Genomic DNA, 226671 nt, shown 5'->3' with positions numbered 1-226671 from the left:
CGCGCTTCGTCGCTTCGACGATTTCATTCGCCGATTCGGCCATCGCTTCACGGAGTTCTTCCGACGTAATCGTTACCGTACGCGGAAGCCCACGCACCATGTCACGACCGCGGATATCCATCGTCTCGTTACGACCGCCTGGGAAGACCGTCGCAATCTCTTTCTTGATTTGCTCGGCCGTCCGCTCACCGATGACGAGCTTATGCTTGTCTTTGATGGCGCGGAGGATGTCCGTATCGAAACGGTCCCCGGCGATTTTAATCGTTTCACCGCAGACGATATCGCCCATCGAGAGGATGGCAACGTCTGTCGTCCCGCCACCGATGTCGACGATCATATGGCCGACCGGCTTCCAGATGTCCATGCCCGAACCGACCGCTGCTGCCTTCGGTTCTACGGCGAGGAAGACCTCTTTCGCGCCGGCCTTCTCGGCCGCCTCACGGATCGCTTTCGCTTCAACCGGTGTCACGTTTGCCGGTGTACAGATGAGCATGCGGATGCCGCCAAAGAAACCGCGGACTTGGATCTTCTCGACGAAATGGCGAAGCATTTCTTCGGTTGTCGCGAAGTCAGCGATGACCCCATCACGGAGTGGACGGATGGCGACGATGTCACCTGGCGTACGTCCGACCATCTGATACGCTTCCGTTCCGACAGCGAGTACTTTCCCTGTCGAACGCTTGATGGCAACGACGGATGGCTCGTCGAGGACGATGCCTCGACCTTTGACGTGGATGACGACGTTTGCTGTTCCTAAATCAATCCCGATATCTTTTGAAAACATGGTGTGTAGGTTCCTCCGTTCGTTACTTCATTGAAAAGAGCGAGAAGAGTCTCTCCTCGCTCCTATGAGTCTATTAATTAGTTCTTGACCATCTCTTCGGCAACTTCGACGTTCCCTTGGATCCGCTCGATGTCAGCACCAAGCGCTTGCAATTTCTTGTGGAAGTCGACGTAGCCACGGTCGATGTGGTAGAGATCGCCAACGCGTGTCTCTTCGTCCGCGATGAGTCCCGCGAGGACGAGGGCAGCACCGGCACGAAGGTCAGTCGAGACGACTTCAGCACCTTGGAGGCGAACGCCGCCTTTGATGATCGCCGAGCGTCCTTCGATTTTAATGTCTGCGTTCATACGGCGGAATTCTTCGACGTGCATGAAGCGGTTCTCGAACACTGTTTCGGTGATGACCGATGTGCCGCCAGCTTTCAAGACGAGCGCCATCATTTGTGCTTGGATGTCAGTCGGGAAACCAGGGTGTGGCATCGTCTTCACGTCGACCGGCTTCAACACATCCGGTGCGATGACACGCATGCCTTCTGACGTATCCTCGAACTTGACGCCCATTTCTTCCATCTTCGAGATGAGCGGGCGAAGGTGCTCGCGCTCTGCGCCGATGACTTCGATGTCGCCACCTGTGATCGCTCCAGCAACGAGGAACGTACCGGCTTCGATGCGGTCAGGGATGATTGAATGCTCGGCACCATGGAGTTTCTCCACGCCTTCGATTCGAATCGTTTCTGTACCGGCACCACGGACGTGTGCGCCCATACCGTTCAAGAAGTTGGCAAGGTCGACGATTTCAGGTTCTTTGGCGACGTTTTCGATGACCGTTGTTCCTTCAGCAAGGACTGCCGCCATCATGATGTTCTCTGTCGCGCCGACAGATGGGAAGTCCAAGTAGATCTTCGCACCTTTCAAGCGACCGTCGACCGAAGCTTCGACGAAACCGTTGCCGATGACCGTCTTCGCGCCCATTGCCTCGAAGCCTTTTAAGTGGAGGTCAATCGGACGTGACCCGATCGAGCAACCGCCTGGCATTGCGACACGCGCATGCCCAAGACGAGCAAGGAGAGGACCCATAACAAGGATCGAGGCACGCATCTTGCGGACGTACTCAAGCGGCGCCTCGTCTTTGATTGTGCCCGACGCATCGACAGTGACTTCGTTATTCGCTTCGTCAAACGCAACCTCTGCACCGAGGTGGCGAAGTACTTTGTTAATCGTGTACACATCAGCGAGGCGTGGCACGTTTTGAAGTACCGACTTTCCTTCGCTTGCTAAAAGAGTGGCAACCAATGTTTTGAGTACGGCGTTTTTAGCTCCTTCAACACGCACAGTACCTGACAATTTACGTCCTCCACGGACTACAATCAAATCCTTCATATCTCTCTTTGTCCTCCAACTTCGTTGTTTTTTTGTTTTATACGTCGATATCCGCTACCGGATGTGGTTATGTCGATTACTACGATGGTTTGTAACACGTGACGCTTCATCAGAGAGAAAAATAATAATAAAAGCACTCATGAAATTCTGATGAAAAATTCGTCATGTCAGACGAATTTATCCTACACGATAAACATATAAGAAACGTTACAGCAGGATTACAGTTTAGTAATCGTTTCCCTGCCTACTGTAATGGTGCGAGCGCCTGGGCCAATCGGATATACTCCAAAAAGAACTGGGCGATCAGTGAACCGAAGACGACGGCCACGAGGACACGCAAGACTGCTGCTTGCGGACTCCTCACTTGATTGAGCAAGCGGTCCCATTTGACCGGCATGAGTGCCCACCAAGCGACGTAGATCGCTACGACGTAAATGACGAGCGATAACACGGTGTTCAACATCGACGATTCCCCTCTTTTCAAAAATTCGTACCATTTTTAATCATAGCATGTCACGTCAGAGAAAAAAAGACTTAGCGTTTAAGTGAGTGGTGGAATGGGTTCATCCGATCAACTCGCTTTCTCTCCATAAACCGCATACAAAAAGGAACGTCAATCGGCGCATGGCCTTAGTACAGTAATTGACGTCCCTTCAACATTTCAAACATTATTCACTTCGCCATCATACGTTTGGCTCCATCGAATCGCCTCGACATAGTAACGTGACAAGTCAGGCGCTGTCTCCTCGACAGGCACGGTCAACTGCTCGTAGGCGAGGACCATGTCGAGTAAACCGCGCAACTCGTTGTCTTCTCCGAGGAGCGCTGCCTTGACGATTGGTTCGACCGGCAGCTCCGAGACGAGCGTCTGCATCTCCTCATCCAAAATCACATCGAGCGACGAGAAGATCCCGGTGATGAACGCATCGAACGCCGTCACTTGCGGCAACGTCTCGGCGGCGATCAGCTCCATCATCTTGCCCCGGATCACACTCTGTTTAATCAATTCTTTCGATTCGGACGTCTGCAGCTCCCGAAGCAACATCAAGTACGACCAGCGCCGCATCTCATCGAGACCGATTCGTGCGACGGCCTGCTCAATCGATTGAATCGTATGACGACCTTTCTGATAGACCGTGTTGACCGAACGCAACATCTTATACGACAAATCCACACTGCGTTCGATTTGGCTCGCGATGCGGCGGAAGTTCGGCTCTGGCGTATCGAGCTCTTTCAACACTTCGACGAGCGTATGCCGGAGCGGATGAACCTCGGCACCGTGGACGACCGTCGGCCGGCTGAAGAAATAACCTTGGAACATGTGATAGCCGAGTTTTTTGGCGATCTCATATTCAAACGGCGTCTCAATCTTTTCCGCTAAAAATTCGACGCGATGCCCGAGCGCATCGATCAGCCGCTTCTGTTGGTCGATCGGCGTTGCTTGATAATCGATTTTAATGATATCGGCGAGCCCGATGAGCGGTCGATACTTCTCTTCGAACACGAAGTCGTCGAGGGCGATCGTATAACCTTTCCGGCGCAAGGAGCGCAAGGCGGCCAATACTTTCTCTGTCGGCTCGACGTGTTCGAGCACTTCGACGACGAGTGTCTGCCGTGGCAACAAAGCCGGCACTTCGCTCTCAATCAAATTTTGTGGAAAGTTGATGAACGCCCGCGTCCCTTCCGTCAACTCCCGAAAGTTGAAGACGAGATAGGCATTATGTATCACGTCGGCGGTCGCGAGTGCGTCATCGACGTGTTCAAATATATTTTTCTCGCTGCGGCGATATAACAGTTCATAGCCACAGACGCGTAATTTCTGATCAAAGATCGGTTGGCGCGCAACATAAACTTTCATTCCCTTTAGCTCCTTTACCGTAGTTCCCACCTATATTATCGGATAAGGCGCCCCTCCCTTCCACTATTTGGGCGTGAAACTTCTGATGCTTTTGACCTATATATATAGAAGGAACGTAATCTATTCGGTCTAGACGCAAAAAAATCTCCCCTGCGGCTGCAGGAGAGATGTTGGTTATTCTTTGATATCGCGAATGCTCAAGCGGTTGATCGCTTTTTTGAGCGCGAGCTCCGCGCGACGGAATTCGAGGTCCGAGAGCTTCGTGTCTTGGAGACGACGCTCGGCACGAACTTTCGCCGCAGAAGCGCGGTCGTAGTCGATTTTATCCGCCATTTCGGCTGTTTCAGCTAAGATCGTCACCGTGTCGGGACGAACTTCCATGAAACCGCCGCTGAGTGCGATCAGCGTGCGTCCACCATCTTCGTGGCGCAGTTTGAGAACTGAGATGTCGAGCGGTGTCACCATCGGGATGTGTTTCGGTAAGATACCGAGTTCACCAGTCACCGATTTTGCGACGACCATCCGTGCCTCGCCCTCATAGGCTGCACCATCCGGGGTGACGACGTTGACGTGAAGAGTATTCATCGTCTAGTTTCCCCCTTCCGTGTAGGTCTTAGACCAACGTCTTCGCTTTTTCGATGACGTCTTCGATTGGACCAACGAGACGGAATGCATCTTCTGGAAGATCATCGTGTTTACCATCGAGGATCTCTTTGAAGCCGCGGACTGTCTCTTTAACTGGTACGTACGAACCTTTTTGGCCTGTGAACTGCTCAGCCACGTGGAAGTTTTGTGACAAGAAGAACTGAATGCGACGTGCACGGTGAACCGTGAGCTTATCGTCTTCAGACAACTCGTCCATACCGAGGATTGCGATGATATCTTGAAGCTCTTTGTAACGTTGAAGCGTCTGCTGGACGTTACGGGCTACTTCGTAGTGCTCTGGTCCGACGATGTCAGGCGAGAGGGCACGTGAAGTCGATGCGAGCGGGTCAACGGCTGGGTAAATCCCCATCTCCGAAAGACGACGCTCCAAGTTAGTCGTTGCATCAAGGTGAGCGAACGTTGTCGCTGGAGCCGGGTCAGTATAGTCATCGGCTGGTACATATACGGCTTGAATCGATGTAACCGATCCTTTAGCTGTTGACGTGATCCGCTCTTGAAGCATACCCATTTCCGTCGCGAGTGTCGGCTGGTAACCTACGGCAGATGGCATCCGACCGAGAAGGGCCGAAACTTCCGAACCTGCCTGTGTGAAACGGAAGATGTTATCGACGAAGAGAAGAACGTCTTGTCCTTGCTCATCGCGGAAGTATTCTGCCATTGTAAGACCCGTCAAGGCTACGCGAAGACGCGCGCCCGGCGGCTCGTTCATCTGACCGAAGACCATCGCCGTTTGCTTGATAACGCCTGAGTCCGTCATCTCGTGGAACAAGTCATTTCCTTCACGCGTACGCTCGCCGACTCCTGCGAATACAGAAATCCCGCTGTGCTCTTGCGCGATGTTGTTGATGAGTTCCTGGATGAGAACGGTTTTACCTACACCGGCACCACCGAAGAGGCCGATTTTACCACCTTTGATGTAAGGCGCGAGAAGGTCGACGACTTTGATCCCTGTTTCCAAGATCTCAACTTTTGTCGACAATTCATCGAACGTCGGTGCGAGACGGTGGATTGGTGACCGACGGACAGTCGGTGATACTTCTTTATCGTCAATCGGGTTACCGAGTACGTTGAAGACACGACCGAGCGTCTCTTCTCCGACCGGTACTGAAATCGGTGAACCTAAGTCAAGTACTTCCATGCCGCGGCGAACGCCGTCCGTTGAGTCCATCGCAATCGTACGGACCGTGTCATCCCCAAGGTGAATCGCCACCTCGAGCGTCAAGTCGACACTGACATCTTGCGCCGATTCAGCCACATGCGTGACTTTAAGGGCGTTGTAGATGTTCGGTAAGTGGTTGTCGAACTTAACGTCGATAACTGGGCCCATGACTGCGACTACGCGGCCTTTCATGCCGTATTCGTTCATCGTGTTAGCCTCCTACAATCTAGAGGGCGTGCGCTTATTCAAGCGCAGCCGCACCTCCGACAATCTCTGTGATTTCTTGTGTGATCGCCGCTTGACGCGCGCGGTTGAACTTGAGCTTGAGTCCACGGATGAGTTCATCCGCGTTGTCCGTCGCGTTCGACATCGCCGTCATCCGAGCCGCGTGCTCCGATACTTTCGCATCGAGGAGCGCGCCATAGATGAGTCCTTCCGCGTAACGCGGGAGGAGCGCTGCTAAGATCGTTTCTTCTTCTGGTTCGTATTCATACATCACATTAGATGCGGTCTGTTCGATATTCCCAAGCGGAAGCAATCGATCGATCTTCACTTCTTGGCTGATGACAGAGATGAATGAGTTGTAGCAAAGCTTCAATTCATCGATCTCGCCTTCACTGAACGCGCCGACCGTCTGTTTGACGATCTCTGCGACTTCAACGAATGATGGCTGGTCGTTGAGTCCTGTCATGGCACTGTACACCGGAATGTTACGGGCCTTGAAGAACTGAACGCCGACCTTCCCGATCACGTACAGACGGTATTCGTCTGTTGAACCGTGTTTGGCTTTCAACTCGCGATACACGTCACGAAGGACGCTGGCGTTGTATCCACCAGCAAGTCCGCGGTCTGACGTGATGACGATATAGCCGGTCCGTTTAACGGGACGGACTTGAAGCATCGGGTGTGTTGCGCCTGAAGTACCGCCGGCAATCGACGAGATGACTTCCTGCAACTTGGTCATGTACGGCTTGAAGTTGGCGTTGCTCCCTTGAGCGCGGTTCAATTTCGAGGCCGACACCATGTTCATCGCTTTCGTGATTTGCTTCGTGCTTTGGGTCGAGGTGATCCGCATCTGGATCTCACGTAATGATGCCATTTCGATTCACCACCTTAATAGACGCTCGTCACCGGATTAAACCGATGGCGAGAACGTCTTTTTGAATTCCGTAAGTGCATCGACCATCGCCTCGTCAGCAGGAAGGTTTCCTGTTTGACGGATTTCACGGCAGAGGTCCGCACGGTTTTGGTCGAGCCATGCGTTCATTTCTTTTTCGAAACGACGGATGTCTTCGACTGGGACGTCATCGAGATGACCTTTCGTGAGAGCGTAGATGATGATTACTTGCTTGTCGACCGAAAGCGGTGCGTTCAAGTCTTGTTTCAAGACTTCAACAGTCCGTTGTCCACGGTTGAGCTTCGCTTGTGTCGCTTTGTCGAGGTCCGACCCGAACTGGGCGAACGCTTCGAGCTCACGGTATGACGCGAGGTCAAGACGGAGCGTACCGGCAACTTTCTTCATCGCTTTCACTTGAGCCGAACCACCAACACGCGATACCGAGAGACCGGCGTTGATCGCTGGACGTACCCCTGAGAAGAAGAGGTCCGACTGAAGGAAGATTTGACCGTCTGTGATCGAGATTACGTTCGTCGGGATGTAAGCCGAGATATCCGACGCTTGTGTCTCGATGAACGGAAGTGCTGTCAATGAACCGCCGCCGAGTTCGTCGTTCAACTTCGCCGCACGCTCAAGAAGGCGTGAGTGGAGGTAGAAGACATCCCCTGGGTAGGCTTCGCGGCCTGGAGGACGACGGAGAAGAAGCGAGAGCTCACGATAAGCTGCCGCTTGTTTCGAGAGGTCATCATACACGACGAGGACGTGTTGTCCGCGGTCCATGAAGTACTCACCCATCGATACCCCAGCGAATGGTGCGAGGTAAAGAAGTGGGGCTGGCTGTGAAGCCGATGCCGAAACAACGATCGTGTAATCGAGGGCGCCGTTTTGACGGAGCGTCTCAACTACGCCACGGACAGTCGATTCTTTCTGACCGATTGCGACGTAGATACAGACCATGTTTTCTTCTTTTTGGTTGATGATCGCGTCGATTGCGATCGAAGTCTTACCAGTTTGACGGTCACCGATGATGAGCTCACGCTGACCGCGACCGATTGGTACGAGGGCGTCAATCGCCTTAATCCCAGTTTGGAGCGGTTCGTGAACTGACTTACGGGCCATAACGCCGTAAGCTTTACGCTCGATCGGGTTGTATGTGTCCGTCACGATCGGTCCGAGACCGTCGATTGGTTGTCCGAGCGGGTTGACGACGCGTCCGAGGAGCGCTTCACCGACTGGAACTTCCATGATGCGGCCCGTACGTTTTACCGAGTCGCCTTCTTTGATGCCTTTGTAGTCGCCAAGGATGATAATCCCGACGTTACCTTCTTCTAAGTTTTGCGCCAAGCCCATTACGCCGTTAGAGAACTCTACGAGTTCCCCCGCCATAACGTTATCGAGTCCGTATGCACGAGCGATACCGTCACCTACTTGAATGACTGTACCTGTCTCACTGACTTCGATTTCAGAACCGTACGAAGCGATCCGCTCTTTTAGCAGGGCGCTGATTTCTTCAGCTTTGATCGTCATTGAATTCACCCCTATTTCTTACGCATTCAACAATTCACGCTCGAGGCGTGTTAGTTTGTTTTCGATTGTGTCATCATACGTCGTGTAGCCGATCTGGACACGGAGTCCACCGATGACGTCTTCATCGACGACGTTCTTCAATTGAAGCGTCTTGTTCATCTTCTGACCGAAGACGAGTTCGACTTCTTTCAACTCTGTTGCCGACAACGGGTAAGCACTCGTGACGAACCCTTCGGCGATGCCACGGTAGTCGTTGATATAATCAAGGACGTAGCGCGACAAGCCGCGAACTTCGCTCGCACGGTCGTTTTCGACCATGACGAGAAGTGTGTTGAGCACGATATCTGTCATGTCACCAAAGCTATGTGTTAAAAGCTGTGCAAGCTCGCTGTCACTGATCGCCGGATTCGTTAAGAGATCCGTGAGTTCAGGAGTCGCGTGGAGCACTTCATCGAGCAGACGCACTTCCGCTTCGACTTGGTCGAGCGTGCCTTGTTCCCGCGCTAAGTCGAAGAGCGCTTTGGCATAGCGTTTTGCTAACGATGTGTTCATCAGTTAGCACCTTTCGCTTTAGACAGGAAGTCTGTAACGAGGGCACGTTGTTTCACTTCGTCGCCTTTAAGGTCTGACTGAAGGACGTGGCGTGCGGCCGAGAGCGCCTGTGTGACGACTTCGGTCTGGAGCGATTGCTTCGCGAGCTCACGCTCACGTTCGATCGCTTTACCCGCCTCGATCTTGATTTGTTCGGCTTCCAAACGCGCCTGCTCCACCAAGCGTGCTTGTTCCGCTTCTGCTTGACGACGGCTTGAATCAAGCATTTCTTTCGATTCTGTACGTGCTGCGCTTAACGCGTCACGTTGTTCGACTACATATGTTTCCGCATCTTTGCGGCTCTTTTCAGCGAGCTCAATTTCGTTCGCTACATACTCTTCACGCTGTCTCATCATTCCAAGGAGTGGTCCCCAAGCAAATTTCTTCAACAGGGCCAAGAGTACGAGGAATGTGAAAAGTGTAAAGATCATATCCAGGATGCGGAGGCCTTCGCCGCCAGCACCAGCTGCAATCATCATCGTATCCATGCATACCCTCCTCTTGACTAAATAAGTGAGGGAGACACGCTCCCTCTTACGTTGTTCTCGTTAACTCGTAATCAAGAGTTGAGGAGAAGGAAACCGACAGCCACACCGATGATCGGGAGGGCTTCAACCAAACCGATACCGATGAACATTGTTTGACGAAGTTCGTTTTTGAGTTCTGGCTGACGTGCTTGTCCTTGTACTGTTCCGTATACGATGAGACCGTTACCGATACCAGCCGCGAGTGCTCCAAGACCGATAACGAGTGCTGTTGCGAGAAGATTCATTTGTTCCATTGTGTATATTCCTCCTAAAAGTTAAGTAAATAGTTTTTTTGTTCAACGCTTTGGCGAGACCTGCCCGAATTAATGCTCGGCAGAAGCTTTATGCCCGATATACACCATTGCAAGCGTCAGGAAAATGTAGGATTGGATAACCCCGATAAAGATTGAGAAACCTTGCCATAAAATCATTGGGAGAATTGCGAACACAGCACCGAGCGGGTTAAGTGCCCCTTCTGCGGTAATTGCGAGTCCCAAGATGATGGTAATCATGATTTCACCGGCAAAGATGTTACCGTAAAGACGCAGACCGAGCGTCAAGGTGTTCGCGAACTCCTCGATGAGCTTGATCGGCAATAAGAACCAGACCGGCTTCACGAATTCCGCCGAGTAGTGCTTCAAACCGTGTAGCTTCACGCCGTAATAGTGCGACATTGCAACGACGAGTGTCGACAATGCCAACGTGACGTAAGGATCGGCCGTCGGTGAGTTGAACCATAGATAGTGACCAGAAATGACGTTAAACGGTAGACCCATTAAGTTTGAGAAGAGAATGAACAAAATCAACGTCATTCCAAACCCGATAAAACGGCCACCTGTCTTCCAGTCCATCGCACTCGAGATAATCCCGCGTGTGAATTCTGCGAAGAATTCCATTAAGTTCTGCTTACCAGTCGGCTTCATAGCCAAGCGTCGCGTTCCCCAAACGGCAAACGTAAATACGAGTAGTGATGCGATCAGCACCGTAATGACGTTCGTCCAGCTCCCATATAACGTATAATCTCCGAGTTGTAGAGAATATGTGGGAAACTCATGACCCATTAGTATTCACCTCTTTTCCTGCTGAGCTGGGCAAGTGTGAACTCGCCAAATTGTATGATGTGGCCGGCGATTAGACCAGTTACCACCGCAATCAGCGATACTCGATCCTCATAAAAGAGACCGACTATCACGGCTAGTGCACCGACTGCCATCCTTGAAACAGTCCCGTGCGACTTCGGGCGTCGTCCATGTTCGATTACGTCAAACATCCGAATGACGCTTCGATTCTGCATATGTAGAATGATGAGACTGGCGACCCCGCCTAAGAACAAGCCGAGAAATACCGGTTTGTACATAGGGACGATGAGCGCTCCGATGAGGAGAATGGCGAACCATCCGATAAACCACTTCGTATAGCGTTTCATCAACTGCTGTTGTGCTTTTCTGTCTGCTTGCACTTGTTGTAAGTTCATTCGTCCTCTCCTGTCAGTAAACTTCGAAGGGTGAGAACTAGCGCCGTGATCCCGAAAGCCATTCCGAGAAGCACTGACACATTCCAACCAAACGTGCCCCAAATTTCACGTCTCGCCCCGTATTGGCCAACGAGATAACCGATGACGATCGGTCCAGCGAGCGCGGTCGAGATTTGAGAGGCGAGCGAGGCATAAGATAGGTAACGATTGTCTTTTTTCGTCATCCCCATCCCCCTTTCGAGCTGCCGAGCCATGCATCTTCTCCATCGGATTCACACTCGCGTGACCATCAAAAGTCACACAAGTTCAGAGTACTGGAAATGGCATAAGAAGTCAATTGATTTCACAATTATAAAAGCGCTTTAAATCAAGTCGTATCAAGGCTTTTACGCAGTTCACAAACTAAATTAAAATCATCAAATTTTAAGAAAGTATGAAGAAACGGTGAAATAAAAATGTTGACTTTATAACATTTCACATTACGAACCAGATGAAGAATAGTTCAGTTATACCTTCACGTTTTGGAAATTACAATGCAAAACGGCTTACGTTCACAAAAGGTTTTGAAACAAACGTTGACCCGATTTTGAAATCGTTTACATCGTCCTGTATCAGTATACCGATTATCTTTTTGTCATGTCGAGGGGTTCTGACGAATTTGTAGTGATGAATATCACACCGCCTTTTCCGAGCGGTCAATCGCCTGGAAATCCCTTCCCATCAAGCCGAAATGGGTGGACAATACCAGTTCGAATGGCTACGATTACGATGTAAGCGCTATCTAAAAATGTGTCGATTTTGTGACTTTCGAAACCGACGCCCGCATCGAATGCATGTTGATGCGTGTGAGGAGGAACTAGAATGGATTGGATGACCCAGCTACGCGAGGAGATCGGCGCCGATGTCGTCTTCACGGACTCGACGACCCGACTCGCCTATTCATTTGACGCGACGCCGAACTATCAAGCGATGCCAGACGCGATCGTGGCCCCCCGCTCGACCGAGGACGTGCAGGCCGTGTTGCGGCTGTGCCACGAACACCGGATCCCCGTCGTCCCACGCGGATCGGCGACAAATCTTGCCGGCGGCGCGACGCCGCTTTCAGGTGGTGTCGTCATGGACTTCCGTCATATGGACAAGATTGTCGAGATCGACGAGAAGAATTTGACGGTGACGGTCGAACCGGGCTGCATCACCGCCCATTTGGCACAAGCCGTCGAGGCGAGAGGCCTGTTTTATCCGCCGGACCCGAGCTCGATGAAAATCTCGACGATTGGCGGCAACATCAGTGAGAACTCCGGCGGCTTGCGCGGGCTGAAATACGGGGTCACGGCCGATTATGTGCTCGCGCTCGAAGCGGTGCTCCCGAACGGCGAAGTGCTCCGTACGGGCGGGAAGCTCGCGAAAGACGTCGCCGGTTATGATTTGACCCGTGTCCTCGTCGGCTCGGAAGGGACGCTCGCCGTCATCACGCAAGCGACGCTCAAGCTCATCCCGCTCCCCGAGACGAAACAGACGATGCTCGCCTATTTCGAGGACTTGGACAGCGCGGCCCGGACGGTGAGCCGCATCATCGAGAACCGCATCATCCCGGCGACGCTCGAGTTCATGGACAAGAAGACGATCGAGGTCGTCGAGGCGTATGCGAACATCGGATTGCCGACCGACGTCGGCGCTCTCCTTCTATTAGAACAGGACGGACCGCGTGACGTCGTCCGTCAAGATGTCGAAGCGATGCACGCTGTTTGTCTCGAGGAAGGGGCCTTGTCGGTCGAAGTGGCCCGGGACGAAGCGCACGCCGAGACACTCCGCTACGCCCGGCGCATCGCTTTGTCCGCCCTCGCCCGGCTCAGCCCGACGACGATTTTAGAGGATGCGACCGTACCACGGAGCGAGATCGCCGAGATGGTCCGGCGCATCGAAGCGATCGGGCGGGCGTACGACATTCAAATCGCCACGTTCGGCCACGCCGGTGACGGCAACCTGCATCCGACGGTCGCGACCGACGCCCGGAACCACGAAGAGATGGAGCGCGTCGAGGCGGCGTTCGCCGATATTTTCGCCGCCGCGCTCGATCTCGGCGGGACGATCACTGGCGAGCATGGGGTCGGGGCGATGAAAGCCCCGTATCTCGAATGGAAGCTCGGACCGGCCGGGATTGACGTCATGAAAGGCATCAAGCTCGCCTTCGACCCGCACGGCATCATGAACCCGCAGAAGATGTTCGCCAAAGCGGCGAAGAAACGCATCGTCCAAGGAGGCCAATCATGAAGCAAAGAACCGAACTTTCCACCCGCATGACCGAACAACTCGACTATGAAGAGATGCTTGGCTGCATGCGCTGCGGCTTTTGCCTGCCGACGTGCCCGACGTATATCCGCTCGAAAGACGAGTCGGCATCCCCGCGCGGGCGTATCGCCATCATGAAAGGTGTCGTCGACGGGTTGATCGAACCGGATGAGGGCGTCGAGAAGACGCTCAATGAATGCCTCGGTTGTCTCGCCTGTGAGCCGGCATGCCCGGCCGGGGTGCGCTATAGCGTTCTGCTCGAGGACGCCCGCGCCGCCATCACCGAGCATAAACGTGCGACCGGGCAGATGCCGGTCCGCGAACGTCTCGTCCGGAAAGTCGTCTTTGACGGGCTGTTCTTGAACAAAGCGAAGATGGAGACGGCAACGGGCTTCCTTCGCTTTTATCAACAGTCCGGCGTCCAGACGCTCACCCATAAACTCCGCATCCTCGACTGGTTCCCAGACCAACTCCAAAAGATGGAGACGATCTTACCGACGGTCCCGGCGAAGACGGAGCGCCGTCGTCGTCCCGAGCGGATTCGAGCGACGTGTGCGACGACGGCCCGGGTCGCCTTCTTCAGCGGCTGTCTGATGGACACGATGTTTTATGAGACGAACGCGAACACGATCAAACTGCTCCAAGCGGCAGGTTGCGATATCGTCATCCCGAACGCGCAGCAGTGCTGCGGGGCACTACACGGACATGCCGGTGAACAGGCGGGCGCCGTCACGCTCGCCAAACAGAACATCGCGGCGTTCGAGGCCGAGGACGTCGACTACATCATCACGAACGCCGGTGGTTGCGGGGCGTTCCTCGTCGGTTATGATCATCTGTTGAAGCACGACCCGGAATGGGCCGAACGCGCCGAACGATTCACGGCCAAGATCAAAGACTTCGCCTCGATCTTACTCGAGGTCGGCTTCCTCGACCGCGTACCGCTCACGCTGCCGGCGCAACTCATCACGTACCAAGACTCGTGTCACCTTCGCAACGTCCAAAAAGGGGCACTCGCCCCGCGGGTATTGCTCCAGGCGATTGAAGGGTCGGTCTACGTCGAGCAGAAGCACGCCGACCACTGCTGCGGCTCGGCCGGTGTGTACAACATTCTGCAGCCCCATATCGCCAACGACATCCTCGAGATGAAGATGGGGCACGTGAACGCCACGGCAGCACAAACGATCGTGACGTCAAATCCGGGTTGCCACATGCAGATGCAACTCGGGATTCAAGAGCATGGGACTGAATCGATGCGCGCCGTCCACTTGGCGGACCTGCTCGTCGAGGCGATGTCATCCTGACCAATCAAGAGGAACGGCCCGCTGATCCGGGTGCTGTTCCTCTTTTTTCTCCTTTTATAAAAAAAATAGAAGTAATAATCCCCGCTTTATTCGACCTTTAAACGCTTTTTTCAAAAATAATGTTTACAATCCTTCGACAACGGGCATATAAGGTTATGTGAAAATAATTATTGAAAAGGGTGAATGCATGATTGAATTTAAACAAGTGCAAAAAACATTCAAGAACACGACCGTCTTGAAAGAGATGAACCTCACCATCAACAAAGGTGAACTCGTCGTCTTTATCGGCCCGTCCGGCTGCGGGAAGACGACATCGCTCAAAATGATCAACCGTTTGATCGAGCCGACGGAAGGGACGATCATCGTCAACGGACAGGATACCCGGAAGATGGACCCGATTGAACTGCGTCGCCAGATGGGCTACGTCATTCAACAGACCGGCCTCTTTCCGCATATGACGATTCGCGAAAACATTCAATTGATCGCCGGTCTCGAAGGACACGCCGAACAAGACATGGATGCGCGCACCGAACACCTCCTCCGCATGGTCGGCCTCGACCCGGACCAATTCATCGATCGCTATCCGAGCGAATTGAGCGGCGGTCAGCAGCAGCGTATCGGTTTCGCCCGTGCCCTCATGAACGACCCGGAAGTCATTTTGATGGATGAACCGTTCAGCGCCCTTGACCCTGTCACTCGAAACGATCTCCAAGAAGAACTGTTCAATCTTCAAGAAGAAGTGAAAAAGACGATTGTGTTCGTCACCCATGATATGGATGAGGCGATCAAGCTGGCCGATCGCATTTGTATCATGCGCGACGGGGAAATCGTCCAATTCGATACTCCGGAACAAATTCTCCGGAACCCGAAAGACGAATACGTCGAGTCGTTCATCGGGAAGAATCGGATTTGGAACAGCCCTGAATTCATTAAAGCGAAAGACATCATGATCACCGACCCGGTATCGATCAGCGGGAAGCGGACGGTGCTTCAAGCGATTGAAATCATGCGCTCCCGCAAGGTCGACAGTTTGTTGATCACAGACCGTGATCGTGTCCTTCAAGGACTCATCAAATTGAAAGATGTCCACGGCATCCAAGACAAGACGAAGCGGCTCGAGGAAGTCATGAACACGAACTATGCTTTCGTCTCAATCGAGGACTCGCTCCTCGACATTTTAGACGTCATGAACACGAGCGACCAAGGGTATCTCCCGGTCGTCGACGGTTCGATGCTTCACGGTTTGATCACACGCAGCAGTTTGCTTTCCGTCCTCAGTGAGCAATTCATGCAAGAGGAGGAAACTATATGAATGCCATTCAATCGTTTTTCAATTACTTCACGAGCAACACCGACCAAATCGGGACGCTCTTGCTCGAACACTTACAGCTGACGGTCTTCGCCGTCTCACTCGCGGTCTTACTCGGGGTACCACTCGGGATTCTCATCTTACGGATTCCACGTCTCGCCAAGCCGATTCTCGGTCTGACGAGCGTCGTCCAAGCCGTACCGAGTTTAGCACTCCTCGGATTTTTGATCCCATTCATCGGAATCGGATCGACCCCGGCCATCATCATGGTCGTCTTGTACTCGCTCCTCCCGATCGTGAAAAACACGTATACGGGACTATCGAGCATCCCGGGCGATACGCTTGAGTCGGCCAAAGGGATCGGGCTCACCGACCGCCAAATTTTGAGTAAAATCCAGCTTCCGCTCGCACTGCCGATCATCATGGCCGGGATTCGGATCTCGGCGGTCACGGCCGTCGGTCTCATGACGATCTCGGCGTTCGTCGGAGCAGGTGGTCTCGGTTACCTCGTCTTCGCCGGAATCCAGACCGTCGACAACAATCAAATCCTCGCCGGTGCCATCCCGGCCGGACTGCTCGCCTTGTTGATTGACTTCATCGTCAGTCGCATCGAGTATAAAGTAGCCCCGAACGGCATCGTCCTCGCGGATGGACGGATGAAGAAGAAAACACGTCGTTCTGCGAAGAAAGTGACGAAGCCGCTCATCGTCATCGCGACGGCGTTCACGCTTCTCCTCGCCGGTTCGATTTACGCCTTCACCCGTGAAGACGATACGATTGTCGTCGGTTCGAAAAACTTCACCGAGCAATTGATTCTCGGGAACATGGTCGCCGACTTGATTGAGGACAAGACCGACCTCGATGTGAAACGTCAACTGAACCTCGGTGGCACACAGGTCGCTTTCAGCGCCTTGCGCACCGGAGAGATTGACACGTATGTCGAATATACGGGCACATTGTTCGTCGACGTCTTGAAGCAAGAAGTCGAGAACGACCCCGACGTCGTTTACGACAAAGTCGTGAAGCAAGTGAACGAGCGGTTTAATATCCGGACGCTCGACCCGATTGGCTTCAATAACACGTATGCTATCGCCGTCAAACAAGAAGACGTCGACACGTACGACTTAAAGACCGTCTCTGACCTCGCCGCAGTAAGTGACGAGCTCGTCTTCGGTCCGACGATCGAGTTCTCGAACCGGGAAGACGGCTACCTCGGATTGAAAGAGGCGTACCCGTTCAACTTCGAAGACGTGAAACCGGTCGACGGCGGACTCCGCTACACGGCACTCATGAACAATGAGAGTAACGCCATCGACAGCTTCTCGACCGATGGATTGCTCAAGCGTTTCGACTTGACCGTCCTCGAAGACGACAAACAGTTCTTCCCACCGTACTATGCGGTCCCGATCGTCAGCGAAGAGACGCTCGCCGAGCATCCTGAGCTCGCGGACGTATTGAACTTGCTGAGCGGGAAAATCACGGATGAGACGATGCAAGAACTCAACTACCTTGCTGATGTCGAAAAACAACGTCCGGAGAAAGTCGCCCGCGACTTCCTCATCGAAGAAGGATTGATCGCAGAATAATCATGCAAAAGACGACCATCCCGTATCCATCGGAATGGTCGTCTTTTGGCGTTCCTTGATTCAAACGGCTTTCCCGACCGAGACGCGATTGCGCCCGCTCCGCTTCGCCTGATACAGTGCCCGGTCGGCCGCCTCAATCAAGTCACCTTTCTCGCTACCCGGCGCAGGCGCTTGTTCGGCGACACCGATACTGACACTTACTTTCCGAAGCGGATGATAACCTTCATGTGGGATGTTCAGTTTGAGCACCGCTTGTCGAATGCGTTCAGCAATCTCTTTCGGTTGTCGGGCGTGACGTGGCTTGAGCAGCACCGCGAACTCTTCTCCGCCATAGCGAGCGGTCATCCCGTCTCCCCCGACCGCCTTGTCGATCGCGTTCGTCACCCGTTCGAGACAAGCGTCTCCGGCCAAATGGCCGTACGTATCGTTGTACACCTTGAACGCATCGATGTCGAGCAAGAGGAGTGCGAGCACGTCTCCGGTCTCCGCAGCCTCATCCCACATCCGCTCGAATCGTTCATCGAAGGCGCGTCGATTCCAAATACCGGTCAACGCATCATGCAACGAGCGATGGATGAGCGCTTGTTTGCTGCGCTCGAGCCGGAACGTATGCATGAACGTCAGCAACAGTAACAACGCGATCCCGACGACGATCACGATCACCCACTTCGCCGAGCTCGAGGCGATATCACTCCGGATTGACGCCTGTTGAATAATGTTGTCGATATCCTCACGAATCGCCGCATCGACGTCCCTAAATCGATTGATGTAGCCGATGCCACTATAGCGTCGCGCGTTCGCCATTTCAATATCTCCAGCCTCGACGAGCTCAATTTGCGATTCGTGGAACGCTTCCATCTGTCGGATGAGCGGCAACGCCTCTTCTTGAATCAACTCCTGCATGATCGGGTGACGATGATCGAGTTCTCGGATGACGTGAATCATCTCCGACAACGAGCGCTTCGTCGCTTCATACTGTTCGAGTGACAGGGTGTCTTGATTATATGTATAGCCTCGGACCGACAGCTCTTGATCGAGCAACAACCGGAGCAGCTCTGAGGCGGCGTTCGCAATCGGGATCGCCTCTTCGACGATACGACGGTTCTCTCGTTCGATATCTTGAAACGCGCTATAGCTCCAGATGCTCGTCAAAAACAGCGCCATCAAAGAAATGAGCAAATATCTTTGTAGTAGTGAGAATTTAGTCTTCACGGCGTCTCTTCCCTTTTTCATGATCGGACCGCCATACGGTCCCTTCCTTTTCTACTATCGGTCGTGACTCGCTTCACCTCAACTATTTTGAATCGATCGCGGCACATTCCACAAAAAAGAGGATCACTCGGATCCTCTCTGTACGGGTTCGTGCTTATTTTGTTCCGAACAAACGGTCACCCGCGTCACCGAGTCCTGGGACGATGTAACCATGGTCGTTCAACTTCTCGTCAAGTGCGGCGAGATAGATTTCGACGTCTGGGTGTTCAGCTTGAACACGTTCCACACCTTCAGGGGCTGCGCAGAGGCAAGCGAGCTTGATCGACTTGGCACCGTGCTTTTTAAGCGCGGCAATCGCATCAGCGGCCGAACCACCAGTTGCGAGCATCGGGTCGACGACGATGAAGTCACGCTCTGTGACGTCCGTCGGCAACTTGAGATAGTATTCGTGCGGCTCGAGCGTCTCCGGGTCACGGTATAGACCGATGTGACCGACTTTGACGTTCGGCATCATTTTGAGGAAGCCATCCACCATGCCGAGGCCTGCCCGTAAAATTGGGACGATTCCCAATTTCTTGCCGGCGATCATCTTCTGTGTCGATACAGAGACCGGTGTCTCGATTTCTACATCAGTAAGCGGAAGGTCGCGTGTAATTTCGTATGCCATGAGTGACGAGACCTCGTCTACGAGTTCACGGAACTGCTTTGTCCCCGTCTCTACTTTGCGCATAATCGTCATCTTGTGCTGAATCAATGGGTGGTCATAAACGTGTACTTTGCCCATCATGCTTCACTCCTCTCTCAATCTCTCTTGAGCATTGTACCCTAACTTTTCTGAGAAAGGTAGGGTCAACTTCTGTTTTCTAAGAGGTCAGACGAAACCCGAAGGAACGGAATCGATCCCTCGGGCTTCAGGTGACACGTCGATCAGAATTTGAAGAAATTCAGAAAACCGGCCGTCTTGTGTTTCACTTTTCCACACATCTTGCCTTTGGCGGCCTGATGGTGTTTTGACGTTTCATGCTTGGCGGCATGTTTTTTAGCATGCTTCTTTGCAAGTTTTTTTGCCTTCTTCTTGTCTTTCTTCTCTTGCTTCAACTCGGCTTTTGTCTTTTGTGTCGACTTCTCTTTTGACGCAGTCTGGTCATTCGTCGACGGAGCCGGTTTCGTCGTTGTCGTCGGCTTAGCGACTGGCGTTGTTGACGTTCCTGTCGCAGGTTTGGTCGCGGCTGGCTTCGTTGTTGTAGCCGGCTTTGTCGTAGTTGTTTCAGCTGGCTTCGTTGTTGTCGTTGTAGCCGGCTTTGTCGTAGTCGTTTCAGCTGGCTTCGTTGTTGTCGTTGTAGCCGGTTTCGTCGTAGTCGTTTCAGCTGGCTTCGTCGTTGTCGTTGTAGCCGGTTTCGTCGTAGTCGTTTCAGCTGGCTTCGTCGTTGTCGTTGTAGCCGGCTTTGTCGTAGTCGTTTCAGCTGGCTTCGTCGTTGTCGTTGTAGCCGGCTTTGTCGTAGTCGTTTCAGCTGGCTTTGTCGCCGGTGCTACCGCGACTGGCGCTGGTGTCGGCGCCGTGTCTTTCGTACGTGTCACAAGTCCCGCGTTCCAGTTCACGTAAGCATCCGCTTCATGGAAGTGGATGAAGCCAGAATCTTTGGCGAGCTTGTGGCTGTCCGCGCTAAGACGTGTCGAAATCGTGAGCGTCTTGACCGAGTGCTTTGCGTCGACCGCTTGTAGTTTCTTGATCATGTTTTGTGACCAAGCGTCACTCTTGATCGTATCGGCGTTGAAGCTCTCCCACATGATGCCGTCGACATATGGCGCCGTCGATGTTTCAAGTGTGTCGAAACCCCAGTTTTGAACCATGGCGATATCCCCATAGCGAGCCCGTGCTTGTTTCAAGAAGTTGACGAGGCCGTCTCGTTGTTGTTTGAGCACCGTCGGGTTGTTCAAATGTTCATTATCGATATCGCCGACCGTGTCCATGAATACGCCATCGATGCCTTTGGCGATGACTTGGTTCTGGATTTCCGTAAGGAGTAACCCTTGGAAGTGCGGCGAGGCGATGTTCGTCAAGTACGAATCCCATTCCGAGTAATGGACACGTTGTCCGTTACGCGTAAAGAAGTCACCTGATTGAAGTTTTGACATGAGACCGGTGTTCCATGTCGCGACTTCCATGACGCTAATATAACCGAGCACTTTCGTCCCGCGCGCTTTGATTTGCTCCACTTGTGCTTTCGTGTAGTGGAGCGGCTCAATGATGACGAGATCGTAGTTCTGCATATCTTTTAGAATCGCTGCCGTTGGATGGCCATAATACACTTGATAGTTCTTCACACCGTCGAGTGGGTTCATGGTTTGTGCCCCCGTTTTAGACATGTTCAGACTAACAATTAACAACACTACCGTTAGAGACATAATTAACTTTTTCAATTTCACTACCTATTCCTCTCCTGATGACTGACAAAACGTGGTGACGGACGATGATGGTTGAATGGAGTTGTGTCTCGTTGTTCCCCCTTTTCTTTCTATTCAAATGACGAGAAGGTTAGTGCTGTGTGTTTTATGGATGTATCGGATTCGTGTATGTAATGTTGAACCTTCGCAAAAAAAATTATAGGATAGTTTTTCACGAAAACATAGTGTCAATTTGACAACAAAAAACCGCTTCACGACATGAAAGTGTCATGAAACGGGTAAAACAATAAGTTATTTGGTCATATGTAAGTATTCAGCGTTGACTCTAATTCGAGACGATCAATCAAATAGACTCGTTCCGTCTCGACGTCCATCAATTGAAGGGTGTCTTGCCCTTCCTCCATCCAGACGTCAAACCGTTGTTCGGTCAACTGTTCATAGAGCGCGAGCGTCCCGCATCGTTCCCCGGTCGGCTGTCCACTACTCGGCTTCACGTGGGATAACAATTCAAATAGGTCGCTCGTACTCGGCCCACCGAGATGGGCGATTTTCGTCTCCGTCTCATACGTCGCCAGACGCATCGTCTCTTTTGGCTCCGATACAATCGTCAATTCCCCGGCGCCAGGCCGTTTCACCGTGCCCCACACCTCGATTACGGTCCCGTAACGTTCCGACAACTCGACCGATGCCCGTTCAGTGAAATCATGGATGGGCACATCTGCTAGGACAACCCGCTTCAGCAGCCTGCGCTCATTCGCAATTGATGCAAAAACGGCTTCCGTTGAGTCGACGGCGACATATTCGCCCGTGAAGACGGCCGGTAGCACGGTACGTTCCCATGCTTCTTCCCTCCCCATCTGTAACGTGATTCGCTTGTCGGCCAATTGAGTCAAGAAGGCGACCCCATCGTTCTTCCCGCTCTCAAAGACGAACAATCCGGGCTCGATCATTTGCCCTTTCGCCGCCCCGTCCTGAAAGACTTGGTACGTGACGTGGAGCGCCCCTCGGTCCGGTGTCTCATACCGGAAGACGGATCCTGGGATGATCGTCTCGTGTGCCTTATTGACCGAGAAGGACTGTATCACATTTTCGACGTTCGGTTCAGGAATGAACGACAGCGTATCTCCGACTTCGATTTCAACAGAATTCGCCGTAACGGCAGCCTCGAACGCTGCGATCTTGTCCGTGCGGAAGACCCGTGCGTTTTGCTCGTCACTGTTCAAGCACGAGACGTAGTGCGACTCCCCGCTCCGCCAATATTTGACGGTCTTGCTGCCTAATTCGTCGTAGAAAGGATGACGGAATGTAATGGAGGCCACTTCAGCCCGACGCATCGGCAACACGTCCGTCGGTTTTTGCTCACAGTAATTCAATAATCGCGACTTCAGCGCAGACGTCAACGGGATGTCTCGGTCTTGGTGAATCGCATACGTCGACAATGACCGCAAGTTGAGCGCGTTCGTCTCGTTTGCGCCACATCCGCTTAAAAAGATGATGCCAACGATCATCATCCATAAGACGTGTTTCATTCCGCCCCCTCCTTTCACATTTATTTGGGTACTATCACCTAAAATTTTCTTTTTCACTTTATCATACAATAATAATTACTTATATAGTTAGAAGAACAAACAAAAAATGCCACTTGCGTGGCACTTTTTTAGTCGTCGTCTTGATCATCGTCCCGATCGTCATCTTGGTCGTCATCATTTTGATCGTCGTTTTGATCATCTTGATCGTCTTGGTCATCCCGGTCATCGTCACGTTCAATCTCTTTCACTTGCTGTTGAAGGTTCAACTCAAGTTTGACGCGGTCACCGGCTTTTGGCGCCTCGTCGTCAAGCTCGTAGCGGCTCGCGAGTTTGAACGTCTCTGACTTGCCGTCACGCTCGATGGTCACGTCACGGTCCGACAAGCTGACGAACGTACCGTAGATGTCAAAGTCGTCACTCTCGCGGTCGACTTCCTTCACTTCCTCGTTTTGATTGAACTCGAGTTTGACGCGGTCACCGGCTTTCGGTGTGTCGTCGTCAATCTCATGACGGGCCGCGAGCGGATACGTCGATTCTTTACCGCTGAAGCTGATCGTCACGTCCCGGTCTGATAGGTTGACGAGGGTACCATACAATTCATAATCATCGTCATCGACCGAGCGGACCGGCGTATCACTCGAGGCTGTTCCTTCTGTCGACGCGGCCGCTTCTTGGTTCGCCTCGTCTTGTGCGTCATCTGCAGCATCATCCGTTCCACTGTTCACACTGTCGACCGACCGCGGGACGATGACCGTGTCCGTGTTGTCATTCGCAACATACAACCCGATCCCTGCGACGGCGAGGACTGCCAAGCCGACGCCTAAAATCCATCCGATTAGTTTCATGATGTTTCCTCCTCGTTTCATGTGGTGAACTTGTTCTACATCTTCATCATAGAACGGTGACCTTAGAGCACCACGAGGATTCCATTAGAAAATGATGAGAATCTGCGAAAGTTTTGTCATTTTGCGACGAAGAAGACGCTGCCGTCCGGCGCGTTCGCGTAACTGCCGACCGACCAACCGTTCATGTCGGCCACTTCCTTGGCGATGGCGAGCCCGAGTCCGCTGCCGCTCCGGTCCCGCGCCTCATCGAGTCGATAAAAACGGTCGAACAGACGCGCCCTGCCGTCATCGCTCAGCGTCGTCCCATGGTCACGCACTTCAATCCGACTCGGTGTCATCGTCACGTGCGTGTCAGTCGCGTACTTCAAGCTGTTGTCGATGAAGATGACGACGAGCCTTTGCAGCGAATCACGGTGCCCGTACCACGTTCCTGTCGCCTCGATTGGAACCCGGACGCCATGCGAACGCTCGAACCGCTCGGTCAATTGTTCGGCGAGCTCGGTTAATTCAATCGCTTCAGCCTCGATTTCTTCAAGTGAGGAGAAGCGGCTCAGTTCAAGCATCGGTTCAATCAAGTCTTCGCGCATTTGCCGGGACTCGGTCAAAATATGGTCGATCGCCTCGTCACGGACGGCCGGGTCGCTTTGTCCCCAGCGCCGGAGCAGTTTGGCGTACCCTTCGATGACCGTGAGCGGCGTCTTCAGTTCATGTGAAACATCGGCGACGAAACGACGCTGTTGCTCCATCGACCCTTCGACCCGGCCAATCATTTGATTGAAGCCGGTCGCAAGTGTCGACACTTCGTCTTGGCTCGTCCCGACATCGATGGTCTCAAGGGTGCCCGATTCCGTGATTCGTTCCATCGTCGTCTCGAGCCGGCGGAGCGGGTCGAGCCCTTGCCTGACGATCCAAAGGCTGCCGATGAACGTCATCGCCACGGCGATCAAAAAGATGATGAGAAAGATCGTGGCGAGCGTCTGGAGTGTCTCACTCACGGCCGCGTCTTGAAACGCGTAGCCGAGCCCGTTCGACGTCGCGATGACGAACCAGTCGTCGACGAGGGCCGGCTCGCCGAAATTGACGGGAAACCGCAATCCTTCCTCGGCCTCTCCGCCGATGATGCCCCAGGCGCCGTTCGCTTGTCGCTCGAGCACGACACTGTCCTCGTGTAACGACAAGACGGCCTGGCGATTCCGCTCGTCCTCCTCGAGCAAGCTGAGTGCCTGGCGCAAGACGTCATAGCGGGCGTCGACAATCTGTTGACGCGAGACGAGCCAGGCGACACCGAACGAGGTGATCAGGAGGAACAACATGAACCCCGCCATCGCCAAAGCGATTTTCGTCCGTAGCTTCACCTTATTCACCACGCTTCAGCATATAGCCGACGCCTCGGACCGTCTGAATCCAAGAGCCTCCGAGTTTCTTGCGGACATAGCGGACGTACACATCGACGACGTTCGTGTCCCCGTAATAGTCAAAGCCCCAGACGTGTTCGACGAGTTGGTCGCGCGTGAGCACGCGTTCCGAATGTTCGAGCAGATAGACGAGCAAATCGAACTCTCTCCGGGTCAGGTCGACTTTTTGCCCCTCGCAGATTACTTCGTGACGATTGACGTCGACGGTCAGCCCTTCATAAGATAAGACCCGTTCACTCGTATCGACTTGGACGTGTTGCCGCATCCGTAAGAACGCCCGGATCCGTGCGAGCAACTCTTCCATCTCGAACGGTTTCGTGATGTAATCATCGGCCCCGAGGTCGAGCCCGCTCACTTTGTCGTAACGGTCCCCACGTGCCGTCACCATCAATACCGGGAGAAGCGGCTGCTCTTCTTTGACGCGGCGAACGACTTCAAGTCCGCTCATCTGTGGCAACATGACATCGAGCAACATGAGGTCAATCCCACCAGTGAGTGCCCGGTCGAGCCCGGTCCGCCCGTCATGAGCGACCTCGACTTGATAACCGGCATGCATAAGTTCAAGTTCGAGTAATCTGGCAATTTTAGCATCGTCTTCAACGACGAGAATCGTAGGCATTCCATTCATCCTTTCTTAAAAAAACGCCGAGCAGTCCGCCCGACGCATCATTCTAAGTGTTCCCGGATTCCTCAGTCAAAAAACGGACGAACTGCTTCTGGAATCGCTTGTTCGATGCGCAATTCGAGTGAATCGCCCATCCGGTCAAACGTCGTTTCAATTCCTTCCGCCTGAAATGCCAAATCAGTCCCGACTTGAGCGATTTGGTCGAGCCAAGCGTTACCGGTCAAGGTGAATAATAGGAACCCGGCGACCCCTGCCGCCATGAGTGTCAATGCGAGCGCACCGACGGCCACTCTTCGAATCATTCTTCCAATCTTTCCTCTGCTAGTTGCGCGCATAAATCCCTCTCCCTTGTCTATTTTCTTTCTTTACTGTACGGGAGCGAGCTGAGAAAGAGCGGTGAAACAGATTAGAATTTGATGAGAAAAAAAGGCCACAGCACGCTGCGACCTCAATTTTCTTCAAGCACCGACTTGGCGATCGGCGCCCAATACGTTCCATCCATGGCAGCGACTTCTGCGAGCGTCGTCCGGTACGTGTCGTCCCCGGCCTTCTTCTCGGCGATGCCTTTCATCCATAAGACGTCCGCTTTATACCCTGATTCGGGATACGTCTCGACATAGGCGGCATAGTCTTCGATCTCCGCTTCACCGAGCTTGTTGTCGACGAGCAAGCGATAAAATCCGACCGCTTGTTCTTGACCGGCTTTCGCCTTGCCGACGAGGAGCGCATCGGCTTCCTCGTATCGTTTGTCCGAGACGAGTGTCTCGACTTTAGCGAGCGGGATGACGGCCTGTGCCTCAGGCGACTCGGTCGTCTCGTCCTCGGTTTGGAGCGCCTCGTTCGCTTCTTCAAGCCGGGCGACTTCTTTCTCGAGTTCTTCTAACCGTTTCGCGAGTGCCTCCTCTTCCGTCACCGTCACGACCCGCTCGTCGGAAGCGGACGGCGTCACTGGGGGTGGCGCCGGGTCCGGCCAAAAGGCGAGCGCGACCAGCCCGAGCCCGACGACAAGCGGCAGGCCGAGCCATGTCTTGTCCCACTTGAACGCATTCTTCCAATCTGACAAGTCCGCATGACCGATGACGGCCGGCGAGAACGAACGAAAGCGGCGCTTGGCCGCCTTCTTTCCGTTCGCCTTCACTTCGAGCGCGAGCCCAAGCCGATGAAACGCCGCCGGCACTTTCATCCCGAGAAGCGGTACGATCCGTTCACTTGCCTCGATATAATAGCCATGATCGAGCAGCGTCGTCACGACCTCGAACTCGTTCGCGACGAGGCGAAACGTCGGGTCGTGCTCGCCTTTTCGGACGAGCCATTCGGTCATATCGATGAGCGGCAGTTCCGCGAGTTCCCGATCTGCGAGTGTCCGTACGTCCATTCGTCAGCCTCGTTCAGGATAGAGCGGGAACTTCGACGTCAACGCGCGCACGGCTTCGTGCGCTTCGGTGAGCACCGCCTCATCTTCATGGTTCGTCAAGACGCGTCCAATCAAGCGAGCGACTTCACGCATATCGTCTTCTTTCAATCCGCGCGTCGTCATCGCGGCCGTCCCGAGACGAATCCCGCTCGTCACGAACGGTGATGCCGGATCGAATGGGATCGTGTTCTTGTTGACCGTGATGCCGGCTGCGTCGAGCGCATGCTCGGCCGCTTTCCCGGTGATATCGATGCCACGGAGGTCGACGAGGAGAAGGTGGTTATCCGTGCCGCCCGATACGATGCGGAGTCCCTCTTCTTCTAATCCTTGCGCGAGCACTTGTGCGTTCTTGATGACTTGTGCCTGATAATCTTTGAACTCAGGTTGAAGCGCTTCTCCGAACGCCACTGCCTTCGCAGCGATGACGTGCATGAGCGGACCACCTTGAATCCCTGGGAAGATCGACTTGTCAATCGCCTTGGCGAACTCCTCTTTACAGAGGATCATGCCGCCGCGTGGACCGCGGAGCGTCTTGTGCGTCGTCGTCGTCACGAAGTGCGCGTGCTCGACCGGGTTCGGATGAAGCCCGGCCGCGACGAGACCGGCGATGTGCGCCATGTCGACCATGAGGTAAGCATCGACGCTATCGGCGATCTCACGGAACTTGGCGAAGTCGATTGTCCGCGGGTACGCCGAGGCACCAGCGACGATGAGTTTTGGTTTATGTTCTTTCGCGAGGGCTGCGACAACGTCATAATCGATGTGTTCTGTCTCTTTGTCCACACCGTATTCGACGAAATTGTATTGAACGCCCGAGAAGTTGACCGGACTTCCGTGCGTCAAATGGCCACCGTGCGACAAGTTCATGCCGAGCACCGTGTCACCGGCTTCAAGTACTGTAAAGTAGACGGCCATGTTCGCTTGGGCACCCGAATGCGGCTGCACGTTGGCATGTTCTGCACCGAACAGCTCTTTCGCACGGTCGCGGGCCAAGTTCTCGGCTACGTCGACGAACTCACAACCACCGTAGTAGCGACGGCCTGGATAACCTTCCGCGTACTTGTTCGTGAGCACGCCACCTTGCGCTTCCATGACTGCTTCTGAGACAAAATTCTCCGAGGCAATGAGTTCGATGTTCTCGCGTTGGCGACCGAGCTCGTGTTGCATCGCTTCAAACAATTCCGCATCCTGTACTTTCAACTTCGTCGTGTTTACCATGTTGAAACCCCCTCTGAATGTCTAAAAATCAACACCCCCATCGTAACATATGCTTCTTTTTTTGGGTATCGTCTAATCCACGGGCAAGTCGGGTATCATAATGAAGAAGACGATCAGAGGAGGATGTTTATGATTGAGACAAAACAAATCACGATTACCCCGTTTGAACGCGAGCGGACGGTTCGGATTTATACACCTGCGGATTACGACACGACGGACAAACGTTATCCCGTGCTCTATATGCATGACGGCCAGAACGTGTTCGCCGACGAGGACGCGAGCTATAAGATGAGTTGGCGCGCCGGCGAGTATGTGGACGCCTCGAAACGCGACTTGATTATCGTCGGCATCGACAGTGCCCCCGGCGAGATGCGACTCGACGAATACGGACCGTGGGAAAACCCATACATCGGTGAGAGCCTGCTCGGTCAAGATGTGACGCTCGGCGGCCAAGGGTCGGCCTACATCGAATACATCGCCCAAGAGTTAAAACCGATGATTGATGCGAACTATCGGACGAATCCGGACGAGACGGCGATGATGGGCAGTTCGATGGGCGGCTTGATCTCGATTTACGCCGCATGTGTCTATCCCGACATCTTCAAACGCGTCGCCTCGCTATCATCGGCGTTCTGGTTCAACCAGACCGAGCTTGAACAGTTAATCGAGTCGAGCGATTTGAGCGGTGTCGAACGTCTATATATGGACGTCGGTCGGAAAGAAGTCGAACAACCGTCAGCGGACGGTCCGACGAACGAAATGTATCTCGAGTCGAGCGAACGCGTCTATGCGCTCCTCCACGACAAAGTCGACCATATCCGTTTCGAGGTCATCGAGGAAGGCGTGCATAACGAGCTCGCTTGGCGTGAACGGTTCCCGATGGTCCTTTCTTACTTGTTCAGTGAAGAGTTATAACATACAAAAAAAGCCGGTCCTCGCGACCGGCTTTCGTTTATTTCGCTGGATAGTGGGCCCGGGGGCCGCCAATCAGTTTCGGCCGCGTGACGGCGAACGTGACATACGCCTCACCGAGCTGCTTCGCTGATAAACGGACCGGGATCGCGACCGGTTTCAAATGCATACCGATCAGCGTCGACCCGATATCGATCCCTGCATCCGCTTGAATCGATTCGACGACGCAAGGCGTATCGAAGCTTTCGTACGCTTTCTCCGCCATCGCCCCGCCCGCTGCACGCACAGGGACGACCGTCACTTCTGTCAAACCGAACTGTTTCTGCGTCCGTCGTTCGACCGTGAGCGCCCGATTAATATGTTCACAGCCTTGAAAGGCGAGATGGACGCCGGTCTTGTCGCGAAACGTCAGAAACGCTTCGATGAAGTCCGACGCCACATCAATCGAGCCCGCTTTCCCAATCGTCTTACCGACGACCTCGCTCGTCGAACAACCGATGACGAGAATCTTGTCCTCATCTAACGGAAACCGTTCGTGCAACTCCGTCAATAAGTTCAAAAGCTCCGCCTTCATCGTCGTCACTTCGTTTCGTAAGCGCTCATCTTATCGACACGGTTCGAGTGGCGTCCGCCCTCGAAATCTGTATCGAGCCATGTCGCCACTAAATCGAGTGCAAGACCCGGTCCGATGACGCGTTCGCCCATCGTCATGATGTTCGAGTCGTTGTGTTGACGTGTCGCTTTCGCGCTGAACGAGTCATGGACGAGTGCCGCCCGGATGCCTTTCACTTTGTTGGCGGCAATTCCGATGCCGATCCCTGTCCCGCAAATCAAGATGCCACGGTCGAACTCACCAGCCGCGACGGCTTCAGCGACCGGAATCGCCACGTCTGGATAATCGATTGACTCGGCCGAGTGTGTCCCGAAGTCCTTATACTCGTGACCAAGCTCTTCCAATAGTCCGATGATGTCTTTTTTCAAGTTAAATCCGCCATGATCGGCGCCAATTGCGATTTTCATTCGTTCATTCCCCCGTCTTCTTTGGTAGGCGTCTCGGTGGTTTTGTCACCTTTGACCCGTCATTCGTCAATTTTAGCACAAGTCGATTCACGAGTGGTTCGAGTTCGTTTCGGACTTGGCGGTAGACGTTCATCGACCCTCCGAACGGGTCATTGATGTCGCGCTCGAGTCCGGTGACGAACTCGTATAACGTGAACGTGCGGTCGGCCAAATCCGGGTACGTGTCCCGAATCTGTTCACGATGCGCCCGTGTCATCGTCAAGATGACGTCCGCCCAACGTCCGAGGACGTCGTCGAATGTCTGGGTCACGTGATCGAGCTCAATTCCTCGTTCACGCAACACTTGGAGTGCATTTTCTGAGGCGTCGAACCCTTGCATCGTCCGCAGCCCGGCCGAACGAATATCGAACTCGTCCCCCGTCACTTTCGAGCGGAGCAGGGCCATCGCCATCGGGCTTCGGCATGTGTTCCCACTACATATGAATAATACGCGTTTCATTGACATCGCGTGATCCTCCTCTATGTCCTTAAGCCTCTTCCTGTGGACGGATGACTTTACCGCCTGCCGCCTTGTAGAGGCGGTTATATACGGCAAGAGCGACTCCCGTCGGTTCAATCCGATTCACGTAAATCTCTTCTACATCCGTCTCATCAAACTTTCGCAACGCCTCATACAAACGCTGGGCCGCTGTCTCCATCGAAATACCGAGGGAGAGCGTGACGTCCGCCGGGGTCGTCGCTTCATCGAATACGAGTGCGCCAACTCGCTTGCCCGTCGCCTGTCGTGTCGTGATGACACGGACGAGGTCATCGCGTCCTCCTTCGACTAAATAAAGAGGGGCGCTCGGGGCGTAATGGGTGTACTTCATTCCTGGTGATCGTGGCGCAGCTGCTTCATCGCTCAAGTTGGCATCGAGAATGACCGGGCCGATGACCGCCTCAATCGCTTCTTTCGTCACGCCGCCCGGACGTAAAATCGTCGCCGGCTTCGTCGTGCAGTCGATCACGGTCGATTCGACACCGATGCCTGTCGGTCCCCCATCCATAATACCCGCGATCCGGCCAGTCAAATCATCTGCCACGTGCCGGGCTGACGTCGGTGATGGACGTCCAGAACGGTTCGCGCTCGGTGCCGCCAGTCCAAGACCGGACGTACGAATCAATTCCAGCGCGGCCGGATGATTCGGCATTCTGAGTCCGATCGAATCAAGACCAGCCGTCACGAACGAAGACGCTCGGCCGTTCGACGGTAAGATGATGGTCAAGGCACCAGGCCAAAACGCTTCCATCAAGCGTCTGGCGACTGGCGGGATGGTTTGCGCGAAATGCTCGGCCTGTTCGACCGAGGCCACGTGGACGATGAGCGGGTTGTCCGACGGTCTTCCTTTCGCCTCGAAAATCTTTTTGATGGCGACGTCGTTCGTCGCGTCTCCGGCGAGTCCGTAGACGGTCTCCGTCGGCATGGCGATTACCTCGCCAGCCTGCAAGAGACGTACCCCTTCCTCAACTTCTGTCGGCTTGATCCATTTCGTTTCCATGCGCAATCCCTTCCCTCACGGCGTAGACGATTCGGTCTTTGCCGTTTATATCTTTTAAAATACCCGTTTCTGCTTCAGGATAACGTTCGGACAGGTACGATTTCACAACTTGTCCTTGATTATACCCGATTTCAAATGCAATCAATTGCCAATCGGCACACAAGACGCGCATCGAGTCGGCGATGATCGTTCGATAAAAGTCGAGCCCATCCGCTCCTCCGAACAAGGCGAGGTGCGGCTCATAGCCTGCGACCGTCTCATCGAGCAGTTCGTCGGCCTCGATATAGGGCGGATTCGAGACGAGCACACGAATCGAGTCGTCGGCAATCGGGGCGAGGCAATCTCCTTCATGGAAGGACACGTCCGCCCCGAGCGCTATTGCGTTCCGCTTGGCGACAGCAATCGCTTCCCGGGAAATATCGACCGTCTGGACGCGGACACCGAGTTCGAGACTGAGCGTGACGGCGATTGCCCCGCTGCCGGTCCCGATATCGACGATGTCATCATCGGCCACGTCGGTCACGTGCTCAACGACCCATTCAATCAACTCTTCCGTTTCCGGACGCGGAATCAAGACGTCCCGATTGACCTCGAACATCCGCCCGTAAAACGGGGCGTGACCAATCAAATGCTGGACCGGCTCGCCTGCGAGCAGGCGCTCGAATCCTGTTCGGAATTCAGATTCCTCATCATCTGTCAATTCGTCGGATAAACGGATGAGCAGTCCCGTCCGGTCGACGTCAAGGACGTGCATGAGCCACCACTCCGCGGTCGAGGCATCGCGCCCCGCGTCAAGAAGTTCCCGCTCCGCTTGCTTCAATCTCGCAGCGATTCGCATCAATCCACGTCCTCCATGAGACGGGCCTGCTCGTCCATGACGAGGGCGTCGATGATATCCTCGAGTTCCCCAGCGAGGACGCGGTCGAGCTTTTGAAGCGTGAGTCCGATGCGGTGATCGGTCACGCGGCTCTGTGGGAAGTTATACGTCCGAATCCGCTCCGAGCGGTCCCCTGTCCCGACGGCAGACTTGCGCTGCGCTGACAGTTCTTCGAGATGTTCGCTCTGCATCTTGTCATAGAGCCGAGCCCGGAGCACTTTGAGTGCCTTGTCTTTATTCTTATGTTGCGATTTTTCATCCTGACATGAGACGACGAGTCCCGAGGGAATGTGCGTCAACCGCACGGCCGATTGGGTCGTGTTGACCGACTGGCCCCCTGGTCCTGACGATGTGAACGTGTCGACACGGACGTCTTTCATATCGATATGCACTTCGACGTCCTCGGCTTCCGGCAATACCGCGACGGTCGCCGTCGATGTATGGATGCGTCCACCCGACTCGGTCGATGGGACGCGTTGAACCCGATGCGCCCCATTCTCGAACTTCAATTTCGAGTAGGCGCCGGTCCCGTTGATTAGGAACGTCACTTCTTTGAAGCCGCCGAGTTCTGTATAGTTGGCGTCGATCAATTCGGTCTTCCAGTTCTGCCGCTCGGCGAAACGCGTGTACATCTTGTACAGGTCGACTGCGAACAGTGCCGCTTCGTCCCCACCGGCCGCTCCGCGAATCTCGACGATGACGTTCTTGTCGTCGTTCGGGTCTTTCGGCAACAGCAAGACGCGAAGTTTCGCTTCGAGCGCCTTCACTTCCGGCTCGAGGAGTGCCATCTCTTCTTTGGCGAGCTCTCGCATGTCGGCATCGAGTGTGCGGTCTTCAAGCATGAGTTTCGCTTCTTTATACGCCGTGCTCGTTTCTTTATAGTGGCGATATGCCTGTACCGTCTCCTCGAGTTGAGACTGTTCTTTTGAATATTGTCGTAATTTATTCGCATCGCTGAGCACTTCAGGGTCAGCGAGCATCTCATTTAATTGCATATAGCGTTCTTCTAATACGCTCAAACGGTCAAACATGATGATCCGTCCTTTCTCCGTCAAATCGAACTGTCTTCATTATAGCAAAAAACGAACCGCCGAGGGCGGTCCGTGGACGTCAGTCGGCCACTGTATGGCGGACTGGGCGTGGTTTATTCGGGACGTCATGACAATGGCGGCAACGCGGCTCATACGACTCCGAGGCACCGACCAAGATGACCGGATCCTCGAAACGGGCCGGTTCCCCGTCAATCAATCGTTGCGTCCGGGAAGCCGGCGCCCCGCATGACAGACAAATCGCCTGCAGTTTCGTGACGAATTCGGCACGTGACAACAGTTCCGGCATCATTGTGAACGGCTCGCCTCGGAAGTCCATGTCGAGTCCAGCGCAGATGACACGTTTGTCTTCTGACGCCAATTGCTCAATCACATCGACGATCCCTTCGTCGAAGAACTGAACCTCGTCGATGGCGATGACTTGCGTCTCTTCGCGCACCGCATCGTACAAATCTTGACTCGATTGAATCGGTACGGCCACGACCGAATTGCCGCTGTGGGAAACGACGTTTTCCTCATGGTAACGGTCGTCAATCGCCGGTTTGAACACTTGGACAGGGATTTTCCCGTAATGCGCCCGACGGACACGGCGGATCAGTTCCTCCGATTTCCCAGAAAACATACTCCCACAAATCACTTCTATCCAACCGTAACGGTTCGTCACATGCATCATTCTACTTCGCCCTCTCCTTCGTTAATCGCTTTCCGATTATAACCATCTTTCGGTCACAGGAAAAGGGTTGACTTCTGACAAAAATCGGAACGGCATGCTCCCGTCCCGATTTCGCTTCATTCGTCTGCCGCTTCTTCTTTTTTATTATCGATTAAATGCAATTTTCGGGCGAGCGGTCGAATCGTCAGCCCGTGTAGTGTCACAGAAATAAAGACCAGTCCGATCGTGAGCGGTAGCATTTGCGACGCGTCGTCAATCCCGAGATGCGCCACTTCTTCTGCGAAGAAACCGGCGACTGTCATGGCGACGATTCCACGAGGTGCAATCCATCCGATGAAACCACGTTCGCTGAGCGGAAGCCCGACGCCGATCGTCGATCCATAAATCGCGAGCGGACGAACGAGAAACAAAATGCCGGCAATCGTCAAAAGAAGCGGCCATTGGAAGATGTTGAGCAGTTCATCGCGTGATAACGACGCCGTCAACAGGATGAACACCGACGAGATGAGCAAGATCGAGATGTCCTCTTTAAATGATTGCAACTCCTCGATGATCTCCTCATCCCGATGTTTCGTGTTCGCCATCGTCATTCCCATCGCCGTCACGGCGAGCAGACCGACTTCGTGCATCATGAATTCACTCAATGAGAACAAGATCAAGACGGCCGTCAACGTGACCGAGGCCCGGAGATAGCGAGGGATTTTCTCACCGACAAACCAGCCCATCAACACGTGCCCGAACAAGTAACCGAGACCGATCCCGACGAGACAAGCGCCCGCGAACAATAGTTGCATCCACAAGTCCATTCCTTCATAGACGATATAACCGATGCGGATGACGAACAGACCGAGGAGGGCGCCGACCGGGTCAACGATGATCCCTTCCCATTTCAAAATGGCACCGACCCGATCCTTTAAATGCGCTTGGCGCAATAACGGGATGACGACCGTCGGACCGGTGACGACGAAAAGTGCGCCCATCGTCCAAGCGACGACCCAATGGAGACCTCCGACGTATTGAATCAACAGTGAGGCCCCGACGAACGATAGCGTCACCCCGATCGTCACGATGCGGACGATGGAACGGCGAAATTGATTGATTTCACTGAAATGGAGGCCGAGGCTCCCTTCAAACAAGATGATAGCGACGGCAAAAGAAATGATCGGGCTATACAGTTCACCGAGCAGTTCTCGCGGGTCGAACAATCCGAGCATCGGCCCGGCCAGTACACCGGCGACCGTCATGACGATGATGGCCGGGATTTGATAGCGCCAGGCCAACCATTGTGACAGAATACCGACGCCAATCAATAAACTGATACTAATCAGTATGAATTCCATAAAAGCCCCCTCACGTCAGTCTTTCGTCTCTTTACCCATCAGAAGACAACAAAAAACCGCCAAGGGCAATCCCTAGGCGGTGTGCATACAAGTTGACGATTAACGTTGGTACTTCTTGTTGAAGCGCTCGATACGACCGTCTGCAGATGCGAATTTCTGGCGACCTGTGTAGAACGGGTGCGAGTCAGAAGATACATCGACACGGATGAGTGGGTATTCGTTACCATCTTCCATCGTGATTGTCTCGTTAGAGTAACGAGTCGAACCAGAGATGAATTTGAACTCAGTCGTCGAGTCCATGAATACGACTTTACGGTATTCTGGGTGGATTCCTTGTTTCATTGCTTTTCAACTCCTTCGGCCCTAAGTATTCTTTCAACCTAGAGAAAGTTCACTAGAATATAATAGCACCCGGCTCACGGATTTACAAGTCTGTTTTCGTTTTTTTCACCGGGCGTCGACTCTTTTTCTTATCGGCCTCGAGCGCCGCAAAAAAGTCGAGGTTCGTTTTCGTTTCGCGGACCCGCCGCAAGAACTGATCGACGAAATCTGGTGACTCGTTCATCGTCCGTCGAATCGTCCAAAGCGAGTCGAGCTCGCCTTTGCCGAGCAGTAATTCTTCCTTGCGCGTTCCCGAACGACGGATGTCGATGGCCGGGAAGATTCGGCGTTCCGCGAGCTTCCGGTCGAGATGGAGCTCCATGTTGCCCGTCCCTTTGAACTCTTCATAGATGACGTCGTCCATGCGTGACCCTGTGTCAACGAGCGCCGTACCGAGGATAGTCAAACTGCCGCCGTCCTCGATGTTACGGGCCGCCCCGAAGAACTTCTTCGGTTTATGGAACGCGGCCGGGTCGATTCCGCCGGAGAGCGTCCGTCCGCTCGGTGGGACAGACAAGTTATACGCTCGTGTCAGACGCGTGATCGAGTCGAGCAGAATGACGACATCCTTCTTGTGTTCCACGAGACGCATCGCCCGCTCTAAGACGAGCTCTGAAATCCGGGCGTGGTTCTCCGGTGTCTCATCAAACGTCGAGTAGGCGACATCTGCGCCCGGCACCGAACGCTGGATGTCCGTCACTTCTTCTGGCCGCTCGTCAATCAAGAGAATGATCAACTCGACGTTCGGATGGTTCGTCGTGATCGAGTTGGCAATCTCTTTTAAAAGCGATGTCTTCCCGGCTTTCGGCGGGGCGACAATCAACCCACGCTGTCCAAATCCGACAGGCGCGATCATGTCCATGACGCGGACCGACAAGTGATTCGGCTCTGTCTCGAGCACCATCTGCTGTTCCGGGTAAATCGGCGTGAGCGCCGGGAAGTAATCCCGATTCCGAGTCGAGTCGGTCGTCTCACCGTTGACCGCTTCGACACTGAGCAGCCCTTGGAACCGTTCGTTCTCTTTCGGTTTCCGGACTTTCCCCGTCACGAGGTCCCCGTTGCGAAGATTAAAGCGCCGGATTTGCGAGGCGGCGATGTAGATGTCTTCAGACGATTGAGAGTAGTTGATCGGTCGGAGGAAACCGAAGCCTCCGTCGTTTTGGGACTGCGGGTTTGGCGGGATGATCTCAAGGATGCCTTCGAGGAAATAAAGATCTTTCGATTCAGCCTGTGATTTTAAAATCCGAAACATGAGCTCGCGCTTGCGTGCCTCTCGATATTGGGGCACGTTCACTTCTTTCGCGATTTCATATAATTCTTTCAACGTCTTCGTCTCGAGTTCCCGAAGCGTGTAATTTTTAGCCGGTTCTGTCGCTTGACTCATTCAAGTCACCTGTCTTTCATGATTCTATATTTCAAAAATAAACGTTCAATCCTCATTCATCTAATCACAATTTTGTCGAGCCGTCACTGTTTGAAAAACGGCTTCATGACAGTCTATTCCCCTGTTGTTGAAAACATAACAGTCTTTTTCCTTTCTATGTAACAAACAAGTCTCTATTCTCGCATATTGTTTCAAATATGTTACAAGAAAACCGTTTTTGTCTCGCGATTGAAAAATGCCATCGGTCTTGCGCATGATATAGTTTATTTGCACAGGAAACCGGGTAACATACGCAACTTGTGCTCTAATCTTGTTTATACACATCGATCATATACAGCCACTTAGGGTTTTATTTTAAAAAACGGAGGGAAATATATTATGTTAAAGCGTTTCGCATCTATCATTGTCGCTGCCACTCTCGCTTTCTCGGGTCTTGCTTTCACAACAGGTGAACAAGCAGAAGCCGCTACCGGAACATTCGCTTACTCGAAAGTTAACGGCTTGAACATCCGCACAGCACCGTCGCTCAAATCGAAAGTCACGACAACGATGAACAAAGGCCAACGCTATACATACCTCGGTAAAGTTGGTTCGTTCTACAAAATCAACTATAAAGGGTCTCACCGTTATATCTCAGCTTCATCGACATATACGTACTTGAAGCCAAACACGAAAACAGCGACTGCGAAGAAAGTCACAACGTCTTCTACATCAAGCGCTCGTACGAAACTTGTCGCTGAGTCGAAGAAGTACCTTGGTACACCTTACCGTTACGGCGGAACGACAACTTCAGGATTTGACTGCTCAGGTTACACAGGTCACGTTTACAAGAAAGCCATCAACAAATCGATTCCACGTGATTCACGTTCGCAATACGCAAACTCGAAAAAAGTTTCGAAGTCAGCGATTCAAGCCGGCGACCTCGTGTTCTTCTCACACAACGGCCGCACGATCCAACACGTTGGAATGGCACTCAGCAAAACACAAATGATTAACTCTGAGACAGGCGGCGTTAAATACGCGAGCTTCACATCAGGTTACTGGGCACCACGTTATGTCGGTGCAGGCACGTACCTCTAATTTAAACGATCAAACGACTCGGTTCATCGGAACCGAGTCGTTTTTTTCGTCTGGACGTTTCGTAACACCGTATCCGTGCTCGTCAACACCGAGAATGTCCCATCCGTCTCCAAGACGACAGCCTCGACTTGATCAAAATCCGTCCCGCTCGATCGAATCGCCTGCAACACTTCAATCTCGAGCACCCGTTCCCGGCGCATCGTTTCCTCTAAATATGTCCCGTCATAGTAAAGCAGTGCCGGCGTCGACTTGATCAGTTGATTCACACGTTTCGAGCGGGTCGCCAATTTGGCCATGACGTATTGCATGAACACGAGCGTCGCAAACGCGGTCAGTCCGTTCAGCAGCGGTGTCTGGCGACTCGTGAGTGTCGTCGCCAAAATTGATCCGAGCGCCACGGTGACGATAAAATCGAAGGCGTTCATTTTGGCGAGTGTCCGCTTGCCGGAGACGCGCAAGATGAGGATGATCGCCAAATAGGCTCCCACCCCGGTCAGTATGATTTGCAGCATCGTTCGCAGTTGGTCCATCGTCTCCCTCCTTCTCTACTGCTGTTCCACGAAGCACATCGATTCAATCCCTGTTCATCTTCCGTTCATCTTGATTCGCTACGATGGAGCCATCACCTTGAAGGAGTTGTTCTACGCCATGGAAAAGATTTGGAGTCTTCGTTTGATTCGCCTCGCCGCTCTGTTCGGCGTCATCGGGACGGCGCTCGGGTCTCATATGTCCGGATCCGGCAGTTACGCCTTCCGCCCGATTCACGCCCATCTCTTGCTCGCCGGTTGGTTATCGGTCTTCGCTTGGGGCGTGTTCTATCGTGTCTATTCGGTCCGAAACCAACTGCTCGTGACGATTCACGGATGGACGGCCGTGCTCGGATCGATTGGATTGACGAGCGGGATGTGGCTCTATACGATGAACCCGTTCCAATGGAATGAGACCGTCACCCTCGTCTATTTCATTATCGGGGGCACGGTCTCATTGATCAGTTTCATTCTCTTTTTGATTGTCACGTTTATGATCGACCAGGACGAGCGGGGTTAAATCCTGCTCGTCATTTTTGTTTTAAGGCGCCGCGCGCGTTCGTCGCCGCGAACACGACCATGATGATGCTCATCGCTCCGGCGACGGCGAGTCCAGCCGATAACGCGCTCCAATCGATTGTCGGTTGCGTCAAGACGGCACGCATCCCTTCAAAAATATACGTCGTCGGATTGAACGTCGCCGCTACTTTCAGCCACTCGGCCTCAATCAACTCTTTCGGGACGAACGTCGTCGATAAGAAGATGAGCGGGAAGAATAAGAGCGTACCGGCCTGGGCGGCCTGAGCGTTCCGTGTTTTCAGCGCGACACCGACCGAATACCCAGCGAAACCGAGGCCGAACCCGATGGCGAGCAACACCGTGAACAAGAAGCCAGGCAGACCGACCGGAATCGACAAACCAAGCAAGAACGCGACGCCGAAAATGAGGAGTGTCTGAACGAGCAGTTGCAACATGCCGGCGATCATCGGGCCGAGCACGATCGCCGTCCGCGTCGCTGGCGTGAGGAGCAACCGGGCGAAGTACCCGCTCTCGATATCACGGACGAGCGCTTGTCCCGTCCCACCGGCCCCACCGACCGCCCCTGAGACGATGGAGACGGGCAAGATGAAGTTCAAATAGGCGCTCCCATCAAACTGAGGAAGCGAAGCGACGCTCGACAATCCGCTCGTGTAAACCAGTAAGAAGAAGACAGAGATGATCAAGTTCGGGATGAATGAGAACGGATTTCGAATCGTCGTGACGAGACTCCGTTTCGTGAAGAGCCATGTCTCAGTCCACATCGGGCACACCTCCTTCGTATGACTCGCCGGTCACTTTCAAAAAGACGTCGTCGAGCGACGGTTGCTTCACGGTCAAACTTTCCGGTTGAAGCGAACGCTCATCGAGCTGACGCACGACTTCCATCAGCGTATGATCGACAAGCTCGAACGCCACGTGTTGCCCGGTCGCCGCATGACCGAACAGCGCAGCGGCTGCGGCCGCCTCTTGATCGCTGTGAAACGTCATCGCAATCGTCTCGCCGCCGACGAGTCGTTTCAACGCTTCAGCCGTCCCTTCACTGACGATTTTCCCATGATGGATGATGGCAATCCGGTCGGCCAGTTCATCCGCTTCTTCTAAGTACTGGGTCGTCAAAAAAATCGTTGTGCCGAACTCCTCGTTGAGCCGTCGCACCTCGTTCCAAATCTCGATGCGGCTCGCCGGATCGAGACCCGTCGTCGGTTCATCTAAAAACAAGACAGTCGGGCGATGGACGAGCGTGAGCGCCAAATCGAGACGGCGCCGCATCCCGCCTGAATACGTGCCGCTTCGGCGGTCGGCCGCCTCGGTGAGCGAGACGACACGGAGCAGTTCCTCGGCGCGCGTCTCCGCCTCTTGTTTCGTCATCTTGAACAACCGGCCTTGCAAGACGAGCAGTTCCCGCCCGGTCAATACTTTGTCGATCCCGGTCTCTTGTAGGGCGACCCCAATCGATAGGCGAACGTCTTTCTCTTGTTTGACGACATCGAATCCGTTCACCCGCGCCTTACCCTCGGTCGGACGGACGAGTGTCGTCAACATTTGCACGGTCGTCGACTTCCCGGCCCCGTTCGGTCCTAAAAATGCGAAGATTTCCCCTTCCTGGACCGAGAACGAGATGCCATCGACGGCAGGGACATCTCCGTACGTCTTGACGAGTGACTCCACTTCAATCATCCTCACACACCTCCTGCCCTTCCTTTCCCGTTCTGCGTGCATTATAAATATGTAGGAACACATCAAAAAAGCCGCGGACATCACGTCCGCGACTCGAGAGAATTAAGGTTTCATGACCATTTTCGGTTTTTTCTTCAAGGAGTGGATGCCTTCGACGAAGCGGACCGTCCCTGACTTGGCACGCATGACGACCGAGTGCGTCTGACCGCCCTGTCCGGTGAACTGTACGCCGCGGAGCAACTCCCCGTCCGTCACGCCCGTCGCCGCGAAGATGCAGTCTTCACCTTTGACGAGGTCGTCTAGAAGCAAAATCCGGCCCGTGTCGGCGATGCCCATGTCTTGGCAACGCTTCTCTTGGGCTTCGTCTTCAGGAAGCAGACGGCCTTGGAAATCACCGCCGAGGCACTTCATCGCGACGGCCGCGATGACGCCTTCCGGCGCTCCGCCCGAACCGAGCAACAAATCGACCCCCGTTTTCGGGAACGCCGTGTTGATGGCCGCGGCCACGTCACCGTCTGGAATCAACTTGATGCGAGCACCCGTCGCCCGGACGCGTTGAATCATCTCTTCGTGACGGTCACGATGTAAGATCGTCACGACGACGTCTTCGACGTTCTTGTTCTTCGCCTTGGCGACGATGGCGATATTCTCTTCAATCGAATTATCGAGACTAATCAATCCAGCCGCTTCCGGACCTACGGCAATCTTGTCCATGTACATGTCCGGCGCGTGGAGCAAATCACCGGCATCGGCGACAGCGAGGACGGCGAGCGCTCCCCACGTTCCGGTCGCGACGATGCTCGTCCCTTCGAGCGGGTCGACGGCGACGTCGAGACGTGAGCCGTATCCATTCCCGACTTTCTCACCGATATAGAGCATCGGCGCCTCATCCATCTCACCTTCACCGATGACGACGACCCCTTTCATCGGGATCGTATCGAACACTTCACGCATCGCGGTCGTCGCCGCGTCGTCCGCTTCTTCTTTCAAGCCTTTACCCATCCAGCGAGCCGAAGATAGCGCTGCCGCTTCTGTGACTCGGACCAATTCCATTGATAAACTACGTTCCACCCGAATTCTCCCCTTTGTTACTCGGACACCTCATCGACCCAGGCGAGGGCGCCGAGTTGTTTTAGTTTGCCGACGAAATCGACATAAGAATCGTTCAATTTTTCCGCATGGATCACCGTGGATTCGCCACTCGCCTGAAGTCCTGCCAAGACGAGTGCCGCCCCGCTCCTCGCGTCCGCACATTCCATCTCCGCATTGGCGAGCGTCGACCCACCACGGATGACGGCCGAAGCGTCCTCGAGCGTGATCTGTGCGTTCATCCGTCGCATTTCCGCGATATGGCGGAAGCGTTGGGCGTACAGTTTATCCGTGACGACACTCGTTCCGTTCGCCTTTAGGAGCGCGGCCGACATGATCGGTTGCAGGTCGGTCGGATATCCCGAATAGTGGAAGACGCGAATATCGATCGGACGGAAGGCGTTCGCCCGTACTGTAATCGATTCTTCGTCCACTTCGACTTCAGCCCCGTAATCCATCAACTTTTGGATGACGCCTTCTAAGTGGGTCGGGATGACGTTTCGAACCGTCACTTCCCCTGCCACAGCACCAAAAATCATAAATGTCCCGGCCTCTAAGCGGTCAGGAATGAGCGTATGCGTGCAGCCGTGTAATTTGTCGACCCCTTTAATGCGAATCTCGTCAGTCCCTGCCCCGATGACATGTGCCCCCATCGAAGTGAGCATCGTCGCGACGTCGACAATTTCCGGGTCGATGGCCGCGTTTTCGATGACGGTCGTCCCGTCTGCGAGCACGGCCGCGAGCATGGCGCTCACCGTCGCCCCGAACGAGCGAAGGTCGAGATAAATCCGATTCCCTTCCAACTTTTCGGCGTTCACATGATAGAGTCCCGATTCGTTCTCGACTTTAATCCCGAGACGTTCGAGTGCTTTCAAATGTAAATCGATCGGTCGTGGACCAATCGCATATCCACCGGGAAGCCCGACGGCCCCTTTCCCAAAACGAGCCGCAAACACCCCGAGCAAATAGACAGCGGCTCGGACTTTACGCGTTTCTGAGCCGAGTAGCGGCATGGCGACAGCGTCTTTCGCATGAAGCGTCATCCGCTCCCCGTCCCGTTCAATCGCGACCCCGAGTTCTTGTAATAGACTGAGCATCACTTCGACGTCCTCGATCACGGGGACGTTTTCAATCGTCACCGGTTCTTCCGTCAACAGTGCTGCGACGAGACAAGGCAAGGCGCTCTGTTTGGCACCGCTAATGTCAACTGTTCCTTCAAGCTTTTGCTGTCCTACGATATGGAGAATTTCCACGATGATCAAACCTTTCTGCGACAAACTTATTTGGATTGAGCGTTGTTCCAATCCGCTAAGAATTGCTCGATCCCTTTGTCAGTGAGCGGATGTTTCATCATCTGTTCGATGACTTTATATGGTACCGTGGCGATGTCAGCGCCAAGAAGGGCTGCTTTCGTCGCGTGAACCGGATGGCGAACGGAAGCCGCGATGATTTCCGTCTCGATCCCATGAATAGCAAAGATATTGGCAATCGTCTCGACAAGGTCGAGGCCATCTTGACCGATATCGTCGAGGCGACCGATGAATGGCGATACGTATGACGCGCCGGCCCGAGCCGCAAGTAAGGCTTGGTTGGCGTTAAAGATGAGTGTCACGTTCGTCTTGATACCGAGCTGTGAAAACGTATTGACCGCTTCCATGCCTGCTGGCGTCATCGGTACCTTGACAGTAATATTCGGCGCGATGGCCGCAAGTTCCTTTCCTTCTTCCACCATACCCGCTGCGTCGAGCGCAATAACTTCCGCACTGACTGAGAGATCCCCGACGATCTCACAGATTTCGCGTAGCCGTGTATGGAAATCGACGCCTTCTTTGGCGACGAGCGATGGATTCGTCGTCACGCCCCCGATGACGCCCATCTGATGAGCTTTCTTGATGTCTTCCACGTTTGCCGTATCAATGAAAAAACGCATGTACAATTCCTCCTCGAATGGTGTTGTGATCGCTTACACTTCTTATTATGAGGAAATTGTCATGGAATTGCTACACCCTTTACGTCAATGCGGCGATGGCGAACATCGATCCGATGAGTAAACCAACGCCGACAAGCGTCCCCACTGCCGTCCATCGTTTCACGTTTTTTTGTTTTGTCTCAAACTCTTGATACGGCCCTTTCTTCAAGCGCTCCGATCCATGCGTCTCGATCCAAAGTCCGACCGCGGTCTCTTCGTCGGTCACGAGGTTGCCTGTATACGTGAACGGGATGATTTCTTCGGGTCGACGGAGCATGTCGAACCGCTCCCGCCGTGTCGCGATGTTCGCCCCGATCCAGTAGAGCCGTTTCGGTGTATAGAAAACTGGCACGCTATCTCCGATAAAATACTGAATCCACTGTTCGAACGCGGCGAGATCGCGTTGGTCGAACAAGATTTCCATTGAATCCTCCTCGGTCATGATGGCGAGCATCGGGCACAACTCAATCGTCCGTCGTCTATAGGGATGCGGCATGGCCGCTTCTGTCTTTCGGACGATGGCCGGGAAGAAGACGACTTGCTTGATCGCATCGAGCGGGAACGATTGCTCGACTGACTCACCTAGCTCGTGCCGATACGTCGTCCCCTCAATATGTGTCGCGGTCACTTGATAGTGCGATTGGTGCCGCTCTTTCCAGAACAGCTGGCGAAACAGTTGCAAGAACCGATACACGCCGTAACCGCCGAGTGCAGTGAGTGACAACAGCGGAATCAACCACGGTTTCGGATTCATGAGGATGAGAATGACCGGCAGCGCGGCAAAGGCCAACGTTATACCAATTATAATGATGGGACCGACGATATAAAAAATGCGCCAAAATGATTCTGTCGAACGTTCTTGATACTTCATGCAAACTCCCCCTTTTCATCTATATACGGTACCCTAACCGCTTACGTTTCAATAAAAAAAGCCGGTTCTCACAGGGAGAACCGACTGATGTGACAGGATTATGCTTGGTTGCTTGAACCGAACTCACGCATTTTTCCAGTAACGACGTTGTAGATCGCTTCGACACCAGGGCCGATGACTTTACGTGGGTCATATACTTTCGAGTCCGTGTTGAGCTTCTCACGTACGGCACGAGTCCATTCTTGTTGGCACTCTGTGTTAACGTTGATTTTGCTGTGACCGAGCTCGATTGCTTTTTTGATTTGGTGCTCAGGAATACCTGAACCGCCGTGAAGAACGAGTGGAGTTTTAGTCGCTTCTGCGATTTCTTCCATCTCTTTGAAGCCGAGTTTTGGCTCGCCTTGGTATTCTCCGTGTACAGAACCGAGTGCTGCCGCAAGAGCGTCAACTTTCGCTTCTTTAACGACACGTACACACTCGTCGAGGTCAGCGTATTGTACGCCGCCGACAACGCCGTCTTCTTCGCCGCCGACTGTGCCGACTTCCGCTTCAACTGAAGCGCCTTTAGCGTGTGCATATTCAACGACTTGTTTCGTCATTTCGATGTTCTCTTCGATCGGGTGGTGTGAACCGTCGATCATAACAGACGTGAAACCAGCGTCGATCGCTGCTTTACACTTGTCGAAAGATGAACCGTGGTCGAGGTGGATTGCAACTGGAACAGTGATGTTGTAGTCGTGCATGAGACCTTCAGTCATTTTAACAACTGTTGTGAAGCCACCCATGTACTTCGCTGCACCTTCTGATACACCGAGGATAACTGGTGATTTCTCGTCTTCCGCAGCGCGAAGAATCGCTTGCGTCCACTCGAGGTTGTTGATGTTGAATTGGCCGACTGCATACTTGCCTTCGAATGCTTTGTTAAGCATTTCTGTCATTGATACTAATGGCATAATGACATCCTCCTGTCTGTTCGCTATTGTGCACTATGGGAAAAGTGCTCCCGTGCAATTCGTTCCCATTATAACACACGTCGAAACGTGTGCCTATGCTATTCGGGCATAGAAATGGCTCTGCGCAAGCGTTTACATATGTCATCTTCGTGACGAATCACTAGATTTTTAGGACTTCTTTCACTTTTTCAATCATGCCATAAATATCGAACGGCTTTTCGAATTGCGCGGTGATGCCCAGGCGTTGCACTTCTTCGAGTGTCGATTTCTCGCCGAACGCGGTCATGATCATGACCGGGGTATCAATGTCTCGTTGACGCATGTTTCGAAGCACCTCGTGGCCGAACATGCGCGGCATGTTCATATCGAGCAATACTAAATCATATCCGTTCTGTTCAAGCATTTCCCAAGCACTCAGTCCGTCATTCGCCGTGTCGACCTCAATGCCGAGGTTTTGGAACACCTGCGCCAACATCAACCGAATCCCGTCTTGGTCGTCTGCGATCAACATCCGTGACATCCATCTACCTTCTCTCCATATTTTGCAATACTCTAACCATACCAAATCCAATTTCATTTGGCGACGCGACTATTTTGAAATCAAGGCAACGGTATCGCTACCGGTTCATCGGTCTGTTCGTCCTTCAGCTGGGCCGGCACTTCCGACTCGGCTACCGGTTCGTACGCGGTCACCCGTCCCTCATCTTTGACATATACTTTCAAAAAATCACCTTCAGCCAAGCGCGTCGGGTCCTGGAACGTAATCGGGCGTTTCTTTCCATCTTCGTCATAGCCGATCATCTCATACGTGTATGTTGTTCCTCGGTCAATCACTTCCGCGCTCGGTACTTTCGCGTAGTAGACGTCGGCAAAGAGCCGATTCGTGTCGACGAATTGCCAGCCGAGAAACAAGATGAGGACGATGCCACTAATCGTAAGTCCTCGTTTCATCGCATATCCCCCACTCTCCTCGTTTCCATCTTGTTCAATACCATCGTGTCCCCATTTCTAAACGTCGGAACGATTGCTATACTGAACTGACTACATGAATGGGAAACGAACTATGAGACATCATCTATGGTACATTCTTTTTTTATTCCTCTTAGGAGGACGCAAGACCACGCTGACGGTCGAGACAGAAGTGTACCGTGAGGACGGTACGTATCTTTATCTCTATTTGTTCGGTGAACCAGACGTCGTCGAGGCGCTCGACGAACGCATCATGGCGTATTATGAAGAACTGGGCATATGAAAAGGAACCTCGCCGCGGCGAGGTTCCTTTTGGTTCATTTCATTATTCAACCGTCACAGGGACAACGGCGAGATCAATCTCTTTCTCGACTTCGGCCCGCTCTTCAGCGAGACGAGCATCCGACCATTTGAAGACGTCAGCCATGCAACGGAGCACGCCGTCTTTATAGTCGCGGACGAAATCGATGTCGAAGAACATCGCCCCGGTCCGGCGTACGAGGAAGTCGATGGCCCGAACGACCGACTCTTCTTCAATGCCGTACATGAGTTGTGCATAGACGTACTCTGGAAGGTCGTACGCGTTCGAGTCCATCCGCTCGATGACACGATCGATGTTCGATCCGTATAGACGAACGAGCTGCTCGGCTTTGACGTCATCGAGACCAAGGTTTTTCAGTTCAGCCTTCTTCTTCGTCAAGAAGTCATCGAACCCTTTCGAACCGCCGACATGGCCGCCCGACATCGGCATATGCTTCGTACGCGAGGCGAGGAAGACGATACCTTCTTCTTGTTTGAGCAGTTTCGCCACTAAATCGACGACTGTCTCTGACATCTTGCGGTAACCCGTCAACTTCCCGCCGGCAATCGTAATCAAACCGCTCTCTGACTGCCAGACCTCATCTTTACGTGAAATCTCAGACGGGTCTTTGCCTTCTTCATAGATGAGCGGACGAATCCCGGCCCAGCTCGACTCGACGTCGTCTGCCGTCACATTGACATCTGGGAACATATAGTGGATCGCCTCTAAAATATAGTCGCGATCCTCGGTCGTCATACGTGGGTGAGCCTTATCCTTATCGAAGAACGTGTCCGTCGTCCCGACGTACGCCTTGCCGTCACGTGGAATCGCGAATACCATCCGTCCGTCCGGTGTATCGAAGTAAATCGCTTGCTTGAGCGGGAATTTCGATTGGTCGATGACGAGGTGAATCCCTTTCGTCAAGCGGAGCATCTTCCCTTTGTTCGAGCCGTCCTGCTCGCGGAGCACGTCGACCCAAGGTCCGGTCGCATTGATGACTTTCTTCGCATAGACCTCATACGTCTTACCGTCGATTTGGTCCTCGACGTGCACGCCGACGACTTTGCCTTGCTCATAGATGAGACCGGTCACTTTCGAGTAGTTCATTAAGAGGGCACCGTGATTGGCCGCCTCTTTCGCAACTTCAATCGTCATCCGAGCGTCATCCGTCCGATATTCGACGTAATATCCGCCACCGACAAGACCGTCTTTTTTGACGAGCGGTGCTTTTTGAATGACTTCATCCGGTTTCAACATCAAGCGGCGCTCTGCGCGTTTGACGCCGGCCAAGAAGTCGTACACCATCAAGCCGACCGCGGTCGAAAGTGGTCCGAACGTGCCGCCCTTATGCATCGGCAACAGCATGCGCTCCGGTGTCGTGACGTGTGGCCCGTTCTCATAGACGATTGCCCGCTCTTTACCGACTTCGGCGACGAGTGCGACTTCGAACTGTTTCAAATAACGTAAACCTCCGTGGACGAGTTTCGTCGAGCGGCTCGACGTTCCGGCCGCGAAGTCTTGCATCTCGAGTACGGCCGTCTTCATCCCACGGGATGCGGCATCGAGCGCAATCCCGGCACCAGTGATGCCTCCGCCGACGACGAGAATATCATGGCGTTCCCCCGTCAATTGTTCGTATCGTTTGGCACGTTCTTTTGCTGAGAAATTTCTGATTTCCATCTTGTCCCCTCCTATAATGAATCCGGTCAGATGTATATGAAAAGAGACCACAACAAAACAAGGCTTCGCCCCCCATGTCGTGGTCTCTCTGTAGTCTCCAACCGGTTATCAACTTTTCTCCTGTATTATACCCTATTCTCACGTCTTCAACCATCGACCCGCTCACCGAGTGTGCAACCTGCCCCTCAGAAAGCGTCCTGCTCGCAATTTCGAAAAGAGACGACTAGACTTCAAGGTATCACCAACAAGGAGGAGTTTTTATGAAACGCATGTTACAACCTTTCCAATTTAAAAACGGCGTCGAGCTCCACAACCGGCTCGTACTCGCGCCGATGACGCACTATTCGTCTGAACCGACGGGTGAAGTGTCAGAGCACGAACTCGCCTACTACCGGAAGCGGGCCAAGAACGTCGGACTCGCCATCACGGCATGTGCTTACGTGACCGAGGACGGCAAAGGGTTCCCGAACGCTTTCGGTGTGAACGACGACAAGTTCATTCCAGGGCTGCGCCAGCTCGCCGAAAGTCTAAAAGCGGAAGGCGCGAAAGCGATTCTCCAAATCTTCCATGCGGGACGCATGTCTCCTCCGGAACTCGTACCGAACGAACAACCGGTAAGCGCAAGTGCCGTCGCACCGGTCCGTGAAGGGGCCGCCACTCCACGTGCCCTCGAGACCGAGGAAGTCGAAGCCATCATCGAGGCGTTCGGCGATGCGACACGTCGTGCCATCGAGGCCGGCTTTGACGGCGTCGAGATTCATGGGGCGAACACATACTTGATTCAGCAGTTCTTCTCACCCCACTCGAACCGACGCGACGACCGCTTCGGCGGCGACGTGAACGCACGTCTCACATTCCCGCGTGAAGTCATCCGCTCGGTGAAACGTGCGGCCGAAGGCACAGACGACTTCTTGATCGGTTACCGCTTCTCACCGGAAGAAGTCGAAAAGCCGGGTATCACGCTCGACGATACGGACGTATTGATCGATATGTTGCTCGAAGAAAACCTCGATTACCTCCACGCCTCGCTCTGGAACTTCAACATCGGTTCAATGCGGAACGAGAACGTGACGGAGCGGTCGATTGATCGCATCGCCAAACGCATCAACGGTGCCATCCCGCTCATCGGAGTCGGACAGCTCCAGCGCCCAGGTCAAGTCGAAGACGCACTGAACGTCATCGACCTCGCCGCGCTAGGCCGCGAACTCATCATCGACCCGGATTGGCTCGAGAAAGTGAAAGACGACCGAGAAGACGAGATCGAGACCGAACTCGACTTGAACAAGCAAGCCGAACTCGCCGTACCGGCTCCGCTCTGGAACGCCATCACGACACGCGCCGGCTGGTTCCCAATCAAAGACCAAGCCGTCAAATAAACCACGATCCGCAGACTTCACGTCTGCGGATTTTTTTGTTTCCACCCAATCTATCGAGCGGTGTGAGAAATAAGATGTGCCACGGACACAATTCCGTCACATTTTTCATCTTTTTCACCACTCCTTTCGTGTTGACCTAACTTTGCAAGCCTTCTCCCCCTTCGTAAGCTAAGGACAGGAACCGTTTCCTCCATGAGACTGCTGGACAAGCCACGCTTGCGCCACGACTGTCTGTTTGACCGTCTTTTGAAAGGGGCATATGATGTATGACAAAAAAGCCAATCGATCTCGATGCGTACAACAAACAGCTCAATCAACACCAACAGCGGACGAAACAAATCGCTGAAACGTATCGACAAAAAAGCAAGGAACTCGAACACCACCTCGAATCATCCACTCGTTCCCGTGAAGAAACGCTCGCACGAGAAATCGCCGAGTTGAAACAAGCGACCAAGCGGAACGTTCCACGCGATAAATAAACAGTTCCGAACTGTACGACGAAAGAAGTGAATCATCCGGTGGAAAACAAAATCAAGCGCCAATTTCTGAATCACCTGCATCGTGACAAAAATTTGTTCGATGATTTTCAGCATGTGGATAACTTTTATACGCTCGACCAACAGATCGTGAGTGCGCTCCGCAGCGCCCACCCGATTCGGGCCGAGCAACTGCTCGAGACGCTAACGCTCGACCTGCTGAAACTCCCGGTCGCGGATGAATATATGAGTGTCCGTTTCTATTACCGCGGTCTCGTCTATCACGTCATCCGCTTGATCCCGGTAGATAATCCGAACGTCCAAACCGCACTCAATTACACGAGCGCACTTCTCACCTTAATCGATGAACTGACGACGACGCTCGATTTTCTCTACGCCATTCCCGTCATTGTCGACCATTTGACGAAAATGATGGCGTTTCTCTCCCCTTCCGTCTCGACCAATCCGAACGTCACGACGGCCATCCATTTGATTGAAGACCACTTGAAAGAACCGACGTTGTCACTCCCGTGGATCGCCCAGCAAACCGGGTTGTCGAACAATTACTTGTCGGCTCTGTTCAAACAGGAAGTCGGCGAGAGTGTACCGGAACGAATCCGGCGCCGCCGCATCGATACGTCCATCGCCGATTTGCTCGGGACGAACTTACCGATCTGTGCCATCGGCGAGAAATATTGTTTCGCCTCGTGCACGGCCTATATCAATACGTTCAAGACATATAAACAAATGACCCCGCTCCAATACCGCCAACTGTTCCACATATGAAAAGCGCTAAGCCTCTACCGAGACTTAGCGCTTTCTGTCATCCATTCTTCTCGCAACATGCCCATGCGAATCGAGTCGTAACGCACGTCGTCGACGACGCGCACCTGACGAATCCGACCTTCGAGTTGCATGCCGACCTTCGTGGCCACTTTCATCATCCGCTCATTGCCGGACCACGTCGTCAATCCGACCCGGACCGTCGGCAACGTATGAAACAGATGGCCGACCCACAGCTTGAGCGCCCGCGTCCCAATGCCCCGATTCCAACGATCGGCTTGATGGAGGATGATCCCGACCTCGAGCCAGTTCTGACCCGCATCTTCATAATAGAAGGAAACCGTCCCGTAGACAGTCCCATCGACCTCGATGACCCACATGTCGTCACGCCCGACGTGCTCGTCGGCGCTCTCGCGATACACCTCATACGTCTGCGCCCGATGTTCAAAATACGGCGCGTCCCACTTCTTGAATTCTGGTGCCTCATCCTTATACATCAATTCCCATAACCGATCCAAGTCGCGTACCTCGATCGGTCGAATCACTAACGCTTCATCACGAATCATACCCTCGTCCTCTCTATCAGTGCTGCTATACTCTTTCAAGGAATCAGTTCGAATTCCCTTTTTTCCGCTTTCGCCAGACGAGCGCCAAGATGACGAGCAAGAGACTCGCCGTCACCGAGACGATGGCGAACGGACTCGCACCGGTGATGAACAATTCGCCGAGCGAGACCGAATAGGCGAGACCGAACGACGTGACGAGCTTCGCCCCAATCGCAATCAACGCGAATCGAGGGAACGGTACTCGGCTGAACCCGGCCGCGAGACAAATGATCTCGTCAGGCAAGATTGGAATGATGAACAAGACAAGTAAGACACCGAGACCATATTTGTCCACATACCGGTCATACGTCGCGAGCTTGTCAGCATCGATGAGACGCATGATTCGTTCTCGTCCGAACCGGGCAAGTCCGTACATGACGAGAATACCGAGCGTCGTCGCGACGCTTCCGATCAAGGCCGCTCGGAGCGGCCCAAGGGCGACACTGCCGATCGGGACACTGACCGCCTCCGGGACCGGGAGCGCGATCGGTTGCAGGAAGCTGAAGGCGGCGAACAACCACATCGCCTGGTCCTCGTACTGTTCGAGCAGCCGCTCGAGCCCGTAAGAATCGTATAAAACAAGACCGAACGAGACGTAATACACGAAGACGAACAATAGGAACAACGTGAACGTGACTTTGAGCATCTGTTTCAAGTACGTATTCGACCCTTCACGAATCGATCGCAATAGACCGATCGACAGTGCGAGCAACACGATCCCGGTCCATCCAAGTTGATAAGGGAGCAATAGCGTCGGCAAGACGACGAACGGCAACAGGCTGAGCGCGACGAGCGCGCCTCCGTATCCGATATACACCATCATTCGTTTCTGCATGTCGCATCGCCCTCTCCCCGTTCTACTCTTAGTGTACCCGGATTCCTGCCTCGATGTATCCATCTGGGGCTACGGAATGTATCAGCCTTTTGCCCGAGAAAAAAGGCCACAGTCTGATGAGACTGTGACCTGACACTCACTCGCCGAGTGAAGCTTGGATGAAATCGTGGAACAAGCGTTGTGGACGCTCCGGACGCGAAATGAGTTCTGGATGGAACTGCGACGCGACGAACCACTTGTGCTCTGGAATCTCGATGATTTCGACGAGACGGCCGTCCGGGCTCGTTCCTGAGAACTTGAACCCTTCCGCCTCGAACGCCTCACGGTACTCGTTGTTGAACTCGTAACGGTGACGATGGCGCTCGTAGACGAGCTCTTGATTGTACGCCGCATGTGCTTTCGTACCTGGCTCGAGCTTACATGGATAAAGGCCGAGACGGAGCGTGCCGCCGAGGTCCTCGATATCTTTTTGCTCTGGGAGAAGGTCGATGATCGGGTAGTCCGTCGTCGGATCGATCTCCGCCGAATGGGCGCCATCGAGCTTCAAGACGTTGCGGGCGAACTCGACCGTCGCAAGCTGCATGCCGAGACAAATCCCGAAGAATGGGACGTTGTTCTCACGGGCATAACGTGTCGCTTCGATTTTCCCTTCGATTCCGCGTTCTCCGAATCCGCCTGGGACGAGAATCCCATCAGCATCCCCGAGAATCGTCTCGACGTTTTCCGCCGTCACGTCTTCTGCGTTGACCCAATCGATATCGATGTCCGCGTTGAAGGCGTAACCGGCGTGTTTGAGCGATTCCGCGACCGAGATGTACGCGTCACGAAGTTCAACGTATTTCCCGACGAGGGCGATTTTCACTTTCTTCTCGAGGTGCGTGACCGTATGGACGAGTTCTTTCCAAGCCGTCATATCCGCAGCTGGCGTGTTGAAGCCGAAGTAGTCGTTGACGAGTTGGTCCATCCCTTGTTTTTGAAGGTTGAGCGGTACTTCATAAAGGGTTGATGCGTCTTGTGCCTCGATGACCGCTTCTTTGCGCGTGTCACAGAACAAGGCGATCTTTTCACGCATATCTTCCGGGATGTCGTGCTCGGTACGGAGGACGATGATATCCGGTTGAATCCCGTAACTGCGAAGCTCTTTGACGCTGTGTTGCGTCGGTTTCGTCTTCATCTCACCGGCAGCACGAAGGTAAGGGACGAGCGTACAGTGGACGTACATGACGTTCTCTTTGCCGATGTCGTTCTTCACTTGACGAATGGCCTCAATGAACGGAAGCGACTCGATGTCCCCGACTGTTCCACCAATCTCTGTGATGACGACATCTGCATTCGTCTCGCGACCGGCGCGGAAGACGCGGTCTTTAATCTCGTTCGTGATGTGCGGGATGACTTGGACCGTACCCCCGTTATAATCGCCACGGCGTTCTTTTTTCAAGACCGTCGAGTAGATGCGACCTGACGTCACGTTGGCGTTTTGCGACAAGTTGATGTCGATGAAGCGCTCGTAGTGACCGAGGTCAAGGTCCGTCTCGGCGCCGTCATCTGTAACGAACACCTCGCCGTGCTGGTACGGGCTCATCGTCCCTGGGTCGATATTGATATATGGGTCAAACTTTTGAATCGTCACGTTCAAACCTCGGTTTTTGAGTAGACGTGCGAGCGAAGCGGCTGTGATCCCTTTACCGAGTGAAGATACTACCCCACCTGTTACGAAAATATACTTTGTCATCATCATTCTCCTCTCTTGAATGCCACAACGGGAAACGAAAAAACAAAAAAAGCAAAAGTGCCCCCACTGAAATGGAGGACACTTTTGCTGCATCGTTACGTGCTAAACTAGCCCATGACTAATTTACGTCAGAGACGATGCAGTCGTCAAGTCATTATTTTTTCTTTTTTTCAACTATCAAAAAAGAAAAAGAGACACGCCTAGCCGGGACAAATGCCCGGCTTTTTGCGGTCTCTTATAAATCATCCTCGTCTTCAAGGTCGAGGTCGTCGTCCAAGTCTTCGTCCTCGAACTCGTCAAGGCCTTCCACTTTTTCGGCTTCATCCTCGGCATCGAACTCAGATGCGTCAAAATCTTCACCTTTTGCAAAGACGTCAAGGTCGTCTTCAATGTCGACGATGCCTTCATCTGTCTCATCGATCTCTTCTTCGAACTCATCGAGCTCACCGCGTTGGCGTGCTTCGATGACGAGATCTTCGTCTGACTTATCGAACGGATACCAAACACGAAGCGCCCAACGGTTAGCTCCCAAGTTGACGAATAGTCCGTCGATGTTCATGTCCGTGTAGAGTTGCGCGATTTTCTCGAGCTCTTCCTCTTCACTTGCGAACGTATAGTTTTGTCTGATCAGCTCACGGATCTCATCAAATGACACTGGTTGCTCGCCAGTCTTTTGAAGAATTTCGTAAACGAAATCGATCAACGATTTATTCATTAAAGGACACTCCTTTTCCGTCACTAGTTAAACATCACTCCTCATTATAAACAAAACCGATATGAAAAAGCTAGAGGAAATTATTTTGAAGTTTCAACGGTTTTTTGGATGCTTAACCAATAGAGCGTAATCAATCCAACGTTGAAGATCCACGTCAAACCGAGCACCCCGAGCATCCAATCGCGTGGGACTTTGAAGGACAACTCTGCATTGACGGACTGGCCAGTATATAGGCCGTAGCCGAGCAATCCAACCATAAGCGCGGAATACGCGACGACCATCCCGAATCGTTTCCATAGCTGCAGCAGCAACGAGGCAAACTCTTTATTGTCCCCATACGATGCATATAGATAGACGTGACCCGCACTCGCATACATCGTCTGGACGTACCCACTCACAAACAGGACCGGGATGAACACGAGCGGCTCCAAGAAACCGAGGAAGAATACCAATGACGTGACGAGCAGGACGTAGTACGGATGACGCGCCACATCGAACACACGGTTCAATAATATCCAGCCGATGACGCCCGCCAAGAACGGCATGAACACATAGAACAAGAGCACTTGAAACGAATATAGGGCCAGACTGACGAATACGGCGCCAATCAACGTCCACCCGCCGAACAATCCGACGACGAACGCGAGCAACTGGACTTGCCGTGTTTTGGTCGCACTGACGTACGTTCTCGTCCGCTCCTGGAACAATACCCATCCGACGTACCCGAGCAGAATAATCATCAATAAAAAGATTTCCACGTACCCGCTCGCCCCTTCCAACAGGCTGAGGAGACGGCTCACCAACGTGAACACGGTGACGGTGATGAAGGCAAGCACGAACTTCCCGGTCGCCCACGTCCACGTCGCCGTTTTCTCGAGCGGCAATTTTCTCACGAACAGCCACGACAGGATCAGACTGATGAGGAAGAGGATGACAGCCTCGTCATATGATCGACTCAACACATAAGAGAAAACGATGATCCAGGCAACGAGAGCGAGTACGAGCGGGAGCGAACTCCCTTTCTCATCTGACAGTTGTTTTGGTGCCGACAATTCGCTTAGCTGTGACAGAATCGTCGTCATAATCGACCCGACACCGATCGATCCGACACCGACAAGAAAGGCGCTCAATTCGATGGCCCAGCCAAACGGCAACAAAAAGCAGATGAGTCCGGTCACCAAGACGGATAATGCCAACAAGAATGTCCGTTTCGAGCCAAGCCGACCGATGACATACACCGATGACATACACCCATAGCAATAGCCCCGACATACTCGCTACATAAAAAATCATGAACGGGATTAATCGTCCTGAGCCTTCTTCCACTGCCATGAGCGATAAAAATAGGATTTGGGGCAAAATTTGACTGCTGAGAGCGCTGACAATCGTCAATAACACGACCGTGTTCTTCAAACGGAACACCTCATTTCTCAAAAGTGGCCGAACCCATCTCTCTTTCTTCTCTTTCCCGCTTCTAACACGAAAACAACCAGCTTCATCGCACATCGATTTCTCAGTTTTTTCACATGTTTGCCGATATAAAGGAGAACGCTATTTTAGCTGTATGAGAAAAAGGAGAATGAATCATGGCACTGTTCCGTAAAGCAAAACCTGCCGCCTACGCCGCGTCGATCGGCTTTCCCGATGTGGCGACGATCGCGCAACCAAATGACCCGAATTTGAACGGACGCACCCATTATATGGGTTATACGGCGTCGCAAGTGAAACAACTTCAAAACATGGCCCCGCTCGTCGAGTCCGTGTTAGACGATGTCCTTGAAAACGTGCTCGACCACTTGATGTTGCAACCCGAGATGGTCCAACTCGCCAACGCCTCATCGACGCGTGAACGTCTGAAAAAAGTGTTCGCCGACTACTTCCGTAGCCTGTTGACCGGAAAGATCGATGACAAGTTCCTCGCCATGCGCAAGCGGATGGGACAAACGCATCATCACTTCTCGGTACCGGTCGTCTGGTTCCTCGCGACGTATTCCGCCTTCAACACGTTGCTCATCCCCAAAATCGTCGAGGCGTATCAACACGACCCGGCCACGATGACTGAGTCGCTCCTCGCTTTGTCTCACGCGATGAACTTGGACGCTCAAATCGTCACCGAACAATATGTCGACGCCCGCCTCGATGAAATCGAATCGGCGAACGTCGCTCGGGCAACGCTACTTCATGACGTGAGCCGCGTCAGCACAGAAGTCGCGACGACGATGGAACAGACCGGCCATGCCATGTCCGAGACGAGCAAGCGGGCCCATCAAGTCTTGTCCGAGACCGAACAGACGGAGAAGATGAGCCGCCACTTGATGAACTTGACGCATACGAATGGCGAACAAATCGAACAGATGGAGACCGAGTTCAAGCAATCGGCGACGTACGTCGATGCCTCGCTCGAACGGATCACCGCCCTCAAGGACGGTTCACAAGACATCGTCAGCATGACCCGGAGCATCGAACAGATCGCCAATCAGACGAACTTGCTCGCCTTGAACGCATCGATTGAAGCGGCCCGGGCCGGTGAGCACGGTAAAGGCTTCGCCGTCGTCGCCACCGAGGTGCGCACGCTCGCCGAGAACGCCAAGCAGCTGAGCAGTCAAATCAACGTCCTCATCCATGAGAACGAGACGAACATCGCCGCCCTGCTCGACCAAATGGGACAGATGCATCGGACGAACGACGAGGCGATGCGTCAACTCGGTGCCGTCAAAGCAGGCTTCTCGACCGTCAAAGACGAGATGGGCAATTACGTCCTGTCGTTCGAACGAAACAAGCAAGACCTCGGCCAAATGGTCGAGACGATCTCAGCCATCAACGAGACGACGCAAGGCTTATCGCACTTGACGTCTTCTTTACTAGCTACGTCCGAAATGCACTGACGACAAAACAAGGCACGGTCCGCGGACCGTGCCTTGTTTTTTTATTGAACGAGTGGTTCTGCTACTTCGATCGGAGCGAGGGAGCGATCAAGCAATTCGACGACGTCGAACGTGCCGACCGTCTCATCGACTTCTTTCGCTTTCGTCCCGTCCGAGAGCATCGTCAAGCAGTACGGACAAGCCGAGCCGATGACGGTCGGCTTCGTCTCGAGCAGCTGCTCGGTCCGGGCCACGTTGACGCGCGTCCCGACTTTCTCTTCTTGCCACATGAGACCGCCGCCGGCGCCGCAGCACATGCCGTTCTCACGGTTCCGCTCCGCCTCGACGAGTTCGACACCCGGGATGCGTTCCAAGACGAAACGTGGGGCGTCGTAAATGCCGTTATAGCGCCCGAGGTAGCACGAGTCGTGATAGACGACCCGCTCGTTCACGGAGAAGTCCGGTTTGACCCGGCCCGTATCGAGCAGCTCGGCGAGGAGCTCGGTATGGTGATACACTTTCACACCCGTGAGCCCGAAGTCCGGATACTCGTTTTTGAACGTGTTGTACGCGTGCGGGTCGACCGTGACGATTTTCGTGACCCCATACTTCTCGAACAGCTTGATGTTCGCTTCGGCAAGCTCTTGGAACAACAGCTCGTTCCCGATGCGGCGCGGCGTGTCCCCTGAGTTCTTCTCTTCGTTCCCGAGGATGGCGAACGAGACGCCGGCCTTGTTCAAGACGCTCGCAAAGCTTTGCGCGACTTTTTGGCTGCGGCTATCGTATGAGCCCATCGCCCCGACCCAGAAGAGGAATTCGAACTCTTCACCGGCCTTCTTCTTCTCTTTCGCTGTCGGGATGACAAGTTCTTCCCGGTCTTTGCGCCAGTTCTCGCGCTCTTTCCGGTTCATCCCCCACGGATTGCCTTGACGTTCGATGTTCGCGACCGTACGCTGCGCCTCAGGATCCATCTTGCCTTCCATCATGACGAGGTAACGGCGAAGGTCGATGATCTTGTCGACGTGCTCGTTCATGACCGGGCATTGGTCCTCGCAGTTGCGACATGTCGTACATGCCCAAATCTCTTCTTCGGTGATGACGTTGCCAATCAACTCGTCGGCGACGAGCATATGCCCGTCTTGAGCCGCGGCCGCAATCTCGGCCCCTTGCGTGTTTTGGAACATGAGCGCCGGTGCCCACGGCGATTTACGCGTGATGGCGGCTCCTTTCATGTTCATGTGGTCGCGCAGTTTGACGATGAGGTCCATCGGCGACAACATTTTACCAGTCCCGGTCGCCGGGCAGACGTTCGTACAGCGTCCGCATTCGACACAGGCATACAAGTCAACGAGTTGTTTTTGGTTGAAGTCTTCGATTTTATTGACGCCGAAGACGATTTCTTCATCCGACTCCTCCGCCTCTTCCATCGCTGAGAAGTCGACCGGTGCGAGACGACCGACTTGGTGCGTCCGTCCGAGCCAGACGTTGAGCGTCCCGGCAATCAAATGGGCGTGCTTGCCTTGCGGGATATAGATCATGAAGCTGAGCAAGAACAAGAGGTGAAGCCACCAGAAGACGACGAACAAGGCGAAGGCGACCCCTCCCGGTACCCAAGCGAACGCCGAACCGATGAGTGTCGCGACCGGTTCGCCCCACATCGGGAGTTCTTCTTTATAGACGAGGTAGAACCCGTTCCCGAACAAGACCGATACCATCAACCCACCGATGAAGATGAGGGCGAGACCGGCCAGAAAGTTTCGTTTTAAGCGCACGAGTTTCTCGACGTAACGACGGTAGAATCCCCAAACGACCGCGACGAGAATCATGAGCATGACGATTTCTTGCATGAACGTGAAAATCGGATAGAGCGGACCGAGCGGGATGTGCGGGAAACGCGTCCCGACGGCAAGTCCTTTCCAGATGAAGTCGATGGCCCCGAACTGGACGAGGATGAACCCATAGAACATCATGACGTGAATGATGCCGCTCTTCTTGTCTTTCAACAATTTCTTTTGCCCGAACACGTTGATCATGACCTGCTCAAGCCGTTCCTTATTCGTTTGGCTCCACTCTGCCTTTTTCCCGAGCTTGATGAACGTATAGCGCTGGTACACCAACGATGCGAACAAATATAGTCCATAGCCGAGGACGAGCAAGAATAGAATCCAGTTGACGATTAAAAATGTAGACATCCCCAAAACTCCCCCTTATGAAAACGGATTCAATCTTGAGTTCAGTATATCAAACAATGAATGAACAGTCATTCATTTTATTGGAAGGGTCAAAAATTGAGCACATGTTTTAAGAATAAGAGGATACCGCCATACCCGACGACGGCGAGGACGAACGTCCGGAAGTGAAGGTTGCGGTCGGCCGGGAGCTCGAACTTGACGATGTTCAGAATCATCGCCCCGGCGACGAACGCGAACAAGATGGCCTCGACGTGCGAGGCGAGGTCGATAAAGCGGGAGAAGAAACCGCCGGCAAGAATCCCGCCGCTCAACAAATAACGCCCTTGCCGGATGTACCGTTCCCCGTAATGGCGATACAAGTCGTGGCCGACGGCGAGGAAGTGGACGCCGAGCGCCGTCGCGTAGAAGCTGCGTGCGACGAACGTGACGGATGATGCCGTGACGACGTAAGCCGAGAACGACATATATGCCGTCAACAGCGTCACTTGGAGCCAGTACGACACGTTCTGGTCAATCGTCTCGTCTTTGAAATGGGGCGTCCGGACGACACGCATCGTCCCGTAAAAGACGGTGAAACCGAGCAGGCTGATGACATAAATCTCCGACGGCAAGGCCAGGTCGAGCCAATCCACTTGAAGCGTGTCTTGCCGCTTGTTCAAGGACGGCAAGAGATACATGAAAAAGTATGTGATGGCGATCCCGCTCGAAAACGAGAACCATTTTTGAGACGGCACCCGGTCTCGCGGAAACAGATAAATCCCGAAAAAATTGATGAGCGCTAAATAGACCACGATCCAGTTCGCCATCTCATGTCACCCCTTCAGTTCAATCCAAAACCGCTCGACAATTTTTCCGCCTTCCGCTGTGAACGGCGTGTCCGGCACGCCGCCATTGTTCAAAATGACTCGGCGTGACGCTTCGTTCGTCCGGTCGCACGTAATCAACGCCCGCTCGATCCCGAGTTCTTTCGCTTTCTCGAGTGCGAGCTCGAGCTGTTTCGTAGCGAGACCACGTCCGCGGGCACTCGGCTTGATGCCGTACCCGATATGTCCCCCTAAGTTGAGGAGGTTGTCATTCAATTCGTGACGGATATTCGTCGCCCCGAGCAACTCGTCCCCATCCGTCAGCCAATACGTCGTGCTCGGTACCCAACTGACGTTGTTCACCCGTACTTCTTTATCACGAATCTGTTTAACGTACGACGCAAAGTCGGACGCGTCACGGTCGACGGCGTTCGGGACGATCGTTTCGGAGCGTTCCCGCCATTCCTTTAAAAAATCGAGCACGTTCGCTTCCTGCTCCATAGATGTCTTCACTAGTCGCAACATAACGCTTCCCCCTATTTTTATGTATAGAAAAGACCGCAAAGCGGCCTTAATCTTCGAGTCCTAATCGTTTTGGCATCTGCGGGGCGAGCTCACGTGCCTCGTCAAGACGGCCCGCTTCGACGAGCGTATGGAACCGTAAAAATTCTTCATGCGTCGCGTCACCGATGGCCGCCAAGTAGTCGATGTAGCGGTCGTATACCGATCTATCTTCCGGTCGCGCTTCAATCAAGGCAATATAGAGCCGGACCGTGTCTTCCCCATAAAGAAGCGGGAACTCATCGTTCAATTGGAGCAATTTATCGACCGAGTCCATATCGACGCCGGTCTCGTTATCGTAGTGCCCGACGACCTGTTCGGCGTGGTCCTCGAGGCGGCCGCGCCACTCTTCATATTCGTCCTCATTCGTCTCAAGCATCTCGAACCAATCCTCGTTCAACATCTCTTCAATCTTTCTCACGCGTTCTGCAAAATTCATGCGAACTCTCCTCCTTCAAACGTCCACGTGACGTCGACTACATAGTTACCTGCCAAGTCATCGTTCATCGACAACTCGTAGGCGAAGCGACAACGTCCGTCCGCGACATCGAGCCGCTCCGTCGTCGTCGCCATCGTCATCGACATGTATGGGTTTTTATATAGGCTTTGGGTCAAGCGCCCTTCAATAAAGGAATGATTCATCTCAATCGGTCCTTTACAGATGAGCGCGAGCCGGCCCGTCGTATATTTGATCGTTGTCGGCACGACGCCGTCTTCTCGTTCTTGATCGAACGTCAAGACGAAGCCGGTCTTCAATTCATAATAGAGCCCGTCGGCTTGCAGCTCAATCGGCTCCTCGATTTCACTGATCATTGTCTTTTGGCGCACACGTACGCGTTTCGGTTCAATTGCCATGGTGATTCCCCTTTCCGCTGTCCCATCGTACCATATCTCGCGAACGGTCCGGAATCGGTAACTTTTTCTTTCCCGGTTCGCGGACCGTTCACACTACAAAAAAGACAGGGTTCCCCCTGTCTTTGAATCAACTTAGCTTATAGACGCGACCTTCGAACGGCTTCAAATGAAGCAGTGTCGTCTCGTCATGCGGCTCGAGCGGCATGTTTTTCAAGACGACGTCTTCTGAGCGAAGCGTGATCTCCGTCGCAAAGATGGCTTCTTTCCCTGTCAAATTCGTCATGACGAGGTATTGCGAGTCACCGAGCGTGCGTGTGTACGCGTAAATCTCTGGGTGCTCCGGCAAGACGATGTCATACGTCCCATAGACGAATGTCTCATCTTGCTTGCGAAGACGAATCATCTCTTTATAGAAGTTGAGAATCGAGTCGTCGTCTTCGAGCTGGGCGCCGACGTTGATGTCCGTGTAGTTCGGGTTGATGCCGAACCACGGCGTCTCCGCGAACGTGAAGCCCGCGTTCGGGGCGTCGCTCCACTGCATTGGTGTGCGCGTGTTATCACGTGACGAGTTCCACGTGATGTCCATCATCTCGTCATGGCTCTTGCCGTTCTCGAGACCGATGTAATACCGGTTGCGCGTCGCGATATCATCGTACTGGTCAATCGAGTCGAACTTCACGTTCGTCATGCCGATCTCTTGGCCTTGATAGATGAACGGCGTCCCTTGCATGAGGAAATACATCATCGCAATCGACTTGGCGCTTTCTTTCCAATAGCGCTCGTCATCACCCCATGATGACACGGTCCGCGTTTGGTCATGGTTCTCGACGTAAAGGGCGTTCCAGCCGTCCGCTTCGAGGCCTTTTTGCCATTTCGTGAGGACGTTCTTCAAGTGGACGACGTCGAGCTTCGACTCGGCGTCTTCACGCCAGAGACCCATGTGTTCGAATTGGAACACCATGTTCATCTTGCCTTCCTTCTCGCCGACCCAAAGGTGGGCATCGTCAGGCGAGACGCCGTTCGCTTCGCCGACCGTCATGATGTCGTGCTTGTTGAACGTCTCGTCGCGAAGTTCTTCTAAATAACCGTGAATCCCGTCGACGTTCATATGCATCTCGAACGATGGCACGAAGTCGAGGCCTTCCGGGTTCGGCAAGTCGCCGAACGACGGGTGTTTGCGGATGTGGCTGATTGCATCGACACGGAAACCGTCAATCCCCTTGTCGAGCCACCAGTTGATCATGTTGTACACCGTCTGGCGCATCTCCGCGTTCTCCCAGTTCAGGTCCGGCTGTTTCTTCGAGAAGACGTGCAAGAAGTATTGTTCCGTCGTCTCGTCAAACTCCCAAGCCGACCCGCCAAAAATTGACTCCCAGTTGTTCGGTTTCGAGCCGTCGGGTTTGCCGTCACGCCAAATGTACCAGTCACGCTTCGGATTGTCTTTCGAGCTCTTCGATTCGATGAACCATGGGTGCTCATCCGACGTATGGTTGACGACGAGGTCTAACAGCAATTTCATGCCGCGCGCATGGACTTCCGTCAACAGACGGTCGAAATCTTCCATCGTCCCGAACTCGTCCATGATGGCTTGATAGTCGCTAATGTCATAGCCGTTGTCATCATTCGGCGATTTGTACATCGGACAAATCCAGATGACGTCGACGCCGAGGTCTTTCAAGTAATCGAGTTTGTCGATGATGCCTTGAATATCGCCAATCCCGTCCCCGTTCGCATCATAAAAACTGCGCGGGTAGATTTGATAAGCGACAGCTTCTTTCCACCAGTTTCGTTTCAGTGTTTTCGTTTGTGTGTGTTGGTCACGTTGTAAAAGTTGCATGTGTCAATGATACTCCCTTGTCCCTAAACTCACTGCGCATCCTATATACTAATATCAGTGCTGTTGTCTCTTTATCTCGTTAGCGCAATCGTTTGCACGATTACAGTAAGTTTATCTTACCAAAAATCATTCCACGACACAAAGATGTTTTCAACAGCTTACTCATCGTGTACCCTACACGAATTTGAAATGAAATGAAAGTGAGGCGACTTACATGATCCGTTTGGCCACACAGGCCGATCTCTCGGCAATCGATCAACTGATTTTAACGAAAGCGCAATCGTTTCGGGCCGCTGGAAAAACGCAATGGCAAAAATATTTAGAGCCGAGTCGGACCGATTTTGTGACCCATGACGTCACGAACGGAACCGTCTATGTATACGAAGTGAACGGAGACATCGCCGGGTCGGTCAGCTTGATCCCACCGACGTCTTGGGACGAAAACTTGTGGGACGATCCTGACGCGGCCGTCTATTTACATCGCCTCGTCGTCGATGACCGGATGAAAGGCCGACAAGTCGGTGAACAGTTGATGCGTTATGCGCTTGCAGCGACGTCGGATCGAGTTCGCCTCGACTGCGTCGCCACGAATCACTTCTTGAACGCCTATTATCCCCGCTTCGGCTTCAATTATGTCGGCGAACGAGATGGATTCTCTTTGTTCGAAAAAGAGGCTTGACCTTGACGCGACGTCAACGTGTACGCTGACTTCAAGGAGGTGAGGACATGTACACGATTCAACAACTCGCGACACTCTCTGGCACGACCACAAGGACGTTGCGTCATTATGACGCCGTCGGTCTGCTCGTCCCGGAACGTGACGTCAACGGCTATCGGCGCTACTCGTCGCATGATGCCGAGCGGTTGCAGACGATTCTGCTGTATCGTTCGCTCGACTTCCCGCTCGAGACGATTCAAGGCTTACTCGAAGCCGAACCGTTCGATCGGACCCGTGCCCTCGAAGAGCAAGTGACCGCCCTGCGCGCGAAAGCCGCCTATTTTGCGACACTCGCCGAGACGGCGGAATCGACGCTCACCTCACTGAGAGGAGGAATTCCAATGGAAGACAAATCGTTGTTCAAGGGATTATCGTTTGACGAACTGAAAGCCCATGAAGCGAAGCACGAGGCGGAGACAGAAGAACGTTGGGGCGAGAGCGAGGCGTACAAGACGTCACGTGCGCGCGCCGACAAGCGATCGAAAGAGGACTGGGAAGCGCTCAGTCAACAACAAGTCGATCTCGTCAAGCCGCTCGTCGACTTGTTCATGGCCGGCGTCCCGGTCGAAGACCCGCGTGTCCAAGCGGCCGTCCGGGCGAACCACCTGTTCATCAATGACCAGTTTTATGACTGCTCGCTCGACATGTTCAGCGGACTCGGGCAGATGTACGTCATGGACGAACGTTTCACCGCGTTCTATGACAAGTACGCGCCTGGACTGGCCGTCTATTATAATGACGCCATCCAACACTATTGCATCACCCAAAGCTAAACGGCCAAAGCATCGCGCTTTGGCCGTTATTTTGCCGTTCGACGGTCATACACATCTTCCTTTAGCAATAACTCGATTTGACGTCTCAAGAGCGGGAGCGCCGTCGTGAGCTGCAAGTACGGATACGTGGCAAAATTATCCGTCCCGCCGATGTAGAGCACGGCCCGGTCGACCACGGACCAGCCCCGCTCGGTCCACTGTTCGATTCGTGCCTCACAGACGTCCGGTTTGGCCCGGAACGCCCAGTACGCTTGGAGTTGTCCTTCTGCCATCGTCGGTGCGACCGTCAATACCGGACAGTCGAATCGGGCGAGGACGCTCGGGTCAATCGACCCCGTCTCATGGGTGACGATGAGCTGCGGGTCGAGACGATCGAGCCACATCGTCGTCTTCGTATCGTTCAATGAGGTGACACGTAGAATGTGGTGGAACGGAATTGGCTCATCGTTCAATGGATAGCGACCTTTCAGTTCTCGGATCCGCGCCCGGCTCGAAAGGCGCATGACAGGCGACGTCAGCCGGACGTATATATGCGTCAGCCAATGCTTGATGGATTCCGGACGATGCTCGCTCGGTCCATCTTCCTGAATGACATGGGTCACCCCTAAGTTGCGGATCGCATGATAGACGTAGGCAGATGTCCGGTGTTCTCCAATGAGTAGTACGATCGGTCGGCCCATTTTGTCCCTCCCCTTTCCCTTCCTCCGAACGCCTCTCATCCGTGTCGCTCCTGCGTCGAGACGACGGCCGGGCGGCAACGGTCCGCCACTTCTTCCATCGATAAACTTTCAAATTGATACGTTTGATGCAACGTTTCATAATGGGCGATGATTTCACCCAACAAGGCCATGTTTTCGGATACATGTTTGCCGAAGTTGTGCGGGTGCCACCAAAGATGGAATACTTCCCCCCGTTTGGCCGCATGCGTCATGCTCCGTTTGATGCGCCGCACTTTGAGTCGGTCGAGGAGTCGGAGCGCCGGCACGTAAGGTCGAAGGAATCGGCTCGATGGGACGTTATAAGGAGATGATTGCCGAATGGCTGCCCACGAGACCGTGTGGTGCCCCGTCAAATTGACGTAGGCATCAAGCAGACGAAGGGCCCGTCGGCCTAATCCCTCATCCCCTCTCGCATCGGCCCGATAAATGTAATGGGTCTCATTGCCGCGATAGACATCGATTCCGACTTCTTGCGCCGCTTGGAAATGCGCCGGGCTCGATTGATTGCGCGGATAGACGATGCTCTGAATGGGTAAGTCTCGACGTGCGGCCACCCGCTTCGCCGCCTCGAGATCGGCCTTGAACGCCTCGATGGTCACTCCTTCTTCTAAACAAGATAGATGACAATACGTATGCGTCCCGATGGTTTGACCAGGCGTCGCCGCGATTTGATCGACGAGTGATTTCCCGAAGTGATACGGGTCGACCGCCTCGTCCGCCCCGACGTGCTGCATCCAATTGTATGAAGAATATTCGGGATGCCGATACGCCGGTTGAATCGTCGGCAAGTCTTTCAATAGCTCTGCTTTCGTCTCATAGAACAGGAATCCGACCGTCGCCCAAGTCGCATGAATCTGATGCGCGGCAAACAAGTCGAGCAAGCTCGGCACGACTTGCCGGACCCCGAGTAGATTCTCGCCATACGCCTCAATCGTCGTACCGTCAAACGTGCCCCAGTTCAATTCAAAATCTAGTGAGATGACAAACGCTCCGTTCATCGAGACCCCTCCTCTGTCTTCACTTCTTTCCTTCACACGACTCACGAAGCTCTAGTTCGGCGAGCGCCCGTTTCCAGGAGCCGTATCGACGGGATACTTTGGCGACACTTGGTCGTCTATGTTGTTTCGCCCATTTTTGATAGGTGATCGCGTTGAATGGCACGACGACCCGACTTGCTTCTAGCAACGATTGGACGATTTCTGCTTTTTCACGTTCTGGCTGGACGGTAAAATGGAGCTCCTCTAGACGCTCTACCGTTTTCACGGCCAGACTCCAAGACCCGAAATGGGAAATAATATCACCTAGGGAAGGACCGGGATGATCTTTGACCCATTGTTGGTAATGGGTGCTCGTCAACTTCCCTTCCTGTTCAAGTGCGAGCCGAAGCGCTGCAACGAGTTCTTGTTGGGTATAGTGCTTTCGGGCTTCTAAGAGGCCGGCTGCTTTCAAGGCGCCGGTCCATGACCCGTAAAAATTGAGAACGTCGAGAAATGTCGGGACGTCCCGGTCTCGGCTCCAGAGCTGATATTGTTTAACCGTGAGGGTCGGAGTCAGAGATGCAGCGGCTCGAAGCGCTTGAATGATCTCTGCTTCCCGGTTCATCGTTCGTCCTCCTCAGACACTTTGTTCCGTGACGATCGAGCGCGTATCGAGCACGGTCTGGATGACTTGCTGTTGTTCCCCGAGGGTCAAGTCGGATCCCGATGGAAGGCAGATCCCATTCTCGAACAGACGCCGACTGACATCTTCTCCATCGACCGTCACATATTCGGCATCGCGATACACCGGTTGCAGATGCATCGGTTTCCAGACAGGACGGGATTCGATGCCGGCACTGGCGAGTCGCTCCATCACCGTGTCTCGGTGCAAGTCTGTCTGATCCAACTGCATGGCGGTCAGCCAACGATTGGCCCGTGAGTGTGGGACTTCTTGCTGATACGTCGTCCCGAGCTGACGGAACATATGCTCATAGCGAGCGAACACGCGACGTCGTGCTTGAACGCGCTGCTCAATCACTTCGAGCTGTCCCCGACCGATCCCGGCCGAGACGTTGCTCAATCGATAGTTATAGCCGACTTGTTCGTGCTCATAATGCGGTGCGTCTTCCCGAGCTTGCGTGGCCAACTTGAGCGCCAACTGTCTCGTTTCCTCATTCGGCACCATGAGCATGCCGCCGCCTGATGTCGTGATGATTTTATTGCCGTTGAACGAATAAAACCCGATGTCCCCAATGGTTCCCGTCATTTGCCCGTGCCACGTCGAGCCGAGTGATTCGGCCGCGTCCTCGATCAATGGGACACCGAACTCACGACAGATGTGGCGAATCTCACCGATTTTCGCGACGACGCCGTATAGGTGGACGACGATGACCGCTTTCGGAAGTTTCCCTTTCGTCGCGGCTTGGACGAGCGCTTTCCGAAGCGCGTCTGGCGACATATTCCACGTCGTCGTTTCCGAGTCGATAAAGACCGGAATGGCGCCGACGTAACGGATTGGATTGACCGATGCGACGAACGTGAGTGACTGACAGAAGACCGTGTCCCCTGTCCCGACGCCGAGCGTAAGTAGCGCCAAATGGAGGGCAGCCGTCCCTGAGCTTGTCGCCAAGGCGTACGGATGGTCTGCGTAAGCGGCGACTTCCGCCTCAAACGCGTTGACGTTTGGCCCAAGCGGGGCGATCCAATTGCTCGCGAACGCCTCTTCGATGTAGGCCATCTCACGGCCCGACATATGGGGCTTCGATAATAGGATGTTCATTTGATGCCCTCCTTCATCATGGTTTTATACGAGATATACCAATCGACGACTTGCTCGAGTCCTTCAAACAGCGATGTGCTCGGGCTGAAGCCGATCAGCGTGTCGAGCGTCGGGACGGCCGACTGCCGAAGTACCGACTCGCGCATCGGCAACGACGTCTTCGCCGATTTGTTGAGGATATGTCCGATGTCGGACAGTAACGTTTGGACGTTCACGTAGTCGGAGGCCGGGATTTGGAAATATCCGACTGGCGACATCCCGGTTTGAATCAAGCGAAGCAAGCGGACGACCGATTCGACGACATCATCGATATAAGAGACGTTGATGATATCCGTCGCGTAATACCCTGAGAGTCGGACACCGCGGTCGACGGCGACAATGGCCTTTGACACTAGCGTCGAGGCATCGTCCCAAGGGCCGAAGACGTCTTCTGTGAACAGATGGATCACCGGACGTTCCCCGTCTTCCTGTTTTATAGGCAAGTCGAACGTGATGAACGATTCAACCGGGACCCGTTTCGTTTGGATGGCGATGTAGCGTTTCATCAACTCGTAACGTTCCAGCGGCTCTTCACTTCCGTTATGGCGACGGGTCGAACATAAGATGATGTGGCGCGGTTCATGTCGCTTCAAAATGCTGCGTATGACCGTCTTGTTGACGAGTGTCGTACGAATCAACTGAAACTGCGGGTGCGTCAAGACATAGAGACGTTGTTTGGCGATTCGCGTCTTGTGCCGCCCTTCATCGTCAATCCCGACGACATCAAACCCTTCCTGCAATAGCCGACGTGCGATATGAAACCCTTGGAAACTGGCTACCCCGACAATAAGAACCGTTTGATCGACCATCATTCTCCCCCTCTTCACTCGTTATGACCTTCAATTTCCGTCAGCGAGGCGTGTCCCGGCAATGTGAGGACGCATTCGCTTCACGCCATGTGTAAAGAGACGATCGATGTCTCGGTCGAGGTCGTCACTATTGGCGATAAAGAGCAGCAGGTAGGTCAGGGCCTCTTGGTCGTCTCGTAACGTCTCAATCAGGTGCAGCACGGAAGCGACGGTCGTGAAGGGACGGGTCCGGCCGACAAAGATTTTGGGGAAGACGTTCGCTTCTGGACCGAGTTCGCTCGCGGCGAGCAATTCTTCATATAACTTCTCACCCGGACGAATGCCGGTGACTTCAATGTCGATCTGTTCGGTCGTAAAACCGCTCAACTCGATCATTTTCTTCGCCAAGTCGATGATTTTGACCGGCTCGCCCATGTCGAGCACGAAAATCTCTCCCCCTCTGGACAAGACGCTCGCTTGGATGACAAGCCGACTCGCTTCCGGGATGGTCATGAAGTAGCGGGTCATCTCAGGATCGGTAACGGTGACCGGTCCGCCCCGGAGAATCTGTTCTTTAAAGAGCGGTACGACCGAGCCGCGACTGCCTAAGACATTTCCGAAGCGTACGACTGCGAAGATCGTCTCGCTCGTTCGGGCTTTCTCTTGGACGACCATCTCGGCGATTCGTTTTGTCGAGCCCATCACGTTCGTCGGATTGACCGCCTTGTCGGTCGAGACCATGATGAAGCGGCTCACGTTATGCCGGGCCGCGACATCGACCATATGTTTTGTCCCGTAAATATTGTTTTTGACGGCTTCGAGCGGATTGTCTTCCATGAGCGGCACATGTTTATGAGCGGCGGCATGATAGACGATGTCCGGCTGGTACGTACGGAACACATCTTCGAGCCGAGCTTCGTCTTGCACATCCCCGATGACCGGGTGCAGAATCGTCTCCGTGCCGAGCCCACGCAACTCTCGCTCGATCAAGTAAATGCTGTTCTCCCCATGACCGAGGAGAATGATTTCTGCCGGGGCGAATTTGATCAATTGGCGACACAACTCCGAGCCGATTGAGCCACCGGCGCCAGTGACGAGCACAGTCGCGCCTTCGACATGGCGAGATATTCCAGATATGTCCAACTGGACCGGCTCACGTCCTAGCAAATCCTCGATTTTCACTTCGCGAATCTCGTTGATGGAGACTTTTCCGGTCGCCAGTTCCGAAATCATCGGCAAGGCGTGGGATTCGGCTCCTGTCTTCTCGATTCGTTTCAGCAAGGCGAGACGCCGTGTATAAGGCAAGCTTGGAATGGCCAAAATAACCACTTCGATACCATGTTCTTGAATGATGCGTTCCAAATCGTCCGTCATCCCGAGGACCGGGACACCGTGGACGTAGAGTGCCTGCAGTTGCGGGTTGTCGTCGAGCAGACCGACGACGCAGAGGACGGTCGTCCGATGCTCCTTCAACTCGCGGACAATCAACTGTCCGGAATCCCCGGCTCCGATGATGAGTGCTTTTCGTCCCGGATGGTTCGAATGGGGTTTGAACACGTCAAACACATGGTTGCGGGCTAAGAAGCGGGTGAACAAGATGAGGTTGAATGCGAGCAACCCTTGTACGGCGATGATCATCCCAAGGCCAGCCCCGAAGTGGAACTGGTTGTAGGCGTACAACACCAAGTCACTGCTCAGTAAGGCGATGGCGACTTGTTTCATCTCATGGACCGAAGCGTAACGCCAGTCGATGCGATGAATCTTCAAGACGCTCCCGACGAGACTGAAGCTGACGATTTTAATGGCGACCATCATCAACATCTCGCTCGATTCGAGTGCCGCGTACGACGTGATCGTGGAGAACATCAGTTCAAACGTCGCGTACAATACAAACGAGACGATCAAGATGTCGAGACATAAAAAGAGCAAATTGCGTTGATTCTTCCGATAGACGTTCACAAGTGTTGCCATGGTAGTTCGCACCTCCAAGAGTCTGAGTTGTTCGTTCGTGGTGTAGGTTGGAATGCGCAAAAGATGCGTCGATGCTAGTAAACTACCCGACTATCCTCAACAAGTTTAAAGATAAAACGAGCTTTTTCTCATTAACGACATAGATGCGAAAAAGGAGTTCACGAAATTATTATCATGATTTCATTCACATAATGAATAATTGTCGGACAAACGGGAAATGGAAATACATATAACCCGAATTGGGTATCGTTTACATTATTTTGAACTTAGCTAAAACGCCACATAAGGAGGTAGAAATCGATCGTAAGCATCCTTTTTGACTAGCTCGTTGACTCTTCAACCAATACATGCTGTTCATTCACACCAAGAGACCTTCCGAGACGCTCGCTGCGTCTCCCTCCAAAGGAGAGACACCAAGATGAAAAAATGGACACGCCCTCAAATCGTACAAGCGTTGCAGTTAGCTGCTCAAGAACATGCCGAGCTCGATTCGAAACGGTATAGTGTATGGTCGCAAACCAAAAATGTCCCGTCCCTTTCCACCGTCATCCATCAGTTCGGGTCTTGGCGCGAGGCGCTCGCCGCTGCCCAAATCCAAATGTCGTTCCATTACTACTCGGATGAAGACATCCTCCGCGCGTTGAATCAAGCCGCCGAGGAGTTACCGCTCTTCACGAGCCAAACGTATCGGGAATGGTCGAAAGTGACACGCTCCCCGTCGCTCACGTTGATCAGCAGTCGTTTCGGCTCCTGGTCGAACGCGCTCCGGGAAGCGAAACTTCAGACGACCGCCGCGAAAAACAATGAAGAGCGCATCATCCAAGCCTTGATTGAAGCGTCCGAAGAACTCGAACGTCTTACGTCCCAGCACTACGCCATCTGGGCCCAAGAACGCGGTTATCCGACAGTCGCGACGATCGCCCGGAAATATGGATCTTGGAGCTACGCCTTGTTCGTCCTCGACATCGCCCCGCCGAAACGGAAATGGGACGAAGAAGATGTCATCGAAGCCCTCCGCGTCGCGAAACATGAATTGTCACACTTCAGTATTCTGCATTACCGGAAATGGGCCGAGGGACGTAACGTGCCGAGCACGTCGACCATCAACGCCCTCTTCGGCAGTTGGACGGCCGCATTAAAATGCATGGAAGAACAGACGATCACCCAATAACAAAAGCCCTGTCTCATCGTGAGACAGGGCTTTTGTTCAAGTGACGATCGAAATGAATAGCGGGATGCCGATGAGCAAGTTGAACGGGAACGTGACGGCGAGGGCGAGCGTCAAATAAAACGACGGCTCCGCCTCCGGGACCGATGCTTGGAGCATGGCCGGTGCGGCGATGTACGACCCGCTCGCCGCGAGCGTCATAAGCAGAATCGTTCCCCCATCAGACAGTCCAGCCATTCCGGCAGCGAGAAAACCGATGGCCGCGCCGACGAGCGGAAACGTCATCCCGACGACTAAAAACTTCATCCCGTACGACGGTAGCGTCTTCAGCTGATGACCGACCTTTACGCCGAGGCTGAGCAAGAACAACAGCAACACGCCTGGGAACAAATCGACAAAAAACGGGGTTAATGCCGACGTATCCGGGGTGACCAGCCCGACAATGAGACCAGCCAAAAGCAGCAAGATGCTTTTCGAGAGCAGACTGTCACGGATGACGGTGAGCGATTGGGTCGGTGCGGCCGTGATGCCGAGGACGCGGCTTTGATTGTATAACAACAGCGCGACGACGAGACCCGGAATTTCGAGGACGACGACGAGCGTTGTCATGAACGGCTCATAACTGATGCCGAGACGTTCGAGCTGCGCCGTCGCGGCGACATACGTCACGAGCGAGACCGAGCCGAACGTCGCGGCCATGGCGATGCGTTCCGGAAACGTGAACTTCAAGAACGCTCCAAGGCCGAACGCGACGAGCGGAAGTACGAGACCAAGCACGAGCGTGACGGCGAGCGGGAACGCCGACTCGTCCATCGATACCGAGGCGAGCCCCATCCCTCCTTTCAATCCGATGGCAAGCAGTAAGTATAGGTTGAGCGTGATGCTGAGTGACTCAGGAATCTTCAAATTCGATTTGCCGAGAGCGGCAATCACACCTGTCACGAATAGGAGCACCGGGGCGCTCGTCAATAAAAACATCAATTGTTCCATCTTTTCCTCCTGGACGACAAAAGCGCACACCAAAGAAAGGTGTGCGCTGCATGCCGACGGCTCGAACACGTTCGCTCCGTCTAGCCGACAACTGTCGGGTATTTAGTTCGTCAGCTCCGGGACAGGACGACGGGAATGTCGCACGGACACTTCCCAATCCTGAACCGTCTCTGCTTCTAGTGTAAAAATGTCGTCACGGCTTGTCAATCCCGCCATCCCATGGTGCATCAAGTCGAAAGACGATGAGGCGTTCCCCTGTCTTCGTGCTGATATCCGTGTGAAGCGAGACGAGACGCCGACCGAGCACGTCATGTAAAATCGCCTCGAGTTGGGCTCGCCCTGATTCGACGAGGTTATTGCGATATTTCTTCAATTGCTCACGACCGGCCGACTTGGCGGCCAGTTCGTACTCGGCCGGGGTCAAGACGCCCTGAAGCGTCACGATGGCCAAGTCGCGGAGCAGGTCTGCTTTACACGTCAAAGAGCCGCGCCCGAGATACTCTTTCTCCCATTGGGTGATGCGAGCACTCAGTTCCATTTCGAGCTGACCTTTTTTCGGCATCGTTACTTCACGAATCCGATCATCATCTCGCGAAGGATTTTCGCGGCGGCGATGGCCGTCATGTCCGATTGGTCATATGCTGGTGATACTTCGACGAGATCGGCACCGATGATGTCGATGTCGGCGTTCGCGATGGCGTGCACTGCTTCGAGCAATTCTTTCGTCGTGATGCCACCGATTTCTTGCGTACCCGTTCCCGGTGCAGCCGATGGGTCGAGGACGTCGATGTCGATCGTGACGTACACTTTCTTCCCGGCAAGCGTCGGCAACACGCGTTTGAGCGGTTCGATCACTTCATATTTATACATGTTATAGCCGACTTCTTTGACCCAGTCGAACTCTTCTTTCATCCCAGAACGAATTCCGAACGAGTAGCAGTTAGACGGTCCGATCAGTTCGGCCGCTTTTTTGAGCGGTGTCGAGTGCGACAATGGCTCACCTTCATAGTCGTCACGGAGGTCCGTGTGCGCATCGAGGTGCAAGATGACGAAATCATCCCCGTACGCATCATGCATCGCCTTGATGACCGGCCATGTGACGAGATGTTCTCCCCCCATACCGAGTGGGAACTTGCCTTCTTTGATGATGTCTTTGACGAACGATTCGATCATGTCGAGTGATTTCTGGGCGTTTCCGAACGGGAGCGGGATATCGCCGGCGTCATAGACGGCGGCTTCCGTCAAATCACCATCAAGATAAGGGCTATATTCTTCGAGTCCGATCGAGACTTCACGGATTCGGTTCGGACCGAATCGTGAGCCTGGACGGAAACTGACCGTCCAGTCCATCGGCATACCGTAAAGGACCGTCTTCGCGTCCGTCACTTCCGGCAAGCTCGCGATAAACACTTTGCCTGAGTAGGCTTCATCGAAACGTTTAATCATTTCGTCAAGTCCTCCACAAATTTAGGAAGGACGAAGGCCGCATTGTGAAGCTTCGGCGTGTAGTACTTCGTCTCGATGTCATGGAAACGCTCGGCCGGCACTTGTTCTGGGTCGTACTGTTTCGAGCCGATCGTGAACGTCCACATGCCGCTCGGATACGTCGGTACGTTGGCAGTGTAGAGCTTCGTGATTGGGAAAATCTCTTTCACGTCACGTTGAACCGTTTGGATGAGCTCTGGCGTGAACCATGGGTTGTCCGTCTGCGCGACGAAAATGCCGTCGTCTTTGAGCGCTCTCGAGATGCCGGCGTAGAATCCTTTTGTGAACAAGTTGGCCGCTGGGCCGACCGGTTCTGTCGAGTCGACCATGATGACGTCATACTCGTTCTCTGATTCGGCGATATGCATGAAGCCGTCACCGACGATGACTTCAACACGCGGGTTGTCGAGTTCACCTGCGATATTTGGTAAGTATTTCTTCGAATATTCAATGACTTTCCCGTCGATGTCGACGAGAACTGCTTTTTCGACTGATGGGTGTTTCATAATCTCACGGATGACGCCACCGTCTCCGCCACCGACAACGAGCACATGCTTCGGATTCGGGTGTGTGAAGAGTGGGACGTGAGCCACCATCTCGTGATAGACGAATTCGTCCTTATCCGTCGTCATGACCATTCCGTCAAGCAACAACATTGTTCCGAACTCGTCCGTTTCGACCATTTCTAGTCGTTGAAACTCCGTTTGTTCGCTCTCATAAACGTGGTTTACACGGAACGTGATTCCGTAATCTTCTGTTTGGTGCTCCGTAAACCATAATTTTAATTTTTGGTCCATCGATAGAACCCCTTTCTGTTCAAAAAGTTGTTCGTATGCGAGTGGCGTTTTGAGGCGCTTCTTATTCATACGATAGGAAGTATACAAAAACTGTACCCATTTTGCACGATTTTTTTATTTATTTACCTCGATGTGTGAGTTTTAGGTGAGTTTTGTCCGATAAACTGATTAGAGAGTATTTCGATTATTTGAAAGGAGGGATCCTATGTGGTCTCCTTGTACCGCCTGCTCCACGACCATCCCATTTTTTGAACGGGGCCTCGTCGTCGTCAATGACAAGCCCCACCCGTACGACTCATTTGACGAATTGACGCAACGCCTCGCCGCTGTCGAGGAAGACGTGTACTGTGTCGACCCGGCCACCAAACGCCAGACCGCCGTCGTCTCGGCGAGCGACCTGCTTGAACAAATCGCCAACCGCGACACAATCGAATTGATTCAACACGGTGACTTCGAGAGCCACTTGCAACCGATCATCCATCTCGACACCGGAGAACGGTTCGGCTACGAGGCTCTTCTCAGAAGCCAGAACAACGTCTCACCGGGCGAACTGTTCCGGGCCGCGAACCGATTCGGGCTTCACTCGAAGCTAGATCAACGTGCTCGCGCCGAAGCGATCAAAGCGACGTATCACGCCGTCGAGCCTCACGAGAAGACGTTCATCAACTTCTTGCCCTCGACGATTTATAACCCAGACTATTGTCTCCAACACACGTTCGAGATTATCGACCGGTACGGACTCAGTCCCGATCGTTTCATCTTCGAGGTCGTTGAGACGGAGAAAGTCCAAGATGTCGCCCATTTGCAACATGTGTTCTCTACATATAAGAAGCGTGGTATGAAAGTCGCCCTCGATGATGTCGGCGCTGGCTTCTCGACGCTCGATATGTTGAAGCGACTTGAGCCCGACTATGTCAAAATCGACCGGTCGTACATCTCCTTCTGCGACCAAGACGCCGAGAAACGAGCGTTCTTGAAAAACGTACGTCAATTGACGCGCTCAATGGGCATCACCATCCTCGCCGAGGGCATCGAACGCCCCGAAGAAGTCGACGTCTGTCGCGAACTCGGGTTCGACCTCGCCCAAGGCTATTATTTCGGTAAACCGTCTCCTTATGCGCTTTGACGCAATGAAGGCCTAGAGCACCCGCTCTAGGCCGTTTTTTTAATCCTCGTCTTCCTCTTCGTCCATGTCTTCTTGCATCTCTGTATCTTCATTGTTCATCGGTTCTTCCTCTGCTCCCCCGCAAGCCCCGAGGATGATGCCCGTCGCCAACAGCGACGCGGCCAATGCACCTTTCTTTTTCATCATGAACACCCCTTTTTACGTTGTGTCGTACAGTACGGTTAATTCCCTCGCGCTTCATGCTGAAACGTTTTTTAGGTTAAGAACGTGTAAACGGTGGAATGAATCTAGTGATGACAACTGAACAGAAAGAAGGTGTACTTGTTGAAACGACGCGTCTGGCAACTCCTCATCATGATTGTACTCGGCATCTTCCTTCTTGGTTTGCTTTACTCGATCGACGGGCTCATCCCGTTCCTAATTGGGGCCGCCATTCTCATTCCGCTCATCGTCGGCTGGCATATCTTATTTGACCATGTCCAACCGCAGGCCAAGCTCGCCTGGCTGCTCGCCGTCTTGTTCATTCCGTTCCTCGGTGCCCTCGCCTGGGTACTGTTCGGCCGAACACCTCGACGACACCGACGCATCAAACGGACCTCGACCGAGATTCGGATGTTCCGGCAAGCAATCGAGGCCGAACGGATCGAGACAGCAAACGACGTGTCGGATCGCTTTCCTCTCACGCGCACACTCGAGAAGCTCGGCGCGACCGGTGCGGATGGTCACACGTCGACGAAACTGCTCGTCAACGGCGAGGAAAAATTCGATGCGGTGATTAAAGATATCGAGCAAGCGACCCATCATATCCACGTCCAGTATTATCTATTCCGGACCGATGAAATCTCGCTCAAAATTCGTGACGCTCTCATTAAACGATCCAACGAGAATGTCACCGTCCGCTTTTTGTATGACGGCCTCGGCAGCCAAGAGATTAGCGAAGCGTTTCTCGAACCGCTCCGCGAGTCCCGCGTCCACGTCGAAGCGTTCGACCCGGTCGTCCACCCGCTCCTCGTCTTTAACGCCAACTTCCGCAACCATCAAAAGTTGATCGTCATCGATGGGCGAATCGCTTACACCGGCGGACTGAACGTCGGGGATGAATATCTCGGGAAACATAAAAAGCTTGGATTTTGGCGTGATACCCATCTGCGCCTCGAAGGACCGCTCGTCCGGGAACTTCAGCGTTTGTTCGTCGAGAATTGGCTGTATGCCGGTCATGAAGACGATACAGAACGCTGGGACTTGTTCGCCGACAGCAAACATTTACCGGAGTATTTTATCGATGACCCGCAACCGGACAACGGGGCGACACAGCTACTCGTCACGTCTCCCGGGAAAGATGTCACGATCCGAGACGGGCTCATTACGCTTTTGATGGAGGCGAAGGAGTCGATTTGGATTACGACACCATATTTGATTCCGCCTCCCGAATTGCTCGCGCTGTTAGAAGTCGCCGGCCGGCGTGGCATCGATGTGCGAATCGTCGTCCCCGGAAAAGGAGACGAATGGTTCAGCTTCCATGCGACCGAATATTATTTCGAACAACTGCTCAAACGGAACATTCGGATTTATAAATACAATCGCCATTTCATCCATGCAAAAACCGTCCTCATCGATGGCAAGATTGCGCTCGTCGGGACGGCTAACTTTGATTTTAGGAGCATGTACTTGAACCACGAGATGACAATCGCCCAGTATGAGACGTCGTCCATCCAACAGCTGCAAGAAGCGTTCTTGAAAGACTTTGATGAGTCGATTCTCATCGACTGGTCAATGCTTCGCAAGAAATCGAGCGGCAAACGTTTCATCGAAGCGTTCTGTCATATCTTCTCGCCACTCCTTTGAGACAAGCGCCAAACCGCATACAGGATAAGGAGAACCGCAATGAGACCGAGTTGCCAGCCCGCGGCCACGTGTAAGACCGCCGCGACCGCGAGCGCCTCGATCAACAATGCCGGCACTTTCCCAATCGTGCTCGCTACGGCGAAGGACGGGAGCGACATCCGGCTGAACGCGGCCGACAGCGTGACGAGTCCGGACGGTACGAACGGCATCAGCCTCAGCCCGAGGACAAGAAACCATGCCTCAATACCATCTGCTTCGCGGAGCCGTTTCAAACGCTCCCCATCCGGTGAGGTGAACCGGTGGAGCGCTTTGTGATAGAGAATAAAACTGAGCACAGCACCCACGGCCTCGCCGACGATAGAGACGGCGACGCCCGGTCCAAATCCTAGCAGTTGCACGTTCAACGCCGTCAAAAATGCGCTCGGTAATATACCGGCGACGGCGATGAGCATATTCAACAAGATACTGATCACAACAAACAACGGGATCGGCAAAGCTGCCCATTCCATATAAAAACCTCACTTCATTTGAAAAGGCTGGCCCGTCAACGACGGGTCAGCCTTCTGTTTATTTTGCTTCGACTTCATCCCACGCGTCTTCGTCGACAGGTGGAAGGTGTTTCTCTTCAAGTTTCGAGACAACGACCGCGCATGTCGCGTCGCCGGTAATGTTGACCGACGTCCGGAGCATGTCGAGGATACGGTCGACACCGATGATCAGGGCGATCCCTTCGACCGGTAAGTTGACCGACTGCAAGACGAGCGCGAGCATGATGAGCCCGACACCAGGTACACCCGCCGTCCCGATCGAGGCGAGTACCGCTGTGATGACGACCGTCACGAGTTCGGTCATCGTCAAATCAGCCGCGAATACTTGGGCGATGAAAATCGTCGCGACCCCTTGCATGATCGCCGTCCCGTCCATGTTCACCGTCGCGCCGAGCGGCTGAACGAATGAGGAGATGGAACGCGGCACGCCGAGCTTCGTCTGGGCGAGTTCCATCGATACAGGGAGCGTCGCGTTCGAAGACGACGTCGAAAACGCGAGCGTGATCGCTTCGTAGAAGTTTTTAAAGAAGAAGACCGGACTCATCTTCCCGAGCAGGACGAGCGCCCCGCCGTAGACGAGTACCGAGTGTAAAAATAGCGTCAAGACGACCGCGAACATATACCACGCCATCGCTTTGACAGCATCGAAACCGATACCTCCGATGGCCGAGGCGATCAAAGCGAACGCGCCGTATGGGGCGAGCTTCATGACCAAGTGAATCAAGTGCATCATGATGCGGTCGCCTTGTTTGACGAAACGGCGCCACGTTTTGGCCCGTTCGCCGAGAGCGATCATCGCAAATCCGATGAGAGCCGCAAACACGATGATTTGAAGCATGTTGCCTTCAGCGAGCGCTTGAATCGGGTTCGTCGGAATCATGTTGACGAATGTCTGCACGATGTTTGACGACTCTTCAGCCGCACCCGATTCGAATTCAAGGTTTGCTGTTTGGAAATCGCCACGCTCTCCCGGTTTGATGACCGAAGCGACACCCATCGCCAAGATGATGGCGAGCGCCGTCGTCGTCAAGAAGAAGAGAAGCGCCTTCGATCCGACCCGACCGAGCTCTTTCGGGTCCCCGAGACCCATGACGCCGAGAATGATCGAGAAGAAGACGATCGGAACGACCAGCATTTTAATCAAGTTCAAAAATACGGTACCGACTGGGGAAAGGATATACGTATTGACGATGTCATATACGTTACCGGACAGACCGGCGAGCCCTAGCCCGACAAGGACCCCTAAGGCGAGGCCAATTAAAATTTTCTTCGTTTCACTCATCGTGTCACCCTTTCTTTTTTGCACAGTGCGTTTAGTATAGCATAATGCTGAATATTCATACAATTACGGTAAAATCACAACATCATAACAAGTTCATGTTCCCATCTTCACTTGAACGAAAACAAAAAAGATTGGAGACCAAAACGGTCCAATCTTTTCACTCGGCATCGAGACGCGCAAGTTCGGTTTGAAGTTCGGTCGATTGCTCCCAAATCTCAGGACGATGTTCTTTCAAAAACGCGGCTAGCACGCTGCGTGACGGTGCGTCCATCATATCGATGAGAATACGGCCTTTGAGCGATTTGTCCATCTGGTTGACGTGGTACGGCAACAGCTTGTATCCGCGCCGTGCCTCGAGGTCGACCGACATGTCACAGGCCGCGACACCGCCATAATAGAACCCTTCCGGCTTTCGACCGACCGTGACCCAGACAATCCAGTACGGTTTGCCGTTCGGCACCGCTTCCGGGTCCGTCAAAAACTTGATGCGTTTCTCAATCGCCGATTTGGCATGCATGGCCCCCATATCGATGACCGCAGTCCCCGCCTCGACATCGATGATGACGGGAGACATATTGTTCAAACTGAGCGAACCGACCCCAAAACCGCCGTGGCCATCGGTCGAATCGTCAGCGACGATATTAAAATTAATCTCTTTCATAGACTTCCCTCCCTCTCTACTGTACACAATGACGAGGGAATGTGGCAATCCGGAACGTCAGCACCACTCAATCCGAAACGTCGTACCCGGTCCGATGGCACGGATGAGCGGACGGTCTGCCTCGATGACCCGGCCGAGAACGTTGACTCGTGCATCAGGCGGAAGATCCCGTTTCGTCACTTGCATCTCGCCGGCATAGCGCCCGTAATCCGCATTATCGACCGTGATCGTCCCAAGCGGACGCGGTCTCGCATCCATCGGTTCAAGCAAGCGGTCCCCAGGTCGGCCGTAAGCCCGAGACTCGACCGAACGGACGACGTCACGCGCCGGGTCCATCCGGTTCGTCTGGACGCGATAGAAAGCAGCCTCAATCGTCGTCTCCGCTTCGGCCCGGAGGACGAGCATCCCGTCGGCGTTTGAAGCGAACTGTTCAATCGTCTCGTCAGCAAGTCCCGGATCACCGATTAAAATGCGATCGACTGAATCCATGAGGTCCATGTAGCAGGCGAACGTCGATAACGTTCGATGGTCTTCGAGCGTCGGCAACCGTTCCAACAGCGGTCCGCGGAGTGTCCCATCTCCCGGGATGAACGCTTGAACGCTCAATCCTTGGCGTTTCAACCAATCGTTCTTGTCATCGAACCAGTTTCGATCAAGCCCCGTCTCCGGGCGCGGATAGAAGTTGTGCCATGCCTCGACGTTGTCCGTCACGAGACCGTGCCGCCTCATCTCCGCGAACTCACTTTCTGTGAGCGTGCTCGCGTTCAAGGCGACCGTCATCCGCGTCGACAAGTCGGCGACTTGTTTCGGGGTCACGCCGTAATCGACGCGCAGTCCGGTCACACCCCACTCGACGAGCGTGTGGGCATCATCCCACGTTTTGCCGAGCGCGGCAAGCGACGTTGGCGCGATATCGGCGAACAGCTCCATGTCGAGTTCACGTGCGAGCATGCCGAGCTGTCGCAATCGTTCCGTATATACGGATGGATCGTCCTCTGGAATATGTAGGGATGTGAACATCGACGTAAAGCCAATCTCACGCATGCGTCCGACCCATGCCTTGAAGTTTGACGTGAGCGGTTCGCTCAAATATACCGATAATCCTTTCATCAGAAAACCTCCTCTTAAATGAAAAGGCGACTCCAAAGAGCCGCCTCGGTTGTTAAATTCCGTCCGCCATCTCTTCTTTGAATCCGAAGAAATATGTGAAGACGAAGCCTGCCGTGTACGAAATGACAAGACCTGCGATGTACGTCAAGTACATGCCGTTGTCGATGAGCGGTGTGAGCGAGAGACCCGAGACCCCAATCCCGAGTGCTGCCGTCTTCATCGTCGCTTGGAATGCGCCGCCGACCGCTGCGCCCATACAAGCCGTCAAGAACGGACGACCGAGCGGAAGCGTGACCCCGTAGAGGAGCGGCTCACCGATGCCAAGGAATCCGACCGGGATCGCCCCTTTGATGATGTTACGGAGGCGTTGGTTGCGCGTCTTCACAAAGATGGCAAGTGCTGCCCCGACTTGTCCGGCCCCGGCCATCGCCAAGATCGGCAAGAGTGCCGTGTTACCGACCGTGTTCAACAGCTCCAAGTGAATCGGTGTGAGTCCGTGGTGCAATCCGACCATGACGAGCGGCAAGAAGAATCCAGCAAGAACAGCCCCTGCGACCGGTCCACCGACTTCGAGCACAGCGTTAAGACCTTGCATGATACCGTCCGACAACACGCCTGCGACCGGCATGATCGCATAGAGCGCCGTGAAACCGACGACGAGTACCGTGAGAAGTGGTGTGAAGATGATATCAACCGCTGTCGGCATGAAGCGACGGACATGTTTCTCGATGTACGTCATGAGCCAAGCGGCAAAGATGACCCCGAACAGTCCACCCCGCCCGACGACGAGCGGTTCCCCATAAATGGTGATGTCCGCGAGCACCGGGTTGAAGAGGATCCCCCCGGCGATGGCACCGAGTACCGGCGTCCCGCCGAACTCTTTTGCCGTGTTCCAACCGACGAGAATGGCGAGGTAGGCGAATACCGTGCTACCGAGCAATAAGAGGATTTGCATCCACGTTTCCGTCGGGTCGACCCCGGCGTTCTTCGCGAAGTTGGCTCCTCCGTTAATGATACCTGAAGCGACAAGTCCTGGAATGAGCGGAATGAAAATATTCCCTAAGCGACGTAAGAAGCGCTTGAACGGCGACTTCTGTTTGTCTTTCACTTTTTGTCGTTCGATGGCGGCCCGTTCGTCCGGCGTCAAGTTCGCGTCGACCGATTCTTCTCCGATGGCGAGCCCCGTCTCGCGGCTGAGATGGTCCGCCACGCGGTTGACCGTCCCCGGGCCAACGACGATTTGCAACGTCTCATCATCGATGACACCCATGACACCATCGATTTGTTTCAAGGCGGCAAGATCCGCTTTCGTCGGATCCTTGAGCGCCAAACGCACACGTGTCATACAGTGCGCGAGTTGACGAATGTTGTCTTTCCCCCCGACATGCTCGAGTATCGCATGCGCAAGAACCTCTTCTTTCTTCATCTCGAATCCCCCTTATAGTGCGTCACGGACGAATCCGTTCGCACGCTCTAATCGCTCGACTGCCTCCGCATGCGGGACATCGGCTAAAATCATGACGATCGCCGTCTTGACGTGCCCACCGGATGAATCAAAATAACGCGCGGCCGTCTGTTCGTCGACCCCTGTCGCTTCCGCAATCATCCGTTTGGCCCGCACTTCCAACTTCTCGTTCGTCGGCTGCACGTCGACCATCAGGTTTTGATACACTTTCCCTACTCCAATCATCGACGCCGTCGAAATCATGTTGAGGACGAGTTTTTGCGCCGTCCCTGCTTTCAAACGGGTCGACCCGGTCAACACTTCCGGTCCCGTCTCGACCTCGATTTTATACTCGGCGTGGTCGCTGATTTTTGATCCTTTGTTACATGATAACGCAGCTGTCGTCGCCCCGACTTCACGGGCGTAATCGAGCCCGCCGATGACGTACGGTGTCCGGCCGCTCGCGGCGATTCCGACGACCGTGTCCTTCTCGCTCAAGTGAAGCGCTTTCAAATCATTGACTGCCAAATCCTTGCTGTCTTCTGCTCCCTCGACGGCTTTGATGAGCGCACGCTCGCCTCCGGCGATGAGTCCGACGACCATGTCCGGTGATACGCCGAACGTCGGCACACATTCTGCCGCATCCAAGATACCGAGCCGTCCGCTCGTCCCTGCGCCGATATAAATCAAACGCCCGCCTTGTTTGAAGGATGCGATGGCACGCTTCGTCACTTCGGCAATGACCGATAGCTCTTCTTTAATGACGTGGGGGACCGATTGATCTTCCTCGTTCATCACCGCGAGGAACTCCTCGACTGCCATCTCGTCCAAGTGCATCGTTCGTTCATTCCGTCTTTCAGTAGCCAGTTTGTCTAACATCGCCACCATCCTTTCTTCTCTCTGATTTCATTGTACTAACTTGAAATTAAAAGTCAAACTTATTTAAAAAAATAAGGAAGTAAAATTTCATAAAAGAAATGAGGATGCCGCCCAGTCCATAGAAAAAGCCCAGCCCATATCGGACCGAGCCCTTCATTCGACCAGTTTCTTCATCACGTGGACGTGGTCGCCCCGTGCTGTGACGGAATCTTTTTCGTACACATAACCTTGTCGTTCCCAAAAGTGATGTGCCCGTTCATTGTGCGGCAAGACACCGAGCCGAAACACCGTCTGGAAAGGGCGCATATACTCCTGTTCAAGTTGCTCATACAGCCGTTGTGCGACGCCGGTACCATGAAATCGTTCGTCGACGACGAACAGGCCGAGCCAGAGCGATCCGTCGACTGGATGTTCTTTCAACAAATCAGCGACCGCGATGACGTTTCCTTCTTCAAACACGAGGCTGACGGTCCCTTCGGCTTCAAAGTCGGTCAAATTCTCGTCTCGAAACGCTTCAGGCGTCTGTCCGTTCAAGCTTGCGAACGCCGACTGCCGCAACAAGAACGCCGCGACCTTGTCGCGCCACGTCGCATCATAAACGTGAATCATCGGCGCAACTTCACCATCTCGTCACGCGCCTCGGCGTAACGGTCAATCAAACTTTCGCCTTTTCGGTGCAACAGACCCATATAGAGCGTATCGATGATCGTCAACTGGGTCATCCGTGACGCGATGCTCGCGATCCGGAAGTCACGTTCGACGCTCGGCGTGCAAAGACGGACGTCCGCCTCCCGATAGAGCGGAGATTTATCGAGGTCCGTGATGGCGACGACCGGCACCCCTTTCTTCTTGGCGAAGCGGACGAGTTCGAGCACGTCTTTCGTCCGACCCGATGTGCTGATGGCGACGAAGACGTCGTTCGGTCCGAGATGCGGGATGAGTGACAACATGTAATGGAAATCTTGCGACGTCTGGGCCGCATAGCCGAGCTTTGTGAATTTATATTGCGCGTCATAGGCAGCCGTTGACGAACCGCCGACCCCATAAAACACGACCCGGTTCGCTCGGGCAAACGTATCGATCGCATGCTCGAGCTCACGCTTGTCCATCGCCTCGGCGCACGCCTCGATCGCCATCTTGTTCACATGGATGACTTTTTGAAACGAATCGTACGGTGTGTCTTTCTGCTGTAACACGTTGAAGTCGGTGAGTGTCGTCTCGGTGATGGCCAAGTCTTTGACGAGGGCGAGCTTGAACGCCTTGAAGCTGTCGATGCCGACGACGCGGGCGAACCGGACGATACTCGCCTCTGACACATCCGTCTTTTGAGCAAGTTCTTTCGTCGTCATGTTCGGAACGAGCGTCGAGTGGGTCAAAATATAGTCTGCGATTTTCTTCTCGACAGACGTCATCTCACTTTTAGCGAGTTCGATTTTTTTGAGTAAGGATTCCATCGGGTCATCCCCTTCCTACTTCTAGTTTCTGTTTCCATGATAGCGGATTCTTTCTGCACAAGCCAACTTGGATATGAAAAAGGCCAAGCCGAAGCTTGACCTGATCGTTATAAGTTTTTGGCATTGAACGTATCGCCGCCTTGAATCGTCCCGTTTTGGAACCCTTTGTCGAACCAGCGTTTCCGCTGTTCGGACGTCCCATGGGTGAACGAGTCTGGCGTCACATAGCCGCGTGCCTGTTTTTGAAGCGTGTCATCCCCGATTTGGTGCGCCGCGTTCATCGCCTCTTCGACGTCGCCAGCCTCGAGGTAGCCCATGCCTTGGGCGTGGTGGGCCCAGACGCCCGCATAATAATCGGCCTGAAGCTCGAAGCGGACCAAATATTTATTGAACTCGGTCTCACTCATCTCGTTACGGAGCGGCATGATTTCATCGGTCGTGCCGAGCAACGTCTGGACGTGGTGGCCGACTTCGTGGGCGACGACATACGCCATCGCGAAGTCACCCGGTGCGTTGAAACGTTGACTGAGTTCATCATAGAAACTTAAATCGATGTATAGTTTTTGGTCACCGGGACAGTAGAACGGTCCGACAGCTGATCCTGCGATACCGCAGGCAGATTCAACTTGGTCTTTATACAAGACGAGCGTCGGTTCCCGATACGTCAATCCGTTCTCCGCGAATATATCGGTCCATACTTCCTCGGTATCTCTTAGCACGACCGACACGAAGTCCGCCATCTCTTCTTCCCGTGCCGACCCTTGATACGTCTCGGACGACTGTGGTTCGCCGATCCCGATGTTGTTGACAATGTCTGCCGGATTGCCCCCGTTCAGCAACGTGAAGACGATGACCAAGATGAGACCGAAGCCTCCGCCAATCCCGGCAATCCCTTTCCCTCCGACACGTTGTCCCCGTCGATCTTCGACGTTACGACTTGCTTGTCTACCCTTCCATTTCATCCGCCTGTTCCTCCTACGTCTAGTCTGTCTTGTTCCTTACCCCGTTTTCACATATTTCGCACCTGCATTTTTTCTTTATACCGTCCGCTCAATCGATTTTCTGCTTTCCACCCGCCTCACCTTTCACTAGAATGAAAGGGAACGAACTAAAAGGAGGAAATGTTATGCCATACGTAACTGTCAAAATGCTCCCAGGCCGCACAGTCGAACAAAAACGTGCCTTGATTGAAAAAGTGACGGACGCCGTCTCAGAGACGACGAACGCACCGAAAGAAAACATCACCGTCTTCATCGAAGAAATGGACGCGACGCACTACGGTCAAGCCGGCGTTATGCACGCGGACAAGAAGTAATGAGGTAAAAAGAATGCCATGTCCCTGTTGTGGACATGGCATTCTTTTTACCTCAAAACGGCATTTTATTAGAAATAGTTTTCATAATCAAATCTTCTACGATTGCTTCGACTTTAGTGATTTCTAAAAAGCCGCTCTCATCAATCCGTGGAACCGCATTAGTCTCAAGGAATCTCCAATCATATTGAATCGTTTCTAAATCATTCGCATTGGCAATTTCTTTAGACGTTGCTCTCATTAAAATACGGAATTTATATGGCCAGAGCCCAGTTTTGTGTTTTTGCATGACAAAGTGCTCATTTTGTTGAACATTACTCCAAAAATTCAATCCGCCCATTGTTGAAACAGGTTTTCTAAATGGCATAAAAAATCCTCCCATAATGTCTAATGTACAATCATTATACAAATATAGATGTTAACAGTGTTTGGATTTTTATTTTTTTGGTATATATTTTCAATTACATAATAAATGTTGGATGTATTTTTACAAATGTGGTCAGTCTTCCAGATTCACTTCAAACCGCTCGCTCGGGACGGTCGGTTTAATGAGATGACGCGTCGCCCGCCAAATGTGATAGCCAATCCGATCGAGCCAGAGGAGAGCTTGCACCTTTTGAATCGTCTGGTCCATCTCAAGCTGATTGGCCGCCGTCTCCTCGAGCAGTTCGGCCCGGTGCGCTTTTCGATATTCGGCGAGCTGTTTCGAGGCCGTTTTCCACTGCCGAGACTCTTCCGGGGGCGTGTGATGGTTGAGCGTCTCCAACATGTCGAGTTCATGCAAGACGAGCTGGCGCGCGACTAGGAAGTCTGTATCCCGAAGGGCGTCGACCGGGTCGACTTCACGCATGACGAACAGCCACCGCTCCAAGTGATCAATCGTATGAAGCAGCGACAAGTGTTGCCCATAGTCATTGCGGCCCCGCCCTTCTTCCAATTGAATCGTGCTCAAAAAGACACGCACGTCCCCGAGCGTCTTCTCCACGAGTTGGAGCTCGTCGTCGCGCTTTCGTCCTTCCGCTAGCAACAGTTTCGTCTCTTTGGCGAGATAGCGCTCGATTTCAATCAACGAGCGTCGGGCCGCTTCGAGCGCGACCGTCGGGATGCGGGCCATGTTCGGGTTCAAGAACCGGGTCAGCTTCTCCGCCCGGCTCGGGACCCACTTCAGCAACCGACGGCTGAACGCCTCGTGGAACGGCAAAAACGTGAACACACCAAGCAGATGGAACGACGTGTGGAACAAGGCGAGCCGCAACAGTTCGTTCCAATTGAGACGGTCGGCCACACCATTGACGACGCCGAACAAGAGCGGGAACGTCAGCCAGCCAATGAGTAAAATCGAGCCGTGGACGAGCACGTGCGCCAAGACGATGCGGCGGGCCGACTTCCAGCCTCCGATCGACCCGAGCGCGACGACGAGACTTGTACCGGCACTTTGCCCTAAGACGAGCAGACACGCTTGGGCAAGGGTGACCGTATCAGTCGCGAGCGCCGTCATCGTCAAGACGAGACCGATGCTTGAAGACTGCAATAAAACAGTCATCAACAGGCCCGTACCGAGAAGCGCAAGTTGGTGGAGCGGTGTGTCCGCTTCCCAACTGGCGAACGAGAACGTGACAACTTCCCGCATCGCCTCTTGGAGCGTTCCGATGCCGACAAAAATGAGGCCAAGTCCGACCATGAGCATGCCGATGCGTTTGACGCGCCGCCCAATCAAGCGCAGCGCCATGCCGACCCCGATGAGCGGGAGCAACAGCTCGCGGATATCGACGTTATAACCTAAGAGCGCTACGATCCATCCGGTCGTCGCGCTACCCGCGTTCGCTCCGATGACGAGTGTGAGCGCTTGGGTGAACGTCAGCAGGCCGGCACTGACAAAACTGATTGTCATGAGCGTCGTCACGGTCGAGGACTGAAACAACGTCGTCATCGTCGCTCCGAGAAAGGCACCCGAAACAGGTCCTTCAGCCAAGCGATTCAATCGTTGCCGGAGGCGTTCCCCGGCCATGCTTTTCAACGTATCCGTCAACAGCATCATCCCGAGTAGGAAGATGCCGACTCCCCCGACCAATGTGCCGATTCCCATGGTGTCACTTCCTTTTCAACGATTCAATCGCCTCGTAACGTTGACAACATCCATGTTTTTTCTGATGCGTGATCTTTCAAGTTGAGCAGTACGTCCTCCGGATAATAGATTTTCTCGTCGGACTGTCGTGAGTTTAAAATCGATTGGACGAGCATCGACACTTCCGAAATTTCCCGGCGGTCGCCATCATTCATCTTGAGATAGATGCCTTCGTATGTCCCGTGCCCTTTATACAAATCGTATGGCAATTGGCTGAGCTGATCCTCGAGCAAGTAGTAGCGGGTCGGTAAACCGATTGCCTCCATCGTTGAACGCAAGCGGTCCATATAGCGGACACGGTTCGCTTCCGGGAAGTTCTTATATTTCAACAAACGACGGTTGACGAAGCGGCTCGCAAGGTCGGCCAAAATCGGGTCCGCCTCATCCATCCATTCCTGGAAATAGAAATAGACGATCGTCTCATCGAGCTTCAAATAATGCTCGAGCGTCATGTCTTCATGGTTAAAAATCGGCAAGAAATGCTTTGGAGTCATCTCGAAAGAATAACCCGATTCGTATAGTTCTTGCGCCCGTTCGAGCACGGCTTTGAGCAATAAATCGCTCGATCGCGTCGCCGGATGCAAGTAGACTTGCCAATACATTTGATAGCGGCGCATGATATAGTCCTCAATCGTATGCATCCCCGACTGTTTGACGACGACTTGGTCCTCGTCAGGACGCAACACCCGAAGCATGCGCTCAAGATCGAACTTCCCATAACTGACACCGGCGAAATGGGCGTCGCGAAGCAGATAGTCCATCCGGTCGACATCGAGCTGCGAGCTCAGTATATTGACGAGCAAGCGGTTCGGGTGCGTCTTATTGATGATGGCCGCTACTTCTTCCGGGAAACCAACGCCCATCTCCGACAGCACTTTGTTCACTTCCGTGTCGCCGAGGATGATTCGTTCGGTCCATACCTCGTGACGAACGGCGAAGACGTGCTCGAACGCGTGTGAGAACGGACCGTGGCCGACATCGTGCAGCAGTGCCGCTGCGAGCAACAGCTCCCGGTTGCGGTCGTCCCACTCTGGATACTCGTGGAATTGGTCGATCAGCTGCCGAGCGATCTCATAGACGCCGAGCGAATGATGGAACCGGGTATGTTCGGCGCCATGGAACGTCAAAAACGACGTCCCGAGCTGTTTGATGCGCCGCAAGCGCTGAAACTCTTTCGTGTTGATCAATTCCCAGACGAGATGATCATAGACATATATATAGCGGTGAACCGGATCTTTGAACACTTTCGACCCGGATAATTGACCTCGTGACGTGTACATGACGTTGCCCCCTACATTTCATTAATGATTGGATTCGACTTCTAGCGCGTGGTTCCTCCCATGCTATAATGGGGAGGAAATTATTTATTGAAAAGGAATTATGTATATGACCCATCCATTATTACAACAACCGACCTACCGTGTCATCGATCAGTCCTCGCTCGGTCCTGCGTTTCAAGCCGAGCAATCGTTCGCGACGGACGACACGCTCTGTGCGTCGACCGCAACGTCTGGTGCCGTCCTCAGGGCCTGGGTTCATCTAAACACGGTCGTGCTCGGCATTCAAGACGCCCGCCTGCCTCACTTGTCAGACGGCATCCGTTTTCTACATGAACATGGATTCCGTCCCGTCGTGCGAAATTCAGGAGGGCTTGCCGTCGTCTTGGATGAAGACGTATTGAACTTATCCCTGATTTTACCTGAAAAAGACGGGATTCAAATCGATAGCGGCTACGAGGCGATGACGTCGCTCATCCAACTCATGTTTCAAGACGTGACGACAGACATTGTCGCTGGCGAAATCGTTGGGTCTTACTGCCCCGGCAGTTTCGACTTATCCATCGGCGGCAAGAAGTTCGCGGGCATCTCACAGCGCCGTGTCCGTGGCGGTGTCGCCGTCCAAATTTATTTGAGCGTTCGCAAGAGCGGGAGCGAACGCGCCGCCCTCATCCGTGATTTTTATGAGCGCGCCATCCAAGGCGAAGCGACAAAGTTCACCTACCCGGCCATCGTCCCTGAGACGATGGCGTCACTCGAGGACTTGCTCGGTATCCCGCTCACCGTCGATGACGTGTTGCGCCGCGCCTACACCGTCCTTAGTGACGTGAGCCGGCTCATACCTGGCACTCTCGATGCAGACGAGCAGGCGACGCTCGTGACCCAGCTCGACCGGATGTGGAAGCGCAATGAACCGATCCGTGAGATTGAACAACAATTGATAGAGGAGTGACCGCATGTTTAAAATCATAACCGATACCGGCGCCGATTTGACCCAAGACCAGATCGTCGAGTACGGTCTCGAAATGCTACCGCTCGGTGTCGTCATCGACAACGACGAATTTTTAGACGGTGAGACGATTCAACCAAAAGACGTGTACGACGCGATGCGTGCCGGGAAGACGCCGAAGACGTTCCAAATCGAGACGGCCCGCCTCGAACAATGTTTCCGTCAACATCTCGAATCGGAAATCCCGTTCCTGTACCTCGCCTTCTCCGGTGAGCTTTCAGGCACCTATCAGACGGCCGTCATGGTCGGCAACCTACTTAAAGAAGAATACCCGAACAGCACGTTCCATATTCTTGATACGCGTGCCGCGTCCGTCGGCCAAGGACTGTTCGTCAAGGCGGTCGCCGAGTATGGTCAAGACCATACGTATGAAGAGACGGTCGCCTACGCTACGTCGCTCGTCGGCAAAATCCGTCATTTGTTCACGGTCGAATCGCTTGAATATTTGATGCGCGGCGGTCGTGTCTCAAAAGCGAGCGCGTTCATCGGTGACTTGTTGACGATTTTACCGCTCCTCACGGTCGAAGACGGCAAGCTCGTCCCAATCGAGAAGGTGCGCGGTCACAAGAAAGTGTTACGCCGCATCGTCGAATGGATGACCGAGTCGAAACCGCTCGTCGAGGGTGGGCACGTCTTCATCGGCCACGGCGATGATCCAGTCAAAGCCGACCAATTCGAGGCGTTGTTACGGGAACATGTGAACCCAGCGAGCGTCACGAAGACGATCGTCGGTTCGGCCATTGGGGCGCACACAGGCCCAGGCTTGCTCGTCGTCGGCTATTTTGAAGCATGACGAAACGACGCGTTTGGCTCACGATCGGATTACTCCTGATTATTGGAGCATATGCGTTGTTTCACATCGATGAAGCCAATAAACGACGGTTTCTTCAGAATTATTTGCAGGAACATCATGCACTTTCTAATTCGTCTTATTCATCGCATGCCAGTATCACTCAATTCGGTACCATGTTCCATGTCACGTTAGTTGATGAACCGGACATCATGTACGACTTTTTTGTCAAACGACGCGATGGTGTCATGCATGTCGTTTACAGTTTTAATTTGGAACAAGGACACGGTCTCCGTGACCGCGAGTTCGAAACCGTCAACTACGCCATCCTTGATACGTTATTCAAATGAAAAACCGCGAGCACCCTCATGGGGCGCCCGCGGTTTTTGTTTACTTGTTCCAGTTGCGGAATCCGTCACCAAACTCGAGGTGCAAGTCGTCACCGAACGCGCCGTTCTCGAACGTCGGTACGTCGACTGGGAGTTTGCCCGTCGGTTTCACTTCACCGAAGATGGCGCGAATGCCGGCCGGGAGGTTCGGTCCTGCCGATTTGGCATTGCCTGCCTCTGAATCCGGTCCGTTCGGGTCACCTTTGAAGCCGTAGATGATGAGCTGGGCCGGTGCATCCGGTTGAACCGCCACATCGTACGGGTTACGCAGGCTGAGCAAGACTGACTTCTTGCCCGTCTCGTTCGCATAACGGAACACTTCGGCCGGCACGTAGTTGTCCGCCGACGTCGATTTCAGCTTGGCGCTGTTGTTCACGTTCGAGCCGACGATGATATAGTCGGCCGCGTCGAGTTTTTCTTTCAATACCGGGTTTTGATCCAAGTGCTTCGTCGATGCCGTATAGTTCGCTGCGATGACGTTCACGTCTTTCATGTTGCCGGCGTTCTTCTCAAGCGACTTGATCGTCTTGATCATGCTGTCCGTCTGGTCTTTCGCCGGCGACAAGACGAGGACCGTCTCACCTTTTTTCGGTTTGAACGGAAGCGTCTTGTCGTCGTTTTTCACGAGCGTGACCGCCGCCTCGGCGATTTCACGTTCTTTCGCTTTATGCTCGGCACTGCCGACGACCGCGTTCGCCTCGGCGAGCTTCGCCTCGAGCGTCGTCGTGTCGACCGACTCGTCCCAAATACCACGTTTCGCTTTGAGCGTCAAAATGCGCTCGACCGCTGCATCAATCTTCTCTTCTGACAGGCGTCCGTCTTCGACGGCCGCGATGACGTCGTCAAAGATCGTCTCGAGCTTCACGACGTCCGCGTTCGACCGCAAGATCGTCGGCATGAGGGCGATATCCACGCCCGCCTCGAACGTCTTGATGACCGCTTCGGCTTCCGTGAAGTTATCGGCGATCGCCTGCATGTTCAAGGCGTCCGTGACGACGATGCCTTCATAGCCCATCTCTTCACGCAAGACGCCGGTGATGACATCGTCCGACAACGTCGCTGGGAGCGGGAACGTGCCGCGTGGCGAGTTCACGACCTCATCCTCGATTTGTGGCATGCCGATGTGCGCCGTCATAATCATGTCGATGCCTTCCGTGATGGCCCGTTTGAACGGTAACAGTTCGAGCCCACGCAAGTCTTCGAGCGACTTATCGACGATCGGAAGCCCGTAATGGGAATCGACCGCCGTGTCACCATGACCCGGGAAATGCTTCGCCGTCGCAGCGACACCCTGGTCTTGAATTCCTTGTGTCATCGCCGAGCCGAGCTCGCCGACGAGTTCCGGGTCGCTCGAGAACGAGCGGACGCCGATGACCGGGTTGGCCGGATTGTTGTTGACGTCTAGCACCGGACCGAAGTTGACGTTCACCCCGAGTGCATTCAACTCTGAACCGATGATATTCCCCGCGTCGTATGCGTATTGGCTGCTCCGTGTCGCCCCGAGCGCCATGTTGCCCGGCAAGTTCGTGCCCGTTCCGAGACGTGTCACAATCCCACCCTCTTGGTCGATCGTGATGAAGAGCGGCACGTCGTTGCTTTCGTCTTGTTTGACGACTTCTTGGAGGTCGTGGACGAGTTTCGTCGTCTGTTCGGTCTCAGTCACGTTTTCCGCGAACAAGATGACACCCCCGAGATCAAACCGATCGACGACACGCGCCACGTCTGTTGCGAGTGCCGTATGGTTTGCCCCGTTCCATAATCGGAAGTCTGGCATGATCATTTGGCCGAGCTTTTGTTCAAGCGTCATCGAATCGAGCTTGGCGTCGACACGCTGCTCAATCGACGGGGCCGGCGTCTCCTCTGCCACGACCGCGTTCGCCATCGGGACCGATGAGACGAGTAGTGCTGTCGTTAGCCCCAGTGTCGCCGTCCAGTTCAGTGCTTTGTTCATGTTTTCCCCACTCCTTTTTGAAAGTTTCCCCGACCCCCAAACAAAAAGGCATGGAGGAAGAAGCGTTGCCTCACCAACGCTCGTTCACCCCATGCCTGATCGTATCAGTTACATATGGTCCTTATTCAGGTGGTCAACGTCAGTATAGCAATTCAAAAAATGGGAAACAACACTTCACATGAAAGCGTAACCATTTTGAAATATATGTTCTGTTTTGACACACATCCAAGCTGTATTGGCAAAGCCAATAATTTCGCTGGTTCGAATTCGTCCTCATCTTTGGTAAACTCTTTTTGTTAGGGGTTAACTTTCAAAAAGGGGGAAATCATCTTGGCACGAGGGGAACTGAAACGAAAGCCGGAATGGTTAAAGATTAAACTGAACACGAACGAGACATACACCGGTCTCAAAAACATGATGCGCGAGAAAAATCTACATACCGTCTGTGAAGAGGCGAAATGTCCGAACATCCACGAATGTTGGGCCGTCCGCCGCACCGCGACGTTCATGATTCTCGGAAGTATCTGTACGCGGGCTTGCCGCTTCTGCGCCGTCACGACAGGCAAGCCGAACGAGCTCGACTGGGAAGAACCGAAACGCGTCGCCGAATCGGTCCGTCTCATGAACCTGAAGCACGTCGTCATCACGGCCGTCGCCCGCGACGACTTGAACGACTACGGAGCGACGGTATTCGCCGAGACAGTCCGCGCCGTCCGCGGGATGAACCCGGAGACGTCAATCGAAGTGCTCCCGTCCGATATGATGGGTGACTTCTCGGCGCTCCAGACGCTCATCGATGCCGGACCGGACATCATGAACCATAATTTGGAGACGGTCCGCCGCTTGACGCCGAGAGTCCGCGCCAAAGCGACGTACGACCGGACGCTCGAATTTTTAAAACGATCGAAAGAGCTGAACCCGGACATCCCGACGAAGTCGTCGATCATGGTCGGACTCGGCGAGACGCGCGAAGAGTTGATTGAGGCGATGGATGACCTGCGGGCCCACCACGTCGATATCCTCACGCTTGGCCAATACTTGCAGCCGACGAAGAAGCACCTCGACGTCGAGCGCTATTACCATCCAGATGAGTTCGCCGAGTTAAAAGAGATTGCGTTGGCGAAAGGCTTCTCCCATTGTGAGGCCGGACCGCTCGTCCGTTCCTCGTATCACGCGGACGAACAAGTCCACAAGGCACGTCGTCACACGATGTTGCCAATCGACTGATAGAAAGAAGAGACGTTTATGACTGGAACGACATGGCATTTGCTTCACACCGTCCCGCTGTCCCCGGCCGAGAACATGGCCATCGATGAGGCCATCGCCGGCTGGGTCGCGCGCGGTGACTTGAAACCGACACTCCGTTTTTACGCCTGGGCCCCGCACGCCATCAGCGTCGGACGCTTCCAACGGGCGACGCGCGACCTCGATCGGGACGCACTCACGTTGAACGGCATCCCGGTCGTCCGTCGTTTGACCGGCGGGCGGGCCGTCTTGCACGCGGACGAGCTGACGTATAGCGTGATTCTCCCTGAGACGATGCCGTCTTTGCCGACGAACGTCATCGAGAGCTATCGCCTCTTGACCGAAGGGGTGCGCCGTGGCTACCACGCGCTCGGCGTCCCTGCCGAGTTCTCGGTGCCGCTGACCGAGGCAGACCGTGAGGCACTCCGAAAACCAAAGTCGGCCGTCTGTTTTGACGCCGCTTCGTACTATGAGCTCGCCGTCGACGGGAAAAAGATTGCCGGGAGCGCCCAAGTGCGCCACCAAGGCGCCGTCTTGCAACACGGGTCAATCCCATTGTCGATTGACGATGACGTCCTGTTCGACTGCTTCAATCTCGAGGCCGATGCGAAGGCGGAGGCGAAAGCCCGATTTGGTGACAAGGCCGTCTCCTTGAACGAGACACTCGGCCGACCGGTCGCCTTCGACGAGGTCGCGGCGGCGTTCACGGACGGATTTCGCGACGCGTTCGATTTGACGTTCGAGCCGCTGACGTTCACCGAGGCGCAGCAACAAGAGATTCAGGAGCTCGTCGCCAAATATGAGAGTGACGAGTGGGTCTGGAAACGCTAAATTCAAACAACACCCGATCGAAGAGAGGATCACCTCACTTCGATCGGGTGTTTTCGTTATTGTTGCGTATAAATCGAGACCGAGCCTCCGTTGACGAAGAACTGGCCCCAGCCGTCAGCATTGATCGTGACGAGACGGGCGTTGTTGTTCGTCATGTCTTTCCATACCTCGCCGGCGTTCTGTTTGCCGACGTACATCCACTTCGAGCCGCCCGAACCGTCCGATAGAATCGTCGCGAGACCCGATTTGGCACGGTCGGTCACACCTTCACGTGTCCAGCCGATGACGTCCTGATGATCGAGGTAGTCATGCTGCGTCCCGTAGGCGAAGTCTTTTCGTGCCTTCAAAATCGGTTGGAGCGTGCCCGACATGTTCGGGATTTCGCGGTTCGTCGTCCCTTTCGTGCCGTAATAGTCTCCATAGAAGAGGGCCGGATAACCCTGACCGCGCGTCATGATCGTCGCGTAGGCGAGCGGTTTGAACCAGTTGGCGACCGTCGACTCGAGCGACTGGCCCGGCTGTGAGTCGTGGTTATCGACAATCGTCACGGACAGCGACGGATGCTGTTCGGTGACGGTGCCTTTCAAGATGTTGCGCATATCGTAATACCCGCCGCCGTTACCGGCCGCTTGGAAGTTGTAATGGAGCGGCACATCGAAGACGGAGTGCGTGTAGCCCGTCTTATACAGATAGTCGTTGATGGCACCGAGATCGTTCTTCCAATACTCGGCGACCGTGAACATCTCTTTCCCGGTCGTCTGGCGCACGCTCGTCACCCACTCCTTCAAGTACGAGTGGCTGATATGTTTGACCGCATCCAACCGGAAACCGTCGAGCCCGAGCGAGTCGGCGTACCATTTGCCCCAGTTCTTCATCTCTTGGCGGACCTCGGGATGCTCGAAATCGACGTCGGCATACATAAGATAATCATAGTTGCCGTTCTCGTTCGACACGTCCGTGTCCCACGCCTTGCCCGTGCTCTTAAATTTATAGATGCGGCTCAAGCTGCGTGACTGATCCCAATCGGTGCCGTCAAAATGGTACCAGCGCCATTTGAACGGCGAGTATGTATTGTTGCGCCCCGCGAAGTTGAACCCGGTCCAGGCCGAGATGCCGTACTCGCCGGACGTCTCTTGGTTCCGGTTCGACGGATTGACCTCGATCGCCTGAACGGATTCGGTATAGTCGGCCCCGCCCTTATGATTCATGACGACGTCGCCGTACACGCCAATCCCTTTACCGCGCAAGTTCGAGATGGCGGTCTGGAGCTGCGCTTTCGTCCCGTACTTCGTCCGGGTCGTCCCTTTTTGGTTGAACTCGCCGAGATCGTACAAATCGTACGCCCCATACCCGACATCGTTCTGTGACGTACCTTTGTACGCCGGCGGAATCCATACCGTCGTCACCCCGATGTCCTTCAAGTGCTGCGAGTCATTCGATAGTCGGTTCCAATGCAGTCCGTCGTTCGGGACATACCATTCAAAGTACTGCATCATCGTACCGTTTTGCGGCGTCGCCGCCTGTGCGACCGGTTGCCCGGCGAGCAGTGCAATCGCGGTGACACCAGCCGTCATCGCTAACCCTTTCCGTCTTTTACCCATGCCCGTTCCTCCTCTCCAAAATGAATGCAAGCGCTTTCATTAATTATCATGCCTGATTCTACTTTCATTGAATAGAGGATTTCGAAAAAACGGTTCTCTGCGCCTAACTATTTTTTCCTTGAATAGTTCAGTCGACCAAAACAAAAACGGATGGCTTGTGCCATCCGCCTAGTTACAAGTCACGCTCCAATCGTTTTCGCTTCACGAGAAAACCAAGATACGGGAGGCCGGTGAAGACGAGTCCGATCACCACGAGGGTTTGGACAATCCAGATGATCGCCTCGGCCGTACCCGACCAATTTAATTGGAGCAATAGCATCAGCCCGATTGAAATGACCAGAAACACGAGCGCGGCTTTCCCCATTTGCCGCTCGACTTGCGCATATTTGTCATGCGTTGTCGTTTGATCGGTGTAAAGCGGTATGGCATCCGGACGACCTTTGAACACATGAATCTCATCACCGGTCGATGTCACGTGTTCCCAACCGCTCGCGGCGAACAGCTCGAAGTAATCTTCGTCCGGCCGTTGGCGGTAATCGAGACTGTAGCGTACGTCCATCGGCTCTCCTTCGACGAGCGTATAGCCGAGCGGTGCGAACTTCTCTAAATGCCAGCCTTCGGCGGCCATTTGCTGCAGCTTTTTCATCTCCCGCTCTTCGGCGAACGCCAGCCCCCAACTCGACATATATTTCCGTTTCATCGGTGTCCCTCCCCTTCCAAAATGAAGCGTGCATCGTCAACGATTGCTTGTCGTCGTTTCAAGTCCTCAGCCACGAGTGCGCGGCCTTGCGTCGTGATCACATAACTCTTCTTCTTCCCGTCTCCGTCGAGTGGCTCGATGAGTTGTGCGTTCACGAGCTTTTTGATAATCGTATACATCGACGCCGGGCCAATCTTAATTCGCCCGTTCGTCAACTCCTCGACGAACTGCATAATCAAGTAGCCGTGACGCGCCTCGGTCAAGGCGAGGAGAATGTAGAACATGCTGTCGGTCAATTCTCCGAGTTCGATCGTGTCATTACGTGGCATCCCGCCACCTCCTATATCATTCATTGATATATCTTACCCCCACTATATATCGTTGAATGATATATGTCAATGAATGATATAAAAAAAGCCGCAGACGGTTCGTCTGCGACCTCGTTAACTGGTGACGTAATCTAAATCGTGCAAGATGTACGCCAAGAAAAACAACATGCTCGGGTTCTCGTAACGCATCTGCACTTTACGGAGCTGCTCCCGATACGTGACCTCGTACTCGGCCCCGTTCATCTTCCGCTCCATGTTCATCTTGATGAGCGCGTCGAGCTTGTCCATCATATCGACGAGCATCCCTTCGTACGTGTCATCTTTCGAATCGGCCATATAGCGACGGAACGCCGGCTGCATGTAGTCAGGCAGGAGCGACAACAACGCCTCGCTCTCGGCTCGTTCGTATGCTTCGAACGCCGCACCGGTCTCCGCGGTCGAATGTTTCACCGGTCCGAGCACGTCCCCGGTCACCCCTTCGACGAGGTCGTGGCAGAGGAGACGCGCCGTCAGTTCGGCGACATCGACGTCGACGTCATACTTCTCGCGCTCCAACAAGCCGCTGAACAGCCCGAGCGCGGCCGCCCGGAATCCATGGATGGCGTCGTTATCGTCGATCGTATTGAAACGGCCTTTCCAACGCCTTACGCTGTCCATCCGCATGACGTTCTCGATGAACGTCGCCACGTCGGTCTCCGCCTCGACTTGTTCGTAGAGCCAGCGGACCGATTCGAGCGGATGATTGCGCAGGGCTGCTTTCATCTCTTCAAGCTTCGCGACGAAATGGGGCGAGCCGTGTCCGACTTCGCGCCGCACGAACAGCATCGCGTCGAACGAGTCGATGCCGTCGACGAGCCGTCCTTCGAATGAGTCGTCCTCCGCCTCGACGAGGAAACGATAGAAATGCGGCCGCAGCGACTGCGACAGTAACTCGACGAGGCCGAGACTCGCCGTCCGCTCCATCCGTTCGATATGTTCTTTGAGCGTCGGTTCTTTTTTCGTCCGGTGCATGATCGGTCCGGTCTGCACTTCGTTCATATCATGGAACAGTGCCTTCCCAAGCACGTCGAGCAAGTTGACGTCCTGTCCTTTGTTCTCTTCGTAGTATGCGGCAATCAAGCTGAAGACAGCGACGCGGAAACTGTGGCTTGCCGCGTTGTCATGATAATGCGGTGCATACTCGTCCCATCGTTGCACGTTCTGCATGCGTGTCATCTTGCGGATAAACGTTCCGTTATACATCAAATTCCTCCTTGGTTCAGTCGCTCCCACGAGTCATCGTGACAGACGATGTAAAGCATATCGCTCGCCTGAAGCGGTGTATCGAGCACCGTCGCGTAATCGAGACGGTCGTTGACAGCGATTAACGTGACGCCTTGATGCAACAAGCTTTCCGCAGCCTCCCGGATGGTCGTCCATTCCGGTTTCGGCGCGAGCGCCTGGATGTTGCCGCCTGACTGTTTACTAAGCAGCTGACGGAAAATCGATGTCGTCCCCGGTTGCAGCGTCGCTTTCGCCATGAGGAGTGACACCGAGTCGTTCGCGAGAATAAAGTCGTCAATCCGAACGTGTTTGAATTTCGAGATGTTCCGTTCCTCGCACACCTCAACGACTGTATGCAAATCGACGCCGCGTTCAGACGATAGCGCTTCGACCGCGGACGCGATGAGCAATGATTTTCCGTCGGCGAGGAGTGTCTCCGTGATGCGGGCATCCGCGAAGATGGCGATGCGGCGCGCCTTTAAAATATTGGCCTGCAAGAGTACGGCCTCATCCGACGCGTCACCGTGGACGAAGTGAACGTTATCGTGGTCGTACGGTTCTTCCTTCAACTGATCAATCAAGACGATCTCAGCCTTTGGCTCATAGATGAGCACTTCATCGATTGCTTTCTTTGTCTTCGGCGACCAGCCGATGTAGACGTAATGCCCTTCTCCTCGATACACTAACTTCCCCTCCCGTTTTAACCGTTGAAACGTCGCACCGACTTCAACGAGTTTTCCAATCAACGCCCCGATAATCCCAATCCCGAACAGGAACAAGAAAATCCCGAGCCAACGTCCCGCGACCGATGTCGGGAAAAAGTCACCATATCCGACGGTCGTGAGCGTCGTCATCGTCCACCAGAATGAGTCGAACATCGACGGGAACGTCTCCGGTTCAAGCACAAATCCGAGGACGGTACCGGTCAAGATGATGACGAGTGATGCCAAGACGACGTTTAAAAACGATAATTTCGATAATCCGCGCCAGACACGAAAAAAGATATGCACAGAAAACCCCCTCCTTTTCCTATATACTAGAGACAACTTACTTGATTTACGAAACCACTTTGCGTTCGGTTCCGTATAGAAAGAAAAAAGAAAGGACGACGTCATGAACTCAATCGTTTTAGAATATCGACTCTATAAAAATGAACTTTCATTCGAGCCACTCTACCATTATACATCGCTCGGCCTCGATGAAGTACTCGCCCGCCGCGAATGCGAATTTTTCGTCAAGGACGGCATGACCTACAAACAGCGCTCATCGGCGCTCGAAGGCGAGCAATATTTCTTGATTTACGTCGACCGCTACACGGAAGGGCCCGTCGACAAGCACGAGACGACCGACATTAAAGTGGAAATTCGGACGCTCGACGACCGATTCGACAACCCGATGCTCGAGGCGTATTACGTCGATCGGCATCTCGACGCACTCGCCATGCTCGGCAGTCAATACTTGTACGTCGCCGGCAAAGAGTATGAACGCGACTCGGCCGAGACGGACGAAGATCGTGGCGTCTATGTCATTTACGTTACCCCTACAGGTTATACATTGGAGGAATCAACATGAAGACAAGCAAAAAAATCTTGAGCGGTCTGTCGGCTGCTGTCTTGACCGCATCGTTAGCGGCTTGTGGTACCGACGAAACAGAACAAGCGACGTTACCTGAAGAACCGACCGGCTACGAGTGTGACGATTGGGATTGGGATGACGAAACGGAGTCATATTACTGTGACGATGATCGCTCGCCTCACTTCGGTAGCTTTTTCTTGCTCGGCAGCCTCTTTAACTCAAAGAGTGCCTTGAAGAACTCATCAGCGTATAAGAATTACCGCTCAAACGGCGGCGCCAGCAGCATCACCCCGAACAAATCAAACTCAGGCTCCAACTCGGGACTCGGCAGCGGCTCAAAAGGCGGCTTTGGGGGATGAAGCGAGACGCACTGTTTGGCCAAATCCCTTTCTTTTGGCCTGACTTGAATGACGAAGAGTACGCCCTTTACGACTGTCTCGCCATGTCGGATGACGTGGTGAGGCAGATTCGTGAGGCGACGCGTGACGTCGATGCGATTTTCCGCAAGACGAACCGTCTGCTTCGGACGCTCCCGGACGATACGCTCCGCCTGATCGGTTATCCTGAGGCGAGCCTGCCGTTCCTGCGCGACAAGGCGATCCCGCAAGAGACCATTATCGGTCGCTATGACTGGATCGTTAAAGACGACACGCTTAAACTGATGGAATTCAACGCCGACACACCGACGTTCATCAAAGAACTGTTCGATGTGAACGGCTATGTGACGACAGAATTCGGACTCGACGATCCGAACGCGGCGTCGACCGAAGAGCTCAAGGCCGAACTTCGAAAAGCCGTCATCGCAGCATGGCAACGACTCGACCGGGACGGGGCACCGAAAATCGTCTTCACGGCCCACGATGACAACATCGAGGACAAATGGACGACGCGTTTCCTTCAAGAGACGCTCGACTTGCCGTCAGAGTTCGTCCCGCTCGACCGGTTACTCGTCGAGGCGGATGGCGTGTTCACACCGACTGGGGAACGGATCGACGTCTTGTATCGTCAGACGTACCCGATTGAACACTTGGTCGACGACCGGGCACCCGATGGAGATTTGATCGGCATCCGCCTGCTCGAACTGAACGCGGCCAAACACGTCTCGCTGCTCAATCCGCTCTCGGCCTTCCTTATGCAGTCCAAAGGCGTCCAAGCGCTCATTTGGGAACTGTATGAGGCCGATACATATTTTGACGAAGCGGAGCGTTCCATCATCACAACGTATTTTTTACCGACGTATCTCGAAGCCGAGCCGTTTATCGGCCAGAGCGCGTACGTGCAAAAGCCCGCTTTCGGACGGGAAGGCGACTCGGTCATCCTCTATGACCAAGCCGGTGTCCCGTTCCATAAAGAGGCGCTCCAGACGTACGCCGACGAAACGGCGGTGTATCAACAGTTCATCGAGTTGCCGACCCGTCTGACGAACACGGTCAACGGCCCGCTCGAGACACACTACATGGTCGGCTGTTTTTGCTTGAACGGCCATCCGTCCGCCCTCGGCGTCCGCGCCGGCAGCATGATCACGAACAACCAGTCTTACTACTTAGCCATCGGCACAACAAAGGAGAATAACTTATGACGTTCATCACGCTCGATTCCATCTTGAGCTTCCTCGCTCACCTCGGTACAGGGTTTGGCCTGATTTTAGGCGGACTCGTCGTCTTCGCCCTCACGACGAAATACTCGGAACGTAAACTGATTAAAGAAGGCAACGTCGCCGTCGCGCTGAAACTTTGGGGGAAAGCGATCGGACTCGCCATCGTCATCTACACGGTGTGGGCGAACAGTGTCAACCTGCTCGACGCCTTCATCTGGGGACTCGTCGGGATTCTCGCCCAAGTGCTCGCCTTCTGGACGTTTGAATACATTCTGACGCCAGGCGTGAACTTAGAGAAAGAAGTCGAGAACGGCAACCTCGCCGTCGGGATCAGTCTGTTCTCCGCCTCACTCGTCGTCGGTATTATCGTCGCCGCGAGCTTGACGTACTGAATAACCTCTAACTGTTTCAATCGACAAAGAACGGCCATGATTTCCACTTTCGAGAAATCATGGCCGTTCTTTGTTCACACGTTATTTAAGACAACCTTCTAGAATCTCCATTGACTTGATAGATGGTTTGTCCGTTCGCAAATGTCCACAGAGTGTTTCCATTTGGTTTTGAAGGACCGTTTCTTCCAAGTACCATCGCAGCCGTAGCACTGGCACTCCCTTGAATTGGCTTCATAACCGTATATCCGTGACTATTTTTTTGGAGATGGCCACTTTGCTCGAGCGCATAGATATTTTCAAGCATCCATCCCTCGTTACCGTGGTTACTCGTAACCTGTGTTCCGGCTACTAACACGGAACGGGCGTTTCGTTTTTTAGTCCCATCATAATGAGCGCGCCCTAAATCACCAATAAAAACATTTGGCGTCACCATATCGATATCTGATGGCCGAACTGTCAGTTTTTTCATACATATTTCCTCCCTTGAAGTTGTTTTCCCGCTGGATTCCTGCCCCTCATTATAATTTTGCTTCAATCCGCTGCAGAACATTTAAAATTTCAGTCAATAACTGTTCAGTAGATTGATGCGCCTGTTCGTTCATCGTTATGTTCGACACGACCTGAATCTCTTCTTGTAAAATTGAGTTTAATCCTTGTTCAAACGCAACGGCCCATGTGGTGTGGTTCGCCAATTTAAATTCTTTGACATTTTTGAACATTCGAACATGCTCGTCTGAGAATTGTTGACGATTTCCAATCAATCCACGCTTTCTCAAATGCTGTTTGAAGAAACGAACGTTCCCAATCTTATCATGTACGATTTCTACAAATTCTAAATCACTGTAATGCCTCATCCGTTCTCGGCCCCTCCCTACAAAAAAACATTCGTTGACTTTTATTAAATTCATTATAAATCAACAAAATTTTTTTGTCGAGTTGTTTTTAGATTAACGATATGACAAATAAAAAAACTCCCACATTTAATGTCATGAGTCAAAAACTAAACCGTTTGACCATGTTTAAAAAGGGGAGTCTCATTTGAATCGTTGATCATTCAATTCTAGAAAGTTAGAAAGAATTAAGCTTTTGCAAGTACGGCCGATGGACCGAAGAACTCGTAACGGGCTTGTGGAATCGTTTGGACGACCGTCTCCATCATCGCGGTCGGACCGCACGTGTAGACGTCGTGTCCCTCGACATCAAGTGCTTCGAGTTGTTTTGCACTCATACAGCCTGATACGTCATCGACGTGCGTGATGAGCTGAAGACCAGCGTTCACGAGTTCATCGAGCTCTTCACCGAGCGGACGGAGGTTCGTGCTACGGACCGCGTGCAACAACGTGACTGAACGCCCTTGGCCGAGTGCCGTTTTCGCCATGTTGAAGAGCGGTGTGATACCGATCCCGCCAGCGACGAGTGTGAGCGGGCGGTCCGTGTCTTCAAGCACGAATTCACCAGCCGGCGCGCTCACTGGAATTTCCGTGCCGACCGTCTGCTCGTGGAGCCAGTTTGAGACGAGCCCTTCCGCTTTCGGAGCGATCCAGTAGCCGTCTTCTGTCGTCTCGACGACGCTATATTGACGATGGTGCAAGATGTCTTCCCCAGCGATACGAGCTTGGACCGAGATGTATTGACCTGGGATGGCCGTCCCGACGACGCCATCGTTCGCTTTGATTCGGAATCGTTTCACTTCCGGCGTGTCTTCGATCACTTCAGCGACCGTGAACGGTTTGAAACCAATCCATGGCGCATCGGCATACATCTGTTTCTCGAGTGAGATGAAGACGTCGGCGATGACACCATATGCTTTCGCCCACGCGTCAATGATGTCCGGCGTGGCTGCTTCACCGAGCACGTCTTGAATCGCGCCGAGTAAGTTCTCGCCGACAATCGGATAATGTTCCGGACGGATGTTCAAGCTCTTATGTTTATGAAGCGCCGGTTGGATGGCCGGAAGAATCGCTTCGAGACGATCGATATGGACGGCTGCCGCGTAGACAGCGTTGGCGAGCGCCTCTGGCTGACGACCGCGTTTTTGGTTCGTATGGTTGAAGAAGTGGCGGACTTCTGGGTTGTTTTCGAACATGCGCTTATAGAAGTGACTCGTGATGGCAACACCGTGGTCTTTCAAGACCGGTGCTGTTGCTTTGACGATATCCATGGTTTGTTGATCTAACATATTGTTTCCCCCTTTTTGAAAGTACACGTCCATTATGTGAGGTAAGTCACTTCAAAAGCAATATATAAAATACTTGTTTAGACACAAGTTCAAATTTCCGCCTTGAATCCGCCACGCTTTTTTCACATCTTCCATCGTCGCGCTTTCGTCAGATGTCTTGTACAATGAACGGATGAAGAGGTGAAACATCATGCGGCTCACGCAAACGTGCGATTACGCACTCCGAACACTCATGTATAGCGCCACGTTCTCCCATCGTCTCGTGACGATTCAAGAAGTGGCGGATCAATATCAGATTTCAAAGAATCACGTCATGAAAGTCGTCTATGAGCTCGGCAAGCACGGTTATCTCGAATCGGTGCGCGGCCGTGGCGGCGGTTTCCGACTCGCCCGACCGATGGAGGACATCAACGTCGGCGACGTCGTCCGGACGATGGAACCGTTCGAGCTCGTCGAATGTTTCGGCGAGGGACGATGTGTCATCGCGCCCGCATGCGATTTGCGGAGCGTCTTGAACGAGGCGATGCTCGCCTTCCTGCACGTGCTCGACCGCTACACGATTGCCGACCTCGTCGCTAACCGGACGAACGAACTGGCCATGTTGCTAGGCATACAAAACCCGACGGACTGAAATAGTCTGTCGGGTTTTCCTGTTATAGCGGCTTCAATTTGGCTTCGATCTCGGCTCGTCGTGGCTCGAGAAACGGCGGCAGCGCCAAGCGTTCTCCGAGCGTCTCGAGGGATTCGTCGGTCGTAAAACCAGGTCCGTCCGTCGCGAGTTCCACCAAAATCCCGCTCGGTTCGCGGAAATAAATCGATTTGAAATAATAACGGTCGATCAGACCTGAATGACTGATGCCGAATGAATCGAGCCGCTCGACCCAACGCGCCATCTCCAAATCATCCTCGACGCGGATTGCGACGTGGTGGACACTACCCCGGCCCGGGCGCTCCGATGGCAAATCGGGACGGTCGACGAGATGAATCTCTGTCGCCACACCGCCATCCCCCGTCTCGAACACACGAACCGATTGACCGTTTCGCTCGAACTCAGACACGAAGCGATATCCGAGCACGTCCGTCAGCACCCGTTCCGTCTTCTCAATTCGCCGCACCGTCCACTCGCTAAATCCGAGGCCGAAGACGGCGACGTCCGCCGGCACCGGTCCGTTTTTCCACGGCGTCCCTGACCCGCCCTCGACGAGACAGAGCCGTTGTCCTTCCTCATCTTCGAAGTAGAGCGTTGGCCGCCCTAGTACATCCTCTACCGGATCATGAAGTACACCGAATTCGGAAAATCGCTCAAGCCAGTACGACATTGCCCCTTCCGGCACCCGGAGCGCCGTCCGTGAGATGCTGCTCGATCCTTTATACGTCTGTCCGAGAAACGGTAGCTCGAAGAACGTTAAATCCGTCCCCGGTGTCCCCGATTCATCTGCGTAAAACAAGTGGTACATCGACGGATCGTCTTGGTTGACCGTCTTTTTGACAAGCCGCATCCCGAGGACTTCCGTATAGAATCGCAAGTTCTTCAACGCGTCCCCCGTCATCGCCGACACGTGATGTTGTCCTATAATCGCCTTCATCCAACTTCTCCCCTTTCGACTTTGATTATATTGTACCATCCACAAATAAGTAAAGTTAGCTTTACATTAAGTAAAGTTTATTTTACACTGAGGATAGAAATAAGAAATGAGGTGGCGGCATGCCATTAATCAATCGCGTCAAAGAGTTGCGGGCCCGGCATCAATTGACCCAAGGCGACTTGGCAGCCAAGGTCGGTGTGACGAGACAGACGATCATCTCGCTCGAAAAAGGGAGCTACACCCCGTCGCTTCTGCTGGCGATGCAAATCGCCCGCGTGTTCGAGGAACCGGTCGAATCTATTTTCACAATCGAGGAGGAAACAAATTGAAACACGTCGTCATCCAATCCATCTCCAGCATCATCTTGTACGTCCTGATGGCATTTCTGTTCAGTTCGTTCTTGTCTGACGTGTCGACCGTCATCGAGACCGACCGATTCGAAATTGAGTTTAACTTATTGCCGCTCTTGCTGTTAGTCGGCTTCTTCATCGTTTGGACGGTCTATTCGTTCAAGACGCGCCCGAACCAAAATTTAAGCTTCGGCCAATGGTCGGTCCGGATGACGGAATTTAGCGAAGTCGACGAGCGGGAACAAATCATCACGGCGAAAGCGACGAAAGCGGCCTACGTCTCGTTCGGGATCACCGTACCGCTCCTCATGGCGTCGTTCATGTTTTATCCGCTGTTCGAGAATGCGCTCCCAGCCTATCCGATTTACGCGCTCGCCTCGACACTGATCATCTCGACACTCGTCTACATGACGACTTGGATCCGCGCCTATACCCATTAAGGAATTCACATCGAATTCCTTTTTTTGTGTCGATTTTTCGTCGAGTCGTTCCCTACGATTGCGAATTCGGTCACGTCGTGCTTATATATAACTAAATGGTTATATACTAAATGTGTTGAAGGAGTCTTTCATCGTGAAAACCATCGATTTGACGACCGGTCAGGTTCAACGCGTCATCGTGGCGCTCGCCCTTCCGCTCGTCGGCAGTTCGCTTTTACAGTTCACCTATAGTCTCGTCGATATGTTCTGGGTCGGCGCGCTCGGCAGCGATGCCGTCGCCAGCATCGGCGCGGCCAGTTTTTATATCATGCTCGGTCAGGCGATTCAATCGCTCATCGTCGTCGGTGCCGGCATCAAAGTGTCGCAAGCCGTCGGACGGCGGGATCAAGAGTTGATTCAGCGCTACGTCCGGGCTGGGAGGCGAATGAACCTCGGGATCGGACTGTTGTTCGTCGTCCTCCTCGCCGTACTCGGCCAGACGCTCATCGGCTTTTTGAACATGAACGCACCGGCTGTCGAACGATTGGCTTACAGCTATTTGCTCGTCAGTGCACCGATGCTCGTGTTCTCGTTCTTCAACTTGCTGTTCGCCCGTCTGTTCAGTGCCTATGGCAATACGACGACGGCAATGCGTATCAACGCGACCGGGGTCACCCTCAATATGATCCTGTCACCGCTCTTCATCTATCCGCTCGGACTCGGCGTCGTCGGGGCCGGTCTCGCGACGCTCGTCGCGAACGTCGTCATGTTCGGTTTCTTCTGGCACCGAGCCCGCGCTTTATTCGATTGGGAGGAGACGGTCGAACCAAATCGCACGGACTATAAAGAAATTCTTCGCCTCGGTTTCCCGATGGCGACCCAGCGCGTCTTGTTCACGGTCATCAGCATTATCCTCGCCCGCATGATCGGTTCATACGGGACCGAAGCGATCGCGGCCCAGCGCATCGGGCTTCAAATCGAGTCGATCGCCTATATGATGATCGGTGGGCTGAACGGCGCCATCGCGAGTTATACGGGACAAAATCTCGGCGCCCGCAAAGTCGACCGGGTCCATGAAGGCTACCGGGTGACAACGCGGCTCGGTGTCTTGTATACCGGGCTGATCACCCTCGTGTTTTTATTCGTACCGGACGTCCTGATCGGGCTGTTCGTCGATGATCCGAGAACGATTGACATTGGCGCGAATTATTTACGGATCATCGGGATCTCGCTCATCTTCGCCTCCTTCGAGATGATCGGGAACGGTTATTTCTCGGGGCTCGGTCTGCCGAAGATCCCAGCGACAATCTCAATCGTCTTCACCGTCGCCCGCATCCCGCTCGCGCTTGCCCTCGAGCCCTATCTCGGTCTCGATGCTATTTGGTGGAGCATCGCCATCTCAAGCATCGTCAAAGGGCTCGTCTCCGTACTCTATGTCCGACTAATGAAAAAGGAAGTGACTTCCCTTGCAGAAGCGATTTAATCAACTAAGCAAACAACTGTTGCACGGGCGTTTCGCCATCGAGCGTGAGATGCTCCGCGTGACACCTGAAGGGACGCTCGCCGTAACGAAGCATCCGGCAGGACTCGGTGACAAGGCGACGCACCCGTATATCACGACCGACTTCTCGGAAAGTCAGATTGAACTAATCACCCCGACGTTTCCGACCGTCGAAGCGGCGCACAATTTCTTAGAAACACTGTACGACGTCACGGCACTGAACATCGGCGATGAACGGCTTTGGCCACAGTCGATGCCGTGCGCGCTTCCGGACGGCGGGGTCATCCCGCTCGCGGATTTCGGCAATTCAGGACTCGAGGCCGGCCGCTATCGGGAACACCTGCTCCAAAAATACGGGGCGAAAAAACAGCTCATCTCGGGCATCCATTTCAACTTCTCGTTCGCAGACGAGTTGATTGCCGCCCTCTATGAAGGATCGCCGGAACGCTACGACCGTTTCAAGAACGACCTTTATTTAAAACTCGTCCGCAACTATTTACGGACGCGTTGGCTCGTCGTCTATCTGTTAGGCGGGACACCGGCTGTCCATACGAGCTATGAAGAACGTTGCGTCAGTCAAATGCAGGCACTCAGCGAGGACGTGTATTCGAATACGACGGCGTTGTCGTACCGGAATAGTGACTGCGGCTACACGAATGTCGAGCCGCTCTATCCGGACTATTCAACGCTCTCGGACTACACCGCGAGCGTGCGCCGCTTCATCGCCCAAGGTGACATCGCCAACCCGAACGAGCTCTACTCTCCGATTCGGCTGAAGACGTCACGGGGCGGCAATGACTTGGAACGACTGGAGACGAACGGCATCGATTACATCGAGATTCGTAACATCGACCTCAACCCGTTCGAGAAGACCGGCATCGCCCTGTCCGACTTGAAGTTCCTGCACGTCTTCTTGCTCTACTTGACGTTGAAAGACGAGACACGATTTACGGACTGGCAAGCCGAGGCGTTCCACAACCAGCAACGCGTGGCGAAAGAAGGCCTATCCCCAACGCTCTTGCTGTACCGCGATGGCGAGGCGGTGCCGCTTCAGACGTACGCACGCGATTTGCTCGACGAGATTGAAGCGTTCAATGACCGATACGCACTCGGGTTCGATGATGTCTTCGCCTCTGTCCGGGATCGGATTGACCATGTCGAGGCGACTTACGCGTCGCGGCTTACTTCCGCCATGACGACAGACGGCTACACGTCCTGGTCGCTCCGGCAAGCCGAAATGTTCTATCAAGATGCGTACGCTAACCGGTTCCGGATGCACGGCTACACGGATATGGAGCTGTCGACGCAGATTTTGATGAAGGCGGCCTTGAAACGCGGCTATGCCGTCGACGTGATTGACCGGGATGATCAGTTCATCCGAATCCGGAACGGTAACCAGACCGAATACGTCAAACAAGCGACGAAGACGTCGAAAGATAACTACGTCTCTGTCCTCATGATGGAAAATAAGACGGTAACGAAACACATACTCGCCGAACAGGGCATCCGGGTGCCGAGCGGGATCGAACTCCGGAGTGAAGTCGATTTACAAGACGCCTGGTCTACGTTCGCGAACCAGCCGATCGTCTTGAAACCGAAATCGACGAACTTTGGCATCGGCATCCACATCTTCAAGGACGGCACGACGTTCGACGAGACGCTCGAGGCGTTCCGTCACGCCCGTACGTTTGACGACGTCGTCCTGCTCGAGACGTTCCTGCCCGGGAAAGAGTATCGTTTCCTCGTCATCGGAGACGAAGTCGCAGGCATTTTACACCGCGTCCCGGCGAACGTGACCGGGGACGGTGTGTCGACGATCCGTGAGCTCGTCGCCAAAAAAAATGAGGATCCTCTCCGGGGCAAAGGTTATAAGACACCGCTCGAAAAAATCGACATCGATGACATCGTCGTGGCTTTCCTCCGTTCTCAAGGCAAGACACCGGACAGTGTCCTCGCCGATGGTGAGCTCGTCTTCTTGCGTGAGAACTCAAACATCAGCACAGGCGGTGACAGCATCGACTATACGGATCGAATCGCCGACTTCTATAAACAGATTGCGGTCGATTCAGCAAAAGCGATCGGTGCGACGATTTGCGGCGTCGATATGATGATTCCCTCACTTGATGGAGATATCGACTATGGCATCATCGAGCTGAACTTCAATCCGGCCATCCATATCCACGCCTTCCCTTACGAAGGCAAGGAACGGCCAATCGGCGAGACCGTGCTCGATTTGTTATTTGACGGAAAAGGTTGAAGAGGTCCATGAATCGGGAATAGAGACTACATTGATTAGACAGATGTATCTTCTTTCTCGAGAAAGGGGTCTTTCCAATGGAAAAAGTGAAATCTCAAGTCGAAGGCAACACGTTAGTTGTCGAACGAAGTTTCAACGCACCGCGTGAGCTCGTGTTCGAGGCGTTCTCGACACCGGCCCATCTCGAATCCTGGTGGGGGCCGGCTGGATGGAAGACGGAGATTCGAACGTTCGAGTTCGAACCTGGAGGCACGTGGCATTACAAAATGACGTGTGTCGACAAGGATCAAGGCGACTATTATGGTATGGAATCATGGGGGAAATCGACGTTTCTCGAGATTGATTCGCATCGAAAAATCGTCTACACGGATGCGTTCTCGGACGCAGACGGGCACGTCAATCCAGAACTTCCCGTCATGACAATTACCAATGAGTTCATCGATATCCCAAACGGCACGCTGTTCATCAGCCGCTCCGAATTCACGGACGCCGAGTCGCTCCAGCAAGTCGTCGAGATGGGGGCCGTCGAAGGCTTTTCTTCGCAGCTCGAACGGCTCGACGCCATCGTCTCCAGATAACGACAAGCACCGCTCCTCATCCGAGGCGCGGTGCTTGTTTGTCGTCAAAATAAAAAGTAACTGACAATCAAAATCAACGTGAAAATGAACACCATCCCGATGGCGAGCGCGACGAGGCTCATCTTCGCTGACTTGAACTGCTGAGAGTTGATCGTATGCACCTTTTTCAAATACGACCGGGTCCCGACGAGAATCGTCGCAATGCCGAAAATAATCGACAAGATGCCGATCGCCGTAATCAATTGGTGCTCGGCCCCGCTCAAATTTTCACTTCGATAGTAGTGGAAGTTCGTCACGAGAAAACCGATTCCGATGACCGTGATGGCCGTCCGAATCCAGGCGAGGAACGTCCGCTCGTTGGCGAGATGTTGCTGGATGTACTGCGAATCGACCGTCTTCTCTAAATCAAGTTTCATAACTCTCCCTCTTTCTAGCTGTCATCGTCGATCAACCGTTTTTTAAGCATAACGCGATCGGCTTCAGACTAATGCCAAGTGTCTCTCCAATCTCGATATTGCCGCAACCGAGCATCGTCAAACGTATCACTTCCGGTTCTCTTTCTTCTTCCATCATATCCCCGCGGGTAAATGATGCCAACTATTGTGAATACACAAACCGGACGTGATGCATCCACGTCCGGCCGAATTCATTATTTTTTTGTCTGTTCAGACAATACTTCGACCGTCGCTTGCATATATTTGAGCCCGTGTTGAACCGATGGCTCTTTCAGCCAACGAATGAGCGAGAACAACGTGATGTTGCGGTCGTCGCTTTCGGCCCGTGTTCGGATTTCTGTGAGCATCGCGCGCGTGACGTCGGCTTTCTCTTTTACCGGTGCGACATATTCATCGACCCGTTGACCAATCAATTCTCGTGTCTGCTCGTCCGCGTAGACGTCTTGTGCGAAAGCGAGCACCTGTTCAAGCTGATTCGTCACCTGAAGCAACATCGGCAACTTCTCAGCGAGCTTGACCGCAGCCTCGAGCGTCTCGACCTGTAAATTCGACGAGTCAAGGAGCGTGTCGAGTTTGTCTTTCACGTGTTGATCGTTCATCGTCGCCATCCCGAAATCGACGGCGTCTTCGAGGCGGCGCAGCGACTTTTCAATTTCGGGCAACCGTTCGACGAGGGAGACGAGCGCTTGCTCGACGTCCGGCCGCGTCAATACAGATTCTAATGTCTGATCTTTCGTTGTGGTATGTTCCATCGTCTTCTCCCCCTTTTTCACATCGTCCCTTTCAACATCCCGTTCCAATACATGACCGGAAGAAAGTCTTTTTTCAAGATGTACATGCTGTGGCGTTCTTTCGCCTGATTGAACGGCATCGATTCTTGTGGTACTTTTTCATAATCGAATTCGGCCAAGATGAGCTTGTTGTATCCTGTGACGATTGGACAAGACGAGTAACCATCATACGACGCGACCGGGACTTGACCATACATGAGATCGCTCACATTTTTAGCGACGACGGGTGCTTGTTTCCGAATCGCAGCCCCTGTCTTCGACGTTGGTAAATTCGTGCAGTCGCCGAGTCCGAAGACGTTTTTATATTGTTTATGTTGAAGCGTGTACATATCGACATCGACCCATCCACCCGCGTCTGCAAGCTTGCTCTCTCGAATGAATGCCGGTGCTTGCATCGGTGGCGTGACATGAATCATGTCATAGCGCACTTCGAACATTTCACCACTATCCAAATTCTCGAAGACGGCAAGTTTGTTATCTGCTTGAATCTCGATCAGATTGACGCGGAAATGTGTATCAATCCGTTTTCGTTCGAGTACTTTTTCGAGCGCCTCCCGATACTTTGCAACGTCAAAGATGGCCGGGTTGGCCGACCCGAAGACGATTTTACTGTGATCACGGACACCTGTTTTCACAAAATAGTCTTCTGCCAAGTACATGATTTTTTGTGGGGCTCCGCCACACTTCACGGGTGATGCCGGGTGCGTGAACAACGCGGTACCGCCCTCAAAACCCCTAAGGGTATCCCACGTGTAGTCGACGTGTTTATACGAGTAGTTGCTGCATACTTGTTTCGTGCCGAGCGCTGCTTCTAACCCTTTGATTCGACCCCAATCGATCTCAATCCCCGACGCGACGACCAAGTAGTCGTAGTGAATCGTCCCATTGACGGCGGTTTCGACCTGATTGGTTTCTGGGTCGAAGCTGACCACCTTGTCCTGAAGCCATTTCGCACCTTTTGGGATAAGTGTCGCCATGTCTCGCTCCGACTCTTCTTTTTCTACTGCGCCTGCTCCGACGAGCGTCCAAAGCGGCTGATAGTAGTGTTTCGTTTCAGGATCAATCAACAAAACTTCATCGACTAAATGATGTTTTTCGCGAAGCAGGCGAGCGGCGACGCTGATCCCTCCGGTACCGGCCCCGACGATGACGACTCGATAATGTGTACGCATCATGCAATTCCCCTTTCATTTCTATAAATGATAACCAGTGAATTCCCCCACATCTTCACCCGAATTGAAAGCGCATACATTTAATAAGATAAATCTTTTCCCGGACGATATGGATTAACCCCATTATACCACAGGGGGTATAATGGGGTTAATGATTCTCACTCTTCCTCTCTATTTTTGTCCGCACTCGAAACATCGTTCCTCGATGGGAGGTTGTTATTGTTGATGGAAAGTACCTCGAACAATCTGTCGAGCCGCGCCGTGTCAACCTCTAAAAAGCCGTCACCGATACTAATCTCGGTCGAACAATAGCCGTTATGCGGCACGACATAACCGGTGATGCCGATTCCTGTCTCCGTCTGGACACGTTCGATCCAACTTGAAACAGCTTCCGTACTGCCGTTCATATGAAGATGGAACATGTTCGTCACTGGCACGTCCGGTGTCGTCCACACCCCGTCAAGCGCATTGAAGCGGTGTGCGAGAGCTTTGGCTTGTTCGACATACGTCCCCATCTTGTCTTTCCGTAGCTCATAGTAATAGTCGGCCGGGATGATGTATGGATATAGTCCAATCAAATCACCGCCGTACCGACGTTTCCATATTCTCGCCTCGTCACAGAACGGTTTCGGTCCGGCCAAGATAGCCCCGGCAATACCGCCGATTCCTTTATAGAAAGAGACGTAGACGCTATCGAACAGCGCGCATACGTCCTCCGCCGTCTTCCCATAATACGGGAGCGTCTCGAGGAGGCGTGCTCCGTCGAGATGCAGACGAATCCCCCGCTCCCGGCAATACTGACTGATTGTCTCAAGCTCTTTAAACGGGGGCAAATAGCCCCCGAGTTCCCGTTGCGGCAACTCGATCAACAGGCAAGCGACGTCCGGTAACGCCCTCACTTCGTCGAGCGTCATCAACCGGTCGTCGTCCCCAATTAAAATCGGTTCGAGGTGATGCAACTCCTTCAACCCGTCCTGTTCGTGAATCTCCAAGTGACAGAGCGGATGATAGGCGACGTTTCGATTTTCGGTCTCGTCCGCCCAAATCCGTAAGGCGATTTGTTGTGCCATCGTGCCGCTCGGGAAGAAAATCGCATCCTCCATGCCCAGTTCTTGCGCCATTTTTTGCTCGAAGCGCGCGATGACCTCGCCCGTCCCGTAGTGGTCGCTCGCCTGATTCGGGTCGACCTCGGCGAACGCCTGCTGCAACACGCCGACGGTCCGTTTCCCGTGACCGCTCAGTTGATACGACGTCTGTTGATATGATGTCCGTAAATCCATGTCATTCCCTCCACAAGAAGCCCCCTGCCTACAGACAGGAGGCTCCCAAGTTAGTCGCGCATGCGGACGATTAATTTGCCGCGCACTTTGCGTGTTTGTAGCTGTTCCAAACCATCTTTTAACCGTTCGAACGGCAAGACGTCCGTGACGAGGTCGTTCAATTCACCCGCCTCGAGCAGCTTCATCATCTCTTCGGCCATATACGACAAGTTACGGATGGCCCGCTCGTTCTCACTCGCATGGGCCGCACCAAGGGCGACTTCATGAATCGACGGTGACAGCGTGAACCCTTTCATGTTCGACATGTCAGGTGGACCGGCGATATAAGCGAGCTGTCCACTGAATGCGAGCCGGTCGAGATCGGCCGTCGCCACATCGCGTCCGACCGTGTTCAAAATCAGGTCGACACCGCGACCGTCTGTCAGTTCCATGATTTTCTCCGTCACGTCCTCGACGTTGTAGTCGATGGCGACATCGGCACCGAGTGATGTGACCCAGTCAAAGTTTTCCGGCGATGCGGTCGTGAACACTTTAAGCCCAAGTTTTTTGGCGAGTTGAATCGCGTAACCACCGACTCCTCCCGCTCCGGCGTGGACGAGAATCGTCTCTTTGTCGCGCGTGTTCAACTTCTGCATGATAGCCTCATACGCTGTCATGCCGGCACAGAGGATGGCCGCAGCGGCCTCGTCGCTCACTTCCGGCGGAACGACGGCGCAAGCACGCGCATCGACGACCGCATACTCGGCGAAGCCGCCGTTGTTTCCAAGACTCGTATGGACGGCGACACGTGAACCGGTAATGATATTGGCGATGCTCGAACCGACTTCGACGACTTCCCCGACGAGGTCGACGCCGAGAATGTGTGGGTACGACCAGTTCGGGTTGCCGTTCGTGCCGACTTTATAGTCGACCGGGTTCAACGCGACCGCTTCGACTTTGATGAGCAGTTCGCCCGCATCTGGTGTCGGCCGCTCCACCTCACCGATGTGTAGATATTCTAATCCAGGTTGATCAAGTAGCCAAGCCTTCATGCTCAATACGCTCCTTCCGAATACGTCAGTTCATAGGAATGCGAGTAGATTTCGACGAGGTTGCCGAACGGGTCTTCACAATACACCATCCGGTACGGTTTATCGTCCGGGTAATATTCCCGGATTGGCATCCGTTGTTTTCCGCCATGGGCGACGATTTTCTCAACGAGCCCTTCGATGTCCGGGTCTTGAACACAATAGTGGAAAATACCCGTCTTCCAAAACTCGAAATTATTCTCCGGCTTCTCATTGTTTGGGAACTCGAACAGCTCGATGCCAATCTTATCACCCGTCGACATGTGGGCGATTCTGAAGCTGCCCCAGCCCGGTCCGAATACGTCCGTGCACATGACACCGATCGGCGAGTCGTCCTCGACGACGTCCGATGGTTGCATGATGGTGTACCAGCCCATCACGTCCTCATAAAATTTAACTGCTTCGGTCACACTCGGGACCGATAGCCCGATATGTGAGAATGTACGTGGATATGTCACTGTCATCCGCTCCTTTTTGTTTGCTCAATTTGATGGATAACGATACGATACCTTCATCGAAGCAATAAAAAAAGTACGCACATTCAAGTAACTACCCGAAAGCGAGGCGAATTGAACATGACGACCCCGTTCCCCGTCAATAAGGCGCTCGACATCATCGGCGGTAAATGGCGGCCTCAAGTGTACTGTACGCTCGAGAACGGCCCGCGCCGCTTCTCGGAGATTCAGCGCGCCATCCCTGACGTCAGCCGTAAAGTGTTGACCGACCAACTCCGTGAACTCGAACAACTTGGCATGGTCCGCCGCATCGACTATTCGACCGAGAAACAGCTTCACGTCGAATACTCGCTCACCGAGGACGCACTCAGCCTGCAACCAGCCATGAAGGCGCTCTGCTCTTGGGGCGAGACACACGACGAATAAACCCGCGCCGAATCCGGCGCGGGTTTTGTCATGCCGCGAATAGGCTGATCAGGTTTCCGTCCGGGTCGATGACGATGGCGTAACGTTGTCCCCAAAACGCATCCCACGGTTCGCGGTGCGAGGCATGGCCTTGCCCGACGATCGCTTCATAGCGCGCATCCAGTTCATCCCGACTGTCGCACAAGAAGGCGAGTTCGACCCGGTGCCCCGTCGCCGGTTTCCATTCCCCATACACCGACTCCGCCACTTCGACCGTATCGAAGGCGAGCCGGACACCGCCATCATCGATTTCGACGTGCGCTTCCCCATCCATCGCTTCCGGGATCGACAGGCCGAGCAAACGGTAAAAATCGAGCGCCCGTTTCATGTCTTCGACGACGATGCCAATCATATCTAGCTTGATTCCCATGTGATCACCTCATTTTCCAAGTTGGTGGTGCTATGATGAGTGTAGCACTACATCCTGCTCGTGAAACGAGGAAATTCAAATGACCCATCAATTCGCTGTCCTGACCCAGCCACAGGCGGAAACGATCGCCTACACGTGGCATTACGAAGGCGATTATGCGTTTTACAATATGGAGGCCGATCAGGACGATTTGGCCGAATTTTTAGACGCCGAACAGCGCGGACAGTCGGTGTTCGCCATCACCTCAGACGAGGAATTGGTCGGCTTCGTGAGCGTCGCGCAAGCGGATGCCGAGACGGTCGATATCGGGCTCGGCATGAAGCCCGATTTGACCGGGAACGGGAGCGGACGAGCGTTCGTCACATCGATTCTCGACTTCGTCAAAGCGACGTACTCACCTCATCGCATCACCTTGTCCGTCGCCGCCTTCAACGTGCGGGCAATCCGTGTCTATGAGTCGTGCGGGTTCACGCAGACCGGTTCGTTTCCACAACCGACGAACGGGAGCACGTTCACTTTCATCCAAATGGAACGTCAAGAAAGTCCTCAGAACCAACCGTTCTGAGGACTTTTCCTATGTGAGCTGTTTCTTTTGGATGTATGACAAGCCGAGCGCCGCAATCAAAATCACCCCTTTGACGATGTCTTGGGCGTAATACGGCACGTCCCACATCGTCAGCCCGTTCAGCAAAATCCCAATCAAGATGGCACCAATCAACGTACCGACGACGTTCGGTCGCCCGGTCCCGAAGACGGCGTAGCCGATATAGGCGGCCGCGACGGCGTCCATGAGGAGCGGTGCTCCGGCCGATACTTGTCCGGTACCGATGCGCGACGCCAAAATGATGCCGCCGATGGCCGCGAACAGACCGCTCAACACGTACGCGTACAGTTTGATCCGTGTGACGGCGATGCCGGAGCGGCGGGCCGCCTCGACGTTCGAGCCGACGTAATAAAATTCGCGTCCCGTCTTCGAATACGTCAAAAATAGATGGGCTCCGGCGAAGAAGAGAATCATCAAGATGGCGACGAATGGAACGGGACCAATCGAGCCTTGGCCGATGAAGAGGAACGACGGGATGAATCGTCCCGGTGCCGTCCCTCCTTCAATCGGCATGTTGTCGTAGATTGAAAAACCTTTCGTATACGTCAATTGGACCCCGTTGATGACGTACATGATGGCGAGCGTCGCGAGCAAATCCGGTAACCGGAACTTGATCGTCACGAGCGCGTTCAACAGCCCGACGAGCACGCCGAGGGCAATCGGGACGAGCAAAGCGACGAGCAGTTCTTGACTATGTAACACGAGACTCGACGCCGCCCCGATTGTCGCGAGGCTCGCCGTCGAGCCGACCGATAAGTCGAATCCGCCGACGATGAGCGAGAACGTCACCCCGAGGGCGAGAAGCGAGACGATTGACACGGACTTGATGATGTCGCTGAAGTTCGCGTACGTCAGAAACTGGTCGTTCGTCACTCCGAAGACAGCGATAAGTGCGAGAATCGCGAATAGCGTCCCATATTGACCAATTCCGCTGAAGCGTTTCGTACGTTGTTTTAAGACGAGTTGGGCCATGTTAGGCGCCTCCTTTCTGTTGCCAACGGCCGCGGTCGAGCCAGAGCGTCCGGTTGGCGACCAATTCTAGTTCGTGCGGTTCACTCGAGGTGAAAATGACGGTTTTCCCGTCTTTGGCGAGACGCGTGACTAGTTCATAAATATCCCGTTTCGCCGTCACGTCGACGCCTTTCGTCGGTTCGTCTAGCAAATAGACGTCCCGGTCCTCGAGGAGCCATTTGCTGAGGACGACTTTTTGTTGATTCCCCCCGCTCAGCTCTCGGACCGGTTGCCCGACCTGGTCGTATCTCACTCGCAGCGAGGCCAAGACGCGTGTGACCGCGTTCGCCTTCCCTTCAATCGCGAGGACGTTCCGTTCAATCGAATCGTCGAGGAAAAGCCCCTGTTTCCGGCGTTCTTCCGGTACGAGGGCGAACCCGGACCGGACCGCCTGACGTGGTTCACGAATCTTGATTGGTTTCCCCTCCAACGTCACTTGTTGTTCGACACCGGAGAGACCGAATAGCGCCTCGATCAACTCCGTCTTCCCGCTCCCAGTGACGCCGCCGATGCCGACGACTTCACCTTTATACGCCGTGAACGAAAGCTTCGTCCCGAACGTCGGTAACGTGAGCTCTGCCTGAATCCGCATCTCGGTTTCCGGAACGGCTTTCGCTACCGCTTCTGCCATGTCGGATCCGCTCAAATACGTATGGATCTCCTGTTCTGACAATGCCTGAAATGGCCCTTCGTAAGCGATGCGCCCGTCCCGGAGGAACGTCGTCGTCGTGGTGACGCGCGACAGTTCGTCCGACCGGTGCGTGATGAGAAGAATGCCGACACCGTCCTCTGCGAGCGACTGCAGTAATTTGAGCAGTGACGTCGCATCATCTGTCGACAGTGCGGCCGTCGGTTCGTCGAGCAAGAGGTAAGCCGCATCACTCGCGAGCGCCCGGGCAATCAAGACACGTTGCTTGACGCTGAGCGGGAATCGTCCGACCGGTTCGGTCACATCAAGATCCAGTCCGACGCGCTCCAAGTAGGTGGCCGCTCGCTGTTTTAGCTCACGAGGACGAATCCGTTCGACCGCCTGCCACGGCACGACGTTTTCATAAATCGGTAAATCGAGATAGAGGGCGTCATCGACTTCTTGCGACACCGTGATGATCCCACGGCGTATCGCCTCGGCCGGTGTGAATGTGACCGGTGTCTCATCGAGCTCGATCGTCCCGGATGTGGGGGTGATGGCGCCACTCAACAGCTTCACGAGCGTGCTCTTTCCGGCCCCGTTCAATCCAAGCAAGCCATGAATCTCGCCACGTCGGAGCGTGAAGTTGACATCGTCGAGCACGGTGACGTCGCCATAACGTTTCGTGACGCGTTCCAGCCGTAACATCAGTCCGTCCCTTTCATCCAGTCCGACCAGGCCGCGTCTGACGCGCCCCAGTTCGGGACGTATTGGCCGAGGTCGTCCATCGTCACTTTTTCGTCCGGCAAGACGTCACGGTCGACGAGATACGGATCGACCGAATGAATCGACGGCGTCTCTTCACCCGCCAGTTTTTGATACGCGTAACGGACTTGGATCCGTCCGATTTCAGCCGGATCCGTCGCCGCCGTCACTTTCCACGGGCTGCCGTCCTCTTGCATGAGTTGAAGGTCTTCGTCACTCAAATCGATGCCATAGACGGCGATTTCATCGCGTCCGGCCTGTTTGATGGCACGGCTCGCCCCTTTGGCGAACTCGTCCCACATCGCGAATACGGCATCAATCTCGCCTTCCGGATACTTCTTCAAGATCGCTTCCATCTGGCTCTGTGTGTCGAGCGCCGTATTGTTCGTCGCCGAACCGAACTTGGCGACTTCCGTGATGCCTGGGTAGCGTTTCAAGAACGCATCATAAATCGTGTGGCGTCGTTCCATCGGTGTGAAGCCACCGACCCAAATCGTGACGATTTTGCCTTCGCCGTCCAAATCTTCGGCCAGTGCCTTGAGCGAACGCCAAGCGAGCGAATAGTCGTCCTGGTCGATGACCGTCACCCCGTCGTTCGTCAAATCATTGTCGAACGCGACGACTTTGATGCCTTTGTCGAGTGCGCGTTGGACCGGTTCTTTCAATGCATCGGCGCGGCCATGGTCAATCAAGATGACATCGACGCCTTGCGTCGTCGCCGTGTCGACGTAACTCGCCATCTTCGACAGATCGTTGTCGGCGTTGTACACTTTCACGTTGCCGCCGAACGATTCGACTTGTTCCGTCACCCCATTGATATACTGCGACGAGAACGTCCCGATCGACATCTGCATGATGAGGGCGACATCGATATCTTTTGGCAACGTCCCGTTCGAGACCGAGACGGGTTTCGTCTCTGCCGTCTTCTCGGCCGGCTTCGATGGGGCCGCTTGCTCGTTCGTGCAACCGACGAGCGCCAAGACGAATGTGAATAACAAAATCAAGAGTTTTTTAGACATGAATCGTTCCCCCTACATGATGTGTGATGGCGGCCTCTGTCGGTTCGAACACACCCGCCTCGGTGATGAGTCCGGTGATGAGATCGGGCGTCGTGACGTCGAACGCCGGATTGAAGACGGTGATGCCGACGGGCGCCGTCGGTTGACCACCGATATGTGTGACTTCTGACGGGTTCCGCTCCTCGATTTCAATCGTGTCATCCGCCGTCAAATCGAACGTCGAATGCGGCGCAGCGACGTAGAACGGAATGCCGTAATGCTTGGCGAGGACGGCGAGCTGCAACGTCCCGATTTTATTGGCGACGTGCCCCGTCCGTGTGATGCGGTCGGCTCCGACGATGATGGCATCGACTCGTTTCGACTGAATCGTCCAAGCCGCCATATTGTCGGTGATGAGCGTCACGTCGATATCGGCCCGGTCGAGCTCCCAGACGGTGAGGCGTGCCCCTTGCAGGAGCGGCCGCGTCTCACAGGCGAAGACGTTGAAGGATACACCGCGTTCTTTTCCGACGTAAAACGGGGCGAGCGCCGTCCCGTAACGCGATGTCGCGATGGCACCGGCGTTGCAGGTCGTCAACACGTTCCCCCCGGCCGGCAACACCGTCAGTGCATGCTCGCCGATGGCCCGGTACGTATCGACGTCCCGGTCGTACAAAGCGATGGCGCGGCGTTTGATTTCCTCGGCAATCGCCTCGAAGTCGTCCCCGACATTTAAATCAAGGAGCGATTCGATCACGTTTTGCAGATTGACCGCTGTCGGCCGGGTCGCGATCAAGCGGCGTCCGACGAGGTCGAGCCGACGCGTAAAGTCCGGATCGTCGACTAACCGGCCCGCCTCTTTGGCGAGGACGAACGCCCCGAAGTATGCGATGGCCGGGGCGCCGCGGACTTGGAGCGTCTCGATGGCATGTTCGGCCTGTTCGAGCGTCTCAATCGTCACGTACCGCTCTTCATGCGGCAACAACGTCTGATCCAATACGATGAGTTCGTCTGTCTGTGAATGGAAACGGATGTTTTGAACCGTCATACGCGCACCCCCGACAGGAGTGTCACCAAGTCGTCAATCGATTCGACGCTGTGGCGTTCTTTAATGAGCGCCGTCCCGAGGGCGAGCGCGTCACGTTTTCGTTCGAGCCGCGTCGCTTCCGGCAACGTCTCGAGATCGGCGACACCGGCCAGTCCGACGGCACGGCGAATGAGTTCGCAACCGGCGTAGCCGATCGTGTCGCTGAAAATCGTCCGCAACAACTCGTCGACGAAACCAATCGTGTTGAACGGCTCGACGGCGCGTTCAAAATTGGCCCGAAACGTCTTCTCGAACGTCTCCCACACCGTCAAGACGTCCGTGAAACGCTCGAAGCGTTTGAGCGGGTCATGGAACGTCGACAGCGTCAAATGGGCGATGATTTGGCCGAGGTCGAAGCCGAACGGTCCGTAAAACGCGAACTCTGGATCGATGATTTTCGTCTCTTGTTGAGTCGCGAAGATGCTGCCCGTATGTAGGTCTCCGTGCAGGAGTGCCTCATGTTTCGTGACAAAGCCGACTTTCAGTTTCGTCACCTCGACTTTGAGCGCTTGGTCTTGCCAAAGGCGTTCGACATCTTCTCGCAGCGCCGTCTCGATGTTGTTCGACTCCGCGTCTTTGAACGGGTCGGTAAAGATGAGTTTCTCGGTGATGTCACACAGTTCCGGGTTGTAATAGTCACGTTCAATCCGCTTCTTCGCGATCGGCCCGGCCGCGTAATCCGACGTCGCGAACAGCGTCTCGCCTAAAAATTCACCGACATGGCGGGCAAGTTCAGGATACGTTTTCCCTTCCAAATAGCCAGTCCGAACGATCTCAAAATCTGACAGGTCCTCTAAAATCGTGTAGGCGAGCGGGCGGTCACTGCCAAGCACGACTGGCACGAAACGAGGGACGACGTTGGCGAATTCGCGCAACGCCAACTGCTCGATCCACGCCCGTTCAAGTGTGAGCGGCCAACTTTCGCCGACGACTTTCGCATATGGGAGCGCTTGTTTGACGATGAGACTCGTTTCGCCTTGTCGGATGCGGAAAACGAGGTTCAAATTGCCGTCCCCGATCTCCTCGCAATGCGTGATGCCTCCGTCTTCGATTAACCCCAACGTTTTCACATGCTCGACGACGGTCTGTTCTGTAAATGGTTGATATGACATAATGTTTTCCCCTTCCTGTACGTTGCCCATAAAAAAAGCCCCTTTCTCCGCGAGAAAGAGGCACAGCCAAACTGGTTGTTCCTCTCATCTGTCAGACATTCGTCTGGTGGATGTAGCACCGTGCCTAGTGGTCGGTTGCTGCGGCGTCATCGGGCCAATTCCCTCTGCCAACTCGCGATAAGAGTGGTTTATTCGATTCGGTGAACTTATGTGCTGAATATTACGGACTCGACGTCACGATTGTCAACGGCAATTTCCCGATGCAACTTCGTCTTTTTTTGTGCATATATGGAAACAACTTTCCAAAATATTTTTTTTGGAAAAAAAGGAATTGACGATGTGACGATTCTGTGCAAAAATTCAATTAAATTTCACAACTTCAAATCACATTCTTATCAAGAGCAGACGGAGGGACAAGCCCGATGATGTCGCAGCAACCGACCAGAGATGGCACGGTGCTAATTCTTGCAGCGTAAGCTGAGAGATAAGAGTTCATTTTTTTTATGATGACCTCTTGCCTCGGCATGGGGTCATTTTTGTTTGCCTGGAAGGAGGAACCATATGAGTATCACTGCCACATATGAAATCAAACGGACGGACGCGGTCGCGACCGTCGCCAACAAGATCGCCCTCGAGCTGACCGTCGGCACATGGACGGACTTGCCTCACTTAGAGCAAGAGCAGTTACAGGCGTTCCGAGGTGAGGTCGTATCAACCACACATACGGACACGACGAGCCGCTTCACGATCCGCTATCCGTTACATAATGTCAGCCCTGACTTTTCATCCATCTTGACGACGACGTTCGGGAAACTGTCCCTCGATGATTCGGTCCGATTAATCGATTTGACGTTGCCGGAGACGCTCGCCTCTGATTTCAAAGGCGCCAAGTTCGGTGTCGACGGGATTCGTGAGTTGCTCGGCGTTCAGGATCGCCCGCTCGTCATGAGCATCTTCAAAGGCGTCATCGGCCGTGACCTCGCGTTTCTCGAGCAGCAACTCCGCGATCAGTTCGCCGGTGGCATCGATATCGTCAAAGACGACGAGATTTTATACGACAACCCGCTCACCCCGTCGCTTGAACGGGCCCGGATCGGAGCGGACGTCATTCAAGCCCACTTCGAGGCGACCGGGAAACGCGTCCTGTACGCCATCACGCTGAGCGGCCCCGTGTTCGGTCTGCGTGACCAGGCGCTCCGTCTCATCGAGGCCGGTGCGACGGCGCTCCTGTTCAACGTCTATACGTACGGTCTCGACGCACTGCGCGAACTCGCGAACGATCCGGATATCCACGTCCCGATCTTGGCACATCCGGCCTTTGCCGGCGCCTTGACCGGATCAATCAGTCATTCGCTTTTGCTCGGTAAACTCCCTCGCCTCGCCGGGGGCGATTTGACGCTCTTCCCGTCACCGTACGGCTCACTTGCGACACCGCGCGACGAGGCGTTCGTGATTCGTGACCAGAGTGCCGAACCACATTGGTCGAAGCCGATTTTGCCGGTCCCGTCCGCGGGGATTCATCCGGGACTCGTCGCCGATATCATTCGGGACTTCGGGACGGATGTCGTCATCAACGCCGGCGGTGGCATTCACGGTCATCCGGACGGTGCAGCCGCCGGGGCTCGTGCGTTCCGACAAGCCATCGCTCACGTACTCGGTCAAACCGAAGGGCAGACGGACGAGCTCGATACCGCGTTGAAGGCGTGGGCGTCACGATGACGGCCCATATCCTCTGCGACTTTGACGGGACGATTACGGCGGAAGACAATATCATCGCGTTGATGAAGGCGTTCGCCCCGCCGGCTTGGGTCGAGTTGAAAGACGCGGTCCTCGAGCAACGGATTTCCATCCGATCCGGGGTCGGTCAAATGTTTCGACTGTTGCCGAGCGAGGCCGCCCCGGCTTACCGTGATTATTTGTTGGAGCGCATCACGCTCCGCCAAGGGTTCCCGGCATTTTTAGAAGAAGTTCGGGTCCATGGCTGGAAGTTTGACGTCGTCAGCGGCGGGATGGACTTCTTCGTGCAACCGGTCTTGGACGGGCATGTCGCCCCCGAGCATATCTACTGCAACGTCGCCGACTTCTCCGCTGAGACGGTCACCGTCGCTTGGCCGCACGCTTGCGATGAACAATGTACGAACGATTGCGGCTGTTGCAAGCCGACGCTCGCTCGCCGCCTTGTCAATCCCGCCGATCGCTTGATCGTCATCGGCGACTCGGTGACCGACTTCGAGGTCGCGAAGCGTGCCGACTTTGTCTACGCCCGAGGTCAACTCATCACGCTCTGCGAAGACGCAGGCATCCGTTACGCCCCGTTCGAGACGTTTGACGACATCACCCATCACTTGAAGGAGGTTGCCGTATGATCCTTGCCGCACGTTGGCTCGAACTGGCCGACATTAAAGACGAACTCGCCGCCCGCGACTGGTTCCCCGGAACGAGTGGGAATTTGGCGATTCGCGTTTCCGACGATCCGCTCGAATTTCTCGTCACGGCGAGCGGACGCGATAAACGAAAACGAACACCGGAAGACTTTGTTCACGTCGATGCGGCCGGACGCTTGATTGGCGAACAAAACGGTCGTCCATCCGCCGAGACGCTACTTCACGTCGAAGTGTTCAATCGGACGGACGCGACGTGTTCGCTCCACGTCCATACAGTCGACAATAATGTCATCTCCGAGCTCCATGCCGCCACCGGCGAAGTCGTCTTCACCGGCCAAGAGATCATCAAGGCGCTCGGCTTCTGGGACGAGGATGCGGTCGTCCGCGTACCGATTATCGAGAACCATGCGGACATCCCGACGCTCGCAGCCGCCTTCGCCCCTCATATCCGGGCAAACGCCGGCGCCGTCCTCATCCGCAATCACGGCATCACCGTCTGGGGCGAGACCCCGGCCGCGGCCAAACGTTATTTAGAGGCTTACGAGTTCTTGTTCAGCTATACGTTAAAACTACGCGCCCTAGGCGTCCATTCATAAGGAGGAACCAACCATGGCAACTGTCTATTTCCAACAAACCGAAGAACGTTACGTCGATCAAACTGAAGTGAGTGCCTTTTTAGAGTCACGCGGGATTTTATATGAGCAGTGGGATATCACAAAGCTCCCGGAAAACCTGCAAGAGAACTATCAGTTGACGGACGAGGACAAACAAGCGATCTTGTCGACGTTCCGTGACGAGATTCGTGACGTGTCGGAGCGCCGTGGCTATGAGACGGCAGACGTCATCTCGTTGTCGGATGCGACGCCGAACTTGGACGAACTGCTCGTCAACTTCCAAAAGGAACATCATCACACAGATGACGAGGTCCGCTTCATCGTCAGTGGCCATGGCATCTTCGCCATCGATGACGCCGAGCGCGGCTACTTCAACATCGAGCTTAACCCGGGTGACCTCATCTCGGTGCCGGTGAACACACGCCACTACTTCACGCTCCAAGACGACCGCAAAGTCGTCGCCGTCCGCATCTTTGTGACGACCGAGGGATGGGTGCCGATTTACGAGAAACAAGACGTGACAGCATGAAAAATGGTCTCTCGCCCAAAGGCGAGAGACCATTTTTTAATGTTTGGCAGCGGCTGTCGGTTTTGAAGAGAACCAACCCCATGCCGCGATCCCGACCATGACCGACCAGAAGAACACGGTCCACGCCGTCGAGTGGACGAATCCGTCCGGAAGACCCATGAATTCGAACGGTGTGCCGGCAATCAATTTCTTGAAGCCAGGGTGTTCGAGGACGAGCACCGTCAACTTCACGCCGACCCAGCCGACGATGATGAAAGCAGCTGTTTCGAGTGATGGGCGTTGATGCAACAACTTGACGAAAATACGTGCGGCGAAACGCATCAAGATGACCCCGATGAGTCCACCTGTCAAGACGACGAAGAACTGACCAGAGTCGATGCCGCCGATCTCACCGAGCCCGAGTGGCGGCAAGCTGACCGCGAGCGCGACTGCTGCGAGAATCGAATCGACCGCGAAGGCGATATCGGCGAACTCGACTTTAGCAACCGTCCACCAGAACTCTTTCTTCGTGACCGGCTTCTCCGTGATGGCCGTCTCTTCTTTCGCCTCAGCGGCGAGGTCTTGTTTCGGATCCATCTTACGGGCCTTATAGGTCATATACAGATGCCGCGCACTCATCCCGATCAAATAAAGCGCACCGAGCGCCTGGACTTGCCAGACGTTGATCAAGAACGAGATCAAGAACAAAGCGATGAAGCGGAAAACGAACGCTCCGAGTAATCCGTAAAATAGTGCCTTCTTCTGCTCTGTCCGTGGCAAGTGCTTGACCATGACCGCCAAGACGAGCGCGTTGTCTGCAGAAAGCAGCCCTTCAAGACCGACGAGTACGACGATGATCCAGGCGTACTGCAGGATTAACTGCCAATCCATTAAAACATCCCCTTTTTCTGTTGTGTTCCTTCATATTTAACAGTGATCTATATTTTAAGTTCACAGGAACATTTTATTCCCCATTTAGATTGAAATCAATCTTCTTTTCTTCAATTGCTGAAGTTTTTTCATTTGTGAGCACGTTCAAAGCATGTTCAAAGAGCAAAATGGTACCCGGTCGATGTACATTTCGTGATAAAATCCTAACAAGAACGAGTGGCAGTCATTTGCCCTCTCAAAAAAGGAGAATCCGATTATGTCTACAAGCCATGTCGCTTTACCTACTAAAGCAGAACGACATAAATTATTCGGTTCGGTCCCGCCGATCAAAGGCACGAAGCCAACTGAAAAAGATAAAATGGTCGATCTACAAAACACACCAAAAAACTTCTTGTTCGCGCTCGACAGCGTCGGCATCTCAAACGTCAAACACCCGGTCAACATCGAGACGCCAGACGGCATCCAAGCGACGGTCGCCACATTCGAGTTGACGACATCGCTCGTCCAAGACCGTAAAGGCATCAACATGTCGCGTCTCACAGAACAGCTCGACGCGTACCATACGCAAGGCTGGACGTTATCGAACCGCTCGCTCATCGAGTTCGCGCAAGAACTCGCCGAGCGCATGGAACAGACGGAAGGTCAATTGACGGTCCGTTACCCATGGTTCTTTAGCCGCAAAGCCCCGGCGACAGGTCTCAGCGGTCTTATGAACGCGGACGTCATGCACAACGTGACGTATAACTTAGAGACTGGTATGGCGAGCGTAACGGTCGGTCTTGTCATCAACGTGACAACACTTTGCCCATGCTCGAAAGAAATCAGTGAATACAGTGCCCACAACCAACGCGGCTACATCACGATTGAAGCTGGTCTCGATGAAGCATCGCTCGACGGTTTCGACTGGCGTCTCGCGCTTCTTGAGGCAGCTGAGTCGAACGCATCGGCCCCGCTTCACCCTGTCCTCAAACGTCCGGATGAGAAGCGTGCGACGGAAATCGCGTACGAGAACCCGCGTTTCGTTGAAGATATGGTCCGTTTGATCGCGGCTGACTTGTACGAAATGAAACAAGTCGTCAACTTCTTCGTCGAATGCCGCAACGAAGAGTCGATTCACCAACACGATGCGATCGCTTCGATCACATTCGATAAACGCGATAACTAAAAAACGAGTGAAGCCGCTGCGGGCTTCACTCGTTTTTCTATAGACTTTGGACGAGCCGAATCGTCAACATCATGACGATGACGATGATCCAGACCGCCCAGACGAGCCGCCACTTGTCCCCATCGACTCGCTTGACGAACGTATAGACGGTCAAATAAAGCGCGATCAACAGCGGGATGACGACCCATGGATTATCGAGCATCACGCTTCGACGTCACCGTCCCAAGCGAGCATGCCGCCCTCGACGTTGATGACCTTGTAGCCTGCTGACTCCAAATAATCACATGCCGTCACACTGCGGCCGCCTGAGCGACAGATAACGTGATAGACGTTGTCTTTCGCGAGCTTGTCCGTCACATCAGGAAATTCAGACAGCGGATAGAGCGGTACGTTCGGGATATGACCCGCATCGTACTCATCTTGTTCGCGGACGTCGATGATGTGGAGCGATTCGCCGTTCTCGAGTTTTTCACGTAATTCGGTTGCGTGGATGTTTTGCATGGTGGTTCCCCCTTCAAAGTGTTGTCCCTTACTAGTTTACCTCAGTTTCCGATGAAACAAACTCCAATTGATTGTCGTGTCGTCATCACAATAGAACCCTTCGATTTCGCACCGCTCGACCACCTGCTCGGCCCATGCTCGGCTGCCGCAAATCAACGTGAAATGGCTATCCCAAGGCGGTACGATGAGCCAATCATGTTGATGTCCAAAGAACGTCCGATGCCGCATCCCCCACGTATCGGAGGTTAGCGTCTCCCGAATGTTGATAAGATGCCGTTCCGTGCAGAACTCGTCCCCGCTCCACATCCACTCTTCTCCCATCTCAAGAAGTGCTCGTAACATCTGATTCTCTAAAAGATCAGACAGTTCCCCTTCGCCCGGTGGAAGTACGTTCTCGCGATCGCAAAATTCAATGATTCGATTCGCACCTTCTTGGTCTTCGGCGTGCGGTTTCAGCGCCCCAATCATCGTCCGAAGCGCATGATCGATGCGTTTGATGTCATCGAAACCAAGTCGGCGACGCATATCTGCCCATGTGATGGCCCGAAATTGCTGTTCGACCTCATTTTTATCCATCTCGACATAACGGTCAACCGCGGTCGGGTCGTCTTTTGGAACTAGAAACGGATGAAACACGACGAATACTGTTTCGAACACCCCTTCGTAATACGTTTTGATTGGATAATCATCTCCGCCACCGAACATGGCGTACCGATGCCCTTCCGGCAATGTGATGATACCTTCCACTTCATCCATTTCCTCGTCCCCCTTTTCCAATAGTTTACAATGGGACCACAAAAAAAGCATCCCCCGCTCAGGAAGGATGCTTTTGACTTACGCTTCGTTGCGCTCGTCGATCGCTTGTGCCGCTGTGATGAGCGTCAATTTATAGACGTCCTCTTCGTTACAGCCACGCGACAAGTCGTTGACTGGCTTGTTGAGACCTTGAAGGATCGGTCCGATCGCTTCGAATCCGCCGAAACGTTGAACCATCTTGTAGCCGATGTTTCCGGCTTCGAGGCTTGGGAAGACGAAGACGTTCGCATTTCCGGCTACTTCAGAGCCTGGTGCTTTCTTCGCCGCCACGCTCGGGACGAACGCCGCATCGAATTGAAGTTCGCCGTCGATTGGAAGGTTCGGTGCCTTCTCTTTGGCGAGACGTGTCGCTTCGATGACTTTCTCCGTCTCTGGCGACTTCGCTGAACCTTTTGTCGAGAAGCTGAGGAGCGCGACTTGCGGCTCGATGCCGAACGTCTTCGCTGTCAACGCTGACAAGTAGGCGTTTTCGGCGAGGTCAGCCGCGTCCGGTGCGATGTTGATCGCGCAGTCCGAGAAGACGTACTGCTCGTCGTCACGTACCATGATGAAGACGCCTGACGTCTTTTTGATGCCTGTTTGCATCTTGATGATTTGAAGGGCCGGACGAACCGTGTCGGCTGTCGCATGCATCGCGCCTGAGACGAGACCTTCTGCTTTTCCTGTGTGGACGAGCATCGTACCGAAGTAGTTCACGTCTGACGACAACAATTCACGTGCTTGTTCCGGTGTCGCTTTACCTTTACGGCGTTCGACGAACGACTCGACGAGTGTGTCGATGTCTTCGTACGTCGCTGGGTCGTATTGCGTCAAACCTGAGATGTCAAAGCCATGCTTCGCAGCGACCGCTTCAAGCTCAGCTTTTGGTCCGATGACGATTGGTTCGACCATGCCGTCATTCTTCAAACGAACAGCGGCGCCGAGGACGCGCTCGTCAACGCCTTCTGGGAAGACGATGGTCGGGCGAATCGGGCTGACTTTTTGTTTCAACGTGTCAAATAGTTTCATAGTGAATGAACTCCTTTTCGATTAGAAGAAATCGGATTTTTTCTCTCTCGGACGCTCTCGTCCATATGCGAGTTTTATTATACACAGTACGTTTTTTAAAATAAACTATTCTGCCCATTTCGTCATAAATCGCTTGAAATCAATCATTATATGGATAGAACAGTTTGTCGTTTTCGACTGATACAGCCCGTTGTGAAGCCGTTTTCATAAAAACTGCTCTTTACCTCTTTACCCAGCTCGAAGTGTGACTACCCTCACAACGGCGTCAAATTTGCCAGGCGGTGATTCGTGTATGGTAAAATAGTCAGCGAAGCCTAGTCTCGAAAGGAGTTTTTTTAATGTCAGAACGTCCAGCACCAACACCGACAACCGATACGCAACACGCAGCCGCCACGTTAGACGGTTGGTATACGCTCCATGATTTCCGATCCATCGATTGGACTCGTTTAAAAGCAGTCGATCCAACCGCCCGCCAAGAGATGATTGACGAGTTCGTCGCCTTCCTCGGCTCACTCGAAGATGTCGAGACACGCGGTGAAGGAAGCCACGCCTTCTATTCAATCCTTGGCCAAAAGGCGGACGTCGTCTTGATGGTCCTTCGTCCGACGTTCAAAGAGCTCGAGCAAGTCGAACTCGCCCTCCGCAAGACGAAATTGTACGATTATATGATTCCAAGCTATTCATACGTTTCCGTGATCGAACTCGGCATGTACCGTGGTTCAGGAGACGGTGACCCGTACGAGAACCCTCACATCCGGGCCCGCCTCTATCCGACACTCCCGAAAGCGGCCCACATCTGCTTCTACCCGATGAGCAAGGCTCGTCGCGATGGGGACAACTGGTACACGTTGTCGATGGATGAGCGCAAAGACCTCATGTATCGACACAGCATGATCGGCCGCAGCTATGCCGGTAAGATTCAACAGTTCATCGGCGGCTCGACTGGTTTCGACGGTTGGGAATGGGGCGTCACGTTGTTCGCGGAAGACTCGCTCCAATTCAAGAAGATCGTCTATGAGATGCGCTTTGACGAAGTCAGTGCCAAATATGGCGAGTTCGGTGACTTCTATGTCGGGAACATCCTTCCTAAAGAAGAACTGGGCACATTCCTCGGCTGAACGAGGTTTACGCCATCACGCCCTCGGGAATCATTGTTGTAGAAGCAACATTACAATGATCAATGAGGTGAACAACGATGCGCGTGTTCAAGGAATCAGATCGAGACACGGCGAAACGTTTAGATTCGTTCATTGAACGAATGGCACCGACGGCAGAACTAGTCCAACTTCGATTTGAACAGCAATTACAACATACACAGCGAAAGGGTCAGGCAAAAGCCTGACCCTTTCGCTATCTTTATTTAGTCGTGACCGTCAAGGCGTCCCCGAGGAATGTCGCGAGTTCGAGCATACCGTACTGCCCTGCTTTCGCTTCGGCGTCCGAGTTGTAGTTCGTGTTCGTGTTGACGTCATACGCGTACACGTTTCCATCCTCGTCTTCGATGATTTCAATTCCAGCAACGGCAATGTGATTGTTCTTCAGAAACGCCTCTAGCTGCTTGATAATCGGGTCGTCGAAACCAGAGACGATCTCGAACTTCGCCGGTGGCGTCTCGCCGACCGGGCAAAACTGGTCTTCAATCGAGCAGGCGTCGGCCGGGCAGAGTTCGAAGCCGTCTGACGTATCGACTCGTACCGCGTAAACGAACTTGCCCCCGATGAACTCACAGCGTGTGATGAACGGTTTCGGTGCCTCGATATATTGTTGGATGAGCGTAATCCCGTCAATCGATTCCTCGAACGTCGGTCCGTTCACGTATGCCTTCAACGCATCGATCGAATGGAACAGTTGGACACCGAGCCCTTTACCGGCCCGGTTGTGTTTCGTGATGAACGGCGTCATCCCGAGCTTCTCGGCCGCCTCGATGATTTGGGCTTTCCCGACGGCCGCAATCGTCTTCGGCACCCGAATTCCCTCTTGGCGGAGCGCCGTATATTGATTGACCTTGCTCACTTCGAGCCGAATCGCGCGTGTGCCGTTGAAGACGGTCCGTCCGTTCGCCTCGAGCCAAGCGAGCACACCTTCCGTCAACTCCGGCGCGTACCGGTGCCCCCGTGTGTGCGACGAAGCACTCATCCGGTTATAGAAGACGCCCTCTGGCGGCTCGGCCGCGATGTCGATGATGCCTTGATCGAGATGCCACAGCTCATATGGAAGTGATAATTCCTCGAGTCGTCGGACGAGATGGTCCGTCCATTCGTTGTTTTCGTGGAGTACGTGAATTTTGGCCATGTGAATCCCCCTTTTGATTGTCCTTACTTTACCATATCCATATCCGATTATTCCAATCTGCATAATCGACAGTGCGTTGATTCTTACTTCATAACCATTTCATGGTATAATGAACTTAATAATACAATGCGACTATTAACGTGAAGAAGGAAGTGATGTGTTTGACCGCACCGATTTTGAGTACCGATTTTTTGATTCTTTTATTTGGTCTGCTCCTTGTCGCCGGCGTGTTAGCCACACGCGTATCGACTCGTTTCGGCTTGCCTGCCTTAATCCTGTTTATGGGTATTGGCATGCTGATGGGTAGCGATATCACCGGGCTGATTTTCTTCGATGACACCAATCTCGCTCAAATGATCGGTGTCGCCGCACTCGTCGTCATTTTGTTCGAGGGTGGACTGCAGACGAAATGGTCATCGATTCGAAGTGTGCTTGCTCCGTCCGCTTCGCTCGCCACAATCGGCGTCTTGTTGACGACCGGACTTATCGCCGTGGCCGTTCGTTTCGTATTTGGTTTCGACTGGATTGAATCTTTCCTGTTCGGCGCCATCATCGGTTCAACCGATGCGGCTGCCGTCTTCGCCGCCTTTAAAGGAAAGAATATCTCGCCGAAAGTCGGCGCGACACTCGAAGCCGAGTCCGGCACGAATGACCCGATGGCGATGTTCTTGACGATTCTCGCCCTCGACTTCATGTTAAAACCCGACACGACGATTTGGGACGGTATTTGGATGTTCATCCTGCAAATCATTGTCGGCGCGTTCGTCGGTTACATGCTCGGAAACTTGTCCCGACTCATGCTTAACCATTTGCGTCTCGAGTCGAGTGGTCTGCATGCTGTCCTCATGATTTCGATGGCCTTTATGACGTATGGGGTCGCTGCTTACTTTGCCGGTAGCGGACTACTTGCCGTCTATCTCGCCGCGATGATTGTTGGGAATGCGCACACGGCCCATGAAGTGACAATCGTTCAATTCTCTGAGGCTTTGGCCTGGATCATGCAAATCATCATGTTCGTCATCCTCGGTCTGCTTGTCTTCCCGAGACAGTTGCTTGACCCCGAGCTCATCTGGAAAGGGTTATTGATTTCATTCATCCTGATGTTCATCGCCCGGCCGATTGCCGTCTATTTATCGACAATCAAGATGCAGTTTACCCACAAAGAAAAACTGTTTATCTCGTGGGCCGGACTGAAAGGCGCCGTGCCGATTGTCCTCGCTACGTTCCCGCTCATCGCAGGCATCGACAACGCCCAATTGATTTTCAACGCCGTCTTCTTCGTCGTCGTGACGAGTGCCTTGATTCAAGGAACGACATTAACACCGCTCGCGGCGAAACTCGATTTGCTCGGGCCGGATAAAATTCGCTCGCCGTATACGATCGCTCTCGTATCGAGCAAACAGTCGCAGCATCAGCTCGTCCCTTACGTGGCGACCGAGGAATCGTCGATGATCGGCAAGACGCTCGCTGATATCACCTTGCCACCGAACACGGTCGTGAATGCGATCGTCCGTCAAGACTATCTCATCCCGCCGACGGGCCAGACGAAAATCGAGCCGGGTGACTTGTTGTACGTCCTCGCCTCGACGTATCGTCATGACCAGCTCGACCGCAAGTTCGGGGAGGATGGGTTAGAACGCGTCGAATTGTGACTCTCGTTTCTTCAATAAACTGTCACGTCGATTACGTTTATCCCTAGCTAAAAACGGACAGAGTAAAAGTGACAACACTTCTACTCTGTCCGTTTTTTTGAAGGGGGAATTTGTATGTTCGATTTGACGCCATTCCGGAAGAATGAACTCGATCGATTGCGCAAAGACTTGTTTGGGGATGTCTTTGATCGGATGAATCAACTGTTCGACCCGAAAGACGGGGCGACATCGTTCCTCGACTCGTTCAAGCTCGACGTCCGGGACCAGGACGGTCAATACGTCATCGAGGCCGAGATGCCCGGCATTAAAAAAGACAACATCCACATCCGCTACGACAAAGATTATCTCATCCTCTCGGTCGACCAACGTGAAGAGAAGGAAGAAGACAAGGACTACGTCTATCGGGAACGCCGCGTCACGTCGATGCAACGTTCACTCTATCTGCCGAACGTGAAAGAAGACGCCATCAAAGCGAAACTGTCAGACGGCGTGCTCCACTTGACCGTACCGAAAGCCGATGACGGCTCGAGCACCCGCACCATCGAAATCGAGGAATGAATAAGGATCGTGCCGAGGCACGATCCTTATTTTTTTACGCTGACCGTCCGCGCCGATGCAATCAACGCGGCCACGTCTTGTTCACGTCCCGCATGGAGCGCCTCGACGATAAAACTGCCGACGACGACCCCGTCACAGGCTGCCCCGAGCGTCCGAACCTGATCGGCGCGATGGACACCGAATCCGGCGAGCACCGGTACCGGTGACCGCTCCGTCAACGAACGCAAGTGGTCGAGTAACTCCTCCGGGAACACGTCCGTTTTCCCGGTCGTCCCTTTGAGCGTCACCGCATAGACGAATCCTTCCGCCTGGCTTAAAATCGTGTCGATGCGAGCCTGACTGCTCGTCAACGTGACGAGCGGTACGACCGCGACCTCGTGACGATCGATGCCGGCGAACAAATCGAGGCTCTCTTCAAACGGCAAATCGGGAATGATGACGCCGCTGACCCCAGACGCTGCCGCTCGCTCGAAGAAGCGCTCGACCCCGAACCGGAACACCGGATTCAAGTACGTCATCAGGACGATCGGGACCGAAAAACGACCCGTTCCTTCTATTAAACGGTCCAACACGTCCGTCAACGTCACCCCTTGTTCGAGGGCGCGCATTCCAGCCGCCTCAATGATGGGGCCGTCCGCTACCGGATCGGAAAACGGGATACCGAGCTCGATCGCCGTCGCACCCATCGCCTCCAACCGTTCGATCGTCGGGATCAAGCTGTCGAGACCGTCGTCCCCGGCCATAATGTACGGGACGAACGCCGTCCCTTCACTCCGCTGTCGAATCGCTTCATCTAATCGCATCATTGTGTCACCCTTTCTCGAATCGTATGAACATCTTTATCCCCGCGACCAGATAGACAGATGACGAGCACGTCATCCGCGTCCATCGTTTGGGCGAGCGTTTCCGCATAGGCGAGCGCATGCGATGACTCGAGTGCCGGGATAATCCCTTCTTGGCGACTGAGCGTCATGCAGGCCGCGAGTGCGTCTGCGTCCGTTACCGCCGCGTAGCGAACCCGCTCAATGTCTTTTAAGAAGCTGTGCTCTGGTCCGACGCCCGGATAATCGAGCCCGGCCGAGATCGAGTGCGCTTCCTGGATTTGTCCGGCCGCGTCTTGCAAGACGTACATGAGCGACCCGTGGAGCACCCCGACCTCACCTTTCGTGAGCGTCGCCGCATGCTTGTCTGTATCGACGCCACTCCCTGCTGCCTCGACACCGTACAAGGCGACCGTTTCGTCATTCAAGAACGGATAGAACATGCCCATCGCGTTGCTCCCGCCACCGACACAAGCGACGACCGCGTCAGGGAGACGACCTGTCTTCTCAAGCACTTGGCGACGCGTCTCCGTCCCGATGACGCTTTGGAAATCGCGGACCATCGTCGGGAACGGGTGCGGTCCGAGCACCGACCCCATCACGTAATGCGTGTCATCGACGTGTTTGACCCAGTAACGGAGCGCCTCGTTGACGGCATCTTTCAGCGTTCGGCTCCCCGACTTGACGGGAACGACGGTCGCACCGAGTAGCTCCATCCGAAACACGTTCAATTCTTGACGTTCGACGTCGACCTCACCCATGAAAATCGTACATTCGAGATTGAGGAGCGCACATACCGTCGCCGTGGCGACACCGTGCTGCCCGGCCCCTGTTTCGGCGACGACTTTTCGTTTGCCCATTCGTTTGGCGAGGAGTGCCTGACCGATTGTGTTGTTGATTTTGTGGGCACCGGTATGGTTCAAATCTTCTCGTTTTAAATAGACGTTCGTCCCAAGACGGCGACTCATGTTCTCCGCATAATAGAGCGGCGTTTCCCGTCCTACATACTCACTGAGGAGATCGTTGAAGCGTTCCTGGAACTCAGGGTCTTGTTTCGCTTCCTCGTACGCCACTTCGAGCTCTTCGACTGCTTGCATGAGCGTCTCCGGTATATATTTCCCTCCATAGGGGCCGAACTTTCCGTTCACTGGTTGTGTATACATCGTGTTTCCTCCTTGGCGCGTCCGATGAACGCGCGAATTTTATCATGATCTTTCTGTCCATTCGTTTCCACACCGCTCGAGACGTCGACGCCGTCCGGTCGCATGGCGCGAATCGCCGCGCCGACATTGTCGACTGTCAATCCACCGGCGAGCCAAAACGTTCGCTCCGGACGTTCCAGCGTCTCCCAATCGAGCGCCTGCCCACTGCCCGGTGTCGGCGCGTCGAGTAAAATGACGTCAGCCTCCGACTGGTGATCCGCTTCGATGAGCGGAAGCTCGAACTGACGGAACGCTTCAAGCGGACGCGTCCGACGGTGCAATTGAATATCGGTCAAACCACAAGCGACGGCAGCTTCGACTTCTTCAACTGTCGGGTCGAGAAATACGCCGACGACCCGAACTTCATCTGGAATCAACCGTCGCAACCGCTGCGCCGTCGCGATATCGATTTGGCGCGGGCTATCCGCAAACACGAACCCGATGGCGTCCGCTCCCGCCTCTACCGCCGTGACGACACTGGCCTCGGTCGTCAGTCCACATATTTTAACGAACATGACGTCAACTCCTCGATCAAGGCTGTCGGGTCGTCCTGTCGCATAAGCGCCTCTCCGACAAGAATCGCCCGGGCCCCGGCTGTCTGTAACCGACGGGCCGCCTCTCCTGTGCTGACACCACTCTCGCTGACGAACGCGACATCGGGATACTTCGTCATCAAGTCGACCGATGTATCGAGCGATACCTCGAACGTCTTCAAGTTCCGATTATTGATGCCGATCAACACATCTCCGAGTTCGAGTGCCGTCTGAAGCTCGGCCTCATCGTGCACTTCGACGAGGACGTCGAGACCGATTGATCGGGCATACTGTTTTAACGTATGGAGCCGGCTCGGATGAAGCGCCGCGACGATTAACAATGCCGCACTCGCCCCGGCCGCTTTGGCCCGGTCGAGTTGCCGTTCGTCGATGATGAAATCTTTACAGAGGACCGGGATTTCAACGGCAGCCGCGACGTCGCGCAAGTCGTCGAACGAACCTTGAAAATACGTCGCGTCCGTCAAGACGGAAATCATTGTCGCTCCCGCCCGTTCATACGTCCGGGCCCGGCTCGCGACGTCCATTTCGCCGCGAATCAACCCTTTCGACGGGGAAGCCCGTTTAATCTCCGCGATGACATGAAACCCTTCCCCCATCAATCGCTGTAGCGAGATCGGTGTCGTCTTCGCCACCTCGATGTCTTCCATTTGATTGACCTCTTCGATTTTCGTTCCGATGATTTTCGTCAAGTAGCTCATGCGCCAACCTCCGTTCGTTGTAATTGTTTGAGTACGCGGATGGCGTGCCCTTCATCGATGCTTGCCATTGCGACGGCGACGCCTTCGCGAAGCGTCTGGACCGTCCCGTACGTACAGAGGGCGAGTGCGGCGTTCAATAAGACGACGTCGCGCGCCGGTCCCTGCTCTCCATTCAAGACGGCAAGGAGCGTCTCGGCATTCTCAGTCGGTGTCCCGCCTTGCAAGGCCGACAGCGGCGCTCGCATCAATCCGACGTCGCGCGGGTCGACGGTGTAGCGGGCCACTTTGTCGCCGTTGAAGAACAAGACTTCGTTTCTTCCGGCGAGACTCGCTTCATCCAGTCCGCCTGCCCCATGGACGACCATGCCGCGCTCGACGCCGAGGTGGCGCATCGCCGTCGCCATCTTCTCGATGAGCGATGGATGGTACACGCCGATCAATTGCCGCTTCGGCTTGAGCGGGTTCGTCAACGGGCCGATTTGATTGAAGATGGTCGCCGTGGCGAGTCGTTTCCGGACCGGCATGACGTGTTTCATGACCGGATGGATGTGCTGGGCGAACAAGAAACTCAAGTTCGTCCGCTCGAGGTCGGCGAGCATCGCCTCATGACTTTGGACGATCGGGATATTCAATGACTCGAGGACGTCGGCACTGCCTGACCGGCTCGACACGCTGCGATTCCCATGTTTGGCGACCGGGATATCGAGCCCCGCCAAGACGAACGCGACCGTCGAGCTGATATTGAACGTGTTCGCCCCGTCGCCGCCCGTGCCACAGACGTCGAGCACAGGAAGCGCCGTCTCGGGGAACGTTGCCGCCTCACGGATGTAATCAGCGAGTCCGGCCATCTCCTCGGCCGTCTCACCGCGCGCTTTCATGGCGAGTAACACCTCGGCGATTTGCGCTTCGTCGGCTTGGAACAACTCGGCCGCCGCCCGTTTCATTTCATTCGTCGTCAATGGGTTCGTCAATAGTCGTGTTAACATGTCCGTTCCTCCTCAAGCATTTTGGGTATAAAAAAACTCCATACGACGTCTGTCGTATGGAGGACGGTATGGACCGCGGTGCCACCTCTCGTTGGATCGATCGATCCCACTTTCCGATGCTATCACATCGTATCCCGATAACGGGGGAAGCCGTCATGACCTACTTGATTCAGCCATGCTCTCATGAGCCCATTCACGTAAATGTCTCGGCCAGGATCCCACCACCCCCGGCTCTCTTGACGAGACTTGTTCACGCTACTCTTCTCAATCACTGATTTATTATGCGTTGAAACGAAAAAGGGTTACCCGCCCGACTCATAGCTTGCGCTATGAGAAGGACGAGTAACCCCGTGGTGCCACCTTCGTTGGTTCCGTAGAACCCACTTCACGGACAATCATCCGCTTTCCCATGGTAACGGTGGGTGACCCGCTAAAGCCTACTAAAAGTTTCGGTTTAGAGCTCGGAAGTCCATTCGCGACGTCCCGCATACTGATTCACACCAACCATCAGCTCTCTGTCATACGGGGACCGTCGTTACTTCTCTTCGTCGACGCCTTTATTCGTTTCAGTTAAGTTAACTCGTACTATACAGGGCAGGAAACTTCCTGTCAAACAAAAGCGTGCAAAAAAAACTTTGCTTCTATAGGTGCGGCCGAATCGATACCGCTTTTTACGATATCGCGAGTTGACACTTGATTTTTTTGTCTGCTATAGTCGTCCCCAACAACACTTCACTCAACTAAAGGAGAATCAACTTTGGAAACTAGCAAATTAAAACGTGAACTGTCCACACGGCAGTTGACGATGATTTCGCTTGGTAGCGCCATCGGGACGGGCCTCTTCCTCGGAAGCGGGCTCGCCATCCAAACGGCAGGACCGAGCGTGCTCGTCAGTTACGCCATCGGGGCGTTCATCGTCCTTTTACTGATGGGCTGTCTCGCCGAGATGACGGTCGCCCATCCGACCTCAGGCTCATTCGGCACGATCGCCGAGCGATATGTCCATCCACTCGCCGGCTTTTTGGTCCGCTACTCGTACTGGGTCGCCAACGTCCTCGCCATCGGCGTCGAAGTGAGCGCGATCGCCATCTATATGCGCTACTGGTTCCCCGATGTGAACGGATTCGTCTGGGTCGCCGTATTCGGCGGTTTGCTCATCTATGTGAACGCCCGGCACGTCCATACGTTCGGGACGACCGAATACTGGTTATCGTTCATTAAAGTGACGGCCATCATTCTGTTTATCGTGCTCGGGGCAGCCACGCTGTTCGGTCAACCCGGTTCACCAATCGAATCGATCACGACCGGTGATGAAGGTTTCTTCGCCTTCGGGTTTTACGGGATGTGGGTGACGATTTTCATCTCCCTCTTCAGTTTCCTCGGGACCGAGCTCGTCGCCGTCACGGCCGGCGAAGCGAAAGACCCGGACCGTGCCGTCCCGAAAGCGTTACGCGCGACCGTGTTCCGCTTGACGTTCTTTTATCTCATCACGATTGGCATCATGCTCATGCTCATCCCTTGGCAGCAGGCCGGGATCGATCAAAGCCCATTCGTTCTCGTCATGCAGCAGTTCGACGTGCCTGGCGCAGCCGGCATTTTAAACTTTGTCATCTTGATTGCTGCCTTGTCGGCGATGAACGCTCAGCTCTATGCTTCAACGCGAATGATGTATTCACTCGCCGAGGCCGGTGATGCTCCGCGTATCTTTAAAAAGGTCAGTGGCAGCGGGATTCCAACGCCTGCACTATTCGTCTCGACGGGCGGAATCGTTCTCGCGGCGCTGCTTCAAGTGTTCATGGAATCGTCGTATCCGTTCCTCATGGGGATCTCGATGTTCGGAGCGATCTTCACGTGGTTCATGGTATTCGTCTCCCACTTGTTCTTCCGGAAGAAATGGTCCGGACGCAAGTTGCCGGTCCGCATGATCGGTTATCCGTTCCTACCGTTACTTGGTGCCGGATTGTTGCTCAGCCTCATGATCACGACATGGTTCACCGATTTCAACATTTTGCTCAAGTTCGGGATTCCGTGGTTGGTCGGATTGACCATCATCTATCTTGTCCGTGAACGGTTCCGTAAAGCGAACAATCAATCAGACGATATCGAACAAGCGAACTGAAACAAGCGCTTATCCGCAACGGATAGGCGCTATTTTTTTCGCATACATAAAAACGAGCACCGGTCACGATTGACGGGTGCTCGTTGAACATCAGAAGAACTGACGTGGATTGACTGTGCTGCCCGCGTCCGTTCCCGAGTACGAGTAGCTGCCTTGATGGATCTCGAAGTGAAGGTGCGGGCCTGAAGAGTTACCCGTGTTACCAAGTCCACCGATGTTTGATCCTTGCGTCACACGTTGACCGGCACTGACTGAGACCGAGTTCAAGTGCGCATAGACCGTTGTCCATACTTGTCCGTTGATGACGTGGGCGATCATGACGTGATTCCCATATGCTCCACCCCAGCCGGCACGGATGACCGTTCCGGTTGCCGAGGCACGGATTGGCGTCCCGACAGGTCCTGCAATGTCGACACCGTTATGGAACGAGTAGCCGAATTGACCGCTTGCCGGTCCCCATCCTTGTGAGAAACGACCCGTTGTCGGTTGAATGAACATCGCGCCAGATGGTGCTGGTGCTGATGTCGTCGGTGCAGTCGGTGCTGGTTTCGGTTTTGGCGCTGGTGCAGGTGCTGGTTTCGGTGCTGCCGGTTTTGGCGCTGGTGTATTATTTTGTGTCGTCTGGTTTGAAGATGCAGATGACTGGGTATTATTGTTACTGTTCTGCTGTTTTTGAGCTGCTGCTCGTTCTGCCTCGGCTTTAGCCGCTGCCGCTCTTGCTTCTTCTGCTTGACGCGCTGCTGCTGCCGCTTGAGCCGCTTCCGCTTGACGAGCTTCTTCAGCCTTACGTGCCGCTTCTTGACGAGCCGCTTCTTCAGCGCGACGACGTGCTTCTTCTTCCTCACGACGCTGTGCTTCAATTTCAGCCGCAATCGCTTCTTCTTGGGCGATTAACGTCGCTTCGATTTCTTGAAGGTCGAAGATTTGCGATTCAAACTTAATATTCTTCTTCTCGAGCTCTTTGATGCGGGCTTCGCGCTCTTTCATCTTCTTCTCGAGTTGAGCTTGGCGCACTTCAAGCGCTTTTTGTTGTTTCAAGAGCGAAGCACGCTCTTCTTTGAGCGAGGCTTGCGCTTCTTTTAACGATTGGCGCGTCGCTTCGTAATCTTCAAACAACTCTTGGTCGCTCCGTTGAATCGTTCCGGCCGTGATCATGCGTGTGATCAAGTCCGAGAAGTTTTTCGAACCGAAGATAAACTCCGCCCAGTTGATTGAGCCGCCGCCGTTCGTTTGCATCGTGGCCATGCGCTCTTTCATCATCTCTTCTTGGGCTTTCATCTTCTTCTCGTAACCTTTAATATCTTTCTCGAGGTCTTCAATCTTCAATTCAGTCCGCTTGATTTCTTGGCGTTTTGCCGCGACATCGTTGATGATGTCTTGAAGCTGGGCGTCCATCTTGTTGACTTCCGTTTGGACTTTCGAGATTTCATTTTTGTTTTGCTTGATTTTCGAAGACGTGTTCGATTGGTTCTGTTTGACGTTATTTCGTTGCTCTTGCACTTTTTTCTGCTGTTCTTGTTTCTCCTTGATTGACGTCGAGGCATCAGCCACCGAGTGCGTCCCAAGAAGAAGCGCGCTAAGCGTAAGTGTCGAGACGGTGCGTTTCCAATTGATCAATGGGGACATCCTTTCTAGTTTAAGGGGTTGGCGTTCACGTTCTATTTAAGGTCAGTCGTTTTGCTATGTAACAAAAACGATTAATTTTTTAGTTTCAACACGACTAATTATATCGAAGTGTCGAATGTTTTCCTGTTAAAGTTATATTTCACTTTTATTACGACTGATGATGCGAAGACCTCATGTAGCTCCCAACCTCTTTATATTTCAACATTTTTTCACTTTTCTTTTCTCGAAACACTTTTGTAACAATAGTTGAAAATAGGAAATCATTGACCTTATATTTAAATAACGTTATCCAGTCGTTTTTCTAAGTCTAACCATTCCCAAAAAACGTAAAAAAGGGCCCGGTTGGTGTCTCGCTCAAGGCGAAGAAGCCAACCGGGCCAATTGTTCGTTGTCGTGTGAAGACGAGGGGTCTCACACTTAGAATGTTACACGACGACTGTTAATCACACGTTAACGTTTGATTACAGTTTGAGCGCACCGATGATGACGAACACCCAGGCTGCGATAAACAAGACGCCGCCAATTGGCGTGACCGCCCCGAGCTTCGTAATTCCAGTCAATGCCATGACGTATAGACTGCCTGAGAAAAAGAGAATTCCTGCAAACATGAGCCAGCCTGCTGTGTTGAACTGGCTAATGCTCACTTTCATCAAGATGCTCGCTAAGGCGATGATGCCGATGGCGTGAATCATATGGTAGAGCACGCCGGTCTGCCAGTTGGCGAGCATGTTCGGTGCCAGACGTTCTTTCAAAGCATGGGCCCCGAACGCACCGAGAGCGACGCCGAGCGCCATTAAGGCGGCGCCGATGATGAGCAATAGTTTCATACTAATTTCCCCCTTATCGCACTTTCCGTGCAGGTAAATTCCACTTCCGATAGTAGGATATCACTCGAAGCGCCGCAACGACAACGAGTAAGGTGTAGACGGGGAGTCCCCCTTCAAGCCGAAAATAATACGTGACGACCGCGATGATGATCGCCCACATCGCGTACACTTCAGACTGGAGGACGAGCGGTTTCCGGCCGGCCAATAAATCACGGACGACCCCCCCACCGACACCTGTCAGGACGGCAGCCGCAATCGCTGCCGACAATGGTAAATCCAGCTTGATGGCAACTTGTGCGCCTTGAAACGCGAAAGCGACGAGCCCGATGGCATCGACGATGACACCCCAGCGTTCCCAATGGGGCAAGACGACACTCGGCAACAGGAAGATGAGCAACGCGACAAGAAAACAAAGGATGAAGAGATCGTTTTGTTGCCAAATCAAGCTGACAGGGTTCCCGAGCAAGACGTTTCGGATGGCACCGCCACCGAAAGCCGTCGTAAAAGCGAGCAACCACACCCCAAAAATATCATATTTCTCGTCCATCGCGATGATGGCACCGCTCGCCGCGAATGCGATTGTTCCGACGACGTTGAGTAATTCCCACTCCATAAACATCCCTTGCCCTTTCTTGAAAGCATTCTGTGGTAAAGTTAAGATACAAAAAATCAGATCAGTCGAGCGACTGCTTGTAAAGGATGTCGGTACTTTTATGAAACGAATCGCCTTGTTCCGCATATGGATTATCGTCACGATGTTCGCCCGATTCATCATTAAAATTTATGCATTCTCCCGCAAACAGCAGCAAGGTCTCGCGTCGACCGAAGAGTACGAGGCGCTCATGTTGAACCTTGCCCGCGAGTATAAACGGAACGCGCTCCGGCTCGAGGGGCTGTTGATCAAGCTCGGGCAGTTTCTATCGATTCGGGCCGACTTGTTGCCTCCGTCCGTATTGAACGAGTTATCCGAGCTTGTCGACCGCGTCCCGACATCGGGCTGGGACAAGTCTCGCGCCATCTTGGAAGCAGAATGGGGCGTCCCGTACACCCAAGTCGTGAAGGACGTCGGCATCGACGCCGTCGCCTCTGCCTCGATTGGGGAAGTGTACGGCGCCACACTCCTGGAAACCGGGAAGCGTGTCGCGCTGAAAATCCAACGTCCGGATATCGAAAAAATCATTCGGACCGACTTCAAAGCGATGCGAATCGTCACGACGATGCTCAAGCGGACATCGCTGGCAAAATCGACCGACTTAGATAGCTTATATCGCCAAATGATTTTTGTCATCGGGGACGAGTTAAATTTCCAAACCGAATTGAAGAACGCCCATTATTTCAAAGCGAAATACGCCGATAACCCCGACGTGTACATCCCGGACTATTATGACCACCTTTGTACGAATCGGGTGTTGACGATGGATTGGGTCGAAGCCCGCCGCATCACCGACCTCGCTTTCTTAAAAGAAAATAATATCGACCGCTCCGCACTTGCCGAACGGTTGTTCACGATGGCAGCCGAGCAACTGTTGTTCGGTGGGCAATTCCACGCCGACCCCCACCCCGGTAACGTCCAGATCCGGGCCGACGGGACGATCATCCTGCTCGACTTCGGAATGGTCGGGTCATCGACTGCCCAAGACATGGCAACGATCCGTAAAATCTTGCAGGCGTTCATCTCGCTCGATTATGACGGTGTCGTCGACGGACTTGAAGACTTGCGTTTTCTGTTGCCGACGGCGAACAAGCACAACATTCGTCAAGCGCTTGAAAAAGCGGTCACGTTCTATTTAGAGACCGATATCGATACGGTCGATACGAAGCTGATCGAAAAAGTGTTGCAAGATATCCAACTGCTCGTCAAAAACGAGCCGATCCAACTGCCGGCCGAGTTCGCCTTCTTCGGTCGTGCCGCTTCGACGCTGCTCGGGATTCTGCAAATCCTCGACCCGAAAATCGATTTGTTCACGCTCGGCAAACCGATCGTGATCCAATGGCTCGAGTCCGATGGGACGACGATTCAGAACCGTTACGTCATGACGGCACTCAACTACGGGAAGAAGTTACTGAACGTCCCGCCGCTGCTCGATAACTATTTGAAAGAACCGACCCGGAAGCGCCTGTCCGAGCAGGCGATGTTCCAACGCGACCTCGAGTCCAAAGAACTGCTCCACCGCCAGACGTTCAACTCAGGGGTCATCATCCTCGGCCTCGTCGTCGGCCTGTTCGGCTATATCCGGCCTGACGAGTGGCTGTTTTGGTCAGGTGGGGTCGTCGCCGTCGTCGCCTACTTCAACTCAAGACGCCTCGGTCGTAAGATTCGTCATTTGGCGCGCCAAGATTTCCGTGTTTGACCCCGTCACTCCTCTGAGTGGCGGTTTTTTTCTGGAGCCACGTCCCGATATAGGCGGCGACTTGCTGCAGATCCCGCTCGGTCGTCCATCCCATCGTGGAGACTTGGAGACAGTTCGCACGCCGTAAATAGGCGCTCTCATATTGCACTTGATAGCCATGGAACATCAACTGGCGCCCCAGTTCAAGCGAGGAAAGATGTTCCGGTAACGTGAGCGAAAAAATACCCGGTGCTTGGTCGTCTCCGATTTTAACCGGTGCGCCTCGGCGCAAAAGTTCATTCACGAACACATCGAGTTTTGATTGATGCGTCCCAATCTCCGCGTCTGTCAGTTCGTCCAACGCGATGTCCATCGCTTGAATGAGCGGGACCGATTGCGTGAAGGCAATCGGGTCATAGCCCGCCAAGTCCAAATAGCGTGAAATCGACGGGTTCGGGACGGCTCGATGTCTCATCGCGACAAACGCCAATCCCGGTGCATTGCGAAGCGCCTTTCCCGATACGAACGTCACCATGTCCGCAAAGGCATAGTCCGTCTCAAGCGTACCGACTGCGCTGATCGCATCAATCGCAATCACCGTTTCACACTTGCGTGCATAGTGACGCAACGCTTCCAAGTCGACCATTCTCCCCGTCGACGTCTCGCAGTGGACCGTCCAAATCCAATCCGGCCGTTGCCGTTCGAGTTGCTGGACGTCAATGCGCTGACCCCCAGAGAGCGACAAGACCTCAAATTCAAGCCCAGCCCGGTTGGCGTGATCGATGAGTCGTCGACCGAACTCACCTGTATCGAGAATCATCCCTTGTCCAGTCAATTGTGCGGCAACTGCATCGTTCGCGATCGTCCCGCTCCCGAGTAACGTGTAAATATGAGGTAACTTGATGAGGGCGCTTAACTTCAGCTGGACCGAATGGAGCAAACGGCTGGCCTCGACTGACCGATGTGATAACGGCTGCATGGCCAAGGCGGAGCGAACGCGGGATGACAGTTCGACAGGACCGGCGAGGAGTTGCTTCGGACGCAACGTTCGTGCGGTCTCAGATTGCATAAACCCAGAGCGGGTCAGCTTCATCGGCACGTATAACGCCTCCACCGTCCCGACCGGTTCTGCGAACGCGGTAAATCCAAAGCGTCGATACAACTTCTGTTCACGTACGGTGCCACTGATGACAATCCCTTCGACGCCCCGCTCTGTCGCTTCCAAGAGCATCCCACGCATGAGACCGGCAAACGTCCGCGTGTTCCGATAGGCGGGCGTCACCGCCAATAGCCGGACTTCAATCCATTCCCCCGGTGGCAACGTCACCCCTTTTTGTTCGAGCGAGAACGGTCGCTCGTCGCGGATGGCACACATGGCGACAAGCTGTCCGTCCGCCAATCCAATCCAGTATGTATTCCTATCATGGAAGCGATCGACGAGTCGTCGCTCCGCGTTCGGATGGTGTTGCGGGATTTCTTCGACAAACGTCTCATAGTTCAATCGATGAATCGCTTCCGCATCCCCCGGCGTCGCTCTTCGAAATTCAAGCACGTTGTTTCCCCCCTTATATGATGGTACATGATCAAAATCATCGTCAAACTGGCCACACTGACATCTGTTGCGTCCCCCCAGGCCGCGAGCGGCAAGAGCATGAGCATGACGAGCCCCGTCTCGCGCGAGTTACGCGTCAGTTTGATGAGAATGAGCAACATGGCAAGTCCTGCTAAAAACCATAGCGGGCTGTACGCTAATATAATTCCAGAAAATACGGCGTACCCCTTCCCACCGGTGCGAATATGCCACATCGGATAAATGTGCCCGAGCGTCAAGGCGAGCCCGGTCTCAAAAAAATATGGACCGCTGATCGACAAGACGAGTACCGTCTTCAAGACGTCGAATCCGTAAACGAACAAGAACGCTCGCTTCCCGCCAATCCGTAACGCATTGCGGGCACCGGTGTTTCCCGACCCACTCGTTGCCAAGTCTTGACCGCTCCACCTGCCGTATAAGTGCCCGCCAAGTATACTGCCGACGACATAGCCCAAGATGATGACCCACATAGCGATCCCTCCCCCGTTGTAAAATTGTGTATGATTTTTGAAATCGGGTACCTTCTTAATGTGCACCTAGACGAAAGGGGAAATCAAGATGCGAGTGGAGAACAATTTCATCAACGGAGAATGGATTGATACATCGGACACGATCGAGGTGCGGAATCCCGCGACCGGCAACATTATGGCCACGGTGACAAAGAGCGACACCGCCGAAGCGAAACAGGCTGTCGATGCCGCCCACGACGCCTTGAAGGACTGGCAAGAGAAAACGGCAGAAGAACGAGGCGCCCTCCTGCTCGAATGGAACCGCCTGATCGATGAACATACGGAAGCCATCGCTCGGACGATGGTCGAAGAGCAAGGCAAGCCGCTCCAAGAAGCCATCGGCGAAGTCCGCTATGCGAACGGCTTCATCGAGTGGTACGCCGCGGAAGGTCGGCGCGTGTACGGCGAGACGATTCCGGCATCGTCAAACAAGAAACGCATCTTTGCCATTAAACAACCGGTCGGCGTCGTCGCCGCCATCACCCCATGGAACTTCCCGGCCGCCATGATCACCCGAAAATTGGCGCCGGCGCTTGCCGCAGGTTGTACCGTCGTATTGAAACCGGCATCAGCGACACCATTGACGGCGATCGAACTCGTCAAACTGGCTGAGAAAGCAGGCTTCCCACCCGGTGTCATCAATCTTGTCACCGGGAAAGCTTCTGACATCGTGAACACGTGGCAACACGACCCCCGTGTCCGCAAATTGACGTTCACCGGTTCGACCGAGGTCGGCAAGACGCTCATGCGCGGCGCCGCCGATACGATGAAGAAAATCTCACTCGAGCTCGGTGGTCACGCCCCGCTCATCGTCACGGCACAGGCAGATCTCGACAAGGCTGTCCCGCAAGCGGTCGCGACGAAATTCCGTAACGGCGGACAGACGTGTGTCTGCGCCAACCGGATTTATGTCGAGCAGTCCATCGTCGATGCGTTCTCCGAAAAATTCATCGAGGCCGTCGCAGCGCTCGAAGTCGGCAACGGGCTCGACGAAGGGACGGATATCGGTCCGCTCATCGACGAGGCCGCGGTCGAGAAAGTGATGAAGCACTTGGAGGACGCTCAAATCCGCGGAGGCGAGATCACGGGCGGGGAGCAGCTCGACGGCCTATTCGTCCGGCCGGCCGTCGTCCGCTATGCGAATGAGGACATGCTGTGCATGAACGAGGAGACGTTCGGTCCTGTCGCCCCGATTGCGTCGTTTGACTCGCTCGAGGAAGTGATTGAACGGGCGAACGCGACCCCGTTCGGTCTTGCTGCCTATGTATTCACGCAAGACATCAACGAGGCCCTCTATTTAGCCGAGTCGCTCGAATACGGCATCGTCGGCGTCAATGACGGCCTCCCCTCAACGCCGCAAGCCCCGTTTGGTGGCTGGAAACAGAGCGGTCTCGGCCGCGAAGGTGGCCACCACGGTATCGAAGAGTTTTTAGAAGTAAAATATATTTCGCTTGGACTCTAAAAAATCCGGTTGAACGTCGCGCGTTCAACCGGATTTTTTATTTTTCGACCAAGGCGATCAAATCGTTCGGCGTCGCGATCACATGATCGGCGAGCCCCCACTCGTCTTCGTTGCCGAAGCCGAAACCGGTCAAGACGACCGGGAAGTCATGCGCTCGTGCCGCTTCGACGTCAGATTTACGATCCCCGACCATCACATAGTCGTTCTCGCCGTGACGGAGACGATGCGCCGTCAAAATGTCGGCTTTCTTCTCCCCGCTCACGGATTCAAGACATTCTGGAGCCGTCATGAACTGGCGGATATTTTGCGAGTCGAGCATGAGGTTCAAGTAATGGACCCCGCAGTTACTCGCGGTCGTCAACGTGTGTCCTTTCGCGTGGAGCGCCTCGAGCATCTCGTAAATCCCGTCGAACAAGACGTGTTGGCCTTCCATCGCTCGTTCGAGCGTCTCATGACGAAGTTTGCGAATTTGGCGGATCTCCTCGATTGTCGCCTCCGGGATGACGTGCTCCCAAAATGCGTTACCGGCCAATCCGTATCCCGATCGGACCGCGTCCTCGCTCGGTTTCGGTAAATGTGGAAGTTGCTCTAACGCCTCGTGGATTGCTTGCGTCATCGGTCCGGTCGTGTCAACGAGCGTCCCATCGATATCAAATAAAATGACTGCCATTGTTCTGGTCCCCTCTCTCTTTCCTATGCTCCTACCGTAGCAGAATCCCCTCAATTCCGAAAGCGGAAACGTCACACGGCAAATCTCACCTCTAAAAGTGAAATTCAGAGTCCATAAAAAAACGGCTGAACAAATGTTCAACCGAGAACTGTCAGCCACGCCAGAAACTCATACCGCCTTTGACCGAGTAGACGTCCGTATAGCCCGCGCTTTTCAACATGGCCGCGGCCCGTTGACTTCGCATCCCGCTTTGACAGATGACGTAGACCGGACGTTCTTTATCTTTCGGATATTGGGCACTCGCATTCCCGAATCCCGATAACGGCACATTTTTTGCTTGCTTGATATGCCCGCCCCGGTATTCGTGTGGTTCGCGAACGTCGAGCAGTTGAATGTTTCGCTCTTCGGCAATCTTCCGTTTCAATTCATCCGTCGAAACTGTTTTGACGCTGTTTCGCTTCGTCCACCAAAAATAAATCAATCCGATCACTACTGCGACAAACAAGAAATCAAGCATAGTCACGCCTCCGTTAGGTATAGTTTAGTTAACCCCATTATACCCCCTATGGTATATAAGTCAACGCGAACGCTCGCAAAAAAAAGCTGTGCCTCGGGGCACAGCTTAGAAGTCGAGCAATGAATCGGTTTTCGGTTTGTCTTCCTCTTCTAAAGGAATCCCGAGAAACGCTGCCATCTGCCGATCAAGCGGGGGTTTCGCCTCGGTCGGTTGGGCCACGGGAGCCGCAGTGGGCTGCGTTGGAGCCGAATCGGCGAGCAACAGCTCGCAATACCCCATCAGTTTGGCCAAATGGCGCTTCTGGGTTTCTCCGCTCGACTGTTCAATTTGGCTCATCACTTGTTTCATTTGCGTGATGACCTGCTGTTCTGTAATCATACGTCGCACACATCCTTTACCGTTCCATTCTGAGGCAAATGAGGGCCTGGCCGCAAGTCCGGTGCTCGTCAGACCCGTGTCTCCTCACGCGTCTTGAGCCAGGATTGGAACGCCTCAAAGTCGAACCTGACTTGATTGGCGTAAAATTGGGACCAACGCGAGATTTGACGAATGAATAGCGGTCGCGACGCCCCGATGGCAGCCGCAATCCGTTCACTCGCCTCGTAGTCGAGCACGTTCGCATCCGCATCCGCTCGCGCATGAATTTTGGCCGTGATCTCCGCCTGTACTTTCAACGTCTCGATGAGCGATTCCTCATTCTTGATGTGCTTCGCTTTCACTTTCCGCTTATACGGTGACCGCTGACGGACGTAGTATTCATTCCCATCAATCGTCAAGTAGCCGAGATACGGGTCACGACTGTGCACCATGGCACGCTGGGCCGCGATGACGCGGGCCCCTTGATGGGACAGCCCGTCCTCAAACAATGGATGCGTCGGCAAGAAGAGAGACGGGACAGCTGATTGCGCCTGCTTCATTTCGAGAATGATATCCTCGTCATGTTCAGCGTCCGCACCTTCAATCAAAATATAATACCGTTCGAGCCCGATTGAAGCGGTACCGCTCTCCCGTTTGATGGCGATGTCTTTAATCTCATAATGGTCGGCGTGGTGACGATGCTTTTCCGACAAGGATGCCAAATAGTCAGGCCATGCCTGTTTGATTTGTTTGGCAGTCTTCGGACTGACCGGGACGAGGTCGTCACTTGTCGCGAAGTAACGCTCCTCATCCCGGACTTCCGTTCGCTCCGCCATGAATGCGTCTTTCTTCTTCTCTGCCTTTTTAATCACTTTCTTGATCGCTTTGCACGTGTTCGCTTTCGTGAATTGAACATCTTCATCCTTCCCATTCGCATAGCGTTCCATCGCACGCGCGTATGTCTCTGCATACGTCTCAATGGCTCGCCTCGCATCAAATCCTGACTCCGCGGCAAACAAATCGACCGAGATCGCCATGCGAAGGACGTCAAACAAATAAGACCCGAGATACGCCTCGTCAAAATCGTTCACATCATAAATGATGGTTCCGGCCCCATCTTCGAACACACCGAAGTTTTCAAAATGCAAGTCCCCTTGAATGAACGTCGGATGAGACGCGTCGGTATCGAACGCGAGCGGTACTTTCGCAAAGTCATAATAGAACAAGTGGGAGCTCCCCCGGAAAAACGAGAACGGGGTCGCACTCATCTTGTTGTACTTCTCATCTCTAGCCGCTTCAGACAAGTTTCGAATCGATTTGTCGTAGTAATCCAAGACGGTCGCGAGCGTCTCACGACGGATCTGTTGTTTGACGGATGTGAACATGACCTTCTCCCCTTCACGCATCGAATAAGTGCTTGTACTCTCCATAACCTGCAGACTCTAACTCTTCTTTTGGAATGAAACGGAGTGCTGCCGAGTTGATGCAGTAGCGCAGACCCCCTAGTTCTTTCGGGCCGTCATCGAATAAGTGACCGAGGTGACTGTCGGCTCCCTTCGAGCGGACTTCAGTCCGAACCATATGGTGCGTCGTGTCCATGTTCATGTCGATACGCTTTTCCTCGATTGGACGGGCGAAGCTCGGCCAGCCGCAATTCGACTGGAACTTGTCGCGCGACGTGAAGAGCGGCGTACCATCAATCACGTCGACATACAATCCTTCTCGTTCCTCGTCCCAATACTCATTTTGAAACGGGGGCTCGGTCCCGTTCTCTTGCGTGACTTTATATTGGATTGGCGTCAAGCGGTCTTTCAGTTCTTTCTGAATCTTCTTGTCGCTCCACGCCTCTTTCACAAACTTGGCACGGCCTGAACCGACCCGATACATTTCGTAGCGGAACGGATTTTTCTTATAGTAGTCTTGATGATAGTCTTCGGCTTCCCAAAACGTTTTCGCGGGACGAATCTCGACTTCGATCGGTCGGTCGAATCGGCCTGAGTCCTCGATCTCTTGCTTTGAACGTTCCGCCGCTACGCGCTGTTCTTCCGAATGATAGAAGATGGCCGGGCGATACGACTCACCGCGGTCATTGAATTGTCCGCCGCCATCGGTCGGGTCGATTTGACGCCAATAGATGCGTAACAGTTCCTCGTATGAAATGACTTCCGGGTCAAACGTGACCTCGATCGCCTCAAGGTGACCGGTCGTCTCCGAACAGACTTGTTGATAGGTCGGGTTGTCGACGTGCCCGCCCGTGTAGCCGGAAATGACGCGCTCGACCCCTTCGTATTTATGAAACGGTTTGACCATGCACCAAAAACAGCCTCCCGCAAATGTAGCTTTTGCCATAATAAATCCCTCCTTACTATGTAGTGTACCCAAAAAATCTCGTCGACAACAAAAAACGAGAACCACGAACGTGTTCTCGTCTTAGTCTTCTTCGACCTGATTCATGTGCCGCATCACTAAAAATAAGATGACGCCGACGATAAGCGCCCCGAGCACGGTCAACGCCATATTCCCTCGAGCCGATAATGTATAAAAGATGGCCAACCCGATCAAGATGAGCGCGATCGGAATAAACGCTCGCTTAAAATGATCCCAATACCGCACGGACAGTCCCCCTTTCTTTCTATCATACCAAATTTGTTTGCTATGATAGAGAGGAAGATGATGTTTCATTTCGAAGGAGGCACTTAGTATGGAGGTTGAACGGTTATGGGCCAATCGCCCGACACTGATGTGGGAAGACCGGATGAATGAAGGCGATGACGTGTATACCGTCGAGATCATCTTTGCCGTTGACGCCGCGCTCCGACGGTACGTGACCGCATTGACACATGCAGACGGAACGGAAGCAAGCGTCTTGGCAGCGGTCCGCGACGTCGTGTTGCGCTTGAACGAGCTCGATGCCGAGCACGACCATTTCATCGAGACGGTTGAGCGTGAGGAACTGTACGATTTCATTCAAGCCGGGGCAATTCTAGCCGGTTATGAGACTGACGAGGACGTGACGGAAGATTGGCGCGACTGGTGAACACATTGCACTCCTCCATAAGCAGTCAACGCTGTTTGAATATGCTAAACTGAAACTAATTATTTCCATTTCACGCAAGGGGATGCAGCCATGCTAACCATCATCAACTCGTTTTTTCTGAACTTGTGTATCCTATTCACCCTCTTCACGATCTCATTTCTTCCGTTCCGCAATCGTCCGCGTCTGACACCGAAATCACCGTTGAAAGGTCGAATCCTGCTTGGCGTCCAGACAGGGATCGTCGCCTTGATTTTACTCGCAAACGCACTGCCGCTCGAAGGGATTTTGATCGACTTGCGCTCCATCCCCATCTCGCTTGCCGTCTTGTTCGGCGGGTGGGTCAGCGGGGTTGTCGCTGCCGTCATCTTTCTGACCGCCCGATTTTTCATGGTGACCGACGGGGCGTATATCGGCTTTTATTTGGCGGTCTTGACGATGATTGGACTCGTCCTTCCCATCAGTCTATTGCGGCTAAAACTCGATAACACTCGCAACACGTTACTCGTCTTCACGACGATCAGTGTCACCGTCTTCGGTGCGGCCATCTATTATGCGTTGCCGCTCGAACTGTTCTATCCTGTCATTCTCGCCTACGTCGTCATGGCGTACGGCGGCGCCTGTGCCGCGTATCGTTTGCTCCAAGAGTTGCGTCGTCATTTCGAGAACGTCCAACATCAGCAACAACTCGCCCGGACCGACGCGTTGACCGGCATCGCCAACCGGCGTCTATTGAACGAGGCGATGGCCAACTTGAACGTCGAAGCCAAAGAATACGCCTTGATCCTCGTCGACATCGACCACTTCAAGCGCGTGAACGACACGTACGGTCATGACGTCGGGGACGACGTCTTACGGGAGCTCGGCATGTTGCTCGTCGCCGAGAGTGAAGAGCGTCATCTCGTCGGCCGCTTCGGCGGAGAAGAATTTTTAATCATCATGCCGAACGCCAATCGAGATGAAGTGACTCACCTCGCTGAATCTATACGAGAAAAAGTCTCGACGTTCCCGTTCGAGACGAGTGCGGGGACGCTTCATATCACCGTTTCGCTCGGGGCCTGCCATTCGAACGACATCGAAGTCGACAGCGTGTTGAAACATGCCGACGAAGCGTTATACCACGCAAAGGAATCGGGACGAAATCGATTCATTCTGGCGTCGTAAAGCGCCTCATGTTCGCAAAAGATTGCGATTTTCCGCAGTTTTCCCGCTTTACTTTCAACTAGTGAATCGGTACACTAGGCTAGACTTTGATTCGACTATCCTTACAGTGATCATAGATTTGGACAGAAAAAGGGGAAACACATTTCATGACAGTATTGTTATCACTATTCGGTTTGATGTTTGTGGGATCGTTCATCCTCGACTATCAACGTGGCAAGACGTTCCGGCAGTCGCTCTTCGGGGGAGTCGATACGATGAAACGGAACTTGTTTATCTTTTTACGCACGTCCCTCTCGATGATGATTTTTATCGGTCCGCTCCTACTCATCTCCATGTTCGCCTTCTCAGAACTCGTATCGTTCGAGACGGTCGCCGCCTTCATGATTGCCGTGCTCAGCATCGGGTTCGCGGAACGCATCATCGGGATGATCGTCGCACCGCTCGTCCGGACGTTCTGGCACCAACGCGGAAAATTGATGCCGCTCTATCTTGATGCAGGTCTTTATATTTTCTTGCTGTCGATTCTCATCCTCGAGTTCTTGATGAACATTCCAGGTGTTGAACTCGGTGCTTCTGCCATCGCGGTATTTTATGCGTTCGCGCTCTTCTATACTCGTTACTTGTTCAGCTTACTTCGCTTCACGCTTCGTAAGGGCGTACCGTCGAGCTGACAACGATCCGCAAACAGTTTGGTTTGCGGTTTTTTTGTACAATTTACTAATTGACAATGAGAATCGTTATCACTTATACTTTAGTTGTAGCTCCCAAAGCTTGACGTAAACGTTCCCCAAACCAATACGTCACGTGGATTCCCCTCCACGACACTCTTTTTGAAAGCAATGCGACAACCCCCATTTGTTGCACCCAAATTTGCCATCCAAAAAAACGAGCGGCTCTCCGACGGAGCCGCTCGTTTTTTCATGCAAAGATATCTTGTTCGATTTGTTTCAATCCATAAAACACACCGTGTGCCTGCATCAGTTCATCATACGATCCGGTCTCGACGATGCGTCCGGACTCCATGACGATGATGTGATCGAAACGTTCGAGCCCAGTCAGACGATGGCTGACCATGACGAGCGTCGCTTCATCGGCTTGACGCAAAATCTCGGCGAATACGTCCGCCTCGGTCCGCGCATCGAGCGCCGATGTCGCTTCGTCAAGTATCCAGAGCAATCCATTCTTCAACAAGGCTCGGGCGATGGCAAGACGTTGCCGCTCGCCGCCCGATAAGTTCGCCCCTTTCTCAAGGACGGGCTCGTCGAGCGAGAAACCGAGGCGGACACTCGCGAGCGCCGCTTCCATCTCAGCGTCCGAGAAATTACCGGCGAGCTCCAAGTTCTCTCGCACCGTCCCGAAGAAGAAGTGGTTCTCTTGAAGGACGACGCTGGCTTCACGCCAGACCGATGCTTGGGTCACATCGTCCAACCGCTGTCCATTCAATCGGATCTCACCAGACTCAGGTCTGACAAAAGCGAGCAACAGTTGAAGTAGTGTCGATTTTCCTGAGCCGCTCGGTCCGACGATAACGGTCTTTGAACCGCCTCGTAACGTCACGTCGACGCCGCTCAGCACGTCACGGAACGTGTCCGGGTAGCGATAGCTCACGCGTTCGAACGATACGTCAGGTGCTGTCTCGAGCGCTACGTCGGTACGGGCCGACTCGGCAACGACAATCGCTTCACTCGGCTCGACCACTTCGAGCAGTCGATCGGCCGCTTGCTTGCTGTCGGCATAGTGACCTGGGAAGACTGCCATCGGTGTCGCGTTCTCAAACGCAGTGAGCGACATCATGATGAGCATGGCCAAGAAGAGGCCATTTAATTCCCCGTCGACGACAAGATAGGCCCCGATGGCCAAAACACCCCATGAGACGAGTAAGGACGCCGCCACGACGAGCGAGGAGTTGAAGAACTGGTTCGTCACATCTCGTTTTTGGGCATCGGCGTAGCGGTCGCTCTGTTCAAGCAGTTCGTTGCGCGTTTGACCAAGCCGATGGTGCAACAACAGGTCGCGATAGCCGTACATCATCTCCGTCATCCCACTCGACAGGTCTCCTCGCAAGGTACGGAGTTGCCGGTCATGCTTGGCACGGACACGGGCGAAGAAGGCCGGGATCAAAAAACCGGTCACGAAGACGCCGAACAAGATCCAAACGCTGACCCAGACCGAGAAGTATGTGACGAAGAAAATCGTGCTCAAGAAGACGAGTACCAAGATAATCGGCGGGTAGAACACCCGTAAAAAATAGTTCTGCAAGCTCTCGACGTCACCAACGACGCGAGCGAGCAAGTCCCCACTCCGATATTTGGCAAAGATGCTCGGGACGAGCGGCTCGAGTTGACGATAAAATCGGACCCGGAGTTCGCTCAAAATCGTGAACGTCGCCCGGTGCGAGGCGAGACGCTCCTGATAGCGAGCACTCGCCCGAATCACACCGAACAGTTTAATCAAAACGACGGGCACCATGAGCGCATACAGCGGCGGCACGAGCCCAGCCCGTGAGACGAGGTATCCGCTCGCCGCGAACAAAGCGACGGCTGCGATGCCAGCGACATAACCAAAGAAGATCGAGAGGATGATATCCTTTTTCTCTCGCATCATCCATTTCGTGATCGTCCAAAGGGAATTCATCCTCTCACCCCTTTCTGTAGCGTGAATAAGTCAGCGTATTGCGGAACGCTGAGCAGTTCGTCATGTGTGCCTTGGGCGACGAGACGCCCTTCGTCCATGAACCAAATCGCATCGGCTTGTTTGATCGTATGCAGACGATGCGCGACCGTGACGAGCGTTGACTCACGTGACAACTCATCGATTGAGCGCCGAACGATTTGTTCGGTCACTAAATCAAGTCCGGTCGTCGGTTCATCGAACAAGATGATGCCGGGACGTTTCAAGAAGGCCCGGGCCAAGGCGAGCCGCTGCCGTTCACCTCCGGATAAGCCGTAACCCCCTTCACCGAGTTCGGTATGAAGACCGTTCGGCAACTGAGCGATGACATCGTTCAGTCCGGCTGCCGTCGCCGCCTCGAGGATGCTCGCTTCGTCCGCCGCCTCACCGAGGGCGATATTATCGGCGACGGTGCCGGCGAACAAATACGGATTTTGTGAGATATAGCCAATCGTGTCATACCATGACGTATCGGTGTACGTCTCGAGCGGTTCACCGTCCACGAGGACACGTCCGCTGTCAGGTTTGACGAGCCCCGATAACACGTTCAAGACGGTTGTCTTCCCGGACCCGCTCGCCCCGACGAGCGCCATGTGGGCACCGGCAGGAATCATGCCGCTTAAAGGCTGGAGCGTGAAACGCCCCCCTTCATAGGCGAATGATGCTTCGTCGAGCTCGAGGTCGGGTGTCCGGCTCGTCAACGTCCGGTCGCCCCACTGCAGACGTTCATCCGGTGCGTCGAGCGCCTCGAAAATACGATCGGCCGCCCCCATGCTGCCGCGTCCGGTATGGAACGCACCGCCGAGGTCTTTAATGGCCAAATAGTATTCCGGAGCCAAGACGAGAATCAAAAAGCCGGAGAAGAACGTCAAGTTCTGCCAGACGACCATTTGCAGCGCCACTTCGAGCGCCACGACCCCTGTGCTGAGCATCGAGATGAACTCGAGCATGAGACCCGATAAGAACGCCGTCTTCAAGACGACCATCGTCGCGTCGCGGAAGTCGAGACTGCTCTTTTCAATCGCTTGCGCCTCACGCTCGGTCCGACCGTATAGTTTCAATGTCGTCAATCCTTGCAACACGTCCAAGAACTTTCCGGAGAACTGGTTCATCTTCTCCATCTGTTGTTCGGATTTTTTCTGCGTCGCAATCCCGATGATAATGAAAAAGATTGGGATGAACGGCGCCGTCACCATCATGATGACGCCCGAGATCCAATGTTGGCTGAAGACGACGACGAGAATGAGCAGCGGAATGATCGACGTTTGAATGACTTGCGGCCAATATTGGCTGAAGTAGGCGTCGACTTCATCGACCGCGTCCATGAAGACGCTGACTTTCTTTCCGGACTGGCCGGACAAAGATGTCTCGATCGGATTCGATGTATAACGGTCAAGCAACTGAAACCGGAGTGTCCGTTTCGCTTTCTCCGCTAGACTAGCTCCGATTCGTCCTGACATGTAGCCGAACAAAGCACGCGTGACGAGGGCGAGAATGAGCCAGCCGAGCGCCGGGATGATGCTTTCAAACGATGCATTTTTAAAAAAGACCTGGTCGACGATATCGACGATTAAATACGCCTGCGCCAAAATCGACAATCCGATCATCACCGCGGCGATGACGAGTCCGACGATATGGCGTTTTTCAGCTAAAGCGAGAGCTTGCAGTCGTTTCACTGCGTTCATCCTTTCTATACTATCCAAAACTTTTCTTTGTGAGGATTCTCACTAATTATAACTGATGCACACGACCATGGCGAACGCTTCGCTTAGCCAGACATGCAAAAGACGCCGCGTATATCACGTGGCGTCATACCGTCGTCTGTTCAAAGTATTCGGGATGGCCAATCATCAATTCACGCGCATCGAAGTGAAGCACCTCTTCTTTTCGTAAGCGCGATAAGATGTTCGACACGGTCTCCCGTGACGTACCGGATAAGCGTGAGATTTCAATCGTCGTGAACGGACACCGGACGCGAACCCCCTCTGCTTCCGGTTCCCCGAGGTCTTCAATCAAGTAATGGATCGTGTTGAGCACGCGTTCGGTCGCACTCGGAGTGATGATATCCTGCACCCGTCGTTCGTGCAAGTCGAGAATCCGATTCATCTGTCCGACGATATGGAGTAACATCGACGCGTTCCGAGAGACGAGTTGTTCGAATCGGTCCGTCGGCATATAGATGACCTCGATATCGGTCAACGCCTCCGCCGAATGTTGATAATACGGTTCCGTCATCAAGCCACGATACGGGAACAGTTGCTTCGGTTTCAAGTAGTCCGTATATTGATGGGTCGCCGTCTCGTTGTTGCGCTCGAGCTTCACGTAACCGCTGATTAAAAAGTAGACGCGCTCCCGAGGATCGCCTTCCATGAATAAGAGCTGTCCTTTCCGGTACGTTCGACAATAGACATGGGGCAACAGTGCCTCGAGCTCACGGGCGGTACATTTGGTGAATACATCGAGTTGCCGCAAGTCGTCTACGGTCCATTTCGGTTTCATGTTGAACCCTCCAATCTATCTTGCCTCTCCTTTTAGTATAGTTGGATTCAATTTGAAAACGCTTACAAAATCCAACGATTTTCTGACAAAAAAAAAGAGGGGCTTTCACCCTCTTCGTCACAGCACGTTATTCAATCGAGCATCAACTCCATGATCGCATCTTGCAGGTCACGGTCGAGTTCAAGCGCGTGCAAATCGAACAGCCATGCCTCGAGCCGCGTCTTCGCTGCCGCCGATCGATACAACTTGTCTTTTAAATCATAAGAAATCTCGGCGCGGTCCAAGAAACGATACAAACGATCGAGCCGGTGATCGTTCGCCGTCAATTCGACCGGGAGAGACACCGTCATCTCTTCATCAATCGGACCGAGTTCGAGGCGCAGTGTCTGGGTCTCTCGATTGTATTCACCAGAACCGGTCACGCCTCGGAGGAGTAACGTGACGTTACGGTCAGACGGCAAGACGGTCCGGTCACCTGTAACGTGAATGTGGAGCTTCCGTTCCTCCCAATCAAGCGTGAACGTCGTCTCAGCGTAAGCACCCGTCTCATAGTCACGGTCCGACCCGTTGTCTTCATAGAGCGTGAACGTATTCGACGCGCCCGGGAAGACAAGAACTTCCAATTCGCCCGGGTTATCCGTATCGTTACGGCCCGAGTAATGCCGTGCCATCGGGATGATTGCCCCTGCTTTCGCGAACACTGCTTGTTCGTCAAGTCCCCGGAACACCCGAACCGACTTCTCTCCCGCATAGCGATGACCGGTAAAGAAATCGAACCAGTCACCTTTTGGTAACCAGACGTTCGTCGCTGCGACGTGGAGCTGTTTATTCATCGGCTCGACGATCGGAGAGATGATGAGTTCACTGCCGAAGTAGTATTCGTTCGGTACTTCATACGCCGCGTCCTCGTCCGGATGTTCATAATACATTGGTAAGATGAGCGGCAAGGCACCCGCGTGGTTCCGCCAGTTCATCGTATAGATGTACGGGATCAATTGATGGCGCAGACGCAAGAACGTCTTCATCGACCGCTCCGCCTCGAGACCGAAGCGCCACGGCTCTTTCCCGTTGAACGTACTGAACGTCGAGTGCAGGCGCATGATCGGACTGAACACACCGAACGCGACCCAACGTGCGGCGAGCTCATCGTCTTTTGAGCCTCGGTAATGGCCACCGATATCGTGACTCCACCAACCATAGCCGATATTGGAAGCGGTCGCCGTAAAGTACGGCTGGAACGCAAGCGACGCCCACGAAATCAACGTGTCTCCCGAGAAACCGACCGGATAGCGGTGACTGCCCGGGCCCGAATAACGGGAGAAGATGATTGGTCGATCGCCATCCCGGGCGATGTCGGCCGCATGATAGTGGTTCAGCATCCAGAGCGGGTCGAGCCCTTCCATTTTCGACGTCGAGCCTTGTTGCCAGTCGATCCACCAGAAATCGACGCCGTCGTCTTCATGCGGATGATGCATCTGCTCGAAATAGGCTTGAATGAAGCGTTTATCGGAAAAGTCGAACGGGATGCGGTCGCCTTGGGACGGATCGATGCCCATCGCCTCGGCCATCGCCACATATTGGTCTTCGAACGCACGCACGCCATCCGCCGGATGCAAGTTCAACGTGACGAGCAACCCTTCTTGCTTGAGCCACGTCAAGAATCCTTTCGGGTCCGGGAACAAGTTCTTATTCCATGAATAACCCGTCCATCCGCTCCCGTATTCTTCCGGGACGTCGGTGACGTGCCAATCCATGTCGATGACGCTGACCGAGAACGGGATGTCCTCTGTCTTAAACCGACGCATGAGTTCTTTATATTCCGTCTCGTCGTAGCGCCAATAGCGGCTCCACCAGTTGCCGAGCGCTTTTCGTGGCAACAGCGGCGTCGGGCCGGTCAATTGATAGAAGTCACGGAGTGCGCGCTTATACTCATGCCCATACCCGAAGTAGTACAAGTCATGGATATGTTTACGCCGCGGTTCGACGAAACGGTCCTCGGTCATGATGAACGAATCAGAGTCATCGATGACGGCATACCCTTGTTTCGAGGCGATGCCTTCACCGAGTTCGGTCGCCCCGTCGACATGGTCGAGCGTTCGCGCCGTCCCTTTCAACGTCCGCTCCGGTCCGTTAAACGTATAGCGGCTATAATACGTACTGAAGTTCCCTTTCACGTCGACGTAAAGCGTGTTCGGCGCGAACGGCCCTTTCGTGTAGTAGAGGTGGACGTGCTCCGTGATGATTTGCAATTCCGTCTCATTCTCAATCACGCGAAACTCTGGGACTGCGAACGCCCGGTTAAAGACGACTTGGGTCGGCCGGTCTTCGAACACCCCATCCTCGGCATACTCCATCCGAATCAGTTGGCTCGTCAGTACCGTGAAGCGATAGCAGCTCCCTTGGACGATTGCCCGATCATCTGCCTGCGGTTTCATTTGTTGCGTATAGACGTTCTCCTCTTCAAATAGACGCATAAGATCGAGCGTTGCCGCTCTTCGTCACTCCCCTTCTTAATTGTGCAAACGTTTACACTCAAAATGATAGCAATGTCTAAATCGACATACAACATTCCTTCCCCATGTCGGACCATAAAAAACGACGAGCAGCCAATTCAGGAAAAAAGCCACAGACGCTGATGTCTGTGGCGTTGAGCTTATTGTTGGAGCGTCGCGGCGAGTCGGACGCGCGTCCCGACCTCACCTCGGACCGCCGCAAGGGCTTGTTCGAGCGACGTGATGACGGCAACCCGGTCGTGTCCTGATTCGGCGAATTGAAGGGCGGCCCGAACTTTCGGCAACATGCTGCCCGGTGCGAACTGGCCTTCGGCGATAAACGTCTCGAGTTGTTCTTTCGTAGTCTCCTCGAGCGCCCGGGCCGACGGTGTCCCGAAATCGACGAACACGTGCTCGACGGCCGTCAAGATGAGGAGCATGTCGGCGTCGACGAGATCGGCGAGTTTCGCAGCGGCAAAATCTTTATCGATGACCGCCTCGACGCCGATATAGCCATCGGCTGTATCGATGACAGGAATCCCCCCGCCGCCAGAGGCGACGACGATGTGCTCATGGGCGACGAGGTCACGGATGACCGCGTGCTCAAGAATCGCCACTGGAAACGGGCTCGGGACCACGCGGCGATAGCCGCGACCGGCGTCTTCTTTGAACACATAACCGGTCGTCCGTTCAAGCTGCTGCGCTTCCGCCTCGTCATAGAAAGGACCAATCGGCTTCGTCGGGTGACTGAAGGCACTATCGTTCGGGTCGACGACCGACCGCGTGACGATCGGTGCGACCGAACGTTCCAAACCACGAGATCTCAGTGCTTTCGTGAGGGCGTTCTCGAACCAATAGCCAATCATCCCTTGTGTCATCGCCCCGCAAACGTCGAGCGGCAAGGCCGGCGTCGCCGGACTGTCCGACGCAGCCTGCTGCAACATCAAATTTCCGACTTGCGGCCCGTTGCCATGGGTGATGATGACCTCAATCCCTTCGGCGACAAGCGCGGCCAGTGATTCCGCCGTCGCCTCAACGGCTCGAATTTGAGCCTCGGCCGTCGCATCTTTACCTTGTTGAATCGCATTTCCACCTAGTGCGATGACTACTCGTTTATTCCGCATATTGGTTTCCCCCGATCAAAAGACTGAGATATTTCCTGAGACGATGCGCACGACGGCCAAGATGGCGAGCGCGGTCAAGACACCGGCCACGATCCACTCCGTCTTCGTCAACGTCTTGATGCCGTTCTCACGTTGCGCCTTGATGTAGAGCAACGTACCTGGTGCGTACAGTAACGTCGTCAAGAGCAGATAGTCGATTCCGGCCGCATAGATGAGCCAAATCCCGTAAATCGAGGCGACGGCTCCGATGATGAGGTCGCGGGTCCGACGTTCACCGGCATTGTAGCCGATGCCGTTCTTCGCGACTTTGACTTGATAGAAGGCCGAGAAGACGTACGGGATCAAGATGGCGCTCGAGGCGAGCGAGAACGCGAAATTATACGCCGCATCCGAGAACAGGAACGTGAAGAGGAACAGCTGGATCAACCCGTTCGTGAGCCAAAGCGCGTTGGCCGGCGCATTGTTTTTGTTCTCTTTCGTGAACCATTTCGGGAACACGCCGTCTTTCCCGGCTACGAATGGGATCTCAGCGGCGAGCAACGTCCAGCCGAGCCATGCTCCGAGAACTGATATGACGAGACCGCCATTGATGAGCATCGCGCCCCACGGTCCGACCGCTGACTCGAGCAAGTACGCCATCGCCGGTTGCGAGGCGTTCGCCACGTTCTCTGGATTCATGAGACCGAGCGACATGACCGAGATGAGCAGATAGATGATGAGCGTCCCGAGCAATCCGATGACCGTCGCTTTCCCGACGTCCGAGCGCTTGCGGGCCCGTCCAGATAAGACGACCGCCCCTTCGACCCCGATGAACACCCATAGTGTGACGAGCATCGTCGAGACGACCTGGTCTCTCACACTACCCCATGAGAAACCACCCTGTCCCCAGAAATCGAACGTGAAATTATCGAGGTTGAAGAAGAATAAGGTGATGGTGATGAAAGCAAAAATCGGTACGAGTTTGGCAATCGTCGTGATGATGTTGATCATCGACGCTTCGTGGATACCACGTAAAATCAACGAATGCACGAGCCATAGCATAATCGAGGCACCAATGATCGAAGCGATGTTTTGACCGCCTTCAAAGATTGGGAAGAAATAGCCGACCGAACTGAACAGAAGCGTCGCATAGGCGACGTTGCCGAGCCACGCGGATAGCCAGTAGCCCCACGCCGAGTTGAACCCGACAAACTGACCGAAGCCGGCACGGGCATAACTGTACACACCACCATCGAGATCCGGACGACGCATCGTCAAATTTTGAAAACTGAGTCCGAGGGCGATAATCCCGATTCCGGTGATGACCCACCCAATCAAAATCGCTCCCGCGTTCGCACCTTGGGCCAAGTCGGCCGCCAAGTTGAAGGCGCCGCCGCCGATCATTGAACCGACGACGAGTGCCGTCAGCGCCCCGAGCCCTAAACGTCGATCTTTCTTCTCTGGTTGCACGCCAGCCGTTCCACTTGAGTCATGCGCTATTTTCGTAGACATTGAACTCATCCCTTTCGTTTAGTACGGGCCGGAGGGGAGATCCCCTCCCATCCGTCAGCGTTCAAGCCATTCGTTCGTGTCGGTGAGCGTCGCGGCCATCACCGCTTTAATCGTATGCATCCGGTTCTCGGCTTCGTCAAAGACGAAGGAGTGACGGCTCCGGAACACTTCATCCGTGACTTCCATCTCGCTCAACCCGTACTCCGCATGGATCGCCCGGCCGACTTCGGTCTCCAAGTCGTGGAAGGCAGGCAGACAGTGGAGGAACATGACGTCCGGATTATTCGTCTTCGTGAGCATGTCCATGTTCACTTGATATGGGTGAAGCAGTTTGATGCGCTCGGCGAACTCGGCCTCTTCGCCCATCGACACCCAGACGTCCGTGTAGATGACGTCGGCGTCGGCGACCGCTTCGTCGATGCTTTCGGTCAACGTGATCTTCGCCCCTGTCTCGGCAGCGACCGAGCGGGCAAAATCGACGACTTCATCCGACGGCCAAAGCGATTTCGGCGCACAGATACGCATGTCCATCCCGACTTTGGCACCACCGATGAGGAGCGTGTTACCCATATTGTTGCGCCCGTCACCAACGTAGACGAAGCGGATGCCAGACAGCTCGCCTTTCTGTTCTTTGACGGTCAAGAAGTCGGCCAAGATTTGCGTTGGATGATACAAATCCGTCAACCCGTTCCATACCGGGACACCGGCGTCTTTGGCCAGCCCTTCGACCGTGTCATGGGCGAAGCCGCGGAATTGGATGCCGTCAAACATACGCCCGAGCACGATCGCCGTGTCGCGCACCGATTCTTTTTTGCCAAACTGGATATCCGATTTCCCGAGGTATTCCGGATGCATGCCTAGATCGATGGCCGCCACAGTGAACGCACAACGCGTCCGCGTCGAAGGTTTCTCAAACAACAGCGCCACATTCTTTCCTTCACAGATTCGATGCGGGACGCCTTGTTTCTTTTGACGTTTGAAGGCGGCCGATAAATCGATCAAATAGTTCAACTCATCCCCTGAAAAATCGTTCAATGATAGAAAATGACGGCCTTTCAAATCAAAGTTGTACGTTGTAGACATGCTCGTTTCCTCCTCGTTAAATGTCTTTGCGGATAATCGGACAGCTCATGCAGCGTGGGCCCCCACGGCCACGCGACAATTCACTCGACATGATCTCGATGACTTCGACGCCTTCTGAGCGAAGCAACTCGTTCGAGACGTAGTTACGGTCGTACGTGACGACGACGCCTGGAGCGATCGCGAGTGTGTTCGACCCATCGTTCCATTGTTCGCGGGCAGCGGCGATCGGGTCTCCGCCCCCACATGGGATCAAGACGATCTCATCGAGACCGAGTGCGGCTTTCAACACGTTCAACAGATCCGTATGCTGGGTGATGTGAAGTTCACCCTCGGCGTTCAACGACAGTTCAAAGATGTTCATCTTGCCTCCTGGCCCTTGGATGAACGGGTGAATCGTGAACTTGTCATGGTCGACCATCGTGAAGACCGTATCGAGGTGCATGAACGCGCGCGACTTCGGAATCTCGATGGCGATGACTTTCTTGAACGTGCCGCCGTTTTTCAACAAGTTGAGAGCGACCCGTTCAATCCCTTGGGCCGTCGTCCGCTCGGAAATCCCGATGGCGACGACTTCTTTCGAGAGAACGAGTTCATCTCCACCTTCCATCGCGAAGCGGTAGTCGCGGTCCGACCAGATCGGGATGTCGTGTTTCGCGAATCGCGGATGATAGCGCATAATATATTGCGTGAACAACGATTCGCGGCGGCGAGCCGGCTCTTTCATCCGGTTGATGGATAGCCCGTTCCCGATGGCTGCCGATGGGTCACGAGTGAAATATAAATTCGGCATCGGGTCGAGATAGAACGGGTATGTGTCCTCAATCATCTCGTGCAAGTGGCGCCGTTTCTCTGGCTTAATCTCAGACTTGCGAATGCCGGCCATAACGGTTTCAATCAATTTTTCGTTGTCGTAGGCGAGCAAATATTCTTTAAGTGTCTCGTACGAGCCGTTGATATTCGATTTTGACTCCGCCAAGATATCGGCGACGAATCGTTCGCGCACCCCTGGCAGTGATAACGTTTCGGCCATTAAATTTTCTAGATAGAGTACTTCGACGCCACGATTTTGGAGCACGCTCGCAAAGTAGTCATGTTCTTTTTGAATGACCGGAAGATGAGGAATGTCGTCGAACAAGAGTCGTTCCAAATATTCTGGGGTCAAATTTTCGAGTTCACGCCCTGGTCGTTTCAATAGTACCGTCCTAAGTTCACCAATTTCTGAATACACGTGGATCGGATGTTTCAGCGTTGTATCCCGTGCGGTTTGTTGATCCGTCATCGATATCATCTCGCTTCCTCCTTGTGATTCGGGTGTGTTTCTACCCTTACATTATCAACTTACCCAATTCCGAGTTGGGCAAGTCCGACGTTTGGACTGTGGTGGATTCCACACTAAAGTGCATAGATGATGACGTGGCATGAATGAACAACCACTCGAGAAACGGTGCGTCCCCTCAAATCGGAGGAGAGAGACGTATACACACTGCATAGATTGTGAAAAAAATTCATAACATTTTTTTGATTTTGTTTGAGCCCGACTAAAGTCGTGACATAATATAGACAAATGATGTGAAAAGGAAGTGAGTCGATGGCAATCGAACGTACAGAACGCGCCCGTCATGAAGCCCAAGTGACAGCGCTCATCCAAAAAGGGGACCCGGTCGATTTCCGCGACGTGTTTCTCACACTCCATCCGGGCGAACAAGCCGACCTCTTCATTGAGCTCGAGCAACCGGGTCGCCAGTTCGTCTACGATGCCTTGTCCCCGGAAGCGTTCACCGACCTATTTGAAAAGCTCGAACTCGATGAACAAGAACAGTTCATCCAAGAGATGCCGCGTCCGTTCGCCGTACGCGTGTTGAACGACATGTTCTCGGATAACGCCGCCGACTTGATGACCGAGCTCCCGGACGATTTCATGAACGAACTGTTCGAGTTGATGGACGAGACCGAGGCGACCGAAGTCAAAGACTTAATGCGCTATCCGGACGATACGGCCGGCGCCATCATGACGACCGAGTTTATCGTGTTAAAAGCGGACAAGACCGTCGGTGCGACGCTCGAAGACTTGCGCGAACTTGGACCGGAAGCCGAGACGATCTATTACCTGTATGTCATCGACACCGATCGCCGGCTCGTCGGCGTCGTCTCGCTACGCGATTTGATCGTCTCCCCGCTCGATGTGCAAATTGCGGATATCATGGGCCGACGCGTCGTATCGGCCCACGTCCTCGCCGACCAAGAGGACTTGGCGCGGACCGTTCAAAAATATGATCTATTGGCCTTGCCTGTCATCGACAGCGAGGACCACTTGCTCGGAATTATCACGGTCGACGATGTCATGGATGTCATCGAACGAGAGACGACCGAGGACTTTGAGGAGCTGTCAGCGACAAAAGGATCGTCCGACATCAACATGGGACCGGTCGAAGCGGCTATGAAACGGGCCCCTTGGATTATCAGCCTTATGTTTCTCGGGATGATCACCGCGTCGACGATTGGTGGCTTCGAGGATACACTCGAAGCGATCGTCCTGCTCGCTGTCTTCATGCCGCTCGTCATGGGTTCGGCCGGGAACGCCGCCACCCAATCGCTCGTCGTCGCCGTCCGTTCAATCGCACTCGGGACGATCAATCGAAAGAACGTGTTGAAGATGATTCGCCGTGAGTTCGGGACGGGCGTCTTGCTCGGTCTCGCCTGCATGGTCGTCATCTTTGGGGTCATCACCGTTTTGTATGACAGTGCCTTAATCGGGATGATCGTCGGTCTGTCGATCTTTGCGTCACTCAGCGTGGCGACCATCGTCGGGACGCTCGTGCCGCTCCTCATCAATCGATTGAAACTTGATCCGGCCGTGGCGTCGGGTCCGTTCATCACGACGGTCGTCGACAACCTCGGCTTGATCATTTATTTCACGGTCGCGACTTCGTTGCTACGCTTTTTCTGACACCTGACATCTCAGGTGTCTTTTTTGTCGTGATATTTATTACAGTTCTTTTACAAAAGAGAAAATGGGAAATAATCATGATTTAGGACGGGTATTCATGAAAAGTACTTATAAATAAGAAGAGATTGAGGAAGGGATATTCGTTGACCATTCAACAAGTTGTTTACATATTGATCACAGGGGCTCTCTTCATGGGTCTCGTCGCATACGTGTCATACCGCATGACGAAAGGGAAAGTCGAGAGTGCCGACGATTATTTCTTGGCCGGACGTGGTCTCACTGGCTTGTTCATCGCTGGGTCGCTCTTATTGACCAACTTGTCGGCCGAGCAACTGATCGGCTTGAACGGCCAATCATTCGCCGGCAATATGTCTGCCATGGCATGGGAAGTCACGGCCGGAATCGCCGCCATCATCATGGCGCTCTTTTTACTGCCGCGCTTTCTCGGAATCGGTATTTCCACGATTCCTGAGTTTTTAAGCCAACGCTATGACGAGGACGTTCGTCGTTTGACCGTCCTGTTATTCTTGTTCGGTTATATGTGTGTCACGATTCCGTCGATGCTCTATTCAGGCGGATTGGCCGTCCTCCAACTGTTTGACGTACCGGAATTGCTCGGCATCAGCTTTGAGCAGTCACTTTGGCTCGTCATCTGGTTCATCGGGATTATTGGTGCCATCTATGCGATTTTCGGCGGACTTCGCGCCGTCGCCGTTTCCGATACGCTGAACGGGATTGGTCTCATCATCATCGGTTTCCTCGTACCGACGCTCGGCTTCATCGCGCTCGGTGACGGCAATCTCGTTGACGGGATGAAGACGATCGCGACAGAGAACCCGGAGAAACTGAACGCCATCGGATCAGCGAACGACTCCGTCCCGTTCTTGTCCATCTTCACCGGGATGATTTTTGCGAACTTATTTTACTGGGCGCTCAACCAATACGTCATCCAACGGGCACTCGGGGCGAAGAACTTGGCCGAGGGTCAAAAAGGAGTGCTCTTCACCGGTTACTTGAAGTTGCTCGTCCCGATTTTCATGTTGCTCCCGGGAATCATCGCGTTCCATCTGTATGGTACGAATGTCGACAAGGCCGACCTCGCTTATCCAAGCTTGATTGCCGACTTGTTGCCGATGTGGCTCATGGGCTTTTTCCTCGCCGTCTTACTTGGCGCCGTATTCAGCTCGTTCAACTCGCTACTAAATAGTATCGCCACGTTGTTCGTGCTCGATATTTATAAACCGAAGTTCAAACCGGATGCGTCAGACAAAGACTTGATTCGCGTCAGCAAATGGTTCGGGACGTTCGTCGCGCTCGTCTCGTTCTTCGTCGCCCCGAACTTGATGTATGCACCGGACGGCCTTTGGGACTTGATTCGCCGCTTCACCGGCTTCTTCAACATCCCGATTCTCGTCATTGTCCTAATCGGGATGCTCGTGAAACGTGTGCCGCCGATTGCCGCGAAACTTGTCATCGGCTTCCACGTCGTCACGTACTACTTCCTCGTCTGGGGGACTGAGCAGTGGTTCGGCTTCGACCTCGGAATCAACTTCATCCACATCTATGGCATCTTGTTCGTCCTCGAGACGGCCATCATGCTCGTATTCGCGAAAGTTCGTCCGATGCAGCACATCAATCCGATTCGCATCGACCTCGGTCGCGTCAAACCATGGCGCCATGCGATCTCGACGTCGATCATTCTGATTGCATCGATGGTGCTCGTCTACTTCGTCTTCTCACCGATCGGTCTCGCCTATGCGGACGGGATCGTCTCGAGCTGGTTCTGGCCGGCGACGCTCCTGTTGGTCGTTGCGACGAGCGGGCTCGTCTGGACGTCGTACCGCTATTGGTTACCGCGTTATGAGACTTATTTGAACAATCTCGATACGACAGAAACCGAGCGTGAAGAAGCGATCGGTGAATAAACAGCGTCTCCTCCGCCAGTGGCAGAGGAGACATTTTTTTGCCTGGTTAGGGATTGATGGGCCGTATGCTATGCTAAAAATACTAGATAAGTCTCCGGAGGTGCCCGATGAACAAGTTTTTGGACGACCACTTTACTGAACTTCCCATCAAGCCTGATTTTTCTGGATCCGTTCTCGTCATGCGACAGGACGACATCCTGTTCGAACATCAACAAGGATACGCAAATCGCGCTGAACAAATCGAAAATCGAACGTCGACCCGATTCGGCATCGCCTCTGGCTGTAAGCTGTTCACAGCCATCGCCATCTGCCAGCTCATCGAACAAGGCAAGTTGGCATTCACATCGACGCTCAGCGAATGCCTCCCCATCGATTTTCCAACGTTCGACCCGGCGGTGACAGTCGAACAGTTGCTCACCCATACGTCTGGCATCCCCGATTATTTCGACGAGTCTGTCATGGACGATTTCGAGGAATTGTGGCGCCAGCGTCCGATGTATCAAATCAGACAGTTGCGTGATTTTCTCCCGATGTTCCAGCACGAGCCGATGCGACATAAAAGTGGCGTGTTTCAATACAATAATGCCGGCTATATCCTGCTCGGTCTCATCGTCGAACAAGCGAGCGGTTTGACGTTCTCGGACTATATCGAACAGTTCGTCTTCAAACCGGCCAATATGAATGCTTCTGGGTATTTCTCCCTCGATGCCTTACCCGCGAACACGGCGCTCGGGTATATCGACAATCCGGACGGCTCGTGGCGGACGAACCACTATTCGATTCCCGTCAAAGGCGGCGCGGATGGCGGCGCGTTCGTGACGGCACGAGACATGGCCAAACTGTGGAGCGCCCTGCTCGGTCATCGCCTACTCGGTGAGGAGATGACATCACGCTTGCTCACGCCTCACGTAAAGGTGAACGACAAAGGAACACATTATGGATACGGTCTGTGGATCCAACTGGATGCGAATCGACACGTGTTCAAATATCATGTCATGGGCTATGACCCCGGCGTCAGTTTTCATTCCGCTTACTATCCGGCCACAGACATCATTTCAATCGTCTGTTCGAACGAATCGGACGGTGCGTTCGATGTGATGAAAGCCATTGAAATGAAAGTAGGTGTGTTTTCGTGAACATCCGTCCGTACGAAGAACGTGATTTCGACCAGATCCAAGCGTTGAATGAGACCGAAGGCTGGCATCAACTCGTGCGGCAACATGACTTGACGAAACAGGCGTGGCGGCAATCAAACGTCGCCTATGTCGTCGAATCAGAGTCGGGACAGGTGATCGCCTACTTGCGGGGGCTGACCGACACGGCCGTGAGCCTGTACGTGTGCGAACTGCTCATCGCGGCCTCACACCGTCGCCTCGGAATTGGCGAGTGGTTGCTGTCACACGTCCATGCGCTCTACCCCGAGACACGCCTTGAGATGCTCGCGAGCGCCTCATCGCACACGTATTACGAGAAACTGAACTTCCGCCCGTTTTACGGGTTCCGGAAGACGATTCACGAATAGGAGGAATTTTGATGAAACTTGCCATTGTGACCGGAGCGTCGCGCGGTCTCGGCCGTGCCGTTGCCGAGGAACTATTGAAGCGGGATTACGAGGTCGTCAACTTTTCACGGACGCAGGCGGCCGACGCCACGTTCCGTCACGTCGAGGTCGATTTATCAAATCCTGAGAGCACGATGGTCGCGCTCGAACAGATGAAGCCGCTCATCGAACAGGCGACGTCCTTGCTCGTCGTTCAAAACGCAGCCTTGATTGAACCGATTCATCGGGCCGGCCATATGAATCCGAATCAGCTCATCGCCCACGTCCAAGCCAATCTGCTCGCCCCGATGTTATTGACGAACGCGGTGCTCACGTACGACCTGCCCGTCTCGCTCATCCATGTGACCTCTGGGGCCGCCAAGCGCGCCATCTCGGGCTGGAGTGCCTACTGCGCGACGAAAGCCGGACTCGATCATTTCACCGAGACGGTCGCCCTTGAATTGACCAATACGGACGACAAGATCGCCTTGTTCAATCCGGGCGTGATGGACACCGCGATGCAGGAAAGCATCCGGGCCTCGTCAGAAGACGCGTTCCGTGACGTGGAACAGTTCCGCTCCTATATGACGGAAGGACGATTGCGCACCCCTCAGACAGTCGCCCGTATCTTGGCAAAACACTTGCTAGACGAGCCGTTCGAGAATGGCAAGACGTATTCCGTCTATGACCTTGATTGATTTTTGACCTGGCATGAAATTCAGTCACCCTTTTCAGACTCTACCGCCTACACTAGAGACAGATGAAACGAGAAAGGGTGGCTAAGTCATGAAGACGATTGCAGGAGGATTATTATTTTTCGGCTTGTTCAGTCTCGGGTTGTCGTTCACGATGATTGGGGACACGGCGGTTGTCGGAGCGATGGTGAGCGGTGTTGCCATCTTATGTAGCGTCGGACTTTGGTTCGGGGCGACGGAAATGACACGCATTCGCACAACGTTCCTCGACAGCAAAAAAACGTCTTTCCCCGAATGAGGGAAAGACGTTTTTGGATTCATTGATTGTCTGTGTTTTCGTCTTCGTAATCATCATCAGCATATTCTTCGAAATCGTACTCTTCGAAGTCTGCTTCATCGATAAAGATGTCGCGGTCATTGACGACGTGAATCGGACCGTTGGCCACATCGATTCGAATCGTCCATGCCCATGGAATGCGCAATCGGCTATAAACGCCTGTCCAGAATTCCATCGATTCTTGCTCGTATCGCTCGAACTCTGCCAGCAACTCTTTAAAAGTGATTCCTGACAACTGGAAGTTTGAGTCTTGGATTCGCTCGAGCGCATTATGCGTCGCCTCGAGCTCCGCCGCACGTACCATCTCTTCGGCCGTAGCCATCTCAAGAATGGTTCCATCCGGTGGCAGAATGTCGTATACGTTAAACAATTCGCCTTCTTCTACTTCTTCATCAAACTCATAGTCGTCGTGCCGCATGCTTCATTCCTCCTCACTCTAGTTGAATCTCTTTCATTGTACCATTCCACTCCCCGTTAGAACGAAACATTCGTGCATATATTTATTTATGAAGGGTAAACTGATAGAGTAAAAAATTACAAATACAGAAAAGAGGGTCAATCACATGAAAGATTCATTTCAAGCACTCGTTCTCAACAAGACAGACGACCGTCTCCATTCCACGGTGACCGACGTCAAGCTCGACGCCCTTCCAAAAGAAGAAGACGGGAACGTCCTCGTCGAGGTCCACTATTCCGCACTCAATTATAAGGACGCCCTCGGTCTTACCGAGCCCGGAAAAATCGTCAATCAATACCCGTTCATCCCCGGGTGCGAGTTCGTAGGCAAAGTCGTCGAGTCCGACCATCTTGATTTCAAAGCCGGCGATGAAGTCATCGCGACCGGTTTCGGGATCGGTGAACGGCATTTCGGCGGTTTCAGCCAAGTTGCACAAGTTCCCGGAAATTGGCTTGTGAAACTGCCTAAAGGTATGGGCATGCGAGATGCCATTGCAATCGGGACGCCTGGACTGACGGCTATGCTGTCAATCGATGCGCTCGAACACGCCGGTGTTCGTCCAGGGGAAGAAGTGCTCGTAACCGGCGCAACCGGGGGCGTAGGTAGTTTTTCAATCATTTTACTTCGTAAACTCGGCTACCACGTCATTGCATCAACAGGAAAAATAGACTCCCCTTACTTGCAAGCACTTGGCGTTGATACCGTCATCGATCGGCACGAACTTGAGGGAGCGGTTCGTCCGTTAGCTCGACAGCGGTTTGATGCGGCAATCGATTCGATTGGTGGGGCCACTCTTGCGAATATTTTGAGTCAAACGCGTTATGAAGGTGCCGTTGCAGCTTGTGGACTTGTCGGCGGTTCCGACCTTCCAACAACTGTTTATCCGTTTATTTTACGAGGAGTCAAATTAATCGGCATCGACTCCGTCATGCAGCCAATCGAACGACGTCTGAAGGCGTGGAATCGACTGGGTGAGCTACTCGATTCTAACGTGCTCAACCATATGGTCCACGAGATTCCGCTCCACGATGTCCCTCGTCACGCCGAGGCGATGATGCGCGGCGAACTGAGCGGCCGGACCGTCGTCCGCATCCACGACTAATACAAACAGGGCTGAATCCATCGATTCAGCCCTGTCTCTGTATTCTCCATGGTGGTGGAATTATAAAGTGAATCCGGCTGGTGCATCTTTGACGACGACGATCACCTTGCCTTGGTCTAATTTCTTCTCAAGTTGATCCGCTTCAGTCGATGAGAAACCGAGCTGTTCGAACTGGGCCCGAAGCTCATCGCCTTTTTTGCGGAATACATTTTTCGCGGCCGTCCCCAGGCCAACGTCTGATGCCGTTACCGTATTCGCGTCGGCGTTATCGGCCACACGGTCGGTCCGGTCATCGTCGTGGGTGATGACATAAATGTGCTTGTCCTCAATCCCTTTCGTTTTCATCGATTGAATGGCGGTCACGACTTCTTCATCATTTGTAAACTCTTTATACAAAACTGACATGTCTGTTCTCCTCCTTCGATATCGTTACATTAGTAGTTATTACCTTCTTTTCCTAAAATGACACATTAAAAAACGATGACAGCTGTCATCGTTTCGTTAAACGGCCGGTTCTTGGCCTTTTCGTTTTTTCAGTTCTTCTAATAAAATATCGGATTCGTTGAAAGGAATCGATTCTTGACCGACGCGTTCGACATGGTCATGCCCTTTTCCGACGACGACGATCCGTTTGCCGACGAGCGCTTGTTGCGCTGCGTGACGCAGGGCATCTCGTCGCTCCTCGAACGCCACATAATGCGTATTCGCGTCAACGCCTTGAAGTAACCCGTCGATGATGTGCTTCGGGTCTTCCGTCCGCACGTCATGCACGGTCACGATCAAATCGTCGGAATAGCGACTCGCGATGCGGCCCATCTCCGCCCGCTTAGTCGGATCTCGGTCGCCCGCCGCACTTAAGACGACAACGAGTTCGCGCTCCCCTTGCTGAAGCGTCGACAGACATTTCTCAAGCCCGTCCGGTGTATGCGCATAATCGATATAAATCTCGGCGTCCTCTGTATCGAGTCGTTCGAGGCGCCCTTTCGGAAGTGTGAGTCCCGGTACGTTGGCGATAATCGAACGCAACATCAGTTCCGACGTCGAGACGAGACCGATGGCCGCGGCCAAGTTGGCGGCATTGAATGCGCCCATGAAGCGAACTGGCGCCTCGATCGTTAGCTCGTTCATTTTGACGACGACCGTCTGGTCATGCCAAATGACTTGAATATCAGCGGGTACGTCCGCATGCGTGCTATACATAATGCGTCGACGGGTCGGGGCAAACGCGGCCATCGTCTTACTGGCCGGATCTTCGGCGTTCAAGATAATGGCGTCCCCATCTGTCGTTTCGACTTGTTCGAACAATCGGGCTTTGGCCCGGGCATATTCGTCCATTGAGCGATGATAATCCAAGTGGTCATGCGTCAAATTCGTGAACGCCGCCGCGTGAAATCGGACGCCTTCGACACGTCCTTCCATCATCGCATGCGAAGAGACTTCGACGACACAGTCGGTCACGCCGGCATCCGCCATTTCGGCCAAAATCCGATGTAAGACGACGGCTTCCGGCGTCGTGTTAGGGGTTTTTAATGTTTGATCTTTATAACGTGCTCCGATCGTACTGACAATCCCGACCGGTCGTCCGGACAGACGAAATAAATCATATGTCAACGTCGCAGTCGTCGTCTTCCCGTTCGTACCGGTGACACCATAAATGCGCATCCGATGTGAAGGGTGGTCATAAAAAGCACTGGCCACCACGCCGGCTGTCCGCTTCGTGTCCGCGACGACAAGGTTCGGCACCTCAAGGTCAAGCGGGTATTCCGAGATGACAGCAACCGCTCCTTTGGAGACGGCGTCCTCAGCGAATTCATGTCCGTCCACTGTATAACCGCGGATACAGATAAATAAATTCCCTGGACTGACCTTTCTGGAATCTGTCTCAATTCCGGTCACCCATGGATCGCGTTCGATGTCATCCATCTCATTTCCTAGAATGGCGGATAAACGTTTCGTCCTCATGCTGTGTACTTCCTTTCTCATGGGTGTCGCTAGGTTCGCAAACCTTATCGTCATGGTACTAGATATTAGGCTGTAATGGAGATGACAAATATATTACTTCCCTTTTTACGTGCAATACAATCGCCCAACCAAAAAATTCCTAGTCCAGGACGGGACTAGGAATGTATTTCGCTGTCGGTGAACCGAAGTCCTTGCTCATGGAGCGCAGACTCCAAAACCAGCAACACACTCGGTCCGACGCCGTGCAACGCCGAAATCTCTTGCTTTGTATAGGTGGCCAACTGTTCGAGCGTATCGATATAAGCGGCCTGGAGCGCCCGTTCAGCCGGTGCCGAACATTTCGGAAGTGGTGTCATCCGATTCTCTCCTCTCGTCCGTTGGCACGTTCGATCGTCGGGAGACAGGCGAGGACACGGTCCATACAAAACGTCCGACGGGCCTGCTTTTTCACATCCCAGCCGACGAGTCGATCGCCTTGCAACTTCATCAGTTTGACGCGTCGCTTTGAAATGACCCCATTCCGATCCATATACACCATTTCCACGACTCGTCCATTTCGCATCCAACGCATGACTTCTTGCCTCATCCTATCTCCCTCCTTTGTTACCTTTATTATAACGAACGTTTGTTCTTAATTCCAGTCTAGAGGTGTGCGTTTGAACAATTTCCCGTATGCTAGAAGAAATGAATGTTTCACGAAAGGGGTACGCCCGTTATGACCTATGTCATGTTGGCCGTTTTGGCCGCCGTCTTATTTATCTCCATGATTTTTGCCGCCAAGGCCTTGCCGAATTTACGAAATGTCTTATTTAATCGTGGCAGTCTATTCGGGACAGAAAGTGTGACCGTCACTTGTCCGAACTGTAAGAAAACGTTCAAACGGTCCGGTGGGAACACCCAGACATGCCCTCACTGCTATACGTCGTTTTAACAACAAACACCCAATCGACCGCCCATCAGCGGAACGTTGGGTGTTTTTGAATGTGCCCGAATCGGCAAGTAACCGTTTACGTTCACGCCATAAGTGAAATAAGAAGGTTACGTCATTTGCCCGCAACTCAAACCACGAGACAGTCTCATTCCTAAAGGAGTTCACCATGTCATTCATATCCGATCACGATTTATACGCACGATTGTTAAACCGCGACACTTCAGCGCTAGAACTGCTTTACGACCGCTATGAGCGCATCTTATACTCACTCGCCCTCCGCTTGACGACGCGAGCCGACTTGGCCGAGGCCGTCCTATCCGAGGTGTTCACTGATCTCTGGAAACGGCGTCTCCCTCTCGATTTGACGACCCACCGGCTGAAAGCCCATTTGTTCGAGCGGGTGGAGACTGTGGCGCTACGCTTAGTCGCCAGCGCTTAAGTTCGTCTATCGCATCGCTCGATGTAACACTTCTAGAATCCCATCCGCATACATGCCCTCGGTGACACGACCATGTTCTCGTTTGGCTTCTTCCGTCCCGTTGCCAAGCACATAGCCGTTGCCGACATACCTCAACATCCCCAAGTCGTTCCCACTATCACCGAACGCATAGGCGTGCTCGGTCTGAAACGCATATCGGTCGCACACGTAGTCGACCGCAGCGATTTTTCCCGCTCCTTGTGGGATAAAATCGATATCGTAGGCGCCATCCGGGTCTCCGGCGAGCGGATTGCACCGACTGACGTTGACGGCGATTCCAAAGTCACTTGCGGCTGAACGAATGAGTGCGAGCTCGGCCTCCGATTCGCCATGATAATAGTAATTATGCATCCAAGCACTTGTCCCGAGATTCGCTTGCGGTTCAATCGCAAGCGTTCGCCCTAGTCTGTCGACGACATGGTCGACACGGGTCGAAAAATCGTGCGGGAATCGTGACGAATAACCGGGATCAAGCTCCAATTGCCCCGTCGCCGTCACTTGATAAAGTTCCGTGCCGAGACTTGCCGCGATCCGATGCGGGAAGTACCGCATCTCGGCCCGCTTCACTTTCTCTATAATCGTCTCAAGCGAACTTCCCGTCACCCACATCGTCGACAGACGATGTGAATGATTCTCGAGAAAATCTTCGAGTTGCCGCAAGTGCTTCAACTGCTTCGCGGAGCAAGCATGCGGGAAGTACGTCTCGTCGAAATCAAAACAGATGAGCGTCCGCCCCTCCTCGATAAATCGTTTCATAGTCATCCTCCTTGTGTCGTCATACCCCATCTCGTATAGTAAAAGAGAGAAAGGACGTGACATAATGAAAAACCGATTAAGCCGCTACTACTGTCAGTATAGCGGAATGCTCATTGGGTTCGGGCTCGTCTTCGCCTTTTTATTCGGGATACGAACGTATCCGGTCTGGCAACAATGGCTCTCGAACGGACCCGCACTTCTCGTCACGATCCTCACGGCGACGCTATCCAGTTACGTGACGTATCGATTGCTCAGTGCCTTGAATTTGAAACTGTTCCGCCGACTCGGCGACGCGACGTCGACATGCTCCCGTTAAGCACGGGACTACATAACGACAGTTCACAAAATAGTCACCTCAAATAGGCATCCATTTCACGGTTTCATCCGTTAGATCAATACAAGGGATTCCCTTATGCATAAAGGAGAAAGCCATGACTGATATTGAATTGTACGAGCGTGTCAGGCAAAAAGACAAACAAGCGCTCGAAGCACTTTATGATCGCTACGAACGAATCCTGTATGCTTTCGTCATGCAGTTGACGAAAGACCGCGACCTCGCCGAAGAAGCGATGCAGGAAGTATTCATCAAGCTGTGGCGCGGTGGTGGCGTATACGATGACTCAAAAGGAAAATTCAAATCGTGGCTGTTCACGATGAGCCGTCACGTCACGATCGACTTGATTCGCAAACGAAAACCCGACCTGCAACTAGATGAGTCTTACGCTGAAGCCATCCCTTCCCCGGCCCCGTCCGTCGAGACCGAGGTCGAATGGCAAGAAGAGCGGACGCAAATCGAGACGGCGATGGCCGAGCTTCCGGTCGAGCAACAACAAGTCGTCCGTCTCATGTATTTCCAAGGACTCAGCCAACAAAAGATTGCCGATGCGTGCGGTATCCCGCTCGGTACCGTAAAAGGAAGGATTCGATTAGCGTTGAAACAGTTACGAAGGCATCTATCCCATGATTTAAATGATAAGGAGGTGGAACGATGAACGCTTGTGACCAATTGATTGATTATTTCAACCAGCATTTGACGGAAGACGAACGCATCCGGTTTGAAGCGCATCTCGCGACATGTCAAACGTGTCAAGAAGAGCTCGAACAACTCGAGGCCCTCGTCGGCGGCGTCGCGTTCCTCTCTGAACCGGCTGAACCGCCAAGCGGGATGAAGGCACGCATCCTCGACAATGTGTTCGCAGAAGACGAGACGGAGTCGAAGCCAGACGAACCGACCCCGATCACCCCCTTCACAGCCACGAAGAAGAAACAGAAGGCGCCATGGGGAGCGCTCGCCCTCGCTGCCGCACTCATGCTCTCCTTGGTCGGGAACGGCTATCTGCTATTGAATCAAGAGGAGCCGAACGGCATCGCGTTGACCGAGACGGTTCCGCTCGAAGGCGAATCGGAAGGTGTCGCTTATCTGGCCGAACAAGACGGTCAGCGCCAGCTCATCGTCCAAACGAACGGGCTCGATGCGCTCGAAGCGAACGAGGTGTATCAAGTTTGGCTTATAAAAGATGATGCTCCGATTCCGACCGGTGCGTTCGTCACCGACGACAAAGGCAACGGGACGGTCATCTATACACTCGATTCGACCGAATCGGAGATGGACTGGGATACCGTCGCTGTCACGAAAGAACCCGAACGGGGCAATACGGCGCCCGAAGGCGACATCGTGCTCATTGCCAGCCTATAAGCAAGGACCGAATGACCTGACGCACTATGCGCACGTGTCATTCGGTCTTTTTTTCGTTATGATGAAAGCAAAGGAGTGGTACATATGCGTCAGCCTAAAATTGGTGTCGTCGGTCTCGGCGGCATCGCTCAGAAAGCCTACTTACCGATTTTGACGAACAGCACATCGTTCGAACTGATCGGTGCCTATTCTCCGACCGTCGCCAAGCGCGACGCGATTTGTCGGGCCCATCGGATGGAGTCGTTTGCGGGACTTCCCGAACTCGCGGCGTCCATCGATGCGGCGTTCGTCCACAGTTCGACCGAGACGCATTACGAGATCGTCTCGTATCTACTCGCGAACGGCGTCGATGTGTATGTCGACAAACCGCTCGCCGCGACGATCGAGCAGGCGGAACGTCTCGTCGAGCTGGCCGAACGGACGAACCGGAAGCTTATGGTCGGTTTCAATCGCCGCTTCGCCCCGATGTATCAGCACGTGAAAGAAGCAGCCCCGTTCCACACACTCGACTTCGTCAAGCATCGCGGGGACGGGTTGCGCGGTCACGATTATCAGTTCACGCTGCTCGATGACTATTTGCACGTCGTCGACACGATACGTTATTTTGCTGGAAGCGACTTGCGCCTCGTGACCGGGCACATCGAGACGACCGAGACGAACGGGCTCCATTTCGCCCGTCACGTCTGGCAAGATGAACACGGTCTTCATACGACATCGATGCATCGCCAAGCGGGTGTCAATCATGAAGGACTCGTCGCAATCAACGATGGCCTTCGCGTGACGGTCGACGAGATGGTGACGCTCCAACGGTTCGAACACGGCGCCCATTCGACGAAGACGTTCGGATCATGGGACACGCTCTTGACCCAACGCGGGTTCCAAGGGGCGATCGACCACTTTATCTCGGCATTGGCCGACGATACACCGATCATGACCGATGGGCGTGAGGCGCTCATCACGCAACAGCTGGTGACGGATTTGTTCAGCTTACGCTAAGAGGAGGAAAACAAATGGATTTCTTTTTCTACATTATGGTCATCGTTGTCGTGTCAATCGCCGCGGACACATTCAACAAGACACGGAAGGCGCGTTTAGAAGAACTTCGACTCAAAATCGAGCAAGAGAAACTCGCGATTCAGCGGCTCGAACTCGAGATGAAGCGCGACGAAGACAAACTCGATCATCACGGATTTTAAAAAGACGATCGGCCCTTATCGGGTCGACCGTCTTCACTTATAGGATATACCGTTCTGAGGCGAGTCTTGCGTCACTTATCCGTTTTTGCCGCCGTTCGGCGAGTGTCGACCACGTGACGGCCGTGACGATGCAGGCGGCACCGATAAAGAAGTTACGATCGAGCCTTTCGTCGAGGACGAGCCAGCCGAGGTAGCCGCCGACGAGTGGTTGGAAAAAGAAGAACAGCGACCCGACACTCGCATCCATCAATTCGATTCCCTTGTTCCAAAAGAAAAACGCCCCGGCTGTCGAGATGATGCCGACATATAACACGCTGAGCCATAGCACCATGTTCATCTTCGGTAAGCCGGAAGCGGCCACTTCCATCCCCATGAGCGGCGTCATCAACACGAAGGCGATGCCGATGGCAAACGTCGTAATCGTCAACGACGACGTCGTCTCGGAAGCGATTTTCACATAGATGGACATGAGCGCCCATGTGATGGCAGCACCGACCAAGACGAGGCTACCGATGAAATACGTGCCTTCGACGCGCCAGCCGACGACGATAATGACCCCGATCGTCGCCAACAGGAGTGACCCGATTTTGACAGGGGTGAGCCGCTCTTTTAAGATGACTCGGGCGAAGATCACCATGAACGCCGGCGTCGCCGCCGTGACGAGCGATCCCGTATGAGCGTCGGACAGTTTCGTGCCGATGAACTGGAACGAAATCGAGGCGACGTAACCGATGACGCCGACGAGCGCGATCCATTTCCAGTCGCTCCGGGCAATCCGCTCGCGTCCGAACGCTCCCCACATCACGAATAAAACGACAAACGCGACGGCATAGCGCATCCAGACGAGCGTGAAAGGCTCGATATAGCCGAGCGCATATTTACTGACGACGTACATCCCGCCCCAAATGCTGGCGGCGAGCGTTAAACTGATGGCGCCGAGCCATTCTTTACGCATGACGTGCCTCCCCCCTAATCTCTGATGTTAAATAATACGACATCGACCCTTGATATTCCTGTATCCCCCCAGTTGCCGAACCGACCGAAATCGCTTACACTTACCATAATGATAATTGAAAGGAGGGAGAAAGGTGAACTTTGTCGGACGTACGCATTTGTCAACAGAACATTTGTACATTTTGCGTGCGATTTTTCACGATGTCGCGTAATCACAGGACCCGTCTGTTCTTTTTTAGACATTGCTGAAATACGACAAAGCGCCTCTCTCTCTTGCCGAGCGCTTCTTTGCGTTCGGCTTTTTTGATAGGCCTCTACTTTAGGAGGAACCACTCATGTTTATCGAGTTACAACACATTCAAAAACAATTTGGCGGCCATGCCGTCTTGACTGATGCCAATCTTCAAGTAAACGCAGGCGAGCGAATCGGGCTCGTCGGACGGAACGGGAGCGGCAAGACAACGCTCCTGCGCCTCATCGTCGGTACCGAGTCCCCAGATGAAGGAACAATCTATCGAAAACAACGGCTGACGATCGGCTATTTGGCCCAGATTCCCGCCCATCCCGATAAGTCAGGTCGAGACGTGCTCTATACCGCGTTCGCCGAGTTAACGAGACTCGGTGACGAGATGCGACGACTTGAGGAACAGATGATTTCAAGTGACGACATCGAAGCGCTCCTGGAGACATACGGCGCCCTGCAGATGCGCTATGAGAACGGTGGCGGGTATGCCATCGATTCGAAAGTGAATGCGATGATCGACGGACTGCGCCTCACCCGCTTCGTCGACAGACCGTTTGATACACTAAGCGGTGGCGAACGAACAAAAGTCGGGCTCGCCTTGGCGTTGCTTCAAGAACCAGAGCTGCTCATCTTAGATGAACCGACGAACCACCTCGATTTAGAAGCGATGACTTGGCTCGAGTCGTTCCTTCGTGACAGTCCGTCCACGCTCCTCCTCGTCTCGCACGACCGCGTGTTTCTCGACGCCGTCGCCACGCGCATCGTCGAATGTGAGGACGGGGAATTGGCCAGTTTCGATGGCAACTACAGCGCATTCGTCGCCCAAAAAGAAAAACGGTTGCTCGATCAGTTTCATGCCTATACGGAACAACAGAAGAAAATCAAGAAGATGAAGGAAACGATTCGCCAGCTAAGGCAGTGGGCGAACGAAGGCAATCCACCGAACGAGAAGTTTTATCGCCGTGCCAAATCGATGGAGAAAGCGCTCGCCCGCATCGAGACGATTAAACGCCCTCGCCTCGAGGCCGTTCAACCGGACATTCAGTTCACGGCTCAGGGTCGGACCGGACGCGATGTGTTCGAAGCAATCGATGTGACGGTCACTTACGACCGGACCGTCTTCGAAAACGTCTCGTTTTACGCCGGTCATGGCGAACGCATCGCCATCGTCGGCCCAAATGGGAGCGGCAAGTCGACGTTGTTGAAAGTATTGCTCGGTCACCTCGAACCGGCCTCGGGCACTGTGCGACGAGCGGAACGGGCCCAAATCGGCTACTTGTCGCAACACATCGACTTCGATGATTCTTACCGGCTCATCGAGGCGTTCCGTGATCGCATCGCCGTCGATGAAGGGAAGGCCCGTCAACTGCTGGCCCAGTTCCTCTTCTATGGCGCGAGCGTCTTCAAACCGGTCAAAGATTTGAGCGGCGGCGAGAAGATGCGACTCATGCTTGCTATCCTTATGCACGAGGACATCAACGTGCTCGTGTTAGACGAACCGACGAACCATCTCGACATCGAAGCACGAGAGGCACTCGAAGACGCACTCGACCGCTTTACCGGTACACTCGTCGCCGTCTCGCACGATCGCTATTTCTTGAACAAGCTATTCCCGATCACGTATTGGCTTGACGGGACAGCGACACGTTTCCCGGGAAATGTGACGTATGCACTTGAAAAACGTCAGCGCGAACCGGAAGCAATTGTAGTGGCACCTAAGAAAACGAAATCAACAAAATCGGCTGTGACGGCGGTACATGTCCGAGACATAGCGGCGGATGAAGCTCGCCTGACCGAGCTCGAAGCATCGCATCGATCACTCCTGCACCAGATGAATGAGACGAACAATCTAGAGAAATTAATGACATTGCAGCAACAGGCCGATGCGATCCAAGCAGACATCGACACAGTGCTGAACCAACTGCTCGAATCGATGTAACCAAAAAAACGGCGCCGCTTAGCGGTGTCGTTTTTGTTCGAACCAAGCTTGGACGAGAAAACCCGTCACCCCAAGCGCCATCAAAAAATAAGGAACAACACGGGGGACAGCGCCCGTTTCTCCCATCATCATGAGAATCAATCCGCTCACGAACGTCCCGAGCCAATATATTTTCGGCATATCGTCACTCCTCACTATTTCATCTTGTAATTTGTCAGAATTTTTCGTAAAATATTCTGAAATTCTTATCTTTGTATGGAAAGGAGATGCGCTCATGCCAAAACAAAACTGGGAGACGATTTTCCGAACCACCCTCGTCGTCACAATCACGCTCGCCACCTTCCTCTACGTTCGCTACTCGACTGAAATCGAGGAACGCGAACGTGCCTTAGAGCAATACCTTGCGACTCATTATAACATTTCGGCGGATGCGTATTCGATTGACGGCACCCTCTCTTTAAGCGGTTACGTGTATGATTTGACGTTCGAAGACGAGCCTGACGCTGCCTATACATTTCAGGTCGAACAAGCTGCGGACGGCCATCGCGTGAAGTTCGAACAAGCGGATGGTAAACAACCGGACCGGGTCGCCACGTTCACCCCATAAGAAAAAGCGCCACGTCTGTGGCGCTTAACGGTGAGCGTTTCTAGTAGAGCGGACTTTCACCCGACCGAGAAAGTTCCCGGCCGACCGTCCCATGCAATCAATCGATACGTGCTAGAAAATGGACGCGGTTCAGAACGCGATTTCGGAGCGTTCGTTCGTCTGAACATCAATCTGGCCCTGCACAGAGACATTGCCTCCAAAACGGCCATGACTGCGTTTCGACGTAATAAGGTTGAAATCCATCATGAACCTCATCATGCCCACCTGTTTTGAAACACCGAGCTTCCTAGACGTTTTGCCTCCCACATATCCTTTTTGTCTGCCCCTCACCTCTCGCGCGAGGTCAGGTGGACGACAGTTTGAATCAGGAGATCACCTAGTCCGCCGGTCTTTCAACCAACTTGTCTCTCGTTTCACCGAGCCGGCCTCAGTCAAACAACGATTGAATCTTCGTTTCATCCGTTGCCCCCTTTCAGCTCAACACGTTGAATGAGGACTACACTAATACATTAACCGTTTTACGTGACATCGAATCCCTGTTCACCATTTCTTCAAAATTTAGTCGTCGATATAATGGTCGAGCGCATAGGCGACGCCATCGTCCTCAACATCCTTCGTGATATGGGTGCTGATGTCTTTCAACGGATCGACGGCGTTCCCCATCGCAATCCTCGTTTCCGCCACTTCGAACATCGAGATGTCGTTCAAATTGTCCCCGATGGCCACGATATCCGCTTGTGGAATGCCGTGATGCTCTGCCAACTGCGTCAAGGCCATCCCTTTGCTCGCATTCGGATGACCGATCTCGATTTTTGTCCAGCCTGCCGTCGTGATCAAAATGTCGGTCCGGGGCTCATACAGTTTCCGGAGCTCGTGCAGTTTGCGCCGATCGAACGAATAGACAAAGACTTTGTACACTTCGTCGGCCTCAAAGTCGATGTCCTCGATCGCATCAACATATGTCAGCCCGAACTGTTCGTTTTGAATTTCAATCTCTCGCTCACCCCATTCCCGTGAGAACGATTGGTCGTGTGGCAACACCTCATCCAACTCGCCCTTCAGTAAATCGGTACCCGAACGGAGTACTTTCACCCCGGCATTCGTGTAAAATTCGACGTACGCTCCGTGCTCATGGGCCACATCCCATAACTCCTGTACGACGTCTTTCGGGAGCGCGTGGTAATAAATGCGCTCATTCTCATAGAAAGCGATCGCCCCGTTCCCGGACAAGATTGGACAAGTCAATCTGCTCCGTCGCAGCAACTCTTCGATATCGTGAATCGATCGGCCCGAAGAGATGGCGACCAAATCTCCCTCGGCTTGGCGACGCCGGATTGCGTCTTGGTTCGTTTCTGTGATGATACCAGTTCGAGACAATAACGTCCCGTCTAAATCGATGGCAATCAATTTCATATTCCAATCTCCTTTCAAACACGTCTCATCATTCCATTCCCCGAATTCATCCATCTCAACGCAAAGAAGACACCATTCTGGCATATAGGCGTTTTCCTTTCACGCAAATAGGGAAATATTTATTAGTCCTAAATAATAATTTGTGCGTTTGGAAAGGAGTCCTCATGAACACTTCACCTGAAAAGCCACGCTTGAATCGCGTGTTCTACATTTCGGCGAGTCTCATCGCTCTCCTCGTCCTGTTTGGCGCGATTCGTCCGACGTTGTTCGCGACGATTGCCGGGAACATCTTCAACTTCACGACCCGCTCGTTCGGTTGGTTTTACTTACTCGCCGTCTTCTTATTCGTCGTCTTCCTCGTCTTCCTCGCGTTCAGTAAATACGGGAAGATTCGGCTCGGGACGGACCAGGACCGTCCGCAATACCCGTTCTTTACTTGGATCGGGATGCTGTTCTCCGCTGGTTTCGGGGTCGGACTCGTCTTTTGGGGCGTTGCCGAACCGATGAGCCATTTCATCACCCCTCCGTATGCGGATACGACCGAGCTAACCGTCGAAGGAGCTCGATTGGCCATGGCATATTCCTTCTTCCATTGGGGCGTCAGCCAATGGTCCGTCTTCGCCATCGTCGGCTTGATTATCGCGTATTTCCAGTTCCGCCGAAATGCGGACGGCCTTATTTCGACGAGTCTGTCTCCGCTCATTAAAGACAGGGCTTATAAACAGCCGCTCAATCAAACGATTGATATTTTAGCCGTCATCGCGACCGTCATGGGTGTCGCCACGTCACTCGGTCTCGGTGTGCTCCAAATCAACGGTGGTTTGAACAGTGTCTTCGGGTTGCCGAACACGGCGCTCGTCCAAGTATTGATTATCGTTGTTTTGACCGTCTTGTTTTTGACTTCGACGACGACCGGTCTCGACCGCGGCATCAAATGGCTCAGTAATATCAACCTCGGGACCGCGCTCGTATTAATGGTATTCGTGTTCTTTGCCGGCCCGACCATCTTTATTTTAGAGACGTTCACGCTCGGGTTAGGGGATTACTTACAGAACTTTATCCGCTACAGTCTTCGTTTGCAGCCGTACCAGCAAGGGACGTGGGTGCGTGATTGGACCATCTTCTACTGGGCATGGGCCATCGCTTGGTCGCCGTTCGTCGGTGCATTCGTCGCCCGCGTCTCACGTGGCCGAACGATTCGTGAGTTTATCGTCGGGGTGCTCATCGTGCCACCGTTCATCGCGCTCTTATGGATTGCCGTGTTCGGCGGAACGGCCCTTCACCTCGACCTATTCGAAGGAACATCGATTGCGCAAGCGGTCGATGCCGATGTGACGAGTGCCTTGTTCGTCACGTTTGCCGAATTGCCGTTCAGCTTTGTTTTATCCGTCTTGTCGATTCTGTTGATTCTTACTTTCTTGATCACGTCAGCCGATTCGGCGACATACATCATCAGCAGTATGACGACGAATGGTAGTTTGAATCCACCGCTCACTGTCCGAATCGTTTGGGGCATTTTGCTCGGCGGGATTGCTGCCGTTCTATTGATTGCGAGTGGGCTCGAAGGGTTGCAGACCGCATCGTTGATTTCGGCGCTCCCTTTCACTGTCATCCTCCTCTTAATGGTGTACACGCTATTCAGTCTGTTACGAAAAGAGAACGTCCGTAAAATTAAATAGGAGATTCGGCCGCCGCGAAGGCGGCCTTTTCTTATGACGATGCGTCCCTTCATATTGACACGCATACAGGCGATTGCTACGCTTTTGTCAGCATGACACGCAAGTCAAAAGGGGGAAATGATATGGCTCAAGATTTCACACGGGTGTACGCGGAAACACGCGACGCCAGCGACTCGCTCGCACCATACCGGGGAGAATTTTATTTGCCGCAAGATGGTATTTATATGGACGGTAACTCGCTCGGCCTGTTATCGAAACGGGCCGAACGGACGTTACTCGAATCACTGAGCGATTGGAAAGAGCTCGGGATCGATGGCTGGATGTCGGGACGCCACCCATGGTTCAACTTGTCAGAACAATTGGCCGCACTTAACGCCCCGCTCGTCGGAGCAAGAGCCGAGGAAGTGATGGTCACCGGGTCGACGACGGTCAACTTGCACCAACTTGTCGCCTCATTCTTTAAACCGGAAGGCAAGCGGACGAAAATTTTAGCCGACACACTCACCTTCCCATCTGATATTTACGCTTTGAAGAGTCAACTCGAGCTCCGTGGACTCGACCCGAGCGAACATTTGGTCCAAGTCTCGAGCCCGGACGGACGCTACTTGAAGGAAGAAGACATCATCGCAGCGATGACAGACGACATCGCCTTGATCGTCTTGCCGACCGTCCTCTATCGCAGCGGACAAATCCTCGATATGGCCCGTCTCGCCAAGGCGGCACACGAACGAGACATCTTGATCGGCTTGGACGCTTGTCATTCGGTCGGTGCCATCCCGCACGCATTCCACGACTGGGGTGTCGACTTTGCCTACTGGTGCAACTATAAGCATTTGAATGGTGGACCTGGCAGCGTCGGCGGTCTATTCGTTCACGAGCGTCACTTCGGGACGACGCCTGGCCTTGCCGGTTGGTTCGGTTCACGCAAAGATAAACAGTTCGACATGGATCATACGATGACGCCGGCCGATGACGCCGGTGCGTTCCAAATCGGGACGCCGCACGTTTTGAGCCTGGCCCCGCAACTTGGTGCCCTCGAGATGTTCAACGAGATCGGGATGGACGCCATCCGCGAGAAATCGCTCGCCTTGACGACGTATATGACCGCACTGATTGACGAAGTGCTCGCACCATACGGCTTCGTTATCGGCAGTCCGCGCAACGAGACACAGCGTGGTGCCCATTTGAGTCTCGAACACCCTGAGGCGGCCCGCATTTGTAAAGCGCTCAAACAGCATCGCGTCATCCCGGACTTCCGGGCCCCGAACATCATCCGACTCGCACCGGTCGCGCTCTACAACACGTTCACCGATGTGTATGATGTCGTGATGACGTTACAGACAATTATGGAAAACAAAGAATACGAGGCGTTCGAGAACGTCCGCGAAGTCGTGGCCTAAGGAGAAACAATATGAGTGAACGGATTGAACACAAAGTCGAGCAATCGATTCAGACAGACTTTTCGAAAGACATGTCGTACGGTGACTATTTGCAACTCGACCCGATTTTATCGAGTCAGCACCGCTTATCGGACCATCATGACGAGATGCTGTTCATCATCATCCATCAGACGAGTGAGCTGTGGATGAAATTGATTTTGCATGAACTGACGGCAGCCGTGACCGCCATCGAGACGGGAGAGCTCGAGCGTTCGTTCAAGATGCTCGCCCGTGTCTCGAAGATTCAACAACAGCTCATCCAGTCGTGGAGCGTCCTCGCGACGTTGACTCCGGCCGAGTATTTGGAGTTCCGCGACAAACTCGGTTCGTCTTCTGGATTTCAATCGTACCAGAACCGCCAAATCGAGTTCGCCCTCGGCTTTAAAAACGCACGCACGCTTAGCGTCTACGCCCATGACGAGAAACTGTATCCGCTTCTCGAGTCGTCGCTTCAGGCACCGAGCATCTATGACATGACCGTTCGCGAAATGCACCGCCGTGGCCTTGCCATCGATGACGCCGTGCTCAACCGGGACGTCACGAAAGACTGGGAATGGAACGAGAGCGTCGAAGCGGCTTGGGCCGATGTGTACCGGGACGTGGACAAGTATTGGGACTTGTATGAGCTCGGTGAGAAACTGCTCGATATCGGCAGCCAACAGCAGATGTGGCGCTTCAACCATATGAGCACCGTCGAACGGATTATCGGTCAAAAGATGGGGACGGGTGGATCGTCAGGCGTCAATTACTTGCGCCGCGTCCTCGACCACCGTTTCTTCCCTGAACTTTGGACCGTCCGGACAAAACTGTGAGGAGGACGAACACGATGACATGGATTGATGTTTCGCAACCGCTTGAAGACACGATCACGACATGGCCGGGCGACACGGCATTCTGTTACGAGATCGCTTGGCCGATGGCCGCCAGCGGTTCGGTCAACGTCGGGAAAGTGACGATGAGCCTGCATACCGGGACGCATATCGATGCCCCGTTCCATTTCGACGACGCCGGACAGCGCGTCATCGACCTTGATCCCGGGCTCTATATCGGTCCGGCCCGAGTCATTCATCTCCCTGCCCGCGAACGGATCGAAGCGACGGACTTGGACGGCTTTGACTTGACCGGCGTCGAACGATTGATTTTAAAGACGGACGGCTGGCCGAACAAGCAGGAGTTCCCGAGCCACATCCCTGAACTCACGCCGTCACTTGCTGATCGTCTCGGCGAACTTGGGATTTACTTGATCGGTCTCGATTTGCCGTCGGTCGACGCGATCGACAGTAAAGAGATGGCGGCGCATCATGCACTCGCCCGCAACGGGGTCCACATTCTCGAAGGACTCGTCCTCGACCATATCGCCCCTGGTGATTACGAATTGAACGCCGTGCCGCTCCCGATCGTCAAAGGAGACGGCAGTCCGGTGCGCGCGCTCTTGCGTTCGCTCGAGTGAACTACTCACCACTTGCTTGCTTCGCAACCTGAAGTGGGAGCTTCTTGGGAAGACCGTGCTTTGAACAGCCACGGTTATGGACCAAGCTCGTCGGGCAGTCCCTGCCCTGAAGACATGATATCCTCAGCGAGGCGCAACAGGTTGAGGCTCGCGTTGACGTCGCGGTCGTGGTGCGCGCCGCACGCGGCACACGTCCACTCGCGGATGTCCAACCCCTTCTTGCCGCCGTTCTCGCCGCAGCTCGAACAGACTTGGGTCGAGGCGAACCACGGGTCGGCCTTGATCAGCGTCCGCCCGTAGAATTTACATTTATATTCGAGTTGTCGGACGAACTCGCCCCACCCGGCGTCCCCGATCGACTTCGCCAGGCGGCGGTCTTGCATCATCTCCCTCGTTCGGAGCGTCTCGACCACGACGACTTGGTTCTCGTCGACGATGCGTCGCGACAGCTTGTGGAGGAAGTCGTGCCGGCGGTTCCTGACCTGCTCGTGCTTCTTCGCGAGGATGAGCCTGGCCTTTTCGCGGTTCCTGCTGCCCGGTTTCTTGCGGGCGAGGGCGCGCTGCGCTCGTTTCAGCCGCGCCTCGGCCTTTCTCAGGTTGCGCGGGTTCGCAATCTTCTCCGTGACGAGATCGTCGTTCGTCATGACGGCGAAGTGTTCCAAACCGAGGTCGATTCCGATCGTGTGCTCGGCCGGGACCCATGGCTCGTCAGCCTGCTCGATGAGGAGCGACACGAAGAACCTGCCCGTCCGTGTCATCGACACGGTCGCCGAACGGATCTCCCCGTCGAAGCCGCGATGCTGTGTGAACCGGATGAACCCGACCTTCGGGAGCCGCACGCGGTCCTCCTCGATGCGAATCGTTCCGTGCTGGTTGTTCGTCGTGTAGGACGCGCGCGCCTTCCGTCTCGACTTGAACACCGGGAAGCCGGCCGTCCCGGCGAAGAACTTCGCGAACGCCGCGTCGAGGTGCAGCTTCGCGTTCGCGAGCGCGAGGCTGTCCGCCTCGCACAGGAACGGGAACAGCGGCTTGTAGGAGGCCGGTGTCGGCGGTTTCCGCCTCGGCCCGCCGCTCGCCATCGCCTCCTCATGGATCTTGATGCGGTCCTCGAGCAGCTTGTTGTAGATGAACCGGGCACAGCCGATCGTCCGGATCAGGAACTCGGCCTGTGTAGCAGTCGGGTGGAGCCGGTATTTGTAGCCCTTCAGCATGTCCGTTCCTCCTCTGCCCGGTCTCAGGATCATCCTCGTCCCATTCCGATACCCGCGGAGGGGGCGAGGAAATCTGACGGAATCACGAACTTTTGTTCGTCGTCCTGTCACAGCGGTGGCCGAGGGCGTCGGGGACGGGCAATTCATCTCCCACCTTCGCTGGGCTTCGCCTGAAACGCTTAGAGGTGGGAGAATTCTCGCCTAAATCAGTTAAACAAACACCCCTTCGCTCGAAGGGGTGTTTTCAGTCTTCCTGCATGACCTCACTCGAACTTTTACGATGGTCGAACCGTTTCGAGATTTGCACTTTGTAAGCCATGTTCGCCTCATAGTCTGTCGAGAACACACCAGCGTACAACAAGTCGAGCAGGCAATGAATCGAATCGTTCGTCGTGAAGCTCCCGATTTTCGAGTAGAGGCGTTCACGGGTCGTCAAACGGAGCGTACAATCCGCCTGGTTCGAGATGGCATTCTCCCCTAGACTCGTCAAGGCGAGCACCGGCACACGTTGTTTTTTTAAGTAAGGAATAAGTCCGACCGTATAATCACTTTCTCCCGTATAGGAGATCAGGAGCGCACACGTCGTTTCGTCCGAGTTGGCCGCCTCGAATTCGGCATCGAATTCACAGAGGCTGACTTGCTTGCCGATCCGGTTCATCTTTGACTTGAAGTCGTGACAAAGCAACAAATTATGGATGACAGAAAAGACCTTGATATGGCGCGCTTCACTCAACATCGTTACGGCTTGCTCGTATGCCTCATGATCGAGCAACGACAGCGTGTCCTCGATCGTCATCTGTTTGAGGGCCGCCAGCTTGTTCGCCACAACCATCAAGTTATCCTTAGCCGAGAATGGCTCATTGGCATCGATATCCGAGAAGTGACGATTCAAATACTCGATTTCCTCCAAAAACTGTTCCTTCAACTCGAGCCAACCCGCAAACTCCAATTTCATGGCGATGCGACTTAACATCGACGGGTGCGTATACGTCGCCTCGGCGATTTGTTTCATCGTCTTGTCGTGGATCCGCTCCCGCTCGACGAACAAATAGTCGATGACGGCCCGTTCTGATTTAGAGAACAGGTCTTGCTTCATTTTCTCGGTCAATAGCATGTCCGGTCTCCTCTCGTGAATTGAATTCACAAAAATAAATGTCTATATGTTTCTTTTTGTAAACGCTTTCGGAGTTATCTTCAAATCTATTGTGTTCATTTTTCTATATTTTATACTGAATGAGAAATGAGAAGATACATTCAGCGCTGATATTCATTTACACATCTGAGACTATTTTGTGAACATATGAGGAGGAGATTGGAATGACAACGGGAATCAAGCTCGTCACCATCGGGGGCGGCAGCAGCTACACACCAGAATTGATGGAAGGGTTCATCAAGCGTTACGAAGAGTTACCGATTCGTGAGATTTGGCTCGTCGATATCGAGGCCGGGAAAGACAAACTCGACATCGTCGGACAGATGGCGCAACGGATGTGGGACGCTTCTCCGTATGACGTTAAAGTGCATCTGACGCTCGACCGTCGAGAAGCGTTACAAGATGCCGACTTTGTCACGACACAGTTCCGTGTCGGTTTGCTCGACGCCCGCATCAAAGACGAACGGATTCCGCTCTCGTACGGTATGGTCGGCCAAGAGACGAACGGGGCCGGCGGTATCTTGAAGGCGTTCCGTACCATTCCTGTCATCCTCGATATCGTCGAAGACATGAAACAGCTCTGTCCGGACGCCTGGCTCGTCAACTTCACGAACCCGAGCGGAATGGTGACCGACGCGGTCATCCGTTACGGCAAATGGGACAAAGTTATCGGACTGTGCAACGTGCCGGTCAATGCGATGATGGCTGAACCTGAGCTGATCGGCAAGAAGCCAGAGGACTTGATCTATTCGTTTGCCGGGTTGAACCATTTCCACTGGCACCGCGTCCACGACGTGAGCGGACAAGACGTGACACGTGACATCATCGACAAGATGTACGACGGCGATTCGGGGATTCCCGCCAACATTCACAACATGCCGTTCTTCCAAGAACAACTGCAACAGATGAACATGATCCCTTGCGGCTATCACCGGTATTACTATCGTGCCGAGGAAATGCTCGCCCACATGCTCGAGGAATATCGGGACCCGGCCGTCGGCACGCGGGCCGAGCAAGTGAAGCAGACGGAAGCAGAGCTATTCGAGCTGTACAAAGACCCGAACCTCGACCATAAACCGGAGCAACTGTCTAAACGCGGCGGTGCTCACTATTCGGACGCGGCGTGTGAGACGATCGCCTCGATTTACGCCAATAAGAATACACACATCGTCGTCTCGACGAAGAACAACGGGGCCGTCCCTGACCTCGCTCCAGACGATGTCGTCGAAGTGTCCGCCTATATCGGCGCGACCGGTGCGAAACCAATCGCGTTCGGCGCGCTCGCCCCGGCTGAAAAAGGATGGCTCCAAGTTATGAAGAACATGGAGCTGTGCGTCGAAGAAGCGGCCGTGACCGGTGACTACGGGCTCGCCCTTCAAGCGTTCATCATCAATCCGCTTATCCCGAGCGGCGAGACTGCGAAACGGGTGCTCGATGAACTGCTCATCGCCCATAAAGATTACTTGCCTCAGTTCGCCGATAAAATCGCCGAACTCGAAGCGAGCGGCGTCACGATCAAAGACGAAGTCGTTCAAGCGCTCCGCCCGATTCAACAAGCATAAAAACAGCCGACGCACCTCGAATGCGTCGGCTGTACTCATTATTTGATCAATTCGAGGTCGACCGGGATGTTCTCTTCCACTGTCTCCCCTTTTAAGTAGTTCACAGCAGCTTCGACACCGAGCTTTCCGATTTCGGTCGGTTTTTGCGCGACCGTCGCAGCCATCGTGCCTTCTTCGACCGCCTTGACCGCATCGTCCGTCGCATCAAAGCCGATGACTTTGACGTCTTTCAATCCTGCACTGCTTAACGCCTGCACCGCACCAAGCGCCATCTCATCGTTATGAGCGAATACGGCGACGATGTCTTTGTTGTCTTGGAGGATGTTTTCCATGACCGTCAACCCTTGGGCCCGGTCAAAGTTAGCCGACTGTTTGGCAACGACGTCAAGTTTTCCGTCAATCGCTTCGTTGAACCCTTGACCACGGTCACGCGTGGCTGACGCTCCTGGAATCCCTTCGAGCTCGACGACTTTCCCGCCTTCACCGACGAGTTCGACCATATATTCACCTGCGAGCTTCCCACCAGCGACGTTATCTGACGCTACGTGCGCGACCACGTCGCCTGACTCGGCGTTACGGTCGACTGTGATGACCGGGATTCCGGCATCGTTCGCACTTTGAACGGCCGCGCCGACTGCTTCTGAATCCGTTGGGTTGATGAGAATCAAGTCCATCCCTTTTTGAATCATGTCTTCGACGTCACTCACTTGTTTGGCCGCATCGTTTTGCGCATCGGCAACTGTAAGTGTCGCATCGAGTTCAGTTGCTTGCTCTTCCGCACCGTCTTTCAACGCGACGAAGAACGGGTTGTTTAGTGTGGAAATCGAGAGCCCGATTTTGAAGTCCCCGTCTTTTGTCTCTTGCTCCGAACTTGTCCCCGGTTGTTCCGTCGAACAAGCCGCCATGACGACCATTGTCAATACGAGTAGCCAAGCTGTCCATTTTTTCATCTTCCGTTTCCCCTTTCGATGTTTACGCGTTTTGTTTTCGATCGAGCAATACCGCGAACAAAATCACGGCCCCTTTGACGACGAGTTGGAAAAATGACGAGACGCCAAGAAGGTTCAAGCCGTTGTTCAACGTTCCGATAATGAGCGCCCCGATGAGCGTCCCGACAATCCAGCCACGTCCTCCGGCAAGACTCGTTCCCCCGAGAACGACGGCCGCGATGGCGTCAAGTTCATACGACGTCCCGGCCGTCGGTTGGGCCGAGTTGAGACGCGATGTTAAAATGATGCCGGCGAGTGCCGCTAACGTACCCGACAACGAGTAAATCAAGACTTTGACTTTATTGACCCCGATGCCCATCAGTTTGGCAGCTTCCTCGTTGCCGCCAATCGCGTACGTGTGACGACCGAACGTCGTCTTTTTCAAAATGAAGTACAACACACCGAAAGCAATCAACATCGTCACGGCTGGCACTGGGATGATCCAGAAGTAACCGCGTCCGAGCATCTCGAACCATGTAGAGTCGCCTAGACCGGTAATCGGACGACCGTCCGTATAGACGAGCGTCAACCCCCGGTAAATCGTCATCGTCGCCAATGTCGCGATGAACGGCGCGACTTTTCCGTACGTGATGACGGCACCGTTGAACGCACCGAGCACAGCTCCGGCAATTAATCCGAGCGCGATCGCCATGACCGCATGTTGCCCATCGACCATCATGCCCGCAACGAAAGCTGACGAGAGCGCCAGAATCGAACCGACCGACAAGTCGATGCCGCCTGTCAAAATGACGAACGTCATCCCGAACGCGATCAACGCATTGATTGAGACTTGGCGTAATACGTTAAAGATGTTGTTCAATGAGAGAAAACCTGGCTCGAGCGCCGTCACCACAACGATGATGGCGAGCAGACCGAACAACGGCCCAAGTTTTTGCCCCCAACCGAGCTTTTGCGGTCGCCCTAATGCAGTCGCTGCTTTCAATTCCATATCATTGTCCTCCTGTCGCATATGTCATGACTTTTTCTTGCGTCGCCTCGTCTTTCGTTAACGTCCCCGTGACGACGCCTTCTCGCATGACGACAATCCGATCACTCATCCCGAGCACTTCGGGTAAATCGGATGAGACCATGATGATGGCGACACCCGATTCGGCCAGCTCACTCATGATCGTATAGATCTCTTTCTTCGCCCCGACATCAACGCCCCGTGTCGGCTCGTCAAGAATGAGCACGTCGGGCTCGGCGCCGAGCCATTTCCCAAGGACGACTTTTTGTTGGTTCCCGCCCGAGAGCGACTTCACTTTTTGTTCCATCGAATGGTGCTTGACGCGCAGTTTTTTCAAATAACCGTCCGCGAACTGCTCCTCTGCTTGGCGTGAGATGATCGTTCCTTTCGCCCGTTTATCGAGCGTCGGCAACGACAGATTTTCGCGCAATGAGAAATCGAGGAGCAACCCCTCGCCTTTTCGGTCTTCCGTCAAGAAGGCGATGCCGTGTCGAATGGCATCGACCGGCTGTTTGATTCGGATTTCGGTGCCCTTCAATTTGACGACTCCGCCCTTGGCCCGGTCGGCCCCGAACAAGGCGCGCATCACTTCGGTGCGTCCGGCTCCCATGAGTCCCGAGAAACCGACGATTTCACCGGCCCGAACATCGAACGAGACATTGTGGAACCGGTTACCTATCAATCCATCGACTTCAAGGACGACGTCTCCGATGGTCGCGTTGCGATCCGGATACCGTTCGCCAATCTCACGTCCGACCATTTCTTTCACGATTTCTTCAAACGACGTCTCGGCGATGCGGTGTGTCCCGATCGATACGCCGTCGCGGAGGACGGTGATGCGGTCGCATAGTTCAAAAATCTCTTCCATCCGGTGCGAGATATAAATGATGGATACGCCTTGGTCACGCAGCGCCCGCGAAACCGAGAATAGCGCCCGAATCTCTCGGTCGGTCAAGGCGGCGGTCGGTTCGTCCATGACGATGACTTTCGCATCCGTCATGAGCGCCTTCGCGATCTCGATCATCTGTTGTTGTCCGACAGATAATTGTTTGGCAAGCTGATCGACTTCCATGAACACGTTCAGTTCCGCTAAGTACTCGCGTGCCCGTCGCTTCATCTCTTGCTGCTTGATGACACCGAATGGACCGGTCAATTCCCGTCCGAGAAACAAGTTTTCCATCACGGTCAGCTCCGGTAGTATGTTCAGCTCTTGATGGATGAACGCGATGCCAGCGCGCTCGGCTTCTTTTGGATGTTTGAACTGCCGGACGGCCCCATCGATGACGACTTCGCCTTCATCGAGCGGATGAAGCCCGGTCATGACCTTCATGAGTGTCGATTTACCGGCCCCGTTTTCTCCCATCAATGCATGAATTTCGCCGGGTAACAATTCGAAGTCGACGCCTTTCAATACACTGACCGGACCGAACGACTTATGGATGCGCTTCAACTGGATGTGCATCGAACCCCTCCTTAAAAGATGACACCGGCATGTAAAATGACGTTCGCATACGGAGTCGCTTCGCCTGTCCGAATAACGACTTTCGCTTGTTCGACCTCACGCTTGAACGCCTCGTGCGAGCACGTCTTCACCGTATCGAATCGTTCGGTCAACGCTTTGGCGATCGGTTCGTTCTCCGTGAACACCTCATCGGCTACGGTGATTTGTTCGATGACCATGTCCGCCTCAACGGCATCTAATACATCGAGGAACGACGGTTCACCAAGACGAAGCGCCAAATCGACTCGCGCCACGCCGTTTGGAATCGGTAGTCCACAGTCCGCGATGACAACCGTGTCCGTATGCCCCAAGTCGGCAAAGATTTTCGTCAAATGGCTATTCAAAATCCCATGTTTCTTCATCACACTCGCTCCAATCGTCTCATGACGTCATCTCGGTTCGGCATGCCGCCTTGGGCCCCGAACCCTTCCACGCTCAATCCTGAAGCGACGACAGCGAAGCGTACCGCTTCACGTAACTCGCTTCCTTCCATCAGGGCGGCTGCGAGGGCCCCGTTGAACGTATCCCCTGCCCCCGTCGTATCGACGACATCGGCTTGAATGGCTGGAACTTGCTGAATCGTCTCGCCATCAAAGAAACGGACGCCGTTGACGCCTTCGGTCACAATCAGTTTGTTCGGATAGCGACGCAATACGTCTTCAAGCGAGACATCGCCGAACAAGTCACGGCACTCATGCTCGTTCGGTGTCACGTATGTCACGTTCGCAAGCAAGGTCTCCGTGAGCACTTGTGACGGCGCTGGGTTCAGTAGAACCGGGATGTTGCGGGATCGACAGTACGCACTCACTTGTTCCACCGTCGCGATTGGGATTTCGAGCTGGAGCAAGACGAACGTTTCTTCATCGAGCAATTGTTCGAGCTCTGTTTCTGTAAAACGCACGTGTTTGTTTGCCGACTGGACGACGACGATTGAGTTATCCCCTTCGGCGAGCACGATGTGCGCCGTCCCGGTCACTTCATTGTCGATAGTTCGTAAGTGAGATGTCCCGACTCCGTTTAGTTCAAAGTTTTGTCGGATGCGTTGGCCGAACTCATCGGACCCGATACAACCGACCATCTCGACTCGTCCTCCGAGTCGAGCGGCGGCGACCGCTTGGTTGGCTCCCTTTCCTCCGGGCACCGTCTGAAACGCCTGTCCGATGACGGTCTCCCCTGCCTGCGGACGTTTGTCTGTCGTGACCACTAAATCCATCGATACACTACCGATGACCACAATTCGCTTCATGTGTCATGCCCCTTTCGGATCGTCGTCTGTCGCTCCGTCAACGTGACGGGCAACAAGATTTCTTTCGTAACGGTCTCCTTCTTCTCAATCAAATCAAGGAGTCGCTCGGTCGCACGTCGTCCCATCTCATAGATAGGTTGCGAGATCGTCGTGAGCGGCGGCGACGTCATCTCACCGAGCTCGATGCCATCGTAGCCGATGACTTGCAAATCTTGCGGCACACGCACATTCCGACGCACCGCTTCCTGCAACACCGCGGCCGCGATGACGTCATTGGCGGCGAACAATCCATCGAACGGCCAATGCTCATCAAACAGCGTTTGCGCCGCCGTGAGCGCTTCTTTGAACGTGAAACTCGAATGCGTCATGCCGACGAGACGATCTCCCGCGACGTCAAGGAACCCATCCGTCCGTCGCTTCACCGTCTGCAGCTGTTCAGGTCCACCGATATGGGCGAGCCTTGTCGCACCACAATTCAACAGCGTCTCCGCCGCCAGGCGACCGCCTTCATACCCGTCTGAGATGACGGCGTCAATGCCAGACTTGACGATTCGGTCGAGCGCGACCATCGGCAACTCTAACTTTTCGTAGTTCGGGTTGTCTGAATGGTTCGTCGTGATGATCAGACCGTCGACATGCATCGTCTGAAGCGCGACCAAGTACGACTGTTCTTTCGCCAGTTGTTCGTCTGTGTTGCACAGGACGACTTGATAGCCGTGTTGATTGGCCACATCTTCGATTGCTCGGGCCAGCTGTGGGAAGAACGGATTCGTGATATCCGGCATAATCAAGCCGATCAAACCCGATGTTTTTGTGAATAAAGAACGAGCGACTCGGTTCGGCGCGTAGTCGAGTTCGGCGATGGCCCGTTCGACGGCTTCCCGCGCCTCTGCGCTCACATAACCGTTGTTGTTCATGACACGGGACACGGTCGCGACAGAAACGTTCGCCCGTTTGGCCACTTGTTTGATTGTCGCCATCTCGGCCCCTCCTTTTTGGTAACGCTTACAAAACCATCATAATGTGTAACCGGTTACATATCAAGTATTAATTTTTGCATCAAAAAAAACGCCTGACTCATCGTTGAGTCAGACGCCCTTCATAGTTCTCTTTCGTCACGACGTAGACGAGACTTTGGACGGTACGTCCGTCTAAGCGCGTCAACTGCTGAGACGTCGTGAACGCGTACGTGAAGCCTGTCTTTTCGACGACGCGGCGCGACTGGTCGTTGAAGTCGAAATGACCGCACCAGATGCGTTCGAGTCCGAGGTCGTCAAAACCGTGCCGCATCACTTCGTGGACGGCTTCCGGGATGTACCCTTGCCCCCAATGGTCCGGGCTGAGAACATACCCGATCTCACGCTGCCGGTCATGCTGAATCTCAGGGTCCGGCCGGCGGTCGTGCAACCCGAGGCTGCCGATCACCTCACCTGTCTTTTTCAGTGTGATGGCCCAGACGTCTTGGTCTTGCTGGAACAGCCGGATGACGTCACGTGTCTCCTCGACCGACTGGTGCGGCGCCCATCCTGCTTTCGGTCCGACCCGCTCATCTTGCGCATAGTGAAACATCTGTTCAGCGTCCTCGAGCTGAAACGCCCGCAACCGGAGCCGGTCTGTATCAAGTTGAATCATCTTGTTCTTCCTTTCTGTCGTTTCCCTCGGATTCGTTCCGGGAATGAATTCATGAGGAGGGATCACGATGCCATTTGATTATGATTTAGATTTTGAAACGATTGATTTCCGCGAACACCCCGAGCTGTATCGAGTCGGACGCGGCGAGCAAGGCGTCCTGCTCGTCGAACCATATAAAAGTGAGATTCTCCCCCATTGGCGCTTCAAGACGCCTGACATCGCCAAACAGTCCGCCGATGAAATCATGGAGCTATTCGAAAAATACCGGGCCAACGATGATTTCGTCGGAATGGATATGGCCCGCAAATTCATCCAGATGGGCTATACCCGGGCGAGACGTTACGCCAACTATAAAGGCGGACGAAAATATAAGGACGACGGCGATCTCCACGACCGACAAATCGACGAGGAGAAAGCGGAATCGGCCCGCATCTTCAAAGAGCGATGGGACCAGATTCGGGCGGACGAGGACTATTTGAAGCGAAAGAAAGCCCATCAGAAACAGTACGGCTGATTATCGGGTCATGACGAGAAAACGGGTCGCCCCTTTTTCAAACGAAGTGACCTGTCGAAACCCGAGCTGCTCATAGAGATGGATGGCCCGCTCATTGAACGCGGCCACCGTCAACCGGAGCGGTTTGCCTTCGTGCGCCGCTTCTTGCATCACCAACCGGACGAACGTACGCCCGTGTCCCCGTCCCGTTCGATCCGGGCGCATGCCGAGCCCGAGGTCGACGCATGTGTCATCGTAGACGTATGTATCGTTCGGCACTTGTGCGTACGTGCCGAGACAATAGAAACCGATCAACGCCTCGTCATGGACGGCCTGATACGCCATCAGTTCATCCAGCCCTTCCGCTGAAGCTTCTTGGTTATAGAAATCATACGGTGCCTCGTACGTCCACGCTTGAATCGCGCGGGCGTCTTGCTGTGTCATCGGGCGAATATCCATGACAACCTCCTTTCTCACGTCTCTTTTTGTTCGTGCTCGTCGGCAAACATTCCTGTCTACATCAAAAAAGGATGGGTCACCCCATCCTCACTTCCGTGTCCACGTCGCCGTGATGTCGACGTCGGCCGCATGCATTAAATTGTGGATTGGACAACGAGCCTCAACGCCTTTTTGGAGCGCCGCAATCCGTTCATCCGATTCGGTCGTATCGAGGACGATGTTGACGTGTACTTTCTCAAAATATGTCCGTACTCCTTCAACGCCTTGGAAGCCGCGCGGGTCGAGCGTTCCTTCGGTCACGAACGTCACCCCGTCATAGTTGAAATCTTGGTCTTGCGCCACGTAGGCAATCATGATTGTCGTACACGACGACAACGCCCCGAGCAAATATTCGAGCGGGTTCGGACCGGCGTCCGTCCCGCCGAGACGTTCCGGTTCATCGACGACGAACGGTTCGAGGTCACGCACATGCACCGTCGTCTTCACACTCGTCGCTTCCCCTTCGGCTCGCATCGTCACTAACGGTTTTTCAGTCATATTGTCTCCTCCTCTATCAAATTGCCATCTTCATTCTCGTTCCCGTTATTTCGGTCCATGTAACACTTCGTCATAAATCGCATAGTCGTTTTTACCGTGTTGCTTGATTTGATACATCGCCTGATCAGCTTTATGAATGAGCGTGTCCAAGTCCGCCCCTTGATCCGGTGCGACGCTGACCCCGATGCTCGCTCGAATCGGAATCGTCTCTCCTCCGAGCCGGAACGGCCGCTCCGTCAGTAGCAACTGCAAGCGCTCGACGAACGCAACGATGTCATCTGCATCGACGTTCGGCACATACATATAGAACTCATCCCCGCCGACGCGCGAGGCTAGTCCCGCTTCCGGCGTCGCCATCTCAAGCAACTCACCGAGATGAATGAGAAAATCATCGCCGACTTGGTGGCCGTACGTGTCGTTGATTCCTTTAAAGCCGTCGAGGTCGATGACGACAAGCGCGACCGTGTCCGCTTGCAGTAATGCCTGGTCGGCCTGCTCATAAAACGCCCGACGGTTCGCGAGTTTCGTGAGCGGGTCATGATAGGCGAAGAAGCGAATCGACTGTTCGGCTTCTTTGAACGAATGGACGTCTCGAATCAAAATCATGCCGTGTATTTTTTGATCGATATAGACGAAATCACCATCGATGACGACGTACCGTTCTTGTCCTGATTTTGTCTGAATCTTCGTCTCGAACTCGAGAAACTTTTTTTGCGCATGGAAATGTTGGTCGTAATGCGCACTCCATTCGTCCCGCTTTTTCTCGGGCAACAAATCGACAAAACGTTCATTGACGACACGGACCGTATGAAACAATGTGCGCGCGGCCGGATTCGCACTCTCAATCTGTCCCTGATCATCGACGAGCAGGATCGCCGACGGGTTCAAGTTATAGAGCGTGCCATACCGTTTGACGTAAGATGCTAGGAAATCAAGTCGATTCATCGCGACGACGAGAGCGACCGCCCAGACAAGTCCACCGTACATATACGCGTAAGGCGGCATGATTCCGCGGAGCTGGACGTATCCGAAGACGATGTCCCAGACAAGAACGGCGACGGCCGTCCAAATGAGCATGCGCAGGACACGTTGATGCTCGGTCCGATCGGCGCGTTTGAGTGCATAGACGAGTAACAGGATGATGAGGAAATGAAAAACGTTGCCGACGGTCATCGTCGTCAAATACGACGCGTTGAACTCAGGATAAATCCAAACACCGACTTGGTCGAACCGCTGACTGTTCAAGATGTTCTCTTGACGGATGAACGTCAACGCGACCGGCACGAGCGGCAAATAAATGACATACGGATACATCCATTTCGGCAGTTTCGCCCCGACTCCCGTCACTTTGACGATAAAGTGGACGGAACACACAAAAATCAAAATGCCAGCGTTGCCGAACCAATACGTCACGAAGGCGGGACTGGCTTCAATTGGGGACAGATGTCGTCCAAACTCGGCCAAGAACAACATCGCGTAGCCAAATACGAACAGGCTGAGCAGTCGATGCTCGACTTGGCGCGGGTTGCGGAGCAATACGTCAAGGGCAAGGTGGCTCAATAAGAAAGCCGGAAGTAAATAAACGGCCATATAGAGAAATAGTGTGGTCACGGATAGACCCCTTTCTTCAAATAAATCCATCTCTTACTTTCTCTATCGGTCGAAGCGAATCCTTTCTCGAGTGCGCGGACACATCCATACAAAAAGCGAGCGGAACCAAGTCCGCTCGCAGTCGTCATCTCTTTTTATAACGTGTCTTCGATTGCCGTGTCACCTTTGACGAGGTCAATCGCTTGATTGTGGGCTGCGTCATGACCAATGAGATGTGCCAAGAAGGCCGCCACGTCTGCACGCGGAATCTCACCAGTCGATACGTCGCCCGTCTTCACTTTGCCGGTGCCGGCGTCATCTGTGAGAGCGCCCGGACGGACGATCGTATACGTAAGCCCGCTCTCCTCGAGCAGACGATCCGCATGGTGCTTCGCCACATAATATGGTTTCATCTCTTCCGGCCATGCCGAACGATCTTCTGCTTTCAAGGCGCTCACCATGACGAACTGTTTAACATTCCCGTTCTTGGCAGCCTCGATGCTTTTCGCCGCGCCGTCAAGGTCAATCAGGAGCGTCTTGTCGGCTCCGGTGCTACCACCTGAACCGGCTGCGAAGACGACCACGTCCATGCCAGACATTGCTTGTTCAAGTGACGAGACGTCACCTTCGAGGTCGCCTAGGACGGCCTGATAGCCTTTTGATGTGAAGTCATCGAGTTGCTCTTGTTTTCGAACCATCGCCGTGACTTGGTGTTTCCCTTCCTCGTGCAATCGTTCCACGAGCTGTTTTCCAATCTGTCCATTCGCGCCTATTACAAATACGTTCATCTGTCTTCCTCCTCGATTTGAATTCAGAGACAAGCGAAACGCCGTGTGGCCATGGCCACATCCGGTGCAGAAGCGATGGCTGAGATGACGGCGACGCCGTCCGCCCCGTCGTTCCGAATCATCGGGACATGTTCCGGTAAAATGCCGCCAATCCCCACGATTGGCAGCTCTCGATACATGGCTCGGACTTGGCGGATGAGTGTCGTCCCGTTCACTGCCCCGGCATCTTCTTTCGAAGTCGTCGGGTAAATTGGGCCAATGCCTACATAATCCGCATGCTCGATGGCCGCTGCTACTTCTTCGAGCGTGTGGACCGAGACACCGAGCCACTTATCTGGACCAATCCGCTCCCGAACGATTGCGGCCTCGGCATCGTCTTGTCCGATATGCACGCCGTCCGCATCAATGCGCGCCGCCAGTTCGACATCGTCGTTGATGATGAACGGGACGTCGTACGAACGACAAAGTGCTTGCAGGGTCCTTGCCATCGCTTCTTTTTTATCCCCATACAGTGCCTCTTTACCTTTTTCACGAAATTGAAAACATGTCACGCCACATTGGAGTGCCATTTCGACCGTCCGTAACATGTCTTTCGTGTTCGGTGTCCCGCATACGAAGTAAAGCCGCAACTGTTCAGCGAGTGCCCGCCTTGATGGATTCAATCGTCACACCCTCCTCTCCATACGCCACATATGCCCAATGGTTCGTCGGTCCGTGTCCGGCGCCGATCTCAAGGCCATGGGTGATGGCGCTTTGAATGAACCGCTTCGCCGTCACCGCCGCCTCCATGATAGAACGACCTTTGGCAAGTTCCGCTGTAAGCGCCGCCGAAAATGTACAACCGGTACCGTGCGTATCGCTCGTCTGGATGCGCGGGGCCGAGAGAAGGAACACTTCCGACTCCATCATGATCAAGTCTTCGGCAGTTTCACCTTCGAGATGGCCGCCTTTTAAAATAACCGCGCGCACGCCGTACGCTAACATCCGCCGAGCCGCCTCGAGACGATCATTAAACGATCGAATCGTCAACCCGGTCAGCACTTCCGCTTCCGGCACGTTCGGCGTGACGACTGTCGCGAGTGGCAACAAGGAGGTCTTGAGCGCATCGACCGCCGTGTCCTGTAAAAGCGGGGCCCCTCCTTTCGCAATCATGACCGGGTCGACGACGAGTCGGTTGAAGACATGACGTTTCACCCCGGTAGCGACTGCCTCGATGCGCGCCGCATCAAATAACATCCCGGTCTTACATGCTGCGATCGAAAAGTCCGAACCGATTGCATCGAGTTGTTGCGTGATGAGTTCCGGCGACACCGCTTCGACCCCATGCACCCCGCGCGTATTTTGAGCGGTGACGGCCGTCAGAACGCTCGTCCCGAACACCTCTAGCTCTTGAAACGTCTTCAAATCGGCTTGGATTCCTGCTCCCCCGCCAGAGTCCGAACCGGCAATCGTCAATACTTGCGGCCGCATCATGACACCACCTCAATGCGGTCGCTCGGCAACTCGACGGCTGTCATCTTGCCGAGTTCATTCAAGAAATGAACGGGGAAGTCGCCCGGTCCATCCGCCAAAGCGGTAGCCAGTTCGCCGCACCGCGCATATCCGGCGAGCGCTGTCGCCGTGGCCGTCAACGCGTCGGATTCGACCGCAAGGAACGCACCGACGACCGCACTGAGTAAACAACCGGTCCCTGTCGTCCGGGCCATTGCTGCGGTGCCGCCTTTGATTTCAATCGTCGCGTCCCCGTCGCTGACGACATCCGTCTCTCCGGTCACGGCAACGACACAGTTGTAGCGTCGTGCCGCCGCGCGTGCGATGTGATTCAAATCAACCCGCGTTTCCCCAGCGTCCACGCCGCGCGCCGCCGCGTCGAGACCAATCAATGTCGCGATTTCTCCGGCATTGCCTCGGATGACCGTCACGCGGACGTGTTGCAAAATGGATGTAGCGACGTCACGTCGAAACGCGGTCGCCCCGACACCGACCGGATCGAAGACGACCGGCCGGCTCGATTCATTCGCCGCCTGTCCGGCTCGAATCATCGTACGTTCCGTCGTCGCATCGAGTGTGCCGATATTGAGTACGAGCGCATCGCTCGCAGACGCCATGTCCGCGACTTCTTCGACGGCTGACGCCATCACCGGCGCAGCGCCGATGGCGAGCAACCCGTTCGCCGAAAAGTTAGCGACGACGATATTCGTAATGTTATGGATGAGTGGCCGTTCGGCTCTGACTTTGTCCCATAAGTCGCGCTTCATCGTGTCACCCCCGCCGGTAAATCCCACGACTCGAGCGTCCACGCCATTTCCCAAAACGCATGTTCATAATAACAACTCTTCAAGAACAGCTGTTGATACCGGACCCGTTCTTCCGCTGTCGCTTGTCCGGCGAGCACGTCGAGCCGTTCAAGCTGTTCCTCGACGAGATCGCGGAACCATTCCGAACCGTACGTCGCAATCCACGTCGCATAGATCGGATGATCGGGTGTCGCATCTTTCAATCGCTCCCCGATCTCATAATAGACCCAGTAGCACGGCAAAATCGAAGCGAGCACATCACCGAGCGTCGGACCGGCCTGTTGCATATGGAGCGCATAGGCGTAAGCCGTCGGGGCCGGCTCAAACGTCGCCCACTCCGCCTCCGTCACGTTGAGCAAGGTGAAAAACTCACGGTGCAACGCATGCTCCGCTTCGATGGTATGGAGCGCGTGCGTCAAAAAGCGGCTCGCTACTTCCATGTTCGGGGCGAGGGTCGCCCCTTTCGCCTGTACTTTGGAGAACTGGTTCAAATAGTATGAATCTTGCATGACGTAATGCCTAAATTTCGCCTCGTCGAGTTCGCCTGTTCCGAGCTCGCGGACGAACGGATGGTCAAAGCTGGCTTGAAACAAGGCCTCGGCCTCTTGTCGAAGATGTGCGGTGAATGTCATTCATGTCTCCTCCTTTGTTATAAAAAAAGACGCCGCCTCCCATAACGGAAGCGGCGTCGGATTTACACAAAGTGTACGAGAACAATCGGTTCGCCCACTTCCCTACGCTAGCGTGAACTAGATCAGGTTCAAAGGGTCTGGACCTCGTCCATCTCAGCCGCGTCACGCGACTCCCCTAGTGGTAAACATTATGAAATTCGGTCGTCTACGACCACATCATATCAGTCTTTATCTTTGTTGAAAACCCTTTATCGCGAGAAGCGACGGTTCAACAACGTCCCCATTTGGGAGAAGCGTTCGGTGCCAAGCTTGCGTCGATTCGAGGCCGCGAACACGTAATAATCGACTTTGCCCATGTAATAAATCAAACGCAGGCCGGCCAAGAAGAACGTGATTGTCGTGCTGACGGCAAAGCCGACGCCGTACCAATCGATGCCGCGCGGCAAGAGCAAGAGCGTGAACAACGCATTCAACGTGAAGAACGAGATGTTGACGAACAATGCCCCTCGTCGATCCTCGAAATAGAGCAACAACAACGTCAAAATAAGGATCATCGCGTTCGCGAACGCCGCGAGCGTCGTCATCCGAAAGATTTGACCGATTTCGTCCGGCACACCGATCCAACCGACGAACACCCCTGCCATCAGGATGGCGAACAACGTCACGACGCCTTGGCTGCGCGCGAGTCGAATCAGCTCATTTTTCAACACGGACGTCATCGTCTGTTTCGCCTTCTCGATTTGATGGAGCGCCCCGCCGTAGTTGATCAGTCCATAAAACGTACGATAACGCTCATAAAATCGTGTCTCGACGGCGACGACGAATAGCAGTTGCGTCGGGATGATCGTCAAGTACGACCAAAAGATGGCCGTGTCATAATACGGATTGAACAAGAACGAGTCCGCGATGATGACGCGTCCTTCTCCGAACCAGATGATAAAGTTCGTGACCCAAATCCCGAGCACGTACAACACGCCGATGGCGAACAAGTCTGGATAGCGGTCGAAGTACTTGAAGTAAGAGAACTCTTTCACGGCGTAGCGGAGTGGGAACGTCCGGAGCATCGCGAAGAACAACCCGAACAACGTCACAATCATCCCGACCGTGAAACCGAGCAATAGCTCGAGACTCGACGGGTCGACCATGAGACGGCTAATCGCATAGACGCTCCCGACCGAGATGAGTCCGCCGAGCAAGAAGCTATAGGCCACCGCTTGATAATACTTGGCGGCACTTAAAAACAAGAACATGACCCAGATGACGTTAATCGTCATGAATAAAACGAACAACGTCAGTTTGTACAGAAAATCGAGCGGCGACAATAGCCAAAAGATACTATACAGCAAGCCTGCAACGAGGATCGTCACTTTGAGCATCCCGGTGAACACCGGGAAAATCTCATGCGCTTTCTTCTCGTAAAACAAGTCCGCCACGTATCGGGTGACGACGAGCTGTTGGAAGCTGAACAAGATTTGCGAGAAGATGAACGCGTACGAGACCGAGATCATGAAGAGCGTCCGTTCGGCGAGCGATAACGTCGGCATTTGGAACGCCAACCATTGAATCGTCCCGACGACCAAGATGACGATCAACCACGGTCCGGATGTGACGAGGCCCGAGAACGTGTACGCCTTCAACCTGGACGAATAGTAGTCTTCTTGGAACAACTTCTGCAACTTAAACCCGATGCCCGCCATACTGTTCCCTCCTCGTTTCATAGATGGCCTTGTAGCGGTCCACGACTTGTTGGAGACGATAGTATTGGCGGACCCGCTCCCGCCCGTTCTTACCGAACCGCATCCGTTCCTGCGGATAATCCATCATCCACTCGACCTTGTCCGCGACCGCTTCCGGATGAACCGGGGGCACGATAAACCCGGCTGGACCGAACGGGTCGTCTTCTCGGCCGTACAGGAGCTCGGAACAAGCCCCGACATCGGTCGCGACCCACGGGATGCCGGCTGCCATGCCTTCAAGAATCGCGAGCGGTTGACCTTCCGAGATACTCGTCAACAGAAGTAAATCAAACTTCGGCAAATAGGCTTGGACATCAACCTTTCCGGCGAGCTCGACATAATCGGTCAGCCCGCTCTGTTCGATGAGCAACCGGCACTCTTCCGCATATTCCTCATCCTCATCGAGCGGTCCCATGATCGTCAGCTTGAACAGACGATGCCGCTCCTGCAAAATCTTGGCGGCGTAAATCATCGTCTTCAAATCTTTGATTGGCACCAAGCGGACGATGGCACCGATTTGAAAGAGGTCGTGCTCCGGACGATCGATCGTCGCCTGGATTTGTCGGTCGGCAATCCCATTGGCGATAATTTTCGTCTTCTCGCTCGGGGCGCCGATCCATTCCTGATATTCGCGATTTCGTTCGAACAAGGTGATGATCTCATCGGCCGCGTTATAGGCCTCACGCGACAAATGGTGAAAGAAACGGACCCACCTCGGCTTATACGGCGCTGGAATCCAATACGACTGTAGAATCTCCTCTTCGCGTTCACGCGAGTAGATGCCGTGCTCCGTCAAGATGAACGGAATCCCTTGCGTCTCCTTCATGTAGGACGCGACCACACCGGCATAACCCGTTGACACGGAATGAACGAGGTCGACTTTCGGGAGCGGTTGATGGAGCACCCGTAAAATCGGAGTGTACATACTCTGCCACATCCAGAAATAGTCGATGAACGAACCCCCGTTCATTTCCTCGGCGTAGGCCGCCTTGACATTTTTCCAAAAGAACTCGCTTGCGAAAAACGCCTGACTTGAAGGCACTTCTTTCCCAAGCAAACGAAGCGCTTGCCGGTTCGGACTTTTCAACATGAGCCAGTCCGATACGTTCTGTTCGTCCTCAGTGCCCCACTTCAATCGTCCCCTCGCGCGTTCACCTACGTCGTTCAAATACAGATGGGTGATGCCGGAGACGTTCGGAGGGAGCGCGTATTTCATGTCTTCCGGCCGTTTCTCGGTCGGTTGAATCGAAATGATTTCAAACGACACTTCGGGCATCGCCTCAATCAACGTCTGCGTCCAACTTGAGACGCCTCCGCTCACGTATGGATAACTGCCCTCTAATACGAGTCCGATTCTCATTGCGCTTCCCCCTTGATGGCGATTTCAGCGTTCGCCGATGTCAGTTTGATGAGATAGAGCGGACGGTCGGCTTCCCATTGTTCAACCGTCCCAAAGTCAAACTCTCCCGTCTCAAGTGACTGGCCTGGTTTGAGGCGAATCGTGAAGTGGGACGGGTTGATGAGCCCTTCCCCGGCTAAATAGACGGTCGACTCATCAAACGTGACGTTCAAATCAGCTTGTTGGTATGTGACCATCTTTTCGGTCGCATAGTGTTGCGTATACGCCTCGAGGTGAGGATATTGATCTTTCACGTCATGGACGATTTTACGCAGACTCGCGAACATCGTATCCCAGTCCCGACCAAAGGCCCGGTCTGGGTCGATGACATCATCGGGGTGAATGAAGTGTGAAAACACACCGAAATTGGCGATCGCGTCGACCATTTGGAAAATCGATCCGCGCTCTTCCCCGTAATCGCTTGTCACACGCGGGAAATGGTACAAGTTCGGATGCGTCCCATCAAATTCGAATTCTTGGACGAAGTCCCCGCTCTCCGGCTCCCCCGTGTAGAGCGAAGCAATCGTGCGCAGTTCTGGTAACGCTTCGGCGATCGCATCGACCCCAGTCCGGTTGAGCGCGTTCGACGGCGGAACGTATGACTTGAGCGTTTCAGCCGGGAAATAGTTCGCAAACACGGACTCGGCTTGAAGCAATGACCGTTTCATCTCGTCTTTATCTTGCCAGGGGATATACCCGTACGTCGGGTCAATCGGTTCATCGGCCGTGACGAGCGACTGGTGGTTATAGCCATGGAGTCCGATTTCCCCACCGTGGGCAATCAATTTGCGACCGAAGTAGAGCATTGGGAACTCACCCCGTTTGATCAACTGTTCATCGACGAGCTCCATCTCCTCTTCATATGTCCCAATCATGGCACCCGTGTAAATCAAGTCGTCGTCTTTCGCCAAATCGACCATATCTTCCCACCAATCCTCGGCGAAGAAATCTTTGACCGATTTATCGATCGGGGTCGCGGACACGTCTTTCATCTTTCCGTCCATGACCGGTGCCGGGAAATCATCGATGTACATGAGCTTGATCGCTGCTTGTGCCGTGACGAACGCCGGTGGCATCGTGCCGAGCGTCTGAACGAACAGACCGCGGATCATCTTTTGGTTGGTGATCGTCGTATTCCAATAAAGGACGTTCCCCTCGCCGACTTCGTATTCCCAAAGGATTGGGAAACCTTCAGCTGACAACATGACGTTGGCCTCGTCTGCAATCGCAAAATCGACGACGCTATGGACAAATAAGTCGTCCGGTGGGTTCAAGTCGACATACCCAGGGAAAATCGTCTCTTCAAAATTTAGACCATACACGTCCGGTACGTACTCACCGATTTCTTCAATGCCGGTCAACGCGTTCCATGCCGGGTCTTTAAACCGATTCGCAAAGACGAGGTTCCCGCCTTGTTCGACATAACGTTTCATTTCCACGAACGGCCACCTCGTCGTGTCTTCACCCGTGAAAATGATGATGGTGTATGGAGATGGCGCAATCGACCCGACGGCACCTGGGTTCACTTCGCGAACGTCAAGTTTCGCATACTGCAGACCGTACAGCAGGTTGTCTGCCGTTTCGACCGCCAAATCACCTTCATCCCGGACGAGATAAACTTGTAGCTGATGCTCACCCGCTTTTGCCGAGGCATCACTCTTCAACTGGTCGATGTTCATCTGTTGCTCGGCGACGTTTGGCAACAACGTGTGTAGCGAGTGGATCCGTAAGTATTGAATCGCACCGACGACGACTAAAAATAAGACGATGAAGAGCGAGAATGAGATTACAGTTCGTTTTTCCATGATGTCGTGTCACTCCATTCTTCAAACAACAGTCGGTACTCATACGGTACGTCCTCCAGTGAGAATTGGGTCTGCATCATAAACATGACCGCCTTCACTTCGTTCCAACGTTCGCGCTCATAATAGTAATTGATAAGCATCAGATGAGCCTCGATGCGTTCCGGGAAATGATGGACGTACTCTTTTAAAATGTTCAATTGCTCTTTGGGGCGCTCTAACGTGAGATAAATCTCGTTCAAGTCTTCGTAAATCCAAGGCGAAGGCGGATAGAGCGTCTTCGCTTTCAATAATTCTTCCAGCCATGCGCCTCGCTTGTCCTTCAACATGACCTCGGTGATGAGTTCACTATGGATCATGCGTTTATAAATCGTCGCAAGCCGTCGAATCGTGTCTGGGTTACCCAAGTCGTACTCGCGTTTGGCGTGTTTCAATTCTTGTTCATATTGATCGATCAAGATGTTCATTGTCGCCGCGGCGTAGTGGACAGTCTCGCTGTCCGTGCTCTCAAGTCCCATCTGCAAATACTTGCCTTGCTGGTCAATCGACTGATTGACGTGCGTCAAAATCGAGTGTTTGCGGATAGCTGGATCTTTGGAGTTGATGGCGTCGGCGAGCGGTAACAGATTGGTGCTGCTGCTCGCTTCATGACGAATCTGTTCATAGTTGACGACCTTGAAGTCGATATAGTCGTCATAGTCTTCAATCAGACCGCTCCGACCGAACCGTTCAGCAAGCCGATACACCGCATAGACGGCAAGTTCGGCTAGAAACGGTAAGAACAGACCGAAGCTGAGCGCCGCCACCGCGATGCCATAATCCGGCGCTTTCATTCTTCGTTTCAACGTGATCAATAATCCGAAGGCGAGCAGTGCATGAACGACATAAATCCCGATCAATACGAGACGAATGGTAGACTCCATCTCGTCACACTCCCTTCTGGATCAAAATCCCTTCGATCCGGTCATAGATCCGTTGACGGTGTTCTTCACTCGTTCCTGGGAGTAAGAGCAACAGCTTATTCTCATCCGGGTCGTACCCGACGACATCGATCTCCCGTAAATATGAATGGACGATGGCCTCGATACTCTCGAGTGAGACAGGCTCATACCCGAGCGGATATTCGAGGACGATATACGGCTGTCCATGGTGAATCTTCTTTTGTTCTTGGATGGCGACGAGTTCTGTGAACGCTTCTTTCTTATAAAATGAGGTGCCTTTATGCATCTTCTCGTGCTGCTCTTTACGAATCAGGTTCTCGGCATTTTGAATGCGTGTGCCAATCCACGAGAAGAGGATGTTGAGAACGTGCAAGTCATCGGTCGTCAATTTCCGAAGCGGCAACCGTTTGATGACGACGACTTCTCGGGTCATCCCGTCCACGATGATCGGTGCGAGCAACATCGGGTCCGTGTCCTCGTCGTCGAGTTGACGGAGCGTCGTCTCTTGCACTTGGAAGAACCGTTTGAACATACTCGACGCCTCATCGAGAAAAATCGTTTGCGGAAACTCTTTCTTGTCCGTTTGGCGAATCAAGAGACGCATCGACTTCTGGGAACGGTCGACGTGGTAAATCGCGACGTCACTCGCCAGGAACGTTTTTTTCAATAGGCGAATCGTCTCGCTCCGAATCAATTCTGGATGCGGCAAATCAAGCGATACGGCCAGTTCATACAATTGATTCAAGCTGTACTCGGATTGAAGTAGTTTTTGACGAAGTGTGGTTTGCGAAGTGTTGAGTAAATCGACGGTCTCTTTCAAATACGTGTTTTCATCTTTCAGTTCTTCGTTGCGGAACTGGCTGATTTCGTAACGCTCTCGAAATGAGGTGCTGAACAACCCGACGATGACAGTGATGGCGAAGTAGTAAAACAGTGTAAGAAGTGAGTTTGTATCGTAGAACAACAGGAAGATGTCCCCTCCCATTAGGCCGGTGTATAACACTTTATAGAGGAGCAAAATGCCGAAACTGATTAAGCCGAAAATCGTTCCATACCTGAGGGCGAACAGGATGGCGGCCACATAAAACAAGTTCAGTTCATTTTGAATCGTGCCTAGGCTGAAGAATAAATCGATTCCGATCAATAGCGCGAACACGACAAGAATCTCGACCCATTTGAGCCATGGACGGTCTTGAGCGTACAGAATGATAATCCCCTCCTCATGGATAACATCTCTTCAGTTTTTAATGCGGGATGGTCCCCTGCCCTCGGACAGGTATACATAGTCCTTATCTTCCCTTACCCTAATTACCCCCTAAAAATCCCACGTATTGTAATAAGTTGGTTCGTGATAATGGATGAATCCGTTCGCTTCGGCCATATCCCGACTTGTCGCCTCTTCTTGGTCTGAGACGGTGAGGACAGCGATTCCGTATTCGTCTTGAATCGCGTTCATTCGATCGAGCATCTCCATCGACCAAGAGTCGGACGTGATTTCCGTGTAGTTAAAACCTTCCCACATGAAGCCTTCCACGTAAGGCGCACTCGTTCGTTCAAGCGTCTCGATGCCCCAGTTTTGGACGACTGGGACGCCCGGATATGCCTTTTCAATCGCTTGTAAAAAGGCCTCGAGCCCAGCCAGCTGTTCTTCTAAGTCGTCCGGATAATCGAGGTGGACGTCATCGATATCACCGACCGTGTCGAGGAAAATTCCGTCCAGATGTTTATTGATGACTTGTTTTTGAATTTCACGGATTAAAATTTTACGGAAATCGGACGAGCTGATATCCGTCAAATACGAATCCCATTTCGGGAAATAGATGCGTTCCCCGTCCCGATAGAAGAAATCGTCTTTGTCCATTTGGCCGATGAGCGCACGATTCCACGTATCTGCTTCCATCACGTTAATATAGCCGAGCACTTTCGTCCCGTTCGAGCGGATCGTCTCAATCTGTTCCGGCGTATACCAAATCGGTTCGATGATGACGAGGTCGTATCGGGCCATGTCTTCAATGATCGCCTCGGTCGGCATGTTATAAAAAATCTTATAGGAATGGATCTCATCAAAATCAAACGGCTCTTTCGTCGTACATCCTCCTAAAAAGAAGACGAACAATAAGCCGCTCACTAAACATCGTCGCACTCGGATACCTCCTTGTTGAATGAATCCGTCTTGGTGTGAATCGGTCCGTTTGACGGTGAACGATCAGGGAAACAACATAGTATAGACTGTCACAGAAGGGAGAAATGGGCGTGAATACCATTTTATTGACGATTGCCCTATTATTCGTCGGCTTGAACGTGTTTACCTTCTTTCGGCGCCAAACGTATAGACAGACCGGCTTCGACATGCGCTTGTTCAGCCACTTGTTCGTCAGCCTACTCGGCGTCATGATCGGGTTTGCCTTGATTTACTACGCGCTCTCACGCGATGGCGTCATATTGGTGACGTCACTCGAGACGATGAACGCGGTCGATCCGAACTGGCGCAATCTGCTTTACTTCAGCGGGGTCACGTTGCTGTCTATCGGATTCGGCGACCTGCTGCCAATCGGTCCGGCCCGGTTGTTCGCCTTGCTCGAAGCGGCCATCGGGATTTTGTTGCCGACAGCATTTTTTGTAAAATCGATATACAAAAAAGAAGACTGAAGAAACAGTCTTCTAACGTCCAGTAATCAGCAAATACATGTTGAAGGCGACAAGTCCAAGCGGAAATAAGGCCACGACTAAAATCGGCCATTTTTTCGTCCGGATGCCGACAAATAAAAGTAAACTCCCCACTAGGAGCGCGATGAACGTCGTATACGGATTCAAGCGTCATTCCCCCTTCTATAGAGGGGCTTTTCCCGACTCAACCGAAAACTAATCGTTTGAACACCAAAGCGTCGAAAAGGCGTCACGAATTCGTCGGGCTTCCATCTCCGCAAACGGATATCCGGCTTGGTCGGCCACGCGGCGACTGACACGTTCAAATTGTTCCACCAACGTCGCATGGGCCGTTTCCATCGCTGTCACTTCGACCAAAGTGTATGTATCAAGATAAGCCTGCCATACTTCAGGGGCCAGATGCTTCTCAAGCCCATCCCCGGACTTTCCTCCGTTCGCCGTAAAGTTTGTCGCAAAGCCAACGTCCCATACAAGCATCTGCCGGAGCATCGTTCGCATGATCGTCACATGGTCGAAAGCGTATAACAGTTGACCCCGCTTGATACCTTTGACGACGTAAAGCGACACCCACCAAAACTCGTTCCAACACTGCTCATAGTCGAATCGGCTCGGTCGTTTGATGCGGTACGTGTCATCAGATGGGATCGGTTGACCGGCAATCTCGTCTTTATCAATGAGGACGAGACTGAGTGAGTCAGCGTGAATCGCTTCCTGCACGTCACGCATAGGACGGACGGTCAAATCGACGCGATGACCGGCTGCAAACTGGACGAGAAACGCGAAACGCTCATATTCGTCGCCTCCTGGCACCTCGTCCGGCGTCTGCATAATCAAGACGTCCCCGAGCGGCGCCATCCACGAACGGTCCTCGATGAACGCGGTCACGTCTTCGACGAAACAAGTAACATCGACGTCTTGAAAACGGTCTGGTTTTACGTGCGGATTGACGAGCGACCCGTTCAAGACGAGGACGCGGACGTCTTCCCGCTCCGCGGCCATGGCCGTCAAGTGCTCGAGCACTTGCTCATTGGTCATATGACGTTCGCCCCGAGCGAGCGGGCGACTTGGACGGCCTGCATGACGTCAAGCGTCGCTTGTTTCAGAATGACGTCCGAGAAATCGACCCCATCCATCTCCGCCCCTACAAAATCGGCCCCCGTGCAATCCGCGTGTTGCAACACGGCGCGGGACAAGACGGCGTTCGTCCAGCGTGATTCTTTCAAATCCGCACCGTATAAATCCGCCTCCGTCAACCGGACACCGGACCAATCCATCTTCCGGAGCGGGGCGTGACGCAGATTGACGAACGACCAATCTCCTTCACGCACGACGACCCCTTCAAACGTGCATGACTCGAACGACGAACCCGTCATCTTGCACTGATCGAACTCGCTCAAAAACAGATTCGCCCCGTTGAACTGACAATTCAGGAATGAGCTGCCGCTGTGGCGCGAGGCGTTCCACTTCGAATCGGTGAAGTCACAGTTGATGAAACGACACTGTTCGGTCTCGAACTCGGTCGCATCGATATAGGTGAAGCGACAGTTCTCGAACGTCGTCTGCGTGAGTTGGATGTCACGGAGCGTCTCGTCGCGGAAGTCCTCACCTTTATAGCTCTCATTTGATTGAAACATGACCTGCCTCCTTGGCGTATACTTGATGTAGCTTAAGGAATGGAGTGATGAAGATGGATATCGTATTTCCGACCGAGCACGGCACGTTCAATTATCGCGTCGCCGGCATCTGGGTCCAGGACGGTCATTTGCTCGTTCATCGGAACGTGAACGATGACTTTTGGGCGTTACCGGGCGGTCGTGTCGGCATCGGCGAAGAGGCCGAGCTTGCCTTGACGCGTGAACTGCAAGAAGAACTCGAAGCGACACTGACGGGAACGACGTTCGCTTTCGTGTCCGAAAATTTCTTCACGTATTTGGAACGCACGGTCCACGAGATTGGCATGTACTTTTATGTATCGGGTGACCTCCCGCTCCGGCATGGAGACTTCCACGGACCGGAAGGCGATCACCTCATCTATCGTTGGCAGCCGCTCGACGCGCTCCGGGACTTGAAACTCTTCCCGGAGACACTCTATGCGTTGCCGCAATCATTGCCGCCCCACTTTATCGATCGCTGAGCTTGATAGAATCGACTTCAATTCGTGCAAGTCTTGAATTTCATACGTCGTCTCGACCGACGCCGCAATCTCGTGCGGATTGTACCAGCACGTGTCGAGCCCATACATGCGCCCGCCGGCGATATCTGCCGTCAGCGAGTCACCGACGATGAGCCCGCGTTCCGGTGCCACATTCGGAACCCGGTCAAATACATAGTCAAAAAATGGTTTCATTGGCTTTTGTGAACCGGTCGCGTCCGAGACGAACACGTCTTGGAAGTAAGGGAGCAGTCCCGAGACTTCGAGCCGCTTGAACTGAGTCTCCGTCACCCCGTTCGTGACGATATAGAGCGGATACTGTTCACTGAGCGTACGGACGAGTTCGAGTGCCCCATCGATGATGTGCACCCCGGCGTGCAAATGGTCGCGATAACGCTGTTCGACTTCATGTGCATCGATCGTGATGCCGAGCGTGTCGAACAGTTGCGTGTGCCGGCCCATCAAGACGTCTTCCCGTCCGACCTCGCCGCGCTCGAACGCGCGCCATAATCCGTTATTGATCGTCACATACTGTTGTTTCAATTCATCCGTCATCCGAACGTTGTGTGCCGCGAGCAACTGCTCCAAGGCGACGTGCTCGCTCTGTTTAAAGTCGAGCAACGTATCATCGACATCGAATAAAATCGCTTCATATCGTTTCATAATCTGTATTACCCCTCTCTGCCTCTAATGTACAGGAACGGACCGAGAAGTTCAAAACAAGGAGTGAGTCATATGGCTAAACGACCTATCAGCAATCTCGAGTATTCAGGGGAAGAATTCGCGTCATTTTTCTATTTGGCCGATGAGATGTTCGGCATCGATTTTGGTGAATGGTACATGGCCGGCGAATGGACCGACCGCTATCGTTGTTACTCATTGACGTTTTATCGGAATGTCATCTCGAACGTCGGCATGAGCCGGATGACGATCGTGGCTGACGGAACCGCTCGCGAGGCGTATCAGATTGGGACAGTCATGACGGACGAGGACCGACAAGGACTAGGACTTGCCACCCGTATTTTCAAGCATGTGTTCAAACAGCATGACGCCGATGGCTTGCCTTATTTTTTGGCTTGTGACGAAGGGGTTGAACCATTTTACGAGCAACAGGGGTTCTCCGTCCAACTTGAACCGGAGCTATTCGTTTCAGTATCGGGATCTGCGGCTCCACTCGAACATGTCGACGTCGATGCCGAACAGTGGCGTCGTTTCAAACTGGAGTCACTCCCGTTTTCACCGCGTCTGTATACGACAGACGACATGCACATTTGGATGTTCCATTACTATCAAGGGATGGACGAGGACGTGTATCGTTTCGATGACGTCCATGTCATTTATATGATTGAGCGCTCGCGCTTAAACTTGTATGCCGTGCTGTCGCCGCGACCTGTCGATATGCGTGACGTCGTGGCCCGCCTCTCTTTTGAAGGCATCACCGAGATCGTCTTTAAGTTCACGCCCGATTTGGACGGTGTGGAACAACGTCCGTCCCGCGACGGCCAATGGATGATTCGCATGAACGAAGGACAATTTTTCCCGGAAGGTTGTCGCTTTCCGAGCTTATCGAAAGCATAAAAAAACTCGCCTCATGGACGAGTTTTTTTTATGAATGCCGTTCCGAGCGCATGAGCCGCTTCAATTACGGCTCGTCTCGCTTCCGGGACATACGTGTAATAGTTGACGAAGCCGTGAATCAAGCCATCGTAATTTTGATACGTCACCGGGACACCGAGGCTAATCAATTTGTTGGCGTATGCGCGTCCGAGGTCGCGGAGCGGGTCGTATTCGGCCGTCAACAACGTCGTCGGGGGAAGGTCCCCTAAGTGGTCCGAAAAAATCGGCGAGGCGTACGGATGCATCAATTCCGACTCATCATGGAAATATTGTTGCTGGAACCACCGGATGAGCCCTTCATCGAGCAGATAACCGTTCGCGTAATCAATCAATGACAGCGGCAAGTTCTCCTCGGTCCCGGTAACCGGGTAAAACAGCAGCTGATGCATGGCGAGGGGGCGACCTCGTTCAATCGCCATCAAGGCGCTGACCGTGGCGAGTGTCCCGCCGGCACTGTCTCCGCCGACGGCGATGCGCTCGGCATCGATTTCAAGTTCCGAGGCGTGATCCGCAATCCAAACGAGCGCCTCATAGCTATCGTAGACGGCTGTCGGAAACTTATGCTCCGGAGCG

The 226671-nt window shown here is 53.7% G+C and carries 244 protein-coding genes, 3 riboswitches and 2 other annotated features (2 of these 249 cut by a window edge); of the genes, 75 read left to right on the top strand and 169 right to left on the bottom strand.

Annotated elements, in window-relative coordinates:
* The 14 genes from mreB to KNP86_RS08375 all read right to left on the bottom strand — a co-directional run.
* Window positions 1–784 carry the 5' portion of a rod shape-determining protein gene (gene mreB / locus KNP86_RS08440; RefSeq protein ID WP_021066145.1) on the bottom strand. The gene continues 203 nt to the left of window position 1, outside the view, so the window shows 784 of its 987 coding nt (coding positions 1–784); its start codon is at window positions 782–784; its stop codon lies off the left edge, out of view.
* A 77-nt stretch (window positions 785–861) separates the two neighbouring features.
* On the bottom strand, window positions 862–2163 hold the full coding sequence (murA, locus tag KNP86_RS08435; RefSeq protein WP_029594691.1) for a UDP-N-acetylglucosamine 1-carboxyvinyltransferase: 1302 nt from the start codon (window positions 2161–2163) through the stop codon (window positions 862–864).
* A 244-nt stretch (window positions 2164–2407) separates the two neighbouring features.
* A complete protein-coding gene (locus tag KNP86_RS08430) occupies window positions 2408–2626 on the bottom strand; it encodes a DUF1146 family protein (protein ID WP_021066143.1) in 219 nt (72 codons plus the stop codon).
* A gap of 198 nt (window positions 2627–2824) precedes the next feature.
* Window positions 2825–4021, bottom strand: coding sequence for an EAL and HDOD domain-containing protein (locus KNP86_RS08425; protein ID WP_214753706.1), 1197 nt, complete (start codon window positions 4019–4021; stop codon window positions 2825–2827).
* Window positions 4022–4195: 174 nt separating this feature from the next.
* Window positions 4196–4606 (bottom strand): F0F1 ATP synthase subunit epsilon, encoded by a 411-nt coding sequence (locus tag KNP86_RS08420; RefSeq protein ID WP_021066141.1) that lies wholly within the window; start codon window positions 4604–4606, stop codon window positions 4196–4198.
* A 28-nt stretch (window positions 4607–4634) separates the two neighbouring features.
* Window positions 4635–6053 carry a F0F1 ATP synthase subunit beta gene (gene atpD, locus KNP86_RS08415; protein WP_021066140.1) on the bottom strand — a complete coding sequence of 473 codons (1419 nt, stop codon included), beginning with the start codon at window positions 6051–6053 and terminating at the stop codon, window positions 4635–4637.
* 34 nt (window positions 6054–6087) lie between these two features.
* Window positions 6088–6945 carry an ATP synthase F1 subunit gamma gene (gene atpG / locus KNP86_RS08410; protein WP_021066139.1) on the bottom strand — a complete coding sequence of 286 codons (858 nt, stop codon included), beginning with the start codon at window positions 6943–6945 and terminating at the stop codon, window positions 6088–6090.
* Window positions 6946–6981: 36 nt separating this feature from the next.
* Window positions 6982–8490, bottom strand: a complete 1509-nt coding sequence (gene atpA / locus KNP86_RS08405) for a F0F1 ATP synthase subunit alpha (protein ID WP_029594689.1) — start codon at window positions 8488–8490, stop codon at window positions 6982–6984.
* A gap of 18 nt (window positions 8491–8508) precedes the next feature.
* A complete protein-coding gene (locus KNP86_RS08400) occupies window positions 8509–9042 on the bottom strand; it encodes a F0F1 ATP synthase subunit delta (RefSeq protein ID WP_021066137.1) in 534 nt (177 codons plus the stop codon).
* The gene (gene atpF, locus KNP86_RS08395; RefSeq protein ID WP_021066136.1) at window positions 9042–9569 is read right to left on the bottom strand and encodes a F0F1 ATP synthase subunit B; all 528 of its coding nucleotides are present in this window, start codon (window positions 9567–9569) and stop codon (window positions 9042–9044) included. Before atpF ends, KNP86_RS08400 begins: the two co-directional genes overlap by 1 nt.
* 71 nt (window positions 9570–9640) lie before the next feature.
* The gene (atpE, locus tag KNP86_RS08390; protein WP_024370837.1) at window positions 9641–9853 is read right to left on the bottom strand and encodes a F0F1 ATP synthase subunit C; all 213 of its coding nucleotides are present in this window, start codon (window positions 9851–9853) and stop codon (window positions 9641–9643) included.
* Between the two features lie 78 nt (window positions 9854–9931).
* A complete protein-coding gene (atpB, locus tag KNP86_RS08385; RefSeq protein ID WP_021066134.1) occupies window positions 9932–10669 on the bottom strand; it encodes a F0F1 ATP synthase subunit A in 738 nt (245 codons plus the stop codon).
* Entirely contained in the window at window positions 10669–11082 is a 414-nt protein-coding gene (locus tag KNP86_RS08380) for an ATP synthase subunit I (RefSeq protein WP_029594687.1), read from the bottom strand. Before KNP86_RS08380 ends, atpB begins: the two co-directional genes overlap by 1 nt.
* Window positions 11079–11306, bottom strand: a complete 228-nt coding sequence (locus tag KNP86_RS08375; protein ID WP_029594686.1) for a hypothetical protein — start codon at window positions 11304–11306, stop codon at window positions 11079–11081. Before KNP86_RS08375 ends, KNP86_RS08380 begins: the two co-directional genes overlap by 4 nt.
* A gap of 646 nt (window positions 11307–11952) precedes the next feature.
* Between KNP86_RS08375 and KNP86_RS08370 the strand changes: the two genes are divergently transcribed.
* The 4 genes from KNP86_RS08370 to KNP86_RS08355 all read left to right on the top strand — a co-directional run bounded on the left by KNP86_RS08370 (window position 11953) and on the right by KNP86_RS08355 (window position 17567).
* On the top strand, window positions 11953–13353 hold the full coding sequence (locus KNP86_RS08370) for an FAD-binding oxidoreductase (protein WP_251130478.1): 1401 nt from the start codon (window positions 11953–11955) through the stop codon (window positions 13351–13353).
* Entirely contained in the window at window positions 13350–14672 is a 1323-nt protein-coding gene (locus tag KNP86_RS08365) for a (Fe-S)-binding protein (RefSeq protein WP_251130464.1), read from the top strand. The genes KNP86_RS08370 and KNP86_RS08365 overlap by 4 nt, the downstream gene beginning before the upstream one ends.
* 187 nt (window positions 14673–14859) lie before the next feature.
* Window positions 14860–15984: an ABC transporter ATP-binding protein gene (locus KNP86_RS08360; RefSeq protein WP_029594683.1), complete on the top strand. Its 1125-nt coding sequence runs from the start codon at window positions 14860–14862 to the stop codon at window positions 15982–15984.
* Window positions 15981–17567, top strand: a complete 1587-nt coding sequence (locus KNP86_RS08355) for an ABC transporter permease/substrate-binding protein (RefSeq protein WP_034779220.1) — start codon at window positions 15981–15983, stop codon at window positions 17565–17567. The genes KNP86_RS08360 and KNP86_RS08355 overlap by 4 nt, the downstream gene beginning before the upstream one ends.
* Before the next feature lie 60 nt (window positions 17568–17627).
* Here KNP86_RS08355 and KNP86_RS08350 read toward each other — a convergent pair whose 3' ends face one another.
* The 10 genes from KNP86_RS08350 to glyA form a co-directional block, all read right to left on the bottom strand.
* Window positions 17628–18779: a GGDEF domain-containing protein gene (locus KNP86_RS08350; RefSeq protein ID WP_353048163.1), complete on the bottom strand. Its 1152-nt coding sequence runs from the start codon at window positions 18777–18779 to the stop codon at window positions 17628–17630.
* 154 nt (window positions 18780–18933) lie between these two features.
* Window positions 18934–19563, bottom strand: a complete 630-nt coding sequence (upp, locus tag KNP86_RS08345) for a uracil phosphoribosyltransferase (RefSeq protein ID WP_021066126.1) — start codon at window positions 19561–19563, stop codon at window positions 18934–18936.
* Window positions 19564–19706: 143 nt separating this feature from the next.
* The gene (locus tag KNP86_RS08340) at window positions 19707–21122 is read right to left on the bottom strand and encodes a glycoside hydrolase family 191 protein (protein WP_214753700.1); all 1416 of its coding nucleotides are present in this window, start codon (window positions 21120–21122) and stop codon (window positions 19707–19709) included.
* A 362-nt stretch (window positions 21123–21484) separates the two neighbouring features.
* The gene (locus KNP86_RS08335; RefSeq protein WP_214753697.1) at window positions 21485–22714 is read right to left on the bottom strand and encodes a hypothetical protein; all 1230 of its coding nucleotides are present in this window, start codon (window positions 22712–22714) and stop codon (window positions 21485–21487) included.
* Between the two features lie 128 nt (window positions 22715–22842).
* On the bottom strand, window positions 22843–23559 hold the full coding sequence (locus tag KNP86_RS08330; protein WP_251130463.1) for a hypothetical protein: 717 nt from the start codon (window positions 23557–23559) through the stop codon (window positions 22843–22845).
* A gap of 116 nt (window positions 23560–23675) precedes the next feature.
* Complete coding sequence (locus KNP86_RS08325) at window positions 23676–24914, bottom strand: sensor histidine kinase (protein WP_214753693.1); 1239 nt, start codon at window positions 24912–24914, stop codon at window positions 23676–23678.
* Between the two features lies 1 nt (window position 24915).
* Window positions 24916–25593, bottom strand: coding sequence for a response regulator transcription factor (locus KNP86_RS08320; protein WP_214753691.1), 678 nt, complete (start codon window positions 25591–25593; stop codon window positions 24916–24918).
* A 71-nt stretch (window positions 25594–25664) separates the two neighbouring features.
* Complete coding sequence (locus tag KNP86_RS08315) at window positions 25665–25901, bottom strand: hypothetical protein (RefSeq protein WP_034779230.1); 237 nt, start codon at window positions 25899–25901, stop codon at window positions 25665–25667.
* A 146-nt stretch (window positions 25902–26047) separates the two neighbouring features.
* Window positions 26048–26974, bottom strand: coding sequence for a hypothetical protein (locus KNP86_RS08310; RefSeq protein ID WP_214753689.1), 927 nt, complete (start codon window positions 26972–26974; stop codon window positions 26048–26050).
* A gap of 3 nt (window positions 26975–26977) precedes the next feature.
* Complete coding sequence (gene glyA, locus KNP86_RS08305; RefSeq protein WP_034779234.1) at window positions 26978–28231, bottom strand: serine hydroxymethyltransferase; 1254 nt, start codon at window positions 28229–28231, stop codon at window positions 26978–26980.
* Between the two features lie 129 nt (window positions 28232–28360).
* Between glyA and KNP86_RS08300 the strand changes: the two genes are divergently transcribed.
* Window positions 28361–29146, top strand: coding sequence for an alpha/beta hydrolase (locus KNP86_RS08300; RefSeq protein WP_214753687.1), 786 nt, complete (start codon window positions 28361–28363; stop codon window positions 29144–29146).
* Window positions 29147–29183: 37 nt separating this feature from the next.
* Here the strand turns inward: KNP86_RS08300 and KNP86_RS08295 are convergent, their stop codons facing one another.
* The 10 genes from KNP86_RS08295 to rho form a co-directional block, all read right to left on the bottom strand.
* Window positions 29184–29726 (bottom strand): TIGR01440 family protein, encoded by a 543-nt coding sequence (locus KNP86_RS08295; protein ID WP_152567762.1) that lies wholly within the window; start codon window positions 29724–29726, stop codon window positions 29184–29186.
* A complete protein-coding gene (gene rpiB / locus KNP86_RS08290) occupies window positions 29723–30163 on the bottom strand; it encodes a ribose 5-phosphate isomerase B (protein ID WP_021066115.1) in 441 nt (146 codons plus the stop codon). Before rpiB ends, KNP86_RS08295 begins: the two co-directional genes overlap by 4 nt.
* Before the next feature lie 4 nt (window positions 30164–30167).
* The gene (locus KNP86_RS08285) at window positions 30168–30668 is read right to left on the bottom strand and encodes a low molecular weight protein arginine phosphatase (RefSeq protein ID WP_034779240.1); all 501 of its coding nucleotides are present in this window, start codon (window positions 30666–30668) and stop codon (window positions 30168–30170) included.
* A 22-nt stretch (window positions 30669–30690) separates the two neighbouring features.
* The gene (locus tag KNP86_RS08280; protein ID WP_214753685.1) at window positions 30691–31701 is read right to left on the bottom strand and encodes an L-threonylcarbamoyladenylate synthase; all 1011 of its coding nucleotides are present in this window, start codon (window positions 31699–31701) and stop codon (window positions 30691–30693) included.
* A complete protein-coding gene (gene prmC, locus KNP86_RS08275) occupies window positions 31667–32539 on the bottom strand; it encodes a peptide chain release factor N(5)-glutamine methyltransferase (protein ID WP_214753834.1) in 873 nt (290 codons plus the stop codon). The genes KNP86_RS08280 and prmC overlap by 35 nt, the downstream gene beginning before the upstream one ends.
* Window positions 32539–33609, bottom strand: a complete 1071-nt coding sequence (gene prfA / locus KNP86_RS08270) for a peptide chain release factor 1 (protein WP_034780138.1) — start codon at window positions 33607–33609, stop codon at window positions 32539–32541. Before prfA ends, prmC begins: the two co-directional genes overlap by 1 nt.
* Window positions 33610–33688: 79 nt before the next feature.
* The gene (locus KNP86_RS08265; protein ID WP_021066110.1) at window positions 33689–34300 is read right to left on the bottom strand and encodes a thymidine kinase; all 612 of its coding nucleotides are present in this window, start codon (window positions 34298–34300) and stop codon (window positions 33689–33691) included.
* A gap of 116 nt (window positions 34301–34416) precedes the next feature.
* Window positions 34417–35640, bottom strand: coding sequence for a cation:proton antiporter (locus KNP86_RS08260; RefSeq protein WP_034779247.1), 1224 nt, complete (start codon window positions 35638–35640; stop codon window positions 34417–34419).
* 99 nt (window positions 35641–35739) lie between these two features.
* On the bottom strand, window positions 35740–35982 hold the full coding sequence (locus KNP86_RS08255; protein WP_021066109.1) for a type B 50S ribosomal protein L31: 243 nt from the start codon (window positions 35980–35982) through the stop codon (window positions 35740–35742).
* Window positions 35983–36064: 82 nt separating this feature from the next.
* Window positions 36065–37405: a transcription termination factor Rho gene (gene rho / locus KNP86_RS08250; protein ID WP_214753683.1), complete on the bottom strand. Its 1341-nt coding sequence runs from the start codon at window positions 37403–37405 to the stop codon at window positions 36065–36067.
* A 378-nt stretch (window positions 37406–37783) separates the two neighbouring features.
* Between rho and KNP86_RS08245 the strand changes: the two genes are divergently transcribed.
* A complete protein-coding gene (locus KNP86_RS08245) occupies window positions 37784–38485 on the top strand; it encodes a C40 family peptidase (RefSeq protein ID WP_034779250.1) in 702 nt (233 codons plus the stop codon).
* 23 nt (window positions 38486–38508) lie between these two features.
* On the opposite strand, the gene KNP86_RS08240 is transcribed toward KNP86_RS08245, so the two are convergent.
* A complete protein-coding gene (locus KNP86_RS08240) occupies window positions 38509–39015 on the bottom strand; it encodes a DUF421 domain-containing protein (RefSeq protein WP_138858767.1) in 507 nt (168 codons plus the stop codon).
* Between the two features lie 118 nt (window positions 39016–39133).
* Here KNP86_RS08240 and KNP86_RS08235 point away from each other — a divergent pair, with 118 nt between their 5' ends.
* On the top strand, window positions 39134–39532 hold the full coding sequence (locus KNP86_RS08235) for a hypothetical protein (protein ID WP_214753680.1): 399 nt from the start codon (window positions 39134–39136) through the stop codon (window positions 39530–39532).
* A 10-nt stretch (window positions 39533–39542) separates the two neighbouring features.
* On the opposite strand, the gene KNP86_RS08230 is transcribed toward KNP86_RS08235, so the two are convergent.
* From KNP86_RS08230 to KNP86_RS08190, 9 genes are all read right to left on the bottom strand, one after another.
* Window positions 39543–40313, bottom strand: a complete 771-nt coding sequence (locus tag KNP86_RS08230) for an ABC transporter permease (RefSeq protein ID WP_214753678.1) — start codon at window positions 40311–40313, stop codon at window positions 39543–39545.
* Window positions 40303–41229, bottom strand: coding sequence for an ATP-binding cassette domain-containing protein (locus KNP86_RS08225; protein WP_214753676.1), 927 nt, complete (start codon window positions 41227–41229; stop codon window positions 40303–40305). Before KNP86_RS08225 ends, KNP86_RS08230 begins: the two co-directional genes overlap by 11 nt.
* A gap of 102 nt (window positions 41230–41331) precedes the next feature.
* Window positions 41332–42300: a class II fructose-bisphosphatase gene (glpX, locus tag KNP86_RS08220; RefSeq protein ID WP_029594665.1), complete on the bottom strand. Its 969-nt coding sequence runs from the start codon at window positions 42298–42300 to the stop codon at window positions 41332–41334.
* A gap of 17 nt (window positions 42301–42317) precedes the next feature.
* On the bottom strand, window positions 42318–43571 hold the full coding sequence (gene murA / locus KNP86_RS08215; RefSeq protein ID WP_214753674.1) for a UDP-N-acetylglucosamine 1-carboxyvinyltransferase: 1254 nt from the start codon (window positions 43569–43571) through the stop codon (window positions 42318–42320).
* 26 nt (window positions 43572–43597) lie between these two features.
* Complete coding sequence (gene fsa, locus KNP86_RS08210) at window positions 43598–44248, bottom strand: fructose-6-phosphate aldolase (RefSeq protein WP_034779261.1); 651 nt, start codon at window positions 44246–44248, stop codon at window positions 43598–43600.
* A 79-nt stretch (window positions 44249–44327) separates the two neighbouring features.
* Window positions 44328–45158 carry a hypothetical protein gene (locus tag KNP86_RS08205; protein ID WP_214753672.1) on the bottom strand — a complete coding sequence of 277 codons (831 nt, stop codon included), beginning with the start codon at window positions 45156–45158 and terminating at the stop codon, window positions 44328–44330.
* 98 nt (window positions 45159–45256) lie between these two features.
* Window positions 45257–46111: a class II fructose-1,6-bisphosphate aldolase gene (gene fba / locus KNP86_RS08200; RefSeq protein WP_021066099.1), complete on the bottom strand. Its 855-nt coding sequence runs from the start codon at window positions 46109–46111 to the stop codon at window positions 45257–45259.
* 160 nt (window positions 46112–46271) lie between these two features.
* Window positions 46272–46631, bottom strand: a complete 360-nt coding sequence (locus tag KNP86_RS08195; RefSeq protein ID WP_251128451.1) for a response regulator — start codon at window positions 46629–46631, stop codon at window positions 46272–46274.
* Between the two features lie 80 nt (window positions 46632–46711).
* Window positions 46712–47062 carry a YxeA family protein gene (locus KNP86_RS08190; protein WP_034779268.1) on the bottom strand — a complete coding sequence of 117 codons (351 nt, stop codon included), beginning with the start codon at window positions 47060–47062 and terminating at the stop codon, window positions 46712–46714.
* A 112-nt stretch (window positions 47063–47174) separates the two neighbouring features.
* Between KNP86_RS08190 and KNP86_RS08185 the strand changes: the two genes are divergently transcribed.
* Window positions 47175–47363 (top strand): hypothetical protein, encoded by a 189-nt coding sequence (locus tag KNP86_RS08185; protein WP_214753670.1) that lies wholly within the window; start codon window positions 47175–47177, stop codon window positions 47361–47363.
* A gap of 42 nt (window positions 47364–47405) precedes the next feature.
* On the opposite strand, the gene KNP86_RS08180 is transcribed toward KNP86_RS08185, so the two are convergent.
* Window positions 47406–49061: a glycerol-3-phosphate dehydrogenase/oxidase gene (locus tag KNP86_RS08180; RefSeq protein WP_034779272.1), complete on the bottom strand. Its 1656-nt coding sequence runs from the start codon at window positions 49059–49061 to the stop codon at window positions 47406–47408.
* A 260-nt stretch (window positions 49062–49321) separates the two neighbouring features.
* Here KNP86_RS08180 and KNP86_RS08175 point away from each other — a divergent pair, with 260 nt between their 5' ends.
* From KNP86_RS08175 to KNP86_RS15770, 3 genes are all read left to right on the top strand, one after another.
* Complete coding sequence (locus tag KNP86_RS08175; RefSeq protein WP_034779275.1) at window positions 49322–50437, top strand: NADH-dependent flavin oxidoreductase; 1116 nt, start codon at window positions 49322–49324, stop codon at window positions 50435–50437.
* Window positions 50438–50703: 266 nt separating this feature from the next.
* Window positions 50704–50916, top strand: coding sequence for a hypothetical protein (locus tag KNP86_RS08170; protein ID WP_034779277.1), 213 nt, complete (start codon window positions 50704–50706; stop codon window positions 50914–50916).
* Between the two features lie 114 nt (window positions 50917–51030).
* On the top strand, window positions 51031–51699 hold the full coding sequence (locus KNP86_RS15770; protein WP_214753668.1) for a helix-turn-helix transcriptional regulator: 669 nt from the start codon (window positions 51031–51033) through the stop codon (window positions 51697–51699).
* Between the two features lie 14 nt (window positions 51700–51713).
* On the opposite strand, the gene KNP86_RS08160 is transcribed toward KNP86_RS15770, so the two are convergent.
* The 5 genes from KNP86_RS08160 to KNP86_RS08140 form a co-directional block, all read right to left on the bottom strand.
* Window positions 51714–52262: a GNAT family N-acetyltransferase gene (locus KNP86_RS08160; RefSeq protein ID WP_034779279.1), complete on the bottom strand. Its 549-nt coding sequence runs from the start codon at window positions 52260–52262 to the stop codon at window positions 51714–51716.
* 43 nt (window positions 52263–52305) lie between these two features.
* On the bottom strand, window positions 52306–53136 hold the full coding sequence (locus tag KNP86_RS08155) for a TVP38/TMEM64 family protein (protein ID WP_034779281.1): 831 nt from the start codon (window positions 53134–53136) through the stop codon (window positions 52306–52308).
* Between the two features lie 136 nt (window positions 53137–53272).
* On the bottom strand, window positions 53273–54868 hold the full coding sequence (locus KNP86_RS08150) for a CTP synthase (protein ID WP_034779284.1): 1596 nt from the start codon (window positions 54866–54868) through the stop codon (window positions 53273–53275).
* Between the two features lie 235 nt (window positions 54869–55103).
* A complete protein-coding gene (gene rpoE / locus KNP86_RS08145; protein WP_021066088.1) occupies window positions 55104–55583 on the bottom strand; it encodes a DNA-directed RNA polymerase subunit delta in 480 nt (159 codons plus the stop codon).
* Between the two features lie 80 nt (window positions 55584–55663).
* Complete coding sequence (locus KNP86_RS08140) at window positions 55664–56830, bottom strand: hypothetical protein (protein ID WP_251130462.1); 1167 nt, start codon at window positions 56828–56830, stop codon at window positions 55664–55666.
* Window positions 56831–57169: 339 nt separating this feature from the next.
* Between KNP86_RS08140 and KNP86_RS08135 the strand changes: the two genes are divergently transcribed.
* Window positions 57170–58468 carry a methyl-accepting chemotaxis protein gene (locus tag KNP86_RS08135; protein WP_214753666.1) on the top strand — a complete coding sequence of 433 codons (1299 nt, stop codon included), beginning with the start codon at window positions 57170–57172 and terminating at the stop codon, window positions 58466–58468.
* 41 nt (window positions 58469–58509) lie between these two features.
* Here KNP86_RS08135 and KNP86_RS08130 read toward each other — a convergent pair whose 3' ends face one another.
* The 6 genes from KNP86_RS08130 to KNP86_RS08105 form a co-directional block, all read right to left on the bottom strand.
* Window positions 58510–60639, bottom strand: a complete 2130-nt coding sequence (locus tag KNP86_RS08130) for a (Fe-S)-binding protein (RefSeq protein ID WP_214753664.1) — start codon at window positions 60637–60639, stop codon at window positions 58510–58512.
* An 89-nt stretch (window positions 60640–60728) separates the two neighbouring features.
* A complete protein-coding gene (locus KNP86_RS08125; protein WP_214753662.1) occupies window positions 60729–61445 on the bottom strand; it encodes a hypothetical protein in 717 nt (238 codons plus the stop codon).
* 6 nt (window positions 61446–61451) lie between these two features.
* Window positions 61452–61967 carry a GNAT family N-acetyltransferase gene (locus KNP86_RS08120; protein WP_138858751.1) on the bottom strand — a complete coding sequence of 172 codons (516 nt, stop codon included), beginning with the start codon at window positions 61965–61967 and terminating at the stop codon, window positions 61452–61454.
* Window positions 61968–62013: 46 nt separating this feature from the next.
* On the bottom strand, window positions 62014–62442 hold the full coding sequence (locus tag KNP86_RS08115; protein ID WP_034779296.1) for a hypothetical protein: 429 nt from the start codon (window positions 62440–62442) through the stop codon (window positions 62014–62016).
* On the bottom strand, window positions 62439–62858 hold the full coding sequence (locus KNP86_RS08110) for a YwiB family protein (protein ID WP_214753660.1): 420 nt from the start codon (window positions 62856–62858) through the stop codon (window positions 62439–62441). The genes KNP86_RS08115 and KNP86_RS08110 overlap by 4 nt, the downstream gene beginning before the upstream one ends.
* Window positions 62859–62985: 127 nt before the next feature.
* Window positions 62986–64695: a glycoside hydrolase family 13 protein gene (locus KNP86_RS08105; protein ID WP_285800903.1), complete on the bottom strand. Its 1710-nt coding sequence runs from the start codon at window positions 64693–64695 to the stop codon at window positions 62986–62988.
* A 214-nt stretch (window positions 64696–64909) separates the two neighbouring features.
* On the opposite strand from KNP86_RS08105, the gene KNP86_RS08100 reads away from it, so the two are divergent.
* Together KNP86_RS08100 and KNP86_RS08095 are read left to right on the top strand one after the other, a co-directional pair.
* Window positions 64910–65374: a GNAT family N-acetyltransferase gene (locus KNP86_RS08100; RefSeq protein ID WP_214753658.1), complete on the top strand. Its 465-nt coding sequence runs from the start codon at window positions 64910–64912 to the stop codon at window positions 65372–65374.
* A gap of 47 nt (window positions 65375–65421) precedes the next feature.
* Window positions 65422–66186 (top strand): MerR family transcriptional regulator, encoded by a 765-nt coding sequence (locus tag KNP86_RS08095; RefSeq protein ID WP_214753656.1) that lies wholly within the window; start codon window positions 65422–65424, stop codon window positions 66184–66186.
* A gap of 26 nt (window positions 66187–66212) precedes the next feature.
* Here KNP86_RS08095 and KNP86_RS08090 read toward each other — a convergent pair whose 3' ends face one another.
* Genes KNP86_RS08090 through KNP86_RS08065 form a run of 6 tightly spaced genes read right to left on the bottom strand, consistent with a single transcriptional unit; the run spans window position 66213 to window position 72460 of the window.
* Complete coding sequence (locus KNP86_RS08090) at window positions 66213–66866, bottom strand: hypothetical protein (RefSeq protein WP_214753654.1); 654 nt, start codon at window positions 66864–66866, stop codon at window positions 66213–66215.
* Between the two features lie 35 nt (window positions 66867–66901).
* Complete coding sequence (locus KNP86_RS08085) at window positions 66902–67903, bottom strand: polysaccharide deacetylase family protein (RefSeq protein ID WP_214753652.1); 1002 nt, start codon at window positions 67901–67903, stop codon at window positions 66902–66904.
* A gap of 19 nt (window positions 67904–67922) precedes the next feature.
* Window positions 67923–68507 (bottom strand): hypothetical protein, encoded by a 585-nt coding sequence (locus KNP86_RS08080; protein ID WP_034779310.1) that lies wholly within the window; start codon window positions 68505–68507, stop codon window positions 67923–67925.
* A 12-nt stretch (window positions 68508–68519) separates the two neighbouring features.
* Entirely contained in the window at window positions 68520–69662 is a 1143-nt protein-coding gene (locus KNP86_RS08075; RefSeq protein WP_214711082.1) for a DegT/DnrJ/EryC1/StrS family aminotransferase, read from the bottom strand.
* Window positions 69659–70513 (bottom strand): NAD-dependent epimerase/dehydratase family protein, encoded by an 855-nt coding sequence (locus KNP86_RS08070; protein ID WP_214753650.1) that lies wholly within the window; start codon window positions 70511–70513, stop codon window positions 69659–69661. The genes KNP86_RS08075 and KNP86_RS08070 overlap by 4 nt, the downstream gene beginning before the upstream one ends.
* Before the next feature lie 27 nt (window positions 70514–70540).
* Window positions 70541–72460 carry a polysaccharide biosynthesis protein gene (locus KNP86_RS08065; RefSeq protein ID WP_214753648.1) on the bottom strand — a complete coding sequence of 640 codons (1920 nt, stop codon included), beginning with the start codon at window positions 72458–72460 and terminating at the stop codon, window positions 70541–70543.
* A gap of 418 nt (window positions 72461–72878) precedes the next feature.
* Here KNP86_RS08065 and KNP86_RS08060 point away from each other — a divergent pair, with 418 nt between their 5' ends.
* On the top strand, window positions 72879–73631 hold the full coding sequence (locus KNP86_RS08060) for a homing endonuclease associated repeat-containing protein (protein WP_034779320.1): 753 nt from the start codon (window positions 72879–72881) through the stop codon (window positions 73629–73631).
* A gap of 36 nt (window positions 73632–73667) precedes the next feature.
* Here the strand turns inward: KNP86_RS08060 and KNP86_RS08055 are convergent, their stop codons facing one another.
* The 4 genes from KNP86_RS08055 to speE form a co-directional block, all read right to left on the bottom strand.
* Entirely contained in the window at window positions 73668–74618 is a 951-nt protein-coding gene (locus KNP86_RS08055) for a sodium-dependent bicarbonate transport family permease (RefSeq protein ID WP_214753646.1), read from the bottom strand.
* A 193-nt stretch (window positions 74619–74811) separates the two neighbouring features.
* Window positions 74812–75180 (bottom strand): Na-translocating system protein MpsC family protein, encoded by a 369-nt coding sequence (locus tag KNP86_RS08050; RefSeq protein ID WP_034779329.1) that lies wholly within the window; start codon window positions 75178–75180, stop codon window positions 74812–74814.
* A 2-nt stretch (window positions 75181–75182) separates the two neighbouring features.
* Window positions 75183–76064, bottom strand: coding sequence for an agmatinase (gene speB, locus KNP86_RS08045; protein WP_034779331.1), 882 nt, complete (start codon window positions 76062–76064; stop codon window positions 75183–75185).
* Window positions 76061–76900 carry a polyamine aminopropyltransferase gene (speE, locus tag KNP86_RS08040; RefSeq protein ID WP_138858739.1) on the bottom strand — a complete coding sequence of 280 codons (840 nt, stop codon included), beginning with the start codon at window positions 76898–76900 and terminating at the stop codon, window positions 76061–76063. Before speE ends, speB begins: the two co-directional genes overlap by 4 nt.
* 205 nt (window positions 76901–77105) lie before the next feature.
* Here speE and KNP86_RS08035 point away from each other — a divergent pair, with 205 nt between their 5' ends.
* Window positions 77106–78026 (top strand): EAL domain-containing protein, encoded by a 921-nt coding sequence (locus KNP86_RS08035; protein WP_214753643.1) that lies wholly within the window; start codon window positions 77106–77108, stop codon window positions 78024–78026.
* Window positions 78027–78065: 39 nt separating this feature from the next.
* Here KNP86_RS08035 and KNP86_RS08030 read toward each other — a convergent pair whose 3' ends face one another.
* Window positions 78066–78212, bottom strand: coding sequence for a hypothetical protein (locus KNP86_RS08030; RefSeq protein ID WP_214753641.1), 147 nt, complete (start codon window positions 78210–78212; stop codon window positions 78066–78068).
* Between the two features lie 129 nt (window positions 78213–78341).
* Here KNP86_RS08030 and cls point away from each other — a divergent pair, with 129 nt between their 5' ends.
* Window positions 78342–79871, top strand: coding sequence for a cardiolipin synthase (cls, locus tag KNP86_RS08025; protein WP_052090184.1), 1530 nt, complete (start codon window positions 78342–78344; stop codon window positions 79869–79871).
* Here the strand turns inward: cls and KNP86_RS08020 are convergent.
* The 9 genes from KNP86_RS08020 to ypfJ all read right to left on the bottom strand — a co-directional run bounded on the left by KNP86_RS08020 (window position 79847) and on the right by ypfJ (window position 88211).
* Window positions 79847–80380, bottom strand: a complete 534-nt coding sequence (locus KNP86_RS08020; protein WP_214753639.1) for a TVP38/TMEM64 family protein — start codon at window positions 80378–80380, stop codon at window positions 79847–79849. The genes cls and KNP86_RS08020 overlap by 25 nt on opposite strands.
* Before the next feature lie 58 nt (window positions 80381–80438).
* A complete protein-coding gene (locus KNP86_RS08015) occupies window positions 80439–81701 on the bottom strand; it encodes a dicarboxylate/amino acid:cation symporter (protein ID WP_034779341.1) in 1263 nt (420 codons plus the stop codon).
* 157 nt (window positions 81702–81858) lie between these two features.
* Window positions 81859–82362, bottom strand: a complete 504-nt coding sequence (locus KNP86_RS08010; RefSeq protein WP_214753637.1) for a YwhD family protein — start codon at window positions 82360–82362, stop codon at window positions 81859–81861.
* Between the two features lie 57 nt (window positions 82363–82419).
* Complete coding sequence (locus KNP86_RS08005) at window positions 82420–83472, bottom strand: DUF871 domain-containing protein (protein WP_214753635.1); 1053 nt, start codon at window positions 83470–83472, stop codon at window positions 82420–82422.
* Window positions 83473–83524: 52 nt separating this feature from the next.
* A complete protein-coding gene (locus KNP86_RS08000) occupies window positions 83525–84898 on the bottom strand; it encodes a PTS transporter subunit EIIC (RefSeq protein ID WP_034779348.1) in 1374 nt (457 codons plus the stop codon).
* 12 nt (window positions 84899–84910) lie between these two features.
* Window positions 84911–85804: an N-acetylmuramic acid 6-phosphate etherase gene (gene murQ, locus KNP86_RS07995; protein WP_034779351.1), complete on the bottom strand. Its 894-nt coding sequence runs from the start codon at window positions 85802–85804 to the stop codon at window positions 84911–84913.
* A gap of 144 nt (window positions 85805–85948) precedes the next feature.
* Window positions 85949–86404 (bottom strand): GNAT family N-acetyltransferase, encoded by a 456-nt coding sequence (locus KNP86_RS07990; RefSeq protein WP_034779353.1) that lies wholly within the window; start codon window positions 86402–86404, stop codon window positions 85949–85951.
* Window positions 86401–87249, bottom strand: a complete 849-nt coding sequence (locus tag KNP86_RS07985; protein ID WP_034779356.1) for a MurR/RpiR family transcriptional regulator — start codon at window positions 87247–87249, stop codon at window positions 86401–86403. Before KNP86_RS07985 ends, KNP86_RS07990 begins: the two co-directional genes overlap by 4 nt.
* Before the next feature lie 107 nt (window positions 87250–87356).
* Window positions 87357–88211, bottom strand: coding sequence for a KPN_02809 family neutral zinc metallopeptidase (gene ypfJ, locus KNP86_RS07980; protein WP_034779359.1), 855 nt, complete (start codon window positions 88209–88211; stop codon window positions 87357–87359).
* Between the two features lie 164 nt (window positions 88212–88375).
* On the opposite strand from ypfJ, the gene KNP86_RS07975 reads away from it, so the two are divergent.
* Window positions 88376–88564 (top strand): 2-hydroxymuconate tautomerase, encoded by a 189-nt coding sequence (locus tag KNP86_RS07975; RefSeq protein WP_012727443.1) that lies wholly within the window; start codon window positions 88376–88378, stop codon window positions 88562–88564.
* A gap of 52 nt (window positions 88565–88616) precedes the next feature.
* Here KNP86_RS07975 and KNP86_RS07970 read toward each other — a convergent pair whose 3' ends face one another.
* The 3 genes from KNP86_RS07970 to KNP86_RS07960 all read right to left on the bottom strand — a co-directional run bounded on the left by KNP86_RS07970 (window position 88617) and on the right by KNP86_RS07960 (window position 91966).
* Entirely contained in the window at window positions 88617–88928 is a 312-nt protein-coding gene (locus KNP86_RS07970; RefSeq protein ID WP_034779361.1) for a hypothetical protein, read from the bottom strand.
* Window positions 88929–89060: 132 nt separating this feature from the next.
* Window positions 89061–90647: a Na/Pi cotransporter family protein gene (locus KNP86_RS07965; RefSeq protein WP_034779364.1), complete on the bottom strand. Its 1587-nt coding sequence runs from the start codon at window positions 90645–90647 to the stop codon at window positions 89061–89063.
* A 23-nt stretch (window positions 90648–90670) separates the two neighbouring features.
* The gene (locus tag KNP86_RS07960) at window positions 90671–91966 is read right to left on the bottom strand and encodes an HD domain-containing protein (RefSeq protein WP_138858727.1); all 1296 of its coding nucleotides are present in this window, start codon (window positions 91964–91966) and stop codon (window positions 90671–90673) included.
* Window positions 91967–92066: 100 nt separating this feature from the next.
* On the opposite strand from KNP86_RS07960, the gene KNP86_RS07955 reads away from it, so the two are divergent.
* From KNP86_RS07955 to KNP86_RS07945, 3 genes are read left to right on the top strand one after another with little or no spacing between them, the layout of a single operon-like run.
* Window positions 92067–92915: a lipoate--protein ligase family protein gene (locus KNP86_RS07955; RefSeq protein WP_034779370.1), complete on the top strand. Its 849-nt coding sequence runs from the start codon at window positions 92067–92069 to the stop codon at window positions 92913–92915.
* A 4-nt stretch (window positions 92916–92919) separates the two neighbouring features.
* Window positions 92920–93765, top strand: a complete 846-nt coding sequence (locus KNP86_RS07950; protein WP_214753633.1) for a DegV family protein — start codon at window positions 92920–92922, stop codon at window positions 93763–93765.
* Window positions 93762–94112 (top strand): hypothetical protein, encoded by a 351-nt coding sequence (locus KNP86_RS07945; RefSeq protein ID WP_034779374.1) that lies wholly within the window; start codon window positions 93762–93764, stop codon window positions 94110–94112. Before KNP86_RS07950 ends, KNP86_RS07945 begins: the two co-directional genes overlap by 4 nt.
* A gap of 40 nt (window positions 94113–94152) precedes the next feature.
* Here the strand turns inward: KNP86_RS07945 and KNP86_RS07940 are convergent, their stop codons facing one another.
* Window positions 94153–96102, bottom strand: a complete 1950-nt coding sequence (locus KNP86_RS07940) for a glycoside hydrolase family 3 protein (protein WP_214753631.1) — start codon at window positions 96100–96102, stop codon at window positions 94153–94155.
* Window positions 96103–96429: 327 nt separating this feature from the next.
* Here KNP86_RS07940 and lipA point away from each other — a divergent pair, with 327 nt between their 5' ends.
* Window positions 96430–97329 (top strand): lipoyl synthase, encoded by a 900-nt coding sequence (gene lipA, locus KNP86_RS07935; RefSeq protein ID WP_353048167.1) that lies wholly within the window; start codon window positions 96430–96432, stop codon window positions 97327–97329.
* Window positions 97330–97347: 18 nt separating this feature from the next.
* Window positions 97348–98178: a lipoate--protein ligase family protein gene (locus KNP86_RS07930; RefSeq protein ID WP_214753627.1), complete on the top strand. Its 831-nt coding sequence runs from the start codon at window positions 97348–97350 to the stop codon at window positions 98176–98178.
* A 56-nt stretch (window positions 98179–98234) separates the two neighbouring features.
* On the opposite strand, the gene amyS is transcribed toward KNP86_RS07930, so the two are convergent.
* From amyS to KNP86_RS07905, 5 genes are all read right to left on the bottom strand, one after another.
* On the bottom strand, window positions 98235–99752 hold the full coding sequence (amyS, locus tag KNP86_RS07925) for an alpha-amylase (protein ID WP_235420236.1): 1518 nt from the start codon (window positions 99750–99752) through the stop codon (window positions 98235–98237).
* A 199-nt stretch (window positions 99753–99951) separates the two neighbouring features.
* Entirely contained in the window at window positions 99952–100479 is a 528-nt protein-coding gene (locus KNP86_RS07920) for a DUF2812 domain-containing protein (protein ID WP_214753625.1), read from the bottom strand.
* Window positions 100476–100808, bottom strand: a complete 333-nt coding sequence (locus KNP86_RS07915) for a PadR family transcriptional regulator (protein ID WP_034779386.1) — start codon at window positions 100806–100808, stop codon at window positions 100476–100478. The genes KNP86_RS07920 and KNP86_RS07915 overlap by 4 nt, the downstream gene beginning before the upstream one ends.
* A 114-nt stretch (window positions 100809–100922) precedes the next feature.
* Entirely contained in the window at window positions 100923–102050 is a 1128-nt protein-coding gene (locus tag KNP86_RS07910) for a YfbR-like 5'-deoxynucleotidase (RefSeq protein WP_214753623.1), read from the bottom strand.
* On the bottom strand, window positions 102050–103081 hold the full coding sequence (locus tag KNP86_RS07905) for an ion channel (RefSeq protein WP_214753622.1): 1032 nt from the start codon (window positions 103079–103081) through the stop codon (window positions 102050–102052). Before KNP86_RS07905 ends, KNP86_RS07910 begins: the two co-directional genes overlap by 1 nt.
* Window positions 103082–103184: 103 nt before the next feature.
* Between KNP86_RS07905 and KNP86_RS07900 the strand changes: the two genes are divergently transcribed.
* From KNP86_RS07900 to KNP86_RS07885, 4 genes are read left to right on the top strand one after another with little or no spacing between them, the layout of a single operon-like run.
* A complete protein-coding gene (locus tag KNP86_RS07900) occupies window positions 103185–103643 on the top strand; it encodes a hypothetical protein (protein WP_021066042.1) in 459 nt (152 codons plus the stop codon).
* Window positions 103640–104005, top strand: a complete 366-nt coding sequence (locus KNP86_RS07895) for a hypothetical protein (protein WP_021066041.1) — start codon at window positions 103640–103642, stop codon at window positions 104003–104005. Before KNP86_RS07900 ends, KNP86_RS07895 begins: the two co-directional genes overlap by 4 nt.
* Entirely contained in the window at window positions 104002–105225 is a 1224-nt protein-coding gene (locus KNP86_RS07890) for a glutathionylspermidine synthase family protein (protein ID WP_214753620.1), read from the top strand. The genes KNP86_RS07895 and KNP86_RS07890 overlap by 4 nt, the downstream gene beginning before the upstream one ends.
* A complete protein-coding gene (locus KNP86_RS07885) occupies window positions 105222–105635 on the top strand; it encodes a DUF350 domain-containing protein (RefSeq protein ID WP_214753618.1) in 414 nt (137 codons plus the stop codon). Before KNP86_RS07890 ends, KNP86_RS07885 begins: the two co-directional genes overlap by 4 nt.
* Before the next feature lie 85 nt (window positions 105636–105720).
* On the opposite strand, the gene KNP86_RS07880 is transcribed toward KNP86_RS07885, so the two are convergent.
* The 3 genes from KNP86_RS07880 to KNP86_RS07870 form a co-directional block, all read right to left on the bottom strand.
* Window positions 105721–106104: a hypothetical protein gene (locus KNP86_RS07880; protein WP_214753616.1), complete on the bottom strand. Its 384-nt coding sequence runs from the start codon at window positions 106102–106104 to the stop codon at window positions 105721–105723.
* A 49-nt stretch (window positions 106105–106153) separates the two neighbouring features.
* Entirely contained in the window at window positions 106154–106489 is a 336-nt protein-coding gene (locus KNP86_RS07875; RefSeq protein ID WP_214753614.1) for a hypothetical protein, read from the bottom strand.
* Between the two features lie 224 nt (window positions 106490–106713).
* Entirely contained in the window at window positions 106714–107814 is a 1101-nt protein-coding gene (locus KNP86_RS07870; protein ID WP_214753612.1) for a globin domain-containing protein, read from the bottom strand.
* A gap of 190 nt (window positions 107815–108004) precedes the next feature.
* Here KNP86_RS07870 and KNP86_RS07865 point away from each other — a divergent pair, with 190 nt between their 5' ends.
* A complete protein-coding gene (locus tag KNP86_RS07865) occupies window positions 108005–108445 on the top strand; it encodes an RrF2 family transcriptional regulator (protein WP_021066036.1) in 441 nt (146 codons plus the stop codon).
* A gap of 22 nt (window positions 108446–108467) precedes the next feature.
* Here the strand turns inward: KNP86_RS07865 and KNP86_RS07860 are convergent, their stop codons facing one another.
* Window positions 108468–109400, bottom strand: a complete 933-nt coding sequence (locus KNP86_RS07860; protein ID WP_214753610.1) for a ring-cleaving dioxygenase — start codon at window positions 109398–109400, stop codon at window positions 108468–108470.
* Between the two features lie 119 nt (window positions 109401–109519).
* On the opposite strand from KNP86_RS07860, the gene KNP86_RS07855 reads away from it, so the two are divergent.
* The 5 genes from KNP86_RS07855 to KNP86_RS07835 all read left to right on the top strand — a co-directional run bounded on the left by KNP86_RS07855 (window position 109520) and on the right by KNP86_RS07835 (window position 114505).
* Window positions 109520–109729, top strand: a complete 210-nt coding sequence (locus KNP86_RS07855) for a helix-turn-helix transcriptional regulator (protein WP_021066034.1) — start codon at window positions 109520–109522, stop codon at window positions 109727–109729.
* Window positions 109726–110190, top strand: a complete 465-nt coding sequence (locus KNP86_RS07850) for a hypothetical protein (RefSeq protein ID WP_214753608.1) — start codon at window positions 109726–109728, stop codon at window positions 110188–110190. The genes KNP86_RS07855 and KNP86_RS07850 overlap by 4 nt, the downstream gene beginning before the upstream one ends.
* Before the next feature lie 112 nt (window positions 110191–110302).
* Window positions 110303–111652 (top strand): MATE family efflux transporter, encoded by a 1350-nt coding sequence (locus tag KNP86_RS07845; RefSeq protein WP_353048162.1) that lies wholly within the window; start codon window positions 110303–110305, stop codon window positions 111650–111652.
* The gene (gshAB, locus tag KNP86_RS07840) at window positions 111636–113927 is read left to right on the top strand and encodes a bifunctional glutamate--cysteine ligase GshA/glutathione synthetase GshB (protein WP_214753605.1); all 2292 of its coding nucleotides are present in this window, start codon (window positions 111636–111638) and stop codon (window positions 113925–113927) included. Before KNP86_RS07845 ends, gshAB begins: the two co-directional genes overlap by 17 nt.
* A 77-nt stretch (window positions 113928–114004) precedes the next feature.
* Window positions 114005–114505, top strand: a complete 501-nt coding sequence (locus tag KNP86_RS07835; protein WP_214753603.1) for an SRPBCC family protein — start codon at window positions 114005–114007, stop codon at window positions 114503–114505.
* A gap of 44 nt (window positions 114506–114549) precedes the next feature.
* On the opposite strand, the gene KNP86_RS07830 is transcribed toward KNP86_RS07835, so the two are convergent.
* The 7 genes from KNP86_RS07830 to KNP86_RS07805 form a co-directional block, all read right to left on the bottom strand.
* The gene (locus KNP86_RS07830) at window positions 114550–114921 is read right to left on the bottom strand and encodes a YidH family protein (protein ID WP_021066029.1); all 372 of its coding nucleotides are present in this window, start codon (window positions 114919–114921) and stop codon (window positions 114550–114552) included.
* Between the two features lie 31 nt (window positions 114922–114952).
* Window positions 114953–115075 (bottom strand): helix-turn-helix domain-containing protein, encoded by a 123-nt coding sequence (locus KNP86_RS15715; protein ID WP_256440861.1) that lies wholly within the window; start codon window positions 115073–115075, stop codon window positions 114953–114955.
* Between the two features lie 79 nt (window positions 115076–115154).
* Window positions 115155–115712 carry a hypothetical protein gene (locus KNP86_RS07825; protein ID WP_214753601.1) on the bottom strand — a complete coding sequence of 186 codons (558 nt, stop codon included), beginning with the start codon at window positions 115710–115712 and terminating at the stop codon, window positions 115155–115157.
* 17 nt (window positions 115713–115729) lie between these two features.
* Entirely contained in the window at window positions 115730–116926 is a 1197-nt protein-coding gene (locus KNP86_RS07820) for an NAD(P)/FAD-dependent oxidoreductase (protein ID WP_371819183.1), read from the bottom strand.
* A gap of 155 nt (window positions 116927–117081) precedes the next feature.
* Window positions 117082–118203: a threonine aldolase family protein gene (locus tag KNP86_RS07815; protein ID WP_214753599.1), complete on the bottom strand. Its 1122-nt coding sequence runs from the start codon at window positions 118201–118203 to the stop codon at window positions 117082–117084.
* Between the two features lie 50 nt (window positions 118204–118253).
* Complete coding sequence (locus KNP86_RS07810) at window positions 118254–119234, bottom strand: zinc-binding dehydrogenase (RefSeq protein WP_214753597.1); 981 nt, start codon at window positions 119232–119234, stop codon at window positions 118254–118256.
* Between the two features lie 2 nt (window positions 119235–119236).
* Window positions 119237–119728, bottom strand: a complete 492-nt coding sequence (locus tag KNP86_RS07805) for a lactoylglutathione lyase family protein (protein WP_214753595.1) — start codon at window positions 119726–119728, stop codon at window positions 119237–119239.
* Window positions 119729–119845: 117 nt separating this feature from the next.
* Between KNP86_RS07805 and KNP86_RS07800 the strand changes: the two genes are divergently transcribed.
* The gene (locus tag KNP86_RS07800) at window positions 119846–120151 is read left to right on the top strand and encodes a winged helix-turn-helix transcriptional regulator (RefSeq protein WP_138858700.1); all 306 of its coding nucleotides are present in this window, start codon (window positions 119846–119848) and stop codon (window positions 120149–120151) included.
* Between the two features lie 28 nt (window positions 120152–120179).
* On the opposite strand, the gene KNP86_RS07795 is transcribed toward KNP86_RS07800, so the two are convergent.
* Window positions 120180–120560, bottom strand: coding sequence for a VOC family protein (locus KNP86_RS07795; RefSeq protein ID WP_034779425.1), 381 nt, complete (start codon window positions 120558–120560; stop codon window positions 120180–120182).
* A gap of 79 nt (window positions 120561–120639) precedes the next feature.
* Between KNP86_RS07795 and KNP86_RS07790 the strand changes: the two genes are divergently transcribed.
* Complete coding sequence (locus tag KNP86_RS07790; RefSeq protein ID WP_214753593.1) at window positions 120640–121125, top strand: GNAT family N-acetyltransferase; 486 nt, start codon at window positions 120640–120642, stop codon at window positions 121123–121125.
* Window positions 121126–121134: 9 nt separating this feature from the next.
* Here KNP86_RS07790 and KNP86_RS07785 read toward each other — a convergent pair whose 3' ends face one another.
* Genes KNP86_RS07785 through mtnK form a run of 5 tightly spaced genes read right to left on the bottom strand, consistent with a single transcriptional unit; the run spans window position 121135 to window position 126765 of the window.
* Window positions 121135–122136 carry an ABC transporter permease gene (locus KNP86_RS07785; protein ID WP_214753591.1) on the bottom strand — a complete coding sequence of 334 codons (1002 nt, stop codon included), beginning with the start codon at window positions 122134–122136 and terminating at the stop codon, window positions 121135–121137.
* A gap of 1 nt (window position 122137) precedes the next feature.
* A complete protein-coding gene (locus tag KNP86_RS07780; RefSeq protein ID WP_214753589.1) occupies window positions 122138–123511 on the bottom strand; it encodes a sugar ABC transporter ATP-binding protein in 1374 nt (457 codons plus the stop codon).
* The gene (locus KNP86_RS07775) at window positions 123511–124587 is read right to left on the bottom strand and encodes a sugar ABC transporter substrate-binding protein (protein ID WP_034779430.1); all 1077 of its coding nucleotides are present in this window, start codon (window positions 124585–124587) and stop codon (window positions 123511–123513) included. The genes KNP86_RS07780 and KNP86_RS07775 overlap by 1 nt, the downstream gene beginning before the upstream one ends.
* On the bottom strand, window positions 124580–125614 hold the full coding sequence (gene mtnA / locus KNP86_RS07770) for an S-methyl-5-thioribose-1-phosphate isomerase (protein WP_214753587.1): 1035 nt from the start codon (window positions 125612–125614) through the stop codon (window positions 124580–124582). Before mtnA ends, KNP86_RS07775 begins: the two co-directional genes overlap by 8 nt.
* Window positions 125611–126765 carry an S-methyl-5-thioribose kinase gene (gene mtnK / locus KNP86_RS07765; protein WP_214753585.1) on the bottom strand — a complete coding sequence of 385 codons (1155 nt, stop codon included), beginning with the start codon at window positions 126763–126765 and terminating at the stop codon, window positions 125611–125613. Before mtnK ends, mtnA begins: the two co-directional genes overlap by 4 nt.
* Window positions 126766–126846: 81 nt before the next feature.
* A riboswitch (SAM riboswitch) is annotated at window positions 126847–126949 on the bottom strand.
* 205 nt (window positions 126950–127154) lie between these two features.
* Window positions 127155–127256, top strand: a riboswitch (SAM riboswitch).
* 70 nt (window positions 127257–127326) lie between these two features.
* On the opposite strand from mtnK, the gene KNP86_RS07760 reads away from it, so the two are divergent.
* From KNP86_RS07760 to KNP86_RS07745, 4 genes are read left to right on the top strand one after another with little or no spacing between them, the layout of a single operon-like run.
* Entirely contained in the window at window positions 127327–128484 is a 1158-nt protein-coding gene (locus tag KNP86_RS07760) for a 2,3-diketo-5-methylthiopentyl-1-phosphate enolase (protein ID WP_214753583.1), read from the top strand.
* The gene (locus KNP86_RS07755) at window positions 128481–129131 is read left to right on the top strand and encodes a 2-hydroxy-3-keto-5-methylthiopentenyl-1-phosphate phosphatase (RefSeq protein WP_214753581.1); all 651 of its coding nucleotides are present in this window, start codon (window positions 128481–128483) and stop codon (window positions 129129–129131) included. The genes KNP86_RS07760 and KNP86_RS07755 overlap by 4 nt, the downstream gene beginning before the upstream one ends.
* A complete protein-coding gene (locus KNP86_RS07750) occupies window positions 129128–129745 on the top strand; it encodes a methylthioribulose 1-phosphate dehydratase (protein WP_214753579.1) in 618 nt (205 codons plus the stop codon). Before KNP86_RS07755 ends, KNP86_RS07750 begins: the two co-directional genes overlap by 4 nt.
* 13 nt (window positions 129746–129758) lie before the next feature.
* Entirely contained in the window at window positions 129759–130292 is a 534-nt protein-coding gene (locus KNP86_RS07745; protein ID WP_021066014.1) for a 1,2-dihydroxy-3-keto-5-methylthiopentene dioxygenase, read from the top strand.
* Between the two features lie 36 nt (window positions 130293–130328).
* Here the strand turns inward: KNP86_RS07745 and KNP86_RS07740 are convergent, their stop codons facing one another.
* Window positions 130329–131162, bottom strand: coding sequence for a TerC family protein (locus KNP86_RS07740; protein ID WP_034779447.1), 834 nt, complete (start codon window positions 131160–131162; stop codon window positions 130329–130331).
* Window positions 131163–131418: 256 nt separating this feature from the next.
* Between KNP86_RS07740 and folE2 the strand changes: the two genes are divergently transcribed.
* Window positions 131419–132327: a GTP cyclohydrolase FolE2 gene (folE2, locus tag KNP86_RS07735; protein ID WP_021066012.1), complete on the top strand. Its 909-nt coding sequence runs from the start codon at window positions 131419–131421 to the stop codon at window positions 132325–132327.
* 37 nt (window positions 132328–132364) lie between these two features.
* Here folE2 and KNP86_RS07730 read toward each other — a convergent pair whose 3' ends face one another.
* The 4 genes from KNP86_RS07730 to pta form a co-directional block, all read right to left on the bottom strand.
* Complete coding sequence (locus KNP86_RS07730; protein WP_200881507.1) at window positions 132365–132532, bottom strand: hypothetical protein; 168 nt, start codon at window positions 132530–132532, stop codon at window positions 132365–132367.
* Window positions 132529–132828, bottom strand: coding sequence for a rhodanese-like domain-containing protein (locus KNP86_RS07725; RefSeq protein ID WP_034779449.1), 300 nt, complete (start codon window positions 132826–132828; stop codon window positions 132529–132531). The genes KNP86_RS07730 and KNP86_RS07725 overlap by 4 nt, the downstream gene beginning before the upstream one ends.
* 36 nt (window positions 132829–132864) lie before the next feature.
* On the bottom strand, window positions 132865–133584 hold the full coding sequence (locus KNP86_RS07720) for a DUF2711 family protein (RefSeq protein WP_214753577.1): 720 nt from the start codon (window positions 133582–133584) through the stop codon (window positions 132865–132867).
* A gap of 78 nt (window positions 133585–133662) precedes the next feature.
* Complete coding sequence (pta, locus tag KNP86_RS07715; protein ID WP_034779454.1) at window positions 133663–134652, bottom strand: phosphate acetyltransferase; 990 nt, start codon at window positions 134650–134652, stop codon at window positions 133663–133665.
* Between the two features lie 338 nt (window positions 134653–134990).
* Between pta and hemQ the strand changes: the two genes are divergently transcribed.
* Together hemQ and KNP86_RS07705 are read left to right on the top strand one after the other, a co-directional pair.
* A complete protein-coding gene (gene hemQ, locus KNP86_RS07710; protein ID WP_034779456.1) occupies window positions 134991–135770 on the top strand; it encodes a hydrogen peroxide-dependent heme synthase in 780 nt (259 codons plus the stop codon).
* 77 nt (window positions 135771–135847) lie between these two features.
* Window positions 135848–135994 carry a hypothetical protein gene (locus KNP86_RS07705; RefSeq protein WP_021066006.1) on the top strand — a complete coding sequence of 49 codons (147 nt, stop codon included), beginning with the start codon at window positions 135848–135850 and terminating at the stop codon, window positions 135992–135994.
* A 14-nt stretch (window positions 135995–136008) separates the two neighbouring features.
* Here KNP86_RS07705 and KNP86_RS07700 read toward each other — a convergent pair whose 3' ends face one another.
* Window positions 136009–136944 carry an ATP-grasp domain-containing protein gene (locus KNP86_RS07700; RefSeq protein WP_214753576.1) on the bottom strand — a complete coding sequence of 312 codons (936 nt, stop codon included), beginning with the start codon at window positions 136942–136944 and terminating at the stop codon, window positions 136009–136011.
* Between the two features lie 155 nt (window positions 136945–137099).
* Between KNP86_RS07700 and KNP86_RS07695 the strand changes: the two genes are divergently transcribed.
* Window positions 137100–138596, top strand: a complete 1497-nt coding sequence (locus tag KNP86_RS07695) for a potassium/proton antiporter (protein ID WP_214753574.1) — start codon at window positions 137100–137102, stop codon at window positions 138594–138596.
* A gap of 114 nt (window positions 138597–138710) precedes the next feature.
* A complete protein-coding gene (locus KNP86_RS07690) occupies window positions 138711–139154 on the top strand; it encodes an Hsp20/alpha crystallin family protein (protein ID WP_214753572.1) in 444 nt (147 codons plus the stop codon).
* Window positions 139155–139180: 26 nt separating this feature from the next.
* On the opposite strand, the gene trpA is transcribed toward KNP86_RS07690, so the two are convergent.
* The 5 genes from trpA to trpD are packed head-to-tail and all read right to left on the bottom strand — an operon-like array spanning window position 139181 to window position 143415.
* On the bottom strand, window positions 139181–139957 hold the full coding sequence (trpA, locus tag KNP86_RS07685) for a tryptophan synthase subunit alpha (RefSeq protein ID WP_214753825.1): 777 nt from the start codon (window positions 139955–139957) through the stop codon (window positions 139181–139183).
* The gene (trpB, locus tag KNP86_RS07680; RefSeq protein ID WP_214753571.1) at window positions 139957–141138 is read right to left on the bottom strand and encodes a tryptophan synthase subunit beta; all 1182 of its coding nucleotides are present in this window, start codon (window positions 141136–141138) and stop codon (window positions 139957–139959) included. Before trpB ends, trpA begins: the two co-directional genes overlap by 1 nt.
* Entirely contained in the window at window positions 141120–141692 is a 573-nt protein-coding gene (locus tag KNP86_RS07675) for a phosphoribosylanthranilate isomerase (protein ID WP_214753569.1), read from the bottom strand. The genes trpB and KNP86_RS07675 overlap by 19 nt, the downstream gene beginning before the upstream one ends.
* Window positions 141668–142429: an indole-3-glycerol phosphate synthase TrpC gene (gene trpC / locus KNP86_RS07670; protein WP_214753567.1), complete on the bottom strand. Its 762-nt coding sequence runs from the start codon at window positions 142427–142429 to the stop codon at window positions 141668–141670. Before trpC ends, KNP86_RS07675 begins: the two co-directional genes overlap by 25 nt.
* The gene (gene trpD, locus KNP86_RS07665; protein ID WP_034779475.1) at window positions 142426–143415 is read right to left on the bottom strand and encodes an anthranilate phosphoribosyltransferase; all 990 of its coding nucleotides are present in this window, start codon (window positions 143413–143415) and stop codon (window positions 142426–142428) included. The genes trpC and trpD overlap by 4 nt, the downstream gene beginning before the upstream one ends.
* 56 nt (window positions 143416–143471) lie before the next feature.
* Window positions 143472–143696 (bottom strand) — a binding site (T-box leader).
* A 50-nt stretch (window positions 143697–143746) separates the two neighbouring features.
* Window positions 143747–143976 (bottom strand) — a binding site (T-box leader).
* A gap of 196 nt (window positions 143977–144172) precedes the next feature.
* Here trpD and KNP86_RS07660 point away from each other — a divergent pair.
* Window positions 144173–145534: an amino acid permease gene (locus tag KNP86_RS07660; RefSeq protein ID WP_214753565.1), complete on the top strand. Its 1362-nt coding sequence runs from the start codon at window positions 144173–144175 to the stop codon at window positions 145532–145534.
* 90 nt (window positions 145535–145624) lie between these two features.
* Here the strand turns inward: KNP86_RS07660 and KNP86_RS07655 are convergent, their stop codons facing one another.
* From KNP86_RS07655 to KNP86_RS07645, 3 genes are all read right to left on the bottom strand, one after another.
* The gene (locus KNP86_RS07655; protein ID WP_214753563.1) at window positions 145625–147160 is read right to left on the bottom strand and encodes a murein hydrolase activator EnvC family protein; all 1536 of its coding nucleotides are present in this window, start codon (window positions 147158–147160) and stop codon (window positions 145625–145627) included.
* 461 nt (window positions 147161–147621) lie between these two features.
* Entirely contained in the window at window positions 147622–147987 is a 366-nt protein-coding gene (locus tag KNP86_RS07650; protein ID WP_034779481.1) for a DUF423 domain-containing protein, read from the bottom strand.
* Window positions 147988–148000: 13 nt separating this feature from the next.
* Window positions 148001–148606, bottom strand: coding sequence for a trimeric intracellular cation channel family protein (locus KNP86_RS07645; protein WP_034779483.1), 606 nt, complete (start codon window positions 148604–148606; stop codon window positions 148001–148003).
* 94 nt (window positions 148607–148700) lie between these two features.
* On the opposite strand from KNP86_RS07645, the gene KNP86_RS07640 reads away from it, so the two are divergent.
* Complete coding sequence (locus KNP86_RS07640; RefSeq protein WP_034779485.1) at window positions 148701–150338, top strand: ABC1 kinase family protein; 1638 nt, start codon at window positions 148701–148703, stop codon at window positions 150336–150338.
* On the opposite strand, the gene KNP86_RS07635 is transcribed toward KNP86_RS07640, so the two are convergent.
* Together KNP86_RS07635 and KNP86_RS07630 are read right to left on the bottom strand one after the other, a co-directional pair.
* A complete protein-coding gene (locus KNP86_RS07635; RefSeq protein ID WP_214753561.1) occupies window positions 150277–151869 on the bottom strand; it encodes a GNAT family N-acetyltransferase in 1593 nt (530 codons plus the stop codon). The two genes, KNP86_RS07640 and KNP86_RS07635, sit on opposite strands and share 62 nt — an antisense overlap.
* A complete protein-coding gene (locus KNP86_RS07630; protein ID WP_214753559.1) occupies window positions 151815–152378 on the bottom strand; it encodes a glycerol-3-phosphate acyltransferase in 564 nt (187 codons plus the stop codon). The genes KNP86_RS07635 and KNP86_RS07630 overlap by 55 nt, the downstream gene beginning before the upstream one ends.
* An 88-nt stretch (window positions 152379–152466) precedes the next feature.
* Here KNP86_RS07630 and KNP86_RS07625 point away from each other — a divergent pair, with 88 nt between their 5' ends.
* The gene (locus KNP86_RS07625) at window positions 152467–153879 is read left to right on the top strand and encodes an NAD-dependent succinate-semialdehyde dehydrogenase (protein ID WP_034779490.1); all 1413 of its coding nucleotides are present in this window, start codon (window positions 152467–152469) and stop codon (window positions 153877–153879) included.
* Window positions 153880–153916: 37 nt separating this feature from the next.
* Here the strand turns inward: KNP86_RS07625 and KNP86_RS07620 are convergent, their stop codons facing one another.
* The 6 genes from KNP86_RS07620 to KNP86_RS07595 all read right to left on the bottom strand — a co-directional run bounded on the left by KNP86_RS07620 (window position 153917) and on the right by KNP86_RS07595 (window position 158036).
* Window positions 153917–154549: an HAD family hydrolase gene (locus KNP86_RS07620; RefSeq protein WP_214753557.1), complete on the bottom strand. Its 633-nt coding sequence runs from the start codon at window positions 154547–154549 to the stop codon at window positions 153917–153919.
* A 151-nt stretch (window positions 154550–154700) separates the two neighbouring features.
* On the bottom strand, window positions 154701–155066 hold the full coding sequence (locus KNP86_RS07615) for a rhodanese-like domain-containing protein (protein WP_035385631.1): 366 nt from the start codon (window positions 155064–155066) through the stop codon (window positions 154701–154703).
* 105 nt (window positions 155067–155171) lie between these two features.
* Window positions 155172–155444 carry a DUF5327 family protein gene (locus KNP86_RS07610; protein WP_029594570.1) on the bottom strand — a complete coding sequence of 91 codons (273 nt, stop codon included), beginning with the start codon at window positions 155442–155444 and terminating at the stop codon, window positions 155172–155174.
* Between the two features lie 68 nt (window positions 155445–155512).
* The gene (locus KNP86_RS07605) at window positions 155513–156808 is read right to left on the bottom strand and encodes a DUF2252 domain-containing protein (protein WP_214753555.1); all 1296 of its coding nucleotides are present in this window, start codon (window positions 156806–156808) and stop codon (window positions 155513–155515) included.
* Between the two features lie 13 nt (window positions 156809–156821).
* Window positions 156822–157772: a peptide-methionine (S)-S-oxide reductase MsrA gene (gene msrA / locus KNP86_RS07600; RefSeq protein ID WP_029594568.1), complete on the bottom strand. Its 951-nt coding sequence runs from the start codon at window positions 157770–157772 to the stop codon at window positions 156822–156824.
* An 81-nt stretch (window positions 157773–157853) separates the two neighbouring features.
* The gene (locus KNP86_RS07595) at window positions 157854–158036 is read right to left on the bottom strand and encodes a hypothetical protein (RefSeq protein WP_138858671.1); all 183 of its coding nucleotides are present in this window, start codon (window positions 158034–158036) and stop codon (window positions 157854–157856) included.
* An 88-nt stretch (window positions 158037–158124) separates the two neighbouring features.
* On the opposite strand from KNP86_RS07595, the gene KNP86_RS07590 reads away from it, so the two are divergent.
* From KNP86_RS07590 to KNP86_RS07580, 3 genes are all read left to right on the top strand, one after another.
* A complete protein-coding gene (locus KNP86_RS07590) occupies window positions 158125–158460 on the top strand; it encodes a hypothetical protein (RefSeq protein WP_214753848.1) in 336 nt (111 codons plus the stop codon).
* Window positions 158461–158550: 90 nt separating this feature from the next.
* Window positions 158551–159621, top strand: coding sequence for a GGDEF domain-containing protein (locus KNP86_RS07585; RefSeq protein WP_214753553.1), 1071 nt, complete (start codon window positions 158551–158553; stop codon window positions 159619–159621).
* A gap of 146 nt (window positions 159622–159767) precedes the next feature.
* Entirely contained in the window at window positions 159768–160292 is a 525-nt protein-coding gene (locus tag KNP86_RS07580) for a hypothetical protein (RefSeq protein WP_138858668.1), read from the top strand.
* Between the two features lie 247 nt (window positions 160293–160539).
* Here KNP86_RS07580 and cydC read toward each other — a convergent pair whose 3' ends face one another.
* The 8 genes from cydC to arcA all read right to left on the bottom strand — a co-directional run bounded on the left by cydC (window position 160540) and on the right by arcA (window position 172226).
* Window positions 160540–162255, bottom strand: a complete 1716-nt coding sequence (gene cydC / locus KNP86_RS07575; RefSeq protein ID WP_214753551.1) for a thiol reductant ABC exporter subunit CydC — start codon at window positions 162253–162255, stop codon at window positions 160540–160542.
* The gene (cydD, locus tag KNP86_RS07570) at window positions 162252–163976 is read right to left on the bottom strand and encodes a thiol reductant ABC exporter subunit CydD (protein WP_214753549.1); all 1725 of its coding nucleotides are present in this window, start codon (window positions 163974–163976) and stop codon (window positions 162252–162254) included. The genes cydC and cydD overlap by 4 nt, the downstream gene beginning before the upstream one ends.
* A 124-nt stretch (window positions 163977–164100) precedes the next feature.
* Window positions 164101–164790, bottom strand: coding sequence for a Crp/Fnr family transcriptional regulator (locus KNP86_RS07565; RefSeq protein WP_214753547.1), 690 nt, complete (start codon window positions 164788–164790; stop codon window positions 164101–164103).
* 131 nt (window positions 164791–164921) lie between these two features.
* On the bottom strand, window positions 164922–167264 hold the full coding sequence (locus KNP86_RS07560) for a glycoside hydrolase family 31 protein (protein ID WP_214753545.1): 2343 nt from the start codon (window positions 167262–167264) through the stop codon (window positions 164922–164924).
* Between the two features lie 179 nt (window positions 167265–167443).
* Entirely contained in the window at window positions 167444–168406 is a 963-nt protein-coding gene (arcC, locus tag KNP86_RS07555) for a carbamate kinase (RefSeq protein WP_214753543.1), read from the bottom strand.
* A gap of 15 nt (window positions 168407–168421) precedes the next feature.
* Window positions 168422–169897: an arginine-ornithine antiporter gene (gene arcD / locus KNP86_RS07550; RefSeq protein WP_214753541.1), complete on the bottom strand. Its 1476-nt coding sequence runs from the start codon at window positions 169895–169897 to the stop codon at window positions 168422–168424.
* Window positions 169898–169951: 54 nt separating this feature from the next.
* Window positions 169952–170980, bottom strand: coding sequence for an ornithine carbamoyltransferase (gene argF, locus KNP86_RS07545; protein ID WP_214753539.1), 1029 nt, complete (start codon window positions 170978–170980; stop codon window positions 169952–169954).
* Between the two features lie 16 nt (window positions 170981–170996).
* Window positions 170997–172226 carry an arginine deiminase gene (gene arcA / locus KNP86_RS07540; RefSeq protein ID WP_214753824.1) on the bottom strand — a complete coding sequence of 410 codons (1230 nt, stop codon included), beginning with the start codon at window positions 172224–172226 and terminating at the stop codon, window positions 170997–170999.
* Window positions 172227–172568: 342 nt separating this feature from the next.
* On the opposite strand from arcA, the gene mgtE reads away from it, so the two are divergent.
* From mgtE to KNP86_RS07510, 6 genes are all read left to right on the top strand, one after another.
* Window positions 172569–173927, top strand: a complete 1359-nt coding sequence (mgtE, locus tag KNP86_RS07535) for a magnesium transporter (RefSeq protein WP_034779515.1) — start codon at window positions 172569–172571, stop codon at window positions 173925–173927.
* Window positions 173928–174070: 143 nt separating this feature from the next.
* Complete coding sequence (locus KNP86_RS07530) at window positions 174071–175852, top strand: solute:sodium symporter family transporter (protein ID WP_214753537.1); 1782 nt, start codon at window positions 174071–174073, stop codon at window positions 175850–175852.
* Between the two features lie 107 nt (window positions 175853–175959).
* Window positions 175960–176988: a serine hydrolase domain-containing protein gene (locus KNP86_RS07525; protein ID WP_214753535.1), complete on the top strand. Its 1029-nt coding sequence runs from the start codon at window positions 175960–175962 to the stop codon at window positions 176986–176988.
* Window positions 176985–177374, top strand: coding sequence for a GNAT family N-acetyltransferase (locus KNP86_RS07520; protein WP_214753533.1), 390 nt, complete (start codon window positions 176985–176987; stop codon window positions 177372–177374). Before KNP86_RS07525 ends, KNP86_RS07520 begins: the two co-directional genes overlap by 4 nt.
* Window positions 177375–177385: 11 nt before the next feature.
* Complete coding sequence (locus KNP86_RS07515) at window positions 177386–178090, top strand: SDR family NAD(P)-dependent oxidoreductase (protein WP_214753531.1); 705 nt, start codon at window positions 177386–177388, stop codon at window positions 178088–178090.
* 88 nt (window positions 178091–178178) lie between these two features.
* Window positions 178179–178385 carry a hypothetical protein gene (locus KNP86_RS07510; RefSeq protein ID WP_214753530.1) on the top strand — a complete coding sequence of 69 codons (207 nt, stop codon included), beginning with the start codon at window positions 178179–178181 and terminating at the stop codon, window positions 178383–178385.
* 19 nt (window positions 178386–178404) lie between these two features.
* Here KNP86_RS07510 and KNP86_RS07505 read toward each other — a convergent pair whose 3' ends face one another.
* Window positions 178405–178842 (bottom strand): hypothetical protein, encoded by a 438-nt coding sequence (locus KNP86_RS07505; RefSeq protein ID WP_214753528.1) that lies wholly within the window; start codon window positions 178840–178842, stop codon window positions 178405–178407.
* Window positions 178843–178987: 145 nt separating this feature from the next.
* On the opposite strand from KNP86_RS07505, the gene KNP86_RS07500 reads away from it, so the two are divergent.
* On the top strand, window positions 178988–179983 hold the full coding sequence (locus KNP86_RS07500; protein ID WP_214753527.1) for an MDR family oxidoreductase: 996 nt from the start codon (window positions 178988–178990) through the stop codon (window positions 179981–179983).
* Between the two features lie 60 nt (window positions 179984–180043).
* On the opposite strand, the gene KNP86_RS07495 is transcribed toward KNP86_RS07500, so the two are convergent.
* The 4 genes from KNP86_RS07495 to KNP86_RS07480 all read right to left on the bottom strand — a co-directional run bounded on the left by KNP86_RS07495 (window position 180044) and on the right by KNP86_RS07480 (window position 182531).
* On the bottom strand, window positions 180044–180388 hold the full coding sequence (locus KNP86_RS07495; RefSeq protein WP_214753524.1) for a YflT domain-containing protein: 345 nt from the start codon (window positions 180386–180388) through the stop codon (window positions 180044–180046).
* A 96-nt stretch (window positions 180389–180484) separates the two neighbouring features.
* On the bottom strand, window positions 180485–181945 hold the full coding sequence (locus KNP86_RS07490; RefSeq protein ID WP_214753522.1) for a UDP-N-acetylmuramoyl-L-alanyl-D-glutamate--2,6-diaminopimelate ligase: 1461 nt from the start codon (window positions 181943–181945) through the stop codon (window positions 180485–180487).
* Between the two features lie 155 nt (window positions 181946–182100).
* The gene (locus tag KNP86_RS07485) at window positions 182101–182301 is read right to left on the bottom strand and encodes a helix-hairpin-helix domain-containing protein (RefSeq protein ID WP_214753521.1); all 201 of its coding nucleotides are present in this window, start codon (window positions 182299–182301) and stop codon (window positions 182101–182103) included.
* Window positions 182298–182531 carry a WYL domain-containing protein gene (locus KNP86_RS07480; RefSeq protein ID WP_214753519.1) on the bottom strand — a complete coding sequence of 78 codons (234 nt, stop codon included), beginning with the start codon at window positions 182529–182531 and terminating at the stop codon, window positions 182298–182300. Before KNP86_RS07480 ends, KNP86_RS07485 begins: the two co-directional genes overlap by 4 nt.
* Before the next feature lie 129 nt (window positions 182532–182660).
* Here KNP86_RS07480 and KNP86_RS07475 point away from each other — a divergent pair, with 129 nt between their 5' ends.
* Window positions 182661–182876, top strand: coding sequence for a DUF2614 family zinc ribbon-containing protein (locus tag KNP86_RS07475; protein WP_251130460.1), 216 nt, complete (start codon window positions 182661–182663; stop codon window positions 182874–182876).
* 166 nt (window positions 182877–183042) lie between these two features.
* Entirely contained in the window at window positions 183043–183315 is a 273-nt protein-coding gene (locus KNP86_RS07470) for a sigma factor (protein ID WP_214753517.1), read from the top strand.
* A 6-nt stretch (window positions 183316–183321) separates the two neighbouring features.
* On the opposite strand, the gene KNP86_RS07465 is transcribed toward KNP86_RS07470, so the two are convergent.
* Window positions 183322–184110, bottom strand: coding sequence for an HAD-IIB family hydrolase (locus KNP86_RS07465; RefSeq protein WP_214753515.1), 789 nt, complete (start codon window positions 184108–184110; stop codon window positions 183322–183324).
* A gap of 64 nt (window positions 184111–184174) precedes the next feature.
* Between KNP86_RS07465 and KNP86_RS07460 the strand changes: the two genes are divergently transcribed.
* From KNP86_RS07460 to KNP86_RS07440, 5 genes are all read left to right on the top strand, one after another.
* The gene (locus KNP86_RS07460) at window positions 184175–184426 is read left to right on the top strand and encodes a hypothetical protein (protein WP_214753514.1); all 252 of its coding nucleotides are present in this window, start codon (window positions 184175–184177) and stop codon (window positions 184424–184426) included.
* A gap of 115 nt (window positions 184427–184541) precedes the next feature.
* Complete coding sequence (locus KNP86_RS07455; protein ID WP_214753513.1) at window positions 184542–185102, top strand: RNA polymerase sigma factor; 561 nt, start codon at window positions 184542–184544, stop codon at window positions 185100–185102.
* On the top strand, window positions 185099–185806 hold the full coding sequence (locus KNP86_RS07450) for an anti-sigma factor (protein ID WP_214753512.1): 708 nt from the start codon (window positions 185099–185101) through the stop codon (window positions 185804–185806). Before KNP86_RS07455 ends, KNP86_RS07450 begins: the two co-directional genes overlap by 4 nt.
* Window positions 185807–185890: 84 nt before the next feature.
* On the top strand, window positions 185891–186802 hold the full coding sequence (locus tag KNP86_RS07445) for a Gfo/Idh/MocA family protein (protein WP_214753511.1): 912 nt from the start codon (window positions 185891–185893) through the stop codon (window positions 186800–186802).
* A gap of 14 nt (window positions 186803–186816) precedes the next feature.
* Window positions 186817–187002 carry a hypothetical protein gene (locus KNP86_RS07440; RefSeq protein WP_021065953.1) on the top strand — a complete coding sequence of 62 codons (186 nt, stop codon included), beginning with the start codon at window positions 186817–186819 and terminating at the stop codon, window positions 187000–187002.
* Between the two features lie 37 nt (window positions 187003–187039).
* Here the strand turns inward: KNP86_RS07440 and KNP86_RS07435 are convergent, their stop codons facing one another.
* Window positions 187040–187957 (bottom strand): DMT family transporter, encoded by a 918-nt coding sequence (locus KNP86_RS07435; RefSeq protein WP_214753509.1) that lies wholly within the window; start codon window positions 187955–187957, stop codon window positions 187040–187042.
* Window positions 187958–188291: 334 nt separating this feature from the next.
* On the opposite strand from KNP86_RS07435, the gene abc-f reads away from it, so the two are divergent.
* Window positions 188292–190139, top strand: coding sequence for a ribosomal protection-like ABC-F family protein (gene abc-f, locus KNP86_RS07430; protein ID WP_214753507.1), 1848 nt, complete (start codon window positions 188292–188294; stop codon window positions 190137–190139).
* An 18-nt stretch (window positions 190140–190157) separates the two neighbouring features.
* Here abc-f and KNP86_RS07425 read toward each other — a convergent pair whose 3' ends face one another.
* On the bottom strand, window positions 190158–190319 hold the full coding sequence (locus tag KNP86_RS07425) for a hypothetical protein (RefSeq protein ID WP_214753505.1): 162 nt from the start codon (window positions 190317–190319) through the stop codon (window positions 190158–190160).
* A 94-nt stretch (window positions 190320–190413) separates the two neighbouring features.
* Between KNP86_RS07425 and KNP86_RS07420 the strand changes: the two genes are divergently transcribed.
* On the top strand, window positions 190414–190746 hold the full coding sequence (locus KNP86_RS07420) for a hypothetical protein (protein ID WP_214753503.1): 333 nt from the start codon (window positions 190414–190416) through the stop codon (window positions 190744–190746).
* Between the two features lie 558 nt (window positions 190747–191304).
* Here KNP86_RS07420 and KNP86_RS07415 read toward each other — a convergent pair.
* Window positions 191305–192159, bottom strand: a complete 855-nt coding sequence (locus tag KNP86_RS07415) for an HAD family hydrolase (RefSeq protein ID WP_214753501.1) — start codon at window positions 192157–192159, stop codon at window positions 191305–191307.
* A 164-nt stretch (window positions 192160–192323) separates the two neighbouring features.
* Here KNP86_RS07415 and KNP86_RS07410 point away from each other — a divergent pair, with 164 nt between their 5' ends.
* The 4 genes from KNP86_RS07410 to kynB all read left to right on the top strand — a co-directional run bounded on the left by KNP86_RS07410 (window position 192324) and on the right by kynB (window position 196727).
* Complete coding sequence (locus KNP86_RS07410; RefSeq protein ID WP_214753499.1) at window positions 192324–193838, top strand: BCCT family transporter; 1515 nt, start codon at window positions 192324–192326, stop codon at window positions 193836–193838.
* 122 nt (window positions 193839–193960) lie between these two features.
* Window positions 193961–195238, top strand: a complete 1278-nt coding sequence (kynU, locus tag KNP86_RS07405) for a kynureninase (RefSeq protein ID WP_214753497.1) — start codon at window positions 193961–193963, stop codon at window positions 195236–195238.
* Window positions 195239–195249: 11 nt separating this feature from the next.
* Window positions 195250–196089: a tryptophan 2,3-dioxygenase gene (kynA, locus tag KNP86_RS07400; RefSeq protein ID WP_214753495.1), complete on the top strand. Its 840-nt coding sequence runs from the start codon at window positions 195250–195252 to the stop codon at window positions 196087–196089.
* Between the two features lie 14 nt (window positions 196090–196103).
* The gene (kynB, locus tag KNP86_RS07395) at window positions 196104–196727 is read left to right on the top strand and encodes an arylformamidase (RefSeq protein ID WP_214753493.1); all 624 of its coding nucleotides are present in this window, start codon (window positions 196104–196106) and stop codon (window positions 196725–196727) included.
* Window positions 196728–196801: 74 nt separating this feature from the next.
* Here kynB and KNP86_RS07390 read toward each other — a convergent pair whose 3' ends face one another.
* Window positions 196802–197938, bottom strand: a complete 1137-nt coding sequence (locus tag KNP86_RS07390) for an RNA-guided endonuclease TnpB family protein (RefSeq protein ID WP_214753491.1) — start codon at window positions 197936–197938, stop codon at window positions 196802–196804.
* 244 nt (window positions 197939–198182) lie between these two features.
* The gene (locus KNP86_RS07385; RefSeq protein ID WP_214753489.1) at window positions 198183–199052 is read right to left on the bottom strand and encodes a MurR/RpiR family transcriptional regulator; all 870 of its coding nucleotides are present in this window, start codon (window positions 199050–199052) and stop codon (window positions 198183–198185) included.
* A 203-nt stretch (window positions 199053–199255) separates the two neighbouring features.
* On the opposite strand from KNP86_RS07385, the gene KNP86_RS07380 reads away from it, so the two are divergent.
* A complete protein-coding gene (locus KNP86_RS07380; RefSeq protein WP_214753487.1) occupies window positions 199256–200653 on the top strand; it encodes a 6-phospho-beta-glucosidase in 1398 nt (465 codons plus the stop codon).
* A gap of 38 nt (window positions 200654–200691) precedes the next feature.
* Here the strand turns inward: KNP86_RS07380 and rbsB are convergent, their stop codons facing one another.
* The 7 genes from rbsB to KNP86_RS07345 form a co-directional block, all read right to left on the bottom strand.
* Window positions 200692–201603 carry a ribose ABC transporter substrate-binding protein RbsB gene (rbsB, locus tag KNP86_RS07375; protein ID WP_214753485.1) on the bottom strand — a complete coding sequence of 304 codons (912 nt, stop codon included), beginning with the start codon at window positions 201601–201603 and terminating at the stop codon, window positions 200692–200694.
* A gap of 22 nt (window positions 201604–201625) precedes the next feature.
* Window positions 201626–202591, bottom strand: coding sequence for an ABC transporter permease subunit (locus KNP86_RS07370; protein ID WP_034779589.1), 966 nt, complete (start codon window positions 202589–202591; stop codon window positions 201626–201628).
* 1 nt (window position 202592) lies between these two features.
* On the bottom strand, window positions 202593–204071 hold the full coding sequence (locus tag KNP86_RS07365; RefSeq protein ID WP_214753483.1) for a sugar ABC transporter ATP-binding protein: 1479 nt from the start codon (window positions 204069–204071) through the stop codon (window positions 202593–202595).
* Window positions 204072–204082: 11 nt separating this feature from the next.
* Window positions 204083–204472: a D-ribose pyranase gene (rbsD, locus tag KNP86_RS07360; protein ID WP_034779594.1), complete on the bottom strand. Its 390-nt coding sequence runs from the start codon at window positions 204470–204472 to the stop codon at window positions 204083–204085.
* The gene (gene rbsK, locus KNP86_RS07355) at window positions 204472–205356 is read right to left on the bottom strand and encodes a ribokinase (RefSeq protein WP_214753481.1); all 885 of its coding nucleotides are present in this window, start codon (window positions 205354–205356) and stop codon (window positions 204472–204474) included. The genes rbsD and rbsK overlap by 1 nt, the downstream gene beginning before the upstream one ends.
* Complete coding sequence (locus tag KNP86_RS07350; RefSeq protein ID WP_214753479.1) at window positions 205353–206336, bottom strand: LacI family DNA-binding transcriptional regulator; 984 nt, start codon at window positions 206334–206336, stop codon at window positions 205353–205355. The genes rbsK and KNP86_RS07350 overlap by 4 nt, the downstream gene beginning before the upstream one ends.
* 97 nt (window positions 206337–206433) lie before the next feature.
* On the bottom strand, window positions 206434–206988 hold the full coding sequence (locus tag KNP86_RS07345) for a GNAT family N-acetyltransferase (protein WP_214753477.1): 555 nt from the start codon (window positions 206986–206988) through the stop codon (window positions 206434–206436).
* Window positions 206989–207055: 67 nt separating this feature from the next.
* Between KNP86_RS07345 and KNP86_RS07340 the strand changes: the two genes are divergently transcribed.
* On the top strand, window positions 207056–207502 hold the full coding sequence (locus tag KNP86_RS07340) for a DUF4385 domain-containing protein (RefSeq protein ID WP_214753475.1): 447 nt from the start codon (window positions 207056–207058) through the stop codon (window positions 207500–207502).
* Here KNP86_RS07340 and KNP86_RS07335 read toward each other — a convergent pair whose 3' ends face one another.
* The 14 genes from KNP86_RS07335 to KNP86_RS07270 form a co-directional block, all read right to left on the bottom strand.
* Window positions 207503–207940, bottom strand: a complete 438-nt coding sequence (locus KNP86_RS07335; RefSeq protein WP_214753473.1) for a GNAT family N-acetyltransferase — start codon at window positions 207938–207940, stop codon at window positions 207503–207505.
* Between the two features lie 87 nt (window positions 207941–208027).
* Entirely contained in the window at window positions 208028–208477 is a 450-nt protein-coding gene (locus KNP86_RS07330) for an OsmC family protein (RefSeq protein ID WP_021065934.1), read from the bottom strand.
* A 45-nt stretch (window positions 208478–208522) separates the two neighbouring features.
* Complete coding sequence (locus tag KNP86_RS07325) at window positions 208523–210088, bottom strand: diguanylate cyclase domain-containing protein (RefSeq protein WP_214753471.1); 1566 nt, start codon at window positions 210086–210088, stop codon at window positions 208523–208525.
* Window positions 210089–210222: 134 nt separating this feature from the next.
* Window positions 210223–210855, bottom strand: coding sequence for an SDR family oxidoreductase (locus tag KNP86_RS07320; RefSeq protein ID WP_034779608.1), 633 nt, complete (start codon window positions 210853–210855; stop codon window positions 210223–210225).
* Between the two features lie 23 nt (window positions 210856–210878).
* On the bottom strand, window positions 210879–211517 hold the full coding sequence (gene thiE, locus KNP86_RS07315; RefSeq protein WP_214753469.1) for a thiamine phosphate synthase: 639 nt from the start codon (window positions 211515–211517) through the stop codon (window positions 210879–210881).
* Complete coding sequence (gene thiD, locus KNP86_RS07310) at window positions 211489–212325, bottom strand: bifunctional hydroxymethylpyrimidine kinase/phosphomethylpyrimidine kinase (protein WP_214753467.1); 837 nt, start codon at window positions 212323–212325, stop codon at window positions 211489–211491. Before thiD ends, thiE begins: the two co-directional genes overlap by 29 nt.
* Window positions 212325–213113 (bottom strand): hydroxyethylthiazole kinase, encoded by a 789-nt coding sequence (thiM, locus tag KNP86_RS07305; RefSeq protein WP_214753465.1) that lies wholly within the window; start codon window positions 213111–213113, stop codon window positions 212325–212327. The genes thiD and thiM overlap by 1 nt, the downstream gene beginning before the upstream one ends.
* Window positions 213110–213784 (bottom strand): thiaminase II, encoded by a 675-nt coding sequence (tenA, locus tag KNP86_RS07300; RefSeq protein WP_214753463.1) that lies wholly within the window; start codon window positions 213782–213784, stop codon window positions 213110–213112. Before tenA ends, thiM begins: the two co-directional genes overlap by 4 nt.
* 82 nt (window positions 213785–213866) lie before the next feature.
* Window positions 213867–213971: riboswitch (TPP riboswitch) on the bottom strand.
* A 61-nt stretch (window positions 213972–214032) separates the two neighbouring features.
* A complete protein-coding gene (gene pelG, locus KNP86_RS07295) occupies window positions 214033–215481 on the bottom strand; it encodes an exopolysaccharide Pel transporter PelG (RefSeq protein ID WP_214753461.1) in 1449 nt (482 codons plus the stop codon).
* The gene (gene pelF / locus KNP86_RS07290; RefSeq protein ID WP_214753459.1) at window positions 215462–216880 is read right to left on the bottom strand and encodes a GT4 family glycosyltransferase PelF; all 1419 of its coding nucleotides are present in this window, start codon (window positions 216878–216880) and stop codon (window positions 215462–215464) included. Before pelF ends, pelG begins: the two co-directional genes overlap by 20 nt.
* Window positions 216877–218724 carry a DUF2194 domain-containing protein gene (locus KNP86_RS07285; protein WP_214753457.1) on the bottom strand — a complete coding sequence of 616 codons (1848 nt, stop codon included), beginning with the start codon at window positions 218722–218724 and terminating at the stop codon, window positions 216877–216879. Before KNP86_RS07285 ends, pelF begins: the two co-directional genes overlap by 4 nt.
* The gene (locus KNP86_RS07280) at window positions 218706–219644 is read right to left on the bottom strand and encodes a tetratricopeptide repeat protein (protein WP_214753455.1); all 939 of its coding nucleotides are present in this window, start codon (window positions 219642–219644) and stop codon (window positions 218706–218708) included. The genes KNP86_RS07285 and KNP86_RS07280 overlap by 19 nt, the downstream gene beginning before the upstream one ends.
* A gap of 4 nt (window positions 219645–219648) precedes the next feature.
* Window positions 219649–220818: a GAF domain-containing protein gene (locus KNP86_RS07275; protein ID WP_214753453.1), complete on the bottom strand. Its 1170-nt coding sequence runs from the start codon at window positions 220816–220818 to the stop codon at window positions 219649–219651.
* Between the two features lie 159 nt (window positions 220819–220977).
* Window positions 220978–221805, bottom strand: a complete 828-nt coding sequence (locus KNP86_RS07270; protein ID WP_235420226.1) for a glycoside hydrolase family 191 protein — start codon at window positions 221803–221805, stop codon at window positions 220978–220980.
* 104 nt (window positions 221806–221909) lie between these two features.
* Here KNP86_RS07270 and KNP86_RS07265 point away from each other — a divergent pair, with 104 nt between their 5' ends.
* Window positions 221910–222311: an ion channel gene (locus KNP86_RS07265; protein WP_084592883.1), complete on the top strand. Its 402-nt coding sequence runs from the start codon at window positions 221910–221912 to the stop codon at window positions 222309–222311.
* A 12-nt stretch (window positions 222312–222323) separates the two neighbouring features.
* Here KNP86_RS07265 and KNP86_RS07260 read toward each other — a convergent pair whose 3' ends face one another.
* From KNP86_RS07260 to KNP86_RS07250, 3 genes are read right to left on the bottom strand one after another with little or no spacing between them, the layout of a single operon-like run.
* The gene (locus tag KNP86_RS07260; RefSeq protein WP_034779628.1) at window positions 222324–222476 is read right to left on the bottom strand and encodes a hypothetical protein; all 153 of its coding nucleotides are present in this window, start codon (window positions 222474–222476) and stop codon (window positions 222324–222326) included.
* A gap of 48 nt (window positions 222477–222524) precedes the next feature.
* Window positions 222525–223364, bottom strand: coding sequence for an aminoglycoside 6-adenylyltransferase (locus KNP86_RS07255; protein WP_214753451.1), 840 nt, complete (start codon window positions 223362–223364; stop codon window positions 222525–222527).
* Complete coding sequence (locus tag KNP86_RS07250; protein ID WP_029594498.1) at window positions 223361–223963, bottom strand: pentapeptide repeat-containing protein; 603 nt, start codon at window positions 223961–223963, stop codon at window positions 223361–223363. The genes KNP86_RS07255 and KNP86_RS07250 overlap by 4 nt, the downstream gene beginning before the upstream one ends.
* Window positions 223964–224016: 53 nt before the next feature.
* Here KNP86_RS07250 and KNP86_RS07245 point away from each other — a divergent pair, with 53 nt between their 5' ends.
* Entirely contained in the window at window positions 224017–224463 is a 447-nt protein-coding gene (locus tag KNP86_RS07245; RefSeq protein ID WP_021065918.1) for an NUDIX hydrolase, read from the top strand.
* Here the strand turns inward: KNP86_RS07245 and KNP86_RS07240 are convergent.
* Window positions 224434–225144 carry a YjjG family noncanonical pyrimidine nucleotidase gene (locus KNP86_RS07240; RefSeq protein WP_214753448.1) on the bottom strand — a complete coding sequence of 237 codons (711 nt, stop codon included), beginning with the start codon at window positions 225142–225144 and terminating at the stop codon, window positions 224434–224436. The two genes, KNP86_RS07245 and KNP86_RS07240, sit on opposite strands and share 30 nt — an antisense overlap.
* Before the next feature lie 72 nt (window positions 225145–225216).
* On the opposite strand from KNP86_RS07240, the gene KNP86_RS07235 reads away from it, so the two are divergent.
* Entirely contained in the window at window positions 225217–226059 is an 843-nt protein-coding gene (locus KNP86_RS07235) for a GNAT family N-acetyltransferase (RefSeq protein WP_214753446.1), read from the top strand.
* An 11-nt stretch (window positions 226060–226070) separates the two neighbouring features.
* On the opposite strand, the gene KNP86_RS07230 is transcribed toward KNP86_RS07235, so the two are convergent.
* Window positions 226071–226671, bottom strand: partial view of an alpha/beta hydrolase gene (locus KNP86_RS07230; protein ID WP_214753444.1) — the 3' portion only. Its footprint extends 344 nt past the window's final position; 601 of the gene's 945 nt are visible here — the last part of the coding sequence; its start codon lies off the right edge, out of view; it ends in the stop codon at window positions 226071–226073.

The sequence above is a fragment of the Exiguobacterium sp. s16 genome (assembly GCF_018618115.1).
GTDB classification, from domain to species: Bacteria; Bacillota; Bacilli; order Exiguobacteriales; family Exiguobacteriaceae; genus Exiguobacterium; species Exiguobacterium mexicanum_A.
Note: the sequence above shows the minus strand (reverse complement) of the source record. Positions and strands in the feature narration are given on the sequence as shown.

Coding starts and splice junctions, on each gene's coding strand:
- murA (WP_029594691.1), bottom strand. CDS start 2,163: ATGAAGGATTTGATTGTAGTCCGTGGAGGACGTAAATTGTCAGGTACT.
- KNP86_RS08430 (WP_021066143.1), bottom strand. CDS start 2,626: ATGTTGAACACCGTGTTATCGCTCGTCATTTACGTCGTAGCGATCTAC.
- KNP86_RS08425 (WP_214753706.1), bottom strand. CDS start 4,021: ATGAAAGTTTATGTTGCGCGCCAACCGATCTTTGATCAGAAATTACGC.
- KNP86_RS08420 (WP_021066141.1), bottom strand. CDS start 4,606: ATGAATACTCTTCACGTCAACGTCGTCACCCCGGATGGTGCAGCCTAT.
- atpD (WP_021066140.1), bottom strand. CDS start 6,053: ATGAACGAATACGGCATGAAAGGCCGCGTAGTCGCAGTCATGGGCCCA.
- atpG (WP_021066139.1), bottom strand. CDS start 6,945: ATGGCATCATTACGTGAGATCCAGATGCGGATCACCTCGACCCAAAGC.
- atpA (WP_029594689.1), bottom strand. CDS start 8,490: ATGACGATCAAAGCTGAAGAAATCAGCGCCCTGCTAAAAGAGCGGATC.
- KNP86_RS08400 (WP_021066137.1), bottom strand. CDS start 9,042: ATGAACACATCGTTAGCAAAACGCTATGCCAAAGCGCTCTTCGACTTA.
- atpF (WP_021066136.1), bottom strand. CDS start 9,569: ATGGATACGATGATGATTGCAGCTGGTGCTGGCGGCGAAGGCCTCCGC.
- atpE (WP_024370837.1), bottom strand. CDS start 9,853: ATGAATCTTCTCGCAACAGCACTCGTTATCGGTCTTGGAGCACTCGCG.
- atpB (WP_021066134.1), bottom strand. CDS start 10,669: ATGGGTCATGAGTTTCCCACATATTCTCTACAACTCGGAGATTATACG.
- KNP86_RS08380 (WP_029594687.1), bottom strand. CDS start 11,082: ATGAACTTACAACAAGTGCAAGCAGACAGAAAAGCACAACAGCAGTTG.
- KNP86_RS08375 (WP_029594686.1), bottom strand. CDS start 11,306: ATGACGAAAAAAGACAATCGTTACCTATCTTATGCCTCGCTCGCCTCT.
- KNP86_RS08370 (WP_251130478.1), top strand. CDS start 11,953: ATGACCCAGCTACGCGAGGAGATCGGCGCCGATGTCGTCTTCACGGAC.
- KNP86_RS08365 (WP_251130464.1), top strand. CDS start 13,350: ATGAAGCAAAGAACCGAACTTTCCACCCGCATGACCGAACAACTCGAC.
- KNP86_RS08360 (WP_029594683.1), top strand. CDS start 14,860: ATGATTGAATTTAAACAAGTGCAAAAAACATTCAAGAACACGACCGTC.
- KNP86_RS08355 (WP_034779220.1), top strand. CDS start 15,981: ATGAATGCCATTCAATCGTTTTTCAATTACTTCACGAGCAACACCGAC.
- upp (WP_021066126.1), bottom strand. CDS start 19,563: ATGGGCAAAGTACACGTTTATGACCACCCATTGATTCAGCACAAGATG.
- KNP86_RS08340 (WP_214753700.1), bottom strand. CDS start 21,122: ATGAACCCACTCGACGGTGTGAAGAACTATCAAGTGTATTATGGCCAT.
- KNP86_RS08335 (WP_214753697.1), bottom strand. CDS start 22,714: ATGAAACACGTCTTATGGATGATGATCGTTGGCATCATCTTTTTAAGC.
- KNP86_RS08330 (WP_251130463.1), bottom strand. CDS start 23,559: ATGAAACTAATCGGATGGATTTTAGGCGTCGGCTTGGCAGTCCTCGCC.
- KNP86_RS08320 (WP_214753691.1), bottom strand. CDS start 25,593: ATGCCTACGATTCTCGTCGTTGAAGACGATGCTAAAATTGCCAGATTA.
- KNP86_RS08315 (WP_034779230.1), bottom strand. CDS start 25,901: ATGATTCGAAGAGTGGCCGTCGGTGCGCTCGCATTGACACTCATGGCG.
- KNP86_RS08310 (WP_214753689.1), bottom strand. CDS start 26,974: ATGGACGTACGGACACTCGCAGATCGGGAACTCGCGGAACTGCCGCTC.
- glyA (WP_034779234.1), bottom strand. CDS start 28,231: ATGGTAAACACGACGAAGTTGAAAGTACAGGATGCGGAATTGTTTGAA.
- KNP86_RS08300 (WP_214753687.1), top strand. CDS start 28,361: ATGATTGAGACAAAACAAATCACGATTACCCCGTTTGAACGCGAGCGG.
- rpiB (WP_021066115.1), bottom strand. CDS start 30,163: ATGAAAATCGCAATTGGCGCCGATCATGGCGGATTTAACTTGAAAAAA.
- KNP86_RS08285 (WP_034779240.1), bottom strand. CDS start 30,668: ATGTCAATGAAACGCGTATTATTCATATGTAGTGGGAACACATGCCGA.
- KNP86_RS08280 (WP_214753685.1), bottom strand. CDS start 31,701: ATGGAAACGAAATGGATCAAGCCGACAGAAGTTGAGGAAGGGGTACGT.
- prmC (WP_214753834.1), bottom strand. CDS start 32,539: ATGCGAATCGCTGCGAGATTGAAGCAAGCGGAGCGGGAACTTCTTGAC.
- prfA (WP_034780138.1), bottom strand. CDS start 33,609: ATGTTTGACCGTTTGAGCGTATTAGAAGAACGCTATATGCAATTAAAT.
- KNP86_RS08265 (WP_021066110.1), bottom strand. CDS start 34,300: ATGATGCATGTGACGAACCGTTACGGTTGGATAGAAGTGATTTGTGGG.
- KNP86_RS08260 (WP_034779247.1), bottom strand. CDS start 35,640: ATGGAATTCATACTGATTAGTATCAGTTTATTGATTGGCGTCGGTATT.
- KNP86_RS08255 (WP_021066109.1), bottom strand. CDS start 35,982: ATGAAACAAGGAATCCACCCAGAATACCGTAAAGTCGTATTCATGGAC.
- rho (WP_214753683.1), bottom strand. CDS start 37,405: ATGAGTCAAGCGACAGAACCGGCTAAAAATTACACGCTTCGGGAACTC.
- KNP86_RS08245 (WP_034779250.1), top strand. CDS start 37,784: ATGTTAAAGCGTTTCGCATCTATCATTGTCGCTGCCACTCTCGCTTTC.
- KNP86_RS08240 (WP_138858767.1), bottom strand. CDS start 39,015: ATGGACCAACTGCGAACGATGCTGCAAATCATACTGACCGGGGTGGGA.
- KNP86_RS08235 (WP_214753680.1), top strand. CDS start 39,134: ATGGAAAAGATTTGGAGTCTTCGTTTGATTCGCCTCGCCGCTCTGTTC.
- KNP86_RS08230 (WP_214753678.1), bottom strand. CDS start 40,313: ATGTGGACTGAGACATGGCTCTTCACGAAACGGAGTCTCGTCACGACG.
- KNP86_RS08225 (WP_214753676.1), bottom strand. CDS start 41,229: ATGATTGAAGTGGAGTCACTCGTCAAGACGTACGGAGATGTCCCTGCC.
- fsa (WP_034779261.1), bottom strand. CDS start 44,248: ATGCGTTTTTTCATTGATACGGCAAACGTGGAAGACATCAAGAAAGCT.
- KNP86_RS08205 (WP_214753672.1), bottom strand. CDS start 45,158: ATGAAGTATCAAGAACGTTCGACAGAATCATTTTGGCGCATTTTTTAT.
- fba (WP_021066099.1), bottom strand. CDS start 46,111: ATGCCATTAGTATCAATGACAGAAATGCTTAACAAAGCATTCGAAGGC.
- KNP86_RS08195 (WP_251128451.1), bottom strand. CDS start 46,631: ATGTCACGGATGTTGATCGCAGACGACCAAGACGGGATTCGGTTGATG.
- KNP86_RS08190 (WP_034779268.1), bottom strand. CDS start 47,062: ATGAAACGAGGACTTACGATTAGTGGCATCGTCCTCATCTTGTTTCTC.
- KNP86_RS08185 (WP_214753670.1), top strand. CDS start 47,175: ATGAGACATCATCTATGGTACATTCTTTTTTTATTCCTCTTAGGAGGA.
- KNP86_RS08180 (WP_034779272.1), bottom strand. CDS start 49,061: ATGGAAATCAGAAATTTCTCAGCAAAAGAACGTGCCAAACGATACGAA.
- KNP86_RS08175 (WP_034779275.1), top strand. CDS start 49,322: ATGAAACGCATGTTACAACCTTTCCAATTTAAAAACGGCGTCGAGCTC.
- KNP86_RS08170 (WP_034779277.1), top strand. CDS start 50,704: ATGACAAAAAAGCCAATCGATCTCGATGCGTACAACAAACAGCTCAAT.
- KNP86_RS08160 (WP_034779279.1), bottom strand. CDS start 52,262: ATGATTCGTGATGAAGCGTTAGTGATTCGACCGATCGAGGTACGCGAC.
- KNP86_RS08155 (WP_034779281.1), bottom strand. CDS start 53,136: ATGCAGAAACGAATGATGGTGTATATCGGATACGGAGGCGCGCTCGTC.
- KNP86_RS08150 (WP_034779284.1), bottom strand. CDS start 54,868: ATGACAAAGTATATTTTCGTAACAGGTGGGGTAGTATCTTCACTCGGT.
- rpoE (WP_021066088.1), bottom strand. CDS start 55,583: ATGAATAAATCGTTGATCGATTTCGTTTACGAAATTCTTCAAAAGACT.
- KNP86_RS08140 (WP_251130462.1), bottom strand. CDS start 56,830: ATGTCATCGGTGTATGTCATCGGTCGGCTTGGCTCGAAACGGACATTC.
- KNP86_RS08135 (WP_214753666.1), top strand. CDS start 57,170: ATGGCACTGTTCCGTAAAGCAAAACCTGCCGCCTACGCCGCGTCGATC.
- KNP86_RS08130 (WP_214753664.1), bottom strand. CDS start 60,639: ATGTCTACATTTTTAATCGTCAACTGGATTCTATTCTTGCTCGTCCTC.
- KNP86_RS08125 (WP_214753662.1), bottom strand. CDS start 61,445: ATGGCGAACTGGATCGTGGTCTATTTAGCGCTCATCAATTTTTTCGGG.
- KNP86_RS08120 (WP_138858751.1), bottom strand. CDS start 61,967: ATGTTGCGACTAGTGAAGACATCTATGGAGCAGGAAGCGAACGTGCTC.
- KNP86_RS08115 (WP_034779296.1), bottom strand. CDS start 62,442: ATGAATTTTGCAGAACGCGTGAGAAAGATTGAAGAGATGTTGAACGAG.
- KNP86_RS08110 (WP_214753660.1), bottom strand. CDS start 62,858: ATGGCAATTGAACCGAAACGCGTACGTGTGCGCCAAAAGACAATGATC.
- KNP86_RS08105 (WP_285800903.1), bottom strand. CDS start 64,695: ATGCAACTTTTACAACGTGACCAACACACACAAACGAAAACACTGAAA.
- KNP86_RS08100 (WP_214753658.1), top strand. CDS start 64,910: ATGATCCGTTTGGCCACACAGGCCGATCTCTCGGCAATCGATCAACTG.
- KNP86_RS08095 (WP_214753656.1), top strand. CDS start 65,422: ATGTACACGATTCAACAACTCGCGACACTCTCTGGCACGACCACAAGG.
- KNP86_RS08090 (WP_214753654.1), bottom strand. CDS start 66,866: ATGGGCCGACCGATCGTACTACTCATTGGAGAACACCGGACATCTGCC.
- KNP86_RS08085 (WP_214753652.1), bottom strand. CDS start 67,903: ATGAACGGAGCGTTTGTCATCTCACTAGATTTTGAATTGAACTGGGGC.
- KNP86_RS08080 (WP_034779310.1), bottom strand. CDS start 68,507: ATGAACCGGGAAGCAGAGATCATTCAAGCGCTTCGAGCCGCTGCATCT.
- KNP86_RS08075 (WP_214711082.1), bottom strand. CDS start 69,662: ATGAACATCCTATTATCGAAGCCCCATATGTCGGGCCGTGAGATGGCC.
- KNP86_RS08070 (WP_214753650.1), bottom strand. CDS start 70,513: ATGATGGTCGATCAAACGGTTCTTATTGTCGGGGTAGCCAGTTTCCAA.
- KNP86_RS08065 (WP_214753648.1), bottom strand. CDS start 72,460: ATGGCAACACTTGTGAACGTCTATCGGAAGAATCAACGCAATTTGCTC.
- KNP86_RS08060 (WP_034779320.1), top strand. CDS start 72,879: ATGAAAAAATGGACACGCCCTCAAATCGTACAAGCGTTGCAGTTAGCT.
- KNP86_RS08055 (WP_214753646.1), bottom strand. CDS start 74,618: ATGGAACAATTGATGTTTTTATTGACGAGCGCCCCGGTGCTCCTATTC.
- KNP86_RS08050 (WP_034779329.1), bottom strand. CDS start 75,180: ATGCCGAAAAAAGGTCAGCTCGAAATGGAACTGAGTGCTCGCATCACC.
- speB (WP_034779331.1), bottom strand. CDS start 76,064: ATGATTAAACGTTTCGATGAAGCCTACTCAGGCAAAGTGTTTATCGCG.
- speE (WP_138858739.1), bottom strand. CDS start 76,900: ATGGACCAAAAATTAAAATTATGGTTTACGGAGCACCAAACAGAAGAT.
- KNP86_RS08035 (WP_214753643.1), top strand. CDS start 77,106: ATGTGGTCTCCTTGTACCGCCTGCTCCACGACCATCCCATTTTTTGAA.
- KNP86_RS08030 (WP_214753641.1), bottom strand. CDS start 78,212: ATGATGAAAAAGAAAGGTGCATTGGCCGCGTCGCTGTTGGCGACGGGC.
- KNP86_RS08020 (WP_214753639.1), bottom strand. CDS start 80,380: ATGGAATGGGCAGCTTTGCCGATCCCGTTGTTTGTTGTGATCAGTATC.
- KNP86_RS08015 (WP_034779341.1), bottom strand. CDS start 81,701: ATGAGTGAAACGAAGAAAATTTTAATTGGCCTCGCCTTAGGGGTCCTT.
- KNP86_RS08010 (WP_214753637.1), bottom strand. CDS start 82,362: ATGAAAGAGATTAATTTTAATATCGTCGCTGACGATTCGACCGATGGC.
- KNP86_RS08005 (WP_214753635.1), bottom strand. CDS start 83,472: ATGAAAGGATTATCGGTATATTTGAGCGAACCGCTCACGTCAAACTTC.
- KNP86_RS08000 (WP_034779348.1), bottom strand. CDS start 84,898: ATGAAGAAAGAAGAGGTTCTTGCGCATGCGATACTCGAGCATGTCGGG.
- murQ (WP_034779351.1), bottom strand. CDS start 85,804: ATGGTGGCGATGTTAGACAAACTGGCTACTGAAAGACGGAATGAACGA.
- KNP86_RS07990 (WP_034779353.1), bottom strand. CDS start 86,404: ATGATTCACGTTTATGATGCGACGTGGCGCGACAAGGTCGCGGCGTTC.
- KNP86_RS07985 (WP_034779356.1), bottom strand. CDS start 87,249: ATGGAATCCTTACTCAAAAAAATCGAACTCGCTAAAAGTGAGATGACG.
- ypfJ (WP_034779359.1), bottom strand. CDS start 88,211: ATGAAATGGAAGGGTAGACAAGCAAGTCGTAACGTCGAAGATCGACGG.
- KNP86_RS07975 (WP_012727443.1), top strand. CDS start 88,376: ATGCCATACGTAACTGTCAAAATGCTCCCAGGCCGCACAGTCGAACAA.
- KNP86_RS07970 (WP_034779361.1), bottom strand. CDS start 88,928: ATGCCATTTAGAAAACCTGTTTCAACAATGGGCGGATTGAATTTTTGG.
- KNP86_RS07965 (WP_034779364.1), bottom strand. CDS start 90,647: ATGGGAATCGGCACATTGGTCGGGGGAGTCGGCATCTTCCTACTCGGG.
- KNP86_RS07960 (WP_138858727.1), bottom strand. CDS start 91,966: ATGTACACGTCACGAGGTCAATTATCCGGGTCGAAAGTGTTCAAAGAT.
- KNP86_RS07955 (WP_034779370.1), top strand. CDS start 92,067: ATGTATATGACCCATCCATTATTACAACAACCGACCTACCGTGTCATC.
- KNP86_RS07950 (WP_214753633.1), top strand. CDS start 92,920: ATGTTTAAAATCATAACCGATACCGGCGCCGATTTGACCCAAGACCAG.
- KNP86_RS07945 (WP_034779374.1), top strand. CDS start 93,762: ATGACGAAACGACGCGTTTGGCTCACGATCGGATTACTCCTGATTATT.
- KNP86_RS07940 (WP_214753631.1), bottom strand. CDS start 96,102: ATGAACAAAGCACTGAACTGGACGGCGACACTGGGGCTAACGACAGCA.
- KNP86_RS07930 (WP_214753627.1), top strand. CDS start 97,348: ATGACTGGAACGACATGGCATTTGCTTCACACCGTCCCGCTGTCCCCG.
- amyS (WP_235420236.1), bottom strand. CDS start 99,752: ATGACGGCTGGTGTCACCGCGATTGCACTGCTCGCCGGGCAACCGGTC.
- KNP86_RS07920 (WP_214753625.1), bottom strand. CDS start 100,479: ATGAAACGGAAATATATGTCGAGTTGGGGGCTGGCGTTCGCCGAAGAG.
- KNP86_RS07915 (WP_034779386.1), bottom strand. CDS start 100,808: ATGCCACGTAATGACACGATCGAACTCGGAGAATTGACCGACAGCATG.
- KNP86_RS07910 (WP_214753623.1), bottom strand. CDS start 102,050: ATGTATAACGGAACGTTTATCCGCAAGATGACACGCATGCAGAACGTG.
- KNP86_RS07900 (WP_021066042.1), top strand. CDS start 103,185: ATGAACTCAATCGTTTTAGAATATCGACTCTATAAAAATGAACTTTCA.
- KNP86_RS07895 (WP_021066041.1), top strand. CDS start 103,640: ATGAAGACAAGCAAAAAAATCTTGAGCGGTCTGTCGGCTGCTGTCTTG.
- KNP86_RS07890 (WP_214753620.1), top strand. CDS start 104,002: ATGAAGCGAGACGCACTGTTTGGCCAAATCCCTTTCTTTTGGCCTGAC.
- KNP86_RS07885 (WP_214753618.1), top strand. CDS start 105,222: ATGACGTTCATCACGCTCGATTCCATCTTGAGCTTCCTCGCTCACCTC.
- KNP86_RS07880 (WP_214753616.1), bottom strand. CDS start 106,104: ATGAAAAAACTGACAGTTCGGCCATCAGATATCGATATGGTGACGCCA.
- KNP86_RS07875 (WP_214753614.1), bottom strand. CDS start 106,489: ATGAGGCATTACAGTGATTTAGAATTTGTAGAAATCGTACATGATAAG.
- KNP86_RS07870 (WP_214753612.1), bottom strand. CDS start 107,814: ATGTTAGATCAACAAACCATGGATATCGTCAAAGCAACAGCACCGGTC.
- KNP86_RS07865 (WP_021066036.1), top strand. CDS start 108,005: ATGCGGCTCACGCAAACGTGCGATTACGCACTCCGAACACTCATGTAT.
- KNP86_RS07860 (WP_214753610.1), bottom strand. CDS start 109,400: ATGAAGGCGATTATAGGACAACATCACGTGTCGGCGATGACGGGGGAC.
- KNP86_RS07855 (WP_021066034.1), top strand. CDS start 109,520: ATGCCATTAATCAATCGCGTCAAAGAGTTGCGGGCCCGGCATCAATTG.
- KNP86_RS07835 (WP_214753603.1), top strand. CDS start 114,005: ATGGAAAAAGTGAAATCTCAAGTCGAAGGCAACACGTTAGTTGTCGAA.
- KNP86_RS07830 (WP_021066029.1), bottom strand. CDS start 114,921: ATGAAACTTGATTTAGAGAAGACGGTCGATTCGCAGTACATCCAGCAA.
- KNP86_RS15715 (WP_256440861.1), bottom strand. CDS start 115,075: ATGGAAGAAGAAAGAGAACCGGAAGTGATACGTTTGACGATGCTCGGT.
- KNP86_RS07825 (WP_214753601.1), bottom strand. CDS start 115,712: ATGGAACATACCACAACGAAAGATCAGACATTAGAATCTGTATTGACG.
- KNP86_RS07820 (WP_371819183.1), bottom strand. CDS start 116,926: ATGATGCGTACACATTATCGAGTCGTCATCGTCGGGGCCGGTACCGGA.
- KNP86_RS07815 (WP_214753599.1), bottom strand. CDS start 118,203: ATGGATTTACGGACATCATATCAACAGACGTCGTATCAACTGAGCGGT.
- KNP86_RS07810 (WP_214753597.1), bottom strand. CDS start 119,234: ATGAAGGCTTGGCTACTTGATCAACCTGGATTAGAATATCTACACATC.
- KNP86_RS07800 (WP_138858700.1), top strand. CDS start 119,846: ATGACGACCCCGTTCCCCGTCAATAAGGCGCTCGACATCATCGGCGGT.
- KNP86_RS07795 (WP_034779425.1), bottom strand. CDS start 120,560: ATGGGAATCAAGCTAGATATGATTGGCATCGTCGTCGAAGACATGAAA.
- KNP86_RS07790 (WP_214753593.1), top strand. CDS start 120,640: ATGACCCATCAATTCGCTGTCCTGACCCAGCCACAGGCGGAAACGATC.
- KNP86_RS07785 (WP_214753591.1), bottom strand. CDS start 122,136: ATGGCCCAACTCGTCTTAAAACAACGTACGAAACGCTTCAGCGGAATT.
- KNP86_RS07780 (WP_214753589.1), bottom strand. CDS start 123,511: ATGTTACGGCTGGAACGCGTCACGAAACGTTATGGCGACGTCACCGTG.
- KNP86_RS07775 (WP_034779430.1), bottom strand. CDS start 124,587: ATGTCTAAAAAACTCTTGATTTTGTTATTCACATTCGTCTTGGCGCTC.
- mtnA (WP_214753587.1), bottom strand. CDS start 125,614: ATGACGGTTCAAAACATCCGTTTCCATTCACAGACAGACGAACTCATC.
- mtnK (WP_214753585.1), bottom strand. CDS start 126,765: ATGTCATATCAACCATTTACAGAACAGACCGTCGTCGAGCATGTGAAA.
- KNP86_RS07760 (WP_214753583.1), top strand. CDS start 127,327: ATGAGTATCACTGCCACATATGAAATCAAACGGACGGACGCGGTCGCG.
- KNP86_RS07755 (WP_214753581.1), top strand. CDS start 128,481: ATGACGGCCCATATCCTCTGCGACTTTGACGGGACGATTACGGCGGAA.
- KNP86_RS07750 (WP_214753579.1), top strand. CDS start 129,128: ATGATCCTTGCCGCACGTTGGCTCGAACTGGCCGACATTAAAGACGAA.
- KNP86_RS07745 (WP_021066014.1), top strand. CDS start 129,759: ATGGCAACTGTCTATTTCCAACAAACCGAAGAACGTTACGTCGATCAA.
- KNP86_RS07740 (WP_034779447.1), bottom strand. CDS start 131,162: ATGGATTGGCAGTTAATCCTGCAGTACGCCTGGATCATCGTCGTACTC.
- folE2 (WP_021066012.1), top strand. CDS start 131,419: ATGTCTACAAGCCATGTCGCTTTACCTACTAAAGCAGAACGACATAAA.
- KNP86_RS07725 (WP_034779449.1), bottom strand. CDS start 132,828: ATGCAAAACATCCACGCAACCGAATTACGTGAAAAACTCGAGAACGGC.
- KNP86_RS07720 (WP_214753577.1), bottom strand. CDS start 133,584: ATGGATGAAGTGGAAGGTATCATCACATTGCCGGAAGGGCATCGGTAC.
- pta (WP_034779454.1), bottom strand. CDS start 134,652: ATGAAACTATTTGACACGTTGAAACAAAAAGTCAGCCCGATTCGCCCG.
- hemQ (WP_034779456.1), top strand. CDS start 134,991: ATGTCAGAACGTCCAGCACCAACACCGACAACCGATACGCAACACGCA.
- KNP86_RS07705 (WP_021066006.1), top strand. CDS start 135,848: ATGCGCGTGTTCAAGGAATCAGATCGAGACACGGCGAAACGTTTAGAT.
- KNP86_RS07700 (WP_214753576.1), bottom strand. CDS start 136,944: ATGGCCAAAATTCACGTACTCCACGAAAACAACGAATGGACGGACCAT.
- KNP86_RS07695 (WP_214753574.1), top strand. CDS start 137,100: ATGTGTTTGACCGCACCGATTTTGAGTACCGATTTTTTGATTCTTTTA.
- KNP86_RS07690 (WP_214753572.1), top strand. CDS start 138,711: ATGTTCGATTTGACGCCATTCCGGAAGAATGAACTCGATCGATTGCGC.
- trpA (WP_214753825.1), bottom strand. CDS start 139,957: ATGCGATTAGATGAAGCGATTCGACAGCGGAGTGAAGGGACGGCGTTC.
- trpB (WP_214753571.1), bottom strand. CDS start 141,138: ATGTATACACAACCAGTGAACGGAAAGTTCGGCCCCTATGGAGGGAAA.
- KNP86_RS07675 (WP_214753569.1), bottom strand. CDS start 141,692: ATGTTCGTTAAAATATGTGGACTGACGACCGAGGCCAGTGTCGTCACG.
- trpC (WP_214753567.1), bottom strand. CDS start 142,429: ATGAGCTACTTGACGAAAATCATCGGAACGAAAATCGAAGAGGTCAAT.
- trpD (WP_034779475.1), bottom strand. CDS start 143,415: ATGTTAACACGACTATTGACGAACCCATTGACGACGAATGAAATGAAA.
- KNP86_RS07655 (WP_214753563.1), bottom strand. CDS start 147,160: ATGTCCCCATTGATCAATTGGAAACGCACCGTCTCGACACTTACGCTT.
- KNP86_RS07650 (WP_034779481.1), bottom strand. CDS start 147,987: ATGAAACTATTGCTCATCATCGGCGCCGCCTTAATGGCGCTCGGCGTC.
- KNP86_RS07645 (WP_034779483.1), bottom strand. CDS start 148,606: ATGTTTATGGAGTGGGAATTACTCAACGTCGTCGGAACAATCGCATTC.
- KNP86_RS07640 (WP_034779485.1), top strand. CDS start 148,701: ATGAAACGAATCGCCTTGTTCCGCATATGGATTATCGTCACGATGTTC.
- KNP86_RS07630 (WP_214753559.1), bottom strand. CDS start 152,378: ATGTGGGTCATCATCTTGGGCTATGTCGTCGGCAGTATACTTGGCGGG.
- KNP86_RS07625 (WP_034779490.1), top strand. CDS start 152,467: ATGCGAGTGGAGAACAATTTCATCAACGGAGAATGGATTGATACATCG.
- KNP86_RS07620 (WP_214753557.1), bottom strand. CDS start 154,549: ATGGCAGTCATTTTATTTGATATCGATGGGACGCTCGTTGACACGACC.
- KNP86_RS07615 (WP_035385631.1), bottom strand. CDS start 155,066: ATGCTTGATTTCTTGTTTGTCGCAGTAGTGATCGGATTGATTTATTTT.
- KNP86_RS07610 (WP_029594570.1), bottom strand. CDS start 155,444: ATGATTACAGAACAGCAGGTCATCACGCAAATGAAACAAGTGATGAGC.
- KNP86_RS07605 (WP_214753555.1), bottom strand. CDS start 156,808: ATGTTCACATCCGTCAAACAACAGATCCGTCGTGAGACGCTCGCGACC.
- msrA (WP_029594568.1), bottom strand. CDS start 157,772: ATGGCAAAAGCTACATTTGCGGGAGGCTGTTTTTGGTGCATGGTCAAA.
- KNP86_RS07590 (WP_214753848.1), top strand. CDS start 158,125: ATGGAGGTTGAACGGTTATGGGCCAATCGCCCGACACTGATGTGGGAA.
- KNP86_RS07585 (WP_214753553.1), top strand. CDS start 158,551: ATGCTAACCATCATCAACTCGTTTTTTCTGAACTTGTGTATCCTATTC.
- KNP86_RS07580 (WP_138858668.1), top strand. CDS start 159,768: ATGACAGTATTGTTATCACTATTCGGTTTGATGTTTGTGGGATCGTTC.
- cydC (WP_214753551.1), bottom strand. CDS start 162,255: ATGAATTCCCTTTGGACGATCACGAAATGGATGATGCGAGAGAAAAAG.
- cydD (WP_214753549.1), bottom strand. CDS start 163,976: ATGAACGCAGTGAAACGACTGCAAGCTCTCGCTTTAGCTGAAAAACGC.
- KNP86_RS07565 (WP_214753547.1), bottom strand. CDS start 164,790: ATGAAACCGAAATGGACCGTAGACGACTTGCGGCAACTCGATGTATTC.
- KNP86_RS07560 (WP_214753545.1), bottom strand. CDS start 167,264: ATGCGTCTATTTGAAGAGGAGAACGTCTATACGCAACAAATGAAACCG.
- arcC (WP_214753543.1), bottom strand. CDS start 168,406: ATGCGGAATAAACGAGTAGTCATCGCACTAGGTGGAAATGCGATTCAA.
- arcD (WP_214753541.1), bottom strand. CDS start 169,897: ATGTCTACGAAAATAGCGCATGACTCAAGTGGAACGGCTGGCGTGCAA.
- argF (WP_214753539.1), bottom strand. CDS start 170,980: ATGTCTACAACGTACAACTTTGATTTGAAAGGCCGTCATTTTCTATCA.
- mgtE (WP_034779515.1), top strand. CDS start 172,569: ATGGCAATCGAACGTACAGAACGCGCCCGTCATGAAGCCCAAGTGACA.
- KNP86_RS07525 (WP_214753535.1), top strand. CDS start 175,960: ATGAACAAGTTTTTGGACGACCACTTTACTGAACTTCCCATCAAGCCT.
- KNP86_RS07515 (WP_214753531.1), top strand. CDS start 177,386: ATGAAACTTGCCATTGTGACCGGAGCGTCGCGCGGTCTCGGCCGTGCC.
- KNP86_RS07510 (WP_214753530.1), top strand. CDS start 178,179: ATGAAGACGATTGCAGGAGGATTATTATTTTTCGGCTTGTTCAGTCTC.
- KNP86_RS07505 (WP_214753528.1), bottom strand. CDS start 178,842: ATGCGGCACGACGACTATGAGTTTGATGAAGAAGTAGAAGAAGGCGAA.
- KNP86_RS07500 (WP_214753527.1), top strand. CDS start 178,988: ATGAAAGATTCATTTCAAGCACTCGTTCTCAACAAGACAGACGACCGT.
- KNP86_RS07495 (WP_214753524.1), bottom strand. CDS start 180,388: ATGTCAGTTTTGTATAAAGAGTTTACAAATGATGAAGAAGTCGTGACC.
- KNP86_RS07490 (WP_214753522.1), bottom strand. CDS start 181,945: ATGAGGACGAAACGTTTATCCGCCATTCTAGGAAATGAGATGGATGAC.
- KNP86_RS07485 (WP_214753521.1), bottom strand. CDS start 182,301: ATGACACCACTTCCGAAATGTTCGGCACCGGCTGAACGGGCGCTCCAG.
- KNP86_RS07480 (WP_214753519.1), bottom strand. CDS start 182,531: ATGAGGCAAGAAGTCATGCGTTGGATGCGAAATGGACGAGTCGTGGAA.
- KNP86_RS07475 (WP_251130460.1), top strand. CDS start 182,661: ATGACCTATGTCATGTTGGCCGTTTTGGCCGCCGTCTTATTTATCTCC.
- KNP86_RS07470 (WP_214753517.1), top strand. CDS start 183,043: ATGTCATTCATATCCGATCACGATTTATACGCACGATTGTTAAACCGC.
- KNP86_RS07465 (WP_214753515.1), bottom strand. CDS start 184,110: ATGAAACGATTTATCGAGGAGGGGCGGACGCTCATCTGTTTTGATTTC.
- KNP86_RS07460 (WP_214753514.1), top strand. CDS start 184,175: ATGAAAAACCGATTAAGCCGCTACTACTGTCAGTATAGCGGAATGCTC.
- KNP86_RS07455 (WP_214753513.1), top strand. CDS start 184,542: ATGACTGATATTGAATTGTACGAGCGTGTCAGGCAAAAAGACAAACAA.
- KNP86_RS07450 (WP_214753512.1), top strand. CDS start 185,099: ATGAACGCTTGTGACCAATTGATTGATTATTTCAACCAGCATTTGACG.
- KNP86_RS07445 (WP_214753511.1), top strand. CDS start 185,891: ATGCGTCAGCCTAAAATTGGTGTCGTCGGTCTCGGCGGCATCGCTCAG.
- KNP86_RS07440 (WP_021065953.1), top strand. CDS start 186,817: ATGGATTTCTTTTTCTACATTATGGTCATCGTTGTCGTGTCAATCGCC.
- KNP86_RS07435 (WP_214753509.1), bottom strand. CDS start 187,957: ATGCGTAAAGAATGGCTCGGCGCCATCAGTTTAACGCTCGCCGCCAGC.
- abc-f (WP_214753507.1), top strand. CDS start 188,292: ATGTTTATCGAGTTACAACACATTCAAAAACAATTTGGCGGCCATGCC.
- KNP86_RS07425 (WP_214753505.1), bottom strand. CDS start 190,319: ATGCCGAAAATATATTGGCTCGGGACGTTCGTGAGCGGATTGATTCTC.
- KNP86_RS07420 (WP_214753503.1), top strand. CDS start 190,414: ATGCCAAAACAAAACTGGGAGACGATTTTCCGAACCACCCTCGTCGTC.
- KNP86_RS07415 (WP_214753501.1), bottom strand. CDS start 192,159: ATGAAATTGATTGCCATCGATTTAGACGGGACGTTATTGTCTCGAACT.
- KNP86_RS07410 (WP_214753499.1), top strand. CDS start 192,324: ATGAACACTTCACCTGAAAAGCCACGCTTGAATCGCGTGTTCTACATT.
- kynU (WP_214753497.1), top strand. CDS start 193,961: ATGGCTCAAGATTTCACACGGGTGTACGCGGAAACACGCGACGCCAGC.
- kynA (WP_214753495.1), top strand. CDS start 195,250: ATGAGTGAACGGATTGAACACAAAGTCGAGCAATCGATTCAGACAGAC.
- kynB (WP_214753493.1), top strand. CDS start 196,104: ATGACATGGATTGATGTTTCGCAACCGCTTGAAGACACGATCACGACA.
- KNP86_RS07390 (WP_214753491.1), bottom strand. CDS start 197,938: ATGCTGAAGGGCTACAAATACCGGCTCCACCCGACTGCTACACAGGCC.
- KNP86_RS07385 (WP_214753489.1), bottom strand. CDS start 199,052: ATGCTATTGACCGAGAAAATGAAGCAAGACCTGTTCTCTAAATCAGAA.
- KNP86_RS07380 (WP_214753487.1), top strand. CDS start 199,256: ATGACAACGGGAATCAAGCTCGTCACCATCGGGGGCGGCAGCAGCTAC.
- rbsB (WP_214753485.1), bottom strand. CDS start 201,603: ATGAAAAAATGGACAGCTTGGCTACTCGTATTGACAATGGTCGTCATG.
- KNP86_RS07370 (WP_034779589.1), bottom strand. CDS start 202,591: ATGGAATTGAAAGCAGCGACTGCATTAGGGCGACCGCAAAAGCTCGGT.
- KNP86_RS07365 (WP_214753483.1), bottom strand. CDS start 204,071: ATGCACATCCAGTTGAAGCGCATCCATAAGTCGTTCGGTCCGGTCAGT.
- rbsD (WP_034779594.1), bottom strand. CDS start 204,472: ATGAAGAAACATGGGATTTTGAATAGCCATTTGACGAAAATCTTTGCC.
- rbsK (WP_214753481.1), bottom strand. CDS start 205,356: ATGAAGCGAATTGTGGTCATCGGTAGTGTATCGATGGATTTAGTGGTC.
- KNP86_RS07350 (WP_214753479.1), bottom strand. CDS start 206,336: ATGGCGACAATCAAACAAGTGGCCAAACGGGCGAACGTTTCTGTCGCG.
- KNP86_RS07345 (WP_214753477.1), bottom strand. CDS start 206,988: ATGATTCAACTTGATACAGACCGGCTCCGGTTGCGGGCGTTTCAGCTC.
- KNP86_RS07340 (WP_214753475.1), top strand. CDS start 207,056: ATGCCATTTGATTATGATTTAGATTTTGAAACGATTGATTTCCGCGAA.
- KNP86_RS07335 (WP_214753473.1), bottom strand. CDS start 207,940: ATGGATATTCGCCCGATGACACAGCAAGACGCCCGCGCGATTCAAGCG.
- KNP86_RS07330 (WP_021065934.1), bottom strand. CDS start 208,477: ATGACTGAAAAACCGTTAGTGACGATGCGAGCCGAAGGGGAAGCGACG.
- KNP86_RS07320 (WP_034779608.1), bottom strand. CDS start 210,855: ATGAACGTATTTGTAATAGGCGCGAATGGACAGATTGGAAAACAGCTC.
- thiD (WP_214753467.1), bottom strand. CDS start 212,325: ATGCGGCCGCAAGTATTGACGATTGCCGGTTCGGACTCTGGCGGGGGA.
- thiM (WP_214753465.1), bottom strand. CDS start 213,113: ATGAAGCGCGACTTATGGGACAAAGTCAGAGCCGAACGGCCACTCATC.
- tenA (WP_214753463.1), bottom strand. CDS start 213,784: ATGACATTCACCGCACATCTTCGACAAGAGGCCGAGGCCTTGTTTCAA.
- pelG (WP_214753461.1), bottom strand. CDS start 215,481: ATGGCGGGCATCGGGTTTAAGTTGCAGAAGTTGTTCCAAGAAGACTAC.
- pelF (WP_214753459.1), bottom strand. CDS start 216,880: ATGAGAATCGGACTCGTATTAGAGGGCAGTTATCCATACGTGAGCGGA.
- KNP86_RS07285 (WP_214753457.1), bottom strand. CDS start 218,724: ATGGAAAAACGAACTGTAATCTCATTCTCGCTCTTCATCGTCTTATTT.
- KNP86_RS07280 (WP_214753455.1), bottom strand. CDS start 219,644: ATGGAGTCTACCATTCGTCTCGTATTGATCGGGATTTATGTCGTTCAT.
- KNP86_RS07265 (WP_084592883.1), top strand. CDS start 221,910: ATGGGCGTGAATACCATTTTATTGACGATTGCCCTATTATTCGTCGGC.
- KNP86_RS07255 (WP_214753451.1), bottom strand. CDS start 223,364: ATGACCAATGAGCAAGTGCTCGAGCACTTGACGGCCATGGCCGCGGAG.
- KNP86_RS07250 (WP_029594498.1), bottom strand. CDS start 223,963: ATGTTTCAATCAAATGAGAGCTATAAAGGTGAGGACTTCCGCGACGAG.
- KNP86_RS07245 (WP_021065918.1), top strand. CDS start 224,017: ATGGATATCGTATTTCCGACCGAGCACGGCACGTTCAATTATCGCGTC.
- KNP86_RS07240 (WP_214753448.1), bottom strand. CDS start 225,144: ATGAAACGATATGAAGCGATTTTATTCGATGTCGATGATACGTTGCTC.
- KNP86_RS07235 (WP_214753446.1), top strand. CDS start 225,217: ATGGCTAAACGACCTATCAGCAATCTCGAGTATTCAGGGGAAGAATTC.